Origin of the sequence: Ruegeria sp. HKCCE4148, from assembly GCF_017872495.1 — a bacterium.
In the GTDB taxonomy this organism is placed as follows: domain Bacteria; phylum Pseudomonadota; class Alphaproteobacteria; order Rhodobacterales; family Rhodobacteraceae; genus Ruegeria.
Map to the genome: position 1 here is coordinate 512,914 of NZ_JAEDOS010000003.1, position 189,742 is coordinate 702,655.

The 189,742-nt window shown below is 56.8% G+C and carries 188 protein-coding genes, 6 tRNA genes and 1 other RNA gene (1 of these 195 cut by a window edge); 104 read left to right on the plus strand and 91 right to left on the minus strand.

Translation table 11 applies throughout. From position 1 onward, the window contains the following. The 4 genes in view from I9187_RS12365 to alr are tightly spaced (at most 17 nt apart) and all read right to left on the minus strand, a layout consistent with a single transcriptional unit that may run on beyond the window. On the minus strand, positions 1 to 236 hold the 5' end (the start) of the coding sequence (locus tag I9187_RS12365; protein WP_171179935.1) for a hypothetical protein. It extends 415 nt beyond the left edge of the window; 236 of the gene's 651 nt are visible here — the first part of the coding sequence; the start codon lies at positions 234 to 236; its stop codon lies off the left edge, out of view. Positions 237 to 253: 17 nt separating this feature from the next. Beyond that, entirely contained in the window at positions 254 to 1,000 is a 747-nt protein-coding gene (locus tag I9187_RS12370; protein WP_171179937.1) for an ABC transporter ATP-binding protein, read from the minus strand. Continuing rightward, positions 997 to 1,779 carry an ABC transporter permease gene (locus I9187_RS12375; RefSeq protein ID WP_171179939.1) on the minus strand — a complete coding sequence of 261 codons (783 nt, stop codon included), beginning with the start codon at positions 1,777 to 1,779 and terminating at the stop codon, positions 997 to 999. Before I9187_RS12375 ends, I9187_RS12370 begins: the two co-directional genes overlap by 4 nt. Continuing rightward, positions 1,776 to 2,810, minus strand: coding sequence for an alanine racemase (alr, locus tag I9187_RS12380; protein WP_209940207.1), 1,035 nt, complete (start codon positions 2,808 to 2,810; stop codon positions 1,776 to 1,778). Before alr ends, I9187_RS12375 begins: the two co-directional genes overlap by 4 nt. Positions 2,811 to 3,051: 241 nt before the next feature. On the opposite strand from alr, the gene I9187_RS12385 reads away from it, so the two are divergent. Next, complete coding sequence (locus tag I9187_RS12385; RefSeq protein ID WP_171179944.1) at positions 3,052 to 3,591, plus strand: N-acetyltransferase; 540 nt, start codon at positions 3,052 to 3,054, stop codon at positions 3,589 to 3,591. A gap of 254 nt (positions 3,592 to 3,845) precedes the next feature. Here I9187_RS12385 and I9187_RS12390 read toward each other — a convergent pair whose 3' ends face one another. The 6 genes from I9187_RS12390 to I9187_RS12415 form a co-directional block, all read right to left on the minus strand. After that, positions 3,846 to 5,336, minus strand: a complete 1,491-nt coding sequence (locus I9187_RS12390) for a replicative DNA helicase (protein WP_171179946.1) — start codon at positions 5,334 to 5,336, stop codon at positions 3,846 to 3,848. Between the two features lie 201 nt (positions 5,337 to 5,537). Then, positions 5,538 to 6,215, minus strand: a complete 678-nt coding sequence (locus tag I9187_RS12395; RefSeq protein ID WP_171179948.1) for an orotate phosphoribosyltransferase — start codon at positions 6,213 to 6,215, stop codon at positions 5,538 to 5,540. Between the two features lie 136 nt (positions 6,216 to 6,351). Beyond that, positions 6,352 to 7,533 (minus strand): ammonium transporter, encoded by a 1,182-nt coding sequence (locus tag I9187_RS12400; protein ID WP_171179949.1) that lies wholly within the window; start codon positions 7,531 to 7,533, stop codon positions 6,352 to 6,354. A gap of 204 nt (positions 7,534 to 7,737) precedes the next feature. Next, on the minus strand, positions 7,738 to 8,205 hold the full coding sequence (locus I9187_RS12405; RefSeq protein ID WP_171179951.1) for a CinA family protein: 468 nt from the start codon (positions 8,203 to 8,205) through the stop codon (positions 7,738 to 7,740). After that, positions 8,202 to 8,699, minus strand: coding sequence for a phosphatidylglycerophosphatase A (locus I9187_RS12410; RefSeq protein WP_171179953.1), 498 nt, complete (start codon positions 8,697 to 8,699; stop codon positions 8,202 to 8,204). Before I9187_RS12410 ends, I9187_RS12405 begins: the two co-directional genes overlap by 4 nt. Further along, positions 8,696 to 9,826, minus strand: coding sequence for a bifunctional 2-C-methyl-D-erythritol 4-phosphate cytidylyltransferase/2-C-methyl-D-erythritol 2,4-cyclodiphosphate synthase (locus I9187_RS12415; protein WP_171618876.1), 1,131 nt, complete (start codon positions 9,824 to 9,826; stop codon positions 8,696 to 8,698). Before I9187_RS12415 ends, I9187_RS12410 begins: the two co-directional genes overlap by 4 nt. A 182-nt stretch (positions 9,827 to 10,008) precedes the next feature. Between I9187_RS12415 and dusB the strand changes: the two genes are divergently transcribed. The 7 genes from dusB (at position 10,009) to I9187_RS12450 (ending at position 19,058) form a co-directional block, all read left to right on the plus strand. Beyond that, positions 10,009 to 10,992, plus strand: a complete 984-nt coding sequence (gene dusB, locus I9187_RS12420) for a tRNA dihydrouridine synthase DusB (RefSeq protein WP_256368825.1) — start codon at positions 10,009 to 10,011, stop codon at positions 10,990 to 10,992. Next, positions 10,989 to 12,077, plus strand: a complete 1,089-nt coding sequence (locus tag I9187_RS12425; protein WP_171237687.1) for an ATP-binding protein — start codon at positions 10,989 to 10,991, stop codon at positions 12,075 to 12,077. Before dusB ends, I9187_RS12425 begins: the two co-directional genes overlap by 4 nt. After that, entirely contained in the window at positions 12,077 to 13,444 is a 1,368-nt protein-coding gene (locus I9187_RS12430) for a response regulator (protein WP_171179962.1), read from the plus strand. The genes I9187_RS12425 and I9187_RS12430 overlap by 1 nt, the downstream gene beginning before the upstream one ends. 123 nt (positions 13,445 to 13,567) lie before the next feature. Continuing rightward, the gene (locus I9187_RS12435) at positions 13,568 to 15,832 is read left to right on the plus strand and encodes a PAS domain-containing sensor histidine kinase (protein WP_171179964.1); all 2,265 of its coding nucleotides are present in this window, start codon (positions 13,568 to 13,570) and stop codon (positions 15,830 to 15,832) included. Next, positions 15,829 to 17,238, plus strand: a complete 1,410-nt coding sequence (locus I9187_RS12440) for a sigma-54 dependent transcriptional regulator (protein WP_171179966.1) — start codon at positions 15,829 to 15,831, stop codon at positions 17,236 to 17,238. The genes I9187_RS12435 and I9187_RS12440 overlap by 4 nt, the downstream gene beginning before the upstream one ends. Positions 17,239 to 17,280: 42 nt before the next feature. Further along, on the plus strand, positions 17,281 to 17,841 hold the full coding sequence (locus I9187_RS12445; protein ID WP_171179968.1) for a helix-turn-helix transcriptional regulator: 561 nt from the start codon (positions 17,281 to 17,283) through the stop codon (positions 17,839 to 17,841). A gap of 53 nt (positions 17,842 to 17,894) precedes the next feature. After that, the gene (locus I9187_RS12450; protein ID WP_171179970.1) at positions 17,895 to 19,058 is read left to right on the plus strand and encodes an MFS transporter; all 1,164 of its coding nucleotides are present in this window, start codon (positions 17,895 to 17,897) and stop codon (positions 19,056 to 19,058) included. On the opposite strand, the gene I9187_RS12455 is transcribed toward I9187_RS12450, so the two are convergent. Next, positions 19,050 to 19,532, minus strand: coding sequence for a hypothetical protein (locus I9187_RS12455; RefSeq protein ID WP_171179972.1), 483 nt, complete (start codon positions 19,530 to 19,532; stop codon positions 19,050 to 19,052). The two genes, I9187_RS12450 and I9187_RS12455, sit on opposite strands and share 9 nt — an antisense overlap. A 96-nt stretch (positions 19,533 to 19,628) precedes the next feature. Between I9187_RS12455 and trkA the strand changes: the two genes are divergently transcribed. The 5 genes from trkA (at position 19,629) to I9187_RS12480 (ending at position 24,514) form a co-directional block, all read left to right on the plus strand. Further along, positions 19,629 to 21,005, plus strand: a complete 1,377-nt coding sequence (gene trkA / locus I9187_RS12460) for a Trk system potassium transporter TrkA (RefSeq protein WP_171179974.1) — start codon at positions 19,629 to 19,631, stop codon at positions 21,003 to 21,005. Then, on the plus strand, positions 21,005 to 22,543 hold the full coding sequence (locus tag I9187_RS12465) for a potassium transporter TrkG (RefSeq protein ID WP_171179976.1): 1,539 nt from the start codon (positions 21,005 to 21,007) through the stop codon (positions 22,541 to 22,543). The genes trkA and I9187_RS12465 overlap by 1 nt, the downstream gene beginning before the upstream one ends. Positions 22,544 to 22,674: 131 nt before the next feature. After that, positions 22,675 to 22,914, plus strand: coding sequence for an RNA chaperone Hfq (gene hfq / locus I9187_RS12470; protein ID WP_005982826.1), 240 nt, complete (start codon positions 22,675 to 22,677; stop codon positions 22,912 to 22,914). Beyond that, complete coding sequence (hflX, locus tag I9187_RS12475; protein WP_209509291.1) at positions 22,914 to 24,185, plus strand: GTPase HflX; 1,272 nt, start codon at positions 22,914 to 22,916, stop codon at positions 24,183 to 24,185. The genes hfq and hflX overlap by 1 nt, the downstream gene beginning before the upstream one ends. Before the next feature lie 20 nt (positions 24,186 to 24,205). Further along, on the plus strand, positions 24,206 to 24,514 hold the full coding sequence (locus I9187_RS12480; RefSeq protein WP_171179979.1) for a putative quinol monooxygenase: 309 nt from the start codon (positions 24,206 to 24,208) through the stop codon (positions 24,512 to 24,514). Between the two features lies 1 nt (position 24,515). Here I9187_RS12480 and I9187_RS12485 read toward each other — a convergent pair whose 3' ends face one another. The 4 genes from I9187_RS12485 to hemB form a co-directional block, all read right to left on the minus strand. Next, positions 24,516 to 24,911 (minus strand): nuclear transport factor 2 family protein, encoded by a 396-nt coding sequence (locus I9187_RS12485; protein WP_171179982.1) that lies wholly within the window; start codon positions 24,909 to 24,911, stop codon positions 24,516 to 24,518. A 109-nt stretch (positions 24,912 to 25,020) separates the two neighbouring features. Then, a complete protein-coding gene (locus I9187_RS12490; RefSeq protein ID WP_209509290.1) occupies positions 25,021 to 27,483 on the minus strand; it encodes a penicillin acylase family protein in 2,463 nt (820 codons plus the stop codon). A gap of 170 nt (positions 27,484 to 27,653) precedes the next feature. Then, a complete protein-coding gene (locus I9187_RS12495; RefSeq protein ID WP_209940208.1) occupies positions 27,654 to 28,229 on the minus strand; it encodes a YSC84-related protein in 576 nt (191 codons plus the stop codon). 145 nt (positions 28,230 to 28,374) lie between these two features. Next, positions 28,375 to 29,373 carry a porphobilinogen synthase gene (gene hemB, locus I9187_RS12500; protein WP_171179988.1) on the minus strand — a complete coding sequence of 333 codons (999 nt, stop codon included), beginning with the start codon at positions 29,371 to 29,373 and terminating at the stop codon, positions 28,375 to 28,377. Between the two features lie 119 nt (positions 29,374 to 29,492). Between hemB and I9187_RS12505 the strand changes: the two genes are divergently transcribed. Beyond that, positions 29,493 to 30,017: a component of SufBCD complex gene (locus tag I9187_RS12505; protein ID WP_171179990.1), complete on the plus strand. Its 525-nt coding sequence runs from the start codon at positions 29,493 to 29,495 to the stop codon at positions 30,015 to 30,017. 21 nt (positions 30,018 to 30,038) lie between these two features. Further along, positions 30,039 to 33,497, plus strand: a complete 3,459-nt coding sequence (mfd, locus tag I9187_RS12510; protein WP_171179992.1) for a transcription-repair coupling factor — start codon at positions 30,039 to 30,041, stop codon at positions 33,495 to 33,497. 145 nt (positions 33,498 to 33,642) lie between these two features. Here mfd and I9187_RS12515 read toward each other — a convergent pair whose 3' ends face one another. The 4 genes from I9187_RS12515 to I9187_RS12530 form a co-directional block, all read right to left on the minus strand. Continuing rightward, a complete protein-coding gene (locus I9187_RS12515; protein WP_171179995.1) occupies positions 33,643 to 35,301 on the minus strand; it encodes a hypothetical protein in 1,659 nt (552 codons plus the stop codon). 58 nt (positions 35,302 to 35,359) lie between these two features. Continuing rightward, positions 35,360 to 36,568 (minus strand): multidrug effflux MFS transporter, encoded by a 1,209-nt coding sequence (locus I9187_RS12520; RefSeq protein WP_171618889.1) that lies wholly within the window; start codon positions 36,566 to 36,568, stop codon positions 35,360 to 35,362. 76 nt (positions 36,569 to 36,644) lie between these two features. Continuing rightward, positions 36,645 to 37,304: a DsbA family oxidoreductase gene (locus I9187_RS12525; RefSeq protein ID WP_171179999.1), complete on the minus strand. Its 660-nt coding sequence runs from the start codon at positions 37,302 to 37,304 to the stop codon at positions 36,645 to 36,647. Continuing rightward, entirely contained in the window at positions 37,301 to 38,818 is a 1,518-nt protein-coding gene (locus tag I9187_RS12530) for a class I adenylate-forming enzyme family protein (protein WP_209509289.1), read from the minus strand. The genes I9187_RS12525 and I9187_RS12530 overlap by 4 nt, the downstream gene beginning before the upstream one ends. Before the next feature lie 65 nt (positions 38,819 to 38,883). Between I9187_RS12530 and I9187_RS12535 the strand changes: the two genes are divergently transcribed. Continuing rightward, positions 38,884 to 39,507, plus strand: coding sequence for an XRE family transcriptional regulator (locus I9187_RS12535; RefSeq protein WP_171180003.1), 624 nt, complete (start codon positions 38,884 to 38,886; stop codon positions 39,505 to 39,507). Here I9187_RS12535 and I9187_RS12540 read toward each other — a convergent pair. Together I9187_RS12540 and I9187_RS12545 are read right to left on the minus strand one after the other, a co-directional pair. Beyond that, positions 39,496 to 39,735, minus strand: a complete 240-nt coding sequence (locus tag I9187_RS12540) for a hypothetical protein (RefSeq protein WP_171237674.1) — start codon at positions 39,733 to 39,735, stop codon at positions 39,496 to 39,498. The two genes, I9187_RS12535 and I9187_RS12540, sit on opposite strands and share 12 nt — an antisense overlap. A gap of 543 nt (positions 39,736 to 40,278) precedes the next feature. Beyond that, positions 40,279 to 42,006, minus strand: coding sequence for an extracellular solute-binding protein (locus I9187_RS12545; RefSeq protein WP_245223197.1), 1,728 nt, complete (start codon positions 42,004 to 42,006; stop codon positions 40,279 to 40,281). A 403-nt stretch (positions 42,007 to 42,409) separates the two neighbouring features. Here I9187_RS12545 and I9187_RS12550 point away from each other — a divergent pair, with 403 nt between their 5' ends. Then, on the plus strand, positions 42,410 to 43,183 hold the full coding sequence (locus I9187_RS12550) for a 3-hydroxybutyrate dehydrogenase (protein ID WP_171180010.1): 774 nt from the start codon (positions 42,410 to 42,412) through the stop codon (positions 43,181 to 43,183). 64 nt (positions 43,184 to 43,247) lie between these two features. Next, positions 43,248 to 44,273: a patatin-like phospholipase family protein gene (locus tag I9187_RS12555; protein WP_171180012.1), complete on the plus strand. Its 1,026-nt coding sequence runs from the start codon at positions 43,248 to 43,250 to the stop codon at positions 44,271 to 44,273. Here the strand turns inward: I9187_RS12555 and I9187_RS12560 are convergent, their stop codons facing one another. The 3 genes from I9187_RS12560 to I9187_RS12570 form a co-directional block, all read right to left on the minus strand. Further along, positions 44,274 to 44,951, minus strand: coding sequence for a DUF502 domain-containing protein (locus I9187_RS12560; protein WP_171180014.1), 678 nt, complete (start codon positions 44,949 to 44,951; stop codon positions 44,274 to 44,276). It lies immediately after the preceding gene. Positions 44,952 to 45,030: 79 nt separating this feature from the next. Beyond that, positions 45,031 to 45,942 carry a pseudouridine-5'-phosphate glycosidase gene (locus I9187_RS12565; RefSeq protein WP_171180016.1) on the minus strand — a complete coding sequence of 304 codons (912 nt, stop codon included), beginning with the start codon at positions 45,940 to 45,942 and terminating at the stop codon, positions 45,031 to 45,033. Beyond that, positions 45,939 to 46,832, minus strand: a complete 894-nt coding sequence (locus tag I9187_RS12570) for a PfkB family carbohydrate kinase (protein ID WP_171727474.1) — start codon at positions 46,830 to 46,832, stop codon at positions 45,939 to 45,941. Before I9187_RS12570 ends, I9187_RS12565 begins: the two co-directional genes overlap by 4 nt. Positions 46,833 to 47,001: 169 nt before the next feature. Here I9187_RS12570 and I9187_RS12575 point away from each other — a divergent pair, with 169 nt between their 5' ends. After that, complete coding sequence (locus I9187_RS12575; RefSeq protein WP_171180020.1) at positions 47,002 to 48,144, plus strand: HupE/UreJ family protein; 1,143 nt, start codon at positions 47,002 to 47,004, stop codon at positions 48,142 to 48,144. A 7-nt stretch (positions 48,145 to 48,151) separates the two neighbouring features. Here I9187_RS12575 and I9187_RS12580 read toward each other — a convergent pair whose 3' ends face one another. After that, a complete protein-coding gene (locus I9187_RS12580; RefSeq protein ID WP_171237669.1) occupies positions 48,152 to 48,772 on the minus strand; it encodes a thiamine phosphate synthase in 621 nt (206 codons plus the stop codon). A gap of 163 nt (positions 48,773 to 48,935) precedes the next feature. Between I9187_RS12580 and I9187_RS12585 the strand changes: the two genes are divergently transcribed. From I9187_RS12585 to I9187_RS12600, 4 genes are all read left to right on the plus strand, one after another. Continuing rightward, on the plus strand, positions 48,936 to 49,679 hold the full coding sequence (locus I9187_RS12585; protein ID WP_171180024.1) for an RNA methyltransferase: 744 nt from the start codon (positions 48,936 to 48,938) through the stop codon (positions 49,677 to 49,679). Positions 49,680 to 49,738: 59 nt separating this feature from the next. Then, complete coding sequence (gene ctaA, locus I9187_RS12590; RefSeq protein WP_171180027.1) at positions 49,739 to 50,884, plus strand: heme A synthase; 1,146 nt, start codon at positions 49,739 to 49,741, stop codon at positions 50,882 to 50,884. Between the two features lie 4 nt (positions 50,885 to 50,888). After that, entirely contained in the window at positions 50,889 to 52,358 is a 1,470-nt protein-coding gene (locus tag I9187_RS12595) for a carboxypeptidase M32 (RefSeq protein ID WP_171180029.1), read from the plus strand. Between the two features lie 447 nt (positions 52,359 to 52,805). Next, a complete protein-coding gene (locus tag I9187_RS12600; RefSeq protein ID WP_171180031.1) occupies positions 52,806 to 53,501 on the plus strand; it encodes a THxN family PEP-CTERM protein in 696 nt (231 codons plus the stop codon). Between the two features lie 107 nt (positions 53,502 to 53,608). Here the strand turns inward: I9187_RS12600 and gyrA are convergent, their stop codons facing one another. Next, positions 53,609 to 56,332, minus strand: coding sequence for a DNA gyrase subunit A (gene gyrA, locus I9187_RS12605; protein WP_171237665.1), 2,724 nt, complete (start codon positions 56,330 to 56,332; stop codon positions 53,609 to 53,611). A 192-nt stretch (positions 56,333 to 56,524) separates the two neighbouring features. Between gyrA and I9187_RS12610 the strand changes: the two genes are divergently transcribed. Further along, positions 56,525 to 56,794, plus strand: coding sequence for an usg protein (locus I9187_RS12610; protein ID WP_171180035.1), 270 nt, complete (start codon positions 56,525 to 56,527; stop codon positions 56,792 to 56,794). 101 nt (positions 56,795 to 56,895) lie between these two features. Beyond that, positions 56,896 to 57,591, plus strand: a complete 696-nt coding sequence (locus tag I9187_RS12615) for a hypothetical protein (protein WP_209940209.1) — start codon at positions 56,896 to 56,898, stop codon at positions 57,589 to 57,591. On the opposite strand, the gene I9187_RS12620 is transcribed toward I9187_RS12615, so the two are convergent. Next, positions 57,592 to 58,545 (minus strand): radical SAM protein, encoded by a 954-nt coding sequence (locus I9187_RS12620; protein ID WP_171180039.1) that lies wholly within the window; start codon positions 58,543 to 58,545, stop codon positions 57,592 to 57,594. A gap of 165 nt (positions 58,546 to 58,710) precedes the next feature. Between I9187_RS12620 and zwf the strand changes: the two genes are divergently transcribed. From zwf to I9187_RS12640, 4 genes are all read left to right on the plus strand, one after another. Next, positions 58,711 to 60,165, plus strand: a complete 1,455-nt coding sequence (zwf, locus tag I9187_RS12625) for a glucose-6-phosphate dehydrogenase (RefSeq protein WP_171180041.1) — start codon at positions 58,711 to 58,713, stop codon at positions 60,163 to 60,165. Continuing rightward, entirely contained in the window at positions 60,162 to 60,833 is a 672-nt protein-coding gene (gene pgl, locus I9187_RS12630) for a 6-phosphogluconolactonase (RefSeq protein WP_171180044.1), read from the plus strand. Before zwf ends, pgl begins: the two co-directional genes overlap by 4 nt. Before the next feature lie 4 nt (positions 60,834 to 60,837). Next, complete coding sequence (gene pgi, locus I9187_RS12635) at positions 60,838 to 62,442, plus strand: glucose-6-phosphate isomerase (RefSeq protein ID WP_171180046.1); 1,605 nt, start codon at positions 60,838 to 60,840, stop codon at positions 62,440 to 62,442. A gap of 185 nt (positions 62,443 to 62,627) precedes the next feature. After that, positions 62,628 to 64,247, plus strand: coding sequence for a long-chain-fatty-acid--CoA ligase (locus tag I9187_RS12640; protein WP_171180048.1), 1,620 nt, complete (start codon positions 62,628 to 62,630; stop codon positions 64,245 to 64,247). Between the two features lie 19 nt (positions 64,248 to 64,266). Here the strand turns inward: I9187_RS12640 and I9187_RS12645 are convergent. Next, positions 64,267 to 64,341 (minus strand) — tRNA-Asn (locus tag I9187_RS12645). Positions 64,342 to 64,712: 371 nt separating this feature from the next. Between I9187_RS12645 and I9187_RS12650 the strand changes: the two genes are divergently transcribed. After that, positions 64,713 to 65,306: a hypothetical protein gene (locus I9187_RS12650; RefSeq protein ID WP_348540097.1), complete on the plus strand. Its 594-nt coding sequence runs from the start codon at positions 64,713 to 64,715 to the stop codon at positions 65,304 to 65,306. A gap of 130 nt (positions 65,307 to 65,436) precedes the next feature. On the opposite strand, the gene I9187_RS12655 is transcribed toward I9187_RS12650, so the two are convergent. Further along, a tRNA-Asn gene (locus I9187_RS12655) sits at positions 65,437 to 65,511 on the minus strand. Positions 65,512 to 65,587: 76 nt separating this feature from the next. Then, positions 65,588 to 66,502, minus strand: a complete 915-nt coding sequence (locus I9187_RS12660; protein WP_171173783.1) for an MBL fold metallo-hydrolase — start codon at positions 66,500 to 66,502, stop codon at positions 65,588 to 65,590. A 44-nt stretch (positions 66,503 to 66,546) separates the two neighbouring features. Here I9187_RS12660 and I9187_RS12665 point away from each other — a divergent pair, with 44 nt between their 5' ends. The 4 genes from I9187_RS12665 (at position 66,547) to I9187_RS12680 (ending at position 70,388) form a co-directional block, all read left to right on the plus strand. Then, on the plus strand, positions 66,547 to 67,866 hold the full coding sequence (locus I9187_RS12665; protein ID WP_171237650.1) for an ATP-binding protein: 1,320 nt from the start codon (positions 66,547 to 66,549) through the stop codon (positions 67,864 to 67,866). 98 nt (positions 67,867 to 67,964) lie between these two features. After that, positions 67,965 to 68,501: a hypothetical protein gene (locus tag I9187_RS12670; protein ID WP_171173788.1), complete on the plus strand. Its 537-nt coding sequence runs from the start codon at positions 67,965 to 67,967 to the stop codon at positions 68,499 to 68,501. Positions 68,502 to 68,798: 297 nt separating this feature from the next. Further along, complete coding sequence (locus I9187_RS12675) at positions 68,799 to 69,440, plus strand: DUF1629 domain-containing protein (RefSeq protein ID WP_171173790.1); 642 nt, start codon at positions 68,799 to 68,801, stop codon at positions 69,438 to 69,440. A 160-nt stretch (positions 69,441 to 69,600) separates the two neighbouring features. Beyond that, a protein-coding gene (locus I9187_RS12680; RefSeq protein ID WP_209940210.1) for an IS5 family transposase occupies positions 69,601 to 70,388 on the plus strand; the annotation gives its coding sequence in 2 pieces (ribosomal slippage) (positions 69,601 to 69,940 and positions 69,940 to 70,388; 789 coding nt in all). Positions 70,389 to 70,739: 351 nt separating this feature from the next. Here the strand turns inward: I9187_RS12680 and I9187_RS12685 are convergent. Further along, a tRNA-Ile gene (locus I9187_RS12685) sits at positions 70,740 to 70,816 on the minus strand. A 107-nt stretch (positions 70,817 to 70,923) separates the two neighbouring features. On the opposite strand from I9187_RS12685, the gene purM reads away from it, so the two are divergent. From purM to rnd, 3 genes are all read left to right on the plus strand, one after another. Next, on the plus strand, positions 70,924 to 71,970 hold the full coding sequence (gene purM / locus I9187_RS12690) for a phosphoribosylformylglycinamidine cyclo-ligase (protein ID WP_209940211.1): 1,047 nt from the start codon (positions 70,924 to 70,926) through the stop codon (positions 71,968 to 71,970). Further along, entirely contained in the window at positions 71,967 to 72,563 is a 597-nt protein-coding gene (gene purN / locus I9187_RS12695; RefSeq protein ID WP_171173794.1) for a phosphoribosylglycinamide formyltransferase, read from the plus strand. The genes purM and purN overlap by 4 nt, the downstream gene beginning before the upstream one ends. A 114-nt stretch (positions 72,564 to 72,677) precedes the next feature. After that, positions 72,678 to 73,835, plus strand: coding sequence for a ribonuclease D (gene rnd / locus I9187_RS12700; RefSeq protein WP_171173796.1), 1,158 nt, complete (start codon positions 72,678 to 72,680; stop codon positions 73,833 to 73,835). 6 nt (positions 73,836 to 73,841) lie between these two features. Here the strand turns inward: rnd and I9187_RS12705 are convergent, their stop codons facing one another. Continuing rightward, positions 73,842 to 74,372, minus strand: a complete 531-nt coding sequence (locus tag I9187_RS12705) for a hypothetical protein (RefSeq protein ID WP_171173797.1) — start codon at positions 74,370 to 74,372, stop codon at positions 73,842 to 73,844. Positions 74,373 to 74,511: 139 nt separating this feature from the next. Here I9187_RS12705 and I9187_RS12710 point away from each other — a divergent pair, with 139 nt between their 5' ends. Further along, positions 74,512 to 74,922, plus strand: coding sequence for a SufE family protein (locus I9187_RS12710; protein ID WP_171173799.1), 411 nt, complete (start codon positions 74,512 to 74,514; stop codon positions 74,920 to 74,922). Between the two features lie 2 nt (positions 74,923 to 74,924). Here I9187_RS12710 and I9187_RS12715 read toward each other — a convergent pair whose 3' ends face one another. After that, a complete protein-coding gene (locus tag I9187_RS12715) occupies positions 74,925 to 75,584 on the minus strand; it encodes a DUF1638 domain-containing protein (protein ID WP_171173801.1) in 660 nt (219 codons plus the stop codon). A gap of 238 nt (positions 75,585 to 75,822) precedes the next feature. Continuing rightward, the gene (locus I9187_RS12720; protein ID WP_171090262.1) at positions 75,823 to 76,521 is read right to left on the minus strand and encodes a B12-binding domain-containing protein; all 699 of its coding nucleotides are present in this window, start codon (positions 76,519 to 76,521) and stop codon (positions 75,823 to 75,825) included. A gap of 275 nt (positions 76,522 to 76,796) precedes the next feature. Here I9187_RS12720 and I9187_RS12725 point away from each other — a divergent pair, with 275 nt between their 5' ends. Beyond that, positions 76,797 to 77,864, plus strand: a complete 1,068-nt coding sequence (locus tag I9187_RS12725; protein ID WP_171237641.1) for a PA0069 family radical SAM protein — start codon at positions 76,797 to 76,799, stop codon at positions 77,862 to 77,864. Positions 77,865 to 77,998: 134 nt separating this feature from the next. Here I9187_RS12725 and gltA read toward each other — a convergent pair whose 3' ends face one another. Both gltA and gltX read right to left on the minus strand, forming a co-directional pair. Beyond that, positions 77,999 to 79,294: a citrate synthase gene (gltA, locus tag I9187_RS12730; RefSeq protein WP_171173804.1), complete on the minus strand. Its 1,296-nt coding sequence runs from the start codon at positions 79,292 to 79,294 to the stop codon at positions 77,999 to 78,001. Between the two features lie 122 nt (positions 79,295 to 79,416). Beyond that, positions 79,417 to 80,817, minus strand: coding sequence for a glutamate--tRNA ligase (gene gltX, locus I9187_RS12735; RefSeq protein ID WP_171173806.1), 1,401 nt, complete (start codon positions 80,815 to 80,817; stop codon positions 79,417 to 79,419). A gap of 78 nt (positions 80,818 to 80,895) precedes the next feature. Between gltX and I9187_RS22200 the strand changes: the two genes are divergently transcribed. Next, on the plus strand, positions 80,896 to 81,120 hold the full coding sequence (locus I9187_RS22200) for a hypothetical protein (RefSeq protein ID WP_348540098.1): 225 nt from the start codon (positions 80,896 to 80,898) through the stop codon (positions 81,118 to 81,120). Positions 81,121 to 81,158: 38 nt separating this feature from the next. Next, positions 81,159 to 82,943, plus strand: a complete 1,785-nt coding sequence (locus I9187_RS12740; RefSeq protein WP_348540104.1) for a ComEC/Rec2 family competence protein — start codon at positions 81,159 to 81,161, stop codon at positions 82,941 to 82,943. On the opposite strand, the gene lexA is transcribed toward I9187_RS12740, so the two are convergent. From lexA to I9187_RS12770, 6 genes are all read right to left on the minus strand, one after another. After that, positions 82,937 to 83,635, minus strand: a complete 699-nt coding sequence (lexA, locus tag I9187_RS12745; protein WP_209940212.1) for a transcriptional repressor LexA — start codon at positions 83,633 to 83,635, stop codon at positions 82,937 to 82,939. The two genes, I9187_RS12740 and lexA, sit on opposite strands and share 7 nt — an antisense overlap. A 78-nt stretch (positions 83,636 to 83,713) precedes the next feature. Further along, on the minus strand, positions 83,714 to 84,886 hold the full coding sequence (gene glp, locus I9187_RS12750; protein ID WP_171173813.1) for a gephyrin-like molybdotransferase Glp: 1,173 nt from the start codon (positions 84,884 to 84,886) through the stop codon (positions 83,714 to 83,716). Next, positions 84,883 to 85,356, minus strand: a complete 474-nt coding sequence (gene moaC / locus I9187_RS12755) for a cyclic pyranopterin monophosphate synthase MoaC (protein ID WP_171173814.1) — start codon at positions 85,354 to 85,356, stop codon at positions 84,883 to 84,885. Before moaC ends, glp begins: the two co-directional genes overlap by 4 nt. Next, on the minus strand, positions 85,356 to 86,168 hold the full coding sequence (gene trpC, locus I9187_RS12760; RefSeq protein WP_171173816.1) for an indole-3-glycerol phosphate synthase TrpC: 813 nt from the start codon (positions 86,166 to 86,168) through the stop codon (positions 85,356 to 85,358). Before trpC ends, moaC begins: the two co-directional genes overlap by 1 nt. Continuing rightward, positions 86,165 to 87,184 carry an anthranilate phosphoribosyltransferase gene (gene trpD / locus I9187_RS12765; protein WP_171173818.1) on the minus strand — a complete coding sequence of 340 codons (1,020 nt, stop codon included), beginning with the start codon at positions 87,182 to 87,184 and terminating at the stop codon, positions 86,165 to 86,167. Before trpD ends, trpC begins: the two co-directional genes overlap by 4 nt. Further along, entirely contained in the window at positions 87,181 to 87,762 is a 582-nt protein-coding gene (locus tag I9187_RS12770; RefSeq protein ID WP_171176152.1) for an aminodeoxychorismate/anthranilate synthase component II, read from the minus strand. Before I9187_RS12770 ends, trpD begins: the two co-directional genes overlap by 4 nt. A 199-nt stretch (positions 87,763 to 87,961) precedes the next feature. On the opposite strand from I9187_RS12770, the gene I9187_RS12775 reads away from it, so the two are divergent. Continuing rightward, positions 87,962 to 89,380: a divergent polysaccharide deacetylase family protein gene (locus I9187_RS12775; protein ID WP_209509285.1), complete on the plus strand. Its 1,419-nt coding sequence runs from the start codon at positions 87,962 to 87,964 to the stop codon at positions 89,378 to 89,380. A 56-nt stretch (positions 89,381 to 89,436) separates the two neighbouring features. Here the strand turns inward: I9187_RS12775 and trpE are convergent, their stop codons facing one another. The 5 genes from trpE to fabI form a co-directional block, all read right to left on the minus strand. Next, a complete protein-coding gene (gene trpE, locus I9187_RS12780) occupies positions 89,437 to 90,948 on the minus strand; it encodes an anthranilate synthase component I (RefSeq protein ID WP_171727480.1) in 1,512 nt (503 codons plus the stop codon). 11 nt (positions 90,949 to 90,959) lie between these two features. Next, complete coding sequence (locus tag I9187_RS12785) at positions 90,960 to 92,801, minus strand: peptidylprolyl isomerase (RefSeq protein ID WP_171173824.1); 1,842 nt, start codon at positions 92,799 to 92,801, stop codon at positions 90,960 to 90,962. An 80-nt stretch (positions 92,802 to 92,881) separates the two neighbouring features. Then, positions 92,882 to 94,057, minus strand: a complete 1,176-nt coding sequence (locus tag I9187_RS12790) for an aminotransferase (RefSeq protein ID WP_171173826.1) — start codon at positions 94,055 to 94,057, stop codon at positions 92,882 to 92,884. Positions 94,058 to 94,121: 64 nt separating this feature from the next. Next, a complete protein-coding gene (gene gpt, locus I9187_RS12795) occupies positions 94,122 to 94,631 on the minus strand; it encodes a xanthine phosphoribosyltransferase (RefSeq protein WP_209509284.1) in 510 nt (169 codons plus the stop codon). A 4-nt stretch (positions 94,632 to 94,635) separates the two neighbouring features. After that, the gene (fabI, locus tag I9187_RS12800; protein ID WP_209940213.1) at positions 94,636 to 95,442 is read right to left on the minus strand and encodes an enoyl-ACP reductase FabI; all 807 of its coding nucleotides are present in this window, start codon (positions 95,440 to 95,442) and stop codon (positions 94,636 to 94,638) included. Positions 95,443 to 95,577: 135 nt separating this feature from the next. On the opposite strand from fabI, the gene pdxH reads away from it, so the two are divergent. The 4 genes from pdxH (at position 95,578) to I9187_RS12820 (ending at position 97,426) form a co-directional block, all read left to right on the plus strand. Then, complete coding sequence (pdxH, locus tag I9187_RS12805; RefSeq protein WP_171173832.1) at positions 95,578 to 96,183, plus strand: pyridoxamine 5'-phosphate oxidase; 606 nt, start codon at positions 95,578 to 95,580, stop codon at positions 96,181 to 96,183. Between the two features lie 121 nt (positions 96,184 to 96,304). Beyond that, a complete protein-coding gene (locus I9187_RS12810) occupies positions 96,305 to 96,832 on the plus strand; it encodes a cold shock domain-containing protein (RefSeq protein ID WP_171173834.1) in 528 nt (175 codons plus the stop codon). 6 nt (positions 96,833 to 96,838) lie between these two features. Continuing rightward, complete coding sequence (locus I9187_RS12815) at positions 96,839 to 97,306, plus strand: DUF192 domain-containing protein (protein WP_171173836.1); 468 nt, start codon at positions 96,839 to 96,841, stop codon at positions 97,304 to 97,306. 43 nt (positions 97,307 to 97,349) lie between these two features. Then, a tRNA-Pro gene (locus I9187_RS12820) sits at positions 97,350 to 97,426 on the plus strand. A gap of 11 nt (positions 97,427 to 97,437) precedes the next feature. On the opposite strand, the gene I9187_RS12825 is transcribed toward I9187_RS12820, so the two are convergent. Then, entirely contained in the window at positions 97,438 to 97,872 is a 435-nt protein-coding gene (locus tag I9187_RS12825; protein WP_171173838.1) for a hypothetical protein, read from the minus strand. Between the two features lie 542 nt (positions 97,873 to 98,414). Here I9187_RS12825 and I9187_RS12830 point away from each other — a divergent pair. Next, positions 98,415 to 102,035 (plus strand): vitamin B12-dependent ribonucleotide reductase, encoded by a 3,621-nt coding sequence (locus I9187_RS12830; RefSeq protein WP_171173840.1) that lies wholly within the window; start codon positions 98,415 to 98,417, stop codon positions 102,033 to 102,035. Positions 102,036 to 102,576: 541 nt separating this feature from the next. Continuing rightward, the gene (locus I9187_RS12835) at positions 102,577 to 102,822 is read left to right on the plus strand and encodes a hypothetical protein (RefSeq protein ID WP_171173843.1); all 246 of its coding nucleotides are present in this window, start codon (positions 102,577 to 102,579) and stop codon (positions 102,820 to 102,822) included. A gap of 43 nt (positions 102,823 to 102,865) precedes the next feature. Here I9187_RS12835 and I9187_RS12840 read toward each other — a convergent pair whose 3' ends face one another. Next, entirely contained in the window at positions 102,866 to 104,410 is a 1,545-nt protein-coding gene (locus tag I9187_RS12840; protein WP_171173845.1) for a trimethylamine methyltransferase family protein, read from the minus strand. A 435-nt stretch (positions 104,411 to 104,845) separates the two neighbouring features. Here I9187_RS12840 and I9187_RS12845 point away from each other — a divergent pair, with 435 nt between their 5' ends. Continuing rightward, positions 104,846 to 105,340 carry an outer membrane beta-barrel protein gene (locus tag I9187_RS12845; protein ID WP_348540099.1) on the plus strand — a complete coding sequence of 165 codons (495 nt, stop codon included), beginning with the start codon at positions 104,846 to 104,848 and terminating at the stop codon, positions 105,338 to 105,340. 3 nt (positions 105,341 to 105,343) lie between these two features. Here the strand turns inward: I9187_RS12845 and I9187_RS12850 are convergent, their stop codons facing one another. Next, a complete protein-coding gene (locus I9187_RS12850) occupies positions 105,344 to 106,531 on the minus strand; it encodes a pyridoxal phosphate-dependent aminotransferase (RefSeq protein ID WP_209940214.1) in 1,188 nt (395 codons plus the stop codon). A gap of 57 nt (positions 106,532 to 106,588) precedes the next feature. Then, positions 106,589 to 106,933 carry an MmcQ/YjbR family DNA-binding protein gene (locus I9187_RS12855; protein ID WP_171173849.1) on the minus strand — a complete coding sequence of 115 codons (345 nt, stop codon included), beginning with the start codon at positions 106,931 to 106,933 and terminating at the stop codon, positions 106,589 to 106,591. A 218-nt stretch (positions 106,934 to 107,151) separates the two neighbouring features. On the opposite strand from I9187_RS12855, the gene cysS reads away from it, so the two are divergent. Genes cysS through I9187_RS12870 form a run of 3 tightly spaced genes read left to right on the plus strand, consistent with a single transcriptional unit; the run spans position 107,152 to position 110,962 of the window. Next, positions 107,152 to 108,552 (plus strand): cysteine--tRNA ligase, encoded by a 1,401-nt coding sequence (gene cysS, locus I9187_RS12860; protein WP_171173853.1) that lies wholly within the window; start codon positions 107,152 to 107,154, stop codon positions 108,550 to 108,552. Beyond that, positions 108,549 to 110,183, plus strand: a complete 1,635-nt coding sequence (cimA, locus tag I9187_RS12865) for a citramalate synthase (RefSeq protein WP_171173855.1) — start codon at positions 108,549 to 108,551, stop codon at positions 110,181 to 110,183. The genes cysS and cimA overlap by 4 nt, the downstream gene beginning before the upstream one ends. Positions 110,184 to 110,185: 2 nt before the next feature. Beyond that, complete coding sequence (locus I9187_RS12870; RefSeq protein ID WP_171176156.1) at positions 110,186 to 110,962, plus strand: squalene/phytoene synthase family protein; 777 nt, start codon at positions 110,186 to 110,188, stop codon at positions 110,960 to 110,962. On the opposite strand, the gene I9187_RS12875 is transcribed toward I9187_RS12870, so the two are convergent. Next, entirely contained in the window at positions 110,963 to 112,189 is a 1,227-nt protein-coding gene (locus I9187_RS12875) for an MFS transporter (protein WP_171234331.1), read from the minus strand. Positions 112,190 to 112,286: 97 nt separating this feature from the next. Here I9187_RS12875 and I9187_RS12880 point away from each other — a divergent pair, with 97 nt between their 5' ends. Further along, the gene (locus tag I9187_RS12880; protein WP_171176158.1) at positions 112,287 to 112,919 is read left to right on the plus strand and encodes a DNA-3-methyladenine glycosylase 2 family protein; all 633 of its coding nucleotides are present in this window, start codon (positions 112,287 to 112,289) and stop codon (positions 112,917 to 112,919) included. Further along, on the plus strand, positions 112,916 to 113,581 hold the full coding sequence (locus I9187_RS12885) for an alpha/beta fold hydrolase (RefSeq protein ID WP_209509281.1): 666 nt from the start codon (positions 112,916 to 112,918) through the stop codon (positions 113,579 to 113,581). The genes I9187_RS12880 and I9187_RS12885 overlap by 4 nt, the downstream gene beginning before the upstream one ends. Positions 113,582 to 113,626: 45 nt before the next feature. On the opposite strand, the gene I9187_RS12890 is transcribed toward I9187_RS12885, so the two are convergent. Together I9187_RS12890 and I9187_RS12895 are read right to left on the minus strand one after the other, a co-directional pair. Then, positions 113,627 to 114,052, minus strand: coding sequence for a VOC family protein (locus I9187_RS12890; protein WP_171173861.1), 426 nt, complete (start codon positions 114,050 to 114,052; stop codon positions 113,627 to 113,629). 32 nt (positions 114,053 to 114,084) lie between these two features. Beyond that, positions 114,085 to 114,690 (minus strand): rRNA large subunit pseudouridine synthase E, encoded by a 606-nt coding sequence (locus tag I9187_RS12895; RefSeq protein ID WP_171176161.1) that lies wholly within the window; start codon positions 114,688 to 114,690, stop codon positions 114,085 to 114,087. Positions 114,691 to 114,903: 213 nt separating this feature from the next. Here I9187_RS12895 and I9187_RS12900 point away from each other — a divergent pair, with 213 nt between their 5' ends. Then, entirely contained in the window at positions 114,904 to 115,491 is a 588-nt protein-coding gene (locus I9187_RS12900; protein ID WP_171090203.1) for an HNH endonuclease, read from the plus strand. Here I9187_RS12900 and I9187_RS12905 read toward each other — a convergent pair. Both I9187_RS12905 and I9187_RS12910 read right to left on the minus strand, forming a co-directional pair. Next, positions 115,488 to 115,955, minus strand: a complete 468-nt coding sequence (locus I9187_RS12905; RefSeq protein ID WP_171173863.1) for a disulfide bond formation protein B — start codon at positions 115,953 to 115,955, stop codon at positions 115,488 to 115,490. The two genes, I9187_RS12900 and I9187_RS12905, sit on opposite strands and share 4 nt — an antisense overlap. After that, the gene (locus I9187_RS12910) at positions 115,952 to 116,530 is read right to left on the minus strand and encodes a YqaA family protein (RefSeq protein ID WP_171090199.1); all 579 of its coding nucleotides are present in this window, start codon (positions 116,528 to 116,530) and stop codon (positions 115,952 to 115,954) included. Before I9187_RS12910 ends, I9187_RS12905 begins: the two co-directional genes overlap by 4 nt. A gap of 148 nt (positions 116,531 to 116,678) precedes the next feature. Here I9187_RS12910 and I9187_RS12915 point away from each other — a divergent pair. Continuing rightward, a tRNA-Leu gene (locus I9187_RS12915) sits at positions 116,679 to 116,764 on the plus strand. Between the two features lie 285 nt (positions 116,765 to 117,049). Here I9187_RS12915 and I9187_RS12920 read toward each other — a convergent pair. Genes I9187_RS12920 through fumC form a run of 3 tightly spaced genes read right to left on the minus strand, consistent with a single transcriptional unit; the run spans position 117,050 to position 118,838 of the window. Continuing rightward, on the minus strand, positions 117,050 to 117,271 hold the full coding sequence (locus I9187_RS12920) for a ribbon-helix-helix domain-containing protein (protein ID WP_171173865.1): 222 nt from the start codon (positions 117,269 to 117,271) through the stop codon (positions 117,050 to 117,052). Beyond that, a complete protein-coding gene (locus tag I9187_RS12925) occupies positions 117,268 to 117,444 on the minus strand; it encodes a DUF4169 family protein (RefSeq protein WP_171173868.1) in 177 nt (58 codons plus the stop codon). Before I9187_RS12925 ends, I9187_RS12920 begins: the two co-directional genes overlap by 4 nt. Then, positions 117,444 to 118,838: a class II fumarate hydratase gene (gene fumC / locus I9187_RS12930; RefSeq protein WP_171173870.1), complete on the minus strand. Its 1,395-nt coding sequence runs from the start codon at positions 118,836 to 118,838 to the stop codon at positions 117,444 to 117,446. Before fumC ends, I9187_RS12925 begins: the two co-directional genes overlap by 1 nt. A gap of 206 nt (positions 118,839 to 119,044) precedes the next feature. Here fumC and I9187_RS12935 point away from each other — a divergent pair, with 206 nt between their 5' ends. Continuing rightward, the gene (locus tag I9187_RS12935) at positions 119,045 to 119,608 is read left to right on the plus strand and encodes a hypothetical protein (RefSeq protein ID WP_171173872.1); all 564 of its coding nucleotides are present in this window, start codon (positions 119,045 to 119,047) and stop codon (positions 119,606 to 119,608) included. A gap of 24 nt (positions 119,609 to 119,632) precedes the next feature. On the opposite strand, the gene I9187_RS12940 is transcribed toward I9187_RS12935, so the two are convergent. The 9 genes from I9187_RS12940 to I9187_RS12980 form a co-directional block, all read right to left on the minus strand. Continuing rightward, positions 119,633 to 120,091, minus strand: a complete 459-nt coding sequence (locus I9187_RS12940; protein WP_171173874.1) for a ClpXP protease specificity-enhancing factor SspB — start codon at positions 120,089 to 120,091, stop codon at positions 119,633 to 119,635. Between the two features lie 76 nt (positions 120,092 to 120,167). Continuing rightward, positions 120,168 to 121,421 carry a chromate efflux transporter gene (gene chrA, locus I9187_RS12945; RefSeq protein WP_209940220.1) on the minus strand — a complete coding sequence of 418 codons (1,254 nt, stop codon included), beginning with the start codon at positions 121,419 to 121,421 and terminating at the stop codon, positions 120,168 to 120,170. A gap of 235 nt (positions 121,422 to 121,656) precedes the next feature. Continuing rightward, on the minus strand, positions 121,657 to 122,088 hold the full coding sequence (locus tag I9187_RS12950; RefSeq protein ID WP_171173876.1) for a nuclear transport factor 2 family protein: 432 nt from the start codon (positions 122,086 to 122,088) through the stop codon (positions 121,657 to 121,659). Positions 122,089 to 122,188: 100 nt separating this feature from the next. Next, positions 122,189 to 122,536, minus strand: a transfer-messenger RNA (tmRNA) gene (gene ssrA / locus I9187_RS12955). A gap of 36 nt (positions 122,537 to 122,572) precedes the next feature. Further along, positions 122,573 to 122,935, minus strand: a complete 363-nt coding sequence (locus tag I9187_RS12960) for a DUF4345 family protein (protein ID WP_171173878.1) — start codon at positions 122,933 to 122,935, stop codon at positions 122,573 to 122,575. A gap of 17 nt (positions 122,936 to 122,952) precedes the next feature. Next, positions 122,953 to 123,603, minus strand: coding sequence for a TenA family protein (locus tag I9187_RS12965; protein ID WP_171173880.1), 651 nt, complete (start codon positions 123,601 to 123,603; stop codon positions 122,953 to 122,955). Positions 123,604 to 123,662: 59 nt separating this feature from the next. Continuing rightward, entirely contained in the window at positions 123,663 to 124,316 is a 654-nt protein-coding gene (locus I9187_RS12970; RefSeq protein WP_171173882.1) for a hypothetical protein, read from the minus strand. A 13-nt stretch (positions 124,317 to 124,329) separates the two neighbouring features. After that, the gene (locus I9187_RS12975; RefSeq protein ID WP_171173884.1) at positions 124,330 to 125,730 is read right to left on the minus strand and encodes a selenium-binding protein SBP56-related protein; all 1,401 of its coding nucleotides are present in this window, start codon (positions 125,728 to 125,730) and stop codon (positions 124,330 to 124,332) included. A gap of 117 nt (positions 125,731 to 125,847) precedes the next feature. Further along, positions 125,848 to 126,579: an FCD domain-containing protein gene (locus I9187_RS12980; RefSeq protein ID WP_171173886.1), complete on the minus strand. Its 732-nt coding sequence runs from the start codon at positions 126,577 to 126,579 to the stop codon at positions 125,848 to 125,850. Positions 126,580 to 126,694: 115 nt separating this feature from the next. Here I9187_RS12980 and I9187_RS12985 point away from each other — a divergent pair, with 115 nt between their 5' ends. From I9187_RS12985 to I9187_RS13075, 19 genes are all read left to right on the plus strand, one after another. Beyond that, positions 126,695 to 127,459, plus strand: a complete 765-nt coding sequence (locus tag I9187_RS12985; RefSeq protein WP_171176165.1) for a DUF2182 domain-containing protein — start codon at positions 126,695 to 126,697, stop codon at positions 127,457 to 127,459. A 4-nt stretch (positions 127,460 to 127,463) separates the two neighbouring features. Continuing rightward, the gene (locus I9187_RS12990; RefSeq protein WP_171173889.1) at positions 127,464 to 128,168 is read left to right on the plus strand and encodes a DUF1326 domain-containing protein; all 705 of its coding nucleotides are present in this window, start codon (positions 127,464 to 127,466) and stop codon (positions 128,166 to 128,168) included. Next, positions 128,168 to 128,695 (plus strand): DinB family protein, encoded by a 528-nt coding sequence (locus I9187_RS12995; RefSeq protein WP_171173891.1) that lies wholly within the window; start codon positions 128,168 to 128,170, stop codon positions 128,693 to 128,695. The genes I9187_RS12990 and I9187_RS12995 overlap by 1 nt, the downstream gene beginning before the upstream one ends. Continuing rightward, on the plus strand, positions 128,696 to 129,799 hold the full coding sequence (locus I9187_RS13000) for a dimethylsulfoniopropionate demethylase (protein WP_171173893.1): 1,104 nt from the start codon (positions 128,696 to 128,698) through the stop codon (positions 129,797 to 129,799). Between the two features lie 105 nt (positions 129,800 to 129,904). Beyond that, the gene (gene acuI / locus I9187_RS13005; RefSeq protein WP_171173896.1) at positions 129,905 to 130,900 is read left to right on the plus strand and encodes an acryloyl-CoA reductase; all 996 of its coding nucleotides are present in this window, start codon (positions 129,905 to 129,907) and stop codon (positions 130,898 to 130,900) included. A 182-nt stretch (positions 130,901 to 131,082) separates the two neighbouring features. Next, positions 131,083 to 131,646: a ribosome recycling factor gene (gene frr / locus I9187_RS13010; protein ID WP_171173898.1), complete on the plus strand. Its 564-nt coding sequence runs from the start codon at positions 131,083 to 131,085 to the stop codon at positions 131,644 to 131,646. A gap of 9 nt (positions 131,647 to 131,655) precedes the next feature. Further along, positions 131,656 to 132,387, plus strand: a complete 732-nt coding sequence (locus I9187_RS13015; protein ID WP_171173900.1) for an isoprenyl transferase — start codon at positions 131,656 to 131,658, stop codon at positions 132,385 to 132,387. Beyond that, positions 132,384 to 133,166, plus strand: a complete 783-nt coding sequence (locus tag I9187_RS13020; protein WP_171618987.1) for a phosphatidate cytidylyltransferase — start codon at positions 132,384 to 132,386, stop codon at positions 133,164 to 133,166. The genes I9187_RS13015 and I9187_RS13020 overlap by 4 nt, the downstream gene beginning before the upstream one ends. Next, positions 133,166 to 134,338 carry a 1-deoxy-D-xylulose-5-phosphate reductoisomerase gene (gene dxr / locus I9187_RS13025; RefSeq protein WP_209940215.1) on the plus strand — a complete coding sequence of 391 codons (1,173 nt, stop codon included), beginning with the start codon at positions 133,166 to 133,168 and terminating at the stop codon, positions 134,336 to 134,338. Before I9187_RS13020 ends, dxr begins: the two co-directional genes overlap by 1 nt. A 4-nt stretch (positions 134,339 to 134,342) precedes the next feature. Next, entirely contained in the window at positions 134,343 to 135,695 is a 1,353-nt protein-coding gene (gene rseP, locus I9187_RS13030; RefSeq protein ID WP_171173907.1) for an RIP metalloprotease RseP, read from the plus strand. A gap of 79 nt (positions 135,696 to 135,774) precedes the next feature. Then, positions 135,775 to 135,918, plus strand: a complete 144-nt coding sequence (locus tag I9187_RS13035) for a hypothetical protein (RefSeq protein ID WP_171173909.1) — start codon at positions 135,775 to 135,777, stop codon at positions 135,916 to 135,918. 127 nt (positions 135,919 to 136,045) lie between these two features. After that, complete coding sequence (bamA, locus tag I9187_RS13040) at positions 136,046 to 138,406, plus strand: outer membrane protein assembly factor BamA (protein ID WP_171173911.1); 2,361 nt, start codon at positions 136,046 to 136,048, stop codon at positions 138,404 to 138,406. A 21-nt stretch (positions 138,407 to 138,427) separates the two neighbouring features. Further along, complete coding sequence (locus I9187_RS13045) at positions 138,428 to 138,991, plus strand: OmpH family outer membrane protein (protein WP_245223198.1); 564 nt, start codon at positions 138,428 to 138,430, stop codon at positions 138,989 to 138,991. A 72-nt stretch (positions 138,992 to 139,063) separates the two neighbouring features. Next, entirely contained in the window at positions 139,064 to 139,537 is a 474-nt protein-coding gene (gene fabZ / locus I9187_RS13050; protein ID WP_050602398.1) for a 3-hydroxyacyl-ACP dehydratase FabZ, read from the plus strand. Then, a complete protein-coding gene (gene lpxA, locus I9187_RS13055) occupies positions 139,534 to 140,319 on the plus strand; it encodes an acyl-ACP--UDP-N-acetylglucosamine O-acyltransferase (RefSeq protein ID WP_171173915.1) in 786 nt (261 codons plus the stop codon). Before fabZ ends, lpxA begins: the two co-directional genes overlap by 4 nt. 4 nt (positions 140,320 to 140,323) lie before the next feature. Next, positions 140,324 to 141,118: a UDP-2,3-diacylglucosamine diphosphatase LpxI gene (lpxI, locus tag I9187_RS13060; protein ID WP_171173918.1), complete on the plus strand. Its 795-nt coding sequence runs from the start codon at positions 140,324 to 140,326 to the stop codon at positions 141,116 to 141,118. Continuing rightward, positions 141,118 to 142,284, plus strand: a complete 1,167-nt coding sequence (gene lpxB / locus I9187_RS13065; RefSeq protein ID WP_171173920.1) for a lipid-A-disaccharide synthase — start codon at positions 141,118 to 141,120, stop codon at positions 142,282 to 142,284. Before lpxI ends, lpxB begins: the two co-directional genes overlap by 1 nt. Next, on the plus strand, positions 142,277 to 142,852 hold the full coding sequence (locus I9187_RS13070; RefSeq protein ID WP_216598991.1) for a hypothetical protein: 576 nt from the start codon (positions 142,277 to 142,279) through the stop codon (positions 142,850 to 142,852). Before lpxB ends, I9187_RS13070 begins: the two co-directional genes overlap by 8 nt. 97 nt (positions 142,853 to 142,949) lie before the next feature. Continuing rightward, the gene (locus I9187_RS13075) at positions 142,950 to 143,495 is read left to right on the plus strand and encodes a carboxymuconolactone decarboxylase family protein (RefSeq protein WP_171173922.1); all 546 of its coding nucleotides are present in this window, start codon (positions 142,950 to 142,952) and stop codon (positions 143,493 to 143,495) included. Here the strand turns inward: I9187_RS13075 and I9187_RS13080 are convergent. After that, complete coding sequence (locus tag I9187_RS13080) at positions 143,492 to 144,559, minus strand: hypothetical protein (RefSeq protein ID WP_171173924.1); 1,068 nt, start codon at positions 144,557 to 144,559, stop codon at positions 143,492 to 143,494. The two genes, I9187_RS13075 and I9187_RS13080, sit on opposite strands and share 4 nt — an antisense overlap. Before the next feature lie 70 nt (positions 144,560 to 144,629). After that, entirely contained in the window at positions 144,630 to 145,775 is a 1,146-nt protein-coding gene (gene mnmA, locus I9187_RS13085; protein WP_209509278.1) for a tRNA 2-thiouridine(34) synthase MnmA, read from the minus strand. Positions 145,776 to 145,905: 130 nt separating this feature from the next. Between mnmA and I9187_RS13090 the strand changes: the two genes are divergently transcribed. The 5 genes from I9187_RS13090 to I9187_RS22125 all read left to right on the plus strand — a co-directional run bounded on the left by I9187_RS13090 (position 145,906) and on the right by I9187_RS22125 (position 151,699). After that, positions 145,906 to 146,214: a DUF1153 domain-containing protein gene (locus I9187_RS13090; protein WP_171173928.1), complete on the plus strand. Its 309-nt coding sequence runs from the start codon at positions 145,906 to 145,908 to the stop codon at positions 146,212 to 146,214. Positions 146,215 to 146,284: 70 nt separating this feature from the next. Next, the gene (locus I9187_RS13095) at positions 146,285 to 147,001 is read left to right on the plus strand and encodes a response regulator transcription factor CtrA (protein ID WP_171234310.1); all 717 of its coding nucleotides are present in this window, start codon (positions 146,285 to 146,287) and stop codon (positions 146,999 to 147,001) included. Between the two features lie 123 nt (positions 147,002 to 147,124). Continuing rightward, positions 147,125 to 149,377: an NAD-dependent DNA ligase LigA gene (ligA, locus tag I9187_RS13100; protein WP_209940216.1), complete on the plus strand. Its 2,253-nt coding sequence runs from the start codon at positions 147,125 to 147,127 to the stop codon at positions 149,375 to 149,377. Beyond that, positions 149,374 to 151,464 (plus strand): ATP-dependent DNA helicase RecG, encoded by a 2,091-nt coding sequence (gene recG, locus I9187_RS13105; protein WP_171173934.1) that lies wholly within the window; start codon positions 149,374 to 149,376, stop codon positions 151,462 to 151,464. Before ligA ends, recG begins: the two co-directional genes overlap by 4 nt. Positions 151,465 to 151,576: 112 nt before the next feature. Further along, a complete protein-coding gene (locus tag I9187_RS22125) occupies positions 151,577 to 151,699 on the plus strand; it encodes a hypothetical protein (protein WP_256368504.1) in 123 nt (40 codons plus the stop codon). A gap of 373 nt (positions 151,700 to 152,072) precedes the next feature. On the opposite strand, the gene I9187_RS13110 is transcribed toward I9187_RS22125, so the two are convergent. Further along, positions 152,073 to 152,525 (minus strand): iron-sulfur cluster assembly scaffold protein, encoded by a 453-nt coding sequence (locus tag I9187_RS13110; RefSeq protein ID WP_171234306.1) that lies wholly within the window; start codon positions 152,523 to 152,525, stop codon positions 152,073 to 152,075. A gap of 67 nt (positions 152,526 to 152,592) precedes the next feature. Here I9187_RS13110 and hisI point away from each other — a divergent pair, with 67 nt between their 5' ends. Continuing rightward, positions 152,593 to 152,964 carry a phosphoribosyl-AMP cyclohydrolase gene (gene hisI / locus I9187_RS13115; protein WP_171173938.1) on the plus strand — a complete coding sequence of 124 codons (372 nt, stop codon included), beginning with the start codon at positions 152,593 to 152,595 and terminating at the stop codon, positions 152,962 to 152,964. A gap of 10 nt (positions 152,965 to 152,974) precedes the next feature. Here hisI and gluQRS read toward each other — a convergent pair whose 3' ends face one another. The 4 genes from gluQRS to I9187_RS13135 form a co-directional block, all read right to left on the minus strand. Continuing rightward, positions 152,975 to 153,856, minus strand: coding sequence for a tRNA glutamyl-Q(34) synthetase GluQRS (gene gluQRS, locus I9187_RS13120; protein ID WP_171173941.1), 882 nt, complete (start codon positions 153,854 to 153,856; stop codon positions 152,975 to 152,977). Then, positions 153,853 to 154,467, minus strand: a complete 615-nt coding sequence (locus tag I9187_RS13125; RefSeq protein ID WP_171173943.1) for a methyltransferase domain-containing protein — start codon at positions 154,465 to 154,467, stop codon at positions 153,853 to 153,855. Before I9187_RS13125 ends, gluQRS begins: the two co-directional genes overlap by 4 nt. Positions 154,468 to 154,504: 37 nt before the next feature. Further along, a complete protein-coding gene (gene trmFO, locus I9187_RS13130) occupies positions 154,505 to 155,845 on the minus strand; it encodes a methylenetetrahydrofolate--tRNA-(uracil(54)-C(5))-methyltransferase (FADH(2)-oxidizing) TrmFO (protein WP_171173945.1) in 1,341 nt (446 codons plus the stop codon). A 255-nt stretch (positions 155,846 to 156,100) separates the two neighbouring features. After that, the gene (locus I9187_RS13135) at positions 156,101 to 156,886 is read right to left on the minus strand and encodes an enoyl-CoA hydratase (protein WP_171173947.1); all 786 of its coding nucleotides are present in this window, start codon (positions 156,884 to 156,886) and stop codon (positions 156,101 to 156,103) included. A 58-nt stretch (positions 156,887 to 156,944) separates the two neighbouring features. Between I9187_RS13135 and I9187_RS13140 the strand changes: the two genes are divergently transcribed. Next, positions 156,945 to 157,388: a PaaI family thioesterase gene (locus I9187_RS13140; RefSeq protein WP_171173949.1), complete on the plus strand. Its 444-nt coding sequence runs from the start codon at positions 156,945 to 156,947 to the stop codon at positions 157,386 to 157,388. A gap of 61 nt (positions 157,389 to 157,449) precedes the next feature. On the opposite strand, the gene I9187_RS13145 is transcribed toward I9187_RS13140, so the two are convergent. Beyond that, positions 157,450 to 157,677 carry a DUF1127 domain-containing protein gene (locus I9187_RS13145; protein ID WP_171173951.1) on the minus strand — a complete coding sequence of 76 codons (228 nt, stop codon included), beginning with the start codon at positions 157,675 to 157,677 and terminating at the stop codon, positions 157,450 to 157,452. Positions 157,678 to 157,776: 99 nt separating this feature from the next. Between I9187_RS13145 and I9187_RS13150 the strand changes: the two genes are divergently transcribed. The 3 genes from I9187_RS13150 to rpsI all read left to right on the plus strand — a co-directional run bounded on the left by I9187_RS13150 (position 157,777) and on the right by rpsI (position 160,293). Beyond that, positions 157,777 to 159,180 carry a PLP-dependent aminotransferase family protein gene (locus tag I9187_RS13150; RefSeq protein WP_171173953.1) on the plus strand — a complete coding sequence of 468 codons (1,404 nt, stop codon included), beginning with the start codon at positions 157,777 to 157,779 and terminating at the stop codon, positions 159,178 to 159,180. A gap of 162 nt (positions 159,181 to 159,342) precedes the next feature. Then, on the plus strand, positions 159,343 to 159,801 hold the full coding sequence (rplM, locus tag I9187_RS13155; RefSeq protein ID WP_170354147.1) for a 50S ribosomal protein L13: 459 nt from the start codon (positions 159,343 to 159,345) through the stop codon (positions 159,799 to 159,801). A 6-nt stretch (positions 159,802 to 159,807) separates the two neighbouring features. Next, a complete protein-coding gene (rpsI, locus tag I9187_RS13160) occupies positions 159,808 to 160,293 on the plus strand; it encodes a 30S ribosomal protein S9 (RefSeq protein WP_171090107.1) in 486 nt (161 codons plus the stop codon). Between the two features lie 66 nt (positions 160,294 to 160,359). Here rpsI and I9187_RS13165 read toward each other — a convergent pair whose 3' ends face one another. The 9 genes from I9187_RS13165 to I9187_RS13205 all read right to left on the minus strand — a co-directional run bounded on the left by I9187_RS13165 (position 160,360) and on the right by I9187_RS13205 (position 169,103). Continuing rightward, the gene (locus tag I9187_RS13165; protein ID WP_171173955.1) at positions 160,360 to 161,520 is read right to left on the minus strand and encodes an ABC transporter substrate-binding protein; all 1,161 of its coding nucleotides are present in this window, start codon (positions 161,518 to 161,520) and stop codon (positions 160,360 to 160,362) included. A 25-nt stretch (positions 161,521 to 161,545) separates the two neighbouring features. Continuing rightward, positions 161,546 to 163,432, minus strand: a complete 1,887-nt coding sequence (locus I9187_RS13170; RefSeq protein ID WP_171173957.1) for a long-chain fatty acid--CoA ligase — start codon at positions 163,430 to 163,432, stop codon at positions 161,546 to 161,548. A 5-nt stretch (positions 163,433 to 163,437) separates the two neighbouring features. Further along, positions 163,438 to 164,211 (minus strand): ABC transporter ATP-binding protein, encoded by a 774-nt coding sequence (locus tag I9187_RS13175; protein WP_171173959.1) that lies wholly within the window; start codon positions 164,209 to 164,211, stop codon positions 163,438 to 163,440. Beyond that, positions 164,208 to 164,972 (minus strand): ABC transporter ATP-binding protein, encoded by a 765-nt coding sequence (locus I9187_RS13180; protein ID WP_171173961.1) that lies wholly within the window; start codon positions 164,970 to 164,972, stop codon positions 164,208 to 164,210. Before I9187_RS13180 ends, I9187_RS13175 begins: the two co-directional genes overlap by 4 nt. Continuing rightward, positions 164,969 to 166,066 (minus strand): branched-chain amino acid ABC transporter permease, encoded by a 1,098-nt coding sequence (locus I9187_RS13185; RefSeq protein ID WP_209509273.1) that lies wholly within the window; start codon positions 166,064 to 166,066, stop codon positions 164,969 to 164,971. Before I9187_RS13185 ends, I9187_RS13180 begins: the two co-directional genes overlap by 4 nt. Before the next feature lie 3 nt (positions 166,067 to 166,069). Further along, a complete protein-coding gene (locus I9187_RS13190) occupies positions 166,070 to 166,945 on the minus strand; it encodes a branched-chain amino acid ABC transporter permease (protein WP_209509272.1) in 876 nt (291 codons plus the stop codon). Between the two features lie 73 nt (positions 166,946 to 167,018). Further along, on the minus strand, positions 167,019 to 168,047 hold the full coding sequence (locus I9187_RS13195) for a zinc-binding dehydrogenase (protein WP_171237594.1): 1,029 nt from the start codon (positions 168,045 to 168,047) through the stop codon (positions 167,019 to 167,021). Between the two features lie 195 nt (positions 168,048 to 168,242). Continuing rightward, positions 168,243 to 168,767: a hypothetical protein gene (locus tag I9187_RS13200; protein WP_171173969.1), complete on the minus strand. Its 525-nt coding sequence runs from the start codon at positions 168,765 to 168,767 to the stop codon at positions 168,243 to 168,245. Positions 168,768 to 169,013: 246 nt separating this feature from the next. Beyond that, positions 169,014 to 169,103: transfer RNA gene (locus I9187_RS13205), tRNA-Ser, on the minus strand. 123 nt (positions 169,104 to 169,226) lie between these two features. On the opposite strand from I9187_RS13205, the gene I9187_RS13210 reads away from it, so the two are divergent. From I9187_RS13210 to I9187_RS13250, 9 genes are all read left to right on the plus strand, one after another. Beyond that, positions 169,227 to 170,069, plus strand: coding sequence for a DUF2059 domain-containing protein (locus I9187_RS13210; protein ID WP_171173971.1), 843 nt, complete (start codon positions 169,227 to 169,229; stop codon positions 170,067 to 170,069). Then, a complete protein-coding gene (locus tag I9187_RS13215; RefSeq protein ID WP_209940217.1) occupies positions 170,069 to 170,869 on the plus strand; it encodes a DUF2059 domain-containing protein in 801 nt (266 codons plus the stop codon). The genes I9187_RS13210 and I9187_RS13215 overlap by 1 nt, the downstream gene beginning before the upstream one ends. A 210-nt stretch (positions 170,870 to 171,079) precedes the next feature. Then, a complete protein-coding gene (locus I9187_RS13220; RefSeq protein WP_171173975.1) occupies positions 171,080 to 171,694 on the plus strand; it encodes a 50S ribosomal protein L21 in 615 nt (204 codons plus the stop codon). Between the two features lie 11 nt (positions 171,695 to 171,705). Next, positions 171,706 to 171,975, plus strand: a complete 270-nt coding sequence (gene rpmA, locus I9187_RS13225; RefSeq protein ID WP_039535512.1) for a 50S ribosomal protein L27 — start codon at positions 171,706 to 171,708, stop codon at positions 171,973 to 171,975. A 96-nt stretch (positions 171,976 to 172,071) separates the two neighbouring features. Then, positions 172,072 to 172,680 carry a LysE family translocator gene (locus tag I9187_RS13230; protein WP_171173977.1) on the plus strand — a complete coding sequence of 203 codons (609 nt, stop codon included), beginning with the start codon at positions 172,072 to 172,074 and terminating at the stop codon, positions 172,678 to 172,680. Beyond that, positions 172,677 to 173,213 carry a GNAT family N-acetyltransferase gene (locus tag I9187_RS13235; RefSeq protein ID WP_171090081.1) on the plus strand — a complete coding sequence of 179 codons (537 nt, stop codon included), beginning with the start codon at positions 172,677 to 172,679 and terminating at the stop codon, positions 173,211 to 173,213. Before I9187_RS13230 ends, I9187_RS13235 begins: the two co-directional genes overlap by 4 nt. Before the next feature lie 38 nt (positions 173,214 to 173,251). Next, on the plus strand, positions 173,252 to 174,286 hold the full coding sequence (gene obgE / locus I9187_RS13240; protein ID WP_171173979.1) for a GTPase ObgE: 1,035 nt from the start codon (positions 173,252 to 173,254) through the stop codon (positions 174,284 to 174,286). Beyond that, on the plus strand, positions 174,274 to 175,380 hold the full coding sequence (gene proB / locus I9187_RS13245; protein ID WP_209940218.1) for a glutamate 5-kinase: 1,107 nt from the start codon (positions 174,274 to 174,276) through the stop codon (positions 175,378 to 175,380). Before obgE ends, proB begins: the two co-directional genes overlap by 13 nt. Before the next feature lie 33 nt (positions 175,381 to 175,413). Next, the gene (locus I9187_RS13250) at positions 175,414 to 176,676 is read left to right on the plus strand and encodes a glutamate-5-semialdehyde dehydrogenase (protein ID WP_171173983.1); all 1,263 of its coding nucleotides are present in this window, start codon (positions 175,414 to 175,416) and stop codon (positions 176,674 to 176,676) included. On the opposite strand, the gene I9187_RS13255 is transcribed toward I9187_RS13250, so the two are convergent. Continuing rightward, on the minus strand, positions 176,673 to 177,269 hold the full coding sequence (locus I9187_RS13255) for a histidine phosphotransferase family protein (RefSeq protein WP_171173985.1): 597 nt from the start codon (positions 177,267 to 177,269) through the stop codon (positions 176,673 to 176,675). The two genes, I9187_RS13250 and I9187_RS13255, sit on opposite strands and share 4 nt — an antisense overlap. A 43-nt stretch (positions 177,270 to 177,312) precedes the next feature. On the opposite strand from I9187_RS13255, the gene I9187_RS13260 reads away from it, so the two are divergent. From I9187_RS13260 to tsf, 5 genes are all read left to right on the plus strand, one after another. After that, positions 177,313 to 177,495, plus strand: coding sequence for a DUF3553 domain-containing protein (locus I9187_RS13260; protein ID WP_050602459.1), 183 nt, complete (start codon positions 177,313 to 177,315; stop codon positions 177,493 to 177,495). A gap of 103 nt (positions 177,496 to 177,598) precedes the next feature. Next, entirely contained in the window at positions 177,599 to 178,354 is a 756-nt protein-coding gene (locus I9187_RS13265) for a GNAT family N-acyltransferase (protein ID WP_171173987.1), read from the plus strand. Between the two features lie 62 nt (positions 178,355 to 178,416). Further along, on the plus strand, positions 178,417 to 179,196 hold the full coding sequence (locus I9187_RS13270) for a lysophospholipid acyltransferase family protein (RefSeq protein ID WP_171176169.1): 780 nt from the start codon (positions 178,417 to 178,419) through the stop codon (positions 179,194 to 179,196). 166 nt (positions 179,197 to 179,362) lie between these two features. Then, a complete protein-coding gene (rpsB, locus tag I9187_RS13275) occupies positions 179,363 to 180,154 on the plus strand; it encodes a 30S ribosomal protein S2 (RefSeq protein ID WP_171173989.1) in 792 nt (263 codons plus the stop codon). Between the two features lie 76 nt (positions 180,155 to 180,230). After that, positions 180,231 to 181,106: a translation elongation factor Ts gene (gene tsf, locus I9187_RS13280; RefSeq protein WP_171238847.1), complete on the plus strand. Its 876-nt coding sequence runs from the start codon at positions 180,231 to 180,233 to the stop codon at positions 181,104 to 181,106. 379 nt (positions 181,107 to 181,485) lie between these two features. Here tsf and I9187_RS13285 read toward each other — a convergent pair whose 3' ends face one another. From I9187_RS13285 to I9187_RS13295, 3 genes are all read right to left on the minus strand, one after another. Further along, positions 181,486 to 182,241 carry an autoinducer binding domain-containing protein gene (locus tag I9187_RS13285; protein WP_171173992.1) on the minus strand — a complete coding sequence of 252 codons (756 nt, stop codon included), beginning with the start codon at positions 182,239 to 182,241 and terminating at the stop codon, positions 181,486 to 181,488. Then, positions 182,238 to 182,687, minus strand: coding sequence for a type II 3-dehydroquinate dehydratase (gene aroQ, locus I9187_RS13290; protein WP_171173994.1), 450 nt, complete (start codon positions 182,685 to 182,687; stop codon positions 182,238 to 182,240). Before aroQ ends, I9187_RS13285 begins: the two co-directional genes overlap by 4 nt. Positions 182,688 to 182,816: 129 nt before the next feature. Next, complete coding sequence (locus tag I9187_RS13295; protein WP_171173996.1) at positions 182,817 to 183,812, minus strand: NADPH:quinone oxidoreductase family protein; 996 nt, start codon at positions 183,810 to 183,812, stop codon at positions 182,817 to 182,819. 149 nt (positions 183,813 to 183,961) lie between these two features. Between I9187_RS13295 and I9187_RS13300 the strand changes: the two genes are divergently transcribed. Both I9187_RS13300 and I9187_RS13305 read left to right on the plus strand, forming a co-directional pair. Then, positions 183,962 to 184,780, plus strand: a complete 819-nt coding sequence (locus I9187_RS13300) for an SDR family oxidoreductase (protein WP_171173998.1) — start codon at positions 183,962 to 183,964, stop codon at positions 184,778 to 184,780. Positions 184,781 to 184,794: 14 nt separating this feature from the next. Next, the gene (locus I9187_RS13305) at positions 184,795 to 185,829 is read left to right on the plus strand and encodes a phosphotransferase family protein (protein WP_171174000.1); all 1,035 of its coding nucleotides are present in this window, start codon (positions 184,795 to 184,797) and stop codon (positions 185,827 to 185,829) included. Positions 185,830 to 185,847: 18 nt separating this feature from the next. On the opposite strand, the gene I9187_RS13310 is transcribed toward I9187_RS13305, so the two are convergent. After that, positions 185,848 to 186,459, minus strand: a complete 612-nt coding sequence (locus tag I9187_RS13310) for a 2-hydroxychromene-2-carboxylate isomerase (protein WP_171174002.1) — start codon at positions 186,457 to 186,459, stop codon at positions 185,848 to 185,850. 195 nt (positions 186,460 to 186,654) lie between these two features. Here I9187_RS13310 and I9187_RS13315 point away from each other — a divergent pair, with 195 nt between their 5' ends. Continuing rightward, a complete protein-coding gene (locus tag I9187_RS13315; protein WP_171174004.1) occupies positions 186,655 to 187,887 on the plus strand; it encodes a serine hydrolase domain-containing protein in 1,233 nt (410 codons plus the stop codon). A 52-nt stretch (positions 187,888 to 187,939) separates the two neighbouring features. Beyond that, positions 187,940 to 188,809, plus strand: a complete 870-nt coding sequence (locus tag I9187_RS13320) for an acyl-CoA thioesterase II (protein WP_171174006.1) — start codon at positions 187,940 to 187,942, stop codon at positions 188,807 to 188,809. On the opposite strand, the gene I9187_RS13325 is transcribed toward I9187_RS13320, so the two are convergent. Then, a complete protein-coding gene (locus I9187_RS13325) occupies positions 188,806 to 189,573 on the minus strand; it encodes an SDR family NAD(P)-dependent oxidoreductase (protein WP_171174008.1) in 768 nt (255 codons plus the stop codon). The two genes, I9187_RS13320 and I9187_RS13325, sit on opposite strands and share 4 nt — an antisense overlap. Positions 189,574 to 189,742 lie beyond the last annotated feature (169 nt).

Sequence of the window (189,742 nt, forward strand, 5' to 3'; positions counted from 1 at the left end):
ATTCTGAATTGGCGAGCAATGGAATACATAACCTGTTCCGGATCACCATCGAATTCTATCGACACATCCGGGCCAGAAATCATTCGAGAATAGGTTGGTAGGTAACCATATAGCCTCGCAAAATCATTGTAGTAACTAGATGAATATCCCTCTGCCGTGTTGATGTCGCTTTCTATGAAAGCTCTTCTTTCCGTTAAGAAAAATTGCTCAAGAAGATCAGAAATTCTTTGTTGCAAAGCAATGCTCCTTGTTTTCACCGAACCGCCTCAATCGGCCCCTCTGCACTCCCGCTGATGAACTGCTCGACATAGGGATCACCCGAGGCATCCATCTGCCCGACGGGACCGGTCCATTGGATGACGCCTCCGTGCAGCATAGCGACGTTGTCGGCAATCGCGCGGACCGAGCTCATGTCGTGGGTGATGGTCATCGCGGTGGCGCCCATCTCGGTCACGATTTCGCGGATCAGATCGTTGATCACGCCGGACATTATCGGGTCAAGACCAGTGGTGGGTTCGTCGAAAAAGATGATCTCGGGCTCGGCGGCGATAGCACGGGCAAGGCCCACACGTTTTTGCATCCCGCCCGACAGCTCGGCCGGAAAACGGTCGGCCACGTCGGACTTCAGGCCCACGCGCCGCAGTTTTTCGATAGCGATTTCGCGCGCTTCCTCGGTCGGACGTTTCAGAGAACCACGCAGCAGGCGGAAGGCAACGTTTTGCCAGACGGTCAGTGAATCAAACAGGGCGGCCCCCTGAAACAGCATCCCGAACCGGGCCAGAAACGCGTCGCGGTCGCCTTTGCTGGCGTCTTTTCCGTCCACATAAATCATGCCGCTGTCGGGGTGGATCAGGCCAAGGATACATTTCAGAGCCACCGATTTTCCGGTGCCCGACCCACCGATGATGACCATCGAGGTGCCCTTGGGGATCTCAAGGTTAAGTCCTTGTAATACGCGGTTGTCACCAAAGGCTTTATGTACGTTCTCCATCCGGATCATAGCGAGAAGAATACCCCTGTGAGAACGAAGTTTGCCGCCAGGATCAGTACGGCTGCGGCCTCGACCGAGCCTTTGGTGGCGCGGCCTACGCCCTGTGCACCGCGACCGGAATTCATACCGTAATAGCACCCCATGATGGCCGCGATCAGGCCGAAGACTGCGCCTTTGACCAAAGACGAGACGATGTCGCGGGCTTCAAGGAAATCGACCGTGTTTTTCAGATAGGCCGCCGGATTAAAGCCCAGATTTTGAGTGGCAACCGTGTAGCCTCCGGCAATGCCGATGATATCGCCCACTGCGACCAGTGCGGGCACGGTGATCAGCGCAGCCAACACGCGTGGAGCGGTCAGGTATTTCATCGGATGGGTCGACAGCGTGACAAGCGCGTCGATCTGTTCGGTCACTTTCATCGTGGCGATCTCTGCAGCGATGGAAGAAGTTACGCGGGCAGCAATCATCAGGCCGACCAGCACCGGGCCAAGCTCTCGCACCATACCGATGGCGACGATCTGAGGCACCACCGCTTCGGCGTTGAAACGCGCGCCGCCGGCGTAGATTTGCAACGCCAGCGCGCCGCCGGTGAAGATAGCGGTCAGGCCGACCACGGGCAGGGAAAGCCAACCGATATTAAGCAAGGCCATTCCGAACTCGCGCGGATAGAAAGGCGGGCGCAGGATATGCGAGATGGCATCCAGCGCAAACAGGGCCACCCGGCCAAAGGCTGCCATCAGGCTCAGTACAGCCCGGCCCAGCCCCCCAAGCGCGGAAATTGGGTTCATTCCACGTAGCCCCGCGAATAGCGATTGCCGAGAGATGTCAGTATTTCGTAACCGATTGTTCCGGCAGCTTCAGCCAGATCGTCGACAGTCTGGTGGCCGTTGAGAATGCGCAGGCGTTCCGGGTCGTTCGGCAAGTCGGTAACATCCACCGTGATCAGGTCCATCGAGATACGGCCGACCACCGGGCAAGGCTGGTTTCCGGCAAAAGTGTCAATCCCTCCGCCGATGGCACGATGCAGGCCATCAGCATAGCCCGCCGCGACGGTCGCGATACGTGACGGGCGGCGTGCGACCCAGCTGTTGCCGTAGCCGACGGTTTCGCCCACCTCTAGTTGGCGTACCTGAATGACGGGCAGATCGACGGTGACAACCGGCTTGGCCCCAGCAAACGGCAGACCGCCATAAAGGCCGATACCCGGGCGGCAGAAATCGAAATGGAACTCTGGCCCCAGTAAGGTGCCTCCGGTTGCGGCCAGCGAACGCGGGGCAGTGATGCCCTCGGTCATCTCGCGGAAGGTCTTAAGCTGCTGATGGTTCATCGGGTGATCCGGCTCGTCCGAACAGGCCAGATGAGACATGACCACCGCCGGGTTCAAGGCCTCAGCCTTTGGGCGCAATTCGGCCCAGTCTGCGGGCTCCAGCCCCAGACGGTTCATGCCGCTGTCCAGTTGAATGCCGAATGTGTGGTCAGGGAGTGCTTGCAGGTGACGCTGGAACTGTTCGGCCGAGTTGATCAGAGGCGTCAGGTCGTGCGCGCACAGCAGATCCGTGTCGCCTTCCATATGCCCAGAAAAGACACCGATCATCGGGCCAGGTCCCACGGCCTCGCGCACGGCAGCACCTTCCTCGGCGGCGGCAACAAAGAATTTGCGAACGCCTTCTTCGGCCAGCGTGTCACTGACAGGCCCGACACCCAGCCCATAGGCATCGGCCTTGACCACGGCTCCGGTTTCAACCCCGGTCTTCGCATCAAGCGCGCGCCAGTTGCTGGCCAGCGCATGAAGATTGATCGTCAAACGTGCAGTACTCATGGCACTGTTCATGACATCGCGCTGTCCAAGGTCAAGAGGGAATGGTGCTTTTCTGTTGCGTATTCCGTTGCACGATGTTGCCAATCATCAGATGGCGCCGAAAACCATGACGTTTTAGCGGTTTTTCGCTGTGAATGGTTCGCTTTGCGATTGTTTTCACATTGGTGTTAAAGCGATCTTGCGAGAATGATCGTTCCATCATTGTTCAGTCAATGACAAAGCAGCGAGAATTGAGGAAGTCATGAAGTTTTCGACCGGGTTGGCTGATAGCCCCTTCAATGTGGCCCAGTTTTTCGAGGATGTTTTTGCGGCGTCTGAAGGCACGGATGAAGGCGTGGTCATTGGTGCCTTTGTGCAAGACCTGATCGACAGCACGCCATCAAAGGACCTGTTGGTCTGCACCGCGCATAGCGAAAGCCAACTGCTGGGCTGTGCCATCTTTTCGCGCATCATGTTTCCGCAGGACGCGCGTTGCGTATTCATCCTGTCGCCCATGGCGGTTAGGACAGACAATCAAAAGACTGGCGTGGGGCAGGCATTGATCTCTTACGGGTTGGACTGCCTGCGCGCAGCTGGTGTGGATGTGGCGCTGACCTATGGCGATCCCGGGTACTATTGCAAAACCGGCTTTGGTCAGATCTCTGAGACAACCGCGCAACCGCCGCTGGCGCTGAGCCATCCGCACGGATGGCTGGGGCAGTCATTGGATGGTCAGGATCTGACACCACTGAAAGGCCCGTCGCGCTGCGTGCCCGCATTGAACAATCCATCGCTTTGGTGAGGGGAATCGTGCGGTACGCGAAAGGACCTGTCGCCAGTTCAGAGAATAATCGAGCATTGTCTTGTTGTTGTGAACATGGCGCGCCACCAGCTTCTTTTGCGGCCGTTGTCTTGGGATATGGCCGGCCATAATCCGCAGCGCCGGCGGCGATGCAGACCTGTTGCTGTGGAAGCTTTGTTCAGCGGTTCTAACACAGCGTGGCTGATGCGCCATCGCTTCGGCCGGAGGAACAGGAAAAGTCAGAGACCGCCTGTTCAGTAGCCTTCGATCTCGCCACCCTGCTGCCAGGGTTTGACCAGATTGCCAAAGCGTGTGAACTGGGCTTCGAACGAAAGCTCGACGGTGCCAATGGGACCGTGGCGTTGCTTGCCGACAATGACCTCGGCCTTGCCGTGCAGGCGTTCCATCGCCTGCTTCCACTCTTCCATCTTTTCCAGCTCGTGATCACCGGGCTTTTCGCGTTCCTTGTAGTATTCCTCGCGGAACACAAACATCACCACATCGGCATCCTGCTCGATCGAGCCCGATTCCCGCAGGTCGGACAGTTGCGGGCGTTTATCGTCGCGGTTTTCGACCTGACGGCTCAGCTGTGACAGGGCGATGACCGGGATATTCAGTTCTTTGGCGATGGCCTTCATACCCATCGAAATCTCGGCAATCTCGTTCACGCGGTTGTCGGACATACCTCGGCAAAGCTGCAGATAGTCGATCACCAGAAGGTCCAGACCATGCGTCCGCTTGAGCCGACGCGCACGGGCGGCAAGCTGCGAGATCGGCAGTGCCGGGGTGTCATCGATGAACAGGGGGCAGGCTTCCAATTCCTTGGCCGCGTCCACGAAGCGGCGGAACTCGGCCTCGGTCATATCGCCTTGACGGATCTTGTGCGAGGAAATCTCGGACGCTTCGGCCAGCACACGGCCCGCCAACTGCTCGGCGCTCATCTCAAGTGAGAAGAACCCGACCACACCACCGTCAATCGCGCCTTCCGAGCCATCCGGCTTCTGTCCGCGTTTGTAGGCTTTGGCCACGTTGAACGCTACGTTCGTCGCCAGCGAGGTTTTCCCCATCGACGGACGCCCGGCCAGAATGATCAGGTCAGAGGGGTGCAGGCCCCCAAGCTGTTTGTCCAAGTCGGCCAGACCGGTGGAAATCCCCGCCATTCCACCACCGCGCTGGTACGCTTCATTGGTGACGTTGACGGCTTCTGTGACCGCCTTCAGGAAGGATTGAAAACCTTGTTCGGTCTGGCCCTGCTCGGATAGCTGATAGAGCTGCTGCTCGGCCTCGACGATTTGTTCTTTTGGCTCACTGCTGACTTCGACCCGCGCTGCCTTGTCTGAAATGTCGCGGCCAAGTCGGATCAACTCGCGCCGAATGGCGAGGTCATAGATCATCTGGGCATAGTCATGCACAGCAAAGGCGCTGATCGAGGCACCGGCAAGCTTGACCAAATAGGCCGGGCCGCCCAGCTCCTTCAAGCCTTCATCTTCGCCCATGAAGGATTTCAGTGTGACCGGTGAGGCCAGCGCGTTTTTAGCGATGCGGGCGGCGGCGACTTCATAAATCCGGGCATGAACCGGATCATAGAAATGCTCGGCCCCGATGATCGAGGCGACCCGGTCATAGAGGTCGTTATTGGTCAGGATCGCGCCCAGAAGCTGCTGTTCAGCCTCAATGGAATGCGGCATGGTTTCTGCGTTTTGAATCTGTGCCGCTGCTTGCTCGATACTGCTGATCTCGTTCATTGCTGCTCTCACCGTCCCTTGGGACATGGTCCATAGCTTAGCCCTGCGAGTCGGGGCAAATTGTATGTTTTCTGGGGATATGCTGTGAATATCTCCGGGCCCCATCATCTTGAAGCATGACGGGGCTGTACGTCAACATGTAGTGCGAATTAAGTCCGCGGACCTGCTACTGTTTCCGCTCAGAAAATTGATTTCGCGACGTCAGCTTTTATTCGCTTCCTGCCACCCCCGCGGGTCATTCAGGAAGGCCTCGACGCCGCTAAGGGTCTCTTCGTCAAAGGCCTTTTGCGCCTTGGCCTCGGCAAGAACATCCCACCAAGTGCAAAGCGAATGCAGCTTTACACCGTGATCGCCCAGTGTTTTCTCGGTTTCGGGAAAGATGCCGTAGTAGAAGATCACCGCAGTATGCCCGCAGGTCGCGCCGGTTTCGCGGATCGCGTCCACGAAGGAAAGTTTCGAGCCACCGTCGGTTGTCAGATCCTCGACCAGCAGCACCCGCTCGCCTTCGTTCATCGCGCCTTCGATCCGGGCGTTGCGGCCATAGCCTTTGGGTTTCTTGCGCACATAGGTCATCGGCAGCGCCATCCTCTCGGCAACCATGGCGGCAAAGGGGATGCCTGCGGTTTCGCCGCCGGCGATGTTATCGAACGCCTCGAACCCGGCCTCGCGCATCACGGTCACGGTCAGGAAATCCATCAGTGTCGAACGGATGCGCGGGTACGAGATCAGCTTGCGACAGTCGATATAGGTCGGGCTGGGCAGTCCGCTTGCCAGGGTAAACGGCTCACGCGAGTTGAAATGGACGGCCTTGATCTCCAGCAGCATCCGCGCGGTCAGGCGGGCGATTTCGGTGCTGTCGGGAAAGGAACTGGGGATCATGGCGCAAACCTCGGGGCTGAAAACACGTTGCGGGCTGATAGCCCGACCGTTGGGCCGGAGTCGAGAGGGCAAAAAAGAAAAGCGGACCCCCAAGAGGTCCGCTTTTCGCCCTTTCGGGCAGAGCGCCAAGGTGGGCTTAGCTGCTCATGTCGTAGGCGCGTTCCCCGTGTACCGAAAGATCGAGCCCGTTTGTCTCGGTTTCGGCGTCTACGCGAAGCGGGGTGAGAAGTGCAACCACCTTCACCAACACAATCGTAACAACTGCCGTAAAGACACCCACGATCATCAACCCGCCCAATTGCGCGGTCCATGTGCCAAGGCCAAACGCAGCGATCATGATGGTGCCGAAAATGCCGCCGACGCCATGCACCGCAAATACATCTAGCGTGTCGTCGATGTTCAGCTTGTTGCGGATGACATTGACGGCTTCCTGACACAGGACACCGGCGACCGCACCGATGATCAGCGCTTGTACCGGACCCACAAAGCCGGATGCCGGTGTGATCGAAGCCAGACCAGCAATGGTGCCTGTGACCAGACCGACCATGGAAGCCTTGCCAAAGCGGATACGTTCCCACAGTGCCCAGGTCAGCGACGCGGTTGCGGCGGACAGATGCGTGACGGTCATGGCCATTGCGGCGCCGCCATCTGCGGCCAGCTGTGATCCGCCATTGAAGCCGAACCAACCCACCCACAACATCGCAGCACCAACCATGACGTAGCCGGGGTTGTGCGGGGGTGTGGTACGGTTGCGGCGCGGGCCAAGTATGACGGCGATGATCAGAGCGGCCAGACCAGCGGTTTCATGGACTACGATTCCGCCCGCAAAGTCGCGTACGCCGATCTCGCCCAGCATGCCGCCATCAGCCAGCATGCCGCCGCCCCAGATCCAATGGACGACCGGCGCGTAACAGAGCAGCATCCAGAGGGCGGAAAAGGTCAGAACAAACCCAAAGCCAACGCGTTCGACATAGGCACCCACAATCAGGGCCGGTGTGATGATCGCAAAGGTCATCTGAAAGGCGAAGAACAGGATCTCGGGCAGGGTGCCTGCAAGGCTGTCGGCATCCACACCGTTCAGGAACGCTTTGCCCAGACCACCCCAAACCCCGCTTTCGCCAGGGCCGAAGGCGATCGAGTAGCCCGCAACGAGCCACAAAATGCTCATCAAACAGGCGATTGAAAAGCAATGCATGAACACGCTGAGTACATTTCGGGCACGTACAAGCCCACCATAGAACAAGGCAAGGCCCGGCAATGTCATGAAAAGGACCAGTGCGGTAGCAACGATGATCCAGGCTGTATCGGCTCCATTCATGGGCCGTTCTCCTTTCCCCTGCGTTTGGTTCGGAACGCTTTGTGTCGGCGCTCGGAACCCTTGTGAGTGTGTGCGCAGCCTTGAAACGGAGGAGAGGTGAGGAAAAAAGAGGCAGAGTTGTTAAAGGCGCTTAAAATGTCGCCTTTTCTTCTAGTGATGACAGTTTTTGCGGCTTTTCAGGCATCTTGCCTAAGGAATGGGCGTTTAGGAAAGGCCATCTTTAAGTAGATCTAACGCGTGATCACGCGCTGCCAGCCGGACCGCATCTCGCCCCAATGCGCCAAATTCAACGGTTTCGGTTCGAGTGTCTCTACTGTCTCGGGACAGTCCAAAACACACACGCCCCTCTGGCTTGAACTCGGACCCGCCCGGTCCGGCAATGCCGGTGATCGACACGGCTAGCTGCGCCTGAGAATGACGCAGGGCTCCGTCTGCCATCTCGCGGGCGACCTCCTCTGACACTGCGCCATGCGCGGCCAGCGTTTCGGCCAAAACACCCAGCATGTCCTGTTTGGCTGCGTTGGTGTAAGTGACAAAGCCCCGGTCAACCACAGCGGAGCTGCCGGGAATATCGGTCAGGGCCGCAGCCACCATCCCGCCCGTACAGCTTTCAGCCGTGGCGATCATCACGCCCTGCGCCTTGGCAAAATCCAACAGCTCGCTCACGTTCACAGACCCAGTACTCCGTGTGCTATTCCCGCCAGTATCATCACGCCGATGGCTGCGAAAACGCCTGCGATGACGTCGTCGAGCATAACGCCCATCGGATCGCCACGCCTGTCGGCCCAGCCAACGGGGCCGGGCTTGGTGATATCGAACAGGCGGAACAGGATGAACCCAGCCACCCAACCGGGCCAAAGGGCGGTAATGTTGATCCCATGGGCCCAAGACGGGTAAGAAATCGCCCAAAGCGCGATGAACTGGCCTGCGACCTCATCAACGACGATTTCTGACGGGTCGTGATCATCTTGGCCCTCGGTCATCACGCGGGTTGCCCAAAGGCCGCCAACAAAAACGGCCAGTGTTGCAAGTGCCAGCAGGGGAAACCCACCCAGCGTGTGCAATATCCAAGCCATCGGCAGCGCCGCCAAGGATCCCCAGGTTCCGGGGGCAGGGTGCAAATATCCGACACCGCCGACCGTACCGATCACCTGTGCCGTGGTCATTGTTTCACCAAGCAGGCTGTGGCGAGCGAGGCGATCCCTTCGCTGCGACCAGTAAAGCCCAAACGCTCAGATGTGGTGGCCTTGACCGAGACCTGATCTGCGCTTAACCCCATGATTTTAGACATTTCAGCGCGCATGGCAGCGGCATGAGGGCCGATTTTTGGATACTCGCAGACTAAGGTGCAATCGACGTTCGAAATGCGGTATCCCATCTGCCCGGCCAGCTCGACCGCATGGCGCAGAAAAATCTCGCTGGCAGCACCCTTCCATTGCGGATCTGAGGGCGGGAAGTGGTGACCAATGTCACCCTGCGCCAAAGCGCCGTAGATCGCATCGGTTACGGCGTGCATCCCGACATCCGCATCTGAATGTCCCTGCAATCCGCGCCCATGAGGCACCTTCACACCACACAGGATAACGTGATCCCCCTCGCCAAAACGGTGTACGTCATACCCGTTGCCAAGCCTTACATCCATATCCGTTCCCATTATCCGTTCCGCCCGGGCAAAATCCTCGGGTCGGGTGATTTTTAGATTGTCTGCGTCGCCGGGGACAATGCATACATCAAGGCCCGCCGTACGGGCGACCTCCACATCATCCGCAGCCCCGCCCGAATGGGCTGCGTGTGCGGTTGTGATGGCGTCAAAGTGAAACCCCTGCGGTGTCTGCGCAGCATAGAGGCCATTGCGATCCTGCGTGCCCGTTACAGCGCCATCCCGCCCAACCCACAGCGCATCCGTGACAGCAAGCCCCGGGGCAGCCGCTTGGTGCGTTTCCAGCGCGTTCAAAACGTCCTTTATGATGCGCGACGAGACACAAGGGCGGGCCACGTCGTGGATCAGAACATGTTGCACACCCAGACCTTCCAGGGCCTTCAATCCGCTACTTACTGAGCCTGAGCGATCTGATCCGCCAGATGCGAGGATCAGATCTGAATTGCGAAACTCTTCCCATGCGGGGGTGTCTTCGTCTGAAAGCACAAGTACGATGTGATCCACCTGTCCGCGGAACCGCTCGATCGTCCAGTCTGCCACGCGACGGCCCGCAAGGATGCGCCACTGCTTGGGTACGCCACCTCCGGCGCGCAACCCGCGCCCTGCGGCGACTATGATGGCGGCTGTAGTCATGTCTCGGGCGCTCCTTCGTATTGGGCTGTGTTTAGGCGGCGGTGAAAGCAGAGGCAATCACCCAAGGTAAAACGATTAAAAATTAGGCATGTGATGATTTTGCGGGCTTGTTTCGCGCCGTTTTGTTGTTCATATGCGCGGAATTCGATATCAAAACCGCAACTGCCCAAGGATTAAGCACGTTGACTCTGCGCCTCGCTGAAAAAGAAGTAACATCACCGGTCCTTCTGGCTCCGATGGCCGGAATCACTGATCGCCCGTTTCGCGATCTGGTGATGCGGTTTGGTGCCGGCATGGTGGTAAGCGAAATGGTCGCCAGTCAGGAGATGGTGCAAGCCAAGCCTGGCGTGCGCGAACGTGCGGAACTGTCTGCGGACGTAGAAAACACTGCCGTGCAATTGGCCGGGCGTGAGGCGCACTGGATGGCCGAAGCCGCCCGTCAGGTGGCCGACAGGGGCGCGCGGGTGATCGACATCAACATGGGTTGTCCCGCCAAGAAAGTGACCAACGGCTATTCGGGCTCGGCCTTGTTGAAAACGCCGGATCATGCCTTGGCCCTGATCGAAGCCGTGGTGGGTGCAGTTGATGTACCGGTGTCCCTGAAAACCCGACTGGGCTGGGACGATTCATTGCTCAACGCGCCGGATGTGGCGCGACGAGCGCAGGACGCCGGTATTCAGATGGTCACGATTCATGGGCGCACGCGATGTCAGTTTTACAAGGGCCATGCCGATTGGCGGGCGATCCGAGCTGTGAAAGAGGCTGTGTCGATTCCAGTCATCGCAAACGGCGATGTCGTGGATACGGCCGCCGCGCGAACCGCGCTGGATCAGTCGGGCGCGGATGGAGTGATGGTCGGGCGCGGTGCGCAGGGCAAGCCCTGGCTCTTGGCGCAAGTATGTTACGACCTTTACGGAGCAAGGGCCCCAGAAATTCCCGTTGGTGCGGATCTGATCGACATGGTGCAGGCGCATTATCAAGCGATGCTATCCTTCTATGGGGCGGACCTCGGCCTGCGCGTCGCCCGCAAGCATCTTGGATGGTACATGGATGAGGCCACGACCCCCGCGCCGTTGCGACGGGCCGTTCTGACATCACGCGAGCCAAACGAAGTGTTGCGCCTGCTGGCGGATGCGTTGAGCGAGACGGGCGAGGTGGCGGCATGAACTCGAACGCCAGCATCTGGAACTCATTGCCCGTTCCGGCCTTCATCATTGATCCGGACGATCGCATTTCCGATGTAAATGCCGCAGGTGAAGGGTTTCTGAACGCGTCACGCAAGGCTGTGATCGGCCATCCCGTGTGGGATCAGATCGCCGTAGATGCACCGCTTGAAGAGGCTTTCGAGCGCGCGCGCACCTATGGTACGCCGCTTTTTGTCAACGATGTAGACGCCGGATCAGGAAACCGCGCACCGTTGCAATGCGCGTTGCAGATCGCGCCTTTGGTTGGATATCCTGGATCGATGATCATGATCATCTCGCCGCGCGAATTGTCGGGGCGGATGACACGGGGCAACACGGTCAAATCGGCCGCGCAATCGGCCATTGGCATGGCTGAGATGCTGGCCCACGAGATCAAGAACCCCTTGGCCGGGATCACGGGCGCCGCGCAGTTGCTGAGCATGAATATCCCGGCGCAAGATTTAGAACTTACAGACTTAATCGTGGCGGAAAGCCGCAGAATTGTGAAGCTGCTGGAGCAGGTTGAACAATTCGGAAACTTGCAGAAACCCGACTTCAAACCAGTCAATATCCATGACGTTCTGGATCGCGCCCGCCGGTCAGCCTTGCTGGGGTTTGGCGCGGACATGACGATCATTGAAGATTACGACCCGTCCTTGCCGTTGGCCTTCGGAGACCCGGATCAATTGTTGCAGGTGGTTCTGAACCTGCTCAAGAACGCATCCGAAGCTGCTGGGCCGCAGGGGGGAACCATCCGGCTTCGGACTTACTTCGAACATTCCTTCCGTCTGCGCCGCAGCGATGGGTCTGGTCATTCATTGCCTTTGCAGATCGAGATTATCGACGATGGACCAGGGTTGCCCGAGGACATTCGCGGGGACATTTTTGACCCCTTTGTCTCGGGCAAGGAAAATGGCACCGGGCTAGGGCTGGCGCTGGTGAGTAAGATCATATCGGACCATGACGGCTGGATTTCAGCCGAGTCCGTTCCCGGGCGAACCGTATTCAAACTGTCGCTGCGCCGCGCGCCGCGCGAGGTCGCCGAGCACAAAAAGGAGACCACCTAATGGATGGCACCGTACTGGTTGCGGATGATGACCGCACGATCCGCACCGTTCTGACACAGGCCCTGACGCGTGCAGGGTGCAAGGTGCATGCAACGTCGTCGCTGACCACGCTGATGCGCTGGGTTGGGGAAGGTAAGGGCGATGTGGTGATCTCGGACGTGGTCATGCCAGATGGCAACGGATTGGAAATGCTGCCAAAGATTGCCGAAGATCGTCCCGGACTGCCCGTCATCGTGATCTCGGCGCAAAACACGATCATGACGGCGATTCAGGCGGCAGAGGCGGACGCCTATGATTACTTGCCGAAACCTTTCGATCTACCTGACTTGATGAAACGAACCGCGCGGGCCTTGGATCAAAAGCAACGGGTACAGCCCGAAACGGCTCATGTAGATGGCGAGCGTCCGGACGAATTGCCTTTGGTCGGGCGCACCCCGGTGATGCAGGCCCTGTACAGGTTGGTCGCACGGGTAATGAACACCGATTTGTCGGTGCTGATTTCCGGTGAAAGTGGAACAGGTAAGTCCCTGATTGCACGTGCTATTCATGACTTCTCGGACCGGCGCACATTACCTTTTGTTACAGTTACGGCGGCGGAGTTGCGGGATCTGGAAGGACCCGCGCGTGTTTTGGCGCGGGTTCGCGGCGGCACGCTGTTGATCGATGAAATCGCAGATATCGAAGATGAGGTTCAGGCCCGTATCGTGCGCATGATGGATACACCTGGCGATCATGTTCCGCGTTTCATGGCCACAAGCCAGTCGGATCTGACGGAAGGGATGGAAACCGGGCGCATTCGTCAGGATTTGTATTACCGGTTGTGCGGTGCCACCATTCATGTGCCGTCATTGCGTGAACGGGTGGATGACATTCCGCTGCTAGCGGAACATTTTCTGGCCCGCGAAGAGCGTGAAAGCGGTGCAAAGCGCTGGCTCAGCCCCGAAGCGGTAGAATTGGTGCGGCGCTATTCCTGGCCCGGTAACGTAAGGCAGTTGGAAAACGCAGTGCGCAGGCTGAGCTTGACAAGCCGGGCGGATGAAATCTCGAAGGCTGAAGTGGAAATGGTTCTGGGCAGCCAGCCCGAAGCGGAACCGGTTCTCAGTGGCGGAGAGCGTGAAAAACTGTCGACCTCGGTCGAGCGACATTTGCGTCGATATTTTGACCTGCACGGCAATATTTTGCCGCCGCCGGGTCTGTATCAGCGCATTTTGCGTGAGGTTGAGGCACCGCTGATCGAAATTGCACTGGACGCAACCGGCGGAAATCAGGCGAAATGTGCCGATTTGCTGGGGATCAACCGAAATACGTTGCGAAAAAAGATTACTGACCTCGATATTCAGGTGACACGCCGTCGCAAACTGATGTAATATCGCCACACAAACCGTGGCATCCCGGCATCTGTCGGGAAAAGATCACGATATATGGCGGTAAGCCGCGAACGCGGCACATCAGGATGAGGGCAGACGGTGGCAACCCGAGCACAGAGCGGGATGATCCCATCGATAAGTCGATGGCGTAAATCACGAAAACTGCGCAATTTCGGTACCTTTGGGCTGGTCCTTTTAGGGCCAGTGCTGGCGCTTGCCACCTATCTTGTGATCGGACCTTTTGACCTTGGTTCGACCGCACCGACCCTGCGCCTGATTCTTCTGGCCGATCTTGTTTACGTTCTGGTTGTCGCTGCGCTGGTGCTGGGGCAGGTGGGTAGCCTGATTGCTGCGCGGCGTGCAAAGTCGGCTGGCTCGCGCCTGCACTTGCGCCTGATTGGGGCGTTCACTCTGCTGGCGCTGGTGCCTACCGTAACCGTAGCGATTTTTGCCGGGCTCACTGTGAATATCGGCCTCGAGGGCTGGTTCTCGGACCGGGTGCGGCAAGTGGTTGGATCGTCCCTGACAGCGGCAGAAGCGTATGAACAAGAACACCGCCGCGGGTTGGTTCAGGACGCCTCGGTGCTGGCGCGGTATCTGGACAATGCGCGTTCGCTGGATTTCTACATCTCGGACGCCGAATTGCGCGAAGTGTTGGCGCAGGGGCAGGCCCAAATTCAACGCGGATTGCGGGAAGCGTATGTCATCGACGGCAGTGGCGAGATCAAATCGCGCGGCGATCGATCATATCTGTTCAACTACGAAGCACCCACTTCGGAACAGATGGCTGAGGCCACTGACACAGGGCTGCTGATCATAGCTGATTGGCCAAACAATGAATTCCGCGCGCTTGTGCCTCTGACAGCCTATCTGGACCGTTACCTTTATGTCAGCCGCGAAGTGGATGGGCAGTTGCTGACCCTGCTGGATGACACCAAGGAAACGGCACAGTTCTACCAACAGCTGGAAAGCGAGCGGGGCAGGGTGCTGTTCGAATTTGGCCTGCTGTATCTGGGCTTTGCGTTGATCCTGATCCTTGCTGCGATGTCTTTGGGGATGTGGTTCGCCGAACGCCTATCACGTCCGGTGGGGCGTTTGACCACGGCGGCCCAAAGGGTCGGGGCCGGGGACCTGAGCGTTCAGGTTATAGAAGAGGCCAGCGATGACGAGATCGCCATGCTGGGCCGGTATTTCAACCAGATGACCCGGCAACTGAAAGGGCAGCGGGACACGCTGCTGGAAAACACACAGCAAATCGAAAGCCGCCGTCGCCTGTTCGACTCGGTACTCAGCTCGGTCACATCGGGTGTTGTCGGCGTTGACCCTGAGGGCTGCGTGACCTTTGTGAACCGCTCGGCCGAACGGTTGCTGGACTGGTCGCGGGGAGAAGAGCACCTGGCCATTGGCATCGCGGTGCCAGAGTTTCTGCCTCTGTTCGAAAGCCTGAAAGACAGCGGGCAAGAGGCTGTTCAGGGCGAGGTTAAAGTCACACGCAAGGGACGTCTGGAAAACCTCTTAGTGCGGATGGCCATCCGTCGCGGCGAAGATGGTGGGTTGGAAGGCTATGTGGTCGCCTTTGACGACGTGACCGATCTGGTCAGTGCGCAGCGGATGGCGGCCTGGGGTGACGTTGCCCGACGTATTGCACATGAGATCAAGAACCCATTAACCCCGATTCAGCTGAGCGCCGAACGCATCAAACGCAAGTTCGCGCGCAAGCTGGACGAGGAGGATTGCGAAAGCCTCGAGTCGATGACAGGTGTCATTGTGCGCCAGACCAACGATTTGCGCCGTATCGTGGACGAGTTCTCGAAATTTGCGCGGATGCCCGAGCCTGAGCGCCGCGAAGAAAACGTGGTCGAACTCGTCCGTGAAGCAGTTGTTTTGCAACAGGCAGGGCAACCGGACGTGCAGATTGACGCGGATTTGCCGAAGCAACCCATCATGGCCGACCTGGATGCGACGATGTTGCATCAGGCCCTGACAAACCTCATTAAAAACGCCGGAGAAGCGATTGGTACCCTTAAAGAAAAAGGGGCACCGGATAATCTCAAGCCACAGATAAAAGTGGCAGTTTCCAGTGATGATGCCGGTACGGTCATCACGATTGCAGACAACGGGATCGGTCTGCCCGAGGATCGGGCGCGACTGTTTGAACCCTATGTGACTACACGCGACGAAGGGACCGGGCTGGGCCTGCCCATCGTCAAGAAAATCATCGAAGAACACGGCGGAGCGCTGACGCTTGAGGACGCGCCCGTCTTTGACGGACAGGACCATTTTGGCGCGATGGCCGTAATCCGTTTGCCGGGGGCCAATATGTCCTCGACCGTTGCGCCACAGAAGCAGGCAATTAGAACCAACAAACTGAAAGCAGGCCAAAGATGAGTGACATTCTGATCGTAGATGACGAGCGCGATATTCGCGAGCTGGTGTCCGACATTCTGGAGGACGAAGGCTATTCAACCCGGCTGGCGGCCAACTCGGACGAGTGTATGGCGTCCATCAATTCCGAACCGCCGGGGCTGTTGATCCTTGATATCTGGCTGAAGGACAGCCGCATGGATGGGATCGACATTCTGAAAGCGGTGAAACGCGACAACCCGGATGTTCCGGTGGTGATCATTTCCGGACACGGCAACATTGAAATCGCTGTCGCCGCCATCAAGCAGGGCGCATACGACTTTATCGAAAAGCCCTTTAACATTGACCAGTTGATGGTGGTGATCCGCCGCGCGATGGAGACCTCTCGCCTGCGTCGCGAGAACGCGTCGCTCAAGCGCAAAGAGGTCAACAACTCGGACATGATCGGCAAATCGGCCTCGTTCCGGGCCATGCAGGGTCAGCTGGACAAAGTGACCAAGTCAAATGGCCGCGTGATGCTGAGCGGTCCTGCCGGGTCGGGCAAGGAAATCGCAGCGCGCTATATCCATGCCCATTCCAACCGTGCCAACGCGCCCTTTGTGACAGTGAACTGTGCGGGCATTGAGCCCGAGCGCGTAGAAGAGGTGCTGTTTGGCCGCGAATCCGCTGAGCGCGGGGTTGAGCCCGGCTTGCTGGAAGAAGCCCATGGCGGTGTTGTCTATTTTGACGAAGTGGCGGACATGCCTTTGGGCACGCAATCCAAGATCCTGCGGGTATTGGTGGATCAGCAGTTTCAACGTGTTGGCGGATCCGACAAGGTGCGAGTGGATCTGCGGGTTATCTCGTCCACCAACAAGGATCTGGACGAAGAAATCGCAGCCGAGCGGTTCCGCGAAGAACTGTATCACCGTCTGAACGTTGTGCCTGTTGCAGTTCCCTCGCTTGAAGATCGCCGCGAGGATATTCCGGTTCTGGCCCAGCATTTCATCGAAATGTGTAACGAAACCCAAGGTCTGCCGATCCGCGAACTCTCGGAAGAGGCTGTTGCTCTGTTGCAGACGATGACATGGCCGGGGAATGTGCGTCAGCTCAAGAACTTGATCGAACGGGTTTTGATCCTCGGCGACGGAACCGGCCCGATCGAAGCGCGCGAGTTGCCCAGCGAAGAGGATAAGACCGAAGATTCGGGCCGCGTCGTTCTGTCGGGTGCTCTGGCAACCTTGCCGCTGCGCGAGGCGCGTGAAGCGTTCGAGCGAGAGTACCTGCTGACCCAGATCAATCGCTTTGGCGGCAATATCAGCCGCACGGCCAGCTTTGTCGGGATGGAGCGCAGCGCGTTGCACCGCAAGCTGAAGTCGCTGGGTGTCGTTACGTCGAACAAATCCGGTGCACGTGTTGCGCAAATCGATGAGCCGGAACCGGCGGAGTAATCCACCGGGACGGCTGGGCTGGCCATGAGGGCTTAAAACGCAGTGAACCGGCTTGAAACCCGCGGCTATCCAGGGTTCGGAAAGCGCCTGAAACGGCTGCGCCGGTCGGTTGGGTTCAAGCAGGCTCATCTGGCTGAATTGTTGCAGGTGGATCAGGCAACCGTTTCGCGGTGGGAAAGAGGCGGACAGACACCGCCGCCCGAGACCCAACAGGCCGTCTTTGCGGCCCTTGGTCCGGCCCGTACTGATGACAGCGCATTGCGGCGGTTGGTCATGAGTTCGTCAGATTGTGTGCATTTGGTCGAGGAGGCGAGCCACAGGTGTCTTGCCTATTCTGCTAGCCGGGCGCGCGATTGGAAAACCAGCCAGAGCGCTTTGCTTGGTGTGTCGCTGTGGCAATTTGCAACGGAGGAAATACAGGCAGCCGAGGCCGAACTCAATGCGGATGGATGGTGGGACATGTATACGCCCGCACCAAAGGCGTTCCTGACGTCCGAAGCTGTCCATGACCGTATTCGCATCAGCGCGGGCGAAATCATCTGGGAACGCCTGTATCTGTCTGACGGCACGCCTGTTCGTCTGGTCAGCGGTTCCAGACACTAGGGTCGCATAATTTATGCGTTCCGCGACCGGGCGCGGCACGTTAGAAGCGCCCAATGCTACGGGTATTTCAGGTCCTCATTCTTTGGCTGGCCGGATTGGGTGCGGCGACGCAATTTGCAAAAATTGCAGTTCCGTTTCCCGAGCTTGTCTTACTGTATCCTGATCACACCGAAGCCATGGGATGGTTGCTGTCGATCATCAGCCTGATCGGAGCCTTGCTTGGGGCCTTGTCCGGGGCCATCGTAGGGCGGGTTGGGCCCATGAAGCTTTTGATCTTCGGCTTGTGCCTCGGTGGCGCGATTTCAGTGTTTCAGGCGACATGGCCCGGATTTTACATCATGCTGGCCAGTCGCTTTGTTGAAGGGCTTTCGCACCTGGCCATTGTCGTCGCTGCGCCCACACTGATCGCGCAGATCACGACCGGCAAAGCGCGCAACATTGCGATGGTCCTTTGGAGCACGTTCTTTGGCGTCGCATTCGCGCTGAACGCGTGGATCGGACTGCCGCTGATCGCCTCTTTCGGTCTGACCACTTTCTTCCTTCTGCATGGTTTCTTGATGCTTGGGGTAGCTGGTGTGATCCTGATCTGCCGGATGCGCGTGCAATTTGCCTCTGACACCAAGCTCTGGCGGTGGACAGAAGTGCTGAACGTTCATCTGCGCACCTATCGCTCTCCCTTCGTGTCAGCCCCGGCAGTGGGGTGGTTCTTTTATACGCTGACCTTTGTGTCACTCCTGGCCATCCTGCCGGGGCGATTGCCGGACGATATCAGCGCGCATGTCGCCGGGTTGATGCCGCTGGCAGGAATTGTCCTGAGTTGGATAGCTGTTCCTGTCCTATTGAATGTGATGCCCTGTGTCGCGGTGATCAATCTGGGGTTCGGGTTGGGCATTTTTTCCATTTCCGTGGCCTTCCTTGGCCTGCCGTTGGAGATCGTGTGCGTTCTACTGTTTGCCGTTTTGGGGCTCGTACAGGGGGGCAGCTTTGCTGCAGTACCGATCCTGAACCAAACGGCCGAGGCGCAGGCGCTTAGCTATGGGGCCATGGCGCAGATGGGCAACGCGGGAAACTTGCTGGGTACACCGGTTCTGCTGGCGGTTTTGTGGCGCGTGGATGAGGCCGGGATGCTGCTGAGTATAATCGGAATTTATGCGATCGCGATCCTTGCGCATACCGCGCTGGCCCGCCAGCGCGCAGCACAAACCAACTCAGCCTGACTGACCAGGCGAAATGATCTGAAAAGACCCGTCATCGAATTTTACAAAACACGATTGCGTTGTAAGCGGTGGCAATGTTGTTGTACGCGTTGCAGGTACGCTTGATTTTACGTTTTGCTTGCAGGGCGGCAGGCTGACGGGGCGGAACCCTTTTTGCGCCATGCACTGCGCCTCGACCGTGTTGCGCAGGCCCTGGTTCACATCCACGGTATAGACCCGACCGGGCTGCCACCATCCCGGGGACTGGTAACACCGTCCCCGACCGTCGCAATAGGTGCGCCCGGGCCAGTATGTTGGCGGGCTCTGGCGGATTTGATTGGCAACCGGCACTTCTTGTACCGCCTTAAGCTGGCACTGTGTCGTCTCTTGTTGCAGGCGGGAAACGGTTGCACCTTCGCGGTAATAAAGCGAAAGCGGCCCGCCGCATGAGGACAGCACCATTAGGGTTGCAAGCATAGGAAACAGCGTTTTCATATGCTTATCTTGCCGCAGCCGCACAGAGATGACAATTCAATTGACCGCTTTGGGGGCATCTGTCATTCAATCCTTTCAGGCAGAAGGGCCAGAAACATGAAGGTCATCATATGCGGCGCGGGTCAGGTTGGCTGGCAGATTGCGCGGCACCTTTCGGGCGAACTGAATGACGTAACAGTCGTGGACAACAATCCCGATCTCGTGCGCCGGGCAACGGAAACGCTGGATGTGCAGGGCATTGCAGGGTTTGCAAGCTATCCTGACGTGCTGGAACGGGCAGGGGCCCGCGACGCCGATATGATAATTGCTGCGACCCATTCTGACGAGGTGAACATGGTTACCTGTCAGATGGCGCATTCGGTGTTCTCGATCCAGCGTAAGATCGCGCGCTTGCGCTCCAAGTCCTATCTGGAAGCCATTCATTCGGACCTTTACCGCCGCGATCACTTGCCCATCGATGTGGTGATCAGCCCCGAACGCGAAGTGGCTGCTGCAGCGATGCGTCGCCTGTCGGCGCCGTCGGCCTTTGACACCGAGATTTTCATGGATGGCAAGGCGCAGCTACTGGGCATCAGGGTGGAAGAGGATTGCCCGATTGTGAATACGCCGCTCCGGCAACTGACTGATCTGTTTTCCACGCTCAGTTCGATTGTGGTTGGTGTTCGGCGCGAGGGTACGCTGTTCGCGCCTGAATCCGAGGATCAGCTGTTCGTAGGCGACGAGTGTTACGTCTTTACCAATGTGAACGACGTGAACCGCACCATGGAAGTGTTCGGAAAAGCCCAAAAGCGACAGGATCGGGTTGTGATCGTTGGCGGCGGCAATGTCGGTTTGGAGGTGGCCAGAACGCTGGAGGAGCGCGAAAGCCGCGTGCGCGCAAAGGTCATCGAACGCGACCGCCAATGCGCCGAGATCGCCGCCGAAGCGCTGGAGCGGACGATTGTTTTGCATGGGGACGGTTTGGATTCCGGCTTGCTGAGCGAGGCCGGGATCGACCGGGCCGACGCGATGCTGGCCGTCACGGATGACGACCGCACGAACATGCTGGCTGCCGTGCGTGCCAAGGCCGAAGGCTGTGCGCTTGCGATTGCGCTGATCAACGATCCCAGCATGGTTGCCCTTATGGGACCGTTGGGCATTGATGCTTATATTAACCCGCGCGCTACCACCGTCAGCTCGATCCTGCGCCATATCCGGCATGGGCGTGTTAGACAGGTCTATTCCATCGGTGACGCCGAGGCCGAGGTGATCGAGGCCGAGGTTCTGTCGACCTCTCCGATGGCGGGGCAGAAACTGCGCGATATCGATTTCCCCGAGGGTGTGCTGGTTGGTGCCGTGCGCAAAGGAGACGAGGTTCTGCGTCCGACGGGCAGTCTGCGGATTGATGAAAAGGACGTGGTCGCAATCTTTGCCATGGCCAAGGACGTGCCCGAGGTCGAACGTCTGATGCAGGTCTCAATCGATTTCTTCTGATGGCGCGCGCAGGGACACAACAGGTTGGGATTCTGCGGCGTTTACCGTTGTTCCTGCTGATCTGGGCTATCGTGTCGCTGGCCATGTGGATTCCGGCAGTCTATGCTCTGGTGCTGGATGATCACGATACATCGCGGTCCTTTCTTTACTCGGGCCTTCTGGGCCTGTTTCTGGTCGCAATAATTGCAATGGCCTCTTCCAATCGCATTCCACGGCGGGGGACTTTGGGGCAGTTAGCGGTGATGCTGGGCTGTTTCACCATCCTGCCGATCTTTCTGGCGATACCGCTCCATGATGCGCTTGGCACGACCACATTTCTGAACGCCTATTTCGATATGGTCAGCGCGCTTACAACGACCGGGGCTGATCTGTTTCCTGACTACAACCGGCTAAGCGCGCCGCTGCACCTTTGGCGTGCGCTGGTCGGTTGGATGGGTGGCTTGCTGATGTGGATTGCGGCCGCTGCGATTCTGGCGCCGCTGTCCCTTGGCGGGTTCGAGGTAACAGCCAAGGGGCAGCCCGGTCGGCCGGTGTCAGGTGTTGCGCAAAGCGAACGCGTGGACCCGCGCGGCCGTTTGCTGCGTGTAGCGCGGACGCTGACACCGGTATACGCCGGGCTGACTGTAGCGATCTGGGTTCTTCTGATGATCGCGGGTGAGGCCGGTTTGACCGCCGTTTGCCACGCAATGTCGGTGATGGCCACGTCCGGTATCTCTCCGGTTGGTGGTATGGAGGGGGCGCAGGCCGGGTTTACAGGTGAAGCGATCCTGTTTCTGTTCCTGTTCTTTGCCCTTTCGCGCCTGACCTTCTCGACCGATACTGCCGCCACAGGGTTTTCTCGTTTGGACAGAGACCCCGAGTTTCGCATCGGCCTGATGATCGTTCTGGCGGTTGCACTTTTATTGTTTTTCCGGGTGGTGGCCGGCGTCACCGAGATCGGTGGGCAAATCGCTCCACTTCAGGCGTTGCAGGTGATTTGGGGTATGCTGTTCACCGTGCTGGCCTTCCTGACCACTGCCGGGTTCGAAAGTGCGAACTGGAACGATGCGCAGCAATTGTCGGGTCTTGGCACGCCGGGGTTGTTGCTGATGGGACTTGCGCTGATTGGCGGTGGGGTCGCCACCACGGCCGGAGGCGTCAAGCTGTTGCGGGTTTTTGCGTTGTACCTGAACGGTGCGCGCGAGATCGACCGATTGATCTATCCCTCATCCGTTAGCGGTGTCGGGGGCGGCAACCGGCGTATTCAGAGCGACGGAGCCTTTATCGCCTGGATCTTTTTGATGCTTTTCGCTCTGACGCTGGCGGTGTTCAATCTTTTGCTGGCGGCGATGGGGGCCGGATTTGAACAGGCAATGGTGCTGAGCGTTGCCACCCTGACGACGACAGGTCCATTGATCGAGCTGGCGACGGATGTCCCGATCCGGCTGATTGATTTGTCCGCAGGGGCAAAACTTACGCTCTGTGCAGCGATGGTGATTGGTCGTCTGGAAACGCTTGCAATTATTGCATTGATCACACCGTCGCTGTGGCGGGATTGAACCACAACGCCCGGCCAACGTTACCGCCTTATTTTTCATCTGGAATATCTCTGCGCGGCACTCCATACTCGCCCGGAGGGAGCGCGTTGGTCCGCAGCGCGTAGCAAGAACAATGGCGAGATTATAAAAATATGGCTTCGGACAGACAGAATCTTCAGGATGCCTTCCTGAACAATGTACGGAAAGCTAAGGTTCCGGTAACGATCTTCCTGATCAATGGCGTGAAACTGCAAGGTGTGATCACCTGGTTCGACAATTTCTGCGTATTGTTGCGCCGCGACGGACAGTCGCAGTTGGTCTATAAACACGCGATTTCGACCATCATGCCATCACAGCCGATCAATCTGTATGAGGGCGAAGACGCCTCTTGATGGAACATGACCGGAGGCGCACCCGAGCCTGGGTGCTGCATCCCGAAATCAAATCAGATGAACAGCGCCGTGTTCCCGAACCGGCGCTGGCTGAGGCGGTTGCACTGGCCGCTGCACTACCCGATCTGGATGTGATTGGGTCCGAGATTGTACGCCTGCAACGTGCCCAACCGGGGCTTTTGTTCGGCAGTGGCAAGATCGAGGAACTGACCGAACGGCTGCATGACAGTGAAATCGAGTTGGTTTTGATCGACGGGCCGGTCACGCCCGTGCAGCAACGCAATCTGGAAAAGGCATGGAAGGTCAAGATACTCGACCGAACAGGGCTGATCCTTGAAATTTTCTGCGATCGCGCGCGCACCCGTGAAGGGGTGCTGCAGGTCGAGATGGCGGCTCTCAGCTATCAACGCACGCGATTGGTGCGGGCCTGGACCCACCTTGAACGGCAACGCGGCGGGTTGGGATTCGTTGGCGGACCCGGTGAAACCCAGATCGAAGCCGACCGCCGCGCCATTGACGAACAATTAGTCAGACTAAGGCGTCAGCTGCAGAAAGTGGTCAAGACCCGTACCCTGCACAGGGCTGCGCGCGCCAAGGTGCCGTATCCAATCGTTGCCCTTGTGGGGTATACAAACGCGGGCAAGTCAACGCTGTTCAACCGTCTGACCGGGGCCGAAGTGATGGCCAAGGACATGCTGTTTGCCACGCTGGACCCAACCATGCGTCGCGTCCAGCTTCCTGACGGCCCTGAGGTGATCCTGTCGGACACGGTGGGCTTTATCTCGAATTTGCCGACCGAGCTTGTGGCGGCCTTCCGCGCAACCCTCGAGGAAGTGCTGGGCGCGGACCTGATCGTTCATGTGCGTGACATCAGTCACGAAGAAACGGATGCGCAGGCCCAGGATGTTGAGACTATCCTGACCTCATTGGGCGTCGATGAAGAACGTCCACGGCTTGAAGTTTGGAACAAGATTGACCTGCTCAGCCCCGAGGACAAGGACGCCGCTTTGGCGCGGGCTGAACGGGACCCGGCGATATTCTCAATCTCTGCTGTAACGGGCGAAGGCGTCGGTCCGCTGTTGGCCGAGATCGCCACACTGCTTCAGGGTGCACGGCACGAGGTCGTCCTGAACCTGTCTTATGCCGAGGGGGACAAGCGGGCGTGGCTGTTCCGTCAGGACGTTGTCCAGGATGAGGATCAAACCGAAGAAGGGTTCCGCCTGACTGTTTTGTGGACAGACAAACAAGCCGCGCAGTTTGCGTCGCTTTGAACAAGGTGGAAAGGTCAGCTATGACGGAAAATTCAGATCAAAGAGTGTTCTTGAACGGCCTTATCGATGTACCGCAGGACCGGCTTGAATACGTGCGGGCAGCTTTGCCGCTCCATATTGCTCTTACACGCGCGGAAGAGGGCTGTATGTCTTTCGAAGTTGTGGAAGATCAGACAACGCCTGGGCGGTTCATGGTGTCGGAAGTGTTTGCAACGCAAGCGGCCTTTGACGCCCATCAGGTGCGAACCAAGGCGTCAGACTGGTTTCAGGTCACGCAGGGAATACCCAGGAACTACACGATAGAAACGGCTGCGGATCGGACACGTTAAGCTATTTGCCGTCAATCTGCCGTTGATAGTCTTCTGCGTCGAACCAGCCCAGCGAAGACTTAACAAGATAGTCTGACGTCAATTCCCACTCTTCCCAACCGCGTGCCACAACGTGATTGCCGGTTTCGGCGTGGTTCCCTTCTAGGGTCCAAACAAAAATAGCGTGAGATCCGGCCCATCGCATCATATCGCAGCGGACCTCTAGATCAGGAAAGTCGGCGTAAAAGCCACGAGCCATATCGGCAATCGCTGCGCGCCCTTCTATGGGGTCGCCCCGATTGATCGTGATTTGTCCATCAGGTGCAAAGAAACCGGCAACTGCATCGGGGTCACCGGAACTCCAGGCAATTGCGTAATCCCGCGCGAGATTGTTCAATGTATCCCGAATACTGGCCATATTCGCCCCCCTTTGGTCCCACATAATCGGTGGAATGATCATAGGCGAAAAAGGTTCAAGGTGCTACGATGCCCCAGAAACCGGGGCGAGGAGTTGCCGATTAGGCGGATTATCGCGGGATAAGATTGGTCACGCCAACCGCTGCAGCGCGGGCCAGATCAAGGTCCAATGACATCGGGATATACTCGCCACGCCGCCAAAGCTGTGCCTGATCGTCGTAGTAGCGCGACAGGAAGTGCCCCGATTGACCGGTCGCAGTGATAAAGACCGAGCTGTTGGGATCAGCAAAGTCGTACACCCCGCGATACCCCGCACCGTGTACGTTCTGGAACGGATCCGGGCCTTCGCCTGACGTGCGCCCGCGCAGCAGCGTATTGTCGCCACCGCTGGTCGATTGGCGGATGTTCACGAAATAGCGCAGGACAGGCACGTCGCCCAGGACCGGGTGATCATGCGTGGCTTGATGCGCATCGCCCCAGCGCAGGGATTCCAACGCGCTGCCATAGCGCTCAGAAATCCAGATCAGGGCGTCGTCCAGCGCCAGACGAGCCATTTCTGTGCAGGTCTCAACCGGGGCGCTTTGTCGTACATCGCACCAGACGCTTGCTCCGTCGATGTCACGATAAACGCGTTCAATGAACAGCGGCTCGACGTGTTTATATTCGCTGGCCAGTGGCCCAAGCTCATCCGCGATCAGGCGGATCTGAAGAGCGCGCAACCATGCCGCATAGATCAACGGCTCGGGCAGGTGTTCATTCATCTCACCATTCCAGTCTGCCAGCAGTGACAAGGCGATCTGGCGCTGACGTTCCGGTGTGCCCTCGGGGGCCGAGGCACCGGTGAACCACAGGTCTGCGCCGATGAGCGGTAGCAGGGACCGCGCCGTGAAGCTGACGGTATCAAGTTGCGCTTCGATAAAGCTGTCGCGGGTGTGGACCTCACGCGATTGCATCAGGCGATCCCAGCGATGCACACGCTGTGTGTCGCCCCATTCGTAAGAGATATGATTGGGAAAAGGACGGTCGATAATCTTGTTGTTCGTATTGCCCAAAATGCCACCGACCGGTGCGACAAATTCCGGATTGTCCGCATAGGGCAGGCGGCCCTGCCAGCGGTTTGCCTCGATCCAGCCGGGCGTTGGGATGCGCCCGCGGCTTTGGTTTTGCAGATCCCGGCTGGGCATGGCACCGATCAACTTCATCCCAATTGTAGTCCGGTCGACCAGTGACAGGTTCTGGGATGGGGCGATGAACTGCTCGCCCGCTTGTATGGCCTGACGCACGTTGTCCGCATTCATGAGCGCCATAGAAGCGGTCATCGAAGTGTCGCGCGGGCTGAGCGCCGTCCAGGACAGAGACGCCACATGGCCGGGAGGCGTGATGGTCTCCAGCTTGTAATCCGTGCCGGGCAGCACCGGGCCGTTGTCTGTCCAGCGCAGCGTTAGTGTGACTGGCGCCTCGTCTTTGATGGCGATGATCGATGGGCGGGTCAGAAATTCTTTGTAGCCATCGGGGGTCAGATATTCCTCTGGGTTGTCCGGGTTCAGCTGTTCTATGTGCAGGTCCTGATCATCCAGATAAGATGAGGTCAGCCCCCATCCCAATCGGTCACTGCGTCCGGTCATAATGGCAGGAACACCGGGTATCGAGGCTCCGATCACACCACCTTTTTTAAGATCAAGATGGGCCAGATACCACACACCGGGGGCTGTGAAACCCAGATGCGGGTCGTTTGCCAGCAAAGTGCCTCCACTTGCCGACCGCGATGGGGCGGCGGTCCAAGCATTGGACGCTCCGGCCAAGCCGCGTTTGGGAAGCGGTGAGAGGGGTGTTTCGGGTATTTCAGTACCGGCGGCGTAGCGCGGCAGATTGGGAAACAGGTACGCATATTCCGGAAGGGCCGCGATGCCAGGACCGGGGACGTCAGGCAGGATGTCGGCCAGACGCTCGGGGTTGTTCAATATCAAAGAGGTGCGGGCGCGCAGAACCTCATCACTCAGGTGGCCTGAAAGTTGCAAAGCCATCAGCTTGATGACCGCAATGCTGTCGCCCGGTTGCCAGGGCGAGACGGGGGCGTTGAACAGGAACATTTCCGGCGCACCGCGACCCAAAGCCTCCTCATTGATTTCGGTCAGCCTTGCATTGACCCCGGCGGCATAAGCCCGCAAGGCGGCTTTGGTATAGTCATCCTGCACCTCGACCGAGCGATGGGCGAGGCCATAGAGATCCAGCCGCCGCAGCAACTTGTCGATGCGCAGCGTGCGTGTCCCGAAGACTTCGGACAAACGGCCTTGCGCAGTCCTGCGCATCACAGTCATTTGCCACAGCCGGTCTTGTGCGTGGGCATATCCCAGTCCAAAGAACACATCCGGATCGGTTTGGCCCAGAATATGCGGCACGTTGGCGGTGTCGCGAACGATCTCGACAGGGGCGGTAAGACCATCAACTTCAAGGGTCTGGTCGTAATCCGGCAGGGACTGGCTTGCCAGGAAATAGACAAGGCCAACCGCGGCGAGGATCAGAATAATCAGACCCGACGCGATGCGCACCAGCCAGCGGAAAACAAGACCCATTACTGCCCCATATTATCTTTTGGAATAAGGTTGCGCAGAGATTAGAGGATGGTCGGTCTGACCGAAAGAGGAACGCGGCAAGAACCTGCTTGGAAACGCTTATAAATAATTGCCCCGCCGCAGTGTTGTGCTGCGACGGGTGCCATGTGTGGGGGAAGTGGTAATTTGGGTTATGGAATAATGCGCGTGTATTTCGTGCCTTCGATGGTCGCGCCGAATTTCAGACCGGCCTGACCAAAGACCGCCGCCAGCACTGGCGTACGCAGTGTAGTTGTGTCCGTGGACAAAGAATTCCCAGTTGAGTCAACCACATAGCCAATATCGGCGCCGGCTGTCCATCCGCTGGAACGGCGGAAATCGTTCAGTGCAGCTTCGGTCATAAAGAACAGGACATGCGCATATTGCTGCGCACCAAATTGCAGGCCGGCGGTTCCGGAAATTGCGGAATAGTAATCGACCGTCGCCCCGTTGATGCGCAGCGCGCCTTGCCCGTAGGCACCGCCAAAAATGATCAACCCGGCGTCAGTTATCAGGGGCATGACCAACATACCGTTGGCTTTGTTCGCAATCTCAACCGTGTTGGGATATTTCGCGTACATCTCGGTCAGCGTGGCGTCCACGCGGGCGTCGATTGTTGCCGCGTTCGAATTGCCGACGCCGTTGCCGCAGGCAGCCGTCAGGGTCAGACCTGCCATGCCAAAGGCAAAGCCGCGACGGCTCAGTCGGGGGAAAGGGGAACTGCTCATGGTTTTTATATCTCTGTAACTGTGCCTGATGTTGTCGGGTGAACCCGATCTTGTGGGCAAGGATACGCCGATTGGCCCCATGTGTCACGGGAAAGCTGCTCGCCAACGCCAGTTCGTCGGCGAAAAATTGCGAGTCCTTGGGGTTTTAGCCCTGAAGGATGCGCGCAACCTGCGGCGAGAAATAGGTCAGAATTCCATCGCATCCGGCCCGCTTGAAGGCCAGCAAGCTTTCCAGCATCACCTTCTCTCCATCAATCCAGCCATTCTGCGCGGCCGCCTGAATCATCGCGTATTCACCGGATACCTGGTAAGCATATGTCGGCGCGCCGAAGCCGTCTTTCACACGGCGGCAGATGTCCAGATAAGGCATGCCGGGCTTGATCATCACCATGTCCGCGCCCTCAGACAGGTCACGCTCGATCAAACGTAGAGCCTCGTCCGAATTGGCCGGGTCCATCTGATAGGTCTTCTTGTCACCCGTCAGTGCGCCCGAGGCCCCAACGGCATCTCGGAAAGGCCCGTAAAAGGCACTGGCGTATTTTGCTGCATAGCTAAGGATCATTACGTTGTGATGGCCTGCACCTTCCAGCGCGCGGCGCATTTCTCCGATCCGACCGTCCATCATGTCTGATGGGCCGATGATGTCAGCACCGGCTTCGGCCTGAGCGAGAGTCATTTTGACCAATGCCTCTACGGTCTGATCGTTGACAATCTCACCGTCGACAACGTACCCGTCATGGCCATTGATGTTGTAGGGGTCCAGCGCAACATCGGTCATCACGGCGATGTCGGGGGCAGCAGCTTTGATTGCGCGGATGGCGCGATTGGACAGGTTGTCCGGGTTCCAGGCTTCGGCACAGTCTTCAGTCTTCAGTGCGGAATCTGTGTAGGGAAAGATGCAAATCGCAGGTATCCCAAGCGCTTGGGCTTCGACCGCAGCCTTGGCAATCAAGTCAACCGACCGGCGCACCACACCCGGCATCGAGGGCACCGGTTCTTCAATTCCGTCGCCATCGCGCACAAAGACCGGCCAGATCAGGTCATCGGTGGTCAGCGTGTTCTCTCGCACCAGCCCGCGAATTGCCTCAGACTGACGCGCCCGCCGAAAGCGGGTCATAGGGTAGGGGGCAATAGTCGGTTTCATGGCGCGTTCTCCTTGAACATTCGTGCATTGGGTGGCATGAATTCACAAAGGTCTCAAGGGTATCAATGGACGCGCCACCGCGATGAACCCCCCTGAGTGGTTTGAATAAAGGGTTGGGTTTGGACTGGTACTCTTCGATCTTTGAACTCATTGACATGCGCAGCTTTTCGAATCTGTGGTATTGGATTGTGCTGGCGGTATTTTGGTCATCCGCCAGTCATTGGGTGATGGGCATTCCGTATGATTTGGTTGTTCGTGCGCGTCGGATTGGCGGGCAGGTTGAAATCGACCTTCTGGACATTGTGCGCATTCACACGAACCGGATTTTGCTGATCGTAGATATGTCGGGTGCCATCCTCCTGGCGCTTGCGTGCTTTATGCTCACGGGTTTGGCAATGCTGGGTTTCTACTATGACGTAGAGTTTGCACAGGCGGTGTTTTTGTTGGCGTTTCCAATGACTTTGGTGTTGCTGGTGAACATATCGCAAGCAAGACGTCTGCGCCGGCAGGAACTGACGCTGGAAACTGTTTCCAAGACCATTTCACGCTGCAGGCTGTACACGCAGATCATCGGCATGATCTCGATACTGGTCACTTCTTTCTGGGGCATGTATCAGAACATCTCGATCGGCGTTCTTGGGTAGAAAAATCTGAAAGGCGAGGCGATGAAGGCTCCGAACCACGTGACAGTTGGCGGTGCCCCCGAAGGGTTTGACGCGCAGCTCGTACTGAACGAAATCGCCCGCAGCAACGGGCCGGTGGCCCATGTCGCACGAGATGACAAACGGATGGAGGCGATGCGCGCCGCGTTGGCCTTCTTTGCCCCCGACATTCCGGTTTTTGTGTTTCCCGGCTGGGATTGTCTTCCTTACGACCGTGTGTCGCCGAACGCGGATATTTCAGCGGCACGAGTGGCCACTTTGGCGGCACTGGTCCATCAGATGCCGCAGAAATTCGTACTGCTGACCACGCTGAATGCCGCGACCCAGCGCGTACCCGCGCGCGAGGTGCTGCGCGAGGCGGCGTTTACCGCGCGTGTTGATCAGCGCATCGACGAGACCGCGCTCAGGAATTTTCTGGTGCGTATGGGATTCACCCAAAGCCCAACGGTGATGGAGCCCGGCGACTATGCCATTCGCGGCGGCATCATCGACATCTTCCCGCCGGGCGAATCCGGTCCTGTCCGTCTGGATCTTTTCGGAGACGTTCTGGACGGTGCGCGTCGCTTTGATCCGGTGTCTCAGCGCACCACTGAAAAGCTGGATGTAGTGGAACTTGCGCCTGTATCCGAGGTCATTTTGGACGAGGCCGCTATCACCCGGTTCCGTCAGAATTATCGCATCGAATTTGGCGCGGCAGGTACAGATGATCCGCTTTACGAAGCGGTCAGTGCCGGTCGCAAACATCAGGGCATCGAGCATTGGCTGCCGTTTTTTCACGACAAGCTTGAGACGCTGTTTAACTATCTGCCGAACGCCACAATCACCTTGGATGATCAGGTCACACCAGCGCGTCTGGCGCGGTGGGATACGATTGCCGATCAATACGAAACCCGGCGTCTGGCGCTGGAAAACCGGTCCCGCATGGACACGGTTTATAAACCGACGCCTCCGGGGCTGCTGTACCTTGACGATGCCGCGTGGGAGGCCGCAGTTGCAGATCGCAGGGTGATGCAGTTCAGTCCTTTGCCGCAGGCATCTGGGCCCGGTGTCATTGACGCAGGCGGGCGAATTGGGCGCAACTTTGCCCCGGAACGTCAGCAGGAGAACATCAGCCTGTTTGGCGCTTTGGCCAGCCATATCACAGCCAAGCTCGACAAAGGCCCTGTGTTGATCGCCTCTTATTCAGAAGGTGCGCGCGAACGTCTGACCGGTTTGATCGAAGATGAAGGTCTGGCCGAGGCCATCCCGGTGACGAACGGCACCCGCATCGGTAAACGCGGTTTGCATCTTGCTGTTTGGGCACTGGAGCACGGGTTTGAAACCCCTGGCCTGACAGTCATCGCCGAACAGGACGTATTGGGTGACCGCCTGATCCGCCAGCCCAAGAAGCGGCGCAAGGCCGAGAACTTCCTGACCGAGACCCAATCTCTTAGCCCCGGTGATCTGGTGGTGCATGTGGACCACGGGATCGGTCGCTATATGGGGATGGAGGTCGTTACAGCCGCAGGCGCCGCGCACGAATGCCTGCTGCTGGAATACGCCGAGCAAGCCAAGCTGTACCTGCCGGTCGAAAACATCGAACTTCTGTCGAAATACGGCCATGACGAAGGTTTGCTGGACCGTCTTGGTGGTGGCGCTTGGCAGGCCAAGAAGGCCAAGCTGAAAGAACGCATTCGCGAGATGGCGGACAAACTGATCCGCATCGCCGCTGAACGTGCCCTGCGCAAGGCTCCGGTGATGGACCCGCCGCCGCACGCGTGGGAGGAGTTCAGCGCACGCTTCCCGTATCAGGAGACCGATGACCAGCTGCGGGCCATTTCGGATGTGATGGAAGACATGCATTCTGGTGCCCCAATGGATCGCCTGATCTGTGGCGACGTGGGCTTTGGCAAAACCGAAGTCGCCATGCGGGCCGCCTTTGTGGCGGCCATGTCCGGCGTACAGGTGGCCGTCGTGGCACCAACAACCCTGTTAGCCCGCCAACACGCGGCCAGTTTCAAGGAACGGTTCCGCGGTTTTCCGCTGGAAGTGCGGCAGCTGTCGCGGTTTGTGTCCGCGAAAGAAGCTCAGCAAACCCGTGATGGGCTGGCACGCGGAACGGTGGATATTGTGATCGGCACCCATGCTCTGCTGGCCAAGACCATTCGGTTTAACAATCTGGGCTTGCTGATCATCGATGAGGAACAGCATTTCGGCGTAGGTCACAAAGAACGTCTGAAGCAACTGCGCAGCGACATTCACGTGCTGACCTTAACCGCGACTCCGATACCTCGGACGCTGCAATTATCGCTGACCGGCGTGCGCGATCTGTCGATCATCGGAACGCCTCCCATCGACCGCTTAGCCATCCGAACATATGTCAGCGAGTTCGATGCCGTCACGATCCGAGAGGCGCTGTTGCGTGAACACTATCGCGGCGGTCAGAGTTTCTATGTGGTACCCCGTATTTCGGACCTGCCGGAGATTGAAGAGTTCCTGAAGGACCAACTGCCCGAACTGACTTATGTGGTGGCGCATGGTCAGATGGCAGCGGGCGAACTCGACGACCGAATGAATGCGTTTTACGACGGCAAATATGACGTGCTGCTGGCCACGACCATTGTCGAAAGCGGGCTCGATATTCCGACCGCAAACACAATGGTTGTTCACCGCGCGGATATGTTCGGTCTTGCGCAACTCTATCAGATACGGGGGCGGGTAGGGCGGTCGAAGACTCGTGCCTATGCTTACCTGACTACCAAGCCGCGTCAGAAGCTGACCGCCACGGCTGAAAAACGCCTGCGCGTTTTGGGCTCGTTGGATACGCTGGGGGCGGGGTTCACACTAGCGTCGCAAGACCTGGACATTCGCGGAGCAGGTAACCTTCTGGGTGAGGAACAGTCCGGCCAGATGCGCGACGTGGGGTACGAGCTCTACCAATCCATGCTGGAAGAGGCGATTGCCAAGATCAAGGCAGGTGAGATGGAGGGGCTGTCGGATGCCGACGATCAATGGGCCCCGCAGATCAATTTGGGCGTGCCGGTTCTGATCCCGGAGGATTACGTGCCCGATCTGGATGTGCGCTTGGGCTTGTATCGCCGCCTGTCCTCGCTGTCGACCAAGGTGGAGCTAGAAGGGTTCGCCGCCGAACTGATCGACCGGTTCGGAAAACTGCCAAAAGAGGTCAACACTCTGATGCTGGTCGTTCGCATCAAGGCGATGTGCAAGCGCGCCGGGATTGCCAAGCTGGATGGCGGCCCAAAGGGCGCAACCATTCAGTTTCACAACGACAAGTTTGCTTCGCCTCAGGGGCTGGTCGAATTCATCCAGAATCAGCGTGGTATGGCCAAGGTCAAGGACAACAAGATCGTTGTGCGGCGCGATTGGAAGAAAGACAGTGACAAGATCAAAGGTGCCTTTGCGATCGCCCGCGACCTTGCTGAAAAAGTGGTCGCGCAAAAGAAAAAGGCCAAAGCCGGTTGAGATGTGGGCAGGGGGCGCTGCCCCCGCTGCGCGTTCCGCGCATCTCCCCCGAGGTATTTGCGGCCAGATGAAGAGACGGATCCCCGCTTCATCTGGCTAAAAATACCTCCGCCGGAAGCATCGCGCGGCAGCGCGATCTATCCCACTAATAACGCATCGCGGCCTGCGCACAGAAGCAAGAGGCCGCCACCATCCGGTCGGCTCGTGCCAATGCCATGTCGAGCCGCTGTTTGATTTGGCGGATTTCCACCTGTTCGTTGCGCGCCATGAGGCAATCGTGCAACCCCTTCAGGCTCCACACATTGTCGGGGTGGATAGAGGCGCGGCTTAGCGCACCGCCCAAGCCCAGATCTTCGCGATATACATCTTCGGCTTCGGCCATATGGCCTTGTTCAAACAGCAATGCCCCAAGCGCGTGGCGGGTGGGCTGCATCCAACCCCAGGGTTCGTCATAGGGCAAGGTGTCGTCCAACTCGACCGAGCGACGTAGATGAGCAAAGGCGATTTCGAAGTTGCCTTTGCGATATTCGATCTCGCCCCGCAGCATTTCCTGTGCGATCTCGAGCAGATCGACCACACGATTGTTGTGCAGTCTGCGGGTTTCGGGGACGCATTCCTTGGCTGCGAGAAACAGGTTCTCTTCAGCTTCGGCGTGGACGACATCGCCGGTTGCGGCATGAGCGATGGCGCGGGCGTAGTGGGTCGTGGCTGTCAGGGTGCGGTAAAGGTCCGGATCGGAGGGAAGGTCCAGCGCCTTGGCCTCTTCCCAGCGGCCAAACCGGATCAGGATGTGCGGCCCCATGGACATGTAGCTTTCGAAGAAATCAGCCATGGGCGGGCTTTCGATACGCAGCATCTCTTCGGGCGTTGTATCCCAAAGGCCCTGATTGGCGCGCAGGGCGGGTTCGATCTGTCCCAGAAACAGGGCACCGTAAATCGCGAAGTGATAGTTGTGTTGACGATAGCCAGTGTAGATGTTGAACGCGCCTTCACGTTCGTAATACTTCAAGTCAGCTTCCGAGGCTTTTTCATTCCAGTGCACCACATTTTGGTAATGGCCGCACAGCACATCGATATGCGTCGGCATATGCACGAGATGGCCCGCATCCGGTACCAATGTGCGCAAAACATCCCCGGCTTTCAGTGCCTTTTCTGGCGTTGGCGACATCTCCATCAGGTGGACGTAAAGATGCAACAAGCCAGGATGGGACATTGCGTCGGGATCGTTGGCTATGGCCCATTCAAGCACCTCTTGTGCTTCAAGTGTGGCTGCGCCTTCTGCGGGTTGGCCGGTATTCAGATCCCACATCTGCCATGGTGTTAGGTTCAGCAACGCTTCGACATAGATTGTACGAAGGTCGAGGTGATCTTGGTGCGTTGCAAATGCCGCGCGCATTGCGTCAGCAAAGTCATGATCCCACTGGTGCATGTCCTCGATTGGATCGGATTGCGGGTAACGTGCGGGCAGAGCGTGGATCAGAGCCTGCTCAACAGGCGTGCAGTTATCGGCATTTTCCAAAGCCTTCTGCATTGCGTCATGGGCCAGCGTCAGTGCCTTTTTGCGTCCTCGGTCGTCCTGTAAGTCCCAGGGCAGGTTGTAATTCGGACCCGCCGCATAGGCCACACCCCAATGAGCCATGGCGCATTGGGGGTCATGCTCGACCGCGCGTTGAAAACAGGCGACGGCTTCTTCGTGATTATAACCGTAGGTCCAGTTCAGGCCCCGGTCGAACCACCGTTGTGCTTCGGGGTTCGAAGTGGAAACTGGGCAGGTGTATGTACCTAGATCGTAGTAGTCGCTCATTGAAAACCCTCCCCTCAGCTTGAGCGGAGGGTAGCGCGTTTCCAACGGCTTGCACAGGTCAGGCGGGCAGGCGCTCTTCCAAGCGGCCCATATGCAGCATGAGGCCGAAGGCAAGAACGCACATGGTCAGGATGCCGAAAGTCAAAGGTGCGATGGAACCGTCGAACAGCAATCCGATCGGGGCGGCGATGACGGCTGCCAGCACAGTCGAAATTGCCCCGATCACCGAAGCTGCCATGCCTGCAATATGGCCCATAGGCTCCATTGCGATGGCGTTCAGGTTGCCGATTGTCATGCCAGCCATGAAGAAAACCATGGTTTGCCAAAAGACGAACAGCGCAAATGAGGCGTTTGGCGGCAGGTTCGTCATGTTGAGAAGAATGACCAGCGATGTTATGGCGATCTGAGCGCCAAAGGCAAATGTCACCATACGTCGCATTCCGACACGCACGACCAATGCAGCGTTCAGCAAACTTGCCGACCCTGACATCAGGGCGACGAAGCCGAACCAGAAGGGAAAGCTTTCGGCCCGATCATAAATCACATCATAAACCGGCTGCACCATGGTAAGCATAGTAAACAGCATCCCCATGCACAGTGTCTGAACAAAGATCGACAGACGCACTGTGGGGTGGGCAAACATCTCTTGCACGGCGGCGATCATCAGGGGCAGGCGGAAGGGGCGACGGTTTTCTGCGGCGAGGGATTCGGGCAGGCGAACACCCATCCAACTGACAACGATCAGTGCAAACAGGATGAAAGAGACGAAGATGCCGCGCCAGCCGAACAGGGCGATCACACCCGCACCCAGCATTGGTGCGATGGCTGGAACTAGCGTGAAGATCATCATGGCTATTGATACGATTCGGGCCATTTCACGACCGGAATAAAGGTCTCGGATAATAGCCATAGCCACGACCCGCGGACCAGCTGCGCCTAAACCTTGCACAACACGTGCGATCAGAACCAGCTCGAGCGAGGAACTGGCCCACGCAACCGCAGATGCCGCAATGTAAAGAACTGCGCCGCCGAAAATTACGGGTTTGCGCCCCAACGCATCCGAGATCGGACCGGTAAAGAATGTGCCAATCCCCATGCCCAGCACAAAGGACGTCAGGATCAACTGTGCCTGATTGATGTCATCGGGGCTGAGCTGCGCGCCGATTTCTGGCAGGGCGGGCAGCATTGAATCGATCGAAAAGGCGATAGTGGCGAACATCATTGCGATTAGCGCAATGAATTCCGCCTTCGACATGCGGTTGGTCATGAAGAACTCCTAACCTGTTCGCGCTATCACGGCGGATCAGGTTAAGCCAGACTGGAAATTCGCACAGACCTCTGTGCTATTCTGCAGAGGAGGCCTCAAGTTGAGACATGATCTCGGCGATCACTTTTTCCCACATCTCAGGGGGTTGCGCCCCTGGAACAGCGTGTTGATTGGCCACAATGTAGGTGGGGACCGAACTGACGCCCATATCACGCGAATGGCTGTCCCGGTTGCGAATATCTTCGCGGTCGGCGTCAGATTTCAGCAATTTCATGACGACGGCGGCGTCCATACCGGCGCTGTCGGCGATGTCAGACAGCACTTCGGGGTCACCGATGTCACGGGCTTGCACGAAATATGCATCGAACAAGGCATCGACGACAGCGTTCTGTTTGCCTTCGATTCCGGCCCAATGGATCAGGCGATGGGCGTCCAACGTGTTGGGCGTGCGCTTCATGCCTTCGAAGTCGATCTTCAGGCCCGCATTCTCTGCATGCTCCACCACCGGAGCATAGGCCCGTACCGCACCGTCCTTGCCGCCGAACTTGCGTTCAAGATACTCACGCCGGTCCATGCCCGCATCCGGCATTTCGGGGTTCAGCTGAAACGGATGCCATTCGATGACAAAGGGGTGATCAGGGACATTGGCCAAAGCCTTGTCCAAATGGGTTTTGCCGATATAGCACCAAGGGCAGATCGGGTCGGACAGGATGTCGAGTTTGACGGTCTGGGTCATTTGCTTGGTGCCTCGAAATAGGCCGGCAACGCCCGGCGCAGAAGTTTGCCATTGCCGCCGGTTGGCAGGACAGGCAGGTGGATGAAGGCGCGCGGTTGCTTGTAGCGCGCCAGATTGGCCTCGACATAGGCGCGCAGGGCCGCATCGTCCAGCTTTTCCGGGCCGGTATAGAAGGCTGCTATCACAAATGTGTCCGGTTTGACCTCAATTGCCGCTGCGCCGACCTGCGTGATGCCGGGAAAGCGGGACAGGGCGGCTTCAACCTCGACTGGCGACACGCGATAGCCGCCGGCGTTCATCATGTCATCATCGCGGCCCAGATAGCTGATCTGGCCGTCCACTGCCATTGCGCCCTGATCTCCGGTCAGAAACCAGTCGCCTTGCATCCGCGCCTCAGCTTCGTCGGGTGCGTTAAGATAGGTCAGCATCAAACCGGGGTCCGAGCGGTGTATGGCGATGGTGCCTTCCTGTCCTTGTGGTACTGGGCCATCCGTCCCCAGGATCGCCACGCGACGCCCCGGTTGCGGCTGCCCCAGCGCGTCGCTACGCGCGGGGTGGGTCGGGCTTGAGGAAATAAAGGTCGAGCATTCGGACATGCCGTAGGCTTCGAATAGATCGGTGCCGGTGCTGGAAACCCATTTCTCATGCAGAGCGCGCGAGAGTTTCTCACCCGCGCATAAGCCATGGCGCAGGTCGGGCAATTCCATGTGTTCGGACATTTGCAGCATCTTCCGAAAGACTCCGGGGGCTGCAGCAAAGATCGTCGCACGGTGCTGGCGCAACAAGGTGGGCAGCGCGTCAATACTGGTGCCGCGTTCCGGGATCAGGGCCGTTGCGCCAATGGTCCACGGGTCCATTAACCCGGTGCCCAGCGTATAAGTCCAGTTGAACGCGCCCGCGTGGCACAATCGGTCGGTGCCGCGCAGACCGTACCAGCCATCGACCATCATCTGCCGCGCCCAGATTGCCCGGTGGGCATGGGCCACCGCACGTGGCTTGCCTGACGTTCCAGAGGTGTAGACGACATAGGCCATTCGCTCGGGGTCGCCCATGGCAAAATGGGCTGCAGGCAGGCTTCGCATGGAATTCAACGCATCCAACCCAATCTGATTGGGGTGCGCGGCGCAGGCAACGTCGGGGTCGCGCAGAACGGCCGCTGGGGAAAGTTCCGCGATCATTTTGGCCGTTTCAGGCTCGGTCAGTTGCGACGATGTCGGCACAGGAACGATGCCCACTGCAATTGCGCCAAGATATGCGATCGGGAAATCCACTGTATTGCCCAGCCGCATCAACGCAATGTCGCCGGGCTTCAAGCCTGCTTGCAACAACCCTGCGCCAGTCCCCAATACGGCTGCTTTCAGATCGCGAAAGCTCCAATCCTGAGCGCCCGTCTCACGCAGCACGGATAGGGCAACCTTTTCGGGGATGCGATCCGCTTGGCCCAGGACATGCGCCGCCAGATTGAAAGGTGTGGGGCAGGGCTCAGGCGCCCCTTTATCAAAGATGGACAACATGGCCTTTGGCTATCGCGGAGCCTGCCGCGTTGCAAGCGCGGCGGACCGGGCCTATAGAGAGGGGCATGAGCACTCAAGATCCCAAATCCCTGATCCGAATTGCCCGTGACACAGGTGATCATACCGAAGTCGAACCACTGGACCTTGGCGCACGGGTGCGCGAGCTGCGCAAAGCGCGGAATTGGACTTTGGAACAAGCCGCCACGCAGGCGGGATTGGCACGTTCGACCCTCAGCAAGATAGAAAATGGGCAGATGTCGCCTACCTATGATGCGCTCAAGAAGTTGGCGATTGGCTTGGAAATATCAGTGCCGCAACTGTTTACGCCGCCACAACGCGATCAGGTGATTGGCCGTATGGCCGTGACACGATCCGGCGATGGGGCAGCCCATGCAACTGCCACCTATGAACATGAGTTGCTGGCCGAGACGCTGACCAAGAAACACATGCTGCCCTACCGTGCGCGTGTACGGGCGCGGTCAATGGAGGAATTTGAAGGCTGGGTACGTCACGACGGTGAAGAGTTCATGTATGTCCTCACCGGTGTCGTGCGGTTGTTTACCGAGTTTTATGAACCCGTCGAAATGCGCCGTGGTGACAGCGCATATTACGATGGCAGCATGGGTCACAATGTGATCTCCGTCAGTGACGAAGATGCGACGATCCTTTGGGTCACATCACTTGCTTAAAGACGCGTGAGCGAATTCGCGGTTCAGGCCTTCGGTAAACAGGAAATCTTCGACCTCTTCATGCGCTTCGTTAATTGTGAGTTGGTGGCGCTCGGCCAGATAGGCTTCGAACCCCTTTCGATCCTTAGAAACGCGCATCATGTCCTGATCCCGCAAGTTCGGAAAGCGCCGTTTTGCACGTGCGTAGGCCGCGCTCCAGTCTTGTGTAAGATCCGTCCAGTTCATCATCTATGAGCTTTCCTTTTGTAGCCATTAGGACTGCTCTCCCCCGACATCAGGGTACGGAAAGGCTGCCGCAAGGTAAGACATGACAAAATGTCGCACCTATCTTTCGCGATTGATCAGAGGTTTGTTGCCCGCTGCGAAACATCCGCAACGGGCGGACGGGCCTGCATTTGGTGTGAGTGGTGGCGGGCCCGGTTATGCTTTGTCCGGCATTGCCGGATTGTTCAGGTGCAGTGCCGAAATGCGTGAAGCCAGTTCTGCACCTGACCTAGTAAGTACAGGGTGTATACACGTTTTGCCCAGTAAATAAAGGATTTTGAACGGCGCCTCGATTTACTCACCAAGTATTGATAGACCTCAACGAGCTTTGTGAACGTCAAATGGCAGACTTGTGTGATTGTGACGATCTTCCGGTGTGCAGCGATCGGCAAATGGGCGCCGGGTGCCGCAAGGTGTGATCAGCAGAAATTTGCCAAACCCCGTGCATTTTCACCAGGCAAATCGAACCAACCCGGGTTCAGCTGACCCCGGTTGGTTAAAGAGTGTTTAATTCGCGTCGTACCACCAAACGTCGGGCATGTACTGCGGACCGTCACCATAGATCGGCACCGTGTCGGGAAACTTGAGCTCGCGGACATGCGCGATGCGCCCGACATCAAAGCTCCAGATCGGGATCACAAGGCGGCCGGCAGTCAAGACGCGGTCCAGTGCGCGGGTGGCTGTTGTGAAGTCTTCGCGCGTTTCAGATGCCAGCATGGCATCGATCATCGCGTCAACGGCAGGCGAGGATACACCCATCAGGTTGCGCGTGCCCGGTGTGTCGACGTATTCACTGCCCCAATAGAACCTTTGTTCGTTTCCTGGTGACAAGGACAGAGCGCGGCGGAAAGGCGTCATGTCGAAATCAAGCTCGTTCATGCGCGAGGTGTATTGCGCGTCATCGACTTTTTCGACCACCAGCTCGATGCCCAGACGTTCTAAGGCGCGGGCGTAAATCTCGGCAATTGTGCTGACGTCCTGCACGACATTCAGGCTGCCCTGGCTGATCACCATTTCAATCTTGAACGGCTGGCCTTCCACGTTTTTCAACACACCATCCTGAACGGTCCAGCCCGCGTCTTCCAGAAGCTTGACGGCCTTGCGAATGTTGCGCCTGTTCCGTTCTGATCCATCACCTTGCGGCAGTTCATAGCCTTCCAGCGTGCCGGGTGTAAGGTCTGCTTCGAAAGGTGCCAGCAAAGCCTGCACTGGTGCAGGGGCAGGTCCGGGTTGCATCGCCAGATCAGATCCAGAGAAATACGACGAAATACGCGGCTGCGCGCCACCTGTGACAGTGTCGTTGATAAATTCGAAATTGAAGGCAAGGGTCAGCGCCTCGCGCACCCGCCAATCGTCCAGCGGTGGTTTGCGAGTGTTCATCACAAAGCCGGTCATCCCGGACGGTTTGCCATGGGGGATTTCGGTCTTGATCACATCTCCGCGCTGAACGGCCGGGAAGTTGTATTGCTTGGTCCATTTGTCGGCGTTGAATTCGCGTACAGCCGAAAGCTCTCCGGCTTTGAACGCCTCAAATGCGACAGAGCCGTCGCCGTAGAACTCGATCCGTAGATCGTCGAGGTTCATGGTGCCGCGGCGAAACGGGATGTCATTACCCCAATAGTTCGGGTTTCGACGCAGGTTCACATAGCGGCCTGCTTCGTAATCGTCGATCACATAAGGGCCGGTGCCGATTGGAATATCCTGCAACGTGGCGTTTGCAAAATCCTTTCCCTCCCATTGCGCCTTTTGCAGGATGGGGCGCATCCCAGCCAGCAAGGCCAGTTCCCGGTCTGGTTCGTTGAATGAAATCCGAACCGAGCGCGGTCCGGTCTGTTCAATGCTGTCGATCTTGCCCCACAGCCCGCGATAGCGCAGATGACCCTCGGTCCCTAGGGTCTCATAGGACCAGATCACATCTTCGACCGTAACAGGGCTGCCGTCGGAAAACTGCGCCTCTTCGCGCAGGGTGAATTCGACCCAGGACCGGTCTGGTGCTGCCTCAACTGATTCGGCTAACAGCCCGTAAAGCGTGAAAGGTTCATCCCAAGACCGCCCCATCAGGCTTTCATGGGTCCAAAACGGCAATTGCCAAGGAGAGGTGCCTTTTTGCAAAAACGGGTTCAAGCTGTTATAGCCGCCGGTGTTTCCGAACACCGCTTTGCCGCCTTTGGGCGCATCTGGATTGGCGTAGGGGAGAGACACAAAATCCGGTGGTAGGGCCGGTTCCCCATACATAGCTATGCCATGAGACGATTCTGCATGGGCGACAGACGTGAGAAAAATGCTGGCGATTCCCGCCGCAAATTGTCGAAACGGTCGGAGAAAATCCGGGCTCATTTTGGAAACAATCCTGCTCTGGCCTTATTTTGTTGGGGATCACCGTAGTGATGATTTTTCTTATTATCAAACTTTTAGCTTGGACGAAGGCATAGAATTGCTTATAAAGGTCTTACTGCTCGATAGGTTTCTTGCCTGTATGAAACCTGCCTCAATAACTTAACGCCCGCTTCGTGCGGGCGTTTTTTTTTGAGCAGATCGGGATGTCCAGGACCTGGGTATCGTTTCCATAGTTTCCCCGTTTTCTTTGCAGGTGCAGCATGGCATGGTGCGCCAGGACATCGCATAAGGGAGATCGGTCATGAGCCTTTCCGGCAAAACGGCAATCATTACAGGATCAAATTCAGGCATCGGTCTGGGGGTCGCGCGCGAGTTGGCCAAGGCGGGGGCCAACGTGGTTTTGAATTCCTTTACCGATCGGGATGAAGATCATGCGCTGGCCGCAGAGATAGCGAAAGAGACCGGAACCAACGCGCGCTACATCAAAGCGGACATGTCCAAAGGCGATGAGTGCCGTGCACTGATCGAGCAGGCAGGGGCCTGCGATATTCTGGTGAACAACGCGGGCATTCAGCATGTCTCTCCGATCGACAAGTTCCCGACCGAAAAATGGGACGCCATTATTGCGATCAATATGAACTCGGCTTTCCACACCACAGCTGCTGCACTGCCGATGATGCGTAAGGCGGGTTGGGGCCGGATCGTCAATATTGCCTCGGCTCATGGTCTGACCGCCTCGCCTTACAAAGCGGCCTATGTTGCTGCAAAGCATGGTGTGGTTGGGATGACCAAGACCGTCGCGCTTGAGACCGCGCAAGAGCCGATCACCTGCAACGCCATCTGTCCGGGCTATGTTCTGACACCTCTGGTCGAGGCGCAGATCCCGGATACGATGAAGGAATACAACATGAGCCGTGAAGATGTTGTGAAGAACATCCTGCTGGAACGTCAGCCCTCGAAGGAATTCGCCACTGTCGAACAGTTGGGCGGCACCGTGCAGTTCCTGTGCTCGGACGCGGCGGCTCAGATTACCGGGACAACGATTTCGGTCGATGGTGGCTGGACCGCACTTTGAGGTTCCATGGGGGCGCAGCCCCCATACCCCCGGAGTATTTCTGAAAAGATGAAGGGGCCGAGGCATGAAACGGATCAATCTGGCATTGCAGGGCGGCGGGGCGCATGGGGCGTTCACCTGGGGTGTGCTCGACAGGTTTCTGGATGAAGAAGACGTCGAGGTTGCGGCCATTACCGGGACGTCAGCGGGGGCGTTGAACGGGGCAGCGTTCAAGTCGGGTATGGTGCACGCCGGGCGCGACGGCGCACGCGCAAGTCTGGATGCGGTGTGGGCGCGTATGGGTGCGATTGGCGATTTGCGTATGGCCCATTGGTTCCGAGGAGTGGAGCCTGCAGCGATTTCCAGAGCTATGGAGTATTCAGTCCCTTATTCCATAGGCGAGGCGTGGTCCCGAATGGTGTCGCCTTACGCCTATGGTCCGTTTTACAGCAATCCGTTGGAGGCGGTGGTTGATCGGTTCAATTTCGCCGAAGTATGCGCAGATGAAGGCCCGCGCCTGTTTGTCTGTGCCACTTGCGTGCGAAGCGGGAAAATCCGCGTCTTTACGGGTGATGAAATTTCAACCGACGCCATCCTGGCCTCGGCCTGTTTGCCGACCTTGTTCAAGGCCGTTGAGATATACGATCCTGAAACCGAGCGGACCGAGGCGTATTGGGACGGTGGGTATACAGGGAACCCAGCGCTTTACCCGTTGTTCAATGACGATCTGCCCGACGATGTGGTTATCGTTAATATCAATCCGCTGGAACGCGATGAGGTGCCTGTCACACCGCAGCAGATCCAGAACCGGATCAATGAGATCAGCTTCAACTCATCCCTGTTTCGCGAACTTAGGGCGATCAGTTTTGTGCAGCGGTTGCTGAAAGAGGGAAAACTGAAACCCGGGGAAATGAACCGTGTACTGGTTCACATGATTGCGGATAACGAATTGATGAACAGCTTGTCTGTAGCAACCAAAACCGTGCCCAACCCGGTCATCCTGCACAAGTTGAAAGAGGCTGGGCGAAGGGCAGCGGATGACTTTCTTGTCAAACACAAAGCGGATTTGGGGCAGAACAGTACAGTTGATCTGCCCGCAATGTTTGGCTGATCACTCGGGCGGCTGCGTCGGATCTTTTTCGTTGGGGTAAACGAGACCTGCCGAGATTACCAGTTTCGCGGCATCTTCAATGCTCATATCCAGCAATATTACGTCTTCGGCGGGAAAAAACAGCAGGAAGCCTGAGGTTGGGTTGGGCGTGGTTGGCACAAAGACGCTGAGCAGTTCGCCCCCGGTTTCAGCGCGTTTGCTGACCTCACCGCGCGCGCTTGTTGATACAAAACCAATGGCCCAAATACCGCGACGCGGGTACTGAATCAGGCAGGCTTTTTCAAATGACCGTTCAGTCTGGGCAAAGACCGTTTCCGAGATTTGCTTGATCCCGGAATAAACCGACCGCACGACGGGCATCCGATCGACCAGACCTTCGGCGAAATGGATCAGTGAACGGCCCAGTATTCCTTTGGCGATCCAGCCAACGAGTACCGTGAAAATCAGGAAGATCACCACACCCACGCCGCGCAAGTTGATGCCAACATATTGTTCCGGTTGGAACTGTTGCGGCACCAGCGGCAGTACGGCGCTGTCGATCCATCCGACCACCGACCAGATCAGCCAGACCGTCAACCAGACAGGTGCAATGACGACGATGCCCGTCAGAAAGGATGCGCGCAGCCGGGACAGCAGGCCGGGGCGGCGGTGGGGCTCTTCGTCGAAAGGTGTGTTCATTGCAGGTCCGAGTGAGCAGTTCCGAATGGTTTCCGTGGTTTAGGTAGTCAATCCCTCGCTTTGGTACAATAGGGCTGCGTCAGCCCTGATGCACCAGCGATTGCGCGATTTTGGCTGCGAGACGTGCATTGTTGCGGACCAGCGCGATGTTCGCGGTCAACGAGCGGCCTTCGGTTTTTTCGAAAATGCGCTGCAGAAGGTATGGGGTCACGGCCTTGCCGGTAATGCGGTGGGCATCTGCGTCGGCCTGAGCCTCGGCGATGATGGGGGCCAGTTCCTCGGCCGGAATCTGATCGGTGGCAGGGATTGGATTGGCAACCAGTTGTCCGCCGGGCAGACCTAGCGCGCGGCGCATGGCGTGGGCTTTGGCGATGGCGTCGGCACTATCCATGCGCAGGGGCGCAGCAAACAGCGATTTAGCGGACCAGAACGCTGGAAATTCATCCTGCCCAAATGCGATGACAGGCACGCCCAAAGTCTCTAGCACTTCAAGCGTTTTGGCGAGGTCAAGGATGGCTTTGGCCCCGGCAGCAACCACCGTGACCGGAGTATGGCCAAGTTCGTGCAGGTCGGCAGAAATGTCGAACGTCGTCTCAGCCCCCTGATGCACGCCACCGATGCCGCCGGTGGCAAAAACCTCGATCCCGGCGTAATGCGCGGCGATCATGGTGGCGGCGACGGTGGTGGCCCCGGTGCCCCCGGTCGAAATGCAAGCTGCCATGTCCGCACGTGAGATCTTGGCGACACCTTGCGCCTGGCCCAGCCATTGCAGTTGGTCGGGCTCGAGCCCCACGTGCAGTTTGCCTTCAATCACCGCCATGGTTGCCGGAACTGCGCCCGCATCACGAATGTCCTGTTCGACCTGAGCCGCAACTTCGACGTTTTGCGGATAAGGCATTCCATGGGTGATGATGGTGCTTTCCAGCGCGACGATGGGTTGGCCTGCGTCTTTGGCGGCGCGGACCTCGGCTGAGTATTGAATGTCGATCACAGTGGGGTTTCTCCGGAAACATAGGTTGCAGCGGCGTGCAGCGCGCGGGTCAGGGCCTCATCACTGGATGCGCCACCGGATTCTGAGGCGATATGGGCCGCCATGAAGGTATCCCCGGCACCGGTCACGCGGGTGACCAGTACGGACGGGGGCGTTTGGGTTAGGATTTCGTCGGAACTGCCCACGGTGGCTGAGTTTCCACTGTCAGTCACCAATACACGCAGAGCACCGCGATCCAACAAACCTTTGGCAGCGCTCTCAGAGTCGGTGAATTCGCGCTGGCACAGGATGCCGGCCTCTTCGAGGTTCACGTAAAGCGTGGCGCGAGCATGCTTAAGGAAAGGCAGCAGCCGTTCGGCTTTACCGGGCGAGGCTGGGGCCACGCGCAGGTCGGCGCGGGCAAAAGCGGGGCTCTGGGCGATTTCTTCCAAAAGGTCCAGCGTCAGGTTGCCATCCAGCGCGATGGGTCCTTCAAAGGGTGTGTTCTCATAGCCTAAAGGTCCGTGCATCAAAGGGCGTAGGATCTTTGCGCCTGCCGCTTCCAGTGAATGCGCATCAGCAATGGCTGCGATCAGCCCGTTCGCACCCTCGACCGCCATGTAGCGGTCGGTCGGCAAATCCTGTGAGCGGTAGATGTGATCCGTCACCATACCAAGACGCGAACAAGAGTGGACAAGTTCATCGCCTTCGGGATCGCGCCCGATGGCTGTCAGCAAAGTGGGGGTCATACCAAAGCGCACCAGCGTCATGGCGATGTTCATAGCAACGCCGCCAGGCAGGCGCGTGATCCGCCCCGGCACGTCGGAACCTTGCCGCATTGCGCTGGCCGACCGCCCGATCACGTCCCAAAGGACCGATCCGATACATAGGATATTGCTGGTCTGAGTCATGGGGATGTCATGCCGCAGCGGTGATGCCCGTGCAAGTCAGAACGTAACCACCGTCAGATATTCCCGAACCACCCGGCACTTACGCCTTTTGCGCTTGCGATCCGAGACCTGCATGGGAACAATTGACCACAATGATTGGTGATTTGTTTCTTTTTCCGGAGCGTTTCTTATGAACGGCCGTGTATTTCGGGCCATCCTTCGTGTCTTTGCCCTCTTTGTACTTAGCTGTTTCGTCTTTGCGTTCCTTTCTTCAAGCGCGGTGAGGGCGCAATCTGACCAACCTACGTTGATTGATTTCTGGATCGCTGATGAAAAGCTGTTCCTTGAGGTTGGATTGAATGCTGAAGCACTGTTGCTTGGGTTTGATCCAACACGGCATGAAGTTCTTTCCGGGGATCCGCAGTATCTGACACTGCGGCAGATGGCGGCATCGGAACTGGAGCCACAGATCAGAGCGTTTGTTGAAACGTGGGTGCAGGACGTCGAAGTCCAGGTTCCCGAGCGTTTGAAACTGACTTTGGAACGCGTGGTTGTCTCTGAAGGCGGTGGTCAGGAAGAAGCGCGTGTTACCAAACTGCTGCTAACAGCACCTTTTCCGGATCAAGCTTCGAACCTGAAACTGCGCTGGCCGGTTGATGGCGGGCCGATTGTGCTGCGGCAGCAGGGCGTTGCGGCCCCCTATACCAGTTACTTGGCGGCTGGTGAAACCAGCCCTCTCATACCATTGCGCGGAGGGGCATCCTTGACGCCGCAACAGACACTACAGACGTTTTTTGCGTTGGGGATCGATCACGTCATAAACACGCCGTTCGCACCGTGCTTGCTTGCCCTGGTTCTTGTGTTTCTGTCCTTGTCCTTGCGAGCAGTCGTGGCGCAGGTGGTGTTTCTGTCAGTTGGCGTGTTCGTTGGGCTTGGCTTGGCTGTCTACGACGTTTTGAACGTGCCGACCTATGTTGGTTTACACGCGCCGACGGCGTTCGTCATCGGGCTGGCGTTGTGGAACCTCGTGGCACGACGGTTGCAGGTCGCGCGCCTGTTGACGGTGTTTGCTGGCGGAACAGTGTTTGGATTGGCTTTGGCAAGGGCTCTTAGGGCTATCGGCGTGCCGCCGGACCATCAGCTTCCAGCGTTGTTGGGGTTTGGGGCTGGGGTTTTGGTGCCGCTGGTTTTGGCTGCCTCGGCTGCGTTTGGACTGGCGCTTTTGTTTGCTGGCGGTTCGCATAGGACCCGCAGCCGGATTGCAGTTCTGGCCTCAATCCTGATTGCAGGGCTCGGGGTGTATTGGCTGGCCGAGCCCTGGATGCTGCGTTGATGCAGGGTTAGGACATCCCTGCTGTCAAAGTGTTAAGCGCGCCAAGCGGATCGTCGCTGTTCCAGATTTCGTCCCCAATTCCGAAGAAATCGGTGCAGGGGGCAAGGTCGCGGATCAGGTCGGGCGTTAGCCCACCTTCGGCCACAACCGGAACTTCGATCATCTCGGACCACCATTGGAACAGGTCCTTTTCTGCGCGGGTACCATCGCCCAACGTGGCCGTGCCAACAGGTCCGAAGGCCACGTAATCGGCCCCGCTTTCACCTGCTGTCATGCCATCATGGCTGGAGGCACCGCAGAAACTACCAACAATTGCATCCGCGCCCAATTCCTTGCGCGCAGCCCTGACGGACCGAGCCGCGTCGTCCAGATGCACCCCGTCCAGACCCAGACGCTGGGCCAGCAGCACGTGGTTCGAAATAACTATGGCCACATCACGCGCATGGGCGACTTCCCGGCAAGCGTCGGCCGCGCGGGCGATTGTGTCTTCGTCGCTTCCGGCCAGCGCCAGGCGGATGCAGGCGATGTCGGCCCCGTCCAGTACCGTTGCCAGCTTGTTTGTGAAGGTGCTCAACTCGATGGTCGGAGGCGTGATCAGGTAAATCTGCGGCTGCTCGGGGGTGTCCATGGGCGCGTCCTTCGGTTTTTGGTCTTTGGCGCGGTTTAGCGGATTGCGGCGGGGAAGCAAACTTTTATGCCTGCCGAGGCGGTATTTGGAAACAGAAGAAAAGGATCGGGTTGCCCTGTTGACGCCGTCGGATTAGAGCGGGCGGAACTTTTCGGAGACAGCCATGCCCAGCGATACATCTCAGCCATCCTTCGTGCTCGTGCGCCCGCAGATGGGCGAAAACATCGGCGCCGCCGCGCGCGCGATGTGGAATTTTGGTCTGGACCGTATGCGCATCGTGGCCCCACGCGACGGCTGGCCGAATCCCAAGGCCGTGGCCATGTCCAGCGGGGCAGGGCGGTTGCTGGATGAGGCGCAGCTTTTTGACGATCTGGCAGGATCGCTGGCTGACAGCACGTTTGTCTTCGCAACAACAGCCCGACAGCGCGGGTTAACCAAGCCGGTCTACAGCCCAGAACGTGCGATGCAGATCGCGGCTGAGAAAGTCGCAACAGGTGAAAAAGTCGCCGTGTTGTTCGGTCCTGAACGCGCAGGGCTTGAGAATGAGGACATCGCAAAGGCCAACGCGATCATCTCGGTTCCGGTGAACCCGGAATACGCCTCGCTGAACCTGGGGCAATGCGTGTTGCTGACCGCTTATGAGTGGATGCGCCAGACCGGAGACGTGGTGCATGAGGCCACCGATCTGGGCAAGGGCGACTGGGCCACAGGGATCGAAGTGGAAAAACTGGTCGAGCATTACGAGGATCGTCTGGAAGAGGCCGGGTTCTTTTATCCCCCTGAAAAAGCAGAGGGTATGAAAGTTAATCTACGTAATCTGTGGTCGCGGATGCGGATGACACGCGCCGATGTGCAGATGCTGCATGGGATCATGCGGCAGATGGTCCGCTGGAAAGACAATAGCTGAGGCTGGACCTATCTTCCACCAAGCCCTAGCTTGCGACAAAATCAGGACATGAGGACAGCATGAGCGGTAAGCGCAGCATCTTCGAAGAGGTCTCGGACACCGAAAAACAACAAGCCGTGCAACCGGGAATGATCGACCGGGGACGCGGCGGCGCGCGTCAGGCGATCCGCGTTTGGCTTATGATCCTGTTTGCCCTGGTCGTCGTGATGATTGCGGTTGGTGGCCTGACACGCCTGACCGACAGCGGCCTTTCGATCACGGAATGGCGTCCGATCACCGGGGCCATCCCGCCGATGAATGAGGCGGACTGGCAAGCGGAATTCGATAAATACAAGCAGATCGACCAATGGCGCATCCAAAACCAATGGATGGAGTTGAATGATTTCAAGTTCATCTACTGGTGGGAATGGGGCCATCGTCAACTGGGCCGCGTGATCGGACTTGTCTGGGCCATTGGCTTTTTTGGCTTTCTTGCAGCGCGCAAAATTCCAACCGGCTGGACTGGTAAGCTGTTGATTCCGGGCCTGTTAGGCGGTGTTCAGGGTGCGGTCGGCTGGTGGATGGTCGCCTCAGGCGTGACGCAGGGTGAGGGCATGACCGCCGTTGCCAGTTATCGTCTAGCCACACATTTGGGTCTGGCTTTTGTGATCCTGGGCTTTCTGGCGTGGTACATCTTTGAATTGGGCCGCGAAGAACGCGACCTGATGCAGGCGCGCCGCGCGAAAGAGGCGAAACTATTCTCGCTGTCCACCGGTCTGATGCATTTCGCCTTTTTACAGATACTCGTTGGGGCGCTGGTTGCTGGGATCGACGCTGGGCGGTCCTACACCGATTGGCCCTTGATTGGCGGGCAAGTGTTGCCGCCGGATGCCACTGCGTTGGAGCCGATGTGGCGGAACTTCTTTGAAAGTCCCGGATTGGTGCAGTTCATTCACCGCTGTGCGGGGTATCTGCTGTTCATCTTCGCCTTCATCGTCTGGCGTCGTGGTGGAACCAGCGCGCATCCGCAGACACGTTTTGCCTTCAATGCCGCCTTTGCCGCGCTGGCGTTGCAGGTTGTCGTCGGCATCGTGACCGTGGTCTATGGCGCACCTTGGCAGATCGCGATCTTCCACCAATTCATGGCCGTTGTCGTCTGGACCCTGATCCTGCGTGCTCGGTTCCTGACCGCTTATCCCATCGCAACATCCCTGCGCGGAGTTTGATCCAATGACCGCTTTCAATGAACTCATGGCCTTTCAGCGTGAAACCTCGGCTTTGGGCCAGATTGCCGGGCGGCTGGGTTGGGATCAGGAAACCGTCATGCCGCGTGGGGCTGCCCCGCAACGTGCCGAAGAAATGGCCGCAATCGAAGCGGTGCTGCATGCGCGCCGGTCCGATCCGCGTGTGGCGGAATGGCTTGAGCAAGCCGCGCCACAGGACGAAGTGGGTAAGGCCCAGTTGCGTGAAATCCGCCGGGCCTATGAGCGTGCGGTGAAAGTGCCTGCTGATCTGGCAACAGCGATCGCCCGTGTGACATCCGCTGCGCAGGGGTCTTGGGCGCAGGCGCGGGCGGATGAAGACGTCTCGGCCTTTCTGCCGGTGCTTGAAGAGGTCGTGTCACTCAAACGGCAGGAGGGCGAAGCCCTTGCGCAGGGCGGGGACGTCTATGACGCCATGGTCGAAGATTACGAGCCCTACACGACCGGCACGCAGATTGCGGCCATTTTTGATGAGATGCGCCCACGTTTGGTTGCCCTACGCGCCGCAGTATTGGATCGCCCGGAACCGGCAGCCCTGAATGGCAGTTTTGATGAACGGACCCAGATGCGCCTGACGCAAAAGCTGGCGACGACTTTTGGGTATGATCTGAACAATGGCCGTGTTGACAAGGCGGTGCATCCGTTCAGCTCGGGCAGTGGGCTGGATGTGCGCATCACCACGCGAACCAGTGAAACGGACCCGTTCAACTGCTTTTATTCCACGATACACGAGGTCGGCCACGCCGCTTATGAACAGGGTATCGACAAAGCTTATTTGCTGACCCCGCTTGGGAACGGCGTGTCAATGGGCGTGCATGAAAGTCAAAGCCGCATATACGAAAACCAATTGGGTCGTTCGCGTGCCTTTACTGGGTGGCTGTTCGGACAGATGACTGAGGCATTCGGCGATTTCGGTATCGCTGACGCGGAGTCGTTTTACGCTACGGTAAACCGTGTTCATAACGGCTATATTCGGACCGAGGCTGATGAAGTGCAGTACAACCTTCACATCATGTTGCGCTTTGATCTGGAACGCGCACTGATGGCCGGAGACCTGCAAGTGAGCGAGCTCGAGGCCGCCTGGAATGACAGGTTTAAAGCCGACTTCGGCTATGCGGTCGACAAACCTTCGAATGGCTGTTTGCAGGACGTGCATTGGTCGGTTGGATTGTTCGGGTATTTCCCGACCTATTCGCTGGGCAACGTTTATGCAGGATGCTTGTTTCAGGCGCTGCGTGCGGCAGTGCCAGGGCTGGATGACCGATTGGCCGAGGGTGACACCTCGGGTGCGACGGGCTGGTTGCGCGAACAAGTTCAACAACATGGCGGGCTTTATGCACCCCGCGATGTCATTGCACGCGCCAGCTGTGTAGAGCCGGGGCCAGAGCCTTTGCTTGCGTATCTGGAAAAGAAGTTTGGGGCTTTGTACGGGCTGTGACCTGAGAATTCGGTCTCCGGACTGCGTGCAGAAAGGCCGGATTTCTTTGGTAATGCGGCCGCGACAACGGTGATTTTTTTCGTATTTCACCTTAGACGGACCGTTCCAGAGATGATTGCCGTTGGCGACGTCAATACCGCGCGTGTGACACCATATCGCGATCCAGTACGTGAGGCATCATTGACTTGGTGTTCACGCTTGACAGGCCTTTGTAAGATAGGCCCGGATCGATTTTTGGGGTGTAAGGAATTGTATTATAGAAAGCTGAAAATACTTCCAATCAGCGTCACCGTTTCAACATAGGTAACAATGTTGAGGGGATTTACCCTAAATGAGGAAAAAGGGTGGCCAAATTATGTCCGGGATACTACGTGTTTTCAAGTCTATGTAGCACTCTAGTTGGAGTGCGAATTTGTAAAAAGTGTTTCAAGGGTAGGGGTTAAACACATGGCACTGAAACGTAATGTGGCCGCGGTTGCCTTAGTTGGGGTGTTGGCTGGTAGCGCCGCCTCGGCGTTGAGTGTGACAGCTATTTCTCCTTCATGGCAGAACGTGAATCCAACGACTGGTATTACGGAAAGCAGTTCTGGTTCTACGATCTCGCTGCGTTGGGGCGGTGGCAGTAACCCAAGTGGTTATGATTTTACGCCGACGGGAACACCAATATTGAATCTTTCGCCGGACACAGCTTTTGACCTGGGACAGTTCACGCACCTCAACTTTCCGATTCCGGGGGACGTACTGAGTTCGGTCGATCTTGTCGTCGATCTTCAGATCGGCGGCGGACCTCTGGTGTCATCAACCTTTTCACTGACACATAATGAGACCTTGAATCGATCGGCAAATTGTCCTCAGGATCCAACACCTTGCAACGATGTTGTGACAATTGCCAACACACTTGGTTCTCAGAACTTCACCTTTGGTGGACAGAACTATGTGTTCTCGGTGCTTGGCTTTTCACAGGACGGTGGTAACACGATTTCCACTGGATTCAGTACGGTGGAAGAGGCGCAGAACTACGCAACGCTTTATGGTCAGTATACGATCGCGCCTGTTCCGCTGCCAGCAGCCGGGTGGCTGCTGCTTGGAGGTATTGGTGGGCTGTTCGCATACGGACGTCGCCAAAAGCGCAAAGCGGCTTAGGCAAGGTTTCTCCACCACGCGTTCATTCGTGCGGTGTAGACTTTTCGAATACAAAAAACCCGAGGTCATCGAACCTCGGGTTTTTCTATTTCCAAAGGTTGGAACGATTACTCTTCTGTCTCGTCCTCGCCTTGATCGGCGATCCAAGCCACGCTGACAACCTCTTCGCCCTTACCGGTGTTGAAGACCCGCACTCCGCCCGCGCTGCGGGATCTGAAGGAAATCCCATCCACCGGCACCCGGATCGACTGACCTTTGGACGTGGCCAGCATGATCTGGTCATCGATCTCGACCGGGAAGGACGCCACAAGCTCACCGCCGCGCATCGCCTTGTCCATGGCGGCGACGCCCATACCGCCGCGTCCGCGAACAGGATAGTCATGGCTGGAGCTCAGCTTGCCTGCGCCGCCAGTGGTGATGGTCAGGATCAGGTTCTCGGCTGCCGACATCTGAGCATAGCGTTCCTGCGTAATCGAGCCCGGCGCGGCTTCGTCTTCGTCCACCTCACCGTCATCGGCAATGCCAGCCACGGCGCGGCGCATCTTGAGGTAAGCTGCGCGTTCATCCGGGTCGGCCTCAAAGTGCCGGATCACAGACATCGACACAACGCGGTCGCCATTGGTAAGTTTGATGCCGCGCACACCGGTGGACTCACGTGAGTTGAAGACACGTACATCGGTGGTGCGGAAGCGGATTGCACGGCCTGAATTGGTGACCAGCATAACGTCTTCATCTTCCGAACAGATGCGGGCATTCACCAGTTCAACGCCCTCGGGCAGCTTCATGGCGATCTTGCCGTTGCGGCGGACATTGGTGAAATCCGACAGTCGGTTACGACGTACGTCACCCGCGCTGGTGGCGAAGACGATTTGGAGGTTTTCCCACTCTTCATCCGGCACATCCACAGGCATGATCGCGGCGATAGATACACCGGTAGGAATTGGCAGGATATTGACTATGGCTTTGCCTTTGCCGGTCCGGCTGGACTGCGGCAGACGCCAAGTCTTGAGTTTGTAGACCATGCCTTCGGTGGTGAAGAACAGCAGTTGGGTATGCGTGTTTGCCACGAAGAGGTTGGTGACGACATCCTCTTCCTTGGTCTGCATTCCCGACAGGCCTTTGCCGCCACGTTTCTGAGCACGGAAATCGGCCAGCGGTGTGCGCTTGATGTAACCGCCTGAGGTTACGGTCACGACCATATCCTCACGCTCAATCAAGTCCTCGTCTTCCATGTCGCCGGACCAGTCGACGATCTCGGTGCGGCGGTCGACAGCGAACTTTTCGCGGACGTCGCGCAGCTCATCACCGATGATCGACATGATGCGTTCGCGCGAGGAAAGAATATCCAGATATTCCTTGATCTTGGCTGCTAGTTCTTCCAGCTCGTCCGTGACCTCTTTGACACCCAACTGGGTCAAACGTTGCAGGCGCAGTTCCAGAATTGCGCGGGCTTGAACCTCGGTCAGGTTATAGGTGCCATCGTCGTTCATCTTGGACAGAGGATCGTCGATCAGACGAAGATAACCTTCGATCTCAGCAGCAGGCCAGCGGCGGGTCATCAGCTTTTCGCGCGCTTCGGCGGCGTCTGCCGAGGATCGGATCGTGGCGACTACCTCGTCCACGTTCGACACGGCCACGGCCAGACCACACAGAATGTGGCTACGCTCGCGCGCTTTGCGCAAGTCGTAGGCGGTCCGACGGGCAACAACATCCTCGCGGAAGTCGATGAAGGACGTCAGGAATCGGCGCAGGGTCAACTGCTCGGGTCGGCCGCCGTTCAGCGCCAGCATGTTGCAGCCAAAGGAAGTCTGCATCGGAGAGAACCGATAAAGCTGGTTCAGAACCACCTCGGGCGTGGCATCGCGCTTCAGTTCGACCACGACACGCACACCGTTGCGGTCGGATTCGTCCTGCACGTGGCTGACGCCTTCAATACGTTTCTCGCGCACCGCTTCGGCGATCTTTTCGATCATCGAGGCTTTGTTTACCTGATACGGGATCTCATCCACGACAATCGCATAGCGATCCTTGCGGATTTCTTCGACACGAGTCTTGGCGCGGATGATGACGCTGCCGCGACCTTCCAGATAGGCCTTGCGCGCACCAGATCGGCCCAGCATGACGCCACCCGTTGGGAAATCGGGGCCGGGGACGTATTCAATCAACTGCTCTGAGGTCAGGTCAGGATCGTCGATCAGGGCCAGCGTGGCGTTGACCACCTCCCCCAGATTGTGAGGCGGAATATTGGTCGCCATACCCACGGCGATACCACCGGCGCCGTTGACCAGCATGTTCGGGAAACGCGCGGGCAGAACGGTTGGCTCTTTGTCTTTGCCGTCGTAGTTGTCCTGAAAATCAACCGTCTCTTTTTCGATATCAGCCAGCAGTGCGGCAGCCGGTTTGTCCATCCGCACTTCGGTATAACGCATGGCCGCTGGGTTATCGCCGTCCATCGAACCAAAGTTGCCCTGACCGTCCAGCAAAGGCAGCGACATCGAGAAATCCTGCGCCATCCGCACCAGCGCGTCATAGATAGCTGAGTCCCCGTGCGGGTGGTACTTACCCATTACGTCGCCAACCGGGCGCGCAGACTTGCGGTAGGCTTTGTCATGGGTGTTCCCGGTTTCGTGCATCGCATACAGAATCCGGCGATGCACCGGCTTCAGGCCGTCACGCAAATCCGGGATCGCGCGGGATACGATGACCGACATGGCGTAGTCCAGATAGGATGTGCGCATTTCGGATTCGATGGAGACCGTCGGGCCGTCATACACTGGGCGCTCTGGCGGGGTTTCGTCCATGTTTTCAGGAATTTCTGGCGTATCGCTCACGTAAACTGCCCGATCTTTGGCTTGGGTCTATATCTTGTGGATGCACCTTATCAGACCCGGCACATAAGGTGCAAGCAAGCAGCGCATTGAGTGCGAAAAACCACGGTAACGTCCCGGTAACATATTGTTATCCAAGAATTAGAAGGTTTCTGTGCTAGCCTGAAGAGACCTTGCAACAAACCAGAGGTCCGCATGAACCCAAGCGAAACCGAATTGATGCTAAAGGGGTACGGTCTGACAACGGCGGAATTCTTCTACCATATGCCCGACTATATCCACGTACTAAACACGTTCATCTGGCAGGACTACGACCTGGCGCCGGATCATCCGAAACTGTTCGAATTCATCGATTTCTGGCAGCGAGAGATTGAAGGTCCGCTGCATTCGGTCAAATTCACCCACCGCAAGATGATTGCACCGGGTGAGTGGCGTAACATGGTTGGCGAGTTTCGCGTGAATTGAGTGGTCGGTAATGCCTGACTGACCATTGAATTACCCGTTTTCATTTAAGGCAAGTCGGGTAAGGTGACGGCCAATCTGTTGCTGCCACAGGAAAACAAACCATGACAAAAGCCTTTCTTTTTGCTGCGGCGCTTTGCCTAAGTGGTCCCGCTTGTGCCGAAGGCGTTCTGGACAAGATAAAGAAGGGTGCTGAAAACACCGCAGAAGCGATCGGTCGCGGCGCGGAAAGCGTCGGTGATACTGTCAACAAAGGCGCTGCGGTCGTCGATGAAACCATCGATTCCACGTCGGACTTGCTGTCCAACGAAGCAACGCCGGAAGAAACGCGTGCCAAGCTGGACGTGATGGCAGGAGAAATCCTTGATCAGTTGCTTGCCGAAAACCCCGAAGCGCAGTCACTCTATGACGTCAGCGCAGGTTATGCGGCCTTCGACTCGCGCAAGATTTCGGTGTTTCCGATATCGGCAGGGTATGGGCGCGGTGTGGCCGTTTCAAAAGACACTGGTCAGCACACCTATATGAACATGGGCACGGGTGGTGTGGGCGCGGCCATTGGCATTGGCGGCTTTGAGACCAAGTTTGTGATCCTGTTCGAAAGCCCTTCAGATTTGGACAACTTCATTCTCCATGGCTATGACGCGACGGCTGAAACCGGCGCCATGTATGGAGAAGACAAAAAGGGCGAAACCGTGCGCTTTAGCGATGGGCGCTCTTTCTTTGTGCTCAGCAAAAAAGGATGGCGCGTGTCGGCAGGTGCGTCCGGCACCAAGTTCTGGAAGTCGCCCGAACTGAACTGATCAACCCGAGCAGCTTGCGCCGCCAAGAACGCAAAACTTGGCGCAGTGGGGATGGTTAAGGTGAACATCCGCCTCGGCTTCGGCCAGGCTGTGCCCCATCTCGAATTCGGGCTCATAAGGCAGCAACGTGCAGGCCAGAACGGCAGGGCGATCCGCACCTTTGCGTTTGACCACCATGCGCGAATTGGCACACATCACCGCATTTGGGGATTTGTCCAGAATTCCCCAGCACGCCGTCGTAATTTCAGGCACTTCCACGGATTCGTCCATCTCGGGGAATAGAACGGTCTGAGCTGGATTGTTCGGGTCGATGTCAAAGTCATGCCGGGCGAAGAACGCAGCATAACCAGCGCGGCTTTCTGCATCCGTGTCTCCCCACACCGACCTGCCTGCGATCGCCATGTTGAAACCGTGATCGCGCAACCACTCCATCCCGGTAACGGTTTTGTCGAAACTGCCCTTGCCGCGCTCTTCATCATGCAGGTCGGGGCGGTAGTGATCGACTGAGATGCGCAGCGTAAGCTTGTCGTTGTATTTGCTCTGCAACTCCAACAATCCTTCTCGCATCTTGCGGCGCATCATCGGGGCCATCGCATTGGTCAGAATCAAGACCTCATACCCACGTTCCAGCGCGGCACGAGTCATCTCGATCATCTCGGGGTTCATGAAGGGTTCGCCGCCGGTAAAGCCGATCTCGCGCACGGGCCAATTGCGCTCGTCGATCTGGTCCAGATAATCACGGATTTCATCCGCGGTCAGATAGACCAAAGCATCATTGGTCGGGCTGCTGGCGATATAGCAGTTCACGCATTCGATGTTGCACAGCGTACCTGTGTTAAACCAAAGCGTGTCTGGCTGGGTCAGTGAAACTGTTGCGCGGGTCTGCCCGTCTGCTGTCACCAGTTTGTCTTGGAACTTGCCGATATTGGCAAGCTGAGGGGCATTGTCTTTCATTCCCGCGTCCGGCTTTTGCTGAAATCTTTGGTTCGAACTAGCGTGTTGTCGGGGATTTGGTAAGGGTGACGCGGCGGTTCTAACAGAGTTTTGATGATCTTTGAGTTTTCATTTTTGGTTGCGCTAACATTGGACATGCAAGTTGGGTCGGGTTAAGGACAGCTTATGGTTTCACGCGTCATCCCTGTTGATCCTTTTGATCTGATTATTTTCGGCGGCACTGGTGATCTGGCGCAGCGGAAAATTCTGCCTGCCCTGTATCGTAGGTTCTGTGCCGGGCAATGGCATGATGACACGAAAATCCTTGCAGCAGCCCGGGCGAACCATACTGCGGAAGAGTTTCGCGAGATGGTTGCCGATTCTTTGCGCCAACATGCGCCGAAGCGGGCGCAGGACAGCCGGGCGCTGACCGGGTTTCTGCAGCGGGTTGACTATGTGCCTCTGGATGCAATGACAGCAGAAGGCTGGGATGTTCTGGGCCAAAAGCTGTCATCGGACCGCATAAGGGCGTTCTACTTCTCGGTTGGTCCAAGTTTGTTCGGCCCGCTGGCCGAGCGGGTCAGGGCGCATAATCTGGCGACGGACGACACCCGCATCGTGGTGGAAAAACCGTTTGGCCATGATCTGGACAGTGCGCGGGCCCTGAATGCCACGCTGGCTGCACATTTCGACGAGAGCCAGATTTACCGGATCGACCATTATCTGGGCAAGGAAACCGTGCAGAACCTGATGGCTGTGCGCTTTGGCAACATGCTGTTCGAACCCTTGTGGAACAGCCAATATGTCGACCACATTCAAATCACGGTTGCTGAAACCGTGGGGATTTCCGGGCGTGAGGAGTATTACGAGCGCGCAGGCGCAATGCGGGACATGGTGCAGAACCACCTGATGCAATTGCTCTGCCTGATCGCGATGGAACCTCCGGCCAAATTTGATCCCGACGCGGTGCGCGACGAGAAACTCAAGGTAATCCGGGCGCTTGACCAGGTAGAGCCGCATCACATTGTGCGCGGCCAGTTCGCTGCAGGGCCCGAGGGTCCGGGATACCGAGACTGCGTTGGCAATCCGCGTTCAACCACCGAAAGCTATGTGGCGTTGAAGGCCCACATCAGCAACTGGCGGTGGGCCGGGACGCCGTTCTATCTGCGCACGGGTAAGCGGTTGGTGGCGCGGTCTTCGGTGATCAATGTGATGTTCAAGGACGCGCCGCATTCGATCTTCGGGGAAGAAGCCGGACGGCACGCCAATGCATTGTCGATCCGTTTGCAACCCAATGAAGGGATCACCCTGAAGGTGACGATCAAGGAACCGGGGCCGGGTGGGATGCGTCTGGTCGATGTCCCACTGGACATGAGCTTTGCCGAAGCCTTGGGACCCGAAAATCAGGACCCGCCAGATGCTTACGAACGGTTGGTGATGGATGTGATCCGGGGCAACCAGACGCTGTTCATGCGCGGGGACGAGGTCGAGGCCGCCTGGGCCTGGACCGATCCAATCATCGCTGGCTGGCTGGCGCGCGGCGACGTGCCGAAACCTTATGACAGCGGCAGCACAGGGCCGGGCGACGCCGAGCTGCTGATGAAACGAGATGGTCGCCGTTGGCAAGGAATCAAGCCATGAATATTCAGGAATATGCAGACCGCGAAATGCTGGCCATCGACGTGGCAAATGCTTTGGCGGGCGATCTGGAGGCTGCATTGTTGCATCATGACACTGTTGCGCTGGCCGTTCCCGGTGGGACAACGCCGGGGCCAGTGTTTGACAGCCTTTGTGCAGCGGACGTGGCGTGGGACCGTGTGCGAGTTTTGCCAACAGATGAACGGTGTGTACCTGCCGATCACGAGCGTTCCAACGAGCGTCTGATTCGCGAAAGACTGCTGACGAACCGGGCGTCTGTTGCGCATTACATTCCGCTCTATGTACCCGGTGCGGAACCCGAGGCGGCGTTGCCCGAAATCGAATCTCTGATTGCGCCGGTGTTGCCGTTGTCGGTTCTGGTTCTTGGAATGGGTGATGACATGCATACGGCTTCGTTGTTTCCGGGTATGGAAGGGCTGGCTCAGGCATTGGGCAGTGATGCGCCTACATTAACCGTCGCGCGCACCGAGGTGCAGCCCGAGGCGCGCATTTCCCTGACCGCGCCGGTCCTGGATGGGGCATTGTCCAAGCACCTGATTATCTACGGTCAGACCAAGCGCGACGCGTTGGAAAAAGTCATGTCGCTGCCACCGGAAGACGCACCAATCGCCGCTGTGCTGAGCGGTATGACTGTCCATTGGTCGGAGTGAACACATGCAACTGGACGCTTTGAAGGCATTGGCAGACGCGGACCGCCGTATCTTGGACCTGTTTGAGGCGGACGCGAACAGGGCTGTGGAATTTTCAGCTTCGGCCGGGGATATGCATTTTGATTACTCCAAGACGCAGATCGACGAAAGCGTGCGCGCGGGGCTGATCCAACTGTGCGAAGACGCCGGTCTTTCGGCGCGGCGCGATGCGATGTTTGCGGGCGAAAAGATCAACGAAACTGAAGGGCGCGCAGTGCTGCACACAGCGTTGCGCAATCTGGACGGTGGCCCGGTCGAAGTGGATGGTCAGGACGTCATGCCCGAGGTTCTGGACACGTTGCAACGGATGCGGGTTTTCGCCGAGGAAGTGCGCGGTGGTGCGATTGCGGGGGCAGGGGGCAGCTTTACCGATGTGGTCAATATCGGCATTGGTGGGTCGGATCTTGGCCCGGTCATGGCCACACACGCGATGGCTCCGTATCATGACGGGCCGCGCCTGCATTACGTCTCGAACGTGGATGGTGCGCATATCGCTGACACGCTGCGTCAGTTGGATCCGGCACGGACTTTGGTGATTGTCGCCTCGAAAACCTTCACGACCATTGAGACAATGACCAATGCGCGCACGGCCCGCGCCTGGATGTCCGAAGGCGGAGGCGATCCGTCCCGACAGTTTGCCGCCGTATCCAGCGCATTGGACAAGACGCAGGCGTTTGGCATTCCCGAGGCGCATGTTTTTGGATTCGCCGATTGGGTCGGTGGGCGCTATTCGGTCTGGGGGCCAGTGGGCCTGCCGGTCATGATCGCTGTTGGCTCAAACGCGTTTGACGCGTTTCTGCGTGGTGGGCAGGCGATGGATCTGCATTTCCGCTCGGCGGATTGGGCTGAGAACGTGCCCGTCATGCTGGCGCTGGTCGGTATCTGGCATCGTCAGGTTCTGGGCCATGCCAGCCGCGCCGTGCTGCCCTATGATCAGCGGCTATTGCGGCTGCCAGCCTATTTCCAACAGTTGGAAATGGAATCGAACGGCAAATCGGTGGCGATGGATGGTTCTTCCCTGACTGTTCCGTCGGGCCCTGTGGTCTGGGGGGAACCGGGCACGAACGGTCAGCACGCCTTCTACCAACTGATTCACCAGGGTACGGACGTTATCCCATGCGAATTCATGGTTGCGGCCGAAGGGCACGAACCCGAGCTGACCCATCATCACCGCTTGCTTTTGGCCAATTGTCTGGCGCAGTCCGAAGCCCTTATGCGCGGCCGGTCACTGGACGAAGCCCGAGACCGCATGGCGGCAAACGGGCTGACAGGTGCGGAACTGGAGCGGCAGGCGCGACATCGGGTTTTCCCCGGCAATCGTCCGTCCACCACTCTGATTTATCAGAAACTCACACCATTCGTACTGGGTCAGATCGTTGCCCTGTATGAGCACCGGGTGTTTGTCGAAGGTGTGCTGTTGGGTATCAACTCTTTCGATCAATGGGGGGTGGAGCTGGGCAAGGAGCTGGCCACGTCGCTTGGCCCCATTGTGGACGGTGAAGAAAGCGCCCAAGGCAAGGACGCATCCACCGCTGCGCTGGTCGCCTATGCGTTGAAACACCGGGATTAACGCCCCAAAACGCAGCCTGCTGCACTAGTGGGTGGCATTCTTTTATTGTCAGACAATTAAATGCTTGGCAGGGTTCCTTCCTAGGAAACGACTGGATTGACGCAATGGGGCACGCCCCTAGCTGTTAATGTCAGATGGATAAGGCAGGGGTCATCTAAGACCCCGCCAACGACGGGAGGATGTCCATGCTGGGACAGATGATGACGCAGCCCCTGCTGATTTCGTCACTTATTGATCATGCAGAACGCTACCACGGCCAAACCGGGATAATCTCGGTCGAAACAGACGGTACGATTTCCGAGACCAACTGGTCTGAGATTGCGATGAACGCCCGACGCCTGGCATCAGCGCTAACAAAACTGGGATTAGAGCCACAGGACAGGATCGGAACTCTGGCCTGGAACAACCGGCGGCATCTTGAGATTTACTATGCAACCTCCGGCGCTGGCTATGTCTGCCACACGGTCAATCCGCGCCTGTTCCCCGAGCAACTGACCTATATCATCAACCACGCTCAGGATCGTGTGCTGTTCTTTGATGCAACATTCATCCCGTTGGTTGCAGCGCTGCACGATGCGCTTACCGAAGTCAGGCACTTTGTCCTCATGGGCCCACGCAATGAAGAGGCAGCGTCACAGATCCCCGGTTTAGTGTTCTATGATGAACTGATCGAAACAGGAGATGCTGGCTTCACATGGCCTGATCTGGATGAAAACACGGCATCAAGCCTGTGTTATACCTCGGGCACGACGGGCAATCCCAAGGGCGTGCTGTATTCCCACAGGTCGACCCTGCTGCACAGCTTTGCGTCGAACACAAAGGATGTGATCGGTTATTCTGCGATGGACGTCGTCATGCCCGTCGTGCCGATGTTCCACGTCAACGCCTGGGGATCGCCCTATGCCTGTGCCATGTCGGGGTCGCGGATGGTCTTGCCGGGACAGGATTTGCACGGCGAGGCGCTGGTCAACCTGATCGACACCTATGGTGTGACCCTGGCCATGGGTGTGCCGACCATTTGGCAAGGTTTGCTGGCCCATGCCGCCAAGTGCGGGACCGAGTTGAAAAGCCTGGATCGAACTGTGATCGGGGGCGCGGCCTGTCCGCCTTCGATGATCGAAACCTTCCGCGAAACCTATGGCGTCGATACGGTTCATGCGTGGGGCATGAGCGAGATGAGCCCGCTGGGCACAACAAACTACCCTCTGGCCAAGCATCTTGAGCTACCACTGCAAGAACAGCACGCAATCCGCCTGAGTCAGGGCAGGCCGCCCTTTGGGGTCGAGCTGAAAATCGTCGATGATGATGGCAATGATCTGCCGCATGACGGCGAAACTCAGGGCGATCTGATGGTACGGGGGCATTGGGTTCTGGACAGCTATTTTATGTTGCAAGATCAGCAGCTTCTTCGGGACGGCTGGTTTGCCACCGGCGACGTCGCAACGCTGGACCCGGATGGCTATATGACCATCCGCGACAGATCCAAAGACATTATCAAATCCGGCGGCGAATGGATCAGCTCCGTTGAGCTTGAGAATATCGCAGTCGCGCATCCCAAGCTTGCAACCGCCGCCGTGGTGGGCGTACCGCACCCGAAATGGGACGAAAGGCCGCTGCTGGTTGCTGTAAAGGCTGAAGGGGCAGACCCAAGCGAAGACGAATTGCTGAGCTTCTTCGATGGAAAGATCGCCAAGTGGCAAATCCCGGACAAGGTGGTCTTTGTCGATGCACTGCCGCTGAACGCAACCGGGAAAGTCCTGAAACGCAACCTGCGCGCGGATTTCGAAGACGCCCTGACGGGTTAACTTCAGTTAAGGGAGAAGATGGCTCCGGCGGTAGGGATCGAACCTACGACCAATTGATTAACAGTCAACTGCTCTACCGCTGAGCTACGCCGGAACGGTTCGCGCCGTATAGCAATCGAATTCCCGGTCGTCCAGTGCAGGCCGCAAGTTTTTTCGAAAAATTCAGCAGCAACAAAGCGGGGTCCAAAAACTTGTCAAACAGGAGGGATCAGGGCGGCGCTGAGACTGTGCAAATGCTGCTATCAAATTGCGCGTTTTTGTGTTTTGAAGAGCGCCATGCCGCCAAAATCTGGTGTGGCTTCTGTCTGGGCATAGCATGTTCCCGAAAAAGGTCTCGTTGCGGTCGCTACAGCGAAACTTGCACGGGAATACGTGTTAATCCGCCTTAGTACGGTTGATCCCACTCGCTGAAACTGTCGGACTTTAGGCTTGAATCGTGGAATTCAACAGGAGAACGCATTGAAAGTGAACGAACTTGAAAAACCTGTTCTAACCATGCCGGAAGACGCGCAAAATGTGCTGCGCGAAAACTACGAAGCGGCCTCTGTGATTCTAGAATACGGCTCTGGCGGATCGACTGTTTTGGCCTCAGAAATGCAAAACAAAACTGTGTTCAGCGTAGAAAGTGACCGAAGCTGGACCCGAAAAATGAGGCGCTGGTTTCGCGAAAACCCACCCAACACCGGGACCGAAGTTAATATATCCTGGGTTGATATCGGTGACACCAAGAAATGGGGGTTTCCGGCAAATCAAGACAAATCAGGACGGTATCCCAGATATCCTTTGTCAATCTGGCAGAGCGAGGGGTTCAAGCATCCGGATGTTGTGCTCGTCGATGGCCGGTTTCGAGTCGGCTGTGCTTTGGCCACCGCATTCAATATTACACGGCCCGTGACCCTTCTTTTTGACGACTATGGAGATCGACCGCGAATGCAAGCAGCGGAAGAATTTCTAGATGCACCAGAACTTGTCGGCCGCATGGCTATATTTAGGATAGAGCCCATGCAAATCCCGGCGGATCGCCTTATTCGGGTTATTCGCCTGCTAACGGTACCCTGAAGCGACGACTGAAGTGGAAATTGATTGGATAATCCAAAGAGCGCCGGAAAACGCATACTGATATAGCAGTGGACGAAAGTACGGGCTCTCGACCGATCTATTTGTCAACTGCTTGGATTGTCAGGATTATTGGCTCCGGCGGTAGGGATCGAACCTACGACCAATTGATTAACAGTCAACTGCTCTACCGCTGAGCTACGCCGGAACTGAGGCGCGTATAGCAACCCGGATTCCCGGCGTCCAGAGGGGAAGCGCGCGAAGCATGAAAAAATTTTGACCTGTTATGCGACGCGATGAAAAACCGCCGAGGCAAACATTCTACCGCGCGAAAGGACCCTGTTTTTCCCATTCAGATCAACAAGGTGCGCAAAGACGTTGCGTTCCGCGGCGGGCAGCAGGGCGGCGGGTGTTTCGGTATAGATACGCTCGGCCAACTGCCGGGCCGTGCCATCTGCCTGTTCCAGAGCCGCCAAAATCTGTGCCTCACGGGATTGTCTGTGTTGGATCAACCAATCCAGACGTCCGGCAGGGTCTGTGATTGGCGCGCCGTGCCCTGCATGAAAAACTGACCAGGCGCGGGCGCGCAGGCGGTCGCAGGCCGCCATGAAGTCCGTTAAATCTCCGTCCGGGGGTGAGACCAAAGAACTGGCCCAACCCATCACATGGTCAGCTGTGAAACAGGTGTCCTGCCAGCCGAGCGCAATATGATTTCCCAAGTGACCCGGGGTGTGGATGACCTCCAACTGCCAGTCATTTCCGTCAATGACTTCGCCGTCTGCAACCTCAACATCAGGACGAAACGTGGTGTCGATCCCTTCGCCGCCCCCTGTCATACCTTGCGCGACCAAACGGGTCATGACATCGCTTCGCCCGGCCTCTGGTCCGCCGAAGGCATAGATCGCTGCGCCTGTCCGCTTCGCCAGTGGGGCGGCAAGCGGTGAATGATCCAGATGCGTGTGCGTCACGATGATGTGGCTGATTCTCTGCCCAGGAGTCAGAGCATCCAGAATAGCGTTCAGATGCGCCTCGTCTTTGGGGCCAGGGTCGATCACCGCGATGTCTCGGTCTCCCAGCAAGTAGGTGTTGGTGCCACGATAGGTCATGGCTGAGGGATTCGGGGCCAGAATACGTCTCAACCCGGGTTGCAGATCGACCGCAACACCTGCGGGTGGGTTGAAATCGTCAGGTGCCTGCATTCTGTGCTCTTTCTCTTATCCGGACGGCCCGCTAGGTTTAGCCTATGTCTTCGCAATGGCTCAAACCCTATCTGCCTCGCAGCCTCTACGCCCGGGCAGCCCTGATTCTGGTTCTTCCGGTGATCGTGCTGCTGCTGGTGGTGGGTATTGCCTTTATCCAAAAGCATCTGGAAGACGTTACCGGGCAGATGACCCGCGCGGCGTCACGCGAAGTGACTTTGATCACGACGATGATCGCCGATGCCGAAACGCAGCAGGACGCTCTGGCCGTTGTGCGCCCCGATTTGCGGGCCCTTGAAATGCAGGCGCGTTTTCTTGACGTGAACGAAGAACCGATGATTGGGGCGCGGCGCTGGTATGATTTCATCGCGCCACAGGTCCAGTCCGACCTTCAGTCAAACCTGCCCGATCTAGTGGCTGTCGCCTTGCCGACAAGTCGCGAAGCGCGGGTGTATTTGCAGACACATCTTGGGGTATTGCAGCTGACCTTTGATCGGCGCAGGTTGTCCCCAGTCGCGCCGCATCAGTTGATCGTGACAATGGTATTTTTCGCCGTGATCATGACTTCGATTTCCTTTCTATATATGCGCAATCAATTGCGGCCGATCACACGTCTGGCCGATGCGGCGCAGGCCTTTGGGCGTGGAAGGGTCGTGCCCTATACACCCGGCGGCGCCATCGAGGTTCGTGCGGCAGGAAATGCGTTCCTGGACATGCGCGCCCGGATCGAACGTCAAATCGAACAGCGGACGCTAATGCTGTCGGGTGTCAGCCATGATCTGCGCACACCGCTGACGCGATTAAAACTTGGACTGTCTATGCTGCCCGAAGACGAGGCCGCGCCTTTGCAGCAGGATGTGACGGAAATGCAGTCCCTGCTTGACGCGTTTCTGGATTTCACGCGCGGAGCTGCGGAAGGCTCCCCAGAAGAGGTGCAGCCAGATGTTTTCATTCGCCAGATCGTGGAGGATGCCAAACGCGCCGGGCATCAGGCCGAGCTGATTGGGGTTGAGGGGCAGGGGGCAGTGCTGCTGCGCCCTATGGCCATTCGCAGGGCCGTTGAAAATTTGATCGGAAATGCGGTGCGCTATGGATCACGGGCTGACGTCAGCTTGACACTGAATCCCAAGTCCATGCGTATCCGTGTCGAAGATGATGGCCCGGGTATTCCAGTCGAGGAACGCACCGAAGCGGTCAAGCCTTTCACGCGGCTTGATCCGGCACGGAATCAGAACAAGGGCAGCGGAGTAGGTCTTGGTTTGGCGATTGTGGCGGACATTGCCCGTGCGCATGGCGGTACATTGCGCCTGGCAAAAAGCGAGCGTTTGGGCGGTCTTTGCGCGGATATTATCATAGGTCGATAGCAACACGCCTTGTTGCTAAAAAATGCATGCAATTTTGTGCTTTTGTATAAGCATGTCATTCTGACCCCAGTTTTCCAACGACGTGGGGTTCAGAGAAAATGATTAAAGCAGCTCTCAGCAATATCGAGAAAATAGTCGTTACCGTCACTTCATTGTTTGCTCTTGTTCCGATTACGCAATTCGCGCGGGAAGCCGAAGACCGAAAATTCGAACGTATGGCCAGCTTCATTGCGCTTGGCGACACCTGCAGCAGTTGGATGCAGGAAGAAGTGATCCAGGGTATGGCGTTTGAGTTAAAGCATTTTGTCAAAGAAGACGCAGACGAATTCGCACCAATTCCAGTTCAGGTCAGAGCAAATCAGGTGATCTATTGCTCATATGTTCTAGATTACTTCCAGGCCGAGTTTGCGAAAGTTTATGGCCCGCCAGATCCGGATCAGGACTATTTCGAACCAACTGCTGACGAATACTTGGCCATGCTGTATGACGCATCACATTGGTCCGTTCCGATCGACTTTGAAGACTATCTGGTCACGATCCGAAACCTGCCAAATTCAGCCGGGACACACGCGTTCTATGAAACGCAGAGTCCTTGGTGGCTGGCTGATAGTGTAGAAGAGTTTCTTAAATACTAGCGCCCGAGGTTTAACTTGCAGACAGGCCGCAGGTTGCTCCGAATTGTGGGGCTGGGCTTAGGATGTGTCACCTAATACCCATACCAACACCCCACAACCGTGACGGTATGGAAGTCGCTACTTGATCGCCGCTTTGATAGGCAGTTTGAGTGTGACAGCGTGGATGCAACGGTTCAGAAATTCTCTTTAAGAATAATGCTGTCCGAGAATTAAAACCACGCAACAGGAAGTGAGGTAACGATGTCAAATTAAACCAGACAAACAGATGGCGAGCCCTGTGTGTGGATTGCGACGACAATGAATCGCAGCGGTGTGATCCAGTCCATCCTTCGCAAGGAGTTTGGGTTAAGCTGGAGGGAAAAGCGCTCGGCGGACCATGTTGAATGGTCAAAAAGGATGGTTCAGGAGTCCGCTCTTGGTTGGAAGCGGGGGGATATCCTGACAAAAGAACAGGTTGGCGAGGTTTGGTACTTTAACTCCAAAGCTGAATATTACACCGCACCGTTCATTAGTGGCGGTGGCTATCCCTTGGTGTCTGAATTCACAAAGGCGGTATTGGAGCAGTTTGATCTGGGCAATACTGTTTTTCACCCATTGAAGCTGATGGATTCGACCGAGTCCCATCTGACCACATCCGAGCCATATTATTTTCTGAACGTGGGCAACAAACGCTCCATGGGCAACTACGATGCTCTAGGGCCAGAAGGTGATATTCGTTCGCCTCTCGATAACATCGGAAACGGAATCCGGTATCTGCCCAGAAGCAGTCGCGAATCTGAACTCGTCGTTGTGCCGGAGGCAATGGATGGTCCTGATATTTGGGTTGATCCGCTGGTACCCAAGCTCTTGTTTTTGTCTGACCATCTCGTTGCCGGTTTGAAAGCTGCGGGCGTCGACAAGGGCTGGGGTCTTGTTCGCTGCCGTGTCGGCACGCTCTGATATCTGACTTAATTCTCTAGAATATTTGAACCAGAAGGCATTTATCCATGGGTGAATACACTTTTAATGTCCATCATATTATTCCCCGCAAAGTGTTTAGGTCGTGTTGACAAAAGGGATTCACATCGGGCTTTGGGCATGATTCAAGCTAACATCTGCGATGGAGACCAGCTTGGCACGAGATTTGATGTCGGACGAGGAGTGGGCGTTCTTTGAACAGTTCATTCTTTCCGTTCGCGCCCCGAATGGGCGAAAACCTACCAACCACCGCCTTGTTCTTGACGGCGTTTTCTGGATAGCACGTACCGGCGCGCCGTGGCGGGACCTTCCTGATGAGTTCGGGAAATGGTCGAGTGTCTATCAACAGTTCCGGCGTTGGACACTTGCCGGCCTCTGGGAACAGATCCTGGAGGCGCTGATCGAGAGCAGGATCGTTCCAGATGCCCTACAAATGGTCGACAGTACCGTGGTTCGCGCCCATCATCAGGCAGCGGGCGCTAAAGGGGGACTCCGCGACAGGGTTTTGGTCGCTCAAAGGGTGGCTTTACGACCAAGATCCATCTCCGGGTGAATGCGGTCGGTCTGCCGATGAGAACTGACATCACACCTGGCCAGACGTCCGATTATCTTGGCTTCGATCTCATCATGGACGACAATCTGCCGGAACCTTTAGTACTGCTGGCGGACAAGGGGTACGATGCCGACAGCACTCGCGACCAAATGCGCAGCCGATATATCCAACCTGTGATCCCAATGCGGAAGTCGCGAAAGAAGCGCGTCGGTGTTGATCGCCCACTGTATCGACTACGGAACCTGGTTGAGAGATGCTTCAACAAGCTGAAGAATGCCCGCCGTGTCGCGACACGTTACGACAAAACTGCTGAAAGCTTCCTCGGCTTCGTCGATATCACGTCAATCCGCATATGGCTCCGCCATTTGTCAACATGACCTAGTCACGGTCGCTTCCAGATTGGGAAGCGGCAGCGCATGTTTGGGCAAAAGCCCACGGGTTGAATCGAAGAATCCAGTGGTATTCAAGATTACAAAGCTCAGCTCGTGGATCTGCGTTCTCGCCGATGCGTGGCGAAACCCCAAAACCATAGGGCGGCTATCAAAGAGTGGCTGGAGAGAAATGACATTCCGGCACTGGAAAAACGGCCAGGGTGGTTTGAGGTGGATTCGATAAAAACTACTGAGTTCGTTGGGTAGTACATTATATATGTGGCTGCTTCATTTTGAGCCGCATATCGTACCCCGCCGGTGTATTATTTATATAAAACAATAACGTAGCGGTGATCTTGGTAGGCCCGGCAGGACTTGAACCCGCAACCAAAGCGTTATGAGCGCTCTGCTCTAACCAATTGAGCTACAGGCCCGCCACGGCGTCTTGCCTATCACGGTGAACGCCCGCGTCAAGCCTGACCGTTGCAACATGATGCACAATCGACTAACCCGCCCGCAAAGCATTCATGAGGGACCGACCATGACAGCGGGTAAGAACGGAATCACCTATGCCGATGCAGGCGTGGATATTGACGCGGGCAATGCTCTGGTCGATCGGATCAAGCCCGCCGCCAAACGGACCAACCGCCCCGGCGTGATGAGCGGGCTGGGTGGCTTTGGCGCATTGTTCGATCTGAAAGCAGCGGGGTATCAGGATCCCATTCTGGTTGGGGCAACCGATGGCGTGGGCACCAAGCTGCGGATTGCAATTGATACTGGCGTTGTGGATGGGGTTGGCATTGATTTGGTGGCCATGTGCGTCAACGACCTGATCTGTCAGGGGGCCGAACCGCTGTTCTTCCTGGACTATTTCGCCACCGGAAAGCTGGATACCGACACGGCAGCGCGGATCATCGAAGGCATTGCCGAGGGTTGCGCGCAATCCGGCTGTGCGTTGATCGGGGGCGAGACGGCTGAGATGCCGGGCATGTATCCCGATGGTGACTTTGATCTGGCCGGGTTCTCGGTTGGTGCGATGGAACGTGGTGCGGATTTGCCCGCTGGTGTTCAGTCGGGTGATGTGCTGCTGGGCCTGGCCTCGAACGGGGTGCATTCCAACGGTTATTCGCTGGTGCGTAAACTGGTTGAGCTGTCTGGGCTGGGCTGGGACGCGCCGTCGCCCTTCAGCGCTGGCACCTTGGGTGAGGCTTTGCTCACGCCCACACGCCTCTATGTCAAACCGGCGTTGGCTGCTGTCCGCGCCGGTGGTGTTCACGCGCTGGCGCACATTACAGGCGGTGGTCTGACCGAAAACCTGCCGCGTGTGTTGCCCGAGGGGTTGGGGGCCGAGATCGATCTGGACAGCTGGCAATTGCCGCCCGTCTTCCGCTGGATGGCGGAAACTGGCGGTATTGTCGAAGCCGAAATGCTCAAGACCTTCAATTGCGGTGTTGGCCTGATTGTCGTGTGCGAAGCAGACAAAGCGGATGAGCTGTCGATCTTGCTAAAAGACGCCGGTGAGACCGTTGCACGGATCGGCACCGTGACTGAGACGCCCGGCGTTGCCTATTCGGGCAAACTGCTGTGAGCCACAAGCGCGTCGCGATCCTGATTTCCGGGGGCGGGTCGAACATGGTGTCGCTGGTCGATAGCATGATCGGTGACCATCCGGCGCGGCCTTGTTTGGTGCTGTCTAATGATGCGCAGGCGGGCGGGCTGAAAAAAGCTGCAGACCGTGGCATTCCGACCGCAGTGGTCGATCACCGCCCGTTCAAAGGGGACCGCGCCGCGTTTGAGGCCGAGCTTTTGAAGCCCTTGCAAGAGGCACAGCCGGACATTGTGTGTCTGGCGGGTTTCATGCGCGTGCTGACGGGGGATTTTGTGTCCAGGTTTCAGGGGCGGATGCTGAACATCCACCCTTCTTTGTTGCCGAAGTACAAAGGCTTACATACGCACGCTCGTGCAATTGAGGCCGGGGACGCCGAGCATGGTTGCTCGGTTCATGAAGTCACCGCAGCGCTGGATGATGGCCCGATTTTAGGCCAGGCTCGTGTGCCTGTTGAGCAGGGTGACACGCCGGATACGCTGGCTGCGCGAGTCCTGGTTCAGGAGCATGTGCTCTACCCCGAAGTGTTGCGCCGTTACGCAGAAGGCAACAGGTCGCCCGTCCTGTTGCCCTGAACCCGCTCTGGGTGATTTACACCCGCCCGATATTCGGCCTATGGTCGTCGGTAACGCTCGGGACGAAGAAAATAACGGGCAGTCACAAAACCAAGAGCGATACTAGTACGGCGCATGAAAACCCTGACGACGACGCAAGAGCTGGCCGACTTCTGTAAGGCCGCCGCAAGCTATCCTTATATCACTGTCGACACTGAATTCCTGCGCGAGCGGACGTATTATTCCAAACTCTGCCTCGTGCAATTGGCGGTCCCTTCCGAAGACGAAGACAGCGCGGTTCTGGTGGATCCCTTGGCTGATGAGCTATCGCTGGAACCGCTGTACAAGCTGTTCCGCAACGAAGATGTCGTCAAGGTATTCCACGCCGCTCGACAGGATCTTGAGATTTTCTGGGTTGAGGCAGGTGTGTTCCCCAATCCTTTGTTCGACACACAAGTCGCAGCGATGGTTTGCGGCTTTGGTGAACAAGTCGGGTATGAGACATTGGTGCGCAAAATCTGCAAACAGGGCGTCGACAAGACCTCTCGGTTTACGGACTGGTCTAGGCGTCCGCTGACAGACGCGCAGAAATCTTATGCGTTGGCTGATGTCACCCATCTTCGCAAGATTTATGAACACCTGGCGGCTGAACTTGAAAAGACAAAGCGCAGCCATTGGGTAGGGGAAGAACTGCGGACGTTGACGCAACCCACCACCTATGACATCCGCCCGGAAGAGGCTTGGAAACGGGTAAAGACGCGGACAAACTCGGCCAAGTTCCTGGCCGTGGTGCGGGAATTGGCCCAGTTCCGCGAAGCTTATGCGCAGGAAAACAACGTTCCTCGGAATCGGGTTTTCAAGGATGATGCACTGATCGAATTGGCGTCAACCAAACCCAAAACGCCCTCGGATCTGGGCGGATCGCGGCTGTTGCTGCGCGAGGCAAGAAAGGGCGCGATTGCCGAAGGTATTTTGGCGGCTGTAAAACGCGGGGTGAATTGCCCGGCGGATAAGCTGCCAAAGGTCGATACGTCGCGCGATAAGCTGAAGGTCAACCCGGCATTGGCCGACTTGCTGCGGGTTCTTCTGAAATCCAAGACAGAGAGCTCCGGCGTAGCCGCTAAACTGATCGCCACCAGCTCTGAACTGGATCAGATCGCCGCTGGCGAGCGCGACTTGCCCGCGATGTCTGGCTGGCGGTTCGAAGTATTCGGCGAAGACGCGCTGAAGCTATGCGAAGGCAAGATCGCTTTGGCTGCTAAAGGGCAGGCGGTCAAGGTTGTGTCGCTTTAGAAGGTTTTAGCGCCGTCGCGACTCTAACGCGTTCTGCTGTCCAACCACACGCACCAGTCGAATGCCTTCAAGATCCTGACGACTGACATTCACAGCGTCCGACACCATGCGGGTACGTTCGGATCCTTGAGGTGTTTGCGCGCTGGGATAGTTCACGAGGAACTCAAATTCCATTGTGCCGTTTTTCTCGTTCTCTTCCGAGTTCACACGAACCAGGCGGGCATTGTATGCGCCCTGACGGACAGCCGTTCCCGACGCATAAATGATGGCACCGGTTGGGGTGGGATCGATGCGCAGCTCGTCAATCTGACCGATTGGAATGCTGGTGTCCGCGATATTCGGGCGCGAAAACAGGCCCGTGCCTTGTCTTTGCTGAGGAACCAAAGCGTCAGCTGCGTTAGGGTCCGGCGGCGTTTCAGCTTCTACCGATCTGCTTGAGCCAAACCAATTCGACGGGTTCACCCGAGAATCACGCCAGCCGCTGCATGCAGTCAAGGTCAGCGTGGCGATGATAAGAACGGACAGAGATTTTTGCATGGACCCACAGCTTTTCACACGAATACAGGCAATGGGTTAGCGCAAATTCCTCGCGTTGAAAAGCCACCGCGGGGCTGGACAGCAGGTGGTCGTCGGCATAGGTCACAGTTGGTACCGAAACCAAAAGGATCGCCGCACCATGGCCACGCCCGCCTTTGAAGACATTGTCGAGGATTTCGAGTTTCTGGAGGACTGGGAAGACCGGTATCGCCATGTCATCGAACAGGGCAAGGCGATGGACCCATTGGATGACGCGTTCAAAGTTCCAGCAACAAAAGTGAACGGGTGTGCCAGCCAAGTCTGGCTGCATCCGATGATCGAGTCCGGTGTTTTCAAATTCGATGGCGACAGCGACGCGCTGATCGTGCGAGGGCTCATTGCTGTCCTGCGCTCCTTGTATAATGGTCTGCCCGTAGCCGAAGTGCCCAAGGTTGATGCTGGAGCAGAACTGGCGCGTTTGGGGCTGAATGATCATCTGTCTGCACAACGGTCCAACGGCCTTCGTGCCATGATCGAACGCATACGGCAGGTGGCCCAGGAAAACGCGTAAGGTCAGGTCGGACGGTTTGCCCAATCTGACAGCGTGGTTTCCAAATCGCCATAGCCGGTAAAGCGCCGCTCGAACTCCAAACCCATCCTGTCCGCGCATTCTCGCGCACGTTCCGTGAGGTCCGGATCGTCGATCTGCGCTTGATAGATCAGTTTGGTGTAGTTGCCGAAATACATATCCCGCAGCTCTGGGTGTCGATCCAGACCCAAGGGTTTCCAGACAAAGGCGTCAAATTGCCGGGCCAAAAAGTCGGTCAGGTAAAAGGCCGTGGTCTCATCCTCGCCGCGCGCCTCAAAGGCTTGGTTGCCTTCGAAGAACGAGTAACAATGCGGGCCCTTGACCATCTCGACCCCCAGCTTTTCACAGGCTTGTTGAAGCAGGCCGCCGGTCCCGCAATCTGCGTAGACCACATAGATTTTGTCGAATTGGTCCCGGTGCTTGGCCACAGCGTCTTCCACAGCTTGCGTGATCCGTTCCGGGTGGACATGAAGAATCGCAGGCAGGCATGTCAGCGCCATGTGATCCCAGCCGTTACGCGATTTGATATCCAGAATCTCTTTGGCCAACGCCCCACATGCGATCAGCAGGATACGGCCAGATTCGGTGTCGGTGTAGCCTTTGGTCGTTAGGCTGGCATCATCAGGCAGAGCGTCGTTTGACATTGTGTGGCGTCCTCTGGGGTTGCTCACAGAAGAGGATGAATTTGACCTGCCGGCAAGCCTTGTTCCGACCTCTGATCGTAAACTGCCGACGTCTTCGGTTTGGTCCCGCCAAAATAGGTTGTGGTCAGAGACCTGCGCAACTTAGCGGTCGCGCTTGTTCCAAAGATATAAGCCCGAGCTTCTAAATGAAAAAGGGCCGCCCCAATCGGGCGGCCCTTTTGTGAAAATGTAAGGCGGATTAGCCAGCCAGTTGGTTGTGCTTGCGGCCTACAAAGTCTTTTGCAGTTTCCACTGCAACAGCCGCGTCACGGCAGTAAGCGTCTGCGCCGATGGCTTTGCCAAACTCTTCGTTCAGCGGGGCACCGCCAACCAGAACGATATAGTCGTCACGCACACCTTGTTCGACCAACGTGTCGATAACCACTTTCATGTAAGGCATTGTGGTCGTCAGCAGCGCGGACATGCCAAGAATGTCAGGCTGTTCGGTTTCCAGCGCTTCCAGGTAGTTTTCGACTGGGTTGTTGATACCGATATCAACAACTTCAAACCCTGCGCCTTCCATCATCATCGACACGAGGTTCTTGCCGATGTCGTGAATGTCGCCTTTGACGGTGCCGATGACCATCTTGCCAACGCGTGGCGCGCCGGTTTCTGCCAGCAACGGCTTCAGGATCGCCATGCCACCCTTCATGGCGTTGGCGGCCAGCAGAACTTCGGGTACAAACAGGATGCCGTCGCGGAAGTCATGGCCCACAATGGTCATGCCACCGACCAGAGCTTTGGTCAGAATGTCATAGGGGGTCCATCCACGCTCCAGCAGGATGTTGGTTCCTTCTTCGATCTCTTCTTTCAGACCATCGTAGAGATCGTCGAACATCTGCTCGACAAGTTCGTCGTCGTTCAGTTCGGACAGGATGATGTCTTCTTCGTCGGACATGGGGTATTCCCTGTGCTGGGCGGGCCATCGGCCCGTGGTGGCATTTTTTCCGTTTTGGCCAAAACGTCGCATTCTGACTGTGACGATTGCGACGTCGGTCGTTTCGGGACCGACCTATATGTCAAAAAATCACGTGGCTCGAATGAAAAATCCGCATGATAATCGTGCATTCGGTTTGATCGCGGCTGTTTGGGGCGCTTTCATGAGGAGACTTGTACAAACCCGGGCGCAGGTTTATGTTCCAGGTGGGAACAAAAATAGAACAAAGCGCCAAAATGACTGTTGTACCAACCATAAAGGCCAGAGGAACTAATTCGAACGCCACTGGTCGGTTCGAGCGTTTTGCAACCGTAGCCACCGATGATGGGTGGGAGATTGACGAATCCCCACCGCCTTTGCGCACCGAAACAAGGGACGAGGTGGCGCGCAGTGCGATTACGTACAATCGGTCTCCGGATTTGCCGTTTGATCGATCCATCAATCCATATCGCGGTTGTGAACATGGCTGTGTCTATTGTTTTGCCCGGCCCAGTCATGCCTATCTGGGATTGTCCGCAGGGCTGGATTTCGAAACCCGCCTGACAGCGCGTCCCAACATGAGCTGTGTTCTGCGAAATGAATTGTCGTCCAAGTCTTATAAGGTCGCTCCGCTGGCTATAGGTACAAACACGGACCCGTATCAGCCGATCGAGAAAGATCGCCTGATTACAAGGTCCTGCCTTAAGGTGTTGCACGAGTTCAACCATCCGGTTGCAATTGTCACCAAGGGCGCTTTGATCGAGCGGGATCTGGACATTCTGACTGAAATGGCCAGCCGTGGATTGGTGCGCGTAGGGATCTCGCTGACCACTTTGGATCCCGCTTTGTCGCGTCGGATGGAACCTCGTGCACCGTCACCGCAGCGGCGTCTGCGCATGATCCGCACACTGACCGAGGCCGGGGTTCCGGTGCGTATGATGACATCTCCGATTGTGCCCGGCCTGACGGATCATGAACTAGAGAACCTGCTTGAGGCGGGACAGGAGGCAGGAGCAGATGCCGCCAGTTGGATCATGCTGCGATTGCCGCGTGAGGTGTCGCAGTTGTGGCAGGATTGGCTGGCCGAACACCAACCGGCACGGGCGGAAAAAGTGATGTCCAAGCTGCGCGACATGCACGGTGGGCGGGACTATGACCCGCGCTGGGGCCACAGAATGCGGGGTGAGGGTGAGTACGCCGGAATTATTGCCCAAAGGTTTTCCAAAGCTTGCAAGCGGTTAGGGCTTTCTGTGAAATCTGCCCCTCTACGTTGCGATCTTTTTGAAATTCCGCCGCAACCCGGGGATCAAATGAGCTTGTTCTAAAGCCTAAATACACCCCTGGGCTGACCGCTGAATAATATCGCAAAAGCAATTTCTTATACTTATTTCGAAATGCCCGATTGCAAAAAAGACCCTGGTTAAACCAGGGTCTTAAATATTTGTCGAAGTTTGGAGAATCAGCGGTTTTCGATATCCACGTAATCCCGCAGTGTCTCGCCCAGATACAGCTGACGCGGGCGACCGATCTTGTTCTGAGGATCGGCAATCATCTCTTTCCACTGGCTGACCCAGCCTACTGTGCGCGACAGAGCGAAGATCGGCGTAAACATGGATGTTGGGAAGCCCATCGCCTCAAGAATGATCCCAGAATAGAAATCGACATTCGGGAACAGTTTCTTTTCGGCGAAATACGGATCTTCCAGCGCTTCTTTTTCCAGTTCTTTAGCGACCTGAAGCTTGGGATTGTCGTCAATGCCCAACAGGTCAAGAACTTCGTCTGCCGACTGTTTCATCACTTTGGCACGCGGGTCGAAATTTTTGTAGACACGGTGACCAAAGCCCATAAGACGGAACGGATCGTCTTTATCCTTGGCGCGGGCGATATATTCGGGAATGCGATCAACGGTGCCGATCTCTTCCAGCATTTCAAGACATGCCTGGTTGGCGCCCCCGTGGGCAGGACCCCACAAGCACGCAACACCGGCTGCGATGCAAGCGAACGGGTTCGCACCCGAGGACGATGCCAGACGCACGGTCGAGGTCGAAGCGTTCTGTTCGTGATCCGCGTGCAGAGTCAAAATCCGGTCCATCGCGCGGCTGAGGATCGGGTTGACCTCATAATCCTCGGCGGGAACGGCAAAACACATGCGCAGGAAATTCGACGCGTAGTCCAGGTCGTTGCGCGGGTAAACGAACGGCTGACCGATGTGGTATTTGTAGGCCCAGGCCGCAATTGTCGGCATCTTGGCGATCAGACGGTGCGAGGCAACCTCGCGCTGGTGCGGGTCCGAGATATCGGTCGAATCGTGATAGAAGGCCGACATTGCCCCGACAACACCGACCATGATGGCCATCGGATGCGCATCTCGGCGGAAACCGCGATAGAAATACTGCATCTGCTCGTGCAGCATGGTGTGACGGGTGATCGTGGTTTCGAACTTTTCCAGATCCTTTGCCGCAGGTAGTTCCCCATAAAGCAACAAATAGCAAACTTCGAGAAAGTGCGATTTCTCGGCCAATTGGTCGATCGGATAACCCCGATGCAGCAGCTCACCTTTTTCGCCGTCGATATAGGTGATGGTGCTGTCGCAGCTAGCGGTCGAGGTGAAGCCTGGATCGTAGGTGAAAACCCCGGCTTGTCCGTATAGCTTGCGAATATCAACAACATCAGGGCCGGCGGTCGGGGAATGAACTGGCAACTCGTATTCTTTGCCGTGAACAGTCAGAGTGGCTGTTTTGTTGCTGTCAGTCATAGTCGTCCCTTCTTCAATCATGCGCACGCCGGACAGACCTCCGGCGATACGGGCAACGATTGCGCGCGAACGCGCAATCCGGGTGTTAGCGGAGCAGCGTTACCCGACTATGAAGATTGGGTTTATTTCGCTGCCTCAGAAAGCCGCGCCAAGGTTTCATCCCGCCCCAGCACCAGCATCATGTCAAAAACCGAAGGTGTAACGGCCCGGCCTGCCAGTGCGGCCCGTAGCGGACCCGCCAGCTTGCCGAACTTGAGCTCCTTTGACTCGGCAAAGGAATTCAGGGCCTCCTCCAGCTCGTTCCGGGACCAGCTAGCATTTTGCAGCTGCGGCGTCAATTCCGACAGTATACCATCGGATACAGATGACAGCGCCTTCTCCGCCTTCTCATCCGGGACAATTGGGCGTTGGGTTAGCACAAAATGCGCTTTTTCAAGGAGTTCTGGGAAAGTACGCGCCCGATCCTTGAGGCAATACATCGCACGTTCCAGATCACTGGATTGTGTCGAAGTGAGAGCAGGAAGGTTCGCTGCCGCGAGGTAATCTTCAATTTCCCGCCGCAGCGCAGCATCATCTGAGATTGCAATATGCTGTCCGCAGAGATTTTCCAGCTTTTTCAGATCGAAACGGGCCGGGCTTTTACCGATTCCGTCCAGATCGAACCACTCTTTTGCCTGCGCATCCGTGAAGAATTCGTCATCACCGTGACTCCAGCCTAAACGCGCCAGGTAATTGCGCATTCCAGCCGCGGGATAGCCCATGGCCTGGTATTCCTGCGCGCCCAGTGCGCCATGACGTTTCGACAATTTCTTGCCGTCGGGCCCGTGAATCAGCGGGATATGTGCCCAGACCGGAACGTCCCAGCCCATTGCCTCATAGATCATCATCTGACGCGCGGCGTTGTTCAAGTGATCGTCGCCGCGAATAACGTGGGTGACGCCCATGTCGTAATCGTCGACCACCACCGCCAGCATGTAGACGGGTGTGCCGTCCGAACGCAGCAGGATCATATCGTCCAGTTGATCATTGCGGATGGTGACATCGCCTTGAACCTGATCGCGGATCACGGTCGCACCGTCTTGTGGCGCTTTGATGCGAATGACAAATGGCGCATCGGGATGTGTTGCCGGATCAGCGTCGCGCCACGGGCTGCGGAACAGGGTTGATTTACCTTCGGCCCGCGCCTGTTCGCGGAAGGCGGCGATTTCTTCCTGAGTTGAGAAGCACTTGTATGCCTTGCCTTCGGCCAACAGTTGATGCGCAACCTCAGCGTGCCGGTTTGCGCCCTCGAACTGGCTGATCACGTCACCATCGTGGTCCAGTCCCAGCCATGCCATACCTTGAAGGATTGCGGCAGTCGCTTCAGGTGTCGAGCGTTCGCGGTCGGTGTCTTCAATCCGCAGCAGGAACTTGCCGCCACGACCCCGTGCATAAAGCCAGTTAAACAACGCGGTACGCGCGCCGCCAATATGCAGAAAACCTGTAGGTGAAGGGGCAAAACGGGTGACGACCTGGTCGGACATGGTGGGGATTAACCTTTTGGTAACCGTATCTGGCATAGTTTGACGCCTGTCTAACGAGCCCGAAGGACGGGGGCAACCATGCGTGTTCTTGCACGGGTTGAGGCCGCGCTGCTGCACCAGACTGGGTACATGTTCCCATGGACGCCGGTGATGCTGGCAACCGGGATTGGCCTGTATTTCGGCATCCGGGCAGAACCTGCCATGCCGGCCTACGCTGGTCTGGTTTGTCTATGCTTGGCTTTCGTCTTTGCGCGCCGCTGGCTTGCGCCGGGGGTGGGGTCGTTGGCCATCGGGGGGCGTTGATCGCTGCTGGTTTCTGCCTGGCAGGTGTTCGCGCCCATATGGTGGCAGAACCGGTTCTGTCATGGCGGTATTATGGCCCTATCGAGGGGAGGGTCGTCGCCATGGATCGGTCTGCCTCGGATGCGTTGCGGTTGACGCTTGATCAGGTGCGCATAGGGGACGTGCCGCAGGAGCGAAGGCCGCAGCGCGTCCGTCTTTCTGTTCATGCCCCAACCGGACCTATTGCACCGGGGCAGAGGATTATGACGACGGCGCATCTGTCTCCACCACAAGGGCCCGTAGAACCCGGCGGGTTCGATTTCCGCCGTCACGCCTGGTTCCAGAGTTTAGGCGCGGTGGGGTACACCCGCGTTCCTGTTCTTACCATCGCACCAGCTTCGGACGGGATCGAGGGCGTTCGGATAACCGCAATCCGAATGGCCATATCGCAGCGCGTGAAGGAAATACTACCTGGTGAAATTGGTGGCTTTGCAGCAGCAGTCACCACCGGGGATCGCAGTGGTATGGGGCAAGATACGCTATCGTCGCTGCGCGCATCGAACCTTGCACATCTGCTGGCAATCTCGGGGCTGCATATGGGGCTGCTGACGGGATTCGTATTTGTGGCTTGCCGCATCTGTCTGTCGTTACTCCCGGCGCTTGCGCTGCGCTTGCCTGTGCGAAAAGTTGCCGCTGTCTGCGCCTTGTGCGCGGCGACTGTCTACCTGATGTTGTCCGGCGGAAATGTCGCGACCGAACGTGCCTTTGTCATGGTTACGGTCATGCTGGGAGCGGTGCTGATCGACCGCCGGGCGATCTCTCTCCGCGCCGTGGCGGTTGCGGCGGTGATCGTTCTGCTCCTCAGGCCGGAATCCCTGTTAAGTCCGGGATTCCAGATGTCATTTGCAGCAACCACAGCTCTGGTCGCCGTGTTCGGGGCGCTGCGCGAAGTGGGTCCCTTGCCTGGACCGAAATGGATTAAGCCGGTGGTTGGCGTGCTGATGTCCTCGGCCATTGCCGGGCTTGCGACGGCTCCGATCGGTGCCGCGCATTTCAATACCATGTCGCACTACGGTCTTTTGGCAAATCTGCTCTCTGTTCCGGTTATGGGTTTGTGTGTTGTTCCAGCGGCGGTTGTCGCCGCGCTATTGGCTCCTCTGGGGCTTGAGACGATTCCCCTGACAGTGATGGGGTGGGCATTGCAGTGGATTTTGACGGTGTCACATTGGGTTTCGAATCTGCATGGCGCACAAGGTTATGTGGTCAGCCCGCCGTGGTACGTTCTGCCTGTTATCGCCCTGGGCGTTTTGTGGATCGCGCTGTGGCAGGGACACGCAAAGTGGATTGGGATGTGCCCGATTTTGGCGGGCTTTCTGCTGTGGACTGCGGGGCAACGCCCCGACGCCCTGATCGCCGAAACCGGAGGTTTGGTCGGCGTGATGACGGAACAGGGGCGCGCGTTGAGCAAAGGCAAAGGCAGCGGGTTTGTCGCAACTGTTTGGCTTGAGAATGACGGGGATGGTGTCGATCAGGTTCAGGCCGCGCTCAGATGGCCCGAGACGAACGCAATCCAGCGCTACCTGATGAAAGATCAGGAGATTATCCACCTGACTGGCAAAAGGGCTGCAAACGGGTTTGACGAATGCAAGGCAAACCAGATCATCGTCTCTGCTGTGGCTCTGAATTTGCAGGGGCCGTGCGGGGTCTTTGACCCCGATCGCTTGTACGAAACCGGCAGCTTGTCTGTTCTGAACGGAAAGCTGATATCAAGTGCCGAGCTAACGGGGCAAAGGCTTTGGTCCCCAAACGCGACCGGGGACCTTCCGTCCAAGCAGGATCAGTAAGTCCGGATCAAGCCAACAAGGCGGCCTTGAACCTTGACCTTTTCTTCGGGCAGAACGCGCGTTTCGTAGACCGGGTTGGCAGCTTCAAGCGCGATGGCATTGCCCCGGCGGAAATACCGCTTCAACGTCGCTTCCTGATCCTCGACCAAGGCAACCACGACGTCGCCGTTATCTGCTGTCGACGTTTCCCGGATCACCACTACATCACCGTCGTTGATACCCGCGTCGATCATCGAGTCTCCACGAACCTCTAACGCGTAATGCTCGCCCTTGCCGGAGACCATGGGGCCGGGGACGGCGACATGGTGCGAGACATGGCTGATGGCCTCAATGGGAACACCAGCCGCAATCCGACCCATGACCGGCAGTTCCAGCGCGTCGACTGAAACGGGTTCCACATTCGCGGGGCGGCGACCTTCCGGTTTGTCACCTTCGATAACCCGCGGCGTAAACCCGGCTGTGGGTTCGCCACCTAGGCTTTCGGGAAGTTTCACGATCTCAATCGCGCGGGCGCGATGGGCAAGGCGGCGGATAAACCCGCGTTCTTCCAGAGCGGTGATCAATCTGTGGATGCCGGATTTCGACCGCAGATCAAGCGCGGCCTTCATTTCGTCGAAACTGGGCGGAACACCGTCCGCCTGCACGCGTTTGTGGATGAATTCCAGCAAATCCAATTGCTTCTTGGTCAGCATCGCTCACACCTCGTCGCTCATGCGTTTTCTTTTGTTCTACGCATGTTCACGTTTTGTGTCAACGGATTTGAGAACATCTCAGATCGGCAGGTACTGAACCGTTTCCCCGATTTCACGGGTGGGATCGTGCGGTTGTCGGACCAAAAGCGCATTTGCTTGAGCCAGAACGCTGAGAAGCGAGCTGTCTTGATCTGCAGAGGCTTCGATGCCCGTGTCGCTTAGAACTGCGCGCATGTAGTGCTCTCGCGGTCCGTTTTCCGACAAGGGAGCCGTGAGCTGCGCTGTACGGAAAGTCGGAACCACGTCGTCCAGGCCAAGCATCCGGCGCACCATCGGTGCTAGAAACAGATACCCGCACACCATGGCGCTGACCGGGTTGCCGGGCAAGCCAACCATTGCCGTTTCGCCGATACGACCGGCCATCAGTGGTTTTCCGGGACGCATTCGGATCTTGTAGAACGACCGCTCCATCCCCAAACCCTGCGAGACATCTGCGACAAGGTCATAGTCACCAACCGAAGCGCCACCGATTGTGACGACAAGATCGGCCCCGTGCGCCAAGCCAAATGCAGTTTCAAGCGAGGGAACGGTATCGCGCGCAATGGGCAGAACGCGTACCGATGCACCCAGACCTTCAAGCAGCGCCTGCAAACCGAATGTGTTGGAGGCAATGATCTGATCTGGGCCCGGCTCTTCTCCGGGCATCACCAACTCGTCGCCGGTGGAGATAAGTGCAATCACCGGTTTGCGCGCAACCGTAACGCGGGGAGTGTTCATTGCGGCCATAAGAGCCACATCTTCGGCCCGGATCAAACGTGGTGCTGAAATGGATGTGCCGATTTCAAAATCTACGCCAGCTGGCCGGATATTGGTTTTGGGGCCGGGTTCGTCGGTGATCGTGATCAGGTCACCACGTCGATCTGTGTCTTCCTGAATGATCACAAAATCCGCGCCCTCGGGCACTGGCGCACCGGTGAAAATGCGCACCGCCTGACCGGGACCGACCTGGCCATCAAAGCGATGGCCAGCCGCGGATTCTCCGACCACCTTGAACATGGCGTGCAGCTCAACTTCGGCGGCCTTTACGGCATATCCATCCATCGACGATGCCGCGAAGGGCGGTTGGTTCCGCCCCGCCACAACATCCCGCGCCAATACACGCCCGGCGGACTGTGCCAGAGGAACCTCTTCCGAAGGTAAAACCCCCACCAGATCGAACAGCAGGGCGCGCGCCTCTTCGACTGTGATCATTTCGCCTCGTAACGCCCTGATTTACCGCCATCTTTCAAGAGAACGCGGATTCCGCCAATCTCCATCGCCTTATCGACGGCCTTTGTCATGTCATACACTGTCAAAGCCGCGGTTGAGACTGCGGTTAGGGCTTCCATCTCAACACCGGTCTGTCCCGAGGTCTTGACCGTGGCCTCGATCTGAACACCCGGCAAATCAGGATCAAGGGTCAGTTCAACCGCCACTTTGGTGATTGGAAGAGGGTGACACAACGGGATCAAGTCGGGCGTCTTCTTTGCGCCCATGATGCCCGCCAGACGGGCGATGCCCAGAACGTCGCCCTTTTTCGCGCGGCCTTCAGAAATGATTTCAAAGGTTTCCGGCGCCATCCTAATGTGCCCGGCAGCAACGGCGACACGGTCTGTCACGTCTTTGTCCGACACATCGACCATATGCGCCTGACCTTGAGCGTCAAAATGGGTCAGCGGCATCACATCACTCCGGGGATCAGAGGGTTGGACAGGATATGACGCGTGGCGGCTTCAACATCATCCTGCCGCATCAGGCTTTCACCAATCAGGAAGCACCGTGCACCATAGCGCGCAATGTCCTTCAGATCATCCGGTGTTCCCAGGCCGCTTTCGCAAACAATTGTGCGGTTCGCTGGTACCAGCTTGGACAGGCGTCGCGTGGTGTCCAATGTTGTCTCGAAGGTCTTGAGATTGCGGTTGTTGATGCCGATCAACGGGCTTTTCAACTGGGTGGCTCTTTCCAGTTCCGCTTCGTCATGCACTTCGATCAGAACATCCATACCCCAATCAAAGGCAGTTTGTTCCAGTTCAGCCGCCTGATCATCACTGACCGAAGCCATGATGATCAAAATGCAATCGGCGCCCAAGGCGCGGGCTTCGATCACCTGATAGGGGTCATACATGAAATCCTTGCGCAAAGCGGGCAGCGAAGTCGCCTCGCGTGCCTGCGTCAGATATTCCTTTGCGCCCTGAAAGCTTGGGGTGTCGGTCAGCACGGACAAACACGCAGCACCACCATCCTCATAGGCTTTGGCCAGTACAGGCGGGTCGAAATCCGGACGGATCAGACCCTTGGACGGGCTGGCTTTCTTGACCTCGGCAATCAGGCCATAGCCTTGCCGCGACGCGGATTGCAAAGCTGTGGCAAAGCCACGGGTTTCCGATGCGGCCCGTGCTTCGCTCTCCAGTGTTTCCAGGGATTTCTGTGCTTTGTCGGCTGCGACCTCTTCCAGTTTGTAGGCTTTGATCTTGTCCAGAACGGTTTCGGTCATGCGGCTTCCTGTGTCTTGCGTGCCAGAGCGGCGATTTTTTCTTTGGCTTTGCCGCTGTCGATGCTTTGGGCGGCCATGGCGACACCGTCGCGCAGATCGCTTGCCGCTTCGGCGACGACCAAAGCGGCAGCCGAATTCAACAGTACTGCATCGCGATAAGCGGATGGGGCACCGTCCAACAGAGCGCGGAATGCGACGGCGTTCTCTTCTGGTGTGCCGCCGATAATGTCTTCGAACGGATGTACCGGCAGACCTGCGTCTTCGGGGTGCAGTTCGACCTCTTTGATCGTGTCATCTTCCAGCGCAGCGACCCAGCTGATTCCCGTGATCGTGAGTTCATCCGTCCCGTCCGATCCATGCACCAGCCACGCGCGGTCTGAGCCAAGCAGACCAAGCGTTTCGGCCATTGGTCGGATCAGGTCGCGACTGAACGCGCCGGTCAATTGCCGCTTGACGCCTGCGGGGTTGGTCAGGGGGCCAAGGATGTTAAAGATTGTACGCGTGCCCAGTTCCTGGCGTGATGGCATTACGTGGGCAATGGCCGGGTGATGCATCGGTGCCATCATGAACCCAATTCCAACTTCTTTTAGAGCATCTTCAACAACTTGGGGGCCAACCATGACGTTGATGCCCATCTGACCCAGGGCATCGGCTGCTCCTGATTTCGAACTGAGGTTCCGATTGCCATGCTTGGCAACGGTGACACCGGCACCGGCAACCACAAAAGCCGTCGCGGTCGAGATGTTCAGTGTGCCTTTGCCGTCGCCGCCTGTGCCCACGATGTCCATCGCTCCGTCCGGAGCTTTGACGGCGTTGCACTTTGCCCGCATCACAGCGGCGGCAGCGGCGTATTCATCGACGGTTTCACCACGTGTGCGCATGGCCATCAAAAGCCCACCGATCTGGCTGGGCGTGGCTTCGCCATCAAACAGGATGGCAAAGGCTTTTTCAGCTTCGTCACGAGTCAATGGACGATCGGCCGAAGCTCCGATCAGCGGTTTCAGCGCGTCGCTCATGCGGGGACTTTCAGTTCTTGTAGGAAGTTCTTGAGCAGGGCGTGGCCATGCTCGGAGGCGATGGATTCCGGGTGGAATTGAACGCCATGTATGGGCAGTTCCTTGTGCTGCAGCCCCATGATGGTGCCGTCTTCCAATTCAGCCGTGATCTCAAGACAGTCGGGCAGGGATTCACGCTCAACAATCAGCGAATGATAGCGGGTCGCTTCAAAGGGTGAGGGCAGACCAGCAAAAACACCTTTTCCGGTGTGTTGCATCGTGCCCATCTTGCCATGAACAATCTCGTGACAGCGCACTACTTTGCCGCCAAAAACCTGACCGATGGTCTGATGCCCCAAACAAACCCCCAGCAATGGTGTTTTGGTTTCTGCGGCGGCTTCAGTCAGCGCCAAGCAAATCCCGGCCTGATCCGGGTCGCAGGGGCCGGGGCTTAGCAGGATACCGGCGGGGTTCATAGCCATCGCTTCCTGTACATCAAGCGCATCATTTCGGCGAATAACCATTTCGGCACCAAGTTCGCCTAAATAATGTACCAAATTGTAGGTAAACGAGTCGTAGTTGTCGATCAGCAGCAGCATATGGGCACTTATCTTCACTTGGGCATTTCAGGCTGGCGATGCAGCCCCGGGCCACGGTATAATGTCCGCACATACATGCTCAGGCTTGGGCGGCAGCGTCAAGAGGACATACCGTTTCTGACGCGTTCAATTGGCCGAGCGCCACACCAGATGGCGCAGAGCTGGACGAGGCAGAGAAAAGAGGCGAAAGGCAGAAAAAATGGGCGGATTTTTCGGAGGAATGGTCGCCGGGGCGATCGTTGTTTTGATCCTGGGCGTGATCGTGTCGCTCAAGACGCCGATGGTCAATACGCCGGTTGTTGTAACCGAAGCACCGGCTCCGGTAATTTCCGAAGCACCTGAAGCACCGACTGAGGTGGCCGAAGCGGTTTCCGATGCCGATGTGGTGGAATTGGCTCCGCATGGGCTGGAAGCCGCCGATGACTCAACCGAGGATCTGGCTGACTTGTCCGGGCTTGAATCGTCTTCGGACACGCAACCAGAAGTGGGCGCAGCGGCTGAGGCCGTGGACCAACCAGAGGCCGCGGTTGCGACTGAAGTGTCAGTTGTGACCGAAGCGCCTGCAGCGCCGCCAGAACCCAGCCTTGCACCTGCGGCTCCGCAGGACGAGGCAGAGCCAGCCGTAATCGACGATACGCCGACCCCGCCCGTGGAAGAGCCCCAGACAACCGAAGTCGCGCTTGTCGAGCCGAAACAAGACCCATTGCCTCAAACGACGGTGGACACTGAAGAGGTAAATCCGTTTGAAAGTAGTCCGATTGCGGTGGAGGGGGATGAAGAAATTCTTCCGCGCAAGTTGCCGCGTATCGCGGCATTGCCGCAGATCGGCGGCGAACAGGAAGTACCTGTCAGCTCAACGATTGGAAAACGCGTTGTTCCTTTGACCGAACGGGATGATGAGCCAGTGGTCGAGCAAGCCTCGGCAGAAGAAGCGGCACCAGCGGGCAAGCCGATCGAACGCTATGCCGCGAAGTTCGAAAACCCCGAGGCCAAGCCCTTGATGTCCATCATTCTGATCGATGATGAGGGCGCGTTTGGTGTCGAAGCGCTGCAAGACTTTCCCTATCCAATCAGCTTTGCCGTTAATCCGTCCGATCCTGATGCGGCGGAAAAAATGGCGCGGCACCGCGCGGCCGGGTTCGAAGTCATGGCGCTTGCTGATTTGCCTGAGGCCGCAACCGCTCAGGACGCCGAGGTATCCCTGTCGGTCTGGCTGGATACTCTGCCCGAAACCGTTGGTATTCTGGAAGGGGTAAACAGCGGCATTCACGGCAATCGCAAGTTGGCCGATCAAGTTGCGGAAATTGCTGCCGGAACTGGCAGGGGATTGATCACGCAGGACAATGGATTGAACACCGTTCAGAAACTCGCGGCCCGAAATGGAACCCCTTCAGGTGTTGTGTTCCGTGACATCGATGGTGCGCGTCAGGATCCGAAGGTCATGCGTCGTTTCCTGGATCAGGCCGCGTTCCGCGCCGGGCAGGAAGGTGCTGTGGTCATGTTGGGGCGGGTCCGCCCCGAAACGATTTCAGCATTGTTGCTTTGGGGGTTGGAAGACCGGGGCAGCCGCGTCGCCGTGGCGCCGATTTCTGCGGTCATGATGAAACAGGTACAGTGACTGGCATAAAACAGAAAAAAAGGGCGGCGATCTTTTGATCTGCCGCCCTTTTGCGTTTAGCTGTTTCCATTTCCGGTGAAACGCGCGGCATCCGCCGCAGCGCGTCGTATCGCGTTGGATTTATGGACGGTTTCCATGAATTCGGCTTCTGGATCGCTGTCATAAACAACGCCGCCGCCTGCCTGAATATAAAGCTTTTGATCTTTCACAATTGCGGTGCGCAGCGCGATACACATGTCCATGTCGCCGCCCGCGCTGAAATACCCCACGCCACCGCCATAGACGCCGCGTTTTTCGGGCTCCAGCTCGTCGATGATTTCCATCGCGCGCACTTTGGGCGCGCCAGACACTGTGCCCGCTGGCATCCCGGCAAAGAACGCGTCCAGCGCGTCTTTGTCTTCGGCAAGTTCACCCACCACGTTTGACACAATATGCATTACGTGGCTGTAACGTTCTATGATGAACTCTTCAGTCGGGCGCACCGTGCCAATCTTGGCCACGCGTCCGGTATCGTTGCGACCCAGATCCAGCAGCATCAGGTGCTCGGCCAGCTCTTTCTTGTCGGCCAGCAGATCCAGTTCGTTTGCCTTGTCTTCTTCCGGCGTCGCGCCACGGGGACGGGTTCCGGCGATGGGACGAATGGTGACTTCACTGCCGAACACGCGTACCAAAATCTCGGGGCTGGCACCGACGACCTGAAAACCACCGAAATTAAAATAGAACATGAAAGGCGACGGGTTGGTGCGCCGCAACGATCGATAGAGCGCAAAGGGTGGGAGAGGAAATTCCTGCGTCCAGCGCTGCGCGGGGACAACCTGGAAAATATCACCCGCGCGGATGTATTCCTTGGCCTTTTCAACGGCTTCCATATAGCCGGACTTGGTAAAGTTCGACACGGGCGGTGAAACTTCGCGCGCGTCCCCAAGATCGCGGGTTTCCGCAGGCATCGCACGTTCCAGATCGCGAACCGCATCCATCACACGTTCGGCGGCTTGTGCATAAGCAGCCTTGGCGGATTGACCGTCGCTGGCCCAAGCTGGTGAAACCACGGTCACTTCGCCTTTAACACCATCTAACACGGCGATGACGGAAGGGCGCAGCATAATCGCATCGGGCAGGCCCAGAGGGTCAGGATTTACGTCTGGCAGGTATTCCACCAGCCGGACCATGTCATAGCCCAAATATCCAAACAGCCCGGCTGCAGCCTGAGGCAGGTCATCCGGCAGGTCGATGCGGCTTTCGGCCAGCAAAGCGCGCAAGTTGTCCATCGGGTTGCCGTCTTGGGCCGAGAACGCCTCGGAATCGAACCGGGCAGAGCGGTTCAACTCGGACGCTTCACCGCGACACCGCCAGATCAGGTCGGGTTTCATACCGATGATCGAGTAACGGCCACGAACTTCGCCGCCGGTTACGGATTCCAGCATGAACGCATCTTTCTGTGCGCCCGTCAGCTTGAGCATCAGTGACACGGGCGTGTCAAGATCAGCGGCAAGACGTGTGTAGACCACCTGATTTTCGCCCGCTTCATAAGCGCGCGCGAAGGTGTCGAATTCGGGTGTCAGTGCCATTTCGGTCTCGTTTAAAAGCTCGATTGCACGGCATTCAGCGCCTGTTGGTCGACGACCGGACGCGCGCGTGTCTGTGCATCGCGCACATAAGCGTTGAAAATATTCTGTGACAGGGCCTGATTCATCTGAGCGGAAAGGGCTTCACGCAGTTGGCGAAGCTCGTCTGTATCTGCCGGAGGCAGAACTTCATCCAGGCGCACCAGCAACGCTGCGCCGTTGCCACCAATGACACGCAATTCGCCAGGTTCCATCTGAAACACTTCGTTCATGAAATCCGCAGGAACGTCATCCAGAAACGCCGTGCGGGTCAGGGCATTTTCAACACGGAAGGGCAGGCCGGTGGCGGTAAAGTCACCATCTGTTGCAAGCTGTGTCAGAACCGCATTGGCCCGTTCTTCCAGCGCCTTGTTTGTTTCGGCTTGAAGCCACGCGGCGGCCACGCGATCACGCGCGCTGTCCAGCGGCTCGGGGCGACGCGGCAGAACCTCGTTCAGGCGCAGGGCAAAGATCGACCCATCTTCGAGGAATGCGATTTCCGGGAAATCACCTTCCTGCACAGCTTCGGCTGCGACGCGGAACCCGTCATAGGCGGCGATTTCATCTGAACTTTCGCGGGTCCAGTCGATCTGACCCAGCTCCATTTCGGTCTCATCCGCCAGTTCTTCCAGTGTAGCGCCGCCAGCAAGCATGTCGTTGATATCTTCGGACTGCGCCTCGATCAGGCGGCGCGCACGCTCGGCCGCCAGCTCTTCCCGCAAGGCCGGTTCAGCTTCTTCGAAGGGCACATTGTTGGCTGCCAGAGATCCGTTGATCCGGAAAAGGGCCGGACCAAATACCGACGGCAACGGGCCAACAACAGCATCCAGATCGGCCGCAAATACAGCATCCGCAGCTTCGCCCAGATCCTCACGCGTCACGTCGCCCAGATCGATGTCGTTCAATTCGAGATCGCGGTCGCGGACCAGCTGTTCAAAGGTAGTGCCACCCACCTCAAGCTGGGCCTTAGCTTCGCTTGCAGCTGCCTCGTCCGGGAAATTCAAGCGCTCAACCAAGCGGCGTGCGGGCTGGTTGAACTCAGCAGACCGGCTATCATAGAGCGCGCGCAGGGCGTCCTGATCCACCTCGACACTGTCGATCAGCATCGCAGGGGACAGGATCGCATAGGTCAGTTGCTTGGTGCGGGGCAGTGTGAACAGAGCACCGTTTTCATCATAATAAGCCTGAATCTGCGCCTCGGTCGGATCGGCAATCGAGGATTCCAATGCTTCGGTCCCGACGGTGGCCACCGTAAAGCTGCGCCGGGCGCCGATGTAATCCGTCATCGTATCCGTCAGAGTGGCTGGCATTTCGACGCCGCCCATGATCGCGCCCTGAACGATCGTACGCGCCGATTCCTTGCGCAAATCTGTTTCGAACTCGGAATCGGTCATGCCGATCTGTTCCAGCTGAAAACGATAGGCTTCACGGTCAAAGCTGCCGTCCACACCCTGGAAGGCCGGGATCGCGACGATGTCTTGCTGTAGGTTCTCGTCCCCGATGGAAATACCCAGTTGGCCGACTTCGTTGTCCAATGCCGCCAATGCCGTCAGACGGGCGAGGGCATTCTGATCAAGCCCCAACTCGCGTGCCTGCGACATCTGCAATGGCTGGCCGGTTTGTGCCTCAACCGCGCGGATTTCGCGCTGCAACTCGCGCACATACTCATCGACCGAGATGCTTTCGTCACCCACATGTGCGACGGTTCGGACCGTACCGCTGAGATTGGTGGCGCCAAATCCCGCAAGGCCCAGCATCAGCAGGCCCATCAGAATCCAGACAAAGGTTTTAGAAAGACTTTTAGCGCCTGCGGCCATGGTGCCCTCTTGTTATTGCGGCAGCGTTCTGCCCTGTCGGTTGCGGCCCTGAATACGACGCACACCGCCGAGGGGCAAGCTTAGAAGGACAGGCCCTGCAACCGGTCGAACAATTGACCCAATCCCGCACGGTCCAGATTGGCGAATGCTACACGGACTTGCCGTTTTCCGGCGGGGTCATGGGCGGGCATGAACATGGTGCCGGGCAACAGCAGCACGCCTGCCTCAGTCACCAAACGGCGTGCCAATTCGTCTGACGGCATATCGAAAGGGTGTTCGAGGTAAGCAAAATACGCCCCAAGTCCCAAAAGACGCCATCCTTGGGCCTCAAGGGCGGGCATTCCATCTTTAATTGCGGCTCTGCGGTCGAGAATTTCGTCTCGTTCACCCGCAAGCCATTGTGATAGGTTCTGCATCCCCCAAAGGGCTGCAAACTGGCCGATTTGGCCAGGGCAAATGGCAACAGTGTCGAGGAATTTCTCGACCTCGGCCAGAAGAGAACGGCTTGTGGCTATCGCACCAACTCGGTGGCCTGTCAGGCGATAGGCTTTAGAGAAGGAATAGAGATGAACAAGCGTCTCATCCCAAGCCGGTTGTTGGAACAGATCGTGGGGCGGGCCGCTGCGGCTGTCGAAATCGCGATATGTCTCGTCGACAATGAGGCGAAGACCGCAGTCGCGTGCAAGGTCAAAAAACGCGCGGACCAGATCGGAAGGGTATTCCACGCCGCCGGGGTTGTTCGGCGTGACCAGGGCGATGGCGCGTGTTTTTTCGGTAATCAGAGCGCGCGCCTTCTCTGGATCGGGTAGCAGGTCATCTCCGGTTGGGAGGTCCACAGCCTTCACCCCAGCCATGTCCAACCACATTTTATGGTTGAAATACCATGGCGTTGGCAGAATCACTTCATCATCCTCATCGGTGATTGCCGAGATCACGGCCGAGAATGCCTGATTACAGCCCGAGGTGATGGCGGTCTGAGACGCGTCAACGCGCCCGGCGTAGTGCGCGCTGATCTGGGCCGCCAATTCTGTGCGAAGATCGTCGTTCCCCAAGACCGGCCCATATAAATGTGCGCTGTCTTCCTGCACGGCAAAATCTGCCATTGCCTGTCGCAGAGTAAGCGGAGGCGGGTCAACCGGCGCGGCCTGGCTGACATTGATCAGTGGGCGGTCTGCAGGAAAGTTGACACCTTCGACCCATCGTCGCGCCTCCATCACCGGAGGAGGGAAAGTGGCGCTTGTGCGAGTCTGGGTCATGGTGTGCCAGTCTTTATGCGAGGCTCCGCCTCACGCTTCTAAGTATTTGAGAGCAGAAAAGAGGTTAGTCTGTCCCACGATAGGGTTCGACATATTGCAACGCCATGTCCCAGGGGAAGAAGATCCACGTGTCCTGACTGACCTCGGTGATGAACGTATCTACCATCGGGCGGCCCTTGGGTTTCGCATAAACCGTCGCGAAATGCGCGTTGGTGTACATTTTGCGGACCAGTTCCAGTGTTTTACCGCTGTCTACCAGGTCGTCGATGATCAGAACGCCAGTTCCGTCGCCCATCAGATCCGCGTCGGGTGCCTTCAAAACTTCGGCCTCGCCTTGTTCTTGATGGTGATAAGACCGCACGCTGATCGTATCGACGGTGCGGATGTCCAATTCGCGGCTGACGATCATCGCGGGGGCCATACCGCCGCGCGTGATAGCCACCACTGCGCGCCAGGCACCATTTTCAGGGCCTTGCCCGTCAAGCCGCCAAGCCAAAGCGCGCGAATCGCGATGGATTTGATCCCAGCTGATGTGAAAGCCTTTTTCGTGGGGCAGGCGGTCTTTGGCACTCATGATATCAGCCCTTTTCCACGTCGGGTGCATCGACGGCCTTCATGCCGACAATGTGATAGCCCGAATCCACGTGCAGGTTTTCTCCGGTCACGCCGCTGGACAGATCCGACAGCAGGTAAAGGGCTGACTTGCCCACATCGTCGATGGTCACGTTGCGACGCAGGGGCGAGTTATATTCGTTCCACTTCATGATATAGCGGAAATCGCCGATGCCGCTGGCCGCCAGCGTCTTGATCGGACCGGCAGAGATCGAGTTGACTCGGATGCCGTCTTTGCCCAGATCCTCGCCCAGATACTTTACCGACGCTTCAAGTGCGGCTTTGGCGACGCCCATTACATTGTAATGCGGCATGACTTGCTCGGCACCATAGTAGGTCAGGGTGACGGCGCTGCCGCCTTCGCCCATCATCTTTTCGGCGCGTTGCATCACGGCGGTGAACGAATAGACCGACACATCCATGGTCAGTTTGAAGTTCGCCCGGCTGGTATCGACATAACGTCCGCGCAACTCATTTTTGTCAGAGAAGCCGATGGCATGAACCACAAAGTCCAGTTTGCCCCATTTTTCTTCCAGCGCGGTGAATAGCGCATCGATCGACGCCTCGTCGCTGACATCACAGGGCAGAACGATTTCACTGCCCAATTGGGCGGCCAGCGGGTAGACGCGCTTTTTCAAAGCATCGCCCTGATAGGAAAAAGCAAGCTCGGCCCCGGCATCGGACAAGGCGCGGGCGATTCCCCATGCGATTGATTTGTCATTGGCCAGTCCCATGATGAGGCCGCGTTTGCCGGCCATCAACTGATTTGACATGTGTGGTTCTCCGCCTGTCTTCGCGATGTGTTGAGTTGGTTTATGCCATTGGTAGCGTTGCTTCAAGGCCGTGCGCTCTTGCTCGCAGCGGGTTCTCGCCTTAGGTTCGTCTTTAATACTTTCCAGGGGATGGAAATGACCGAGCGTGATGGCATATTTGCTGGCTCCGATCCGTTTGAAATAGCGGGCCGGTGGCTTGCCGAGGCTGAAAAGACAGAATTGAACGATCCCAATGCGATCGCGCTGGCCACCGTCGACTCGGATGGTTTGCCGAACGCTCGTATGGTTCTGCTCAAGGAAATCGAAGCGGATTCGTTTGTGTTTTATACGAACTACGAAAGCGCAAAGGCCACCGAACTGGATGCCGCCGGGAAGGCCGCATTTGTCATGCATTGGAAATCTTTGCGGCGACAATTGCGTGTTCGTGGTACAATCACCCGCGAAGATGGGCCTCAGGCGGATGAATATTACGCATCGAGGTCGCTGAAGAGCCGTTTGGGGGCCTGGGCGTCGAAGCAATCTCAACCCCTATCAAGCCGTACAGCCTTGATGGCTGAGGTGGCCAAGGTGACTGCTAAGCTGGGTCCGAATCCCCCCCGCCCACCGTTTTGGGGCGGGTACCGATTGACGCCTACTGAAATTGAATTCTGGGCCGACGGGGCATTCCGCCTTCATGACCGGTTCAGATGGAAGCGTAATGAGCCGGGATCGGTATGGCATGTGGAAAGGTTGAATCCATGACGTTCACGTGTCGTGAAATGCAACAGACCGAAAATAAACAGTTTTTTCAGCTTGAAATTGCCTGCCATTCCCATAAACAACAAACCCTTAACGAACGGCTAAAATTCGCGATGGGAAAACCGTGCCAGAAGACCTGAACAATATGTATCGCGTCCGTGGACACGTTAAATGGTTCGATCCCGCCAAGGGGTACGGATTTGTCGTGTCCGACGAAGGTGGTCCGGACATCCTTTTGCACGTGAATGTGTTGCGCAATTTCGGCCAGAGTTCTGTCGCCGATGGCGCGGGGATTGAAATCATGACTCATCGCACGGACCGTGGTGTTCAGGCGGTTGAGGTCGTTGCGATTGATCCTCCGGAACGAACCGACTCGATGATGTTGGCCGATTTTGCCGAACTGGACCCGGTGGTTATTGCCGAGGCCCCGTTGGAAGCGGCACGGGTTAAGTGGTTCGACAAAGGCAAGGGTTTCGGTTTTGCGAACGTCTTTGGTCGGGGCGAAGATGTCTTCCTTCATATAGAAGTTCTGCGCCGGTCAGGCCTCGCTGACCTTCAACCGGGCGAAGCGTTGGCCATGCGTGTAATCGATGGCAAAAGAGGCCGGATGGCAGCTCAGGTGCTGGCTTGGGAAGCCGCGCTGGACGGCTGATTTCTCATGAGACGGTTTCTGACGCTTCTGACCCTGTTCTTTACGCTTTGGGCAGGTGGGGCGTTTGCCGCGTGTCGCGCTGATCAGGTTTCTTTGCGGAATGACGCGGCGACGGTACGATTTGACATCGAACTGGCGGTGACACCGCAAGAGCGTTCGCGAGGGTTAATGTTTCGCGAGTCACTTCCGAATCGATCCGGGATGCTGTTTGTTTTTAACCCGCCGCAACCCGTAGCTTTCTGGATGAAGAACACACTGATTCCGCTGGATATGATCTTCGTGGATCGAACTGGCACAGTTACTCGGGTGCATGAGGGGGCGATTCCCGGTGATCTGACCCCAATCGAAGGCGGAGATTCCGTATTTGCAGTGCTGGAAATCAACGCCGGACTGTCCGCTCGCTATTCAATTACGCCGGGCACGCAGTTGCAGCATGAAATTTTTTCGCAAGGTCCTGCAATTTGGCCCTGTTAGGGCTTTTCAAATCAGATTGGCATCGTTAGGAAGGCGCACGGTCCGGGGCGTGGCGCAGTCTGGTAGCGCACCTGTTTTGGGTACAGGGGGTCGTAGGTTCGAATCCTGCCGCCCCGACCACTTCCTCAATATCATGAGGGCAATCCGCCCATGGCTTGAAACAGCCTGCTGATCGATTGATCCAGGGTGGGGCTTTCCAAAGGCACTTCGATCACGGATCCGTCTTTCTGCGGAACTTCAAAGAACACGTTTGCATCCACGCGGTATCCCGCTGTGTTCTTGGTCGAGGTTAAGCGCGTGACGCTTTGCGGCAGGTCCTGTGGATTGCCGTCATAGTTCAGAATCAAAAAGGCGGATGCTTTTGCAGGCAGAATTTCGTAACACTCGAACTTCTGGTTACCTGTTTTCTCAAAAGATTCCCCCGGCCCGGTACAACTGGTTTCGAAGCTTTCGAACAATCTTTGGGGATAGGTGTCAAACTGTGCGCTGCGTGATGCAATGGGCACATCTTGTGGTGCGCAGGCCACGATACAGATCAGGATCAGGCTATAGGCTAACAGCTTCATCGGGTTGGACCTTTTTAAAATTGAACGAACTGGCGACTCGTGAACGCGATGGGTTGCGAGGAAATGCAATTGATTCCCAGCCAGCTTAATCGGCACCGTCTTGGTTGATCAAACACGGATAACTATGCTGGTAAAAACGGGAATTCGTTTTGAGACTTAAAGGTTTCGGCGGAATTTTGCCGTGGATGATCCTGTGGAGGAATCGCGCGCAATTGGGTGGCGGACTTGAAACGTTCTCAGGTCAACAAAAAAGATTTCAAAAAAGACGGAAAAAGGGCGTTGACCTTCTATGGGTTCATACGTCAAATTGTATGAGCCGAAGAGATTGCCACAATATCTGGTGTTCAAACTGGAAGAGGCAGCAGGCGAGGGTCGGAAAGCACATCTAATTTAAGTGCGCCGTTTTTGCGGTTTTTCCGCTGTCTTTGACAGCGAACGATACCCTTGTCCGTAAGACTCTGGGCGTTGTGGGCGGCACCCTGCAACACAAGATTTGGTGTCGGGAACTGAACATTGGGCGGAATTTAACCAGGGCTGCGGACATGAAGATTGAAAGAAAATTCACCAAACCAGATCAGGATGCCTACTCGGACCTGGATTTTGTGTCTGCAACGTCTGAAATCCGCAATCCGGATGGAACGATTGTTTTCCGTCTGGACAACATCGAAGTGCCCGCAAGCTGGTCGCAGGTGGCAAGTGATGTGATTGCTCAGAAATACTTCCGCAAGGCAGGTGTTCCCAGCAAGCTGAAAAAGGTCAAAGAAAGGGACGTTCCAGAATTCCTGTGGCGTTCGGTACCTGCCGAAGGTGCGGAGTTTGACGGAGAAATTTCGTCCAAGCAGGTGTTCGACCGTCTGGCAGGTGCATGGGCCTATTGGGGCTGGAAAGGCGGCTATTTCTCGGATGAAGAAGACGCGCGCGCCTATTTTGACGAGATGCGTTACATGCTGGCGACCCAGCGTGCTGCTCCGAACAGCCCGCAGTGGTTCAACACTGGTCTGCATTGGGCCTATGGGATCGACGGTCCGGCGCAGGGGCACCACTATGTCGACTACAAAACCGGCAAGCTGACGAAATCGAAATCCGCCTACGAACATCCGCAGCCGCACGCGTGCTTCATCCAGTCTGTCGACGATGATCTGGTGAACGAAGGCGGCATCATGGACCTGTGGGTGCGCGAGGCGCGCCTGTTCAAGTACGGCTCGGGCACCGGTACCAACTTCAGCCATCTGCGCGCAGAAGGCGAAGCGCTGTCAGGTGGCGGCAAATCTTCGGGCTTGATGGGCTTCCTCAAGATAGGCGACCGCGCTGCTGGCGCGATCAAATCAGGCGGGACAACCCGTCGAGCAGCAAAGATGGTGATCGTTGATGCGGATCACCCGGACATCGAGCAGTTCATCGAATGGAAGGTGATCGAAGAGCAGAAAGTGGCTTCGATTGTTGCCGGATCGAAGATGCACGAGAAGATGCTGAACGGTATTTTCGAGGCCATTCGTTCGTGGGACGGATCTGCTGACGACGCATATGATCCGAACGCAAACGACGCCTTGAAAAAGGCGGTGCGCGAAGCGAAAAAGGTTGCAATCCCAGAAACTTACATCAAGCGTGTTCTGGATTACGCCAAGCAGGGCCATGACAGTATTGAATTCCCGACCTACGATACAGATTGGGATTCCGAAGCTTACAGCTCGGTCTCGGGTCAGAACTCGAACAACTCGATCCGCGTCACCAATGCGTTCCTGACCGCTGTCGAAAAGGACGCCGATTGGGAACTGATCAACCGCACCGACGGCAAGGTCGCCCGCACCGTCAAAGCACGTGACCTGTGGGAAAAGGTCGGTCACGCCGCATGGGCCTGTGCCGATCCAGGCATCCAGTTTCACGACACAGTAAACGAATGGCACACATGCCCCGAGGACGGCGAGATTCGCGGCTCGAACCCGTGCTCGGAATATATGTTCCTGGACGATACGGCTTGTAACCTGGCGTCGATGAACCTGCTGACCTTTCTGAAGGATGGTGAGTTCCAGGCGGCGGATTACATGCATGCCTCGCGTCTGTGGACCCTGACGCTGGAAATATCGGTAACGATGGCGCAGTTCCCGTCGAAGGAAATCGCACAATTGTCCTATGATTTCCGTACGCTGGGTCTTGGCTACGCCAATATCGGCGGCTTGCTGATGAACATGGGCTACAGCTACGACTCGGATGAAGGCCGTGCGATCTGCGGTGCGCTGACCGCGATTATGACTGGAGTGGCTTATGCAACCTCAGCCGAGATTGCTGGTGAGCTGGGACCGTTCAAGGGGTACGAGCGCAATGCCGACCACATGCAGCGCGTCATCCGCAACCACCGCCGCGCGTCGCAGGGGGTTACCGAGGGTTATGAAAAACTGGCCGTGAAGCCAGTGCCTTTGGATCACGGTAACTGCCCGGACAAGCGTTTGGTCGATCTGGCCATGTCGGCCTGGGATGAAGCGCTGAGCCTGGGTGAGAAGAACGGCTATCGCAACGCACAGGCCACTGTGATTGCGCCCACCGGCACCATCGGTCTGGTGATGGATTGCGACACAACCGGGATCGAGCCGGACTTTGCTCTGGTCAAGTTCAAGAAGCTCGCGGGCGGCGGCTACTTCAAGATCATCAACCGCTCGGTGCCGTCGGCGCTGGAAAAGCTGGGGTATTCGTCATCTCAGATCGAAGAGATCGTGGGCTACGCAGTCGGCCATGGCACCATCGGCAACGCGCCGGGGATCAACCACACCTCGCTGACCGGTCATGGCTTTGGCCCCAATGAACTGGCCAAGGTGGACGCCGCGCTGGAAAGCGCCTTCGACATCCGCTTTGTCTTTAACCAGTGGACGCTGGGCGAGGATTTCTGCACCGGCGTTCTGGGCATTCCAGCGACCAAGCTGAATGACCCGACCTTCGACCTATTGCGCCATCTGGGTTTCACCAAAGCGGATATCGACGCGGCCAACGACCACGTTTGCGGAACCATGACACTGGAAGGCGCGCCGCACCTGAAGGAAGAGCACTACGCGATCTTCGACTGCGCCAACCCGTGCGGCAAGAAAGGCAAGCGTTTCCTTGGGGTTGATAGCCACATCACCATGATGGCGGCGGCGCAAAGCTTCATCTCGGGCGCGATCTCGAAGACGATCAACATGCCGAATGATGCGACCATCGAGGACTGCCAGAAGGCATACGAACTCAGCTGGTCGCTGGGTGTGAAAGCCAACGCGCTTTATCGTGACGGCTCGAAACTGTCGCAGCCTCTGGCAGCGGCGCTGGTCGAGGATGACGACGAGGCGGCTGAGGTGCTGGAAAGCGGCTCGACGCAGGAAAAAGCCGTTGTTCTGGCCGAGAAAGTGATCGAGAAGGTTGTGGTCAAAGAAATGATCCGCAGCCATCGCGAAAAACTTCCTCATCGCCGCAAGGGCTATACCCAAAAGGCAATCGTGGGCGGCCACAAGGTCTATCTGCGGACTGGTGAGTTCGAAGACGGCAAGCTGGGCGAGATCTTCATCGACATGCACAAGGAAGGCGCTGGCTTCCGGGCGATGATGAACAACTTCGCCATCGCCGTGTCGGTCGGCCTTCAATACGGTGTGCCGCTAGAAGAGTTCGTCGATGCCTTCACCTTCACCAAGTTCGAACCGGCAGGGATGGTGCAGGGCAACGACTCGATCAAAAATGCGACGTCGATCCTTGATTACATCTTCCGCGAATTGGCCGTGTCCTACCTGGACCGCACCGATCTGGCCCATGTGAAGCCAGAAGGCGCGACCTTTGACGATCTGGGTCGGGGCGAAGAGGAAGGTGTATCGAACATCTCGGAAATCAGTGAAAGCGCTGCGTCCAAGTCGTTGGAAGTGCTGAAACAAATCAGCTCGACCGGCTATCTGCGCAAACGTCTGCCTCAGGATCTGGCCGTGTTCAATGCGGGTCAGGCAGACTTGGGCGGTATGGCTGAAACGGCCGCTGCTTTCGAGGCACCCGTTGCGGAAAATGCTGTGGCCACGGGAATGGACGCCCGCACCAAAGCCAAGATGCAGGGTTACGAAGGTGACCCCTGCGGTGAATGCGGAAACTACACGCTTGTCCGCAACGGCACCTGCATGAAGTGCAACACCTGCGGCGCGACAAGCGGGTGTAGCTAAGTTTTAACGCCCTGGCACCCCGGGGCGTAGGGGTCGGACGCTGCCCTAGGTAACCGACCCCGACGAATACGGAGAAAGGACGTAAGACTTACCTGATGACCTTTCTCCACTCGGCTGACATGCCCGTGTTGGCCGGGAACAGGGTGGGGCGGAATATTTGCTCCCTCCCACTCTTTCACGGGGCGGGTGCGCTCGTCCCATGCGCAGTCCAGGCCGCAGGCAAAAAAACACCGGGCGGTCAACGATATGAGCCTGGAAGGCGAAACTGACAGGGGGCTTCGGCCCCCTTTCTTTTTTCGCGCGGTCGCTGTTCTAAGCGGTGTTTCGCCAGATCGTGCGCGGCGCGTGTGGCAAGACCTGCCGATACAGGTCTGGCGGAATTTTGCTCGGCGGCACTTTGCGATGCCGACTCGGTCAAACACGCAAGGATTGGCGCGAATCCCTGCTGGTCGCGCTATGCGGGGTGACGTGGTGCGAGGCTTTGTTGTTTCTGGGGCTTGTCCGGACAAAAACAAAACCAACCTATCAGGAGGCACCAAAAATGAAACCGCAGTATTTGATTGGAATTTACATCGCTGCTCTGACCTTGCCGGGACTGGTCTCGGCCCAATCTACAGCCGATGCCAATGGCGATGGCGTTCTGACCATCGAGGAAGTTCAGGCTGTCGCACCGAATGTAGACGCCGATACCTTCTCGGCGATGGACGCCAATGGTGATGGCGCGTTGGACGCTGACGAAGTGGCCGTTGCGCAAGAGGCAGGGCTGCTTCCGTCAAGCGATGGATAAATCCGTGGGTGGCCCGATTGGTTTCGGGCCGCCCTTCCGCTCACTAAGTGGGCAGATGAATTTTGAACTTTTCGCGCAGTTCCATGTCCAGCAGCGGATCGAACTTGGCCTCGGATGGCGCAGACAGAATTTCTTCCTTGCGCGCCGTTGCCTTGTCGATCAGATCGGGCTTGCCCAGCTCAACCCATTCTTTTGGCGAAGACCGGTCGCCGAAAACCGGATAGACATAGTCAGCTTGCATCCGGCTGAGCGTAGCTTCCGTTCCAAGATAGTGACCAGGGCCGCCCATGCAGACCTCGGCCATCTGGTCCAGAGCTAGGGTTTCATCGTTCACTTCGATGCCCCGCACGCAGCGCTGCGCCTGACCGATCAGGTCATCGCTGAGGATCAGGCTTTCAAAGCAGAAACCCAACAAAGAGGCGTGCATGCCCGCCGCTTCGTAGACCATGTTGAGACCGGACAGACCCGCCATTACGTTCGAGCACATCTGTTCCCACCCGGCCTGCATGTCGGGAAGTTTGGAATCCGACGCTCCGGCTGCTGCTCCGCCGGGTAGGTTGTAGAACCGGTGCATCTGTGCGCATCCAGCCGTCAGCAACGCCTGTTCGCCCGACCCAATGGACATCGCACCTGTCCGAAGGTCCAAGCCAAAGGGCCAGGTGCCAAAAACGGCTGGTGCTCCGGGACTTACGGCGTTTACGTAAACCAGTCCGGCAAGGCATTCGGCGGTCGCTTGAGTGATGGCTCCGGCTATGGTCGACGGCGCTGTGGCACCGGCCATCCCGGCTGAAAGAAGCAGGACAGGCATTCCGGCCTTGATGCACTCCTCCATCACTTCGCAGCTTTCAGTGGCGAACTTCATGGGGGGAACCACAAAGCAGTTCGAATTCGATACAAATGGCCGCTCGCGGTACTTATCCTCACCACCCGCGATCATGTAGATCATCTCCATCGCGGGCGCGACGTGGCTGGGTTCCGTGAACGATGTCCCGATGTGTTTGAAAGTGCCGGAACAGCTAGCATAGATCGTGTTCAGGTCCATTTCCAGGTTGTCGGCGATGTCGCGGCAAACCATAGGGCGTTGAACAAAGTGAATGTTATCAAGTTGCTGGCAGATTCGCGCGGCATCGTGTAGGTCCTGCACAGTTGAATCGCGGTATTCCCGCCCATGCACGTCGACCATGGACACGGCAGCGCCGGCAGTGCCGTAGTGAACTTTGGTGCCTGACAGCTCAAGATCGGTTTTGCCATCACGGCTGTACAATGTAACCGCGCGGTTAGCTTTGGCGATAGTGTCCTCGACCAAAGCGCGTGGAAATCTAATGCGTCCATCGTCCCCAAGGGTGCAGCCTGCATTTACAAGGTAGTCGATACCGCTTTGCGGGGCGTCAGCCAGACCGATGGTTTCCAGCGCGGTCAGTGCGGCCTCGTGAATACGTTCAATTTGTGCCTGCGTCAGAACATTTAGAACTCCGCCCTTCATTCCAGGGCGCACGGGGCGAAGATGGTCGGGCAGGGCCGTTGCGCGGGCGGCACGGCGTGCAGCGCGGCCTCCGCTGCGTGACGTGTTGCGGGATTGGTCGTTCATGTCTTGATCCGGTTGTTGAGTGATGCTTTGGGGTGCGGAATATCCCCTTACGGCCGTCCCCGAGCGGCACGTCCACGATCCGCACCAATGGTGCGGCTGATCAGGCTGATTTTCCAGTCGTGGTCTGTCATTCGGGTTCTCAACTTCTGGCCTTAGCCTTCCAAAACACTACGACACAATCTGTCCTGTTTACGACCTTTGTTGGTTTTTGCAGCTCATCGTGACGGTTTGCTGCCGGATAAAGGAGGATCGGGCAGATTTTCTCCCGTTTTGGAAGAATTCTGTTATACTGCATTCACTTACTTTTGAGTTTTGTGACCCTAGAATTGAATTCTGATGAAGCGAAACGCAGATTAGAATAAGTTTGCGTCTTTAGATCGAAACAAGAGCGACATAATTTTGTACCCGTGCAAAAAACCTCTTTCTGTCCTGTTCGTGGCGACCTGTCTCGCCAGCGCAGGCCCGGTTTTTGCCGAAGATTGGACAGGTGGTTATGTGGGCCTCAGCTTTGGATATGCGGATGCGGATGGTCCGGGCGGCTCCAGCGGTGATGACACCGCTTTTGGTGCGCATATTGGTTATGATCAGGACTTTGGGAATTTTGTCCTGGGTGGTGAGCTGGAATACAACCGGCTCTCGTTGGATTTGGGCTCGTCCCAAGGCAGTTTGGACAGCATGACTCGTCTGAAGCTGCGCGGTGGATATGATTTCGGCAACGCGCTTGGCTATGTGGTTGTCGGGGCGGCGCGGGCTGAAACCTCGGTCGACAGCGACACGGCAGCGGTTTACGGCATCGGCGTGGCGTACCCGATTGGAGAAAACTTTGTGATCAGCGGCGAGGCGTTGCGGCAAAATTTCGACGATGTCACCCGTTCCAGCGGCAGTCTGGATTCCAACGTTTTCAATTTACGAACAACGTTTCGTTTTTGAATACTATTCCGCAGCGTGACGCTGCGCGAGCTGTTCGGCAAAAGAGCACAGCGTTTTCAGTGCGCTAGCGAAACGGTTGTCTTCAACAGTCATGGCCACCCGAACATGCCCGGCGGCGGCTGAGCCAAAGCTTTCTCCGGGCATGACGGCAATGTTGTGCGTGTCCAACAAAGCATTGGCAAAACTTTCCCCGGACAACCCGGTCTTGCGCACGTCCAGCATCAGGTACATCGCCCCCTGTGCGGGCACCAGGCCAACGGTGGATTGATCCTGAAGAATCGCCACGGCCTGTGAACGTCGACGACGAAACGGGGCGGCGATCTTTTCCTCCAGCTCGTGTCCTGCGGTCAGAGCATAACTGGACGCGTCCTGTATGAAGCCTGGTACGCCATAGGTTGTGTGGGTGGCCAGATTGATCAGATGGGCGATGACCTCTTCGGGGCCGACAATCCAACCACAGCGCGATCCCGTCATGGCATGGGATTTGGACATGGAACCAATGACAAGCGTCCGATCCTCCATACCGGGTAGAGCGCGCGGCGACAGGTGTTCTCCCTGCCAAACCTGCGTGTCATAGACTTCATCCGAGATCAGCCACAGGTCGCGTCGCTGGCAAATTTCGGAAACGTCTTCAAGCGATTGGCGGGAATAAACAACCCCGGTTGGATTGTTTGGTGTGTTGATCAAAAGTGAAACAGCACCGTCAGCCGCAGCATCGATCCGTTCGGCGCAGGGCTGAAAGGCGTCTTCTGCTGCGGTCTGAATTGCGCGGGCAACTGCTCCGACCCCGCGAATCGTTCCGGGATAGGTGGCGTAATAGGGATCTAGGAACAGCCCCACATCACCGGGATCACAAACTGCCATATGGGCCGCAAACAGCGCAGACTGGCCGCCGGGTGTGATCATAACGTTGTTGCGCGTTGTTGGGACGCCCGTCCGCGTTTGCACCCGTGCCGCCACTGTGTCGCGCAGAAGATCTGTTCCGGGCACCATGGCATAACCCGTATGTCCTTCGCGGGCGGACAGGTCCATGGCATGCAGGATCGATGGATCGGTTCGGATGTCATGTTCGCCGATGGTCAACTCGGTCACGGCCTGACCTTCGCTCAGCATCCGACGGGCCCGATAGAACACGTCCCAGCCGTCGCTGCCGCCGCCTGTAATCTGCGTGATGCGTTTAGAGAGTTTCATACCACTGCTCCGGGATAGCTTTTGGCTGAATGGGACAGAGCGGCAGAGCTTTGTCAATCAGCTTCGCGGCGGCAATGTCGCTTGCAGCTTTTTAGTCAGCGATGCCCGGACAATGTCGTATGACACCGTCAGGCGGTGGCGCAGTTCCTCAGGATCAGCATCAAACGGAAGGCGCACCCAACTGCGGTGGAAATAGGGGGCTTTCACCCCCACACCGGCATCAATCACCATCTGGGCCGTTTCCGCGTCGGGCGTTTTGACAGAAACCCCGTCATTTGCCGTACCGATGCAGGCAAACATCTTGCCACCGATTTTCCACGCACCGTGCCCGCCGCCCCAGGGGTCCGACAACGCGGCCCCGGGGAATTCCTTGCAAATCGCATTGACGTAATCTCGGTCCATGGTCCGCACGGTGACGGAGGCGGCGCGCAAACTCAATACTTGGCTTGAGGATCAACCCGTGCTAACCGAAGGACATGAACCCGATGACCTGCATCATTATCTGCTGCACTACCTGCTGATTTATCAAGCGGGCCGGTTTCTTTCGTTTTCATCCCTGAGACAAGTTGCTAAGCCCGCGCCAACGCGCAAGCACATGCTGTTTCTGAGGAGCCCGACCGATGACGACGATCAAGCTGCACAACACACGGACGCGGACGAAGGAAGACTTCGCTCCGATCGACCCTGAAAATGTGCGGATGTATGTCTGTGGTCCGACGGTCTATGACCGCGCGCATCTGGGCAATGCCCGCCCGGTGGTGGTGTTTGATGTGCTGTACCGCCTGCTGCGTCATGTCTATGGCGCGGATCACGTGACTTATGTGCGCAATTTCACCGACGTCGACGACAAGATCAACGCCACCGCGCTGGCGCGTAAAAAGGCGGGCGCGGAAGGCTCGTTAGAGCAGTTGGTACAGGAACGATCTGACGAAACCATCGGCTGGTATCTGCACGATATGGGCGCTTTGGGAACTCTTGAACCCAACGAGATGCCGCGTGCGACCCAATACATTGACCAGATGATTGCAATGATCGAGGATCTGATCGTTAAGGGCCATGCCTATGCCGCCGAGGGCCACGTGCTGTTTGCCGTCGACAGTTGGAAAGAGGGCTATGGCAAGCTGTCGGGCCGCTCGGTCGATGACATGATCGCAGGCGCTCGGGTCGAGGTGGCACCCTACAAAAAGAACCCGATGGATTTCGTGTTGTGGAAGCCGTCAACCGACGAACTGCCGGGTTGGGACAGCCCGTGGGGTCGGGGGCGTCCTGGTTGGCACATTGAATGCTCGGCCATGAGCTATGAGTTGCTGGGCGAGAGCTTTGACATTCACGGCGGCGGCAACGACCTGATGTTCCCGCACCACGAGAACGAGATCGCCCAAAGCTGCTGCGCGCACCCGCAAGGTGAGTTTGCGCGGGTTTGGCTGCACAATGAGATGCTGCAGGTCGAAGGGAAGAAAATGTCCAAATCGCTGGGCAATTTCTTCACCGTGCACGATCTGTTGGAACAAGGCGTGCCGGGTGAGGTGATCCGGTTTGTGTTTCTGCAGACCCACTATCGCAAGCCGATGGACTGGACTGAGAAAAAGGCGCGTGAGGCTGAGGCGACGTTGCGCAAGTGGCGGGCGCTGACAGCGGGCGTCGAGCCCGCCGCCAGCGCGGCACCTGCGGTGGTGGTGGCACTGAGCGATGATCTGAACACTGCAGGTGCAATGACCGAGTTGTACCGTCTTGCATCGGACGGTGACGCAGAGGGTCTGTTGGCGAGCGCGCAGTTGCTGGGGCTGTTGCTGCCAGAGATGGGCGCGTGGGCGGATACGGCATCTGTTGACTTGACTGCACATGCTGACCGTTTGGCCAACGCACGGGCGTCCGCCATGCAGAACAAGGACTTCTCGGAAGTTGACCGCCTCAAGGCCGCGTATATCGCGGCAGGGCTTGAAGTGCGCATGAGCAAGGAAGGTGTGGAACTGGTGCCCGGTGCCGGGTTTGATGCCTCCAAGTTGGAGGAGGTCTTATGACCAAAGAACGCCTCTACCTCTACGACACCACCCTGCGCGATGGGCAACAAACGCAGGGCGTTCAGTTCTCCACCGCCGAAAAGGTGCAGATCGCTCAGGCTCTGGATACTTTGGGAGTGGATTATATCGAAGGCGGCTGGCCCGGTGCGAACCCCACCGACAGCGCGTTTTTCGAGGTTGCTCCGAAGACCTCAGCCCGTCTGACGGCGTTTGGAATGACCAAGCGGGCAGGGCGCTCGGCCGAGAATGATGATGTGCTTGCAGCCGTGATGAATGCGGGCACGCAGGCCGTCTGTCTGGTGGGCAAATCGCACGACTATCACGTGACCCATGCGCTGGGGATCTCGCTTGAGGACAATGTCGAGAACGTCCGTGCCTCGGTCGCACATATCGTGGCGCAGGGTCGCGAAGCGCTGTTTGATGCCGAACATTTCTTTGACGGCTACAAGGACAACCCGGATTATGCGGTCGCGGTCTGCCGCGCCGCGCTGGACGCTGGCGCGCGTTGGGTGGTCCTGTGCGACACAAATGGAGGCGCTTTGCCGTCGGACGTTGGGCGGATCGTATCAGACGTGATCGCAGCAGGTCTGCCCGGTGATCGGTTGGGTATTCACACACATAACGACACCGAGAACGCGGTGGCCTGTTCCCTGGCGGCCGTAGAAGCAGGTGCGCGCCAAATTCAGGGCACCCTGAACGGTTTGGGCGAGCGTTGCGGGAATGCCAACCTAACCGCTTTGATCCCGACGCTGCTGCTGAAGGAACCCTATGCTTCGCAGTTTGAAACCGGCGTCAGCCTGGATGCTCTGGCGGGGCTGACCCGTATCAGCCGGATGTTGGATGACGTTCTGAACCGGGTTCCCAGCAAGCAGGCGGCCTATGTGGGGGCGTCTGCCTTTGCGCATAAGGCCGGACTGCATGCCAGTGCGATCCTCAAGGACCCATCGACCTATGAACATGTCGAGCCTGCAAGTGTGGGCAACTCACGCATCATTCCAATGTCGAACCAGGCCGGGCAGTCGAACCTGCGCAAACGTCTGACCGAAGCCGGGTTGAGCGTCGAGGCGGGTGATCCCGCGCTCGGTCGGATCCTTGAACGGATCAAACTGCGTGAAGCGGATGGGTATTCCTATGATACTGCGCAAGCCAGTTTCGAACTGTTGGCGCGGGACGAGCTGGGACAACTGCCCGAGTTCTTTGAAGTCAAACGCTACAAGGTCACGGTTGAGCGGCGGAAGAACAAGTACAACAAGATGGTCAGCCTGTCCGAGGCTGTTGTGGTCGTGAAAGTGGACGGTGAAAAGAAGCTGTCCGTCAGCGAGTCCATGGACGATTCCGGCAGTGACCGGGGGCCTGTGAACGCTCTGGCCAAAGCCTTGGCCAAAGATTTGGGGCGGTATTCGCAAGTCCTGTCAGATATGCGACTGGTCGACTTCAAGGTGCGGATCACACAAGGCGGGACCGAAGCGGTCACGCGTGTCATCATCGACAGCGAAGACGGGCAGGGGCGGCACTGGTCTACCGTGGGCGTCAGCGCGAACATAGTCGATGCATCGTTCGAGGCTTTGCTGGATGCGATTCAGTGGAAACTGGTGCGCGATTGCGATCCGCAGAAGGCAGCAGCTGAGTGAGCGTGGTCTTTGACGACGACGTCAAAGCCTGTGCCGCGCTGGTGCAACGGGCTGATCCTGACCGGTTCCGTGCCGCAATGGCAGCCCCGGTGGCGGCCCGTGCCGTTCTGTTCCCGTTATACGCGTTGAACGTCGAAGTGGCGCGCGCGCCCTGGGTCACGCAAGAACCGATGATTGCCGAGATGCGGCTGCAATGGTGGCGCGACGCTTTGCAAGAGATTGCCGAAGGCGCCACTGTGCGACGGCATGAAGTTGTAACGCCCTTATCGCGTGTGCTTTCGCCTCATCTGGCCGGTGTTCTGGATGAATATGTGGCTGTAAGGCGTTGGGATATTTATCGGGATCCGTTTGAAGGCCAGGAACACTTTGACGCTTATATCAACCATAGCGCGGGGTCTTTGTTTGTGGCCTCTGCTCAAGCGCTGGGTGTCGCGGACGAGGATGTGTTGCGCGATTTTGGTTATGCCGTTGGTGTTGCAAACTGGCTTCGCGCGACCCCCGAGCTGGAAAACAGGGGTCGGATACCTTTGTTGGACGGCACCCCGGAAGGTGTGCAAACCCTTGCGCAATCTGCGCTGGAGCGTCTTAACAAGGCCCGGGCAAACCGGGTTGCGATCTCTGTCGAAGCCCGTCCAGCGCTTGCGGCAGGGTGGTTGGCTGAATGGGCGTTGAAAGAGGCTGTTGCGCGGCCTGAACGTGTTGCTTCTGGCAGTTTGATACCGGGCGAAATGCGGCAACGCTTGTCCCTGATGTGGACGGTCAGCAGTGGGCGCTGGTGATCAGGCCCGTTCCGGGTCGGCGGGACGCAGCACCAGCCACAGCAACGCGCCACCCGCTAATGTTAGCAACGGAACCATGGCCAGGTTAACCGCTGTCCAGCCTTCGATCGCAGAGCCGCCCGAGCAGTTCATCAACCCGCCCGACGCCAGCGACGCCAATGTGACACCTCCGAAAACCAGCAGGTCGTTCAGACCCTGCATCCGGCCACGCTCTTGCGGGTCATGCGAGTCTGCCAGCATCGAAGTCGCGCCGATAAAGCCAAAGTTCCACCCGATGCCCAGCAGAACAAGGGCGAGGAAGAAGTTCCCAAGTTCAACCCCTTGCAAAGCAACAACCCCGGCGCTTGCTAAAATGGCAAGGCCTAGTGCCACGATCTTCTCTACCCCGAAGCGGGCGATCAGATGGCCGGTAAAGAAACTAGGGATGTACATGGCCAACACGTGGCTTGTAACGATATCCGCTGCGTCGTTGGCCGAGAATCCGCACCCAACGACGGCCAGCGGGGTCGAGGTCATTACAAGATTCATCAGGGCGTAAGACACCATCGCACAGATGACCGCGACTGCGATACGTGGTGTTTTCAGCAACTCAAGCCGTGAACGTCCTTTGGGTTCGTTCTCTGTGGGTTTTGGTGGTGTTGGGATGTCGAGAAAGAAGAACAGGCCAGAGCCCAGAACGTTAATCCCGATCACAGCCAGATAGGTGCCCAGAAACGGAATGACATAGGCCTGAGAGGTGAGTTTCACGATTTGTGGGCCGATAATCGCCGCAGCCAGTCCCCCGGCCATCACGTATGAAATGGCCTTAGGGCGGTACGCGTCTGACGCTGTGTCCGCCGCAGCGAACCTATAGAACCCGTGTGCGCTCATGTAGATACCTGTCAGCAGGCTGCCAACAAGGAAGATAGGGAAAGAGCCAAGGAACAAGCCGTAAGCTCCGATCAGCCCACCTAACGCGCCAGCGGTTGCTCCAACAAGGAATCCGGCACGACGGCCCCAGCGCTGCATGATCGCCGAGATCGGCGTGGCCGCTAGCATGGAACCCAGAACAATCAAGGAAATGGGCAATGTCGCAAGGCAAGGGTTTGAGGCCAACGATTGGCCTGCCAGCCCCCCGACAATGAACATCATGGGCATCTGTGCACCCAGAATGGCCTGTGCGGCCACCAAAACAGCTACGTTGCGCTTGGCCTGACGGTCGTCTGGAAGGGTTGAGGTCATTGTCATGGGCGAATGGTTATCGGCTAAGCCTTTGGGGTACAAGCGGCTTGCATCTGCGGCACATGCGCCTAACGTGCCCATGAACACCGAGCAGGGAGGCCGCATGTCCGTAGGCCGCATCATCGAAACGCCAGATTGCGTGGCCGAAGGCGCCGAATGGCTGGCGCAAACTTGCCCGCGCATGGCCTATGCCATCGAACAAACTGGCCCTTTGCCTCTGCGCCGCCGCCCCGATGGTTTCGCACAACTGCTCAGCGCTATTGTCAGCCAGCAGGTCAGCGTAGCTGCCGCGCGTGCAATCTGGAAACGGTTGCAGGACGCGAAACTGACCGGTCCACGCAAGATTATGTGGGCCACAGATGAAGATCTGCGCGCCGTGGGTCTAAGCCGTCAGAAGATCCGCTATGCACGGGCGTTGGCTGAGGCGCGCATTGACTTCAAAGCATTGCGCGACGCGCCTGACGACGAGGTGGTTAAAACTTTGACGCAGGTGTCCGGGATCGGCGTCTGGACGGCCGAGATTTATGCGATGTTTTCCCTGGGCCGCGCCGATGTGATCGCACCCGGTGATCTGGCGCTGCAAGAGGCCGCGCGTGTCCTCTATGACCTGCCCAAACGCCCCACGGACAAGGAACTGCGCCAAATGGCCGAAGCGTGGTCGCCGTGGCGCTCGGTTGCGGCGCGGGTGCTGTGGGCCTATTACCGGGTTGATAAACAAAGAGAAGGGATCAGATGACACGGGTTTTGAATGCGCTTAGGAAAGAGCCTGTTTCTGGTGACACGCGATCAGTCGTGGTGTTCGTGCATGGCTATGGCGCAAACGGCGCCGACCTGCTGGGGTTGGCCGATCCGTTGGGCGAGCATTTGCCCGATACTCTGTTTGTAGCCCCAGATGCACCCGAGCAGATTCCGGGGATGCCGAACGGCTTTCAGTGGTTCCCGATTCCTTGGATCGATGGGTCGTCCGAAGAAGAGTCGCGCCGGGGTATGGAAATGGCGGTTGAGGACTTCAACGCCTTTCTGGACGCCCTGATGGTGGACGAAGATGTACTGCCCGAGCAGGTTGTGCTGTTTGGCTTCAGCCAGGGCACTATGATGAGCCTGCACGTTGCGCCGCGCCGCGAAGACCCCGTGGCTGGGATCGTCGCCTTTTCTGGCCGGTTGTTGGAACCCGATCTTCTGCCCGACGAAACTGTCAGCCGGATGCCGGTCCTACTTGTGCATGGTGATGCGGACGACGTCGTGCCACCGCAATCGCTGCCCGAGGCCGCTGAAGCCCTGCAGGCTGCGGATTTCAAAGAGATATACGCGCATGTCATGAAAGGCATCGGCCATGGCATTGCCCCCGATGGTTTGAGCGTCGCGCTGGCTTTCATGCGCGACAAGCTGAGCCTTTAACTTTACCATCCAGATCAGCGGAACGCCTTGGTGTTCCGTGCAAGATCAAGACCAAAGATGCGCTTCGGCAAACTCGATCGAGTTTCCCGCCGGGTCGCGCACGTACAAAGACCGTGCACCGCCGGGCCAGTCAAACTCGGCATCCACGGGGATGTTCCAATCCAGCAGGTGTTTGCGCATCACTGTGATTTCATCGCGTGACAAAACAAGACACACATGTCCGGGGCCGCGCGCACCATGAGGTGGGACAGGCATGTCAGGGTTGAGGGGCGGCTGTTCTGTTTGGTTGGGGTTAAAGATAAGCAGAACAGATCCGCCGATGCGGTAAAATACATGGCGGTTGTTGATGCGCTGAATACGCTCAAGCCCTAAAACCTCGCTATAAAACTGTTCCGCCGCATCCAGATTGTCTGCGTAAAGCGCGGCCTCCAGAATGGCCGAAGGGGCCGGGATATCTGGTGTGAGTTTCATGCCCCAAGTATAACAGAAAAGGGCGGGTTTTGTCACCGGCGCGGACGTCGGTCACGTTTGCGTTGCGGAGCGGTGTTCAAGGTGGGCATCGGCAGGCTGTCCCATTGACCGGGCCCCAGATCATCCAGTGTCCAGTCTCCGATACGATAGCGGATCAGGCGCAGGGTTGGCAGACCCACTGCCGCCGTCATGCGCCGCACCTGCCGGTTCTTGCCCTCTCGGATGGTCAGTTCCAGCCAACTGTCGGGTACGCTTTTTCGTTCTCGGATAGGTGGGATGCGAGGCCAGAGCCCCTCGGGCTCATCAATCTGCCGTACCTTTGCGGGGCGCGTCTGGCCGTCCTTCAACTCAACCCCGTTCCGTAACGCTTTCAAAGCGGCCTCATCAGGGATGCCTTCGACCTGAACCCAATAGGTCTTTGCCATCTTGTGCTTTGGATCTGATATCTGAGCCTGAAGTTTTCCGTGATCAGTCAGCAGCATCAAACCTTCGCTGTCACGATCCAAACGACCAGCGGGATAAACGCCAGGCAGGTCGATGAAATCGGACAGCGTGCTGCGCGGGCTTTCGGCATTGGCGCGGTCGGTAAACTGCGGCAGCACGTCATATGGTTTGTTGAAGCGAATGAACCAAGACATGACCCGTCCATAGCCCGAAGGACGCACCCGGTGCAAGTTGTGGATAACTGTCATGTGACTGTCACAGATTCGGCTTACCCAGTCTGCGACATATTGTGGAAAATCAGGGCTTGTCAGAGTTTTAACACGATATATAGTTATCTTAAGGCCGGGGCGGGTGCTCTCCGCTCTGGTGTCACAAACGGGCAGCCGAGAGCGAGGAGCGATTCTGTGATGGACGGAGATTTCAGGACCGAATTTGTAAGAGAGCCGGGTATGCTCAAACAACACCCGGCCCTGGTTTTGAACGCCGATTACCGCCCCTTGTCCTACTACCCGCTGTCATTGTGGCCCTGGCAAGAGGCGATCAAAGCGGCCTGGCTGGATCGGGTCGACATCGTGGCCGAATATGACGAGGTCGTCCGAAGCCCGAGCACCGAAATCCGAATACCCTCGGTCGTTGTTTTGAAAGACTATGTAAAACCCAGAAAGCGCGTGGCCTTCACGCGCTTTAATTTATTTTTGCGGGATGAATTCCGCTGCCAGTACTGCGGCAGCCGCGACAACCTGACATTTGACCACGTGGTCCCACGCGCGGCAGGCGGCGTGACCAGCTGGCAGAACGTGGTGGCGGCCTGTAGCCCCTGCAACCTGCGCAAAGGGTCCAAATCGCTGCGTCAGGCGGGGATGACATTGCGCAAACCACCGCGTCAGCCTGATGCTGAGGCTCTGCGCAATATCGGTCGGAAGTTCCCGCCGAACCACCTGCACGAAAGCTGGATCGACTTCCTGTATTGGGATGCGGAACTGGACGAGTTTTAAGCGCGCGCCCGCCAGGCCGCGATCCAGATCAGCATCAGCACTGCCGAAGCGATGGCGTTCCACCCTGCCATCGAGATACCGAACATCTCCCACGGGATATCGTCACAGCGCACCAGCGGCGCATTCATGATCTGATCGAACAGGTCATCGGTGCTCAACCCACTGATATCGCCCGAGGTGCAGCTGCTGGGGCCTTCCCACCAGCCTTGTTCTACGCCAGCGTGAAAAACGCCGATGGCCGCGGTTGTTGCAGCCGCAGCTGCACCCAGCAACGGCAGGATACTAAATCTTGGCAATGCCAGCGCAACCGCACCGATCGCGATAGCCACTGCGTGCGGGTAGCGCTGCCAGATGCACATCTTGCACGGTGCAAGCCCGCCCAAATGCTGAAAGCCGAACGCCGCCAACAAAAGGGTTGCTGAACCAATCGTGGCCAGAGCCACAAGTCCGGATTGTTTTGTCATAAATATTTAACCGCCACGAATCCGCCAAAGAGTAGGATGATGAACAGCGTGAACATAAGACCCAGACGCTTTTCGATAAAGTCCCGGATCGGTTCGCCAAAGCCCCAAAGCAGGCCGGCAACCAGAAAGAATCGCATGGCACGCGCCAGAATCGATGTGGCGATGAAGGTGCCCAGCGGCATTCCGGTCCAGCCGGACATGATGGTGATGACCTTGTAGGGGAAGGGCGTGACGCCCGCAGCCAGCACAGCCCAGAACCCGAAATCGTTAAATCGGGTGTTAAATTCTTCCATCGCGTGTGCCTTGCCCATGGATTCCAGAATGGGCTGGCCGATGCTTTCATAGAAAAACGCTCCAATCGCATATCCCAGCATCCCGCCCAACACCGAAGCCACCAACGCGACGGTCGCAATCAACCAGGCGCGCGATGGACGCGCTAGAATCATCGGAATCATCAGGACGTCAGGAGGAATCGGAAAAAAAGAGCTTTCGATAAAGGCGACGATGGCCAAGGCCCACAGGGCATGAGGGTGTTCGGCCAGACGAATGGTCCAGTCATAAAGCGATCGTAACATATACAGTACTCAAATCCCGTTTAGCGGCCCCAAGAAGGCAAACCATGCACCTGACGGACCGTCAACCGCCCAGATTGAAACAAATGGAATATGGGATGTTTTTTGCCTCTGGACCTTCCCGCGCTTGGGCGCTAATCCAGTGTCCGTGGCCCAAGTGGCGGAATGGTAGACGCAGGGGATTCAAAATCCCCCGCCTTCACGGGCGTGAGAGTTCGAGTCTCTCCTTGGGCACCACATTTTCTTTTAACCTGCTATTTGTTTCTCGTGATCAGATAGTTGCGTCGCTTTGTTGTCATGGCTTTTGATGCGCTGCCTTGAAACGCGCGATTGATCTGCCATGCGAAAACTTGGGTGCAAAAAACGAAGCGGCAACGATTTGGTGTGGTTTTCTTCAACGCCTAAAATCTGAGCGGTCCAAGAAAACGAGTCAGGGGAACAAGGAAACAATTACGGCGCTGTGCTTCAATTGTGCACCGCACGTTTTAACTTCATGGTCAAAGGCGAAGCCGGACATATGCTTCAGACCTTGTTCTGATACCATTTCAGAATGAAGACCCGAATAGCCGATGCAAGACCGGTTGTAGGATCGCGTGCAACATCAATTTCAGCGGCCAAAACATTGATCGGAATACTTTTTTCAGCAGCTATGTCGCGGAAAGCTCGCCAGAATTCATCTTCAAGCGACACGGATGTTCGGTGACCCTTGAGTGTCAGAGAGCGTTTGATTGGGCGGCCGCTCATTCGTCTAACTCGCGCTTGTCGAGTTCGCGCTTCAGCTTGTCCCGTTCGAACTTGACGATTTCTTTCTCGGCCTTGGTGCGTCCGAAAGCGACAGCATTCTGATCTGCGCGGGCTTTCTTTTCAGCCCGCGCTTTTTCTTTACGATACCGGTTCAGGTTAACCGGCTTGCCCATTAGTCTTTCGGACCGATCATCTGTTCCGGGCGGACGACGGCGTCAAAGGTCGCCTCATCCACAAAACCCAGCGCGATGGCCTCTTCCTTGAGTGTTGTGCCATTCTTATGCGCGGTCTTGGCCACGGTGGTGGCGTTGTCGTAACCGATAGTCGGTGCCAGCGCTGTCACCAGCATCAGCGATTCCTTCATCAGCTTGTCTATGCGTGGCTCGTTGGCCTTGATTCCCATCAACATCCGCTCGGTAAAGCTGTCAGAGGCATCACCCAGCAGTTGGATCGATTGCAACAAGTTGTAGGACATCATCGGGTTGTAGACGTTCAGCTCGAAATGACCTTGGCTGCCTGCGAAAGTCATCGCAGCGTTGTTGCCCATCACGTGGGCGGCGACTTGGGTCAACGCTTCGGCCTGTGTCGGGTTCACCTTGCCGGGCATGATCGACGAACCGGGTTCGTTCTCGGGCAAGATCAATTCGCCCAGACCCGACCGCGGGCCGGAGCCCAGGAAACGGATATCATTGGCGATTTTGTAGCAGCTGCCTGCAATCGTCGCCAAAGCACCGGACAGGAAGACCATGGCGTCATGGGCCGCCAATGCTTCGAACTTGTTTGGCGCGGTGACGAAGGGCAGGCCGGTGATATCGGCCATATGTCCTGCGACGGCCTCGCCCCAACCGTGCTGGGTGTTCAGTCCTGTGCCAACAGCGGTACCGCCTTGCGCCAGTTCGTAAATCCCAGGCATCGCCGCGTGAACGCGGGCAATTCCCTGACGGATTTGATGAGCGTAACCGCTGAATTCCTGTCCCAGCGTCAGAGGCGTCGCGTCCTGCGTGTGGGTCCGACCGATCTTGATGATGTCTTTGAACTCTTCGGCCTTCTGTTCCAGCCCCGAGGCAAGTCTCTCGAGCCCCGGAAGCAGCACGTCACGCACGCTGGTCGCGGTTGCCACATGCATGGCGGTGGGGAAGGTGTCGTTCGAAGATTGACCCATGTTGCAGTGATCGTTCGGATGCACTGGGTCTTTTGAACCAATCACACCACCCAAAATTTCGATGGCGCGGTTTGCGATGACCTCGTTCGAGTTCATATTTGATTGCGTGCCCGAACCCGTCTGCCAGACAACCAGCGGGAAGTTGTCGTCAAACTTGCCTTCGATCACTTCACCTGCGGCTTGTATGATTGCGTCGGCGATCTTGGCGTCCAGCTTGCCAGTGGCCTTGTTCTGCATGGCGCAGGCTTTTTTGATCACGCCCAGCGCGCGTACGATAGCGACGGGCTGTTTTTCCCAGCCAATAGGGAAATTCATGATCGAACGCTGCGTTTGTGCGCCCCAATACTTGTCGGCAGGGACCTCTAGCGGGCCAAAGCTGTCGGATTCGGTGCGGGTCTGAGACATCTGTCACTCCGTCTGGTATGCAGTTGTATGCCGTTTAGCCGCAGCAAAGCCATGACGCAATCGGCCAGTTGGGCGCACCTTAAACTCAGGCGTACCAAAGGTATAGGTGCCGGGGTGCGTCACTTTAATGAGAAAGAGATGGATTGTGCCATTGTGCGCAGCCCCCTCTGAGCTACAATAGAAAGGTGAATCCCGTGGAGGACAAAATGCCAAATTTCCATAGATTTGCACTAGCCAAAGCCGTCGCGGTCTTTGCGGTGTGCATGGTTTGGTTGTCCGTGTTCAGCGTGTCCGCGCGCGCGGCGGACATTGCGCCGTTTGTCGGGGATTACATTGGGTCTGCAAACGTTGTGGATGCTGATGGCACCTCTACCCCGCGGGATATGAGCGTTTCTATTTTCGAAACCGAAGACGGTTTTAATGTGAGCTGGCGTACCACAACCTATAAGCTGGACGGGCGTGTAAAGAACCAAAAGTTCTCAATCGACTTTGTGCCTTCGGGGCGTGGGGATTTGTTTTCAGCCGCAATGAAGCGCAATGTGTTTGGCCACGAAGTACCGTTGGACCCGATGAAAGGGGAGCCTTTTGTTTGGGGTCGAATCGTTGGTGATACGTTGACAGTTTATTCCTTGTTCATTGATTTGGATGGCGGGTACGAATTGCAGCAATACGATCGTACGCTTGCAGAAGGCGGGTTGAACTTGTCGTTCTCTCGCTTCATCGAAGGTGTGAAATCACGGTCGGTCGAGACTTTCCTACAAAAGAAATAACCCCGCGCGTGGCGGGGTTGAGGTCTATTTGCGGAAGCTGTCCAGTGACACAACGTCTGCGTCGTGGTGTGGTTCTTCTTCTTCGACTTCAATCGTCTCTTCTGCGATATGATCGTCATCCATATCGTCCTCAGGGCTCTCAAAGCGCAGGCCGAACTCCACAGAGGGGTCAACAAACGTCTTGATCGCGGCGTAGGGGATATAAAGCGGTTCGGGCGCATCACCGAAATTCAGAGTGATGGCAAAGCCGGTTTCACCAACCTCGAGGTTTTCGAACCAATGCTGCATGACAATCGTCATTTCTTCCGGATAACGTTCGCGCAACCAGTCGGCGATATCCACACCGTCCTCGCGCGTGTCGAAGGTAATGAAGAAATGATGTGCACCGGGTAATCCGGTTTCGGAAACATCTGTCAGCACTTTCTTGATAAGCCCGCGCATGGCGGAGTGCATCAGGTTGCCGTAATCGATGCCTTGCGACATGTGTGATCCTCAAAAGTGGTTATGCCCAGCATAGGGCTTTTGTTCGGAAACGAAAGAGCGGGTATGACCGGATTGATCAGATATTGTGAGTGACCAGCCCCGCGATGGACATCAGGGTCAACACCGTGCCCATCCCCAATTTTAGTCGAAATATCAAGACTCCAGCCAGAGCGGTTAAGCCCAACGCAGCAAAATTTAACTGGGAAAGCTGTGGGGCAGGTATTGCCAGCGGTCCCCAGGATATGTTTGGCACTGATTCGAATAGAACGTTCAGGGCGAACCACACGGAAAGGTTGAGAATCACGCCGACAACGGCAGCAGTGATGCCGTGAAGGGCCGCAGACAGGCGCGGGCGCGTGGCAAGCCGGTCCAGATACGGGGCGGCCAGGAAGATCCATAGAAAACAGGGCGCAAAAGTCGCCCAGAGCGCAACTGCACCGGCCGCCAACGCCAAGCTGAAGCCTCCGCTAAGTTCACCGGCAAGCATTGCAACAAATTGGGTGACAAGGATCAGGGGGCCGGGTGTCGTTTCCGCAAGACCCAATCCGTCGATCATTTGATCTGTGCTGATCCAGTGGTACTGATCCACAACCGTCTGCGTCATATAGGCCAGCACCGCATAAGCGCCGCCAAAGGTGACGACGGCCAGTCGCGCAAAGAACCAGCCCAAATCGCTGAGCAGTTGATGCCCGCTGAGGGTCAGCGCGAACAATGGTCCAAGCCAAAGCGGCAACCAGATAGCAACTGTTTTGAGTGATCGTTTCAGGTGCGATGGCTGAACTGGGCCAGGCGGTTCCGTTGGGCCACGAAACGTCGCATATCCCCAAAGCGCAGCGGCAAGAATGATCAAGGGAAAAGGCAGGTTCAGCAGAAAAATGGAAGCGAAAGACAGTGCGGCGATTATTCGGTGGTCTTTGTCCATTAAGGCTTTACGCGAGAGATTGCGCAGCGCCTGCAAGACGATCATAATAACCGTTGCTTTGATGCCAACAAAGGCGGATTGGACCAACGGAACATCGCCAAACGTGGAATATAGCGCGACCAATACCGCAATAACCAAAGCGCCGGGCAAGACAAACAAACTGCCGGCGATCAGCCCGCCTGTTACGCCGCGCAGGCGCCAACCGGCATAGGTGGCCAGTTGCATCGCCTCCGGACCCGGTAGCAACATGCAAAGTGACAGGGCGCGCAGGTAGGTCTGTTCATCAAGCCATGGTCGGCGCTCGACAAGTTCCTGATGCATCAGGGATATTTGCGCAGCCGGACCCCCAAAGGACAGCAGCCCGATCCTGCCAAAAACCCGGATGAGGTCTTTAATCGACGGCGTCATGGTCTTGCTCACGTCGCAAGATCCGAAATCTTTGACCCGATCCCGAAACTGGAGCCGTTGAAAACACTCAAGGCTATCAGGATCTGCTGTGTAGTATCGGGCGGCCAAGTCACAACATGAAATCCTGCAAGTGTCGAAAGATGCGAAACTTGCGGCACCGCCTTGGGTGTTCGCACTTGGACCCCATGGCGCTTGCTAACGTGCAAGCGCGATTGGGGTCAAGATTGGTTTGGGGTCAGGCCCAGTCCAGACGCTGCCCTGTCATGCACACGGGCAGGGTGTCGGATGGGAACTGGCCCAACTCTTCAAAGAACGAGATGAAATCAAAGTGATTATAGGCTTCAACCATCTTGTCGCCTTTGAACCGAGCCATCACCTGACCGGTGACCTCCAAAGGCGCGCCGTTATCGGCGCGGAAAGTGCGAACATTCAAAATGGCTGACACCCAATCCCCATTTTCAATGATCTTGGGCAGCTCGACCTTGATGTCGCCCAGAATATGGCGGAAAGCAGTGACCAGATCGCGGAAGTCATCAGCCCCGACCTGCATTTCGGGAATCAACCCTTCGGCCATTGTTTCAGGTGCAAAATACTGATCGATTGCCTCGGTGTTTCCGTGTTCCCAAACTTCGGAATACCACTTTCTGAGTATCTCTGAATTTGTCATTCCAGCTCTCCTGTCCAAGTGAGGGCACGATGACACTCAGAAATGAACAAACTCTGAATGCGCCCTAAAAAGGGAAATAACGTCAGACATTTCGGGGAATAATGCAGGTTTCTGTTGCCAGGTACCTGCGAACCCCGCCTTACGCGGCTAGGCGCAAGGGCTTAGATTTCGGTCTTGTTACTGCTTACGCAGCAACTGCAACCGGAGCACGATTGTCGTTTGCAATTGTACTAGTTTCGCCGATAACGGTGGCAGACAGCCGAGACAAAGCTAACCCCTTTAGACGTTCGTCGATCCTATTTCGGCCCCAAAATCCCCAAACGAAGGATGGTTGGTGGAGCCGCCGGGTACCGCCCCCGGGTCCGATCCGCTTATTACGAGCGCGTTTATGTCCATAGTCCCGAAGGACATCCCATATATAGGTGAGGAGATGGAGAGATGCAAACTCCGATTGCATCCAGATCTATGTAGTAACCCCAATTGGTTAAGTTGTCTTGTTAATGTTTGCAGCTATCAGCCAAACGGCTAGAACCAGCTCGATTCCCCCAAAGATCAACGCCTTGGTCAGAGGTGGGTTATCAAGTGCAATCGACACGAACCGGCCCAATGCCGCCCCAGCATAAACAACGCCCAGCATCACATAGGCCATCGGGTTATTCAGCCAGATCACGGCAAGTCCGGTGACGACAAACAGCCCTCCGACCGAGGCGCGCATCTCAGATAAGCCCATCGTGCTGTTGGTCGGGGCCAGATCAAGGGCCGACGCAGTGTGGGCCGGGGCCAGAAATCCAAACGCGCCGAACCCAACGGTCAGCAAGGCAGCGATGACGTTCAATGTTGTGACCATACCAGCCCCCTTGTGATTCAGGCCGCGTAGGCGGCGTCGAAGAAATCGCGTTCCAGTTCGACCGCACGATGGAACAAACGCGTGACCTCGGCCTGTTCTGCCGTATTCAGCGTTTGCCAAACCTTATCCAGCTGTCCACGCAGGTATTCGACCACGCTTTCGAATCCTTCACCTGCATGTAGCGTGATCCATTCGGCAAACCAGAAGGGCAGGTCGTCTTTGGGTGGGTTTTCCGGGCTGGCCCAGCTAAGGTAAACCCATTCTGCAACGACCAGCACCGCCAGCATGTTCTGATAACGGCCCGAGGCCACGGCCTCGGCCATCAGGTCCTGAAACGCCCGTGTGGCAGGGGCAGGCTGGGTGCTGGGTTCTGTGCCCAAAGCCTCCATCGCACGCAGGAAATAAGTGTTCTCGGGGCCTGTGATCACCGCGAGAAACTGAGCGGCAGGCACGCTGTCGCCCAGGGTTGGGGCATGCGCAATTGCACTTGCAAGCAGGCGCACAAAGCCGTCGACGAACTGATAATCCTGCTGAAGGTACCAGCGCATCTTGTCCTCGGGCAGGGTGCCGTCCGACAGTTCGCGCGTAAAGGCATGGGTGGTGGCGGCTTGCCAATCGTCACTTCTGCCGAGACGCAGCATTTCGGTTGGGCGGGTTTGGTCCTGCATTCTGAAGCTCCGTATTTGTCTTTCCGCAGACAAAGCGCGTTTCAAATCAAAGTACAAGATCAACCAAGCGCCGACCAAAGACCAAGACCGCCCACCAATATCAGACTTATCGCCCAGATGAGTTCGAGGTTAAACCAACTGCGCGACAGAACCTGCAGGCCCAGCCAGCGATAGACAGCAAAGGCCAGCAGACCGCCGCCCAGAACCATGGCAGCAGTGTGCAGCGCGGCGACGCCCAGAACCAGCAGGGTGTTTGTTGTCATGATCTGAGAAATCGCTTGATGGCCAGCATCCAGTTCATCTACGGCACACAGCCCCAGATAGATTGGAACCAGCATAAGCGCGGCCCCATGCGCGAGGGCCACAAGGAAGGACCAAAGAGCCAGCTTGCTGGGGGGAATCCGTGACAGGAAACGGGGGTGACGACGGGTGATCGCGATGTATAAACCCATCCCGATCACGATCAACGCGGCACCAATTCGGATTTCTTTCTGATAGTCGACCAGAACCGCCATCAGGGCGAAAGGCAGCAAGACCCCCAGCATGGCCACAAAATGCCCGCCTGCCAAAGCCGCCAGCGCTTGCCAGAGCGCAGACGGGCGTTGCTCCATCAAGGCGGAAGAAACAGCCAGCGGCCAGCCCATGCCCGGATTCAACCCGTGATAGGCGCCGCTGAGAACAACGGCCAGCCAGAGGCCAGCCGTTGATGTCATCAAGACCTCCAATTCAGACCGACGGGTAACAGAAGCTGTCGGTTGAACAGTCTCCGCCCTCTAACCTTATCTGATGGCTGCGATAGCCTTTGGGGAACTCCACCCAGAAATTCGGATCCAGCGTCAGCCCTCCGTTCTCTCCAACATCAGCCTTGACCATCGCCGCGCCGCGCTCGCCCGGATAGAACTGATCATCCCATGTGGAATAAAGCGAATTGGTCCAGTAGACGCGTTTTCCGTCACGGCTGATTTCAACCATTTGCGGACCATAGCCGAAATCCTGACCGTTCGGGTGCTTGGTTTTCTTGACGATACCACCAATCTCTACTTTGCCAGCCAGAGTCGGGTTCATTGGGTCCGAGACATCATATTGGTGCATCTCTCCGGTACCCCAGCAAGCAACATAGAGGTATTTGTCGTCGAGACTTAGGTCGATATCGGTGACCAATGGCGGAACAGCTGAAAAACCCTTGAGCAGGTCTGGCAGATCGTCCGGGTCGGCCGGTTGCGGATCGATTGTAATGGTTTTCTTGGCCTCGAATGTGCCGTCGTCATTGCGCCACCATGTAAAGATCGCACCTTGCAGATTGGTGGTATCGACAACAACCCCGCAGAACCCGTATTGCTTGATCGGATCATGGGCCGGGCGGATTTCCAGCGCCATCTGGTGATTTTCTCCCAGATCGATGGTTTGGATATTGGTCCGGTTGCGCAGGTTCCAGAAATGTATGCGATGGCCGTATTTATTCGACAGCAGGTCCTCAGCCACGATACCGTTCTCGAATTGCGGCGGCAGACCCCATTCGGAACTGACCATGTAGTCGCGCGGTAGATTCCACCAGAAATCATAGTGCTTGTCCTGCACGCCACGCTCGATCTCATAACGCCCGATGATCTCGAAGCTTTCGCAATCCATAATGAAGATGCCCGGAGGTCCGTCGGTACCATCCGCGCCACCGCCGCCCAGAGTACTGACATAGATGCCCTCAGGCCCGCAATGGATCGTATGCGGGCGTGAATATCCAGTCTTTGCAAAGACTTCTTCGGGTTCGATAATCTTGTGGATCTTCGCCTCAAGCGGGTTTTTGACGTCAATGACGTAAATCCTGCTGGACCGAATGCCGGGGATGATTAGATAACGTCGCTCTAGAAACGCGTGCCCGGTCAGCGGCGACAGGGCGGACGAACATGCATTCCAACCGAAATGGTGAAACTCATCACCTTTCTCAGGCATTATTACCTGATGCACGATCTTTCCGAAGTCGTCAGATGTCGGATCGACATTCACAACCGCCAGCCCGTCTGGTTGCGAAAAATCAGGGCTTAGCATCAAGGTGAAAGCAAGCGTTTCGGTGGGGCCCTCCATTGCCAGTTTGGCGGATGGATAAAAGGTTGGGTCCGGTCTTGTATTCATAACGTCCTCCCGTAAGTCATTGGTCTTCAATTCATATTGAGAGTTCCGGTCTTGTCGCCGGGTGACATTCTACCTGCTCGTCTGCCTTTCGTTCTGGTTGCGTTGCAAGTTTGGCCTTTAGGCCGGTTTACGTTTGCGATCGGCCACGTCCTGGGCCAGTTGTCGGGTGTAATGCTCCAGATCCACCAACGCGGCGTCTACGGCATCCGCATTCTGGGCCTCAAGCGCGTCCACTATTCTTGTATGCAGTCCTATTATCGCCTCTCGAGACCGCGCGGTGAATGTGATCATGTTCATCAACGGTTGCATCGCTTCTACAGCTCCGGCCAGTTGGTAAGACAAAACGGGATTTTCCGCACCATCCACCAACGCACGGTGGAATGTGACATCCGAGGCGCAAAACGCTTCATCCGTAAGGCCAGGTTGCGACTGGCGAAAGATCTCCGCCCGCATGGTGGCCAGTTGATCCGCTGTGCGTCGCTGGGCGGACAAAGGCGCACAGGCCCTTTCCAGTGCATAGCGCGCCTCGCATGCGGTATCGAAGCTGACGGCGTTCATCGATAGCAACAGGGTCGAGGTTGTAACTTGCTGTGAATAGGCGTCCTCAAAACTCAAACGGTTTACAAACGCGCCACCCGATGCGCCACGTTGTGTGCGGATCAAAGACTGAGCCGCCAGCCGTTTTAACGCTTCTCGCACGGTAGGGCGCGAGACCTGAAACTGATCGGACAACTCAGCCTCTGACGGCAAGCGGGCGTCCCCGATAAGCTCACCCGACACAATCGCATCCCGAATGGCTTGAGCGATCTGGGCGGACAGGTCAGCGGTTTTTCGGGGGGCGGCTTTCATGTTCAGAGGACCTTGGGCAAATTTTTATTTGTCTGACATTTAAAAGTCTGACATTTGAAAAGCAAGGGAGTTGAGTCGGGAGGCTGAAGTGAGTCGTACTTGGCTGCGCAGCGGAATGTGGTTGGGCTTTTATGTTCTGATCCTGTGGGCGTGGTGGGTCATGTTCTCGATGAGCCGGGACATGGACCTTGATCTGATCGGTCGCCCCGGACCCATGGGGCAGGCCATGGCGGCCATGGATCCGCGCATGGACATGTATATGCCCATGGCCGAGTTTGGGCCGCTGTTTTCAATGTGGGCGATCATGATGGCGGCTATGATGCTGCCCACGCTTGTACCAACCCTGCGCAGCTATGACGACCTGATCCGCAGCGCCAATGGCAGCCGTGCGGGTTGGCTGGGTGTTCTGGCGGGGTACTCGATCGTGTGGGTTGGGTTTGCGGCTCTGATCGCCGGGATTCAGCTGGCTTTGCTGTTTGGCGGTGCGGTCGATATGCTGGGCATCGCCAAGTCCGGCTGGATTGCGGGCGGATTGATGATTGCAGTGGGGGCCTTTCAGTTCACCCGCGCGAAAGAGGTCTGCCACGGCGTTTGTCATGCCCCGATGACCTATTTTCTGGGCCATTGGAAAACCGGCTTCGCGGGCGGGGTCCGCATGGGTTTGAGCCTGGGCGCGTTTTGCGTCGGCTGCTGCTGGGGTTTTATGGCGCTGGGATTTGTGGGCGGTGTCATGAGCTTGTTGTGGATGGGTCTCGCGACACTGTTCATGGTTTTGGAGAAACTCCCCCAAATCGGGCACGCGATCACGCGGCCCATGGGGTTTGTATTAATTACGGGCGGTCTCGTCCTGCTCGTCTATCCAATTAGCTACGGAGGTTAAGCCAATGGCAAAAAACAGAAAACCAGAAGCCGATCGGTTGCCCATCAGTCAGCGGATTGACAGCCGGATGCCAAACCCGAAACGGCGCGAAATGAGCCCAACGGAATGGTCGATCAAGGGCGAATTGATCCTGAACTGCTCGTGCGATGTATTCTGCCCCTGTGTTGTGTCGTTGGGTGCGCATCCTCCGACCGAGGGCCATTGCCATGCTTGGATGGGCGTCATCATCGATGAAGGGCACTATGAGGGCGAAGATCTGTCTGGGCTGAAGGTCGGTCTGTTGGTCGATATCCCGGGCCGTATGGGCGAAGGCCAGTGGAAAGTGGCGGCCTATGTCGACGAGCGCGCCAGCGGAAAGGCGTATAACGGTTTGCTTCAGATTTTCAGCGGGCAGGCCGGGGGAACCACCGGGCTGTTTACCATGCTGGTGAGTGAGATCATCGGGGCCGAGCGTGCCCCTGTGCAGATCGAACGCGACGGGACCAAGCGCCGCATCATGATTGGCCGCAAGATACAGGGCGAGATCGAAATGCTTGGAGGCAAGGACCCAGAGCATCCTGTCATGGTTTCGAACTCGAAATACTGGATGGGCCCTGATATTATCGTGGCGCGGGGCACGAAGTCGAAAGTGCGTGATTACGGCCGGGTTTGGGATTTTGGCGGTAAGTCAGCCGAGATTTGTCCGATTGACTGGCATGGGCCTAAGTAATGATCACCGGCGCTTATGCACGTGAGATGGCGCAGTATAATCATTGGCAAAACAAGCAGTTGTCGGAGTTTATGCAAGCTTTGAGTCACGAGGAGCTGATCCTTGAACGCGGAGCGTTTTTTGGTTCGATCCTAGGTACCGCCAACCATCTGCTCTGGGGGGACTGGATCTGGATGTCCCGCTTTGACAAGGGGGACGGGCCAGAAAGCAACATTCACCGCGCGGGCGGCGGTATTCATGAAAGTGTGTATCTGTGCCCCGACCTGTCTGCATGGCTGCCCCTGCGAGAAAAGATTGACGCCCGCATCATCCGATGGGCTGACAGCTTGGGCGACGAACCTCTGACGGGTCCGTTCACGTGGTATTCAGCCGCGAAGGAGGCTGACATTACTTTGCCCTATGCGCGGTGCGTCATCCACATGTTCAATCATCAAACCCACCACCGGGGACAAGTGCACAAGATGCTGACTGAGGCGGGATCTGAAGCGCCGGTCAGTGATCTTGTCTTCATGCCGCAGGAGGATTGAATGCCGCAAATATCTCCTTCGCGCCGTTTGAGGCGCACGCCATTCTCGGATGGGGTCGAAGCTGCTGGGGTCAAAGGATATACGGTATATAACCGTATGTTATTGCCTACTGTTTTCGAAAGCGTTGAGGCCGACTATCGGCATTTGAAGACCCATGTGCAGGTGTGGGACGTCTCGTGTGAGCGACAGGTCGAACTACGCGGGCCGGATGCCGCACGCCTGATGCAGATGCTCACTCCGCGCGATTTGCGTGGGATGTTGCCGGGGCAGTGTTTCTATGTGCCGATCGTCGATGAAACAGGTGGAATGCTAAACGACCCGGTGGCTGTGAAGCTGTCCGAAGATCGTTGGTGGATTTCGATTGCGGACAGTGACCTGTTGCTTTGGGTCAAAGGGATCGCTGTGGGATACCGTCTGGATGTTCTCGTGGACGAGCCGGATGTGTCGCCGCTTGCTGTTCAGGGCCCCAAGGCGGACGAACTCATGGCCCGCGTATTTGGCGACCGCGTGCGGGATATCCGGTTTTTCAAGTTTGACATGTTCGAGTTTGAGGGACGCGATCTGGCCGTGGCGCGCTCGGGTTATTCCAAACAGGGCGGATTCGAGATTTATGTTGAGGGCAGCGACATTGGTATGCCCCTCTGGAATGCATTATTCGCTGCAGGAGAAGACCTTGAGGTGCGTGCCGGCTGTCCAAACCTGATCGAACGGATCGAGGGTGGCTTGCTGTCCTATGGCAATGACATGACGGATGATAACACTCCGCACGAGTGTGGCTTGGGCAAGTTCTGCAACACGCATACCGCAATCGGCTGCATTGGCCGCGATGCATTGCTGCGTGTGGCCAAAGAGGGGCCCATTCAGCAAATCCGGCCTATTGCCATCGCGGGCGATCCTGTGCCGGGCTGCGATAGGCCCTGGGGTCTCTACGCGGATGGAAAATGGGTCGGGCAGGTGACTTCGGCGACCTGGTCCCCTGACTTCAAGACCAACGTAGCCATTGGCATGGTGCGATTGAGCCATTGGGACGCGGGAACGGAACTGGATGTTGAGACACCGGACGGGATGCGTCACGCAACCGTGCAGTCACATTTCTGGATTTGACACGGGGGTTGGGGGCGCTGCCCCCGTCGCTGCGCGACTCCCCCGAGGTATTTTGGGCCAGGTGAAGAACTGGTCCGGGCGCAGAAACACGAAAGGAATTGAGATATGTTCAATGCTCTTGTGATGGAGAAGGACGAAGAAATCGGTTTGGCGAGCCCATCGGTCAAGCAGTTGTCGGAAGATGATCTGCCGCATGGTGAAGTCACCGTTGCTGTCGAGTATTCGACGGTCAACTACAAGGACGGGCTCTGCCTGTCTCCTAAAGGCGGCGGGCTGGTCCGGTCCTACCCGCACGTTCCGGGCATTGACTATGCCGGTACGGTAGAGGCTTCGTCAGATGATCGCTACAAGCCAGGGGACAAGGTCGTTCTAACCGGTTGGCGTGTGGGTGAGGCGCATTGGGGCGGTTATTCTCAGAAAGCCAATGCGCGGGCCGATTGGTTGGTCCCACTACCTGACGGGTTGGACACGCGGCAGGCCATGGCTGTGGGTACCGCCGGGTTTACGGCGATGCTTGCGGTGATGGCGCTGGAGGATCATGGACTGACCCCGGATCGGGGACCGGTTCTGGTGACAGGCGCTGCAGGTGGTGTTGGATCGGTGGCCACGGCAATTCTGGGCAAGCTGGGATATGAGGTCGCCGCAGTAACCGGGCGGCCCGAAACCGGGGACTATCTGAAATCCTTGGGCGCGACGACCATTGTGCCGCGCGAAGACCTGAATGAGACCACCAAACGCCCGCTGGAAAGTGAAACCTGGGCTGGCTGTGTGGATGCAGTGGGTGGCGATATGTTGGCGCGTGTTCTGGGTCAGATGAAATACGGCTGTTCTGTTGCGGCAGTTGGTTTGGCTGGCGGGGCTGGATTGCCGGCGACAGTGATTCCATTCTTGCTGCGTGGGGTGAACCTGCTGGGCATCGACAGTGTAATGCAGCCCTTTGACAATCGGCTGCGCGCCTGGAAACGGATCGCCACGGATCTGCCGATGGACAAGTTGGACGCGATGATCCAACCCGCTGTGTTGTCAGATTTACCTCAACTGGGTGCCGATATCCTGAAAGGACAGGTCAAGGGTCGCGTCGTAGTGGATGTAAACGCTTAGGTTCGAGCTTTCCAGCAGACCTGGACGGATGATTCCGACCAGGTCTGAGGTCGCAGGTTTGGTACAAAATGGTCGCAGCGCCTCTGGCCATTGATACAATTCCCGATCATGATTGCTATACATCCCATTTGCGATGGCGTAAGACCCATCGAAAGAGTACCTGAATACGGGGAGTGAGCAGCATGTCTGACGACTTCGAACTGGACACCGACGATCTCAAGCGCCGCATGGATGGCGCCATGGCCAATCTGAAAACCGAATTTGCCTCGCTGCGCACGGGGCGCGCATCGGCTTCCATGCTGGAACCTATCATGGTTGACGCGTATGGCTCGATGACGCCGATCAACCAAGTGGGCACAGTGAACGTGCCCGAACCGCGTATGGTGACTGTAAATGTCTGGGACAAGTCACTGGTGGGAAAGGTGGAAAAAGCCATTCGAGAAAGCGGACTTGGCATCAATCCTCAGCTGAACGGCACCATCATCATGTTGCCGATTCCCGAGCTAAATGAAGAACGCCGCCGCGAGCTGGGTAAAGTTGCCGGGCAATATGCGGAAAGCGCGCGGGTTTCGATCCGCAACGTGCGCCGCGACGGTATGGACCAGATCAAAAAAGCCAAGGCGGATGGAATGTCGGAAGATGACCAGAAGCTTTGGGAAAGCGAAGTTCAGGATTTGACGGATGAAATGATCAAGGCCGTTGATGTTGCGCTTGAGACCAAGCAAGCTGAAATCATGCAGGTCTGAGCTGGACTGATGCCCAAAGATCCCCAAATCGATCCGGTTTCCGGCCCACGCCACGTGGCTATCATCATGGACGGCAATGGTCGTTGGGCACAGGCGCGTGGCCGCCCCAGACTGTATGGTCATCATGCGGGCGCGCGGCGTGTGCGAGAGGTGGTTGAGGCCTGTCCTGGCCTTGGGATCAAGTATCTGACTGTTTTCGCCTTTTCGACCGAGAACTGGAAGCGGACGCAGGTTGAGGTTGCAGGTCTAATGAGCCTGTTTCGTCGCTACATCATCAAAGAAACCCGGACACTTGCGGACAACGGAATCCGCGTTCGGTTCATCGGTGATCGCGTCCGGTTGGATTCGAAGCTGACCGATTTGATGGATGCTTTGGAACAGGAAACCAAGGACAACGACCTCGTGCATTTGACGGTGGCGTTGAACTACGGTGGCCGTGATGAGGTGGCGCGCGCCACCAAACGGTTGGCGCGTGATGTTGCCGAGGGGCGATTGAAGCCTGAAGAGGTGGACGAAGAAACTCTTCCTAAGTATCTGGATACGCGTGTTCTTCCTGATCCGGACCTTGTTATTCGCACCAGTGGCGAAGCGCGTATTTCAAACTTTCTTTTGTGGCAGTCGGCCTATTCGGAATACGAGTTTATCGATACTTTGTGGCCAGACTTTACGGCCGCCGAACTGGAAGCGCTATGCCGCAACTATGGCTCGAGAGAGCGCCGGTTCGGAGCGGTGCTGGCATGAGCGAAGGCCGATGGTCTGACCTGACAGCACGGGTTCTTTCTGCAGTCGTGCTGGTTATGGTGGGCGCGGTCGAGGTGTGGCTGGGCGGTGTTTGGTTTGAAACTTTTATCGCTGCAGCTTGCGGTTTGATGACCTGGGAACTGGTTCGGATGATCGATCCAAAAAGCCAGGGTACGGCCATTCAGCTTGGCGTCCTGACAAGCGCTGCGGTTTTGCTGAGTTACCATCTGCCACCTCTGTACACATTACCTGTCATTGTCGCGCCCGCCTTGGTGGGAATGGGGCAGGTGAGCCGATCCAAGATCCTTTATGGGCTGTTTGCTGTCTGGATTGTCGGCGCCGGGTTGGGGTTCATCTCGGTCCGCGAGAATTTTGGCTTTAGTTGGATGGTTTGGCTGATTGCCGTGGTCGTCGCCACGGATGTCGCAGGGTACTTTGTTGGAAAAATGATCGGCGGACCTAAGTTCTGGCCCAAAGTTAGCCCTAAGAAAACATGGTCGGGAACAGTGGGTGGATGGGCTGCCGCCGCCTGCGTCGGGGTGGCCTTTGCGGCCCATGCCGGTTTCGGATTCGCGTTTGTTGTTGTTTCGATATTGGCTTCAATGGCCAGTCAAGCTGGTGATATTATCGAAAGTGCAGTCAAACGAAAGTTTGGGGTCAAGGACAGTTCAAACCTGATCCCAGGCCATGGCGGCTTTCTGGATCGCTTTGACGGCATGATGGGCGCTGCCTTGTTTGTCCTTATAGCTGGGCTGTTTTACGCGCCGGGTGGGATGTAATGCGCAGGGTTTCTATTTTTGGGGCCACAGGATCGATTGGGCAAAACACGATCGATCTGATCTCACGCGCGCCAAGCGACTATGATGTCGTGGCTCTGACAGGTGGGGCGAATATTCAGAAACTGGCCAATGACGCGCGCCGTTTAGGGGCCGATCTGGCGGTGACGGCACATGAAGACAAGTTGGACGATCTGCGCGCCGCGCTTACTGGCAGCGAGGTCGAAGCAGCGGCTGGCGCAAACGCCATTGCCGAGGCTGCAACGCGCCCAGCGGATTGGATCATGTCAGCCATTGTGGGCTCAGCAGGGCTTGCGCCGGGGATTGAGGCGCTGAAACAAGGTTCAACGCTGGCGCTGGCCAACAAAGAAACGCTGGTCTGCGCAGGGTCTCTGGTCATGGAGACGGCCAAGGCTCATGATGCGCGACTGCTGCCGGTCGACAGCGAGCATTCAGCCGTTTTTCAAGCTTTGGTCGGAGAAGACATCACTGCCGTTGAGCGCGTGATCATTACGGCCAGCGGTGGAGCATTCCGGGACTGGCCGATGGAAGATTTGGTCAGTGCCACGGTGGAACAAGCGTCCAGCCATCCGAACTGGGACATGGGACAGCGCATTACAATCGACAGTGCTTCGATGTTCAATAAAGCCTTAGAAGTGATTGAAACAAGGGAATTCTTCTCTGTTTCGCCTGCGCAGATCGAGGTTTTGGTGCACCCTGAATCCATCGTACATGCAATGGTCGGGTACCGCGATGGGGCTGTGATGGCCCATATGGGAGCACCGGATATGCGCCATGCCATCGGCTATGCCTTGCATTGGCCAGAACGACGCGATCTTCCAGTGGATCGGCTTGACCTGGCGAAGATCGGACAATTGAACTTCAAAGCGCCTGATCTGAAGCGATACCCGGCTTTGAAACTGGCGTGGGATGTAATGGAGCGCGGTGGTCTGGCGGGGGCGGTGTTCAATGCAGCCAAGGAACGAGCGCTGGATCATTTTATTGCGCGCCGGATCTCATTTCTGGATATGGCAGATGCCGTGGCCGCCGTTCTTGACCGATTTGACGCATCAGACGGCCTTATTGATGCCCCGATGACCCTTGATAACGTGCATCAAACGGACCATTTGGCACGTCAATGGGTCGATGACACCGTGGTGGAACGAGCAGGATAGAATTTTGGACGTACTTTCGCTGATACCTCAATTTGGCAATCTTCTTTGGACGATTGTGGCTTTTGTCATCGCGTTGTCCGTTATCGTGGCCGTGCATGAATACGGCCACTACATTGTGGGGCGCTGGTCTGGTATCCATGCCGAGGTGTTCTCGATCGGGTTTGGCCCTGTACTTTGGAGCCGCGTAGACAAACGCGGTACCCGCTGGCAGATCGCTTTGTTGCCGTTTGGCGGATACGTGAAGTTCCTGGGTGATGCCAATGCCGCGTCAGGCAAAGATGAAGAGGCGATGGGCGAAATCGCCGCTCAAAGCCCCGAAGAGTTGCGGCGCACAATGCACGGGGCACCCTTGTGGGCGCGGGCTGCTACAGTGGCGGCAGGCCCGGCATTTAACTTTGCGATGTCCATTCTGGTTTTTGGCATGATTTTCTGGTCGCAGGGTGTTTCGCGCGAACCGTTGACCGTGGGTTCATTGCAGCCTCTGCCGGGGACGGTGCAAGAGCTGCGTGAAGGTGATGTGATCACCGCGATCTCGGGCATAACTACGCCGGACTATGATGAAGAAGGGGCATGGCAGGATTTCATCGATGCACTGCCGGTGCAACCAGTTCTGGATTATACAGTAATCCGAGACGGCGAAACGCTGGACGTTCAGGCGCCCTGGATGTTCCCACCGCTCATCCGGCAGGTCGCCCCGCGCAGCGCCGCAATGGATATCCAGCTTGAGCAGGGCGATGTTATCACTGCCGTGAATGGCGAGCCGATCTTTGCCTTTGATCAATTGAAGGACTTTGTCGAAAGCTCGGATGGCCGCGTTCTACTTTTGAACGTATGGCGAGACGGATCCGATCTGGAGTTTGCACTTGCGCCTCGACGCACGGACGAGCCTCAACCGGAAGGTGGGTTTGTCACCCATTGGCGGATCGGCATCATCGGTGGAATGATGTTAGAACCCGCTACTGAACCCGCCGGTCTTGTGGATTCACTGCGCGGCGGTGTCATTCAAACAGGTCGGATCATCGAAGGGTCTTTGTCCGGTATGTGGCACATGGTGACGGGAGCGATCAGCACCTGCAACATTTCCGGGCCAATCGGAATCGCCGAAACCTCGGGTGCGATGGCCAGCCAGGGGGCGCAGAACTTTATCTTCTTTATCGCAGTGCTGTCGACAGCCGTTGGTTTGTTGAACCTGTTCCCGATTCCGGCACTGGATGGCGGCCACTTGGTTTTCTACGCCTACGAAGCCGTCGTAGGTAAACCACCCAGCGACGGCGCATTGAGAATTCTCATGGGGCTGGGCATCACTATTATCCTGACTCTGATGCTGTTTTCGGTTAGCAACGATCTGTTCTGCTGATTGTGGCGTTAGGCGCTAATTTGGGCCGCATTCCTGCCTTATTTCGGGACTATGCTCTTTGCGTCGAAAGGGTATCACCATGACCAAAGCGCTTAAAAAATCGTACCAGGGGTTCAGCTTGCTTTTCATGCTGAACCGTGACGTGTTGTTGAGCTTTGCGATGACAGCGCTGGCGCTGGCAGGTGCAGCCTATCTGGCCGGGATCTATCTGGCGGGATTCTGATTCTTACCGAAATGCTGGCAGCTTCTGGTCCACCCTCGTAGTGGAATGCTTCTATTTCGCCTTTTGACAAGCTCATTTAATCCCGTTACTCAGCAATAAAGTTCTAAAATTCTGGGTAGAGCACAAAATGACTGACAGGCGAAACGCGGGCACATCCTGCGGGGGGCAAATGCCGACAAACAATATTTTGTGGCAGGCGCTAACGGTTCTTTTCCTTTTTGTTGCAGCGAGTTTGACGGCTTTTCCGAACGCGGCGCAGGCGCAAAACTTCACGATCAACTCCTTCCAGGTTGAGGGCAACCGTCGGATCGAAACCGGCACAATTATAGCCCGAACCGGAATCGAACCGGGCCAAACAGTCACCGCCGGACAGATTAATGATGCCTATCAGCGATTGCTTGACAGTGGTGTATTTGAAACAGTCGAGCTGACGCCGCGTGGCACTACTTTGGTGATCGAAGTTCAGGAATACCCCACGATCAACCAGATCAGCATCGAAGGAAACGCTCGGGTTAAAGATGACGTTTTGTTGGACGTCATCCAATCCGAACCGCGCCGTGTCTTTACCCCTCAGGTGGCAGAAGCAGACGCGGATTTGATTGCCGAAGTTTACTCAGCGCAGGGCAGGGTCGCCGCAACGGTCATTCCACGGATCATCCGCCGCAGTGACAACCGGGTCGATCTGGTTTTTGAAGTCGCGGAAGGCACAACCATCGAAGTTGAGCGTGTCAGCTTTGTTGGCAACCGGGCATTCTCGGACCGCCGTTTGCGCCGGGTTCTCGAGACCAAGCAAGCAACGTTCCTTCGGACCTTCTTCCGTAACGATACGTTTATTGGCGACCGCATCGAGTTCGACAAACAGGTCATTCGCGATTTCTACCTGTCGCGTGGCTACGTCGATTTCCGGGTGAACAGCGCCAATGTCGAATTCACGCGTGAACGGGATGCGTTCTTTCTGGTTATGAACGTCACAGAAGGGCAAAAGTTCTCGTTCGGCAAGATCACTACGGTCAGTGAAATCCCCGGCGTCAACGCCGCAGAATATCAAGATGCGCTGAAGATCAAACCTGGCGTGACTTATACGCCCACGCTGATTGAAAACTCGATTGCCCGGCAAGAACGTTTGGGCGTCAAGAAGGGCGTGGACTTCCTGCGGGTCGAGCCGCGCATCACCCGCAATGATCGCGACCTGACACTGGATGTGGAGTTTGTCCTGACAAAAGGTCCGCGCATATTTGTTGAACGGATTGACATTGAAGGCAACACCACCACGCTGGACCGCGTCATCCGCCGTCAGTTTGACACGGTCGAGGGTGACCCATTCAACCCGCGCGAAATTCGTCAGGCGGCTGAGCGGATCAATGCTCTGGGTTTCTTCGCCACCGCAGATGTCGAGCCGCGCGAAGGGTCTTCGCCCAGCCAGGTGATCTTGGATGTGGATGTAGAAGAACAACCCACAGGCTCGCTTAGTCTTGGTGGTAGCTACTCGGTAACGGACGGTTTCGGGATCGCGATTGGTCTGAATGAATCCAACTTCCTGGGTCGTGGTCAGAACCTAGGTCTGACGATTTCGACCGCCCAGGACTCCGAGCAGTATTCGATCAGCTTTACAGAGCCGTATCTGCTGGGCCGTAAGCTGCGTTTTGACTTGGGGCTGGGGCTGTCGGGAACAAACTCGGGCTTTGCCAGCTATGATACCAGCTCGCTGTTCTTCACCCCACAACTGACCTATGCCATCGGGGAACTGTCGTCGCTGCGGTTGCGCTATGGTTGGGATCGCAGTGAAATGACCCAGCAGGACAACGAAGTGAACGGTGCGGTTATTTCGTCGGAAATCGCTCAGGGTAAGCGAACGTCCAGCTCTTTGGGTGTGTCTTACGTGTATGACAGCCGTCGCGGTGGTTTGGACCCGAATTCCGGCGTTCTGTTCGAGGTTGGCGTTGATGCTGCGGGTCTTGGTGGCGACAACAAATACTTCAAAACCACCGCACGCGGCATCGCACAAACCCGCGTTTGGAACGAAGAGGTCGTGCTGCGGGCGTCGATGGAGCTGGGTGCGCTGCACTGGCGGGGGAACGATTTCAGCCGTACGATTGACCGCTTTGTGCTGGGGCCCAATACGTTCCGCGGATTCGAGCCTGCAGGTCTTGGCCCACGGGATCTGTCCAACGGTCAGGATGACGCCATCGGTGGTAACTATTACTGGGTTGCACGCTTTGAAAGCGATTTCCCGCTTGGCCTGCCCGAAGAATTGGGTCTGCGCGGCGGTGTCTTTTACGACGTCGGTAACCTCTATGACATCGACAACGTCAACACCGCCGGTGCGAATATCGTCGGTGCAAACGGCTCGATCCGCCACGTGATTGGCATCGCTGTTCTCTGGGACACACCGTTCGGACCGTTGCGGTTCAACTTCTCGCAGGCTCTGAAAAAAGAGAGCTTCGACAAGGAACAGAACTTTGACTTTACGATTCAGGCTCGGTTCTGATCAGACATGTTGGATAAGATAATGAGAACAGCACTGGGCCCTTTCGGGGCCCTGTGTCTTTTGTCGGTTGTTTTGACTGCACCGTTGGTTTCGGCACAACAACTCGGCGTACCGCAAGCCAGTGTCGTTACCTTGTCCAGCGAAGAACTGTTTTCCAAGTCGGCCTTCGGTCAGCGTGTGCGGCGAGAGGTCGAAAAAGAAAGTGCCCTGCTTGCGGAAGAAAACGAACGGATTGTGGTTGAGCTCAGCCAGGAAGAAAAAGAACTGACGGAACAGCGCGCGACCTTGCCGGCTGAGGAATTCCGCCCATTGGCCGAGGCTTTTGACTCCAAGGTTCAGTCTCATCGCGAAGGCCAGCGCGCCAAGCTGGATGCCTTGGCGCGGCGCAGTGAAGAAGCGCAACAGACCTTTTTCGAGATCGTCCGCCCCATCCTTGTGGACTTGCTGCGCGAATTTGGAGCCAGCGTAATGATCGAACGATCCAATGTGGTCGTCAGCACCACCGACATCACTGACGCAGCCATCGCCCGTATCGACGCTGCAATCGGGGATGGCAGTTCCCTCCAAGAGGGCAACGGCGAATAGGGTTGCTTGCCCTTGGGTTGCTGTATTGCTAACCACGCGGAAAAGAAACATCCAAAACGGGATATCTGATCAATGACCACGGAAACCAAAAGCGCCGACATTCAGCTGATCCAGAGGATCTTGCCACATCGCTATCCGTTTTTGCTGGTCGACAAGGTGGTGGACATCTCGGGCTATCAGTCGGCGCGCGGCATCAAGAACGTGACTATGAACGAGCCGCACTTTCAGGGGCATTTCCCCGGCACACCGATCATGCCGGGCGTCACAATCGTCGAAGCCATGGCTCAGACTGCGGGTGTGATGCTGGGTGTTGGCATGGATGTCATCGATACTGAATTGCTGATCTATTTCATGAGCATCGACAAGTGCAAGTTTCGCCGCAAGGTAGTGCCAGGTGACGTTCTGGAAATGCATGTGGAAACAGTGCGCGGTAAAAAAGGCGGCAAGCTGTTCAAATTCAGCGGTCGGGCCACGGTTGAAGGAGAAGTAGCAGCCGAGGCCGAGTTTTCGGCCTATGTTGATTGGGATATGGAAAAAACAACATGAGTGGAATCCATCCCAGCGCAATTGTTGAAGAGGGCGCTCAGATCGGGCAGGGCTGTACGATTGGTCCATTCTGCTATGTCGGCGCGCAGGTCAAACTGGCGGATCGGGTCGAGCTTAAATCTCATGTGGTTGTGACCGGAGATACATCGGTTGGCGAAGACACCGTCATTTTCAATTTCTCGGTGATTGGTGAAATCCCGCAGGATCTGAAGTTCGGTGGCGAAAACACCCGCCTGGAAATCGGTCAACGTAACCGGATTCGGGAACATGTGACGATTAACACCGGCACCGACGGTGGCGGCGGCGTCACGCGCATCGGGGATGATTGTCTGTTGATGGCAGGCGTTCACGTGGCCCACGACGTGCAGATCGGCAACCGCGTCATCATGGTCAACCACGCAGGGGCAGCTGGTCACTGTATCGTGGAAGACGATGTGATTGTCGGCGGCATTTCAGGGCTGCATCAATGGGTGCGCGTCGGGCGCGGAGCAATCATTGGTGCGCTGACCATGGTGCCCAAGGACGTTATTCCCTACGGTCTGGTGCAGGCCTCACGTGGTGAGCTGGACGGCTTGAACCTTGTTGGTCTGAAACGCAAGGGTGTTTCGCGCGAGGATATCTCGGCGCTGCGCGCGGCCTTCAAGGAACTGTCCGAAGGCGATGGAACCTTTATGGACCGCGCCAGCCGGATCGGCGAAGGCAATGAAAGCGATTACGTGCAGCGGATCGTCGATTTTGTCACCGGCCACAGTGATCGCTCATTCCTGACACCGGGGAAATAAACCCATGCTGGCGTTGATTGCGGGAACAGGGGCATTGCCGACCGAAGTGGTGGCACAGTTGACCGAACGACCTTTGATCTGCGCAATGGAAGGGTTTCTACCTGACGATTTGACGGCGGATATTGTGTTTCCGCTGGAACAGCTGGGCAGCTTCATCGCCGATCTGAAGGCGCGGGGCGTGACGCAGATTTGTCTGGCCGGTGCGGTTCAGCGCCCGCCTATCGACCCAAGCCGCATTGACGCCGCGACGCTACCATTGGTTCCGGTGATCCAAAAGGCAATCATGTCCGGAGATGACGGCGCGTTGCGTGCGGTCATCGGGATCCTTGAAGATGCAGGGCTGCAAATGCGGGCCGCACACGAAATTGCGCCCGGGTTGCTTCCTCCATTGGGCTGTCTGACGGATGCGCAACCCTCCGAGGCCGACATGGCCGATGCGGTCCGTGCTTCAGGTATTCTGCGTGCAATGGGGGCCGCAGATACAGGGCAAGCCTGCGCTGTGTTAAATGGCCAGGCCCTGGCGATTGAAGGGATATTCGGCACCGCTTGGATGCTGAAATCTTTGACCCAACGACCAGATGCGGGCGGAGGAATACTGTTCAAAGGGCCCAAACCCGATCAGGACCGGCGCGCCGATCTACCGGCCATCGGACCCGATACCGTCACCGATGCGGTTGCGGCCGGGTTGTCTGGAATCGTATTGGAAAAAGGCGGCGTGCTTGTACTGCGGCAAGAGCAGGTCATCGCAGAATGTAACCGTCTGGGTCTGTTCCTATACATCCGCGAGCGGGCGGCCTGATGCGTGTCTTTCTGGTCGCCGGAGAACCTTCGGGCGACCGGCTGGGTGGCGCGTTGATGGCAGGCTTGAAAACTCTGATCCCCGATGTGGAATTTGACGGGGTCGGTGGCCCGCTGATGGAGGCGCAGGGTCTGACCAGCCGGTTTCCCATGTCCGAGCTTTCAGTCATGGGCCTTGTCGAAGTTCTGCCGAAGTTCTTTCACCTCAAGCGCCGAATCTCCGAGACCGCGCAGGCCGTGCTGGATACGAAACCGGATGTGTTGATCACCATCGACAGTCCGGATTTCAGCCTGCGTGTTGCCAAGATTGTAAAGGCCGCAAGCAACATCCGCACAGTTCACTATGTCGCCCCTAGTGTCTGGGCCTGGCGGCCGGGGCGGGCCGATAAGATGGCCAAGGTTATTGACCATGTGCTGGCGCTGCTTCCTTTTGAGCCGCCGTATATGGAACGGGCAGGGATGGAGTGCGATTTTGTCGGTCACCCCGTGGCCAGCGAGCCTGTTGCCACGCCGGAAGAGATCGCCGCGTTTCGGAACCGCTTTGATCTGGGGGATGCGCCGATCTTGTTGGCCTTGCCCGGATCACGTCGGGGCGAGATTGAACGGCTGGCAGAGTCCTTTGGCGGTGCATTGCGGCTGTTTATCGAGGCTCATCCGGGCTACCGCGTGGTGATCCCGACCGTTGGCGCGACAACCGAGCTTGTTAAAGAGCGGGTCGCGGGCTGGCCCGGAGACCCGGTAGTGTTGGACCCGCGCTATGAAGGCGCGGATCAAACGCTTGCCAATAAGCGTTCCGCGTTTGGCGCGGCCAGTTTGGCGCTTGCGGCGTCGGGAACCGTGTCACTTGAGCTTGCTGCGCAGAATACGCCGATGGTCATTGCCTACAAACTCAACTGGCTGACACAGAAGATGGCCGAACGGATGGTCAAACTGGACACCGTAACTCTGGTTAATCTGGTGTCAGATACGCGCGCTGTGCCGGAATGTCTGCTGGATGACTGCGAACCAGCAAAGATCGCCGACGCCTTGCGCAATGTGATCAACGCCCCGGATGCGCAGCAGCTTGCCATGGGTCTGACCATGGACCGATTGGGCCGAAGTGGCGAAGCCCCCGGTTTGCGTGCCGCGCGGGCTGTGTTGGATAGAATGCAGGTCGATTATGCTTGACCATGCGCTGTTCGCGGTGTCTGCCGGGATCGCAATGGTATCCACCAATCTCGACAATTTGGCCGTCTTGTTGGGTCTGATTTTGGTGATGGAACAGCGCCGCGCCATCATTGGCTTTGCGGTTGCTCAAACCCTTGTTCTGACCCTGGCGATGACCGTCGCGCTTGGTCTGAACCAAAGCGGTGTCCCGTTCTGGATCGGGTATCTGGGCATCGTGCCCCTGGTTTTTGGTTTCCGCGGTATCTGGAAACAGTATCGTGACGCCGAAGCGCAGGACGCGGATTCCAATGCGGCCGTGACTTCGGTAGTGACGCTTTTCCTAAGTCTTTCGATTGACAGTTTCGCGGTCATGACCCCTCTGCTGGCGGACTCTGCGCCCACTTTTCGCGTTGCTGCGCTGGTTGGCGCAGTAGTGGCTGCCACCGGTCTGGTCGCCGTTGCGACGTGGGGTGCGCCCCGCGCCAAAAGCCTCGGCCCTCGCGTCGCACGTCTGGATCGGATCGCGCCGTACATCATGGTCTGTGTTGGTCTCTATATTCTCTTTAATTCGCCCACGGATGTTATGTGACAGAGAGAGGATACGCCGTATATCGCATATGTGATCCTTATCCGGATGGTGCACCGACACGGGGCTGCGATATCCTCGTCGAAAAAGGAGCTTTGCTATGACCCGCATTCCCCCATTGTCGGATCAAGAAATGACCGAAGAGGCACGCGCGTCTCATTCGGCTTTGGGCGCATATGGGCCGTTCGATAATTGGGCTCGTGTTGCGGCCTATTGCCCTTCGATTCTGGAACATGTGACGGGAATGCTGACCACATTGCGCGAACAACAGAATCTGCCCCAGCGCGCGCTTGAACTGGCGATGGTGACGGTATCCAAGCTAAACGCCTGCGACTATTGTGTTTCACATCATACACCGATGCTGACCGTCGCGGGCCTAAGTCCCGAGGGTGCTGCGCGTCTGCCGGACGTTGAGGATCATCCAGAACTGGACGCTTGTGACAAAGCCGTGGTGCGCTATGCAGAGGCCGTGACAACACGATCCGGTCGGATGCGGGACGCCGAAGTATCGGACCTGCGGGAGTGGTTCAGTGATGCGCAGATCGTTGAGCTGACCTGGCGCATCGCCCTTTGTGGAGCGTTCAACCGCTTCAACGATGCCCTTCAGATCCAGATCGAAGCAGAGGTCGAACCGGTCTCAGCCTAATTCGCGGTTGCAAGGATTTCCCTGAAAACCCAACCTTCCAATGTTCCAGACGCAATGGCCACGCTGTCCCCATCATGGTCGATGGCGGACACGGTGATCTGGTCATAGGTCGTCAGGATATTGCATTCATTTGCTGTCGCCAGTTCAGCAAGCTTTGAATGGCGATCCTTTTGCCCGTCGGCACCGAGTTGCAGTTCGATTGAAGACTGAAAATGCGATACCCAATCCGAAGTTTCGCATAAGGCAAATGTGCCGGGGTGAAGGGTATAAATTCCGTCTTCTGGAGGATGAGCAACGCCATTGGCCGCAGTGATGGGGGTGGCATCCGGAGTGTCGTCATACTGATCGTCCAGTGAGTCGAAGAAACCTCGTTGATCTTTTTCCGGTGCTTGGCTGGGATCGTCCGCGATCCGCAAAAGATGGTCGATCGCATCAGGCAGATCGCCATCTTCTTCGACGAGATCAACAGTGAAGCTGGTCTTTCCTCCATCCCATTCCAACTTGGATTTCACTTTGTAGTAATAAAATTTTGCATATGTCGAGTGACGCAGGATTTGGATCTGCTCATCGCTCAACGGAACCCTGATCGTGACGGCTCCGGTGTAGGCGTCAGGTCGAGCGCATCCACCGCAGACGCTTGCAGGGATGGTCAGTATTTCGGTGTCGTATTCATCAAAAAAAGCAAGTCGATCAAAGCTGGCAATAGCCTCGGGATTGGCCTGGTCGAGCATGTCGCTGTCTGCAAGTTTATTCAAAAAATCATGATCGTAAGCGTTCGCAGGTTCGGACCCAAACAGCCCGGTGCCGAACTGTAGCCCCGGGTTGGTTTGAAAGTGGTTTGAATCAATGCCGACCGGCTCCGGGTGGTCCAACCTGAACCACCACCGTGTATCCCGGTCGTCCTCAAGGCGTAGGCTGACATAGAAATCGCGCCATTGTATTCTTGCCTGCCAGCCGTCTGCTTCATCAAGCAGCGCTTTCAGGGTCCATTCTTCTGCATTCTCAGCCAGCGATATTGCTGGAATAGCCAGGAACAAAATAAGAAAACGGTAGAGTCTAAGCATTGTGTATTCCGGTTAAGGTATTACTTTGAAACCGAAATATCCTGTGCGATCTGCTATTTCAATAACTTGTTCAGTATCCACGCCAGATCCAGCCGCCGCCAAAAATGCGGCTGCCTTCACTTGCATAAAACACACATGCCTGACCTGGTGAAATACCTTCCTCGGGTGTCAGCAGTTCGACCTCGGCTGTGGTGTCGGACAGGGGCCTAACAATCGCCTCACGCGGGGGACGGGTCGAGCGGACTTTGACTGACAGATGCCATTCGTCGCGCGAGGTGAAAGGTTCATCGCCCAGCCAGTTGATCTCGCGTACCGGAACGACACGGGTGGCCAGCATCTCCTTGGGGCCGACAACGACCTGTTTCTTGTCGACGTCCAGTTTGATGACATAAAGCGGCTCAGTCAGGCCGCCGATGCCAAGACCGCGCCGTTGACCGATCGTGTAGTGAATCACGCCATCATGCTGTGCCAGAACGCGGCCATCCGCGTGAACGATCTCGCCCGGCTCTGCCGCACCGGGACGCAGCTTTTCGATCACGCTGGCGTAGTTGCCATTTGGCACAAAGCAAATGTCCTGACTGTCGGGTTTGTCCGCAACGGACAACCCGTATTGCGCCGCCATTTCACGCGTTGCGTCCTTGGACGGCAGGTGGCCCAGAGGAAAACGCAGGAAATCCAACTGTTCCGGTGTGGTCGAAAACAGGAAATAAGATTGATCGCGGTTCGCATCCTCGGCGCTGTGCAACTCGGGTCCGTTGGGACCCATCTTGCGTTGGATATAGTGGCCGGTGGCCATGCAGTCGGCCTCAAGATCTTTGGCGGTTTCCAGCAAATCCTTGAACTTCACCCGTTCATTGCAGCGAATGCAGGGCACAGGGGTAGCTCCCGCCAGATAGCTGTTGGCGAATTCGTCGATCACAGCATCTTTGAAGATGTTCTCATAATCCAGAACGTAATGCGGAAAACCACGTTCTTCGGCCACACGACGCGCGTCGTGGATATCGATCCCAGCGCAACACGCGCCTTTCTTGGCCAGCGCCGCTCCGTGGTCATAAAGCTGCAACGTAACCCCCACAACGTCATAGCCCTGATCCGCTAGATAGGCCGCCACAACCGAGCTGTCGACGCCACCCGACATCGCAACGACCACCCGCGTTTCCGAAGGCGGCTTTGCAAAACCAAGCGAGTTCAGCGGGGTCTCGGTATCGAGGGCCATGATCAGTTCCGTTTCGGGTTAAGGAAGACCGCCGGAATATAAGAAAATTCTAAACATTCTCAAGGGGCGGTTTCACGCGCTCTTAAGTAGCCTGATGTCAGCTGTGATGCAGTAAGAAAAGGGTTGAAAGATGTTTTTGCACAAAGTGGAAGGCCCTCGGTCTGTGACATTGCCTGACGGTACCATTCTGACACGCGCTGATCTGCCACCTTCTGATACACGGCGTTGGGTGGCCTCACGCAAGATTTTGGTTGTGCGTGGCGTGCTTTACGGCCTGATCAGCTTGTCTGATGCCAAGAAAAATTACGGGATCAGTGATGAGGAGTTCAATGGCTGGGTGTCTCTTGTTGCGGAACATGGTGCCGAAGCACTGAAAGCCACAGCCCTAAAAAAATATCGACAACCTAAGGGAGAGTGTGAAAAACTGATTCAACGGTAACGTCAGATTAACCATTCTTGTTCAGGTTTATTTTTAATTGGAATTGTTGACCGAATTGGAGCAGTAAAAAATGCGCGTACTTCTTGTCGAGGATGATCCGACCACGTCTAAAAGCATTGAGCTCATGCTGACGCATGCAAACCTCAACGTCTATGCAACGGATCTTGGCGAGGAAGGAATCGATCTGGCGAAACTCTATGATTACGATCTAATTTTGCTGGATCTGAACTTGCCGGACATGAACGGGCACGAGGTGCTGCGCCAGTTACGTATCGCACGGGTTGAGACACCGATTCTGATTCTGTCAGGGGCCGATGACACTGAAAGCAAGATCAAAGGCTTTGGTTTTGGAGCGGATGATTACCTGACCAAACCCTTCCACCGCGAAGAACTGGTAGCGCGTATTCACGCCATTATCCGCCGGTCGAAGGGGCATTCGCAGTCCATCATTCACACCGGTCGAGTTGCGGTAAACCTGGATGCCAAAACCGTTGAGGTGGACGGAAAGACTGTTCATCTGACCGGCAAGGAATATCAAATGCTTGAACTGCTTAGCTTGCGTAAGGGCACGACCCTTACCAAAGAGATGTTCCTGAATCACCTCTATGGCGGCATGGATGAACCTGAACTGAAGATCATCGACGTGTTCATCTGCAAACTGCGCAAAAAGCTCAGCAATGCGACCGGCGGCGAGAATTATATCGAAACCGTCTGGGGGCGTGGCTATGTGCTGCGCGATCCGCAAAGCAATACTCTCGACGAGACGCGGATGGCTGTCGGCCTCTGATTGGAACCACCCGTGCCGCTGGTGGTCCAGGGCGGCACTTTACACTCACGGCTCAGCACGTCTGGACCTGGCCATGGCCTCGCCCTATCACTGAGGTCCAAGAACGCGTGACAGGGCGAGGCCATGAGCAACTCCAATTCCATATCTGATCTGACCGAAGACCAAGCGCGCGCCGAATTGGCGCGCCTTGCGGCTGTGCTGTCTCGGGCAAACACGCTGTATCATGGGTCAGACGCGCCTGAAATTTCGGATGCGGAATACGATGCGTTGAAGCGCCGAAACTCTGATATTGAGGCGCGATTTCCCAACCTCAAACGTGACGACAGCCCGTCGGACCAAGTCGGCGCCAAGGCAGCGGACGGGTTTTCGAAGGTAACGCATGCTGTTCGAATGATGTCGCTGGGCAATGCCTTCGATGACGAGGACGTGGCCGATTTTGACAGATCGATTCGAAAGTACCTGGGTCTGGGCTCCGATGAGCCATTGTCTTTCACGGCTGAACCAAAGATCGACGGTCTGTCGCTGTCCTTGCGCTATGAAAACGGCCAACTTGTTCAGGCCGCGACGCGAGGGGACGGTGAGGTCGGCGAGAATGTGACGGCGAATGCGCGTACCGTCTCGGATATTCCTCAGCAGTTGAATGGCGCGCCCGAAGTGCTTGAGGTCCGTGGCGAGGTCTATATGTCTCATGCCGATTTCGAGGCGCTGAATGCGCGGCAAGCAGAACGAGGTGGAAAGCCCTTTGCCAATCCACGTAACGCAGCGGCCGGGTCTTTACGGCAAATAGATGCGGAAATCACGCGATCCCGACCCCTAAAGTTTTTTGCCTATGCGTGGGGTGAGGTGTCCGAACCCTTGGCAGACACACAATTGGGTGCGATTGAGCGACTGCAATCTCTTGGGTTTTCGACAAATACACTGACGCGCCTATGTCAGACGACCCAAGAGATGATCGCGCACTATCGGGAAATCGAGGCGCAACGGTCCACCTTGGGATATGACATTGACGGGGTTGTCTACAAGGTCAACAATTTGTCGCTTCAGGCGCGTTTGGGGTTTCGCTCTACTACGCCGCGATGGGCAATTGCGCATAAGTTCCCCGCCGAACTGGCCTGGACGAGGCTAGAGGCAATCGACATTCAAGTTGGCCGCACTGGTGCGCTCAGCCCCGTGGCCCGTTTGCATCCAGTGACAGTTGGCGGCGTTGTGGTTTCGAATGCCACTTTGCATAACGAAGACTACATTGCCGGGCGCGATGCCAAGGGCAGTACGATCCGAGAAGGCAAGGATATACGTGTCGGGGACTGGGTACAGGTTTATCGCGCGGGTGACGTGATCCCGAAAGTTGCCGATGTCGATCTGACCAAACGCCCTGAGAACACTGAGACATTTCCGTTTCCGCAAGAATGTCCTGAATGCGGTAGTGCGGCTATTCGCGAGGAAGGCGATGCCGTGCGCCGCTGTACGGGCGGTTTGATTTGTCCGGCGCAAGCGGTAGAAAAATTAAAACATTTTGTGTCTCGCAAGGCGTTTGATATCGAAGGCTTGGGCGCAAAACAGATTGAAATGTTTTACGATGACCCGGTCCTTCCGATTAACACCCCTGCTGACATCTTCACATTGGAACAGCGCGACAACGGTAATCTGGCCCGGTTGAAAAACCGGGATGGATGGGGCGAGACCTCGGCCGGAAATCTGTTTGCTGCGATTGACGAAAAACGCAAAATTCCATTTGCGCGCCTACTGTTTGCCTTGGGTATTCGGCATGTGGGCGAAGTTGGCGCGCGCGATTTGGCGTTGTATTACCGTGAGTGGGATGCCATGGCGCAGGCGTTGGATGCTGCTCGCCCGGCGGCTTTGGCGCAGCGGCAAGCCGATGAGGCCGAAGATGCGGAACGAGCGACAGCGGCGACCGAGGGCCGTCGTGCCCGCGTCAAGGAAGTGCGTGATGCGGCTATCGCAACGGCCTGCGTTTCTTCAGAGGCCAATGCAGCCTGGGCTGATCTGATCGGGATTGATGGGATCGGCGCGACGCTTGGCCTTTCCCTTTCAGATGCTTTTGCAAATGAGGAAGAGAGGCGCGCATTTGATACGCTACGACAGGAGTTGACCGTCATTGCTCCGGATGCACCCGCATCGGACAGCCCGGTGGCAGGAAAAACCGTGGTGTTTACCGGGACGCTGGAAAAGATGACGCGAGCTGAAGCTAAGGCTCGGGCCGAGGCATTGGGTGCGAAAGTTTCGGGATCTGTCAGCAAGAAAACTGATATTTTGGTTGCAGGACCGGGTGCCGGATCGAAAGCCAAAAAGGCCGCAGAACTGGGTATCGAAACCTTGGACGAGGATGGCTGGTTGCAGCTGATCGAAGGCGCATGAGCGGACGGCCGGAACAGCTTTTTCCGCTTTTTGCGGATTTGGAGACGCTCGATGGTGTCGGTCCCAAAACCGCGCAAGTCATGGCGCAGACCGGCGTGGAAAGTCCGCGCGATGTTTTGTTTGGTTTGCCCTACGCAGTGGTTGACCGTCGTAGGCGTGATACGATCCAAGGCGCTGATTTGCCTTCCACGTTGACAGTTGAGGTCACTGTGGGCACGCATCGCCCGCCACGCAGTAAGGGTGGGGCCTATCGTGTTCATGTCGAAGACAGTCAGGCCGATTTTCAGTTGGTCTTCTTTCATGCGCGCGGAGATTATCTGAAAAAGGTGCTGCCTGAGGGATCGCGCCGGGTGATTTCCGGTAAGTTGGAATTGTTCGACGGTATGACCCAAATGGTGCATCCGGATCATATGCTGCCAGTAGAAAAGGCCCGAGAGATCCCGGAATTTGAACCTGTTTACCATCTGACACAAGGGCTGACCCAGAAAACCGCGTTCAAGGCCAGTCGCAGCGCGTTGGCGCGGGCGCCTGAGCTTGAGGAATGGATCGACCCCGCTCAGGTGGCGCAACAAAATTGGCCGGATTGGGCTTCAGCCATTCGCGCCGGTCACAATCCGCAGGGGGCAGATGATGTCGCTCCCTTTGCACCCGCGCGGCAGCGTTTGGCCTATGACGAATTATTTGCGCATCAGTTGACCCTGGCATTGGCCCGCCAACGGGAACGTAAATCTCGTGGAATTGTTAGTGTCGCGACCGGGAGGTTGCAATCCAAGGTGTTGGCCAGCCTTCCTTATCATCCGACCGGGGCCCAAAGCCGCGCGATCGAAGAGATCGCGGCGGATATGGCTTCGGACGCTCGGATGAACCGTCTACTTCAGGGCGATGTGGGTGCAGGCAAGACCCTGGTGGCTTTCATGGCGCTTTTGATCGCTGTTGAAGCAGGCGGGCAGGGTGTGATGATGGCCCCGACCGAGATACTGGCGCGCCAACATCTGGAAGGGTTGCGCCCGCTGGCCGAAGAGGCCGGGGTGGTTTTGGAACTGCTCACGGGGCGAGATAAGGGTGCTGAGCGTCGTGCCAAGCTTGAGGCGCTGAAACAAGGTAGTATTCAGATACTGGTCGGCACCCATGCGGTGTTTCAAAGTGACGTGGAGTTCAAGGCTCTGCGCTTGGCCATCGTCGATGAACAGCACCGCTTTGGTGTTCGGCAACGGATGGAACTGTCGGAAAAAGGGCAGGGTGCCGACGTTCTGGTGATGACGGCAACTCCAATCCCGCGAAGCCTGGCGCTTGCGCAATATGGGGATATGGATGTCTCGGTTCTGGACGAAAAACCGCCCGGGCGAAAACCGATCAAAACGGCGATTGTCAGCACGCAGCGTATGGATGAGGTCGTGTCGCATCTTCGCCGCGCGATTGAAGAGGGGCGACAGTGTTACTGGGTCTGTCCATTGGTTGATGAATCCGAGGTTTCAGACCTGACCGCTGCCGAAGAACGGTTCAAACGTCTGCGCGCTATTCTGGGGGAAGGCGTTGTGGGGCTGGTCCATGGGCAGATGCCGCCCACTGACAAAGACGCGGCGATGAGCGCGTTTCAGAACGGTGACACCAAGGTTCTGGTGGCGACAACTGTGATCGAGGTTGGGGTCAATGTTCCCAATGCCACGATCATGGTGATTGAAAGGGCCGAGATTTTCGGGCTTGCGCAGTTACACCAATTGCGAGGGCGTGTGGGGCGTGGCGATGCGGACTCAACCTGCCTGCTAATGTACCAACCGCCGCTCAGCGAAGGTGGGCGCAGACGGCTGGAGGTTTTGCGTGAAACCGAGGATGGGTTCCGCATTTCCGAAACCGATCTTGAAATGCGCGGGGCCGGGGATCTGATCGGGACCGCACAATCCGGCCTTCCTAAGTTCCATATCGCCGATCTTGAACGTCAGGCCGGGTTGATGGCTGTCGCCCAATCAGATGCGCGCGCATTGCTGAATGCAGACCCGAAACTGACGTCGGAACGGGGCCGTGCCGCGCGTGTTCTTTTGTGGTTGATGAAACAAGATCAGGCTATCCGTTTAATTTCAGTGGGTTAGGTGAAGTGTTCTAAAAAGTTCACAAATGTTCTTAAAAAGTTCTTTACCGACTCGGTTAAATATGAGAACAAAAGGTCAACAAAGGATTAAAGTTCTGACCGGAGGTGACCCTATGCTGACCCAGATCAAGACCGCTTTCACCCGCGCGCAATCGACCATTTTTCAGGATGCGGTTGGCGTGATGTCTTTGGTCGTGATCCTGATGGTAGCTTTGCACCTGCCGGTTGGTTTCTAAGCCTTTCTGCCTGCGATCTCGTGCCGAAAAAACCGCGCTGTCATCCCCATTTCAGTCAAGGGTGACCTGCCTGTCCCAAACCCCTTGAGGGGCCATGCCTCGGCCCCGCGCGGTGAACCGGACCCCACACGAGACACGCAATGCCTGCCGCCGCCCTTTCGCCCGGAAGGAGCGGCGGTTTTTTTACAGCAGACCAGTTTTGAAGATCCCAAGCAGCGCGGACAGGACAGAGTTGAGCGCGACAAACACAGCTATTATCCCGATCGGGTCAATAACAACCCAAAGCGTGACGAAATGCTCTCGCAGATTGTTCTAACCCATTCCTCCTGAAATCTGACCTGAGGCGGAATAGGTTTACTTTAATTTGCCAAGTTTATGCGCAATGGGCCTGTTCGGCCTGTGCCATGGCCTCGGCTGTGGCATCCAGTGCCAGAAGGATCGAGGCGTGCCGGTTCTTATAATCCCGTGCCGGCATAAGGACTTCGAGCCCGTCGAAGGGAGCATCTGGGGCAGGTCCATCTTTTTTCAGCATTGCAGCCAACTGATCGCGAGCAGCTTCGACCTGAGCACGCGTCGCGCCAATGATCGCATCCCCCACGACCGCGGCAGAAGCTTGACCCAAGGCGCAGGCTTTGACGTCCTGACCAAAGGCACGCACCCGGCCGTCCTGAACCTTGACATCCACTGTCACGGTCGAGCCGCACAGCGGTGACCGTTTCTTGACCGTTGCATCTGGGTCGTCCAGACGGTCAAGATGCGGAATATCTGCCGCCAGCGCTAGAATGCGCCCGGAATACAGCTTTATCAGGTCGTTCTCGCCGCTCATGGCTTTCCCTCGTCGTGTGTTCCTCATACATAGTGGCCAGCCCACCGGATGCAAAAGGTTTTTCGAGATGACTGAGCCTGTCATATTTGACCCATCGACATTAAAATATAATGAGGCGGGCCTGATCCCCGCAATCGCACAGGATGACGCGTCTGGCGAGGTTCTGATGATGGCCTGGATGAATGCTCAGGCCGTTGAAAAGACGCTGGAAACGGGCAGGGTGACCTATTGGTCGCGGTCTCGTCAGTCTTTCTGGATCAAGGGCGAAACATCAGGCCACACACAAGAGCTTGTGGATTTTCGGATCGATTGTGACCGCGATTGCCTTCTGGTACTGGTGCGTCAGACCGGGGCTGCTTGCCACACAAATCGCCGGACCTGCTTTTATACTGCTGTTCGTGACGGGGCCGAGACAGAATTGATGGCTCCGATGGAATAAGCGCGCCGGATCAAAGCCCGACCATACGCCGAATGTCAGCGGGGCTGGCGCCTTCAGCGCGATATTTTGCGATCGCACGCGCATCGTCGCGCTTGGCCAATCGTTTGCCTGCATCATCACGGATCAGATCGTGGTGAAAATACTCGGGCGTTGGTAAATCCAATAGAACCTGAAGCAGAACATGGATGCGGGTCGCTTCGAACAGATCCCGACCCCGAACAACACGCGTGATTCCTTGCGCCGCGTCGTCCAGGACAACGGACAGATGGTAAGACGTGCCCATGTCGCGGCGGGAGAGAACAACATCTCCGACGGTTGTTTCCATCTCATCCGGAGTGAAGGTGATTACACCTGTTTCCCCGTCGGGGCCGGAACCGAGTTCAGTGAACTGAAGTCTGGACCTCTCCTGAATCGCTTGACAAGCCTTGGAAATGTCCAGCCGTACAGCTTCGTGTTTTGGGCGAAGGTGTTGGGTTAAATCTTTGCTTGCATTGGATTTACGACAGGTCCCGGGATAGATTATTCCGTCAGGCCCGTGCAGCGGTGCGCCTTCCTGCGGAGCGCTGGCTGCAGCGGCAATATCTTTGCGGTTGCAGGTGCAGGGATACAGAAAGCCCCGCGCCCAGAGTTGATCCAGGGCGGCATCGTAAACCGCCATGCGATCCGATTGGCGCATAACAGGACGTGGCCAATTCAGGCCCAGCCAGGTCAGATCATCATATATCTGATCCTCCCAATGCCGTCGCGAACGGGATTGGTCGATATCCTCGATCCGCAGCAGGAACTGACCACTTTCAGCTTTGGCCATGTCGTTGGCCATCAATGCAGAATAAGCGTGGCCCAGATGAAGTGGCCCGGTTGGAGATGGCGCAAAGCGCGTCAGGAAAGTCACGCTTTTTCTATTATATACACGTCAGCGTTAAGGTTGATTCCGGGTAGATGCGGCCCATGTTCACGAAATAGCAAACGTGCGGCCCCCATGTCGACCCAATCCGTAACGCGGCAGGTGAAAGTGTGATCTGCCAGCGCGTGATCATTCAAAGAAAACGCAAACAGCCCTCCTTTGGGTAAAGCATGCATCAAAGCGTCGATTGTCTCTGCCGGGGCAGCGCCCTTACCGATGACACCGATGGCTGTGACAATCGAATATGCACCACGTTTGAGCGGAGCTGGCTTGGTGATATCGAAGCCGGTCAGCTTTCTGTACACACCCTTAGCATTTGCCTCTTCCAGCATTTTGGGAGTGGGATCCATGCCATCGATAGTCTCGAACCCGACTGAGCGCAAAGCCTGACCGGACATTCCGGTTCCACATCCAAAGTCCAGCACCGGGGTTTCAGGGTGGGGGTGGGCAGACCACAACGCCGCCGCCACGCGACCTGGCGTGACATATCCATGATCTTCGACCTCTTTATCATAGGTCGCCGCCCAGTTCTTGTAGTGCGATTCTGTTTCTTGTGGTGTGTCGAGGTTGTAGGTGCTGTCTAGGAACTTGTCGGTCATACCTGCATGCTAGGCCGAGACCGTATTGTGCGTCCAGTCAGCAATGCTCCAACCAGGTGCTCCATTCCAACTTGGCGCGGTCTGTATAGGCTTTGTACCGGTCCTTCCGGCCTCGCCGCCCACCTTTCAGACCATCCACCGGACGGAATAGACCAAAATTCACATTCATCGGCTGAAAGGTCTTGGCCTCGGCCCCGCCGGTAATGTGATGAATCAAAGCGCCCATTGCGCTGTCCTGCGGCACGTCCGGCAGATCACGCCCAAGTATCTCTGCAGCTGCCAGACGCCCTGCCAGCAAACCCATTGCGGCGCTTTCGACATAGCCCTCGACGCCCGTGATCTGCCCGGCGAACCGGATATTCGGCTTGGATTTCAGTCGCATCTGCGCGTCAAGCAACGTGGGTGAGTTGATGAATGTGTTGCGGTGAATGCCGCCCAAGCGAGCAAAGCTGGCGCTTTCCAGGCCGGGGATCATTCGGAACACCTCGGTCTGGGCACCGTATTTCATCTTGGTTTGGAAACCCACGATGTTGAACAACGTGCCCAGTGCATTGTCGCGGCGCAGCTGCACCACGGCATGAGGTTTGACGTCCGGTGCATGTGAATTGGTCAGGCCGACCGGTTTCATAGGACCATGGCGCAAGGTTTCGCGCCCGCGTTCTGCCATGACCTCGATGGGCAGGCAGCCGTCAAAGTAACCGGCTGTTTCGCCCTCGTGGAACTCGGTCTTGTCAGCAGCCAGAAGTGCGTCGATGAACGCCTCGTACTGATCACGGTCCATCGGGCAGTTCAGATAGGCTGTGCGCTCTTCTTCTGTTTCGCCTTTGTCGTACCGCGACTGCATCCAGGCCTTCGACATGTCGATGCTCTCGGCATAAACGATGGGCGCAATGGCATCAAAGAAGGCCAGCGCCTCGGCACCAGTTTCCGAGCGGATCGCTTCGCCCAGTGCTGGCGAGGTCAAGGGCCCTGTTGCAAAAATCCATTGGCCGTCATCGGGTAGGGTGGTCACTTCTTCATCCGTGACCGAAACGCGTGGGTGGGCGCGGAGTTTTGCGGTGACGCTTTCGGCAAAAGGGTCACGATCCACCGCAAGCGCCCCTCCTGCGGGCAGGCGATGGGCGTCGGCCGTTGTCATGATCAGCCCGTTGGCAGCCCGCATTTCCCAATGCAGCAGGCCCACAGCATTCTGTTCGTCATCATCTGACCGGAACGAGTTCGAGCAGACCATTTCAGCCAGATTGCCGGTTTGATGGGCAAAGGTACCAACGGTTGGGCGCATTTCGTGAATCACCACGTCAACGCCCATTTCCGCCGCTTGCCACGCCGCCTCGGATCCGGCCATGCCGCCGCCTACAATGTGCAAAACTTGTGTCATGCGCTGCCACATAGGACAGACCACAATCGGGCGCAACTCAGCCAGCGCCAGTTTCGCTAATTTTAAAGGGGGGTCTTGGGGTCGCCGGTGCGGGAATGTCAGCGCTGGTGAGAGAGACCAGCTGGAGGGACCTTCCGCCCACGGCGACCCAAAAGTGTCCTGAGGCCTCAGCCTCGACCCAGCTTTGCCACAGAGTCGCCGTTTTGAAAAGTGCAAAAATCAAAACAGTGGCAAAAAATGTGCAAAACAATTGCCTCATTGGGTCCAATTGGGGGGGCGCTTTTCAATAAAGGCGGAAATGCCTTCTTCTGTGTCCCGGTGCAACATATTCTGCGCCATTACCTCTCCGGTATAGGTGTAGGCCTGATCCAGGGGCATCTGAAGTTGTTGATAAAACGCCTCTTTTCCGATTTTCACGGCAACGCCAAGCTTTGAGGCTACAAGCTCAGCCAATGCATTGGCTTCATGGTCCAGCTGCGATTCCGAAACGACGCGGTTGATCAGCCCAAGTTCTGCGGCCCTTTCGGCTGAAATGAACGCGCCTGTCGTCAGCATCTCAAAAGCTTGCTTTCTAGGAATATTGCGGCTGAGCGCCACCATTGGTGTCGAGCAGAACAACCCGATATTGACCCCGTTCACGCCAAAGCGCGTACCCTCGGCTGCAACAGCCATGTCGCAGGTCGCAACCAGCTGACACCCGGCGGCGGTGGCAATGCCATGGACCTGAGCGATAACGGGTTGAGGAAGCGACTGGATTGACATCATCATCCGGGCGCAGCGCGCAAACAAATCCTGGAAATAGGCTTTGCCCCCATCTTCGGACTGACGTCCGGCTGTCATTTGCTTCAGATCGTGCCCGGCACAAAAAGCCTTTCCAGCGCCTGATAAGATCACTGCGCGGATGGACCTGTCATCGCGCAAAGCGTCAAGTTCATCCTGAAGCGCAGCCAGCATCTCTTCGCTCAGCGCGTTCAACCGCTCGGGCGCGTTCATTGTAAGCCGTGCCACCGCGCCAGTGTCGTTACGTTCCAGAATTGCCATCTTGCCCTCCGATCCCAAGTTGGGCCAACTCTAGGTCGGGAAGAGCAGGAGGGAAAGTATGGCTTTGGCAATGAACAGGGATGAACTGTCGCAATACCTAAAAGAGGTGTTTCCTCAGGTTCATGAGGATTTTGTTGTCGAAGAACTGGCCGAAGAAAACATTACCATGCGCCTTGTGGTCCAGGACCGGCACCTGCGCCCCGGGGGCACAGTGTCTGGCCCGTCCATGTTTGGTCTGGCGGATGTCAGTGTGTACGCTATGGTTTTGGCGCGAAAAGGGCGGCAATCCCTGGCGGTGACGACCAGCAGTTCGCTGGATTTTCTTCGCAAACCCGCAGGTGGCGCCGATCTGATTGCGACTTGCCGATTGCTTAAGTTAGGTCGAACATTGGCCGTCGGCGATGTTTTGATCTATTCCGAAGGCATGGACGAGCCGGTTGCGCGGGCCAGCATGACGTATTCCATTCCACCGGCAGGCTCGGCCGCGGCGCGGTTCGGCTAAAAAAGGCCGGGGACTGGCCCCGGCCCAGGAAGAGGTCCCAATAATTGGGACTGGGGATGATTCAGATCTGCCAGAAGTAGCGTTTTACTTCACGGTCCGCCTGCGTGCGGGTCAGGCCAACATCTTTCAACAGCCGATCATCCAGATTGCCCAGATTGACGCGACTGCGACGGCGGCGTTCCCATTGAGTGACCGCAGCCGCAAACCGCACGGCCAGCACAGCGATCAGCGGCAGCCGAGGGCTGGCGTTCAGCAGTATAAGGGCGGGGTTGTGCATTGTGCGTGTCATCTCAGAGTTCCTTTCAAATTGTATTGACACAAAGCAGTGATATTCGGTACAAGATGTTGATACATTCAATATTGTGTCAAAATCAAAGGAAGAATTGTAATGGATACAATTTGGCCGGAAGAGTTGCCGAAAGCCAAGGGGCCAAAGTATACTTTGGTTGCTGACACAATACGAAAAGCAATTGAGAGCAAAGCGTTAGACATCGGATCTAAGCTGCCGCCGGTGCGCGAACTGGCGTATCGATTGCAGATCACACCGGGTACTGTTGCACGGGCCTATACGATTTTGACGGATGAAGGCTTGTTACAAGCAGAGGTCGGACGTGGTACATTTGTAGCCCCTCCGAAATCCCCGATTCTGGATGATGTCTGGTCACGTCAGTTGCATTTGGCCGAAGCACAGAATGCCAATCACGTCAGCCTGTTCAGTCCAAGATTGGCGGATATGGGGCAGGTGTCGTTGATACGGGAGTGTTTGCAGAAAGTTGCGCAGTCCGATCCCGCATTATTTATGAACTATCCAACCCGCGATGCCTATAAGCCAATGCGCCAGGCGGTGGTCGAGTGGCTGTCGGATTTACCGCTGGGTCCGCTGACGGATGACGACATTGTACTGACTCATGGGGGGCAGAACGGATTGTGTCTTGTGTTTCAAAGCATCCTTCAAGGTCCCAAGCCGGTCGTTTTGGTCGAAGACCTGTCTTACGCCGGCTTTCGACGTGCGGGTGAATTGATGCGGGCTGAGGTGGTTGGCATTCGGATGGATAAATGGGGTATCGACCCCACCGCGATGGAACATGTTTTGCGGCAGACACCCGCGCAGGCGATTTGCGTTTCACCCGAGGTGCAGAACCCGACCGCGCTGCACACTCCGCTCGAGCGTCGCAAAGAGGTAGTTGAAGTCGCGCGAAAATTCGATTTGCAGATCGTTGAAGATGATTGTTACCGAATGGGTGAGGCTAAAGAGCCCAGCTATCGTGCCTTGGCGCCCGAGCGGGGCTGGCATGTATCGTCGATCTCAAAAGTGCTGACGCCATCACTGCGCGTCGGGTTTGCCATTGCCCCGAAAGAGCGAAGTGTGGATCTGAGACGCTCGGCAGAGTACGGGTATTTTGGGCTGGCGCAGCCGTTGGCAGAGCTCACCCGATTGCTTTTGTCTGATCCCCGTACGCGGCAGATCGCCAAAGATGTCAGAACCCGAATGGGCGAATATGTACGCGTTACGGTGAACGCGTTGGGTGGTTTTGACCTCACGTGGGCACCAGACGTACCGTTTGTCTGGCTAAACCTGCCATCTGGGTGGCGGGCAGCGGCCTTCAGCCGGGCGGCAGAGCGTGAAGGAATACAATTGCGTTCGGCGGACGAATTCGCTTTGCGCGATGGCCGTGCACCAAATGCGGTTCGCATTGCAATGAACGGGCATGTCTCGTTGCAACGGTTCGAGGACGCAATGCTTCGGCTGCGTGCGTTACTGGACAATCCACCCGAGCAAATCAGCGTTTAGATTGGGGTAAAATAATACCTATTTTGCAAGACATTGTTTTTACTTGTGAAAAAATGATTTACTGCGCTTGACGTGCGCACGGCCACCCCATAGAACCCCACCATCGAATTCGGGCCGCTCTGTCTTGGGGCGGTCTTTCACATCAAACAGGACTATCCTGCCATGAAAACCTTTTCTGCAACACCTGCAGACATCGACAAGAAGTGGATCCTGATCGACGCCGAGGGCGTTGTTCTGGGCCGTCTTGCCTCGATCGTCGCCATGCGCCTGCGTGGCAAGCACAAAGCGTCGTTCACCCCGAACATGGACATGGGCGACAATGTCATCGTGATCAACGCTGACAAAATCCAGATGACCGGCAAGAAGCGCGAAGAAAACTTCTACTGGCACACTGGCCACCCGGGCGGCATCAAGTCGCGCACCAAACAGCAGATCCTTGAGGGTGCACACCCCGAGCGCGTCGTGACCCAAGCGGTCAAGCGCATGCTGCCGGGCAACCGTCTGGCGCGCAAGCAGATGACCAACCTGCGCGTTTATGCTGGTGCCGAGCACCCGCACGAAGCCCAGGCCCCTGAAGTTCTGGACGTTAAGTCCATGAACAAGAAAAACACCCGGAGCTAATGACCGATGGCTGATCAGATCAATACTCTCGAAGAGCTGAGCGCCGTCGCAGGCGTTGAAACCGTGGCCGAAGAAGTCATCGTGCGTGAACCCGTACGTGACGAGCTGGGCCGCTCCTACGCCACCGGTAAGCGTAAAGACGCTGTTGCGCGCGTTTGGATCAAGCCGGGTTCCGGCAAGGTCACCGTAAACGGCAAAGACCAGGACAAGTATTTTGCGCGTCCGGTTCTGCAGCTGATCCTGCGCCAGCCGTTCCAGGTTGCTGGTGTTGAAGGTGAATTCGACGTTGTCGCAACCGTCAAAGGCGGGGGCCTGACCGGTCAGGCGGGTGCGGTCAAGCACGGCATCTCGAAAGCGCTGCAACTGTACGATCCGAACCTGCGTGGCGCTCTGAAAGCCGCAGGCTTCCTGACCCGCGACAGCCGCGTTGTGGAACGTAAGAAATTCGGTAAGCGCAAAGCCCGCCGTTCGTTCCAGTTCTCGAAGCGTTAATCGCCGGGACAATCCAAAAGAAAGGGCTCGCATCTGCGAGCCCTTTTTCGTTGCATTTACTGCGACTTATTCTTCGTAGACGAGCTTCCACGCGCCGTTTTCAACAACATTGACGAACACGGTATCCGCGCCTTGATGATCATCCGGCCCATAGGTGATGTGGTTGCCGACCAGATCGTCCTGATAGTCCAGCGATTCCATGGCCTCGATGAAACTGTCATGGGTCAGATCAGGACCTGCGGCCTCCAGCGCTTTGACCATCATCTCGGCGGCGGAATAGCCCAGCATTGCAAACCCAACCGGATCTTCACCCGTGGCGGCCTTGTACTCTTCGATGAACGCGGCGGGGGCGGGCTCATCGGCGCGGGCCCACAGATCCTGCCACGAGGCGGCGGCATAGAAGCCGTCGGTCACGCCTCCGGGAACCTGCGCCACGACTGTCAGGAAGCTGGCCGAGGTGCCCAGGAATTTCATATCCGTCAGGCCCATCTTCTTGGCAGTACCCACCACAGTGATCGCCTGACGAACGCCCAGCGCCATCGTGACAATGTCACAACCTTCTTCCTTGAGTTTACTGAGCGAACCCACGAAATCGGTCTCATCTGGTTTATGAGTGGTCTCGGATCCAAATGTGATCCCGGCCTCTTCAGCCCCGGCCTGGCTGCCCTCAAGAATTTCTTCGCCGAAATCGGTAGGCAGGTACATCGTGCAAACGGTTTGTGATCCAAATTCACCTGCGAGGTATTTCACGCCAATGCGGGCTTGATCATAGTAAGTCGAGAATGAGGTGAACTTGTTGCGCATAGGCTCTTGCAACATCTGCCGCGCCGCCGTCAGGGGGGCAACGTTCGGAATTCCCTTTGGATCCAGCAGTTTGAAGCCGGCCATGTTCATCGGTGTGCCCAGTGATTGCAGCATCGCAAACACTTTGTCCCGGTTCAGCAGTTTGTTGTAACCCTGCATTGCACGCGGCATCTGATAGCCATTGTCTTCGACGACAAAGCGGATTTGTCGCCCGTGCACGCCTCCGGCTGCATTGACACGGTCAAACACAACATTTGCGCCTTTGGTGGCCGGAACGCCCACGGCTGCGAAGATACCACTCAGATCGTTGACCGACCCGATCACGATTTCATCGTCGGTTACGCCTTGGGTTTGCGCCAAACCTATGGTCGCCGAGGCGGTCAAGGCCGTGGCGACAGCCAATAGTTTGAATGACTCTCTCATTTCTCTCCTCCCGAAATTCCCTTGTCTAACTGTACATGTCTTCAATCAGATGTCCGTGTTTCTTTTCCACCAAACCCCGTTTCAGCTTCATCGTAGCGGTCAGTTCATCGTCTTCGGCTGTTAAAAGCACGTCGATCAGCCGGAAATCCTTGATCTGTTCGACCCGTGCAAATTGGGTATTCACAGCCGCAACTTCGGCGCCGATCAGATCGCGGATTTCGGGCGCGGCACAGAGTGAGGCGAAATTCGAAAAAGGAATTTTGCGGTCTTGTGCAAATTTCTCGACATTCTCCTGATCAATCATGATCAGAGCCGTAAGGTATTTGCGCCTGTCACCAATCAGGATCGCGTCAGAAATATAATGACTGAACTTCAACCGGCTTTCGATCTCGGCTGGGGTAATGTTCTTACCACCCGCGGTGATGATAATGTCTTTAAGGCGGCCCGTTATGGTGACGTAACCGTTCTTGTCGACATGCCCCATATCCCCCGTGCGCAGCCAGCCGTCAGCGGTAAATGTCTCAGCCGTCTTGGCATTGTTGCGCCAATATCCCTGAAAAATGTTCATGCCTTTCAGCTGGATTTCACCGTCTTCTGAGATACGGATGTCGCAGCCTTCGACGGCTTGGCCGATGGTCCCGATCCTGTTGCTTTCAACGGTGTTGAGCGTGGCCAACCCGGCGGTTTCAGTCATCCCAAAACCTTCGACCAAAGGTACTCCGATGGCCCAGTACCATTTCAGCAAGTCAGTCGAAATCGGCGCAGCTCCGGTGCCGCCACGACGCAGTTGGTCCATGCCCAGCATACGGCGCAGGTTCTTCAGAACCAGTTGATCCCATATCCAGAACTGCACCGCGATACCGATCGGAACGTGTTTCCCTGCCGCCCTGTATTCGGCGCGGCGAGCGCCTGCTTTCAATGCTATCCCAAAGGCCGCGCGCCCCAACGGTGTGGCCTCCTGCGTCAGAATTTGCACATGCGCATAAATCTTTTCCCACACGCGCGGCACAGCCGTGAAGGTCGAGGGCGAGACCTCCTGCAGGTTCGCAAATACGGTTTCCGGGCTTTCCGCGAAATTCACAGTGCAGCGGGCCGCAAGCGGGAAATAGACCGACACGTCCCGTTCCAGAATATGACACAGCGGCAGGAAGCAAAGCTGCTCATCACTGGCAAGAACCGGTAAGGCCCGCGCGCCGGATTCAATGGCAGCAAGGATATTCTCGTGGCTCAGCATCGCGCCCTTGGGCTGTCCTGTGGTGCCAGAGGTATAGACAAGCAGCGCCGTATCCTGCGGTTTCGCCAGCGCGATTTCGGCCTCGAACCGCCCGTGATCGGCTGTTTCTGCCTCTCGGCCAAGCGCGTAAAGGTCGTCGATCATCATGCAGCGTGGGTGCTTGAGGTCGTGCAGACCTTCGTCTTCCAGAATGATCACCTTGATCAGGTCCGGAACTTCGGATTCGATTTCCAGGAACTTGTCCAGATGTTCTTCATCTTCGACAATCAGGAATTTGCTGCCACTGTCATTGATCAGGTATTGCAACTGACTGGCGGAATCGGTGGTGTAAACGCCCGAGGCTATCCCCCCGACGCCCTGAATACCCATGTCGAACCACGCCCATTCCTTGCGATCCTCGGATAGGATCGAGACCACATCGCCCCGTTCCAGCCCCAGTTTCCGTAGCGCCAAACCAATCCATTTGGCGTGTTGCCAGTAATCGGCCCATGAATAGGATCTCCAAATGCCTAGATCTTTTTCCCGATGCGCGGTGCGTTCGCCCAGCTCGGCGCAGCGGTGTTGAAACAGCTCGCTTATGGTGATGCAGCCGTCCACCCGCAGCGGCCTTTGACCTGTTGTTGCGTTAAAGCGCACGCCGTTGATTGTGGTCTGCGGGGGCAGGGGGCTGGCATCCATCCGTCTTACCTCCACGTCTTTTTCCGTTTCCAGCGCCGGTTTTCCCGCGCGCCGTCTTCACGCACACCAAGATAGAAGTTCTGAATGTCCTCGGATTTCAACAAAGCCTCGGCGCTACCGTCCATGACGATGCGTCCAACCTCCATCACATAGCCATGATGGGCCAGATCCAGTGCCGCATGAGCGTTCTGTTCGACCAGCATCATGGTCATCTTCTGTTCTTGGTTGAGGCGCCTGAGGATCTCAAAAATCTCTTGCACCAGCATCGGCGACAGGCCCAGTGATGGCTCATCCAGCAACATGATGCGAGGACGGGCCATCAGCCCACGTCCGATCGCCAACATTTGCTGCTGACCGCCTGACAGTGTGCCAGCCTCTTGCCCGCGTCGATCTTTGAGGACGGGGAAATAGCTAAAGACCAGTTCACGATCCTGCTCGATCTGGTCTTTGTCCTTGCGGGAATAGGCACCAAGGCTGAGGTTTTCATCAACAGTCAGAAGGGGAAAGACCTCGCGCCCTTCGGGGATATGCACGATCCCGCGTTGCACGACCTTATGTGGTTCGGCCCCCTGAATGTCTTGACCATCAAAGGTGATTTGTCCCTTTTCCGGGTCCATCACGCCCGACACGGTTTTCATCAGCGTCGTCTTTCCCGCGCCATTGGCCCCGAGGATCGACACGATCTGCCCCTTGTGCACATCCAATGAAACCCCGCGAATGGCCATGATGGGGCCATAAAAGCTTTCGACATTGCGTATTTTCAGGATCGGCTCGGTCATGAAGCTTTTCCCAGATACGCTTCGATAACAGCCGGGTGGGCCTGCACCTGCGCCGGAGAGCCCAATGCCAGTTCAGCGCCGTCTGCCATGGCCAAAACCCGATCTGACACGCCCGAGACCAGGCCCATGTCATGTTCCACCATCAGCACGGTGATGCCCATCTGACGCCGGATGTCATCGATCCACCACCGCATGTCACTGGTTTCTTCGACCGACAGGCCTGAGGCGGGTTCGTCCAGCAACAGCAGTTTGGGATCAGTTGCCAGTGCGCGCGCGACCTCAACCACTTTTCGCACGCCATAGGGCAGCCCTGCGATCATCTTGTCGCGATAGGCCTGAAGATCGAGGAAATCGATGATCTCTTCGACCTTCTCGCGGTTTTCGATTTCCTGCCGTCGGGCGGACGGAAGGAACAAAAGCTCGGAAAGCAGATTTGTTTGTCGATGCCTATGCCGCCCAACCAGAAGGTTTTGCAGAACGGTTGCGTGCTCGAACAGTTCGATGTTCTGGAACGTCCGTGCCACGCCAAAGGTTGCAACGCCCGAGGGTTTGACACGTAGCAGATCATGGCTGTCGAACCGGATCGACCCGGCGTAGGGCTCGTAGAACCGCGAGATCAGGTTGAATACAGTCGATTTGCCAGCACCGTTGGGGCCGACGATGGCAAAAACCTCGCCCTCCAGCACTTCGAACGATAGGTTATCGACCGCAGTGAGGCCGCCGAACTTCAGGGTTACGTTTTCAAACTCCAGCAGGCTCATCTTAGACGCTCTGTCTTTAGATAAGATTTTTGCCGTTTGAACATGTCCTTGCGGTAGAAGGGGAACAACTCGAACCAAGTGCGGATCTTTAGCCAGCGACCATAAATGCCCATGGGTTCGAACAGGATGAAGGCAATCAGGATCATGCCAAAGATTCCGAATTCCAGGCCTGGAATGGCGACTGTGTTTCCTCCGAACAAGGCTCCGACATATTCTTTAGAGATCGAAAGGAATTGCGGCAGGAACCCGATCACGATCGCACCCAGAAATGCCCCGTGGATCGACCCCAGTCCGCCAATCACGATCATCATCAGCAACTGGATCGAGATCAGAACACTGAAGGTTTCATTGTTGAAGGCACCGGCAAAAAGCCCCATCAAAGCCCCGGCCCAGCCCGTCACAGCACAGGACAAGGCAAATGAGATCATTTTGGTGCGCGCAATGTCGATGCCCATCGCCTGAGCCGAAACCTCTGAGTCACGCACAGCGATAAAACTGCGCCCCAGCGGTGCTCGCAGCAGGTTGATATAGCCCAAGGTGACTAGAACCGTTACGGTTAGAACCAGCCAAAAGAACAGATCCGGCGTACCCCAGCGATCTACCAAATGGCCAAAGATCTCGACCCCGCCGACATACTTGCCTGCGACGCCTCCAGTGATGGGTTCAGACAGAACGATGATGTCATCCATCAGGATCGAAAGGGCCATGGTGAAGATGGCCAGGTAGATACCGTGAAGGCGCAAGGCAGGGATGGCAACTGTCACGCCCGCGATGCCAGTCAGTATTCCTGCCAGTGGGAAAGCGACCAGAAAGGGAACCCCTGCTTCGATCAGTGCAACGTTGGCATAGCAGCCAAAAGCCAGAAAAGCGGCATGTCCCAGACTGACTTGCCCGGTATGGCCGGTCAGGATCATCAGGCCCAGCCCAGCAATGGTCCAGATTAAAACATTTGTCAGTTCACCCAGATAGAATGCGTCCAGCCACCATGGGGCCGCTGCAACGACGGCCAGAAGGATCAGATAAAGACACAGTTGATACCGGTCTTTCCAAGGCCGGATATCCTGCATGTAGTTGGTTTTAAACACGATCCGCATGAGTCAGACCTTTTTAACCCGAACCTGACTGAACAGCCCGTTGGGCCGGAAAATCAGCACGGCCAGCAGCAGAGCATAGGGCGCGACCTGGCTGTAACCCGCGGCAATATAGCGGCTGGCAAAGGGTTCAATCACACCGACGATCAGCCCTCCGGCCAATGCGCCCGGCAGACTGCCAAAGCCGCCAATGACCGCTGCTGCAAAGGCCTTGATGCCCAGCAAACCGGTGGTCGGGTCCACCGCTCCCTTGGCGGCAAACAGGATACCGGCGATCCCGGCAACGATCCCGGCCAGTGCCCAGATAAAGCCCTGAACGCGTTTGACCGGAATGCCCATGTAATAGGCCGCCAATTGGTTTTGCGACGCGCCCTGCATTGCAAGGCCTAGTTTTGTGCGGCTGAAGAAGACATAAAGCGCCCCGGTCAGAAGGATCGTAACAACAATCACCGCCACATCTTCCATCCCCAGAACCAGACCGCCAAAGCGGACCTCTTTACCGGCAAGCGGGTTTTGCAGCGCTTGCGGCTCGTGCCCCCAGATCAACCCCGCAACAAAGCGGATCACGAACCCCAAAGCGATGGTCAGGATGACGACTGCGGTCTGGCTTTCACCGAACAATCGACGGATAATCAGCCGATCCAGCAGATAGCCTAAGGCACCCATAATCCCCAGTGAGATCGGCAGGGCGAGCCAGAAGGGCAGGCCCATATATTCAGTATTCGTCAGGCCGATAGTCACAAAGGCCCCCAGCATCATGAAATCACCCTGCGCGAAATTCACCGCTTCGGTCGCCTTGTAGATCAGAACAAAGCCAAGTGCGATCAGGCCATAGACGCAGCCATTCGCCAGTCCGCTGATCAGCAGCTGTGCGTTATCCAAACTGTCCTCCCTCCAACGAGCAACAGGTGCCGTCAGCCTCACGCAAGTCTTCGGGGTGCGTGGGGTTCTTCTACTATGGCGTGATTATCACCTTTCCGTCACTCTTTTTCAGCGCATTGGCTAAATTTGGCACCAGATCTCTGAGTGTAAGGTGTTCAGAAACATCTGTTTTCCAGCGCCCGTCTGCAAAACGCGCCTGAACCTCGGCCACCACCCGCATCTGATCGGCCGGTGGCGTCGACATCATCCATTGCGTCAGCCAAAAACCTTCGATCCGCTTGCCCATAAAGATCAACTGGCCGGTTTGGGTGAGCGTCGGCGCTTCGGTCGAGAGCTTGCCATAGGTGATCCAACGCGCTCGGTTTGGCATGGCGCAGAATAATTGTTCCGACAGTTGGTCAGTCACGGCGTCAAGGAAAACGCGTGGCTTCATGGACGTGCTCAGTCCGGCAAATTGCTCAACAACATCTGAATCTGTCGTCACCAGGACTTCGGCAGCGCCGAGGCTTTTCAACGTCTCAACGGTCTCCGCGCGCCGCACGAGCGCAATGGGTTTCAGCCCAAGATCACGCCCAAGGCTGCACATCAGTTTTCCAAGCTGGCTGGTTGCGGCAGACACGACAAACGCGTCGCCGTCGGCCTTGGCCATGTCTACCATCGCCATCGCGGTCAGCGGATTGACGATCTGCGCGGCCCCGTCATCGTCCGAGATATCCGGCCTTAACGGAATGCACATTTGCATCTGCGTGACAACATATTCCGCCCAGGCCCCCGATCCGGCAGCAACAAAGGCAACCCGCTGACCTTGCAGGGCTTCGGCACCTTTTCCGGTGGCCACAACATCACCGCATCCTTCGAAACCTGCAGGGGATCCCTTTACGCGAGGTTGGCCGTACTCGCCCTTGATGAAATGCAAGTCGGACGGGTTGACCGATGCGGTTCTCAATCTGATCAGAACCTGACCAGGGCCAGGCTGTGGCACGGGTATCTCTGCGGGTTCCAACCATTCGGCTGCGTCAGATATGGCTGGCCCGCTGGATGTGCCAGAATATCCTTCATGTTTTAATAGAGTGGCAAACATGGTCTGTGGCAGTTCTGTCATTTGGTCATCCTCAACAAATCTGAAGTCGAAATCGCCGTATTAAACACGTACCCTTAACAGGCGTGGCGCGTGCCGAGCTTTGGAATGAGCCAATCAAAAGCCGCTCGGGGCGTCAATTCAATGCCGAAATAACGTGGGGGCACCTAAGATGCGCCCATAGGGTGGGGCCAAACCACAAGGTCGACCCCAAGTATTTTATTGTTGTGTCAACAGGTTGGTCAGTTCCTGGATTTTCTGAGCGATGGTCTCAGGCGACGCTTTGATATCGTTTACGATCTGGATCGCCTGCTTTTTCAGGTCGGCCGCCAGAGTGCTTTCTTCCAGCGAAGCCATGATCCCGTCATAGTCGAAATTGGCTGGGTTTAGCTTGCCTTCCTGAATCCAGGAATTCAGCAACTCCTGCCCTTGATCGGTCAGCGCGGCGACCTGATCGCCCGCCTGTTGCGCAGCTTCTGACGCCTGATCCGCGACCGACGATGCCGCTTCGGCTGCCTGATCGGCCACTGATGCAGCCGCCTCAGAGGCTTGTTCCGTTGCGGTTTTAACGGCCTCTGACACAGCGTCTTGAGCGTCAGAGGCAGCGTCGGTCAAGGCATCGCCAGCTTCCTCTGCGGCTGTTTGCAAACGCTCTGCCGGAGTAGGTTCGGGTTGGTTGAGGTAATAGTAGCCGCCAACGCCGATTACAGCGATGATGACGGCCAAAATAAGAGTGCGCGACATATGAATCTCCTTTGAATTTGTGTCGCCGGGATGCCTGAAGACTAACGCAATGACAAAGGGGAATTCCTTTGAATTCTCAGCAGAATAGAGGTTTGAGCCAGCCTACGCTGATACAAGGCATTGCATACGGCAACATCACGCTGCTTTGGGAAATCGCGCATTGCAATTGCGCAGCCATCCGCTTGCCCCACTAAAAGCCAGAGCAATTCTCTGCACAACTTTTGAATTCAAGGCCAAGCCGGGGAGTGGCGGAGAGACAGGGATTCGAACCCTGGGTGGGCTTGCACCCACAACGGTTTTCGAGACCGCCCCGTTCGACCACTCCGGCACCTCTCCGCGGGGGTCTGTGAGGGGGGGATTTAGTAAGGAACGGGCAGGGGTGCAAGCAGAAAATTCCAGAAATTGTCAAAGCCGGGTTTTTCCGTTGCCTGCGGGCGGAAAACGCCTACTCTAATTGCCATGACACAGCTTGCACATCGCGTAACATCTCTGCTTTTCTTGGCAGCCTTGACGCTTGTTTTGGCGGTCGCGCCCCTGTTTGCGGCCAACCGGGACCGGATCGAGGCGTTTCTGACCACAACCGGATTTGATGTGGCGCTGGAAAGCATCACGCTCAGCTCTCGTTCTGCGCCTGAGATGCTTGGCATTGACCCGGACGGGTTCGGCTCGGATTGGGCACGCCTGACAGATGAAGTATTCGATGTCGATGCCATGCATGAGACAGCTGTTTCCATTCTTGAGGAAACGCTAACCGATAAGGCCTTGGCACATGCGGTTGAATTCTATGCGTCCGATCTGGGGCAGCGTCTGGTTGCGGTCGAAAACGACTCGCACATGAATGAAGACGACGAGGCCAAGCAATTGGAAGGCCAGCAGATCATTTCGGATTTGATCAAGGACGGGTCTCAGAGGGTCGAAAGCTTCAAGCGTATGAATGCGGCGATTGATTCGACCGGCACAGCGCTTCGGGCGTGGCAGGAAATACAGCTGCGCTTCCTTCTGGCCGCCAGCGCATCGGGCGTGATCGAATTGCAGACGGATGCGGAAGGCTTGCGGGAGCTTTTGAAAAGAAATGAACCTGCGATGCGCCAGTCTCTGCAACTCTCCAGCCTTGCAGGCGCGGCTTATACGTACCAGGACTTTTCGGACGAGGATGTCAACGCATATGTCGAAGCGCTGGAACAGCCGTTGATGCAGGAAGTCTATGAGCTTTTGAATGTCATTCAATTCGAGATCATGGCCCGGCGCTTCGAGGTTCTTGCCGCGCGGATGGCTGATCTGCATCCCGCTCAGGATATTTGATGCGGCGTCTTTTGCTTGCTTTGGCCCTTGCCGTTTTAGGATTGCCTGCATCGGCTAACGAAAAGATCGATCGGTTGGCGCAGGCAATGCATTTGGCTGAGGTGATGGAGATTTTGGTGCTTGAAGGACAGGAGCACCGAAAAAATCTCGATGAAACGCTTTTGAACAATGCGGGGGGTGCGTTCTTTGAGGCCCAAGTGCAAGACATCTATGACCCGATCTGGATGCAGGACCATTTGACCGAAGCGTTTGAGACCGGCATGTCGGACACGCAACTTGATCAGGCCATTGTGTTTTTTGAAAGCGACCTTGGTCGGACCATAGTGACGCTTGAAAACTCGGCCCGCCAGGCCATGTCGGATCCCACGATCGAAGAAATGGCCCGTGATGCGTTTGCAGCAACCGAGCGCGCAACAGCTAGGTTTGCTTTGGTTGAGGAATATATCGAAGTGAACCAACTGATTGAAAAGAACGTTCAGGGCTCTTTGACATCGGACTACAACTTTTTTCGCGGGCTTGATGTTGATTCAAGCGCCGACACGCAGGGCCTGTTGGCCGAGCTTTTGTCGCAAAAGGACAGCCGGACCGAAGACACCGAAGCCTGGCTTTATGCGTTTTTGTTGCTGGCCTATCGTCCGTTGGACGAGGCGCAGATGCGTGAGAACATCGCCTTTTCAAGAACGGAAACTGGGCAAGCTCTGAACGACGCGCTTTTTGAGGGCTTTGACCGCATGTTCAACGATATTTCTTACCAATTGGGGCAAGCGGTTGCGCGCACTCTCAGGGCCTCTGAGTTGTGATGCTGCTTTGGTGTTGACTTTCCCGCCTATTCTATGGATAAGCGCGCATCCCGGCCGGTCATCCGCGCCGGGTATCGTTATTATTTGACCCTTAAGATATGTCGAAAGGGTCAGTCACACAGCCCGAGAAGGGCGCGCTGTTCGAGGTGGCTTAAGCCAGCAACACCCGAAAAGGGGACCACAGAACGCGGGTATGAAAAGGAAAGACGCATGTTTGCGGTCCTCAAGACTGGCGGCAAGCAGTACAAGGTTCAGGCGGGCGATGTGCTCCGCGTTGAAAAACTGGCTGCCGACGCAGGTGAAAAAGTTCAATTCAACGATGTTCTGATGCTGGGCGGCGACGCTCCGGTTGTTGGTGCACCTTTCGTTGAAGGCGCGGGCGTACAGGCCGAAGTGATCGAACAGATCAAAGGTGACAAGGTCATCAAATTCGTCAAGCGCCGTCGTAAGCACAGCTCGAAGCGTACCGTTGGCCACCGTCAGAAACTGACACTGGTCAAGATCACCGACATCCTGTCGTCGGGCGCTGACAAGTCGGGCATCAAAGCTGCAACCGGGTCTGCTCCGGCTGGCGAAGCGGCACCTGCTGCAAAGCCTGCCAAGAAAGCAGAAGTCAAAGCAGAGGCACCCGCCGCTGCTGCTGCCGCTGACGATCTGACCAAGCTGAACGGTGTCGGTCCTGCCGCCGCCAAAAAGCTGGTTGAGGCCGGTATCGAGAGCTTTGCCGCTCTGGCCGCCTTGTCGGACGAGCAGATTGCTGCTATCGACACCATCAAAGTGAAACCCGAATGGGTTGAGCAAGCCAAAGAGCTGGCTCAAGGCTAAGGAGAGAGAGAATGGCACATAAAAAAGCTGGCGGTTCCTCCCGTAACGGTCGCGACTCAGCTGGTCGCCGCCTTGGCGTGAAACTGTATGGTGGCCAGGCAGCCATCGCAGGCAACATCATCGTACGTCAGCGCGGCACTAAGTTCTGGCCGGGCGAAGGCGTAGGCATGGGCAAAGATCACACCATCTTTGCAACCACCGATGGCGCCGTGAAGTTCCATAAGGGACTCAAAAACCGCACCTTCATTTCGGTCCTGCCAGTGGCGGAGGCCGCAGAGTAAGCCGAGACCCAGAAGGTTAATAAAAAATTCATGGGGGACCGGCAGAAAATGCCGGTCCCTTTTTCGTTTTAACGCAGTTGTGATCCCAAAAAACCGATGCCCGTCGCAACCACCAGTTTTCTAATCTTCGCCGCCTCACAGGTGGGCACGCCGGGACCGGCCAATATGGTTCTGCTGGGAACAGGTGCGCGCTATGGTTTCCGGGCGGCCCTGCCGTTTGTTGCAGGTGTCGTGCTAGGCAAGCAGTTGATTATCTGGCCGGTGGGTTTTGGTCTCATGCAAATTGCGGAACAAGCGCCCTTTGTGTTTTCCGCGCTGAAATACGCCTCTGCTGGTTATGTGTGCTGGTTGGCCTGGAAGATCGCCAATCTTCGCTTGTCGCGAAATGGAGCAAGTGGTTCGGTGCCGGGTTTTTGGGCCGGACTGATCGTGCATCCGCTGAACCCCAAGGCCTGGGCCATGATCATTGCTGGGTTTACTGGTTTCGTCGCGGCTGGCACGTCCAGTTTGGACGCAACGTTCACGATCGCTCTTTGTTTGTTTATCTGCCAGGTCGTCTTGCACCCGATCTGGACCTTCGCAGGCGATAGAATTGCTCATGCGGTTGAAGGTCGCCCTGCGGAAAAATATCTAATGTGGACGTTGGCCGGGCTTACGGTTGCGTCCGTCCTTTTTGTGTTGTTCGGAGGAGGAACACACCAATGAAGCTTGAAGCAATAATAAATCAGCCGGTCATAGAAACCGAGCGGTTCGATCTGCGCCCGCTGCGCCGTTCGGACATGGGACTGATCGAGCACTACGCGGGGGACGAGCGCGTGGCACGCATGACCACAAGCATCGCGCACCCGCTGGCGCCCGGCTCGACCGAGGCTTTTGTGACGCGTTCGATGGCAGAAGACCGGGACGAAGATGTTTGGGTTATGGATGCAATAAAAGACGGTGGCCCGGAACTGATCGGTCTGATCACACTGAAACGACTGGATCGGAACCAGTCCGAGGTTGGATATTGGGTTGCGCCTATTTATTGGAACACGGGCATTGCATCTTTGGCCGTTGAAGCATTGGTCAATGCCAACCCTCTGCAGAACGCGACCATGTTTGCCAGTGTTTTTCAGGACAATCCCGCCTCGGCTCGGGTGCTGACCCATTGCGGATTCCAGTATCTGGGCGATGCGGAAAGCTATTCGGTGGCGCGTGATGCGAATGTGCCCACCTGGACATACAGTAAAAAACTCTGACTTGTGGCCGATGGGGCCTTTGCAGTAGGGGACAGACCATGAAATTTCTCGATCTTGCAAAGGTCTACATCCGGTCCGGGGCCGGCGGTAGCGGCTGCGTCAGCTTCCGACGCGAAAAATACATCGAATACGGCGGACCTGATGGCGGGGACGGCGGCAAAGGCGGGTCTGTGTGGGCTGAAGTTGTGGACGGGTTGAACACCCTGATCGACTTTCGGTATCAGCAGCATTTCTTTGCTAAGAATGGCCAGCCAGGCCGGGGCCAGCAGCGTACCGGTAAGGACGGAGACGATATCCTTCTGCGCGTGCCCGTTGGTACCGAAATTCTGGATGAAGACGAAGAAACCGTAATCTGTGATCTGACCAAAGTTGGGCAACGAGTTCTGCTGGCCAAGGGCGGCAATGGCGGTTTCGGAAACCTGCATTTCAAGTCCGCTACCAATCAGGCACCACGCCGGGCTAATCCGGGACAGGCCGGTATCGACAGAACCATCTGGCTGCGGCTCAAGCTGATCGCGGATGTGGGGTTGCTGGGTATGCCCAATGCGGGCAAGTCGACCTTTCTGGCAGCCACATCGAATGCGCGCCCGAAGATTGCGGATTATCCCTTCACCACGCTGCACCCCAATCTGGGTGTTGTTGGGGTCGACAACGTTGAATTCGTGGTTGCCGACATTCCCGGCCTGATCGAAGGCGCACATGAAGGGCGCGGCATCGGGGACCGGTTCCTTGGCCATGTCGAACGCTGCGCTGTGCTGTTGCATCTGGTTGATGGCACCTCTGAAACAGTCGCTGACGATTACCGGACTATTATTCACGAGCTCGAAGCATATGGCGGTGAGCTGGCTGAAAAACCCCGGATCACCGTATTGAACAAGGTCGATGCTCTGGACGACGAAGAGCGTGAACTGGTCAAAGCCGAACTGGAAGAGGCCGTGGGTGGCCCTGTCATGACCATGTCGGGCGTCGCGCATCTAGGCGTGACCGAGGTTCTGCGTGCGTTGAGGGCACAGATTGACGACAATCGCGTGCGCCGGAAACCCGCTGAGGAGGCGCAGCCTTGGCAACCCTGACCTCAGCCCGCCGTCTTGTTGTAAAAATCGGATCTGCTTTGTTGGTGGATCGCGATACCGGGTTGCTTCGGTCTGACTGGTTGAATTCGTTGGCGCAGGACGTGGCCTGGCTTAAGGGGCAGGGGACAGATGTAATCCTGGTCTCTTCCGGATCGATTGCGTTGGGTCGCGGTGTGCTGGGCTTGCCGATGGCTACGTTGCCTTTGGAGAAATCACAGGCGGCTGCCGCAGTGGGACAGATCCGTCTGGCGCGGGCCTATGAGGAGGCTTTGACGCCGCACCAGATAACGACGGCGCAGGTGCTTGTGACGCTGGAAGACAGCGAGAACCGCCGCCGCTATCTGAACTCACGTGCCACATTGAAGACCTTGTTGAACCTTGGTGTGGTTCCGATCGTGAACGAAAACGACACCGTTGCTACGGACGAAATCCGTTATGGTGACAATGATCGCCTGGCCGCTCAGATTGCAGTGACGGTTGGGGCCGATCAACTGATTCTGCTGTCCGATGTAGACGGGTTCTATTCGGGCAATCCGAGCGAGGATTCCTCGGCCACGCGCTTCGAGAAAATTGATCGCATTACGCCCGAGATTGAGGCCATGGCAGGCGATGCGGGCTCAGGCCTGTCCAAGGGCGGGATGAAGACAAAACTGATGGCCGCCAAGATGGCCACCGCAGGTGGCTGCACAATGGCCATCACTGAAGGATCGGTTTTGAACCCCTTGAAAATGCTTGAAAATGGAGCAAGTTCAACCTGGTTTGCTGCCACCTTGGACCCGCATGCCGCCCGCAAACGTTGGATATCTGCGATGAAACCACGCGGAGAGATCACCGTGGATGACGGGGCTGCCAACGCTCTGGCCAATGGCAAAAGCCTGCTGCCTGCGGGTATTCTAGAAGTTACTGGCGATTTCGGGCGCGGTGACCCTGTTGCCGTTCTTGATCCAAATGCCCGCCGATTGGCGCAAGGGATCAGCCGCTATACCGCGCAGGAAGCCGACGCGATCAAGGGGCGCAAGTCGTCTGAAATTGAAGCGACTTTGGGGTACCCGGGTCGCGCAGCTTTGATCCACCGGGATGATCTGGCCCTGTAAGCACTGTAAAAGATGACCTGAAAGGCACGCGATATGAAAGATTTCGACAACATTCCCGCATTGATGGCCGATCTTGGGAAACGCGCCAAAGACGCATCGCGTGATCTGGCTTTTGCAAGCGCCGAGCGTAAACACGCTGCCTTGATTGCCGCTGCGGATGCGGTTTGGGCCAATCGTGCGAAGATAATCGAAGAGAACCAAAAAGATCTGGAGTTTGGCCGTGAAAAGGGCCTGAGCCCGGCGATGATGGATCGGCTGATGCTGGATGAGGCCCGTATTCAGGATATGGTCGACGGGCTGCGCACCGTAGCGGATCAGGCGGACCCGGTGGGCGAAGTTCTGGCTGAATGGGAGCGCCCCACTGGATTGAAAATTCAGCGGGTCCGTACACCTTTGGGCGTCATTGGCGTGATCTATGAGAGCCGTCCCAATGTGACTGCTGATGCCGGTGCTCTGTGTTTGAAGTCCGGCAACGCTGTCATCTTGCGCGGTGGGTCCGAGAGTTTTCATTCCTCGACCGCGATCCATGCGTGTCTGGTCGAAGGGTTGAAAGCGGCCAACTTGCCCGAGGACGCCATTCAACTGGTGCCCACTCGGGATCGCGCGGCGGTGCAGGAGTTGTTGACCCTGACCGACTGTGTCGATGTCATCGTTCCGCGCGGTGGCAAGGGGCTGGTGGGTCTGGTTCAGCGCGAGGCCCGTGTGCCGGTCTTTGCTCACCTCGAAGGCATTGTTCATATTTACATCGACAAAGCTGCTGATCCGCAAAAGACGCTCGATGTTGTGTTGAACGCAAAGACCCGCCGCACAGGCATCTGCGGGGCCGCCGAATGTTTGCTGATCCATCAGGACGTTGTTGAAACACTGGGGCGCGATGTGATCGAGGCGCTGCTGGCCGCTGGAGTCGAGGTTCACGCCGAAGGCGCTTTGGCGGTAGATGGTGCACAGGCCGCGACGTCAGACGATTGGGGAAAGGAATTCCTTGATAGCGTGATTGCAGCCAAACCCGTGGCAGATATTGACGCAGCGATTGCGCATATCCAGCAATTTGGGTCCAACCACACTGATTGCATCATGACCGAAGACGATGCGGCGGTGGCCCGTTTCTTTGAACGTCTCGACAGTGCGATACTGATGCACAATGCCTCCACCCAGTTTGCAGATGGCGGTGAGTTCGGAATGGGCGCGGAAATCGGGATCGCCACAGGCAAAATGCATGCGCGCGGCCCGGTGGGCGCGGCGCAACTGACCAGTTTCAAGTATCTGGTCCGTGGGGACGGAACGACCCGGGCTTAAAACCTGAGCGAAACGCGCGTTGCGGTGGTTTCTACCGCGACGCGCCGTCCAATCGCCTTGGCTGTTTCCGGCAGCAGGGCAAACTGTACCTGCGCGGGCGTAAGCTTGTTTGGAAAACGTCCTGTGACCACGTTTTTCCATAGGTCGCCGTCCACGTTCAGCTTGTCTGCCGTGCCGGTCACCGTCAAATTCGCGCCCAGACTTGTGATATCGACGGTGCCACCCAACGGCATCGCGCTTTCGCAACACATCAGTGCCAAAAAGGCGAGTTTGACCTGATTGCGTGGCACAGGTTCGGTCAGGTTCCAGTTGACCCGCACACGACCTGCGCGTTCGACATCATTGAGCAGTTCAGTGATTTCGGCTCTCCCAAGTGGTTGCTCGCTGGCCGACCCGAACGCCACCCGGAAAAAGCGAATACGTGCGCCCGCACTGCCCACACTGCCCGAGATCAGCTCCATCTCGGGGCCTTGCACAGCGCCAACCATATCCAACAGCTCAAGCCCGTTGGTGATGGCCCCGATTGGGCTGATCAGATCATGGCAGATCCGAGAGCCGATCAACTCGGCCAGGTTGACGTCCGAAGCGCCCATGCGTACCTCCTGCTGTATCTGCCGCCGGATTCAGGAGCCCAGCATGACAGACATGAATGCCATTCTTGCACCGGGCATGTTTGTCCGCCACCCGGATTTTCCCGAATGGGGCGTTGGACAGGTTCAATCCAACATCGCAGGCAAGATCACCGTGAACTTTCGCGAGCAGGGGAAAGTGGTAATCGACGGAACGCGCATCGCGCTGATGCCGGTCTTTGATCCGTGAAACTGGTTTAGGAAAGGTTAACAACATGGGGCAAACCACCGGTTGTTGCCTTCGGTTGATCAACTGAGGTATCAGCGGCGAAAAGAAAGCGGATACCACCTTTATGCCGGATACAGGCCCAACCTTTACCGTCAAGCTGGCCGAGACCGAGGCGGAGTTAAAAGCTGCGCAACGCCTGCGCTATGACGTCTTCGTGCGCGAACTGGGTGGTGGTGGCGACTTGGTCGATCACGAGGCAGGGTTAGAGAAAGACCGGTTTGATCCCTATTTCGATCACATGTTGGCATATGACGACAACACTGGTGAAATCATTGGTGTTTACAGGATGTTGCCGGGTGAACGTGCCGCGGAAGTGGGCCAGTTTTATTCAGAAGATGAATATGATCTGACGGTGTTGAAAAGCAGTGGCCGCAAGTTGCTGGAGCTGGGTCGGTCCTGCGTGCATCCCGACTATCGTGGCGGCACCGCCATGTATCATCTTTGGAACGGGCTAGCGGCCTATGTCACTGAACGTGAGATCGAAGTGCTGTTTGGGGTCGCAAGTTTCCACGGCACGGATGTCACCGCATTGGCGCAACCTTTATCCATGTTGCATCACAACCATCTGGCCCCTCCCGAGTTGCGGGTGCGGGCGCAGCCTGACGTTTTTCAATCCATGGATTTGGTTGCCAAGGACGCCTTGGACCGACGGGCGGCCATGGTTCAGGTGCCTGCTTTGATCAAAGCTTACCTGAGACTTGGCGGTTTCGTAGGCGAGGGCGCCTTTATCGATCACAAATTCAACACCACCGATGTGTGCCTGATCCTAGACACTGCTCGTATGAACGACCGGCAGCGTCGCATCTATGGTGGAGCCTGACACCCGTGAACGACGCACTCTGGAACAGTGAGGACGCACCCGATCCGATCGAACTTGGAGTGATGGGGTGGCTGCTGGTAATCCTTCGAGGGCTGCCGCTGGCCGTTCTGGTCTTTGGTGGTTTGATCGTGCTTTTAACCGTGCGAATGGTTGAGTATCCGTTGTGCGGAGTGCGCAGACCCGTCACGCCGTTCATCACGCAATTTGTGTGCCGCAGTGCGTTTCGGATACTCGGCATTGGGTTCCGATCCTCTGGCGTGTTAATGAAAGAGCAGGGGGCGGTGGTGGCCAATCATACCTCTTGGCTGGACATTTTTGCCCTGAACGCGCGTAAGAGGGTCTATTTTGTGTCGAAGGCCGAAGTCGCGAAATGGCCCGGAATCGGATGGTTGGCCCGCGCCACCGGCACCGTGTTCATCCAACGGGACCGTGCAAAAGCCAAAGAACAGACCAAACTGTTCGAAACCCGCCTGAAAGCGGGACACAAGCTGCTGTTCTTTCCCGAAGGCACTTCGACGGATGGATTGCGTGTTTTGCCATTTAAAACAACGCTTTTCGCTGCGTTCTTTACGGATGAGCTGCGCGACTTCATGTATATCCAACCGGTTTCCGTCGTCTTTCATGCGCCCAAAGGGCAGCCCAAACGGTTTTACGGCTGGTGGGGCGATATGGAGTTCGGCCCGCATTTGCTCAAGACACTTGGCGCGCGCAGGCAGGGTTCTGTTGAACTGATTTATCACGCTCCGGCAAAGGTCAGTGACTTTGAGAACCGCAAAGCGTTGGCAGCGCATTGTGAAGAGGCGATCAGGCACGCCCATGCGCTGGCTTTGCTTGAGAAATAAGGGCAATTGGCCCTTGCGTTGCTTCCAAACCTGCCGTATACGCGCGCCATTCAAACCCGCAGGCGGGGTTTGGGCTTTTTGAGGGAGACATCCTCATCAAGACCGCCGGTTGGAGCATCCGCTTCTTTCACCCCCGCCCAGGCGTAAACCGGAAAAGGAAAATAGCATGGCTCTTCCCGAGTTCTCCATGCGTCAGCTGTTGGAAGCTGGCGTTCACTTTGGTCACCAGACACAGCGTTGGAATCCCCGCATGGGCCCGTTTATCTACGGCTCGCGCAATGGCATCCACATCATGGACCTGACCCAGACCGTTCCGATGCTGGACCAGGCTCTGCAAGCTGTTCGTGACACCGTTGCCAAAGGCGGCCGCGTTCTGTTCGTTGGTACCAAGCGTCAGGCAGCTCAGCCGATCGCAGATGCTGCTGAAAAGTCGGCTCAGTACTACATGAACCACCGCTGGCTGGGCGGCACGCTGACCAACTGGAAAACCGTTTCCCAGTCGATCAACCGTCTGAACCAGATCGACGAAGCAATGGAATCGGGCGCCGAAGGCCTGACCAAGAAAGAGCGTCTGGGCATGGAACGTGACCAGGCCAAGCTGCAAGCTTCGCTGGGCGGTATCCGCGAGATGGGCGGCGTACCGGATCTGCTGTTCGTCATCGACGTCAAGAAAGAAGCGCTGGCCATTGCCGAAGCCAACAAGCTGGGCATCCCGGTTGTGGCTGTTGTCGACACCAACTGCTCGCCCGACGGCGTTGACTATATCATCCCCGGCAACGACGACGCAGCCCGCGCAATCGCGCTGTACTGTGATCTAGCCGCACGTGCCGCTCTGGACGGTATGACCGCTCAGATGGGTGCTGCTGGCGTTGATCTGGGTGCCTTCGAAGAAGCTCCGGTTGAAGAAACCGTTGCAGAAGAAGCCCCCGCCGAAGCAGAAACACCTGCCGAAGCGTAAGCTGCCCGTCACGTAAATGACATATGGGGCAGGGTATGACCTGCCCCAATTCCGTTTGAATTGAGGAGAGCCAAAGATGGCAATCACAGCAGCAATGGTTAAAGAACTGCGCGACTCGACCGGCGCAGGCATGATGGACGCGAAAAAAGCGCTGACCGAAACCGGCGGCAACATGGACGAAGCCGTTGACTGGCTGCGCACCAAGGGCCTGGCCAAAGCGGCCAAGAAATCGGGCCGTACCGCAGCAGAAGGTCTGGTTGCAGTTCACGTGAACGGTGGCAACGGTGTTGCTGTCGAAGTGAACTCGGAAACCGACTTCGTTGCGAAGAACGCTGAGTTCCAGGAAATGGTTGGCAAGATCGCATACGCCGCGGAAGGCGTCGACAATGTCGAGGCACTGCTGGCCGCTGATCTGGGTGGCAAGAACGTTGCCGACACCCTGACCGACAAGATCGCCACCATTGGTGAAAACATGTCGGTGCGTCGTATGGCGAAACTGTCGGGCGACACCGTTGTGTCCTACGTTCACAACGCGGCCACCAACGGCATGGGCAAAATCGGCGTTCTGGTTGCGCTGTCGGGCGGCGACGAAGCCATCGGCAAGCAGGTTGCGATGCACATCGCAGCTGTGAACCCCGCTGCTCTGTCTGAGGCCGACATGGATCCGGCTGTTGTCGAAAAAGAAAAGCAGGTTCAGATGGACATCGCCCGCGAATCCGGCAAGCCGGAGCAGGTGATCGAGAAGATGATCGAAGGCCGTATGAAGAAATTCGTCGCCGAATCGACCCTGCTGAACCAGTCGTTCGTTGTGAACCCTGACCTGACCGTTGAAGCAGCGGCCAAAGAAGCGGGCGCAACCATCACTGGCTTTATCCGTCTGGAAGTTGGCGAGGGCATCGTGGTCGAAAAAGAAGACTTCGCAGCCGAGGTTGCCAAAGCCGCTCAAGGCTAAGCACGTTATTGAGAAAGGTTCTGCTTGAGGGCCTTATCTCTGCAAAACGAAAGGGTTACGCTGTGCGTAACCCTTTTTTGTTCGCGCAAAATCAGTCGCGATGAACGTTTTTCTGTTGTCTGAGAATGAAATGGAGGGCCCCGCTTGATGGGGATGGTCGGGGCCCCCCAAAATTCCGACACTGGTACGCGGAAGAATAAACGCCCCTTTGTCAGAGTGATTGGAGAGCTCTGTTATTGCAAAGATCCAATCGAATGTTCCCTGGCTAAAGCCACCACTCACGGAACACTCTCACTTTGCAACTTTTAGGATAGATCTGAAAAGTACTGATTTCCTTACCTAGGGTAAACTGACGCGGGATGGCGTCAAAATCTAGCGTTCATGCTTCCATTATGAACATCTGATTGTGTAGCGATGCCTTGAGAACGGCTTGCGCCGTTGTTTCGACCGACAACGCTTCGCGCGCGAGTCGCAGGTGCTTTTCGACCGTGGCCGATGTCAGCCCCATCAGCAAAGCGATGTCTTGCGTTGTCTTGCCATCGCCCACCCACTGTAAAGCTTCCCGCTGTCGTTTTGTCAGCGCGCGGTTTGGCGGGTTGAACGGCAATGTAAGAATTTTCAGGTGTGCGACGTTGTTCATCAACAGAATGTCTTCGCCATGCTCTTCCCAGACCGAGTCAATTTCTTCCTGGCTCAAGCCGGTTTTGGCCGAAAGGGAAATCGCGCCTTTCGATCGCATGGACACCGAGTTGAAACTGACCGTATAGCCAGCCACAACGCCCATGGACTTGTTGAACTCGTACACTTTGCGTTCTTCGTTCGTCAAAGTGCCGCTGGAGTTCATGTCCTGGAGCATCTTCCAGCTTGCAGCGCCTTCGTTGTCCAATGCCCATTTCAACATTGGGGCGTGAAAGTACAGGCCGTCCTTTAGAAATCCGTCGACATAGGCGCGCTTGTGATTGGTCAGAATTACAAAGTCTTCGGGATCGCCCAAAGACGTCGCAGTTCTGTAAAGTGTATATCCATAGATAAGACGTTCGAACCCATACTGGGACATCTGGCGACAATGAGCATCCCACAGGTCTTCCATGGTTTTGGTATAGCTGACAAAACGCAGGTATTCCTTCAAAGTCATACGGCGTCACCTGCCTTCAAATGCGCGGCCAGCGCGTCCAACGCCAGGATATAGCTCTCGGCGCCGAAACCACAAATCTGACCCAGTGCCACCGGAGCGATATAAGACTTGTGCCTGAAGGGTTCGCGGGCATGAATGTTGGACAGGTGCACTTCGACCAAAGGCAACTCAACCGAGGCAACGGCATCCATCAGGGCAATCGACGTGTGCGTATAAGCGCCCGCATTCAGGATCAGTCCAGACTGCACACCGCGCGCGGCATGGATTGCGTCAAGTAAGACGCCCTCGTGGTTGGACTGCAAATGCGACACGTCCAGCCCAACGGACGCGCCATGCTGACGGCAGCGTTCCTCGATCATATGTAAAGTCGTACTGCCGTAGACCTCAGGCTGACGTGTGCCAAGCAGATTGAGGTTAGGTCCGTTTAATACCAGAACTTTATGCATATCTATAAAATCCCCATTAATGGTTCATAGACAGCAAAAGGCCGGATTGTCCACCTGACATTACATTACAAATTCCAATTTGCGACTTTGGTGCAAACCCTCGCGCAAGGTGGTTGTTTCGCGTTCAGCTCAACCCATTGTGACAACCAGTTTTCCGAGAACCGCGCGCTGCGACATCTGCTCGAGCGCCTCATGCGCGCGTTCGAGTGGGAACCGCGCGCTGATACGAGGCTTTATTTGTCCTGAAGCATAAAAGGCGAACAGATCCGCGACGTTCTGGGCATGGCCTTTGGGGTCACGGAAGACAGAAGCGCCCCAGAAAACGCCGACGATTTGACAGCCCTTCAAAAGCGGAAGGTTTAAAGGGATCTGCGGAATACCTGCGGGAAAACCGACCACAAGATAGCGTCCATTCCAGGCCATGCAGCGTAAGGACGGTTCAGCCAATGCACCGCCCACAGCATCATACACCACATCCACGCCGTTGGGACCGGCGATCTTCTTGACCTCGGCTGAAAAGGCTTTCTGCGCGTCTTTGTTCAAATCGCGTGGGTAGATGACAACCTCATCCGCGCCAATCTGGCGACAAAACTCGGCCTTTTCGGCAGAGGAGACGCCGGCAATCACTCTGGCGCCCATGGCTTTTCCAAGTTCGATAGCCGCGGATCCGACGCCACCAGATGCCCCCAGAACCAATAGAGTTTCGTTAGCCTTCAGGTTCGCCCGATCCTTCAGTGCGTGATAGGACGTACCATAGGTGAAAATGAAACAAGCGGCCTCATCATACGGTATCGCATCAGGTATCTTGATGGCGCTGTCGGCACGGATCGTTGCGTGGGTCGCGAACCCATCATGCCCTGTAAGCGCCAAAATGCGGTCGCCAATCTTGAACCCCGTGACGTTTTCACCAAGGGCTAGCACTTTACCTGCGATTTCGCCGCCGGGTGCAAATGGGCGGGGCGGTTTAATCTGATACAGATCCCGGATGATCAGCGTATCCGGGAAGTTCACGCCGGCCGCTTTTACGTCTACCAACAGCTGCCCTTTACCGGGCTGCGGATCGGGCAGGGTGGTAAGCTTCAGTGTTTCGGGTCCGCCCGGTGCGACGCTGAGTAACGCTTGCATAAGACCTCTGTTCTGCCTGTAACTTGTGATTAGGAACTTTTGGTGCCGAACATGGGTTTGTCAACGTGAACGACCGCTGACTGCCGTAACGGCATTAAGCGGGTCAGCGCAGGCTCTAACAGGCGGGAACAAAAACGAGGAGCACGATCATGACGCCAGACACCCTGTTTTCTCTTGAGGGCAAGACTGCACTGGTCACAGGTGGCGCGACAGGGATCGGGCGCATGGCGGCCGAGGCGCTGGTCAGGGCGGGGGCGCGTGTTCTGATCGCGTCGCGCAAAGGGGATGCCTGCGCCGAAGTGGCCGCTGAACAGAACGCATTGGATGCGCCAGGCAGCGCCGAGGGGTTTAGCGGAGATATCGGAAGCGAGGAAGGGATCGCCAGCCTTGTTTCTGACATTCAAGACCGAACCGAACGACTTGATATTCTTATGAATAACTCCGGTGTGTCGTGGGGTGCTCCGCTGGGCCAGTTTCCTTATGACGCGTGGGGCAAGGTGATGTCCGTCAATGTGACGGGGATTTTCGAGCTGACCCAACGGCTTTTGCCTATACTGATGAAGTCGGGAACGGCCGATGATCCTGCCCGAATAGTCAATGTGGGGTCTGTGATGGGTGAAGTGCCCATGGGGGACGGAGCGTACAGCTATTCGGCTTCAAAGGCTGCGGTTCTGCATCTGACCAAGATCATGGCCAAAGAGCTTTCGCCATACCACATCACGGTTAACGCGCTGGCGCCGGGACCGTTTGTCTCTCGTATGACGGCGTTTGCCACGGCGGACGAGGGTACACGCGAAAAGGTTGGCAAATCGGTTCCATTGGGCCGGGTCGGGCGCGACGAAGACATTGCAGGATGTATGCTGTTTCTGTGCGGGCGTGGCGGCAGCTACGTAACCGGTGCGGTGATCCCGGTTTCGGGTGGAATCAATGTGGTAACAGCCGGAAATATCTTTGCAGAAGCCCTGTGACTGGAAGGCAAGCCATGAGCAATGACATCCATCTGGATCTTGCGGCGGTAGACAGGTATCTCAGCGCAAATCTCTCTGGTTACGAAGGTCCGTTAGAGGCGACAAAGTTTTCAGTTGGGCAGTCCAATCCAACATTTGAGCTTAGAACGCCGGGCAAAACCTATGTGCTAAGGCGAAAGCCACCTGGCGTTCTTCTGAAATCGGCACATGCCGTAGACCGCGAGTTCAGAGTTCAAAGCGCGCTGGCAGGCAGCCATGTGCCTGTGCCCGAGATGTTTCTTCTGTGCGAGGACGACAGCATCATAGGCTCGGCCTTCTACGTGATGGAGCGTCTGCACGGCAGAATTTTTCCCGAACCAACGCTGCAGGGCGAAACCAACGAAACGCGCGCGGCCGTGATGAATGAGATGAACAGGGTTCTTGCCCAGTTGCACATGGTCGACATCGATGCCGTGGGGTTGTCCGATTATGGGCCGACAGGCAATTACTATGAGCGTCAGATCTCGCGCTGGACCAAACAGTATCGTGCGTCAGAAACTTCGGTGATCGAAGACATGGATGCCTTGGCCTCCGAGCTTGAAAACTCTGTACCGCAAGATGACGGGCAGCGAACACTGGTGCATGGTGACTATCGTATAGACAATCTGATGTTCGCAGCTGAAAGCGCCAACTGTATCGGCGTATTGGATTGGGAACTGTCCACGATCGGGCATCCCTATGCGGATCTGGCAGCCGTGATCATGCAGTGGCAGCTGCCTCCGGGAAAACAAGGGCGCGGCTTGGCCGGAATTGATCGGGACAATCTGGGCTTGCCCAGTGATCAGGCCTTTGTCGCCCAATACTGCAAGCGGCGCGGTTTGGATGGAATTGAAAATTTCGGTTTTTACCTGGCTTTCAATTTCTTTCGCATGGCTGGAATTTTGCAAGGTGTCTATAAACGCGCGCTGGATGGAAATGCCTCTGACCCAGAGCGAGCCAAGGCATACGGCGCTTATGTTCCCCTGTTCGCACAGCACGGTCTGAAAGCGCTTCACGGCACTTTCACATAAACCTGTAAGTTACCGGTTTTACACGCCGTTTAACCTTAGAAGCTCAACTTCGACATTGGGCAGACTGTTCTTGCCAAAGAACATCTCGGGCCCGACGAACAGGCTTGGAACACCAAATACTCCGCGTCGCACGTTGGCTTTGGTTTGATCTTTCAAGTCCTGTTTGACGTCAGGATCGCTCATTGCCTCGCGGATCTTGCGAACGGGCAGTTCGTTCTCTTGCAAGATGTCGATCAGCACGGCGAGCTCATCGACCTTTTGCCCGTGCACCCAAATCGCATCAAAAACCGCGCTTATGTATTTACTTTCCCAAGATTTTCCCCTTGCAAAATGCGCGCCGCGCATCGCGAATTTTGTGTTCATCGGAAAATGCGGACTCATGTGAAAACTCAATCCACGCCGACGCGCAAAGCGGTGCAGGTCATGCGTGAGATACGCTGTTTTCTGGCGGTTCTCGGAAAAGGCTTGAAACGGGCTTTGGTTATGGGTCGCTTTGAACACGATAGGTAGTAGGACAGGGACATAAGTGAACTTAACATCATACCGTGCCGAAAGCTCTGGCAACGTTTTATGCGCCAAAAAGGCATTTGGGCTGCAAAAATCATAAACAAAATCTATGCTTTGCGTCATGGTGTTCCTTTCCAGTGGTCTGGTGATACCTGACTCTGTCAGCCCTTTCGAATCCAGGCCAGTCTCAGTTTAACACTTCATCGCAACGCGGGCTTGCGAAGTCTTTGGGGAAGCTACCTACTAGTAAAAAAATTCTCTGTTAACTCGCCCCTTAAACCGACACACTCAGCACGGAAACCAGATGGAAGAGGTCGAATGCCCCACCAAAACGTAAGTTTTGATCCGTCGCGATTGGATCATATTCGGGCCTGGATGGACCGCTATGTTGAGCAACGAAAATACGCAGGGTCGTCTTTTCTGTTGCGGCAAAGCGGGTCCGAAGCCTTTTATCACGCAAGCGGTCTGCGCAATCGGGAAGTCAACCTGCCATTTCAACGCGATACACTGGTGCGCATCTATTCCATGACCAAGCCGATTACATCGGTTGCCCTGATGATTCTGGCTGAGCGCGGGTTATTTCATCTGGACGCTCCGCTGTCTGATTTCCTTCCTGAATTCAAAGAAATGCGCGCGCTTGTTGCAGGAGCTGAAACTTTGGAGCAGACGGAAGACGCTCCATCGCCAAGCTTGCATCAGATGATGACTCATACCAGTGGTTTTAGCTATCCCTTCAACCCCGGAATTCTGCCCCAAGCCATGGATGAACAGGATCTTATGTTCAAGCCTGATCAAGGGCTTTTGGAAGATCGCGTCCGGGATCTCGCACGGTTTCCTTTGGCCTTTCAGCCCGGTGCGCGTTGGGAGTATTCGGTCGGCACAGATGTTTTGGGTCGTGTGATCGAGGTGGTATCAGGTCAGACGCTGGATCAATTCTTTCAACAGCACGTATTTGAACCGCTGGACATGCGTGAGACCGGGTTTTCGGTGCCACCTGGGGCAGGGGACCGATTTGCGTCGCTCTATACACCGTTGGCAGGGGACGCGATGGCGCTTAATTCAGCAGATCAGGGCGGCGACAGCTTGCGATTGGTCGACAGCTATGACGGATCGCCGTTCAATAGCACGACGACTTTATCAGGCGGCGGCGGTTTGATTTCGACACTGGATGATTACGCCAAGTTTGCAGATATGTTGCGCAATCGCGGCGCGGGGAACGGCCATCGTGTGATTGGGCCCAAGACTGTAGAGTTCATGATGCGCAATCACTTACCGGGTGATATCGCATCGATGGGTCCAAAAAGTTTTGCGGAACAGCCGATGGAGGGGATGGGCTTTGGCCTGGCGGGGTCAGTTGTATTGAACCCCGGACGTGTGCGGGTTCCCGGTTCGATTGGGGATTTCAGTTGGGGCGGTATGGCCTCGACCTACTTCTGGATTGATTGGCAGATTGACCTGACAGCCGTTTTCTTTACGCAATTGTCGCCATCCAGTTCGTACCCATCGCGGGCCGAGCTTAAAGCGCTGGTTCATGCGGCCATGATTGAATGATTTCTGTCTGCCTGATACCCGGTGGTCGAGCAACTGATCATGCGAGTACAACATGACCGAAGCAGAACGCATCTTACTGGATCTTCTGGACATTGAACGACTCGAAGTCGATTTGTTCCGTGGTACGGGGTCCGGGGGTGAAACACCAACACGCATTTTCGGCGGACAGGTCATTGCACAGGCGCTGGCCGCTGCATATCGAACTGTGGAAGACCGTCTGTGTCATTCCCTCCATGCGTATTTCATTCGTCCGGGAGATCCTGAAAAGCCCGTTATTTATCAAGTTGATAGGGCGCGAGATGGAGGTTCTTTTACAACCCGCCGCGTGGTTGCCATTCAGCACGGAAAGCAGATCCTGAACATGTCAGCTTCGTTTCACGTGCAGGACGAAGGCTGGGATCATCAGCACCCGATGCCAACTATGAACGCGCCGGAAAGCTATCCGTCCCGTTCCGAGTTGCGACAGTCTTATGTTGACCGAGTGCCCGAGCGCCTACGCGGCGAGTTGTTGCGAGAACGTCCGATCGAAGTGCGCGATGTGGACCATTTGGATCCGTTCACGCCGAAGGTGTCGGATGATCGGAACCAAACCTGGTTTCGCATGGCTGCTGCGGCTTCGGCGGACGCAATTACGCAGCACCTATTGCTGGCCTATGCCTCTGACATGAACCTAATGTCCTCAGGCTTGCGCCCACATGGATTGAGCTGGTTTACCGGAGAGTTCAACGGCGCAAGTCTGGATCACGCGCTTTGGTTTCATGCGCCTGTTCAGTTTCAGAATTGGCATCTCTATGTAATGGATTCGCCCTGGACGGGGCAGGGACGAAGTTTTAACCGCGGCTCTATCTATTCCGAGGACGGAACGTTGATCGCCTCTGTAGCTCAGGAAGGGTTAATGCGCAGGGTTCAGAAAAAAGGCTAAAGGTCGCTGGTAAATTTTTGATTTAGTTTACCCATTCCCGATAACCACCTGTCATAATCGGCTGATTTGTGCTGCATGTAATCCAGAACTTGCGGATGCGGCAGGACCAAGAATTGTTCTTGCTCAATAGCTCTGACGCAAGCTCCGGCGACGTCACTGGGATCGAGCATACCGTCAATGGATGCAACCGACACGTCATGTCCTTCGGTCATTTTTGACCGGACACCTTGTGGGCACAATACCGAGACCCGTAAACCTTGTGATCTGTATGTCAGTGCAAGCCATTCTGCGAAACCGACGGCAGCGTGTTTGCTTACAGCATACGGAGCGGCTCCTGGTTGGTTCAGCAAGCCGGCCGCTGAGGCGGTTGTCAGAATGTATCCGCCACCGCGAGCGATCATACGTGGAACCAGATGCCGCGCTGTCCAAACATGTGACATCACATTGATTTTCCAAATCCGCTCCCAGTCTTCATCTGGAACGTCGAATCCGCCAAGCGTCAGAATTCCGGCATTTGCGCAAAACAAATCAATCGGACCCACAGTGTCTTCTGAGAACTCTATCAGTGCTTTGATTTGATCCTCGTTGGACACATCGCAGGGAAATGCATGGCCATCGATCTGATCCGCCACAGATTGCGCGCCGGCATCGTCGACATCGGAACACACGACAAGCGCACCTTCATCGGCAAAACGTTTGGCCAGTCCACGACCGATGCCATGCGCAGCACCGGTTACGACAACTGTTTTGTTTCTAAGGTCCATTTTCGTTCCTATACGCTCGGTTGGAATACATCGACATTGAATACATGCGTACGGTTAAGCAACCTTAGTGACTATTTACCATAATACCTATTACACGCATTATTTATGAAAGGTGGGCACATTCTAAACTCGGTTGCGACAAATCCCCTATCTTGCTGAAAAGCAAGGA

Excerpts from the sequence above, each read along its gene's own strand:
- I9187_RS13095 (WP_171234310.1), top strand. The coding sequence starts at position 146,285 with ATGCGCGTACTTCTTGTCGAGGATGATCCGACCACGTCTAAAAGCATT.
- acuI (WP_171173896.1), top strand. The coding sequence starts at position 129,905 with ATGTTCAATGCTCTTGTGATGGAGAAGGACGAAGAAATCGGTTTGGCG.
- rplM (WP_170354147.1), top strand. The coding sequence starts at position 159,343 with ATGAAAACCTTTTCTGCAACACCTGCAGACATCGACAAGAAGTGGATC.
- I9187_RS12395 (WP_171179948.1), bottom strand. The coding sequence starts at position 6,215 with ATGATCCCCAGTTCCTTTCCCGACAGCACCGAAATCGCCCGCCTGACC.
- I9187_RS13070 (WP_216598991.1), top strand. The coding sequence starts at position 142,277 with ATGCTTGACCATGCGCTGTTCGCGGTGTCTGCCGGGATCGCAATGGTA.
- I9187_RS13220 (WP_171173975.1), top strand. The coding sequence starts at position 171,080 with ATGTTTGCGGTCCTCAAGACTGGCGGCAAGCAGTACAAGGTTCAGGCG.
- I9187_RS13200 (WP_171173969.1), bottom strand. The coding sequence starts at position 168,767 with ATGTCGCGCACTCTTATTTTGGCCGTCATCATCGCTGTAATCGGCGTT.
- rnd (WP_171173796.1), top strand. The coding sequence starts at position 72,678 with ATGAAAACCCTGACGACGACGCAAGAGCTGGCCGACTTCTGTAAGGCC.
- I9187_RS12455 (WP_171179972.1), bottom strand. The coding sequence starts at position 19,532 with ATGAAAACGCTGTTTCCTATGCTTGCAACCCTAATGGTGCTGTCCTCA.
- aroQ (WP_171173994.1), bottom strand. The coding sequence starts at position 182,687 with ATGCATAAAGTTCTGGTATTAAACGGACCTAACCTCAATCTGCTTGGC.
- pgi (WP_171180046.1), top strand. The coding sequence starts at position 60,838 with ATGCAACTGGACGCTTTGAAGGCATTGGCAGACGCGGACCGCCGTATC.
- trpC (WP_171173816.1), bottom strand. The coding sequence starts at position 86,168 with ATGACCGAAACCGTTCTGGACAAGATCAAAGCCTACAAACTGGAAGAG.
- I9187_RS12600 (WP_171180031.1), top strand. The coding sequence starts at position 52,806 with ATGGCACTGAAACGTAATGTGGCCGCGGTTGCCTTAGTTGGGGTGTTG.
- I9187_RS12410 (WP_171179953.1), bottom strand. The coding sequence starts at position 8,699 with ATGACCACGGCACAGGTGATCGGTACGGTCGGCGGTGTCGGATATTTG.
- I9187_RS12790 (WP_171173826.1), bottom strand. The coding sequence starts at position 94,057 with ATGACCCAGACTCGCACAAGCGCCACTTTCCCTCCTCCGGTGATGGAG.
- I9187_RS12615 (WP_209940209.1), top strand. The coding sequence starts at position 56,896 with ATGACAAAAGCCTTTCTTTTTGCTGCGGCGCTTTGCCTAAGTGGTCCC.
- I9187_RS12835 (WP_171173843.1), top strand. The coding sequence starts at position 102,577 with ATGAAACCGCAGTATTTGATTGGAATTTACATCGCTGCTCTGACCTTG.
- pgl (WP_171180044.1), top strand. The coding sequence starts at position 60,162 with ATGAATATTCAGGAATATGCAGACCGCGAAATGCTGGCCATCGACGTG.
- I9187_RS12830 (WP_171173840.1), top strand. The coding sequence starts at position 98,415 with ATGAAGATTGAAAGAAAATTCACCAAACCAGATCAGGATGCCTACTCG.
- I9187_RS13150 (WP_171173953.1), top strand. The coding sequence starts at position 157,777 with ATGGATACAATTTGGCCGGAAGAGTTGCCGAAAGCCAAGGGGCCAAAG.
- I9187_RS12370 (WP_171179937.1), bottom strand. The coding sequence starts at position 1,000 with ATGATCCGGATGGAGAACGTACATAAAGCCTTTGGTGACAACCGCGTA.
- I9187_RS13315 (WP_171174004.1), top strand. The coding sequence starts at position 186,655 with ATGCCCCACCAAAACGTAAGTTTTGATCCGTCGCGATTGGATCATATT.
- I9187_RS12885 (WP_209509281.1), top strand. The coding sequence starts at position 112,916 with ATGACACGGGTTTTGAATGCGCTTAGGAAAGAGCCTGTTTCTGGTGAC.
- I9187_RS13250 (WP_171173983.1), top strand. The coding sequence starts at position 175,414 with ATGAAAGATTTCGACAACATTCCCGCATTGATGGCCGATCTTGGGAAA.
- I9187_RS12905 (WP_171173863.1), bottom strand. The coding sequence starts at position 115,955 with ATGACAAAACAATCCGGACTTGTGGCTCTGGCCACGATTGGTTCAGCA.
- I9187_RS12890 (WP_171173861.1), bottom strand. The coding sequence starts at position 114,052 with ATGAAACTCACACCAGATATCCCGGCCCCTTCGGCCATTCTGGAGGCC.
- cysS (WP_171173853.1), top strand. The coding sequence starts at position 107,152 with ATGACGACGATCAAGCTGCACAACACACGGACGCGGACGAAGGAAGAC.
- I9187_RS12670 (WP_171173788.1), top strand. The coding sequence starts at position 67,965 with ATGATTAAAGCAGCTCTCAGCAATATCGAGAAAATAGTCGTTACCGTC.
- I9187_RS12715 (WP_171173801.1), bottom strand. The coding sequence starts at position 75,584 with ATGTCAAACGACGCTCTGCCTGATGATGCCAGCCTAACGACCAAAGGC.
- I9187_RS12375 (WP_171179939.1), bottom strand. The coding sequence starts at position 1,779 with ATGAACCCAATTTCCGCGCTTGGGGGGCTGGGCCGGGCTGTACTGAGC.
- trpD (WP_171173818.1), bottom strand. The coding sequence starts at position 87,184 with ATGAGCGACGCGCTGAAACCGCTGATCGGAGCTTCGGCCGATCGTCCA.
- mnmA (WP_209509278.1), bottom strand. The coding sequence starts at position 145,775 with ATGGCCCTCGATACCGAGACCCCGCTGAACTCGCTTGGTTTTGCAAAG.
- I9187_RS12480 (WP_171179979.1), top strand. The coding sequence starts at position 24,206 with ATGACGGAAAATTCAGATCAAAGAGTGTTCTTGAACGGCCTTATCGAT.
- zwf (WP_171180041.1), top strand. The coding sequence starts at position 58,711 with ATGGTTTCACGCGTCATCCCTGTTGATCCTTTTGATCTGATTATTTTC.
- I9187_RS13235 (WP_171090081.1), top strand. The coding sequence starts at position 172,677 with ATGAAGCTTGAAGCAATAATAAATCAGCCGGTCATAGAAACCGAGCGG.
- I9187_RS13020 (WP_171618987.1), top strand. The coding sequence starts at position 132,384 with ATGAGCGAAGGCCGATGGTCTGACCTGACAGCACGGGTTCTTTCTGCA.
- I9187_RS13215 (WP_209940217.1), top strand. The coding sequence starts at position 170,069 with ATGCGGCGTCTTTTGCTTGCTTTGGCCCTTGCCGTTTTAGGATTGCCT.
- I9187_RS13305 (WP_171174000.1), top strand. The coding sequence starts at position 184,795 with ATGAGCAATGACATCCATCTGGATCTTGCGGCGGTAGACAGGTATCTC.
- I9187_RS12675 (WP_171173790.1), top strand. The coding sequence starts at position 68,799 with ATGAATCGCAGCGGTGTGATCCAGTCCATCCTTCGCAAGGAGTTTGGG.
- I9187_RS13140 (WP_171173949.1), top strand. The coding sequence starts at position 156,945 with ATGGCTTTGGCAATGAACAGGGATGAACTGTCGCAATACCTAAAAGAG.
- I9187_RS12710 (WP_171173799.1), top strand. The coding sequence starts at position 74,512 with ATGGCCACGCCCGCCTTTGAAGACATTGTCGAGGATTTCGAGTTTCTG.
- I9187_RS12585 (WP_171180024.1), top strand. The coding sequence starts at position 48,936 with ATGCCCAGCGATACATCTCAGCCATCCTTCGTGCTCGTGCGCCCGCAG.
- I9187_RS12935 (WP_171173872.1), top strand. The coding sequence starts at position 119,045 with ATGCCAAATTTCCATAGATTTGCACTAGCCAAAGCCGTCGCGGTCTTT.
- I9187_RS13180 (WP_171173961.1), bottom strand. The coding sequence starts at position 164,972 with ATGAGCCTGCTGGAGTTTGAAAACGTAACCCTGAAGTTCGGCGGCCTC.
- I9187_RS13135 (WP_171173947.1), bottom strand. The coding sequence starts at position 156,886 with ATGGCAATTCTGGAACGTAACGACACTGGCGCGGTGGCACGGCTTACA.
- ligA (WP_209940216.1), top strand. The coding sequence starts at position 147,125 with ATGAGCAACTCCAATTCCATATCTGATCTGACCGAAGACCAAGCGCGC.
- I9187_RS12485 (WP_171179982.1), bottom strand. The coding sequence starts at position 24,911 with ATGGCCAGTATTCGGGATACATTGAACAATCTCGCGCGGGATTACGCA.
- lexA (WP_209940212.1), bottom strand. The coding sequence starts at position 83,635 with ATGCTGACCAAGAAGCAATTGGATTTGCTGGAATTCATCCACAAACGC.
- I9187_RS13015 (WP_171173900.1), top strand. The coding sequence starts at position 131,656 with ATGCCCAAAGATCCCCAAATCGATCCGGTTTCCGGCCCACGCCACGTG.
- I9187_RS12450 (WP_171179970.1), top strand. The coding sequence starts at position 17,895 with ATGCTACGGGTATTTCAGGTCCTCATTCTTTGGCTGGCCGGATTGGGT.
- I9187_RS12785 (WP_171173824.1), bottom strand. The coding sequence starts at position 92,801 with ATGGCCGCAGGCGCTAAAAGTCTTTCTAAAACCTTTGTCTGGATTCTG.
- I9187_RS12970 (WP_171173882.1), bottom strand. The coding sequence starts at position 124,316 with ATGACATCAACGGCTGGCCTCTGGCTGGCCGTTGTTCTCAGCGGCGCC.
- I9187_RS12850 (WP_209940214.1), bottom strand. The coding sequence starts at position 106,531 with ATGAAACTCTCTAAACGCATCACGCAGATTACAGGCGGCGGCAGCGAC.
- I9187_RS12555 (WP_171180012.1), top strand. The coding sequence starts at position 43,248 with ATGAAACGGATCAATCTGGCATTGCAGGGCGGCGGGGCGCATGGGGCG.
- I9187_RS12815 (WP_171173836.1), top strand. The coding sequence starts at position 96,839 with ATGAGACGGTTTCTGACGCTTCTGACCCTGTTCTTTACGCTTTGGGCA.
- ctaA (WP_171180027.1), top strand. The coding sequence starts at position 49,739 with ATGAGCGGTAAGCGCAGCATCTTCGAAGAGGTCTCGGACACCGAAAAA.
- I9187_RS12965 (WP_171173880.1), bottom strand. The coding sequence starts at position 123,603 with ATGCAGGACCAAACCCGCCCAACCGAAATGCTGCGTCTCGGCAGAAGT.
- I9187_RS12435 (WP_171179964.1), top strand. The coding sequence starts at position 13,568 with ATGATCCCATCGATAAGTCGATGGCGTAAATCACGAAAACTGCGCAAT.
- rpmA (WP_039535512.1), top strand. The coding sequence starts at position 171,706 with ATGGCACATAAAAAAGCTGGCGGTTCCTCCCGTAACGGTCGCGACTCA.
- I9187_RS12525 (WP_171179999.1), bottom strand. The coding sequence starts at position 37,304 with ATGACCCAGACCGTCAAACTCGACATCCTGTCCGACCCGATCTGCCCT.
- hemB (WP_171179988.1), bottom strand. The coding sequence starts at position 29,373 with ATGAAACCGACTATTGCCCCCTACCCTATGACCCGCTTTCGGCGGGCG.
- I9187_RS12515 (WP_171179995.1), bottom strand. The coding sequence starts at position 35,301 with ATGAGCGACTACTACGATCTAGGTACATACACCTGCCCAGTTTCCACT.
- I9187_RS13320 (WP_171174006.1), top strand. The coding sequence starts at position 187,940 with ATGACCGAAGCAGAACGCATCTTACTGGATCTTCTGGACATTGAACGA.
- I9187_RS13285 (WP_171173992.1), bottom strand. The coding sequence starts at position 182,241 with ATGACTTTGAAGGAATACCTGCGTTTTGTCAGCTATACCAAAACCATG.
- I9187_RS12960 (WP_171173878.1), bottom strand. The coding sequence starts at position 122,935 with ATGGTCACAACATTGAACGTCATCGCTGCCTTGCTGACCGTTGGGTTC.
- I9187_RS12855 (WP_171173849.1), bottom strand. The coding sequence starts at position 106,933 with ATGGACCGAGATTACGTCAATGCGATTTGCAAGGAATTCCCCGGGGCC.
- gltA (WP_171173804.1), bottom strand. The coding sequence starts at position 79,294 with ATGACTGACAGCAACAAAACAGCCACTCTGACTGTTCACGGCAAAGAA.
- I9187_RS12705 (WP_171173797.1), bottom strand. The coding sequence starts at position 74,372 with ATGCAAAAATCTCTGTCCGTTCTTATCATCGCCACGCTGACCTTGACT.
- fabI (WP_209940213.1), bottom strand. The coding sequence starts at position 95,442 with ATGTCAAATCAGTTGATGGCCGGCAAACGCGGCCTCATCATGGGACTG.
- I9187_RS13000 (WP_171173893.1), top strand. The coding sequence starts at position 128,696 with ATGCCGCAAATATCTCCTTCGCGCCGTTTGAGGCGCACGCCATTCTCG.
- I9187_RS13145 (WP_171173951.1), bottom strand. The coding sequence starts at position 157,677 with ATGACACGCACAATGCACAACCCCGCCCTTATACTGCTGAACGCCAGC.
- I9187_RS12390 (WP_171179946.1), bottom strand. The coding sequence starts at position 5,336 with ATGAACGAGATCAGCAGTATCGAGCAAGCAGCGGCACAGATTCAAAAC.
- trkA (WP_171179974.1), top strand. The coding sequence starts at position 19,629 with ATGAAGGTCATCATATGCGGCGCGGGTCAGGTTGGCTGGCAGATTGCG.
- I9187_RS12825 (WP_171173838.1), bottom strand. The coding sequence starts at position 97,872 with ATGAAGCTGTTAGCCTATAGCCTGATCCTGATCTGTATCGTGGCCTGC.
- lpxI (WP_171173918.1), top strand. The coding sequence starts at position 140,324 with ATGCTGGCGTTGATTGCGGGAACAGGGGCATTGCCGACCGAAGTGGTG.
- gltX (WP_171173806.1), bottom strand. The coding sequence starts at position 80,817 with ATGTCCGACCAGGTCGTCACCCGTTTTGCCCCTTCACCTACAGGTTTT.
- I9187_RS13080 (WP_171173924.1), bottom strand. The coding sequence starts at position 144,559 with ATGCTTAGACTCTACCGTTTTCTTATTTTGTTCCTGGCTATTCCAGCA.
- I9187_RS13090 (WP_171173928.1), top strand. The coding sequence starts at position 145,906 with ATGTTTTTGCACAAAGTGGAAGGCCCTCGGTCTGTGACATTGCCTGAC.
- I9187_RS13270 (WP_171176169.1), top strand. The coding sequence starts at position 178,417 with ATGGGGTGGCTGCTGGTAATCCTTCGAGGGCTGCCGCTGGCCGTTCTG.
- purM (WP_209940211.1), top strand. The coding sequence starts at position 70,924 with ATGACAGCGGGTAAGAACGGAATCACCTATGCCGATGCAGGCGTGGAT.
- I9187_RS13230 (WP_171173977.1), top strand. The coding sequence starts at position 172,072 with ATGCCCGTCGCAACCACCAGTTTTCTAATCTTCGCCGCCTCACAGGTG.
- I9187_RS12620 (WP_171180039.1), bottom strand. The coding sequence starts at position 58,545 with ATGAAAGACAATGCCCCTCAGCTTGCCAATATCGGCAAGTTCCAAGAC.
- I9187_RS13125 (WP_171173943.1), bottom strand. The coding sequence starts at position 154,467 with ATGACCGACAAGTTCCTAGACAGCACCTACAACCTCGACACACCACAA.
- frr (WP_171173898.1), top strand. The coding sequence starts at position 131,083 with ATGTCTGACGACTTCGAACTGGACACCGACGATCTCAAGCGCCGCATG.
- I9187_RS12570 (WP_171727474.1), bottom strand. The coding sequence starts at position 46,832 with ATGACTCAGACCAGCAATATCCTATGTATCGGATCGGTCCTTTGGGAC.
- I9187_RS12720 (WP_171090262.1), bottom strand. The coding sequence starts at position 76,521 with ATGTCCGACGAAGAAGACATCATCCTGTCCGAACTGAACGACGACGAA.
- I9187_RS12465 (WP_171179976.1), top strand. The coding sequence starts at position 21,005 with ATGGCGCGCGCAGGGACACAACAGGTTGGGATTCTGCGGCGTTTACCG.
- fabZ (WP_050602398.1), top strand. The coding sequence starts at position 139,064 with ATGACCACGGAAACCAAAAGCGCCGACATTCAGCTGATCCAGAGGATC.
- hflX (WP_209509291.1), top strand. The coding sequence starts at position 22,914 with ATGGAACATGACCGGAGGCGCACCCGAGCCTGGGTGCTGCATCCCGAA.
- I9187_RS12495 (WP_209940208.1), bottom strand. The coding sequence starts at position 28,229 with ATGAGCAGTTCCCCTTTCCCCCGACTGAGCCGTCGCGGCTTTGCCTTT.
- I9187_RS12610 (WP_171180035.1), top strand. The coding sequence starts at position 56,525 with ATGAACCCAAGCGAAACCGAATTGATGCTAAAGGGGTACGGTCTGACA.
- lpxB (WP_171173920.1), top strand. The coding sequence starts at position 141,118 with ATGCGTGTCTTTCTGGTCGCCGGAGAACCTTCGGGCGACCGGCTGGGT.
- hisI (WP_171173938.1), top strand. The coding sequence starts at position 152,593 with ATGACTGAGCCTGTCATATTTGACCCATCGACATTAAAATATAATGAG.
- hfq (WP_005982826.1), top strand. The coding sequence starts at position 22,675 with ATGGCTTCGGACAGACAGAATCTTCAGGATGCCTTCCTGAACAATGTA.
- I9187_RS12980 (WP_171173886.1), bottom strand. The coding sequence starts at position 126,579 with ATGAAAGCCGCCCCCCGAAAAACCGCTGACCTGTCCGCCCAGATCGCT.
- glp (WP_171173813.1), bottom strand. The coding sequence starts at position 84,886 with ATGATCACAGTCGAAGAGGCGCGCGCCCTGCTGTTCGATCTGGTGGGG.
- I9187_RS12640 (WP_171180048.1), top strand. The coding sequence starts at position 62,628 with ATGCTGGGACAGATGATGACGCAGCCCCTGCTGATTTCGTCACTTATT.
- I9187_RS13165 (WP_171173955.1), bottom strand. The coding sequence starts at position 161,520 with ATGAGAGAGTCATTCAAACTATTGGCTGTCGCCACGGCCTTGACCGCC.
- I9187_RS12560 (WP_171180014.1), bottom strand. The coding sequence starts at position 44,951 with ATGAACACACCTTTCGACGAAGAGCCCCACCGCCGCCCCGGCCTGCTG.
- I9187_RS12725 (WP_171237641.1), top strand. The coding sequence starts at position 76,797 with ATGACTGTTGTACCAACCATAAAGGCCAGAGGAACTAATTCGAACGCC.
- I9187_RS12540 (WP_171237674.1), bottom strand. The coding sequence starts at position 39,735 with ATGATGAACTGGACGGATCTTACACAAGACTGGAGCGCGGCCTACGCA.
- I9187_RS12665 (WP_171237650.1), top strand. The coding sequence starts at position 66,547 with ATGTCTTCGCAATGGCTCAAACCCTATCTGCCTCGCAGCCTCTACGCC.
- I9187_RS12385 (WP_171179944.1), top strand. The coding sequence starts at position 3,052 with ATGAAGTTTTCGACCGGGTTGGCTGATAGCCCCTTCAATGTGGCCCAG.
- I9187_RS12775 (WP_209509285.1), top strand. The coding sequence starts at position 87,962 with ATGGGCGGATTTTTCGGAGGAATGGTCGCCGGGGCGATCGTTGTTTTG.
- I9187_RS22125 (WP_256368504.1), top strand. The coding sequence starts at position 151,577 with ATGCTGACCCAGATCAAGACCGCTTTCACCCGCGCGCAATCGACCATT.
- I9187_RS12925 (WP_171173868.1), bottom strand. The coding sequence starts at position 117,444 with ATGGGCAAGCCGGTTAACCTGAACCGGTATCGTAAAGAAAAAGCGCGG.
- I9187_RS13295 (WP_171173996.1), bottom strand. The coding sequence starts at position 183,812 with ATGCAAGCGTTACTCAGCGTCGCACCGGGCGGACCCGAAACACTGAAG.
- I9187_RS13185 (WP_209509273.1), bottom strand. The coding sequence starts at position 166,066 with ATGCGGATCGTGTTTAAAACCAACTACATGCAGGATATCCGGCCTTGG.
- fumC (WP_171173870.1), bottom strand. The coding sequence starts at position 118,838 with ATGTCTCAGACCCGCACCGAATCCGACAGCTTTGGCCCGCTAGAGGTC.
- rpsI (WP_171090107.1), top strand. The coding sequence starts at position 159,808 with ATGGCTGATCAGATCAATACTCTCGAAGAGCTGAGCGCCGTCGCAGGC.
- I9187_RS12575 (WP_171180020.1), top strand. The coding sequence starts at position 47,002 with ATGAACGGCCGTGTATTTCGGGCCATCCTTCGTGTCTTTGCCCTCTTT.
- I9187_RS13170 (WP_171173957.1), bottom strand. The coding sequence starts at position 163,432 with ATGGATGCCAGCCCCCTGCCCCCGCAGACCACAATCAACGGCGTGCGC.
- I9187_RS12430 (WP_171179962.1), top strand. The coding sequence starts at position 12,077 with ATGGATGGCACCGTACTGGTTGCGGATGATGACCGCACGATCCGCACC.
- I9187_RS22200 (WP_348540098.1), top strand. The coding sequence starts at position 80,896 with ATGCGTGTTCTTGCACGGGTTGAGGCCGCGCTGCTGCACCAGACTGGG.
- I9187_RS12425 (WP_171237687.1), top strand. The coding sequence starts at position 10,989 with ATGAACTCGAACGCCAGCATCTGGAACTCATTGCCCGTTCCGGCCTTC.
- I9187_RS13300 (WP_171173998.1), top strand. The coding sequence starts at position 183,962 with ATGACGCCAGACACCCTGTTTTCTCTTGAGGGCAAGACTGCACTGGTC.
- mfd (WP_171179992.1), top strand. The coding sequence starts at position 30,039 with ATGAAGGCTCCGAACCACGTGACAGTTGGCGGTGCCCCCGAAGGGTTT.
- I9187_RS12895 (WP_171176161.1), bottom strand. The coding sequence starts at position 114,690 with ATGTCTTGGTTCATTCGCTTCAACAAACCATATGACGTGCTGCCGCAG.
- I9187_RS12990 (WP_171173889.1), top strand. The coding sequence starts at position 127,464 with ATGGCAAAAAACAGAAAACCAGAAGCCGATCGGTTGCCCATCAGTCAG.
- I9187_RS12545 (WP_245223197.1), bottom strand. The coding sequence starts at position 42,006 with ATGTATGGGGAACCGGCCCTACCACCGGATTTTGTGTCTCTCCCCTAC.
- I9187_RS12950 (WP_171173876.1), bottom strand. The coding sequence starts at position 122,088 with ATGACAAATTCAGAGATACTCAGAAAGTGGTATTCCGAAGTTTGGGAA.
- lpxA (WP_171173915.1), top strand. The coding sequence starts at position 139,534 with ATGAGTGGAATCCATCCCAGCGCAATTGTTGAAGAGGGCGCTCAGATC.
- I9187_RS13310 (WP_171174002.1), bottom strand. The coding sequence starts at position 186,459 with ATGACGCAAAGCATAGATTTTGTTTATGATTTTTGCAGCCCAAATGCC.
- pdxH (WP_171173832.1), top strand. The coding sequence starts at position 95,578 with ATGACCGAGCGTGATGGCATATTTGCTGGCTCCGATCCGTTTGAAATA.
- I9187_RS12985 (WP_171176165.1), top strand. The coding sequence starts at position 126,695 with ATGTGGTTGGGCTTTTATGTTCTGATCCTGTGGGCGTGGTGGGTCATG.
- I9187_RS12400 (WP_171179949.1), bottom strand. The coding sequence starts at position 7,533 with ATGAATGGAGCCGATACAGCCTGGATCATCGTTGCTACCGCACTGGTC.
- trpE (WP_171727480.1), bottom strand. The coding sequence starts at position 90,948 with ATGGCACTGACACCCGAATTCGACACCTTCGCGCGCGCTTATGAAGCG.
- I9187_RS12580 (WP_171237669.1), bottom strand. The coding sequence starts at position 48,772 with ATGGACACCCCCGAGCAGCCGCAGATTTACCTGATCACGCCTCCGACC.
- I9187_RS12595 (WP_171180029.1), top strand. The coding sequence starts at position 50,889 with ATGACCGCTTTCAATGAACTCATGGCCTTTCAGCGTGAAACCTCGGCT.
- I9187_RS12490 (WP_209509290.1), bottom strand. The coding sequence starts at position 27,483 with ATGGGTCTTGTTTTCCGCTGGCTGGTGCGCATCGCGTCGGGTCTGATT.
- I9187_RS12770 (WP_171176152.1), bottom strand. The coding sequence starts at position 87,762 with ATGCTGCTGCTGATCGACAACTACGACTCGTTTACCTACAATTTGGTA.
- I9187_RS12840 (WP_171173845.1), bottom strand. The coding sequence starts at position 104,410 with ATGAACGACCAATCCCGCAACACGTCACGCAGCGGAGGCCGCGCTGCA.
- I9187_RS13035 (WP_171173909.1), top strand. The coding sequence starts at position 135,775 with ATGACCAAAGCGCTTAAAAAATCGTACCAGGGGTTCAGCTTGCTTTTC.
- I9187_RS12875 (WP_171234331.1), bottom strand. The coding sequence starts at position 112,189 with ATGACAATGACCTCAACCCTTCCAGACGACCGTCAGGCCAAGCGCAAC.
- I9187_RS12535 (WP_171180003.1), top strand. The coding sequence starts at position 38,884 with ATGAGCACTCAAGATCCCAAATCCCTGATCCGAATTGCCCGTGACACA.
- recG (WP_171173934.1), top strand. The coding sequence starts at position 149,374 with ATGAGCGGACGGCCGGAACAGCTTTTTCCGCTTTTTGCGGATTTGGAG.
- tsf (WP_171238847.1), top strand. The coding sequence starts at position 180,231 with ATGGCAATCACAGCAGCAATGGTTAAAGAACTGCGCGACTCGACCGGC.
- I9187_RS12940 (WP_171173874.1), bottom strand. The coding sequence starts at position 120,091 with ATGTCGCAAGGCATCGATTACGGCAACCTGATGCACTCCGCCATGCGC.
- dxr (WP_209940215.1), top strand. The coding sequence starts at position 133,166 with ATGCGCAGGGTTTCTATTTTTGGGGCCACAGGATCGATTGGGCAAAAC.
- I9187_RS12995 (WP_171173891.1), top strand. The coding sequence starts at position 128,168 with ATGATCACCGGCGCTTATGCACGTGAGATGGCGCAGTATAATCATTGG.
- I9187_RS12415 (WP_171618876.1), bottom strand. The coding sequence starts at position 9,826 with ATGACTACAGCCGCCATCATAGTCGCCGCAGGGCGCGGGTTGCGCGCC.
- I9187_RS12900 (WP_171090203.1), top strand. The coding sequence starts at position 114,904 with ATGGACGGAGATTTCAGGACCGAATTTGTAAGAGAGCCGGGTATGCTC.
- cimA (WP_171173855.1), top strand. The coding sequence starts at position 108,549 with ATGACCAAAGAACGCCTCTACCTCTACGACACCACCCTGCGCGATGGG.
- I9187_RS12740 (WP_348540104.1), top strand. The coding sequence starts at position 81,159 with ATGGTGGCAGAACCGGTTCTGTCATGGCGGTATTATGGCCCTATCGAG.
- alr (WP_209940207.1), bottom strand. The coding sequence starts at position 2,810 with ATGAGTACTGCACGTTTGACGATCAATCTTCATGCGCTGGCCAGCAAC.
- I9187_RS13255 (WP_171173985.1), bottom strand. The coding sequence starts at position 177,269 with ATGGGCGCTTCGGACGTCAACCTGGCCGAGTTGATCGGCTCTCGGATC.
- I9187_RS12530 (WP_209509289.1), bottom strand. The coding sequence starts at position 38,818 with ATGTTGTCCATCTTTGATAAAGGGGCGCCTGAGCCCTGCCCCACACCT.
- I9187_RS12910 (WP_171090199.1), bottom strand. The coding sequence starts at position 116,530 with ATGTTACGATCGCTTTATGACTGGACCATTCGTCTGGCCGAACACCCT.
- I9187_RS12880 (WP_171176158.1), top strand. The coding sequence starts at position 112,287 with ATGTCCGTAGGCCGCATCATCGAAACGCCAGATTGCGTGGCCGAAGGC.
- I9187_RS12440 (WP_171179966.1), top strand. The coding sequence starts at position 15,829 with ATGAGTGACATTCTGATCGTAGATGACGAGCGCGATATTCGCGAGCTG.
- I9187_RS13210 (WP_171173971.1), top strand. The coding sequence starts at position 169,227 with ATGACACAGCTTGCACATCGCGTAACATCTCTGCTTTTCTTGGCAGCC.
- I9187_RS13195 (WP_171237594.1), bottom strand. The coding sequence starts at position 168,047 with ATGACAGAACTGCCACAGACCATGTTTGCCACTCTATTAAAACATGAA.
- I9187_RS13265 (WP_171173987.1), top strand. The coding sequence starts at position 177,599 with ATGCCGGATACAGGCCCAACCTTTACCGTCAAGCTGGCCGAGACCGAG.
- I9187_RS12550 (WP_171180010.1), top strand. The coding sequence starts at position 42,410 with ATGAGCCTTTCCGGCAAAACGGCAATCATTACAGGATCAAATTCAGGC.
- I9187_RS13045 (WP_245223198.1), top strand. The coding sequence starts at position 138,428 with ATGAGAACAGCACTGGGCCCTTTCGGGGCCCTGTGTCTTTTGTCGGTT.
- I9187_RS12520 (WP_171618889.1), bottom strand. The coding sequence starts at position 36,568 with ATGACCAACCGCATGTCGAAGGCGGAATTCATTGCGCTAATCGCAATG.
- rpsB (WP_171173989.1), top strand. The coding sequence starts at position 179,363 with ATGGCTCTTCCCGAGTTCTCCATGCGTCAGCTGTTGGAAGCTGGCGTT.
- I9187_RS12920 (WP_171173865.1), bottom strand. The coding sequence starts at position 117,271 with ATGAGCGGCCGCCCAATCAAACGCTCTCTGACACTCAAGGGTCACCGA.
- I9187_RS13110 (WP_171234306.1), bottom strand. The coding sequence starts at position 152,525 with ATGAGCGGCGAGAACGACCTGATAAAGCTGTATTCCGGGCGCATTCTA.
- I9187_RS13075 (WP_171173922.1), top strand. The coding sequence starts at position 142,950 with ATGACCCGCATTCCCCCATTGTCGGATCAAGAAATGACCGAAGAGGCA.
- I9187_RS13325 (WP_171174008.1), bottom strand. The coding sequence starts at position 189,573 with ATGGACCTTAGAAACAAAACAGTTGTCGTAACCGGTGCTGCGCATGGC.
- I9187_RS13175 (WP_171173959.1), bottom strand. The coding sequence starts at position 164,211 with ATGACCGAGCCGATCCTGAAAATACGCAATGTCGAAAGCTTTTATGGC.
- bamA (WP_171173911.1), top strand. The coding sequence starts at position 136,046 with ATGACTGACAGGCGAAACGCGGGCACATCCTGCGGGGGGCAAATGCCG.
- obgE (WP_171173979.1), top strand. The coding sequence starts at position 173,252 with ATGAAATTTCTCGATCTTGCAAAGGTCTACATCCGGTCCGGGGCCGGC.
- I9187_RS12975 (WP_171173884.1), bottom strand. The coding sequence starts at position 125,730 with ATGAATACAAGACCGGACCCAACCTTTTATCCATCCGCCAAACTGGCA.
- moaC (WP_171173814.1), bottom strand. The coding sequence starts at position 85,356 with ATGCCGCTGACCCATTTTGACGCTCAAGGTCAGGCGCATATGGTCGAT.
- chrA (WP_209940220.1), bottom strand. The coding sequence starts at position 121,421 with ATGACGCCGTCGATTAAAGACCTCATCCGGGTTTTTGGCAGGATCGGG.
- gpt (WP_209509284.1), bottom strand. The coding sequence starts at position 94,631 with ATGAGTGCCAAAGACCGCCTGCCCCACGAAAAAGGCTTTCACATCAGC.
- trmFO (WP_171173945.1), bottom strand. The coding sequence starts at position 155,845 with ATGACACAAGTTTTGCACATTGTAGGCGGCGGCATGGCCGGATCCGAG.
- I9187_RS12660 (WP_171173783.1), bottom strand. The coding sequence starts at position 66,502 with ATGCAGGCACCTGACGATTTCAACCCACCCGCAGGTGTTGCGGTCGAT.
- I9187_RS13260 (WP_050602459.1), top strand. The coding sequence starts at position 177,313 with ATGACAGACATGAATGCCATTCTTGCACCGGGCATGTTTGTCCGCCAC.